This is a genomic window from Streptomyces sp. NPDC092045, from assembly GCF_044756005.1.
Lineage (GTDB): Bacteria > Actinomycetota > Actinomycetes > Streptomycetales > Streptomycetaceae > Streptomyces.
The window spans coordinates 339,162-563,134 of the sequence record NZ_JBIVSC010000003.1; the positions used below are offsets into that span (position 1 = coordinate 339,162).

Below are 223,973 nucleotides of genomic sequence, written 5' to 3' on the forward strand. Positions count from 1 at the left end.
CCCCGGGGCCCCCCCCCCCCCCCCCCCCCCGCCCCGCCCCCCCCCCCCCCCCCCCCGGGGGGGCGCCCCCCCCCCCGGGGGGCCCCCCCCCGCCCCTGTTCCCTGCGTCGATGCGGTCCTCAGCGCTCCGTCCGCTCCGTGCCGCCGGAGGTGTGCTTGATGTCGTCGGCGGCGTCACGGCCGACCTGGCGCAGTTCCTGAGCGGCTTCCCGGCCCGCGCCCTGCGCATGCTCCTTGGTCGTCCCGACGGCCTCCTGGGCCGTGCTCCTCACCGACTCGACGGCGTCCGCGGCCGGGCCGCGGAGTTCCTCCCGAACCTCCTGGGCCGCTTCCACGGCCGTCCGCTTCACCGGTTCCAGCAGCTCGTCGGAGTGCTCCTTGAGCTGCTGCCCCAGCCGCTCCTCCGCCTCGGTGGTGGGCAGGAGGGCCGAGGCGAGCATGCCCGCACCGAAGGCGATCAGGCCGGCGGCCAACGGGCTGCCCTGGGCCTGCCGGCGCACCCGTGCCGGAGCCTGCTGGACCGCTTCGCCCACGCTGTCACCCGCCTCCCGCGCCGTGTCCGCGACGCTGCTCGCCGCCCGGTTCAGACCCTCGGACGCCCCGTGCGCCGAGTCGTGTGCGCTGCCCATGACGCGTTCCTTCACTCCGCTCACCTGGTGCCGTATCGAATCGGCCTTGCGACGTGCGACCCTGCCCGGGGTGATCCGGTCGGCCAAGCGGTCGACGTTGCGGGCCAGATGGGCCCGCCGTTCTTCCACGTCGTTCCTCAGCTCGTCGGGTGTCGTGCCCACTTGGCGTCCTCCTTCAGGGTCTCCACGGTCTGTTCCGGCTTGAGGTTGACGGCGCGCAGGCGCTTGCGCCCGGCGGAGTAGAGCACGCCGCCCACGACCGCCCAGAGGGCGGTGACGATCAGCGCCGCCCAGGCGAGGTTCATCACGTTGGCCAGGGCGAAGACGACGGTCAGGCTGCCGAGCAGCGCCACCAGGTGAGCCGCATAGCCCGCTCCGCCGAGCATGCCGGCCGCCTTGCCCGCCTTGACGGACTCCTGTTTGATCTCGGCCTTCGCCAGCTCGATCTCGTCCCGGACGAGGCGGGACAGGTCCTGCCCGATCTCGCTGACCAGATCGCCGATCGACGGTTCGGGCGCCCCGTCCGCCGGCGGCACGGCCGCCGAGGCGGGACGCTCCTGGAAGGAGAGGGCCATGGTCAGACCCCTCCCGCCGGACGCGAGGGGCCGCCGTACGACTGACCGCCGCCCGCGGGAGGATGGTTCGGCGGGGCCGGCGTGACGTGCGGGGGCTGCGACTGGCCGTAGGTGTCGAGCGGGTCTTCGTAAGCGCCCGGCGTGGCGCGCGGCAGGGGGTCGGGAGCCGTGAGGGGGCGCTCCGTCCCGTACGTCCCGGCCCGCGGTTCCGGAGAGCGGGTCTCCCCGCCCGTGCCGCCCGCGCCGCCGGGGGACGCCGCACCGATGCTCTTGCCCGCGCGGGCCACCACGAAGCCGGCCAGTGCCGCGCCGGCGAGGAAGGCGCCCGGGCGTCGGCGGGCGAAGTCCCGCAGGTCGCTCACCAGGCCGTCGGGGCCGCGCTTCTCCATGTGGGAGGCCACCTGATGGCCTCCGTCGGCGGCGCGGCGGGCCAGGTCGGCCACCGTGGAGTCCGGCTTGCCGTTCTCCCCCAGCTCGCGCAACTCCTGCGACAGGCGCCGTACGTTCTCCGCGAGGCGCTGGGTCTGGGTCTCGGCCTGGTCCTGCAGTTGGGTGCGCAGCTCGCCCGCCAGGTCCTTGGCCTGGGCCGCGGCCTCGCCGACGACGTTGCCGGCCTGCTCCTTCGCGGTGCCGCCCACCTCCGCGGCCTTCCCGCCCACCAACGCGGCGCCGTCTCCCGCCTTGTCCTGGGCGGTTCGCGCTACTTCCGCCGCCCTGCTCTCGTCATGCCGGTTCGAGTCCTGGAAGTCACTCAAGGCTCCTCCTGGGTGCCGGAAGGGGTCTTTCTGCTTGCTGAATCCCGCATCTGCCCCCTTGCGGCCCGCTCATACGCCCGGACACCGAAACAATGTCGGGACTTTTCGTCATCCGGTTCGCCCGCGCTCAGGTCAGGGACGCGGGTTCACCCGCTGCCACCGCGGGCGGGCGTCGGGGCCGCGGCGTCCGGCGACGGACGCACAGCGCGGACACACCCGCCGCACCCGGTCGGCGGCACCACCGGACTCGGGGAACGCGTCGGTCCAGGCGACGTGCGACAGCCGCGCCAGTCGGGAACGGTTCAACGAGAGCCCGCAGACGGTCTGGTTCATGCCCTGTTCCCAGGCGTGGACCTCGTCGGCGGGCAGTCGGCGGCCGTCCTCCTCGTCCGTCCAGGTGCCCGACGCGGCCACCGCGTAACGCTTCTTGTCTGCCATGCCCGGCCCATACCCGGGTCGGTACGGGCCATGTGGGAGGGGGCCGCTCCCGGAGCCGGTCCCGCAAAGACCCGGAGGGCGTCGTGGCGTCCCGTGCGGCGTACGGAGAAGACGCCCTCCGCCCGATGGGGTCGGGACGTCCGTACCGGGTACTCGCGGGGACATGGTGAAGCGCTCCCCGAGGGAAGGACGGGTCACCGGAGCCGTCGGCGGGGGAACCGGTCCTGGACGTGCCGCACAAGGTCGTCCACGGCTTCGTCACCGGCGCCGCCGCCGTCGCCGACGTCCTGGCCGCCCGCGAGGGATCGGGGCGGCACCACGCCGAGGGAAGGAACAGGGTCGTGCAGGAGAGCACTCCGTCACAGGCGGAGGGAGAGCGCCCCGGGGAGGGCCGTCCGGAGGAGACCGAGGGCCGGGACGCCGAGCCGGAACGCACCACGCCCCGCAGGCCGGGGGAGAGCGGGAGCCGGACGACGAGAACGCGCAGCGACGGGATCCGGACGCCGGGACGGCTCCCCGCGGTCCGTCGTACTGAAGAAGAACCGCGATGAGTTTCACCCCTCCATGGGCGGTTATACGGCATTCATGACATATGACCCTGCTTCAGGTGGCCAGGCCCCCGCTGCCCGAGCCGTTCGGCGAGTACTGGAACACGTCCTGCCGTCGGCCTCGGGCCCCGGCAGGGTCCTCCGGTCCATGGACCGCCTGGAACGCTCCGCCGTCCTCGACGGGCCGGCCGAACGGCTCGGCGGCGTGGTCCGGACGCTCCCCCTGGGTCGTGCGAGGGACGCGCTGCACGGGCGTTGGCTGGGCCACCCCGTCCATCCGGTGATGGTGCAGGTGCCGATCGGGGCCTGGTTCTCGGCGGCGGTGCTGGACCTGATGCCGGGGCAGCGGCGGGCGGCCGGCGCGCTGATCGGGGTGGGCCTCGCGGCCGCGGCTCCGGCAGCCGTGGCGGGCTGGGTCGACTGGGCCGAGCTGCGGCGCCGCCAGATGCGGGTCGGGCTGGTGCACGCGGCCGCGAACGTCACGGGGGTGGGCCTCTACACGGCGTCCCTGGCCGCACGGGCACGGGGCCGTACCCTCCGGGGCAAGGCCCTCGCGTTCGCGGGCCTGACCGCCGTCGGCGTCGGCGGCGCGATCGGGGGCCACCTGGCCTACCGGCAGGGCTCCGGCGTCAACCGGGCCGCGTCGGTCCCGGACCTCGTGGAACCCGGCTGGCACGGGATCGGGCGGGTCGCCGACCTCCCCCTCGGGCGAGCGGTCCGGCGGCACGTCGACGACGTGGCCGTCCTGGTCGTACGCGAGGACGCGGAACGCGTACACGTCCTGGCGGACTCGTGCAGCCACGCGGCCGGCCCGCTGTCCCGGGGAACGATCGAGGACGGCTGCGTGCGCTGCCCGTGGCACGGCAGCGTCTTCCGCCTGGAGGACGGCTGGAACGTGAGCGGCCCCGCGACGGCCCCCCAGCCCTCTTTCGACACCCGTGTCGTCGACGGCCGTATCGAGGTGAGACTGCGCGCCCCGGAAACGGAAGGAACGGCCCCCTCCCCCGGCCGGGCGTGACCTCGCGCCGTCCGGAGGAACCCGTCGTCGTGGTCCACGGCACACACAGGAAAGGCGCCCCCGTGCATCTCAGGGAAACGTTCCGGAGCCTGGGCCGGGCCTACTCACCGCAGGAGGACCGCCGACTGGCGGGGCACCTGGGGGCCGTCGTCGCGTTCGGCGCCTACACGGCCGCCTGGGGCGCGGCGGTCCGCAGGCGCGGAACGAAGCTGCCCGACCGCCACGATCCGTGGGACCTCCCGCTGACGGCGGCGGCCGTGTTCCGGCTGAGCCGACTGCTCGCCAAGGGGTCCGTCACCAGCCCCCTCCGGGCGCCCTTCACGCGTTACGAGTCGGCGTCCGGCCCCGCGGAGGTGAGCGAGAGCCCCCGTGGGGGCGCCGTCAGGTCGACCGTGGGCGAGCTGATCACCTGCCCGTTCTGCCTGGGCGTCTGGCTGACGGCCACTTTCACCGGCGCCCGCCTGCTGTGGCCGCGCGCCACGCGGACCGTGACGGGCGGCCTCACCGCCCTGGCGCTCGCCGACACCCTGCAGCTCGGCTACGACTGTCTGCTGCAGAAGAACTCCGAGTGAGGCGGGACGCGCGGGCGGGCCCCCTCAGGAGGGCGGGGGCGCGTGCCGTCCGGCCCGTGACCCCGCGTACGCGGCGAGGCGCAGCGACCGGAGGCGGTCGACGGGCCGGAAGCCGGGCAGGAAGTTGAGGTAGGGGTCGAACGCGCCGCCGTCCGGAGAGGACGGGGGCGCCTCCGCGTGGAGGACGAGCCGGGCCAGGGGCCGCCAGGCCGCGCCCGCTCCGTCCGCCCCGAAGCAGAGCTGGAACACCACGGGCCGGCTGGCCACGGCGGCTCCCACCGTCGCGGGGTCGGCGGGGATCCTCGGGGATCCGGGCGCCGGGAACGCGGCCAGCACGCCACGCCGTCCGCCGACGACGTACGACAGGAGGCTGGAGTACGGGCCGGCGGTGGCGGACGTGCGGGGAAGCGGCACGTGGCGCGTCCACCGGCCGCGGCCGCCGGTCGTGAGGAGCAGGTCCAGAGGTCGGTCCGGTCCGCCGGCGTCCTCCACCCGCAGCGCGAGGCCCAGTCCGTCCGGCAGCGGGTGCGGCAGCCCGGCGCCCCGGGACCACCGGGCCGTCACCGCGTAGGAGCCGGGAACGTCAAGCCACGGCACGTCCCGGCGGTCCCGGTGGCCGGGCACGACGAGGCGGCCCGCGAGGGACGTTCCGCGGGGGTGCAGGGCGGGCCGGTCCCCCCGGCGGCGGGCGGCGGCCCGTGCGGTGCGGAAGGCGATGCGGTCGAGGAGGTTCATGCGACTTTCCGTTCCTGGGCGGACGACGGTGGCGCGGACGATGGCTGGCACCACCGTCGTCTGCCCACGAAACGCGCCGGCCGACCGGATCGCCCCGGACGAAGGACGATGCGGACGAACGGGGCGGGTGCTCGGTCGTCGGCGATCCGCGGGGCCGGGACGAAGCGTTCGCCGTCCGGTCCCGCGAGCAGACTGTCGGACAGCGGGGTGAGACCGTTCACGGCGCCGCGCTCGGCGTCGTGGTCGGTCCACCGGGAGGCCTCCGGTCCGAGCAGGAACACCACCCGGTCCGCCGCACGTCCGGCGGTCCCCTCGGGCAGGCGCCGGTGACCCGGCCGGACCGGGTCGACGGTCGCGAGCCGGGTCGGGAACGGAGCGGCTCCGCGCGCCTCCGGCGGTTCCGGGGCGGCGCGGATCGGGGACTCCGCCGGCGGGACGTACCCGGGCGGGAAGCGGCGCCAGGCCCCGTCCTCCGCGACCTCGGCGAGCGGTGTGCGGATGCGGACCGTCGGCTCCGGCAGGACGGGTCCCGGGCCGGCGAGACGGCCGGTCGGCACGTACACCCGCGTCGGCTTCGACGGCTCCGCCGCGTCGGCTCCCAGACCGGCCAGGCCCACGGGATCTCACGGCGCATTGTGCCGTACTCCGGGGCCCGGGGTCCCGGGTGGGGGCGGTCGCCCGCGGCCCCGCCCGGCCGGGCGGCCCCCGTTCAGGCCTTGCGGGCCAGCAGGTGGATCTCCCGGAACTGCCGCCGGTCGGTCGGCTCCGGCTCGCGGACCGTGCGGACCGTCTCGGCGAGTCCGTGCTCGCGCAGCAGCGCGGAGAGGTGGTCGGGCCACCAGCGGTGGGCCGGGGCGACCGCGTGGTCGAAGAGCTGCGTCGGGTGCGACGGTCCCTCGCTCGCCGAGAAGCCGATCAGGAGGTGGCCGCCGGGGGCCAGTACGCGGTGGAACTCCGCGAGGACCGGAGGGAGCTCGTCCGGCGGGATGTGGATGACGGACCAGCGCGAGAGCACGCCGCCCAGAGTCCCGTCGGCGACGTCGAGGGCGTCCATCGAGCCCACCTCGAACCGCAGGCGCGGGTGGGCCCGGCGGGCCAGGCCGATCATCGCGGGCGAGGCGTCGACGCCGAACGCCTCCAGGCCGAGGCCGTCCAGGTGGGCGGTGACGTGGCCGGGCCCGCAGCCCAGGTCCGCGACCCGGCCGTTCCCGCCCGCGCGGACGACCTCGGCGAAGAGGCCCAGCACCGCGCGGTCCAGGGGGCTGTCCCGCAGGCTGTCGCGGAACATCTCCTCGTAGGTGGCGGCGACGGCGTCGTAGGCCTCGCGGACGGTACCGGGAGCATCGTGTTCGACCATGCCCGCGACAGTAGTCCCGGGCGGGACGGCGGGGAGCGCGAGGGCCTCCCGGCCGGGCGCGGACGTCCGTCCTCCGCGCCGGGCCGGGAGGCCCCTGTCCGCCGTCGCGCCTCAGAGGGCGCCGACGATGTCCTCGACCCGGGCCTTCGCGTCGCCGAAGAGCATCGAGGTGTTCTCCTTGAAGAAGAGCGGGTTCTGCACGCCCGCGTACCCGGAGGCCATCGAGCGCTTGAACACGATGACCTTGCCCGCCTCCCAGACGGTGAGGACCGGCATGCCCGCGATCGGGCTGCCGGGGTCGTCGGCCCCGGCCGGGTTGACCGTGTCGTTGGCGCCGATCACGAGGACGACGTCGGTCTTGGCGAAGTCGTCGTTGATCTCGTCCATCTCCAGGACGATGTCGTACGGCACCTTGGCCTCGGCGAGGAGCACGTTCATGTGACCGGGCAGGCGGCCGGCGACCGGGTGGATGCCGAACCGCACGTCGACGCCCTTGGCGCGCAGCTTCGAGGTGAGCTCCGCGACCGGGTACTGGGCCTGGGCGACGGCCATGCCGTATCCGGGCGTGATGACCACGGACCGGGCCGAGCCGAGCAGTTCGGCGGCGCTCGCGGCGGTGATCTCGGTGTGCTCGCCGTAGTCGACGTCCGAGTCCGACGGCGCCTCGATGCCGAAGCCGCCGGCGATGACCGAGAAGAAGGAGCGGTTCATCGCCTTGCACATGATGTAGCTCAGGTAGGCGCCGGACGAGCCGACGAGCGCGCCGGTGATGATCAGCAGGTCGTTGCCGAGCAGGAAGCCCGAGGCGGCCGCGGCCCAGCCGGAGTAGCTGTTCAGCATCGAGACCACGACCGGCATGTCGCCGCCGCCGATCGAGGCCACCAGGTGCCAGCCGAGGGCGAGCGCCAGGACCGTCACGACGACGAGCAGCCACAGCTCCGGCGTGATCACGAACCACACCGTCAGGGCGACGAACAGGGCGAGCGAGCCGAGGTTCAGGACGTTCTTGCCCGGCAGCACCAGCGGCTTGGAGTCGATCTTCGCGGCGAGCTTCAGGTACGCCACGACGGAGCCGGTGAAGGTCACCGCGCCGATGAACAGGCCGATGAACACCTCGGCGTGGTGGATGCCGAGGGTGCCGAGCGCGTCCAGGGCCTTCGCCTCGTGGCCGTCCGGGTCGTGCTCGACGTTCAGGAAGCCGTTCCAGCTCACCAGGACGGCGGCCAGGCCGACGAAGGAGTGCAGCAGCGCGATGAGTTCGGGCATGCCGGTCATCTCGACGCCGCGGGCCCGCTGGAGGCCGATCAGCGCGCCGGTCAGCATCGCGACGCCCATCAGGCCGAGGCCGGCGGTGCTGACGTCGCCGTCCACCGCGAGCACGACCGTCGCGACGAGCGCGACGCCCATGCCGAGCATGCCGAAGGCGTTGCCGAGGCGTGCCGTCTCGTGCTTGGAGAGTCCTGCCAGCGCGAGGATGAACAGCAGCGCGGCAACGAGGTAGGCCGCCTGGGCGGCAAGGGTCGCAGACATGTCAGCTCCGGTTGAACATGGCGAGCATGCGACGCGTCACCGCGAAGCCGCCGAAGACGTTGATACTGGCCAGGAGGATCGCCACGGACGACAGCACCGTGACCGCCGTACTGGTGTGGCCGATCTGGAGGAGCGCGCCGACGACGATGATCCCGGAGATCGCATTGGTCACCGACATCAGCGGCGTGTGCAGCGCGTGGTGCACGTGGCCGATGACGTAGTAGCCGATCACGATCGCGAGGACGAAGACCGTCACGTGCGGCAGCAGCGCCGCCGGCGCGAACGCGGCGAGGAGGAAGAGGGCCAGGGCGCCGAGGGCCACGCCGCCGAACCTCTGCTTCGCCGTCGTCGGCGCCTTCTTCGGCGCGGGCTCCGCCGCGGGCGACGCGGGCGCGGGGGCCGGGGCCGCCGAGACCTGGACCGGCGGGGGCGGCCAGGCCGACTCGCCCTCGCGCACGACGGTGATCGAGCGCTGGACCGGGTCGTCCCAGTCGAGGACGAGCCGGGCGTCCTTCCCCGGCGTCATCAGCTTCAGCAGGTTGACCAGGTTCGTGCCGTACAACTGCGAGGCCTGGGCGGGCAGTCGGCCCGCGAGGTCGGTGTAGCCGATGATCGTGACGCCGTTCTCCGTGACGGTCTTCTCGCCCTTCACGGTGCCCTCGACGTTGCCGCCGTTGGCGGCCGCCATGTCGACGATCACCGAACCCGGCTTCATGCCCGCCACCATCTCGGCGGTGATCAGCGTCGGCGCGGGGCGGCCGGGGATCAGCGCGGTGGTGACGACGATGTCGACCTCGCGGCACTGGGCGGCGTAGAGCTCGACCTCGCGCGCCTTGTAGTCGTCGCCCATCTCCTTGGCGTAGCCGGTCTTCGAGACCTCCACCTCGGGGGACTCGATCGACAGGTACTCGCCGCCGAGGGAGCGGACCTGGTCGGCGACCTCGGGCCGGGGGTCGGTGGCGCGGACGATCGCGCCGAGCGAGCCCGAGGCGCCGATCGCGGCCAGACCGGCGACGCCGGCGCCCGCGACGAGCACCTTCGCGGGCGGCACCTTGCCGGCCGCCGTCACCTGGCCGGTGAAGAACCGGCCGAACTCGTGCGCCGCTTCGATGACGGCCCGGTAGCCCGCGATGTTCGCCATCGAGGACAGCACGTCCATCGACTGGGCCCGGCTGATGCGCGGCACGGCGTCCATCGAGAGGGCGGTGAAGGGACGCCGGACCAGGTCCTCGACCATCTCCGGGTCGAAGGCCGGGGCGAACAGGGCGATCACGGTCGCCTCGGGCCGGACCCGGTCGAGCTGGGACGGGGCCGGGGCGTTGACCCCGAGCACCACGTCCGCGGCCACCGCGTCGCCGACGGTCGCGCCGGCGGCCTCGTAGGCGCTGTCGGTGAAGCCGGCCGCGACGCCCGCGCCCTGGTCGACGACCACGTCGTACCCCAGTTTGCGGATCTGTTCGACGGTGGCCGGCGTGGCCGAAACGCGACTCTCACCCGCCCGCGCTTCCTTGAGGACTCCGACAATCACGAGTGTTCTCCGTTCGCTGGTCTGGCCGTCAACGGCGTGTTCCCGACTCGATCAGAAGTGCGCCCGCGAAGGTCCGGAGCACGCCGCTCAGCTTGGCCGCCCGGGGCTCTCCTTGAACAGCACCCGCCGGTGAGGCACACGCAACACTTGACGGACCGGCCCCCGTGCCCCACGCGACGGCGTGCGGGCGGGAGTCGCGACCGCCGGAGGGGCCGCGGCGGCGCCGTCGCCACGGCCGGAGGGGTCCGTGACCGCGCCGGCCCCGCGGCCGGCGGCTCAGCCGATGCGGGTCCCCTCGCCGCTCACCCGGACGCGCGGGTCGCCCGCGCGCAGCGTCACCGTGAGCTCGCCGGGGCGGCCGAGGTCCTCGCCCTGGCGCAGGGTGAGGACGGCGTCCTCGGGGACGAGCCCGAGGTCACGGGCGTAGGCGCCGAACGCGGCGGCCGCGGCGCCGGTCGCCGGGTCCTCCACGACGCCGCCGACGGGGAACGGGTCGCGGACGTGGAAGACGGTGGCCGATTCCCGCCACACCAGCTGGACCGTGGTCAGGTCCAGGCGCCGCATCAGGGCTTCGAGGCGCGCGAAGTCGTACGCGAGGTCGGCGAGTCGGGCGCGCGTCGCCGCCGCGAGGACGAGGTGGCGGGCGCCGGCGAAGGCGACGCGGGGCGGGAAGGCCGGGTCGAGGTCGGCGGCCGGCCAGTCGAGCGCGGCGAGCGCCTCCGCGAGGTCGGCCCCGTCGACCGCCTCGACGTGCGGCTCGACGCTGGTGAGCGTGGCCCGCAGCGTCCCGCCCTCCTCGGTCACCTCCACCGGCACGGTGCCGGCGCGCGTCGCGAAGACCAGCTTCCCGGGGCCCTCCCGCTCGGCGAGGGCGACGGCGGTCGCGACGGTGGCGTGCCCGCAGAACGGCACCTCGGCCCGGGGACTGAAGTAACGGATGCGGTACGCCCTCTCCCCCGGGCCGCCGAGTCCCTCCGGGGGCGCGGTCAGGAACGCGGACTCCGAGTATCCGAGGCCGGCCGCGACGGCGAGCATGTCGGCGTCGTCCAGTCCGGTGGCGTCCAGGACGACGCCGGCGGGGTTGCCGCCGTCGGGAGCGCCGGAGAAGGCGGTGTAGCGCAGTACTTCGGGCCGTGGCGGGTTCGTCGTCATGGTCGTGGCAACTCGGTTCGGGCCCGGGGCTATTCCTGGGCCCGGAGGGGGCCTCGGGAGAAGGGCCGGGGGCCGTCGGCCGAGGGAAGGGGTCCGGTGCCTCAAGGGCCGGGGCCGTCGGTCCCGGTAAACGGGTGCGGCGCCCCAAGGGCCGGAGGCGCGTCGGTCGTGGGAAAGGAGTGCGGCGCCCCAAGAGCCGGAGGCGGGTCGGTCGTGGGAAACGGGTCCGGCGCCTCAAAGGCCGGAGGCGCGTCGGTCGTGGGAAGTAGGTCCCCCGGCCCAGGTGCCCTTCGGGTTCGCCCGCCTAGGGTCGGTCCTCATGGAGAGCACGGAGATCGTCCGCCGCACGACGGCGGAGCGCGTACGCGACACCCTGGGGCGGCTCGCCGCCGAGCGGGACGCATGGGTGTCGACGGCGCACCCCGGCCACGGGCCGCACCAGGTGCCGCTGTGGTTCCTGTGGGACGGGCGGGCGGTGTGGATGTGCACCGCCGCCGCTTCCGCCACCGCGCGGAACGTCCTCGCGGAGCCCCGCGTGCGCCTGGCGCTGCCGGACACCCACGACGTGGTCCTGGTCCAGGGCGGGGCGGAGTGCTTCCCGGACCGGGAGGTGCCCGAGGACGCGGCGCGGGCGTTCACGGACAGGTTCGGATGGGACCCGCGCGCGGAGGAGGGTTCCTTCCTGTACATCCGCGTGGTGCCCGAGACCGTGCGCGCGTGGCGCGGCGAGCGCGAGCTGCGCGGGAGGGTCGTCATGCGCGACGGGAGCTGGCTGGGGTGAGGGCCGGAGCCGGTCCCGTTCGGCCGGTACGCCTCCGGCCCCCGCGCGCCGCGCGCCCGGCCGCCCGTTCGCCTTCCCGGGCGGTCCGCGCCCCGTACCCCTTCCCGGGCTCCGCCGAGCGGGGGCTCCCCCGCGGGCCGGTCACCGCTCGGGGACGAGGAGGATCTCGGGCAGGACGCCGGCGACGGCGGGATCATTCCTGCGGTGCGGGCGGCGTCTCGTCGACGAGGTCCCCGTCCAGCAGGTCGTACAGCGTGTCGGCCGACGGCATGGTGGTGGTGGTGCGACCGGCCAGGTCCGCGGGGGCGGTCATGGCCGTGCCCGCGGCGAAGGCGCCGGTGAACAGTGCGGTTGCAATGAGCTTCTTCAAGGTTTCTGCGTCCGTAGTGACGGCGGCGGAACGCCCCGTCGGAGTTCGGGGCCCGTCCCGGTGAGCCGTCCCGGAGCGGAGTTGCAGATACGTTCCTGCGACAGCTTCGGGACGGTTCGGGCGAGCAGTGGCCGGTTGTGGTCGTTTTCGGAATTCCAGACTCACCAACGACTCCGCCCGCGAGAGGGAACGACCCGTTCGGGTGATCTCCTGCCGGAGGTCCGGGGGCCCTCCACGGCTGACGGCCTCGCTCACGACGGACGGGCCGCCTCCGGCGACCTCGGCACAAGGGGCGGGCAGCCGCCGACGACGACCTCGCCACGACGGACGGACCGCCGCCGGCGCCGGGGCGCACGGCAGCGACGAATCGTCAACTCCCCTCCCAGGTGGCGGTGTCGGGGTCGATGCCGTGGGCCCGCGCACTGGCGTCGACGATCCGGCGGAACCACGCGGCGAGGCCGGGGCGGACGCCGTCGTAGTGGGCGGCGAACCCCGGATCTGCCTCGTACGTGCGGCCGAGGCAGACCTGCATCCGCCGGGTGAGGGGGAAGTACGGGGCGAAGACCTCGCGGTGCCGCTCGACGAGCCGGTTCGCCTCCGGGCTGCCGGGCGCGACGCCGGCGTCCATCGCCTCCCCGAGGGCGCGGTCGAGGCCGGCGACGCCGTCGGCGACGGTCCGCCACTCCTCCGGGGTGCGCGAGGCCGCGCCCTCGGCGTACTGCCGCCACTGCGCCGTGTCGCCGTAGCGCCGGCGGGCCCGGGCCGGCCCGTCCGGGTCCCACTCGGGGCCGAAGATCGCGGCCTGCTCCTCGGCGGTCAGCGTCAGGCCGCGCTCGTGGGCGTCGATCATCCGCTCCAGTCCGGCGTCGAGCCGCTGGAGGCGGTCGATCCGTTCGGCGATCCGGGTGCGCTGCGCGCGCAACGCGCCGGGCACGTCCACGGTCGGGTCGTCCAGGACGACCCGGATGCCGTCCAGGCCGAGACCGAGTTCGCGGTAGACGACGACGCGGTCCAGGCGTTGCAGATCGCCGGTGGTGTAGAGCCGGTATCCGGCGGCCGTGCGCAGCGACGGCCGCGCCAGGCCGATCTCGTCCCAGTGGTGCAGCGCACGGACCGTCACGCCCAGGCGCGCCGAGACCTGACCGACGGTCAGGCCGTCGGCGTCAGCGGTGTCGGGCATGCTCCCCCTTCTCCCCGTGCCCGTCGCCGGGCGGGCTGATCCCCATGGCCGCGAGGTTCCGCGCCTCCTGGCTCGACGGGTCGAAGGGCTTCGCCGCGGTGAAGACGACCCGGGCGTTCTCGGGCGTGATCACCTCCACGTCGCGGGTGTTCCAGGGGGTGTCCCGTGGGCCGTCGACCGAGTCCGGACGCAGCGCACGACACGCCTCGGCGAGGGAATCGACCTGTCCGAGCACGCCCGCGAAGCCGAAGGCCATCGCCGACGGCCGCTCCGGAACGCTCGCCGCCGCCACGAGGAGGACGTCCTGGAACGCCCACCGGCGCAGATGCGTCAGCCTGCCGGGGACGCCGAACAGCTCGAAGAACCCGAGTCCGCGCGTCCAGAAGTCCACCGACGCCGCCAGGTCGTCCGTGGGGATCGTCACGAACGCGGGCATTCCGTAGATGCCGCGGAACGGCTCCGGCGGAACCGCGTCGGGGCCGGGGGCGGGTACGGGACTCGTCTCGAACGCGTTGTAGTGGTCGTTCATGTGCTCCACCCTCCGGCCTCACGCTACGTGAGGGTCAAGCCGGGACCGCGAACGCCGTCCCGTCCGTCCTCCGTCCCGTCCGTCCTCCCCGCCCGAAACCGAGACCGAGGCCGGATCGAGGCCGGTTCGGCACGTCGCACCCGGCGGAGAAGCCCGTCAGTGGTGGCGAGGGGGCCGGCGCGGATTCCGACGGGCCTTCATCGGAGTCGTCGGGAGTTCCGGGGCCGGGAGGCGGTCGCCCGGGTGGCCGGTGACCTCGCCGAAGCGGTCGGAGGCGGCCGCCCAGTCCTCGCGCGCCCGCCTGATCTCCCCGTCCGTGCGGCCGATGAAGTTCCACCACCACTTCATCGGTCTAAGTTTCCGCAGGTCAGAGACTCCCTAGTCCGCTGAAGTCAGCAAAAGTCAGCATCGGCACACCTTCGAGAAGACTGATCCGCCTGTTGATCCGAATCCGGATGGACCAGACGACGGCCAGAACGTAGCCGGTCTCGCGGGCCCCCAGGCCGGCACGAAGCTGCGGATCCTGCCCGTACGCCTCGTCGCCGGTCGGTACACCGCCATCGCCACCGAGATGGTCGACGGCGTAGGCACGGACTTCGTCGCGGACGGAATCGGCGTTCCAGCGGGCGCTTCGCAGCAGACGCGGCATGAGTGCGGGACGTGTGTGACCAGCTTGTTCGGCCAGCCGCCAGCAGTTCTCGTGCTCGATGCCGGACAGCAGCCCGAGCAGGTGCCCGCGGGCGGTCGGTCGCCCGCGGTTCCACCCATCGGAACCGGCCCGGGATCCGGGCCATGGTCCGGTCGGACAACACCCGCCCCTACGAAGTCACACGGGAGTGCCGGCCGAGGATCTCGCCGATGCCCTCGCGATACGAGGTGACGTCGAAGTCGGGAAAACGCGCCGTGAACTTCGAGGTGTCGAAGATGTTGTCACCGCGGTAGCGCGGCAGCAGTTCCTGGACCTCTCCGAGCGGTCCGACGAAGCGGCCGCCGATGGTGAAGACGGCAAGGGGGAGCACGGTGTAGCGGATGCGGCGGCCGGTGATCTCTTCGGCCACGTGGACCAGTTCGGCGTAGGTGAGGCGGTGCGGGTCGACGGGCAGGTGCCAGGTCTGGCCGTAGGCGTCGGGGGTGTTGCCGATCAGGGCCATGGCGCGGCTGGCGTCCGGTGTCCAGATGAGGGACCGGACGGTCTTCGCGCTGACGGGGACGAACGGCCGCTTGCCCGCCTTGATCCGGTCGAAGACGAGCGAGTTGGTCAGGCTCTTGGTCTTTCCCGGGCCGTAGAACTCCGGCGCCCGGCAGATGGCGGCGTCGACCTTCCCCGCGCTCATCGCGTCCAGCAGCGTCGTCGCGATCTGCGCGCGCACCCGGCCCTTGCGGCCGTTCGGCTCGAAGCGGGTCGACTCGGTCTGCGGGGTGGTCGTGCCCGGGTACATGTACGTGTTGTCGAAGAACACGAGCTTGGTTTCGTGCTTCGCGCAGGCGTCGATGACGTTGCGCATCATGGCGGGGAACTGTCGCTCCCACAGCCCCGAGTCCATGGGCAGGCCCACGGTGAGGTAGGCGACCTCGCTGCCCCGAACGGCCCGGTCCGTCGCCTCGGGGTCGGTCAGGTCTGCCCTGACGAGTTGGTCGGTGTCGTGGATCTTCTTGGGGTTGCGGCTGACCAGCCGGATGTCGCGCGTGAAGCCGCGGTACAGCTCCCGGGTGAGTTGTTCGCCGATCGGCCCGTTGGCGCCCAGAACCGTGTGCATGGGATGTATCACTCTTTCTTGTCTACTTGACGCCCGGAAGGCGCTTGAGGATCTTCAGGCCCGCGGAAACGAGGCGGGCGTAGCGTGCGGGGTCGATCCCGTCGGGTGCTCCGACCGGGATCAGCCGCTCGACGGCGATGGTCTGGGACTCGGTGTACTTCAGGAGGCCGTGCTCGCCGTGGCGGCGGCCCAGACCGGAGGCCTTCATGCCGCCCATGGGCGCGTCGACCGAGCCCCATGCCGCGGCGTAGGCGTCGTTGACGTTGACGGTGCCGGCCTGAAGGCGGGCCGCGACGCGCCGCCCGCGCCGCTCGTCACGGGTCCACACGCTGAAGTTCAGTCCGTACTCGCTGTCGTTGGCCCTGGCGACGGCCTCGTTCTCGTCCGCCACGCGGTAAACGGAGACGAGAGGTCCGAAGGTCTCGTGGGCGTACACCTCCATCGTGTCGTCGACGTCGGTGAGGATCGTCGGCTCGTAGAAGAAGGGGCCGAGGTCCGGGCGGTGCCTGCCCCCGGTCAGGACGGTGGCTCCCTTGGACCTCGCATCTTCGACGTGGCGGATCACGGTCTCCAACTGCTTCTGGGAGACCAGCGACCCCATGTCGCCCGAGTAGTCGACGGCCGCAGACAGTTTCATCGCCTCGGTCGCTGCGACGAGCTTGCGGGTGAACTCGTCCCAGAGCGTGTCCGGGACGTAGACGCGCTCCATGGAGATGCACAACTGCCCGGTGTTCGAGAAGCAGGCGCGCACCGTTCCGGAGACCGCTTGGTCGACGTCCGCGTCGTCGAGGACGATCAGGGCGTTCTTGCCGCCGAGCTCCATCGAGCAGTCGATCAGGTTCTCGCCGGCCTGCGCGGCGACCTTGCGTCCGACGGCGGTGGAACCGGTGAACATGAGGAAGTCGGAGTTCTCGATGATGGGCAGGCCGAGTTCGGCGCCGGAGCCCGTGACGACCTGGACCAGTCCGGGCTGCATGCCCGCCTCTTCGAGCAGTTCGACGGCCCACAGCGCGGAGAACGGGGTCTGCGCGTCGGGCTTGGCCAGGACCGCGTTGCCCGCGACGATCGCCGGGAGCGCGTCGCTGATGCCCAGGGTCAGGGGGTAGTTCCACGGCGAGATGACTCCGACCAGGCCCTTGGGGTGGTGCAGCTCCCAGGCCTTCGTCAGTCCCGGCTGGACGCCCTGCCGCTTCTTGGGGCGCAGGTACTCGTGCGCGGTGTTCGCGTAGTACCGCGCGTTGAGGGTGACGTCCATGATCTCCTCGAACGCGTGTCGGCGCGCCTTGCCGTTCTCGAGCTGGATCAGGTCCAGGACCTCGTCCTGGCGGGCGAGGACGAGATCGTGGAAGCGACGCAGTACGGCGGCGCGTTCCCGGACCGGACGGGCCGCCCACGCCTTCTGGACCCTTCGGGCGCGCACGGCGGCCGCCGCGACGTCCTCGGGGGTTCCGTGGGGCACGGTTCCGAGCACCTCGCCGGTCATGGCGTTGGTGACGTCCTGGGTGGACGCGGGGTTCGCGACCCGCACGCGGCGGGCCAGGTCCTCCAGGCGAGGGGAGTCGATGCGCGGCGTGATGCGGTGGGGGGTGGGGGTCGTGGTCATGGACTCGCCCTTTCGTGGATCGAGGAGTCACCGAGGGGCCGACCTGTCGAGGTGCTCCTTCAGGCGCGCCATCGTGCGCCTGTTCTCCCGCCGGACCATCGCCGTGACGAGCGGCCCGACCGGGCGCAGCCGCCCGGCGACGGCGATGCGGCCCGTGCGGGTGACCGTGCACCCTCCGGCCGCCGGTTCGACGCGGTAGACGATGTCGATGACGAGCGCGTCGTCGTCGGTTGCCTGGCGGAAGGCGGCGAGACGGCCGGGGGACGCGTCGGTGACCGTCCCGCGGACTTTTCCCAGGGGGGTGTGGTCGACGTACGTGTCGCCGATCGCCGCTGGTGTCGTCCGTCCCGGCGTCGTTCCCCGGTAGCTCGCGGACCGGGGTAGCCAGTCACCGTACCTTCGCGGGTCGCGCAGGCAGGAGTAGGCCTGTTCCGGTGCCGCTTCGGTGGTGATGCTGATCGTGCTTCGGCATGTCATGTGTCCTCCTCGCCCCGCCCGCGGTGCGGCGTGCGGTCCCTGCGCCTCGGGGCGACGGCGCAGACGGTCAGCCGATCGAGATGACCGTGGGCATGTGCAGGGCGAGCTGTCCGTGGGTCATGACGTCCAGGCGCAGGTTGCGCACCGGTCGCAGGGAACGGATGTCGTCCGACAGACGCCCCTCGCCGAGCGTGAGTTCGATGTCGCGGGGGAACATCCGCGTACCTGACGACAGGGCGTTCGTCTGGCTGAACGTCGTGTGCCAACCGCCGCCGAAGTGGGTGTAGGAGTTCAGGGACGACACCGCGGTCCCGCTGCCGTGCTTCGTCTGCCGGGGCGTCGGGGTCCTGAGCTCGAGGTCGGTTCCGCCGGCGTCGTTGGTGATCCGGCCGAAGGTCGTGCAGTCGTCGATCGAGACGTCGATCTCGGTCACCCACTTCGGGAAGCCGTACCCGTCGTGGCCGCGCACCTGAGCGATGTCGGTGTTCACCGGCAGCGAGAGGACGTACGAGTCGAGGTGGTCGTTCTTCAGCGCTGCCAGGAGGTCGACGGCGCCGAGAGGACCGTGCCGGGCCGGCTTGACGGCGATGCCGACGGCGGCTTCGGTGTAGAAGTCGATGTCGCACACGTCGTAGCGGAAGAGCATGACGGACACCAGGCCGAACCCGGGGGCGATCTGCAGCGGCTCGAGCTCGCGCGGGAGTCGGCGCCGGATGGCGCGCGTGGGGGCGATCATCGTCAACCGGGCGTTCGACATCGCGTAGTAGAAGTTCGGGGTGAAGGTCGGCCCGATCCTCGACCGCACCTCCGCCTTGGGTTGGCTCCTGAAGAAGTCGACGCCCGCCACGCGGGGGTCCTTCGCCACCTCGTCGAGGTCGGCCTGCATCCGGTAGCGATCGAACAGACCACCCGACGGAACGCGCACCGTACGCTCGCCCAGGGCGACCTCTACCGTGTCCCGGGGCCTTTCGGCCTGCGTGTCGTCCATGGCTGCTGCTCCCGTCCTCGTCCTCGGTGTCCTTGGTCCCGGCGACTGCACGACAACCGTACACCCAAATGTTTACGCCGCTCACTTCTGTGTGGATCGTCACTTCCGGCCAGGGGCTCCGACCGCCCCCGCAGATCCATCATTGCCGCAGCGGTCGGCGTCCGCATCGCGGTCCGGACTGCGCGGTCGGCCGGCGACGGTCATCCGCGAGGCTCCGTTTCCCCGCTCGACGAGCCAGTCGGGTGAGGCATGCGAACCGGCGAACCGATGCGTCCCGAGCAGCGACCGGGGATCACCCTTCCGCGGGTGATCCCCGGTCGTCGGCCCGCCCGCCCGGCGGTGCACGCATCAGAGTTCTTCGAAGTGACCCCGGCGTCCGCCCGCCCGGCCGGAGATGCGGAGCGTGTCGTCGATGCCGTTGCCCGTGACGTCACCGATGACAAGGGCGGTCTCGTCGTCGGCCGGGGGGACGACGTCGTGCCAGTCCCCACCGACCTCGTCGGCGGACCGAGCCGGCTGATAGAGGGAGGCGATCTCCGGGCCGGGGCGTCGGGGAGCCGCCGGGGGCAGGAGGGGGACCGCCGGGCAGGAGTTGCGCACCGGCCCGGACAAGGGCGTCGGCGGGTTCCGGATCCGGGGGATGCGCCGCAGGGCCTGCGCGTCGCAGCGAGCCACGAGGACGAGCCGTCCGGCGTACGCACCGGATGATCCGCCGCTCGGGTCCGTAGGCGGCGACATCTCCGACCGGGTCGGCCGCGGCGGTGACATCGGCGGGGAAGGCGGACACGACGGCGAGCGCGCCCTCGACGTGTCCGCCGAAGCCCGGGCCCGGTACGTGGAAGAACCCCAGGAACCGCAGCGAGGGCGCGGTCTGGCTCGGCGACGGCCGCAAGAGCTGGTGCGTCGACCCGCGCAGCGGCCGCCTGGCCCTGATCCGGCCGGAGTTCGCGCACGAGTTCCGGCACCAGAATGGCTCTTTCGACCCGTCTCCGTACCTCGCGGCCGACAGCGCCGTGGCGGTGCAGGCGCGTCCGACACGTCAGCGACACCACCGGCGAACGGGCGGTCGGTCTCCGGACCGGCCGCCCCGGTCGTGCCGCGCCGCCGGTGGGCCGCTCCTCGGTGGGAGCGTGCGTCGAGCGCGGCTTCGTCGGCGCCGCCGGATGCCGTGTGCGCAGTACGGGCCGTGCGGACGTCCTCGGCTATGCGTTGTTGATGAGGAGGATCTTGCCGAGGTGGCCGCCCGCCTCCAGCAGGCGGTGCCCCTCCGCGGCGTCCGCCATCGGTACGGTCCGGTCGATGACCAGCTTCACCGTCCCGTCCTCGATCATCGGCCACACATTCTTCTGCACCTCGGCCACGACCCCGGCCTTGTACTCCTTCGAGCGCGTCCGCAGCGTCGTGCCGTGCACCGACGCCCGCTTGAAGACGATCTCCGCCAGGTTGAGCTGCCCCTCCAGGCCCTTCTGCAGGCCGATCACCACCAGCCGACCGTCCGCCGCCAGGGACCGCACGTTGCGTTCCAGGTAGTCACCGCCCACGACGTCGAGGATGACGTCGTACGGGCCGTGCTCGGCGAAGTCCTCGGTCCGGTAGTCGATCGCCACGTCCGCGCCCAGCTCCCGCGCCTGGGCCGCTTTCCCGGCTCCGCCGACCGTCGTCACCACGCGGGCTCCCAGGGCCTTGGCGATCTGGATCGCCATCGTTCCCACTCCGCCGGCGCCACCGTGCACCAAGAGGGTCTCCCCCGCCTTCAGACCCGCGGTCATGACCATGTTCGACCAGACCGTCGCCGTCACCTCCGGCAGGCCCGCCGCCTCCGTCAGTCCGACGCCCTTCGGAAGGGTGAGCAGCTGCCCCGCCGGCACGGCGACCTTCTGCGCGTAGCCGCCGCCCGTCAGCAGGGCGCAGACCTCGTCACCCACCTGCCAGCCGGTCACACCCTCACCGACCGCACTGATCCGGCCGGAGACCTCCAGCCCCGGGTACGGCGACCAGCCCGGCTGCAGGGGATACAGTCCCCACCGCTGCATGACGTCCGCGCGGTTCAGGGCACTGGCCACCACGTCGACGACCACTTCACCCGCGGCGGGTGTCGGGTCTTCGGCCTCGACCCACTGCAGAACCTCAGGACCACCGTGCTCCGTGATCGACACAGCCTTCATGACAACTCCGTTCACAATCAGAATGAAGGGTTCCGACCCCCGGGGAAGGTACGGCGGCCCCAGCCCACCGAGAACCCAATGTGTACGCCACTTACATTACCCAAGAAAAGTAAGCAGGGCAAACATTTGATCCACGGGCGGTGCCCGGTCCGGCCGTTCGTCGCGGACGGTGTCCCGGCTACGCCCCCGGCGGTGGAGACCGCCGTCGACCGAGGTACCCGTTCCGTTCCGGATCACCGACGGCGGGCAATCCGGGAGTGCCGGGTCCTCGGTTGTCGTCGTCCCGGTAGGCCCCGTTCGACGGCCTGGAGGAGCGCGTCCAGCTCCGCCGGTCCTGTCGCCATGAGCAGGGCGGGGAGAGCCGGGTACTCCCGCGCCACGATCAACGCCGCCTCCAGGAGCCGGTCGACGGTGCTTTCGGGTGCGGGCCGGGTGGAGGGGGAACCGGTGTGGGACACCCGCCTCACCGCGCGCTGGAGTCGGACCGCGAAATGCCGGGACACCTCCTCCACGACGGCGCCCTTCCCGGGAAAGCACCGGTACGGGCTTCCCGGGGAGATGCCGGCACGACGCGCGATGGCGTTCATACCGGCCGCCTGGACTCCCGCGGCCGTGACGAGCTCTTCCGCGACATCCACGATCCGGGAGATCCGCTGTGCGCCTCTCGCCCGACGCTTGCGCCGGGAGGGGGCGGACGCGCCGGCTGCTGGACCGTCGAGGAGCATGGCCGTCTCCGTCTTCACCGTCCGCCCCGCACCTTGAGGGCTCGTTACCGGACCTCACGCATGAAAGTGGCGAGGCCGGGCCGCCCGGAGGTTCCCGCCGGACGTCTCCCGCACACCCGTCAGGACGACGGCGGATGCACTGGAGCGACCGCCCTCCCAGGACTGCGGTTTCGGGTGGGGTGCGGTCGTCACTCCGCCGGCAGGACGATCTCCCTCTTGAGGATCTTGCCGCTCGGCCCCAGCGGCAGCGCGTCCACGAGCCGCACCCGGCGCGGGTACTTGTAGGCCGCCACCCGCTCCTTGACGTACTCCCGCAGTTCCTCGGGGGTGGCCCGCGCGCCGGGACGGAGCACGACCGCGGCCGCGACCTCCTCGCCCAGCTCGGCGTGCGGGACGCCCAGCACGGCGGCCAGGGCGACCGCGGGGTGCTCGTGCAGGACCTCCTCGATCTCGCGCGGGTAGACGTTGTAGCCACCGCGGATGATCATGCCCTTCTTGCGGTCGACGATGTACAGGTAGCCGTCCTCGTCCGCCCGGGCCAGGTCGCCGCTGCGCAGCCAGCCGTCGGGAACGGCGGCCGCCGTCTCCTGGGGGCGGTTCCAGTAGCCCTTCATCACGTTCGGCCCCCGCACGGCCAGCTCACCGATCGCGCCGGGCGACACGTCCTGTCCCTTGTCGTCCACCAGCCGCACTTCGACGTCGCGAATGGGAGTGCCGATGGAGCCGGCCTTGCGGGGCCGGTCGGGGTGGTTGAAGGTGACGACCGGGCTGGTCTCGGACATGCCGAAGCCCTCCAGGACCGGACACCCGAAGCGCCGTTCGAAGCCGTGGAGGATCTCCACGGGCAGCGAGGCGCCGCCGGAGATGCACATCCGCAGGGTCGACACGTCCGCCTCGGACGGGTGCTGGAGCAGCGCCGCGTACATGGTCGGGACGCCCTCGAAGACGGTGGCCCGCTCGCGGGCGACGGCGTCCAGGACGGCCCCCGGCTCGAAGCGGGGGATCAGGACGAGCGAGGCGCCGCTGCGGACGGCCGCGCTCATGGTGCAGATCTGTCCGAAGATGTGGAAGAGGGGCAGGCAGCCCACCACCACGTCGTCCGGTGTCATCCGCTGGATCTGAACACCGTTGACCTCGGTGTTGTGCCGCAGTCCCGCGTGGGTGAGGACGGCGCCCTTGGGGCGTCCGGTGGTGCCGGAGGTGTACAGCAGGACGGCCATGTCGTCGTCATCCGTCTCGGCGACGTCGGACAGCGGCTCGTGCCCGGCCAGCGCCGCGGCGAACGCGGCGGGCTCGACGGCGACGTAGCGCACCCCCGCGGCGGCGGCTCCCCGCGCGCCCTCCCCCGGCGCCTGGTGCCATTCGAAGAGCCGCACCGCGCCGGAGTCTGCGAGGTGGAACTCGGTCTCCCTGGTCTTCAGGAGCGGGTTCATCGGGACGACGACCGCTCCGGCGCGGAGGATCCCGTAGTACAGGACGACGAACTCGGGAACGTTGGGCAGCATCAGGGCGACCCGGTCCCCCGGCTCGACGCCCTCGGACCGAAGCAGCGTGGCAGCACGGGCGCTGTACTCGTCCAGCTCCGCGTAGGTGATCACCCGCTCCCCCAGGCGCAGTGCGGGGTGTCCGGGCTGCCGCCGCGCCGTCTCCTCGAGGAACTTCGCCAGATTGGCCATGACTCGCCTCCGTTACACGGAACCACCGAAATGTTTACGTCGCAGACATCTTGCAGTCCGTAACGAGGTCCGCCCTATGGGCAGCAGGACAGGGCCCGGGTCCACTGATTGTTCGTAGGAACAAAGTCGGTTGATTATGCTGTGGTGATGAATCTTTCGGGCGTGGTTGCGGCGCTTTACGCAAGGCTCCCCGAACTGGCCGAGAAGATGGCTCTGCGCATCCGTTCGGAGGTCGACGCCTACCGGGACGAGACGCTGATCTCACTGGATTCGCTGCGGGACTCCTGCTCCGCCAACGCCGATCTCCTGCTGGGGCACCTCGGTCACGAAGGTGATCCCGAGGCGGGGGCGGCACATGAGACCGGGCGGACCCGGGCGGAGCAGGGCGTCCCCCTGGCCGACACGCTGCGGGCGTATCGCATCGGCTCGGAGCTGCTGTGGACCGAGATCCTCACGGAGGCGCGCACCCGCCCCGAGGTCTCGGACGACCTGCTGGTGTCGGAGTCCGCGCGCTTCTGGGCGCTGTTCGGCCTGTACGTGGAAGCGGTGGCGGTGACCTACCGGGAGACGGCCGCCGAGCTGACCTCACGGGGTCAGGCCAGGCGGTCCGCCCTGGTGGAGGCGCTGTTCACCGGCGTCATCGCCGACGGCACACTGTGGGAGGCCGCCCGGGAGCTGGGCCTGCCGGAGCAGGGGCCGTTCGCGGTCGCCGTCGCGCAGGCCGCCGCGCCGGGCGAGGAGCCACTCGCGGGCGCGGAGGCGGCGTTGCGGAGGGTGGACGCCCCTTCCGCCTGGAGGTTGCTGCCGGATCAGCAGCTCGCTTTGATCGCGTTGCCTTCGGGGGAGTCGGAGAACGCCTGCCTGCGCATCCTGCGACGGAGCCGTGCCCGCGTGGGTTTCAGCCCGTGTTTCGACTCGCTGCGGGACGCTCCGCGGGCTCTGCGCTTCGCCCGCCTGGCCCTGTCCGGGCTGCCGGGCACCGGGCCCGGGGTGGCACGGTTCGACGACAACCCTCTGGCGATGGTCGTCGCCGCGGCGCCCGGCGAGGCCGCCCATCTGGTGGAGGTCACTCTTCGGCCGGTGCTCGACCTGCCGGCCGCGGAGCGGTCTCGTCTTCTGCGGACCCTGGAGCACTGGTTCGCGTCCGGAGGGTCGGCCGACTCGACGGCCCGGAGCCTGTTCGTCCACCCCAACACCGTTCGTTACCGGCTTCGCCGCGTCGAGGAGCTGACGGGCCGGCTCCTCTCCGATCCGCGGGCGACGGCGCAGATCGGCGCCGCACTCCTGACCGTCGGTGGCCCCGGGGGCTTCGACGGCCGTCCCCGTGGCTCGTGAGGCACGAGAACACCCTGCGCCTTCTCCTCCCGGAGAAGGCGCAGGGTGGGATCTGAGGCCGTCACGCCCCCACGGACGTGGGGCGGGGCCCCGGAGGCCGGGACGTTTCTCCTCAGACGCGGCCGGCCGTCTCTCGGCGCGGCGTCTTCTTCTCGATGTACGGGGTCGTGGCCGGAGCCGCGGCGGGCAGGCGCGCGCCTTCGATGTCGACGTCCGGGAGCAGCCGGTCGAGCCAACGGGGCATGCTCCAGGCCCGTCGCCCGAGCAGGGCCATGGCGGCGGGCACGAGCGTCATGCGGACGACGAAGGCGTCGATGAACACGCCGAAGGCGAGCGAGAATCCGATGGCCTTGATGATCGGGTCCTCGTTGAAGACGAACCCGCCGAAGACCGCGATCATGATCAATGCGGCGGCCACGATGACCCTCGCACTGCTGGAGACGCCCTGGGCAACGGCCTCGGCCTCGTCCTTGCTGTGCTCGTAGTGCTCACGCATCCGGCTGACGAGGAACACCTCGTAGTCCATGGCGAGGCCGAAGAGCACGCCGGTGAGCAGGATCGGGAGGAAGCTGGTGACCGGTCCGACGGCCGCCACGTCGAGCAGACCGTTCAGGTGCCCCTTCTGGAAGACCCAGACCGAGGCGCCCAGGCTCGCGCCGACCGAGAGGAGGAAGCCGAGCGCCGCCTTGAGCGGCACCAGGACCGAGCGGAAGGCGATGGCCAGCAGGACCAGCGCGAGGAGGACGATGACGCCGATGAACAGGGGCAGCGCGTCACCGAGCTTGGCGGCGACGTCGACAGCCATGGCCGTCTGCCCGGTGACGTAGAGGGCCCCGCCCGCAGCGGCGACCTCGGGCGCCCGGTCGCGCATGCGGTGGACCAAGTCGGTGGTGGCTTCCGCGTCGGGGCTCGACTTCGGCATCACGGCCATGACCACGACGCCGCCGGAGGGGCCGGCCACCGGGGGCGCGACGGCGGCCACGTTCTCGTCCGCGACCAGCGCGCCGCGCAGCTGCGTCACGGCGCCCTGCCGCTGCCCCTGCGGGATGCCTTCGGTGTCCACCACGGCGATGAGGGTGGCGTTGAAGCCGGGCCCGAAGCCTTCGGTGAGCAGGTCGTAGCTCTTGTGCTGGGTGCTGGCCTCGGGCTGGGAGGCGTAGCTGGGCAGGCCCAGGCGCAGGTCCTTGGCGGGCAGGGCGAGGGCGAGGAGGCCCAGGACGCCGGCGACCAGGACGACGGCGGGCGTGCGGGTGACGCCTCGGACCCAGGCCAGGCCCCAGGAGCCGGGGGCCCGGTTCTCGCGCCCGCCCTTCCGTCGCGGCCGGCGCGGACGCATCCGCTCGCCGAAGACGCCGAGGACGGCCGGGAGCAGGCTGACGGCGACCAGGACGGCGATCAGCACGGTCACGGCGCCGGCCAGGCCCATGACCGTGAGGAACGGGATGCCGGTGATGGCCAGGGCGGCGAGTGCGATGACGACCGTGGCGCCGGCGAAGACGACCGCGCTGCCGGCCGTGGCGGTGGCCCGTGCGATCGACTCCTCCCAGTCGGTGTCGGGGTCGGCGAGCTGCTCGCGGTGCCGGGAGATGACGAACAGCGCGTAGTCGATGCCGACCGCCAGGCCGATCATCAGGGCCAGCACGGTCGCAGTGCCCGTCATCTCCACAAAGCGGGAGACGAACATGGTGCCGAGCACGCCGACGGCGACGCCCAGGAGCGCGGTCAGCAGGGGCAGTCCGGCGGCGACGACGGAACCGAGCGCGACGGCGAGGACCACGAAGGCGATGACGACGCCGACCAGTTCGGCCGGACCACCCGCCTCGGTCTGCGGGAGCATGGCGGAGCCGCCCAGCTCGACCTGCATCCCGGCGTCGCGGAGGGGTTCGACAGCGGTGGCGAGTTCTTCCTTGGCCTCCTCGGTCACCTCGGGGGCCTCGTCCGCGAACCGGACGTCGGCGTAGGCGATGGTCCGGTCGGGCGACACCGTGCCGGTCTCGGTCGGCCGGGAGACGTCGATGACGCCCTCCACGGCCGCCGCCTCGCGCAGGACGCCGTCGAGCGCCTTCCGCTGCGCCGGGTCCGTGACGGCCTTCCCCTCGGGGGCGGCGACCACGATGCGCACGACGCCACCGGCGGCGGGAGGGAACCTCTCCTTGAGGAGGTCCTGCGCCTCCTGCGCCTCGACACCGGGAATGGTGAACTGCGTGGACGTCTTTCCGTGCAGGGTCGCCCCCAGGCCGCCGACGACGGCGAGCAGGAGTATCCAGGTCGCGATCACCCAGCGGCGGTGGCGAACCATCCAGCGCGCCCAGGCGTACAGGCGTGAGGCCATCGAAGCATTCCTAACCGGTCGAGACCCTGAGCAAGGGGAAATCAGGAGGCAGAAGCGCGGTGGAGGGGTCAGGGCAGGCATCTCCACCGCTTGATGCACAGTAACGCATTTTTGCATTCGACTGTAAATTAGCTACCGATGGTAAGATGCCCGCATGACGGGTGACAGCCTCAGGGAACGCAGCAAGGCACGGCGTAGGGAGGCGATCCTCACGGCGGCGTACGAGCTGTTCGCCGGGCGGGGCTTCGACGCCACGAGCATCGCCGACATCGCCGAGGCCGCCGAGGTCTCGCCGCGTACGGTCACGCTGTACTTTCCGACCAAGCTCGAACTGGCGATGGAGCACTTCAACGTGTTCGTCGAGCGGCTCGCCGCGGCCCTGCACGCCAGGCCCGCAGGCCAGGGAATCCTCGACACCGTGGAGCATTGGCTGCGCGAACAGGCGGGCTCCCGCGACGAGTTCGACGAGCTCTACGACCAGATGCTCCAGGCGAATCCCCAGCTCAAGGGGCTCTGCAGGGGCCGTCTGACCGATGTCGTGCAGGACGGCGCCCGGCTACTCGCCGAGGAACAGGGCTGGCGCCCCGACGCCTTCGCCCCGCGCGTTCTGGCGGCCACGGTGGCGAGCGTGATCAGTGAGCTGACGCACCAGTCCGAGCCGGGCGACCTGGAGACCGCGATGACCTTCATCCGCGCCGCGGCCGCCACCCTGCAGCCCGGCTGATCCGGCGCCCGACCCGCTCCTTCCCCGGAACGCGCCGGTGTCCGGTCGGCCCCGGGGAGGCCCCGGATCGTACACAGGATCCGCATCCCGCGGTCACGGACCGCCTCGGCGGCGTCCACGAACGATCGGACGAACGCGACGTCGGTGGCGCCCCCGGTCGGACCGGCCGAGGGGTCGGTGAAGCCGGACTCGTGGAGTTCGGCCCGGGCGTCGGGGCGGCGCCGGGTGAACCCGGCCAGGATGTGCGCGGTCGGTTCGAGCGCGGCACCGACGACGAAGCCCACCCCCAGGGGGGTCCGCTCCTCCCGTCCCGTCCCGTCCGGTCCTTCAGGACCGGGCGGCCGTCGGCGCGCCCACCGTCATGCGCGTCATCACGCGGTGGCGCTCGGCGAGTTCCTGCGGGGAGTGCTCGCCCCCGGCCCGGTACCACTGCGAGACGCCCGTGCACATGGTGACGATCGCCCTGGCGGTCTCGCGCGGGTACGGGGTCGTGAACTCCCCCCGTATGACGCCGTCCTCGACGACGTGGTCCATCAGCCGCTGCTGGCGGTCGCGGGCGGCGATGTAGGTGGTGCGGGCCTCCCCGGTGAGGCTGCGGATCTCGCTGTAGGCGATGAAGGCCAGGTCGCGCTGGTGGGCGTGGAAGAGCACCAGGCACTCCACGAGCAGGTCCAGCCTCCGCGGGACGTCGTCGCCGGCCTCCTCCAAGGCCGCAGTGCTGCGCCGCCACAGGTCTTCCATGGCGTGGGAGACGAGCGCGACGAGCAGTGCCTGCTTCGAGGCGTAGTGGTAGTACAGCCCCGGTACGGAGAGCTCCGCCCGGGAGGCCACCGTCCTGATCGTGGTCCCGTGGTAGCCGTGCTCCATGAAGCAGGCGAGCGCGGTCCGGAGGATGGGCGGCAGTCCGCTGCCCGAGTAGGCCCTCCACGCCACCCCGGCATCGGTCTCGGTCACGGCACTCCCCTCGCCCCGGATCTTGTCGCGTCGGCACGTCAGTATGCAGCGTCGCCCGGTCGGCGGCGACGGCAGACCCCTTGACACGGCGCTTCCGTCACCACAATCCTTCACCGAGCGAGCGCTCGGTAACCCCCCTTTCGCGCATCGTAGACCGAGCGAGCGCTCGGTAATCATCGGCTCGCGCACGGCGCGGGCAGGAGGGATGAGAAATGACGGTTCCCGAAGATCCCACGGCGGGTTCCCCGCTCCCGGCCGGTGTCCCGGCGGAGACGGCGGTCGTCCACGACTCCCTCGTGGCCGCCTGGAGGGACCGCGTGGCGAAGAATCCTGACGCCACGGCGCTGCGCTACTTCGACGGAGCCATGTCCGTACGGGAGGTCGACTCCGCGTCGGACGCCCTGGCCGCCGCGTTCGAGGCGCGCGGGACCGGACGCGGTGACCGCGTCGGGGTCTATCTGCAGAACGTCCCGCAGTACGCGCTGATGCTGCTGGCCCTGTGGAAGCTGGGCGCCACGGTGCTGGGGCTCAATCCGATGTACCGGCGGCAGGAGCTGCGCCGGATCGTCGACGACGCCGGGGCGGTGGGGATCGTCTGCGCGGACACCGACGTCGAGGAGACGCTCGGCACCCTGGCGGGGAGCACGGTCCGGTGGCTGGTCAGCACCTCGGCACTCGACTACCAGACCCGCGACGACACGCGGGTCTTCACGACGGCCGAACGCTCCGCCGCCGCGCCGGACGGCGACCTCGTCGCGCTGATCGGGGAATTCGCCGGCCGTCGGCCCTCCCCGGTGCGACCGACCTGTGACGACCTCGCGTTCCTGACGTACACCTCGGGCACGACGGGGCCGCCGAAGGGTGCCATGAACACCCACGGCAACGTCCTGGGCGTGGTGGCGACCTGCGCGGAGTGGACGGGCCTGAGCGACGGGGACGTCGTGTTCGCCATGGCCCCGCTGTTCCACATCACCGGGGCGGTGGTCAACGCGACGCTCTCCCTGCTCACCGACACCACACTCGTCCTGACGGGCAGGTTCCATCCCGAGGTCGCTCTGGAGGCCTTCGCCGAGCACGGGGTGACCTTCACGATCGGCTCCATCACCGCGTACAACGCGATCCACGAGCTGCCGCACGCCGGACCGGAGCACTTCGCGTCGGCGAAGGCCCTGTACTCCGGCGGCGCGCCGATCCCGCCGGCGACCGTCGAGCGGTTCCGGGAGCGGTTCGGCGTCTACCTCCACAACGGCTACGGGATGACCGAGACGACGTCCGCCGTCATCGCCGTGCCCAGGGGGCGCAGGGCGCCGGTCCATCCGCCGAGCGGGACGCTGTCCGTCGGGATGCCGCTGCCGGGCCTCACCGCACGGGTGGTGGACCTCCACGGCCGACCGGTTCCCCCCGGAGAGCAGGGCGAGCTGGAGCTGAGCGGGCCGCAGGTGGTGCCCGGGTACTGGGGGAATCCTGGGGCCACCGAGCGGACGATGCCCGGCGGCCGGCTCCGTACCGGCGACGTCGCCGTGATCGACGAGGAGGGCTGGGTCTACCTCGTGGACCGGCTCAAGGACCAGATCAACGTGTCCGGTTACAAGGTCTGGCCGCGCGAGGTCGAGGACGCGCTGTACGGACACCCCTCGGTCCTGGAGGCCGCCGTCATCGGGGAGCCGGACGAATACCGCGGCGAGGTCGTCGTCGCCTACGTGTCCCTCAAGACGGGCGCGGACGCCACCCGGGACGAGCTGATCGCCTTCTCCCGCGACCGCCTGGCCGCCTACAAGTGCCCCCGGCGGATCCACTTCGTCACCGACCTGCCCAAGACCCAGAGCGGCAAGATCCGGCGCGCCGAACTCCGCGGCACCGGTACCGCCTCCCCTTCGAAGGACTGATCCAGTGAGCAGCAACCACACCGCCCGGGATCGTTTCCGGGGCCGTACCGCCGTCGTGACCGGCGCCAGCCGGGGCATCGGACTGGCCGTCGCCGAACTGCTCGTGTCCGAGGGGGCACGGGTCTGCCTCACCGCGCGCAAGGCCGGTCCGCTCGAAGAGGCCGCGGCCGCGCTCCCCCCGGGCAGTGTCGTCACCGTCGCCGGCCGGGCGGACGACCCCGAGCACCGGCGCGAGGTCTTCGACACCGTCGCGCGCGAGTTCGGCGGCCTCGACGTCCTGGTGAACAACGCGGGCATCAACCCGGCCTACGGGCCCCTCACCGAGCTGGACCTCGACGTCGCCCGCAAGGTGCTCGAGGTCAACGTCCTCGCCACCCTCGCCTGGGTCCAGGACGCGGCGGCCCACCCGGTTCTGGACTTCGCCGAACGCGGCGGGAGCGTCGTGAACCTCTCCTCCGTGACCGGGGAGACCCCGTCACCCGGCATCGGCCTCTACGGGGTGAGCAAGGCGGCGGTGTCCCACCTGACCAGGACGCTGGCCGTCGAGCTCGGTCCGGCGATCCGTGTCAACGCCGTGGCGCCGGCCGTGGTGAAGACGCAGTTCGCCGAGGCCCTCTACGAGGGCAAGGAGGACGAGGTCGCCGGGGGCTACCCCATGAAACGGCTCGGCCTCCCCGCCGACATCGCCTCCGCCGTGGCGTACCTGGCCTCGGACCAGGCCTCCTGGGTCACCGGCCACGTCCTCACCGTCGACGGCGGCCTGACGGCCGCCGGCGGCACCGCGTGAGAACCGCACCCGAGTCCGCACCCGAACCCGAAAGGACCGTCATGCCCTTCAGTGATCTCCCTCCCGAGGTGGAGGAGCTGCGGCAGCGCACGCGCCGGTTCGTACGCGAGATCGTCGTCGACGAGGAGCCCGCGCCGGGCGGACGCCTCGACCGGGTCACGCGCGACCGCCTGCAGGCGGCGGCTAAGGAGGCCGGTGTCTTCGCGCCGCTCGTGCCGAAGGAGTACGGCGGGCAGGGTCTGCCCATCGAGCACTGGTCGCCGGTCCTCCAGGAGGCCGGCTACTCGCCGATCGGTCCCTCCGCGCTCAACTGCATGGCCCCCGACGAGGGGAACATGCACATGCTCCACCTCGTCGCCACCGAAGAGCAGAAGGAGCGGTACCTCGTGCCGCTGGCCGCGGGGGACGTCCGGTCCTGCTTCGGCATGACCGAGCCCCACCCGGGGGCGGGCTCCGACCCGGCGGCGCTGCGGACCCGGGCCGTGCGCGCCGGCGGCGGCTGGGTCATCGACGGTCGCAAGCGGTTCACCAGCGGTGCCGTCGGCGCCGGGTTCTGCATCGTCATGGCGCGGACCCCGGCCGTCGACGGCTCCCCGGAGGGGGCCACCATGTTCCTCGTCGACATGACGAACCCCGGCATCCGGGTCGGCGAGCCGATCCACACCGTCGACCGCGCGATCGACGGCGGCCACCCGCACCTGTACCTGGAGGACTGTTTCGTCCCCGACGACGCGGTGCTCGGCGAGGTCGGACTCGGATTCCGTTACGCGCAGGTACGGCTCGGCCCCGCCCGGCTCACGCACTGCATGCGGTGGCTGGGTCTGGCCCGGCGGGCGCACGACATCGCCCTCGACCGGGCGGCGCGGCGGGAGCTGTTCGGCGGTCCGATCGACTCGCTCGGTCTGGCGCAGCACCTGATCGCCGAGTCCGTGATCGACATCGAGACCTCCGACGCGATCATCACCAAGACCGCCACGCTGCTGCACAGCGACCCCAAGGCGGGCTCGGCGATGTCCTCGGTCGCGAAGGTGCACTGCTCGGAGGCGATCTTCCGGGTGATCGACCGCGCGATCCAGATCTGCGGCGGGGACGGGGTCTCCGACGGCCTCCCGCTGGCGCAGTACCTCAACGAGGCCCGCCCGTTCCGCATCTACGACGGCTCCAACGAGACCCACCGGTGGGCCATCGCCCGCCGAGCCTCGGCCGGCCGCAGCGCCGCGGTCCGGGCCGGCGAGTCGTACCAGGGCGACGCGGTCACGGGTCGGGACGGGGGCGCGTGATGCTCACCGTCCCCGACGGGGTGGAGGTCGTCGCGAGCCGGGAAGCGGCCCGGCACCTCGAAAGCCCTCCCCTGCTGGTGGTCGACGCGGTCACCGGCTTCCTCGACGCGCACGGCGTCGGGCGCGGTCCGCTCGCGTGGCGGCGCATCGGCGACGGCCACTCCAACATCACCTATCTGATCGAGCGCGGCGGCGACCGCGTCGTCCTCCGGCGTGGTCCGCGGCCGCCGCTGCCGAGGTCGACGCACGACATGGTGCGCGAGGCCCGCGTCCAGAAGGTCCTCCACGGACACGGGATACCCGTCCCGGAGATCCTCGCCGTCTGCGAGGACGAAGCCCTCCTCGGCGTGCCGTTCTACCTCATGAGCCACCTCGACGGGACGGTCGTCACCGACGCGGTCCCGGCCCACCTCTCCCCTCCCGAGCAGCGGGGCGCGACCAGCGAGGCGGTCGTCGACACTCTCGTCGCCCTGCACGGCATCGACGTGTCCGGAGGGGAACTCGCCTCCCTGGGCTCGCCCGACGGCTACCTACGCCGCCAGGTCGACCGTTTCAGTGGGCTGTGGGAAGTCAACGCATCGCGCACCCTGCCCGCGGTGGAACGCATCGCGGACTGGCTGGTCCGCAACCTGCCGACGAGCCAGGCGGCCTCGGTGGTGCACGGTGACTACCGCATGGGCAACCTCATGTTCGCCCCCGAGGCACCGGCCAGGGTTCTCGGGATCCTGGACTGGGAGATGGCCACGCTCGGTGACCCGCTCGCGGACCTGGGGTATCTGACCGCCACCTGGTCCGAGGCGGGCACGCCCTCCACTCCCCTGGAGCTGACACCGGTGACCCGGGCGCCCGGCTACCTCACCCGGCGCCGGCTGGCGGACCGCTACCGGTCCGGCACCGGCCTCGACCTCACCGCGCTCCCCTGGTACCAGGCCCTCGCGCTGTGGAAGGCGGCGATCTTCTGCGAGGCGATCTACGCCCGCTGGCAGCGCGGCGAACGCCCGCACGACACGGACTTCGGCCCGTCGCTCGAAACGGGTGTCCCCCGGCTGCTGGCCACGGCGGCCCAGTACGCCGGTCTGATCTCGACTCCTCGCGCCTGACACCCGACGGCGTTCCGGCACCGCCCCACCCCTCGGTACCGGACGTCACTCCGCCCTGCCCGAACACAGTGAAGGAGCAGCCATGAGCAACTCGAAGACGGACCCCGGGGCAGCGACCGGGAAAAGAGACCGCCCCGCACCCACCCTGCGGTCGAGGCGCAAGTCCCTCTTCGCCAGCACGGTCGGCAACGTCCTGGAGTGGTACGAGTGGAGCGCCTACGCGGTGTTCGCACCCTTCATCGCCACCGTCATGTTCAACCCGTCCGACCGGGTGTCGGCGCTGCTGTCGACCCTGGCCGTCTTCGCGGTCGGCTTCCTGATGCGCCCGCTGGGCGGCATCGTCTTCGGGCGGATCGCCGACCGGCGGGGTCGCAAGTTCGTGCTGGTCACCACCATGCTGATGATGGCCGGCGGCAGTCTCGTCATCGGCCTCATGCCCACCTACGCCTCGATCGGGGCCTGGGCCTCGCTGATCCTCCTGCTCTCCCGCATGGCGCAGGGATTCGCCCACGGCGGCGAGTCGGCGACGGCCAACACCTACGTCGCGGAGATCGCGCCGAGCGAGAGCCGCGGGCTGTGGGGGAGCATCGTGTTCGTCGCGATCTTCGGCGGTTCGGCCCTCGCGTACTCGGTGGGCGGGGCGGTGACGTCCGTGCTGTCCGACGGCGCCGTCGCCGAGTGGGGCTGGCGCGTCCCCTTCCTCCTCGGCGCCCTCCTCGCCCTCGCGGCGCTCTGGCTGCGCCGCAGCATGGACGAGAGCGAGGTGTTCGCGGAGGACAGGGCCGAGGACGGGACGGACGACGGGGCCCGGCCGCTGCCCCGAGGGCAGGTGGTTCGCGCCGTCCTGCTCGTGATCACGATGACCTCGGGAATCACCGCCGCCCACTACACCTGGACCTCGTACGTGTCCACGTACGCCATCACCCGGATGGGCATGGACGCCGGCGTGGCCTACTGGTGCTCCGTCGCGGCGCAGTGCATCGCCCTGATCACCCTCCCGATGTGGGGACGCCTCTCCGACAGGGTCGGACGCCGTCCGATGATGATCGCGTTCGCGGTGCTGATGATCGTCCTGCAGATCCCCCTGACCGAGCTGATCGGCCCGGAGGGCTGGACGCTCCTGGTGGCGTCCTCGATCGCGCTCGCGGTCGTGGCCGTCCCCGGGGCGCTCCTGTCGGCCACGATGGCGGAGAACTTCCCGACTCGGGTCCGGACCCAGGGCATCGGGTTCGCGTACTCCGTCTCCGTCGCCGTCTTCGGGGGCACCGCGCCCTATCTGAACCAGCTCTTCGTCGAGTGGGGGGCGGCCCGGCTCTCCAGCCTCTACATCATGCTGCTGTGCTCCTTCACGGGTCTCGCGTGCTACCTCATGCGGGAGACCCGGGGCATCCACCTCAAGGACGCCTGACGCGGTTCACGGCGTGGCGGGAGGCAGGGTGAAGCGGAAGGCGCCCGCCCCGCCGCCCAGTTGGAGCCAGAGGTACTGGGGCTGGGTGACGACGCGCAGGGCGACGGCGGCGCAGCCGGGGCAGCGGGCGGTCAGGCCGGGCTCGGGGCCGTAGACGTGCAGTTGGGCCACGGTGGCGGGCCGACGGCAGGAGGGGCAGAGCCGCCACGCCGTGGTCGGGTCGACGGCGAAGACCTCTCCGAGCGGCCCGGCCAGGGCGTTGCCGTCGAGGTACAGGGGGTGCTCGTTCATGGAGGGCTCCTCACCGTGCGGCGTGGGGTGTCAGCCGAAGCGTTCGGTACGGATGCGGTCGGGCGCGTGTCCGGCGGCCAGGAGGAGGGCGCCGGCGTGCTCGACGAACCCGGTGGGGCCGCAGACGTAGCAGCGTGCCTCCACCGGGGACGACAGGACCGGCAGGTCGCGTTCCGTCATGCGCCCCGGGGGGCGTTCGGAGCCGTCCGGCGCGGTACGGGTGTAGAGGCGCCGCACGCCCACAGTGCCGCCGGCGCTTCCGGCGGCGTCGAGTTCCGCGGCGTACCAGACCTCGTCCGGGTCGCGTACGGAGTAGAGGAGGGCGCAGGAGTCGTCCGACTCCGACGCGAGCCGGGCCCGGAGCATCGCCATCAGCGGCACTATGCCGGAGCCCCCGGCGACCAGGAGAAGCGGGCCGGGGTCCTGCGGCGTCCACACGAACCAGCCGCCGAGGGGCCCTTCGACCTCCACTTCGGCGCCCACGGGGAGGTCGTCGGCGAGGTACGGGGAGACCTCGCCCCCGAACGCCGCCTGGACGCCCAGTTCGATCACGTCGGCGTCGGCGGGGGCGGCGAGCGAGTAACTCCGCACGGCCCGGTAGCCGTTGTCGGCGGTCAGCCGTACGTCGACGTGCTGCCCGGGCAAGTGTCCCTGCCATCGGGGGACCTCGAACCTCAGGGTGCGGCCGGTCGCGGTCTGCTTCGTCCGCTCCGTGAGGCGGGCCCGTCGCCACCCGTGCATCAGTCGCTCCAGTGGCGCTGCTCGCGCCAGGGGTCGCCGTAGTCGTGGTAGCCGGCGGACTCCCAGAACCCGGGTTCGTTCTCCGGGGTGAGGACGAGGCCCTTGACCCACTTGGCCGACTTCCAGAAGTACAGGTGAGGGATCACCAGCCGGGCCGGGCCGCCGTGGTCCGGGGAGAGCGCGTAGCCGTCGAAGGAGTGCGCCAGCCAGGCCTTGCCGCCGGTGACGTCCTCCAGCGGGAGGTTGGTGGTGTAGCCGTCGAAGGACTCGGCGACGACGAAGTCGGCGGCGGTCCCGACCTGGTCGAGGAACGCATCGAGGGGGACGCCGCGCCAGCGGGTGTCGAACTTCGACCAGCGGGTGACGCAGTGGATGTCGACGGTGGGCTCCTCCTGCGGGAGCGCCATCATCTCCTCCCACGTCCAGGTGCGGCTCTCGCCGGTCTCGGCGGTCACGGTGAACGACCACCGGTCGGTGGGGATGTGCGGGGTGGGGCCGGCCGACAGGACGGGGAACGATTCCGTCGGGTACTGCCCGGGCGGCAGCCGCGCCATGAGGTCGTGGGCCTTGCCCCGGAACCCGGGTGACAGCTCGCCCATGGGTTCATTCCTCCCGCTCGAAGTCGGCTTTCGCCCGTTCCTCGTCGCGGTCGGCCTGGCCCGCGGCGTACAGCTCGCGCACGAACGTGCGGGCGTACTCGGGAGGGATGCCGGTGCCGAGCCGGAGCAGGCGGTCCGTCCAGGGGGCGAGAGGGTCGCCGGATTCGTTCATGGGGACCTCCCCGTGGGAGTGGAGGGGTGCGCCTGTCTGCCGGTGGCAGACCCGGCGGGGCGGTCGTCCCTGGGGCCGCTCCTTGTCCTCCCTCCCATGGTCCCCGCCTGCCGTACGGGTGCAACCCGGCGGCCGGAGGCCCTGCGGTGCGTCCGGCGGTCGGACCGGGGCCGGCGGTCAGACCGGGACGAGTCCGAGTTCGGCGCAGCCGTGGCGGAGCGCGTCGAGCCCGAAGGCGGTGACGGGTCCGACGACGCCGGGGGTGGCGTCGGGGCCGGTGGCATCAGAGCCGGTGGCGAGGCGGTCGGCCGCCCAGGCGAGGAGTTCGCCGGTGAGGGTGTAGGGGTTGGGTCCCTCCAGGTGGACCTCGGCGAGCGGGGTCCGGCTCCGGGCGCCCGCGTCGGCGACGGCGACGACGTGGGAGGGGATCCGCGCGCGTAGGGCGGCGTCGGGGCCGCCCGGCGGGCCGGCCAGCAGGGGGCGGGTCAGCACGTCGGTGATCCGGTCGCCCGCCGGGAGGCGCGTGGCGGCGTTGACGAGGGCCGAGTAGAGGGAGAGGGGGCGGCTGAGTGCGGGGAACCAGCCGTTGTAGACGGTGACGGCGTCGAGGGCCGGGAACTCCTCGGGCAGGAACAGCACTTCGGTGCCGGAGACGAGGAACGCGGACTTGCGACGGCCCCGCACGGTGAAGCGGCGGACGCGGGAGGCGGTGCGTTCGTCGACGAGCCGGTGCCGGTACCAGCGTGCCGAGGGCAGGGTCAGGCCGTCGCGCATGGTGGTGCGCGTGCCCCGGCTGATGCCGCGCCAGATGGGGCCGGTGGAGAAGTAGCCGACGCCGACGGCCCGCGCGGCCGGCCCCGCCTCCCGGAGGGCGAGGGCAGCGGCGAGGAGGCCCGGCACGTAGTCGTAGCCGAAGGCGGGCAGCATCACCGCGCCGGTCTCCCGGGCGCGCCGGTGGTGCCGGGCGTGGAGGGTGCGGACGAAGCCGACTTCGCCGCTGGAGTCGAGGTAGTGGGCGCCCGCGTCGGCGGCGGCCTGCGCGACGGGGAGGCCGAAGCGTTCGAAGGGGCCGACGGTGGTGATCAGGACGTCGCCGCGGCGCAGGTGCTTCCTCAGGTCGTCGGGGGTGGCGGCGTCGACGGTCAGGTGGTCGAGGCCGCCGGAGCGTGCGGCGAGGGCGGCCAGTGCGGCGGGGTCGCGTCCGGCCACCGTCGGCTCGACGCCCCTGCGGAGCAGGGCGTCGAGGACGAGGCCACCGGTGTAGCCGGTGGCGCCGAGCAGGATGATGCGGCTGTTCATCGCTTCCTTCCCAGGAGCGGATGGGTCCGGGACACGGTCTTGGCGATGAGCGCGAAGGACCGGGAGGTGTGGGGCGCGTAGACGAGGCGGAGGGTGTCGGGCCACGTGGGCTTGGAGAGGACCGGCTTGTGGTGGCTGAAGGTCTCGAAGGACGTCTTGCCGTGGTAGGCGCCCGTGCCGGATTCGCCGACGCCGCCGAACGGCAGGTTCGGCACGCCGAGGTGGATCATCGGGGCGTTGCGGACGAGCCCTCCGGACGAGGTCTGCTCCAGGAGGGTCCGCCAGGCCGTCTTGTCGCGGGTGAACGCGTACAGGGAGAGGGGCTTGTCCCGGGCGTTGACGAAGTCGACGGCCTCGTGGACGTCCCGTACGGTCAGGACGGGGAGGATCGGGCCGAAAATCTCCTCCGACATGGCGGGGGCGCCGGGCGGCACGTCGGTCAGGACGGTGGGGGCGATGTAGCGTTCCCCGGCGTCGTGGTCGCCTCCGGTGAGGAGATCGCCTTCCGCCATGAGGCCGGTCAGGCGCTGGTAGTGCCGGTCGTTGACGATGCGCCCGTAGTCGGAGCTGGTACGGGGGTCGTGGCCGAACATCTGTTGGACGACGCCCGGCAGCGCGGCCAGCAGCGGGTCGCGGGCGGCGCGGGTGACGAGGACGTAGTCGGGGGCGACGCAGGTCTGGCCGGCATTGGTGAACTTGCCCCAGGCCAGGCGGCGCGCGGTGATGGCCATGTCGGCGGTCTCGTCGATGAAGACGGGTGATTTGCCGCCGAGTTCGAGGGTGACGGGGGTCAGGTTCTTCGCCGCCGCGGTGGCCACGATGCGGCCGACGGTGCCGTTTCCCGTGTAGAAGATGTGGTCGAAGCGCTCCGCGAGCAGCAGGGTCGTCTCCTCGACCGCTCCTTCGACCACGGCGACGGCCTCGAGGTAGCGGGGCAGGAGGTCGGCGAGCAGGGCGCTGGTGGCGGGGGCCAGTTCGCTGGGTTTGACGACGGCCGCGTTGCCGGCGGCCAGGACGCCGACCAGCGGGTTCAGGGTGAGGGTCAGCGGATAGTTCCAGGGCGCGATGATCAGGCAGACGCCGAGGGGTTCGGGGTGGACGCGGGCCGTCGCCGGTTTGATGTTCAGGGGTACGGCGACCCGTCGGGGCCGCATCCAGCGGTCGAGGTGGCGCAGGGCGTGCTCGATCTCGGCCAGGACGCCGCCGATCTCGGTGAGGTGGGACTCGGTGCGGCCCTTGCGCAGGTCGTCGTAGAGGGCTTCCTCGATGGCCGGGGTGTGGTCCCTGAGGAGGCGGCGCAGGGCGTGGAGCTGGCGGCGGCGCCAGGCCGCCGGCCGGGTGATACCGGAGTCGAAGACGGCCCGGAGTCGTACGACGGTCTCCGGTATGTCCTGGTCCTGCTGGGTCACGGACGCGGTGGTGCCGGTCATGGGCGCGAGCCTTCCGGACGGTGGGGCGGGGGCGGTGTGCCTGTCGGGCAGTGGGGGACGGGGGCGGGGGGCGGGGGGCGTACCGGGCGGCGGGGCGAGGGTGGTGCGCGTACCGGGCTTCAGCGCGCCGCAGTGGCCTTCACATCGGCGACGATGCGTTCGGCGAGGCTCTCGGAGGACGGCGGGTTCTGCCCGGTGTACAGGTTGCGGTCGACCACTACGTACGGCCTGAGCGGGAGGCGGGCCTTGGAGTACTCCGCCCCGCTCTCCCGCAGCCGGTCCTCAAGGAGCCAGATCGCCTTGCGGCCGAAGCTGTTGAACTTCTCCTCCAGGTTCGAGAGGCCCGTCATCCGGTAGCCGGTGAAGGGCCACGACCCGTCCTCGTTCTTCGCCGCGAACGCGGCCGCCGGCGCGTGGCACAGCAGCGCCAGTGGCTTGCCCGAAGCGAGGACCCGGGTCAGCAGCGCGCCGGAGACCGGGTCGACCGACAGGTCCTCCATCGGGCCGTGTCCGCCCGGGTAGAACACCACGTCGAAGTCGTCCGGGTCGATGTCGTCCAGTGATCGGGGACTGTTCAGCTCGTCCTGGATCGAGTCCAGGTACGCGGCCACCTCGCGCAGCTTCGAAGGCCAACCGGCCGTCTTCGACATGCTCAGCCGGTCGAGCGTCGGAACCTTCCCGCCCGGGGTGGCGAGGGTGATGTCCCATCCCTCCCGGGAGAAGATCTTGTGCGGCATCGCCAGCTCTTCGCCCCAGAAGCCCGACGGATGCACCTCCCCGTCCCGCAACGTCCAGCGATCGGCCGCGGACACGACGAACAACACCCTGGTCACCACAAACCCTCCTCCTGCCGAGGCGGTCCCGCCGCCGAAGCGGTGGACACGCATCTGCCGATATAAGGCGCAAATGGCCTTGAATCATCATCCGCCCCACGAGGGGCATGGGCGACCGGCACCCGCTCGGGGCCTCGCACTTCATGACTGACACAGTACGTCACTTCTGGCACAGACTGCCAAGTCTGACACTGTTAGCCTTTCTGCATGAGGGAGAACACCGCACCCGGCCTGCGCATGAAGACCCGCCGGGCCGTCACCGAAGCCCTGGCCGACACCGCTCTCGACCTCTTCGACAGCAGGGGTTTCGACCAGGTCACCGTGGCCGACGTCGTCGCGGCGGCGGGCATCTCACAGCGCAGCTTCTTCCGCTACTTCAGCAACAAGGAGGACGTCGTCTTCGGCGACCGCATCCCCTCCGCCGAGGAGGTGCGGGACGAACTCCTCCGACACATCGACGACGCCCCCGCCTGGGAGGCGCTGCGCGCCACCTTCCGTACGGCGGCGCTCCAGATGGACGCCGACGAGGGGCGCTGGAAGCGGGCGACCCGCGTCATCTGCCACACGCCCGGCCTGCGCGCGCGCTACCTGGAGAAGCACCTGGCCTGGACCGACGCCCTCACGCCCGAGATCGCGTCCCGGATCGACCCTGGCGGCCCGAACGGCTCCGGCGATCCGGCCGGCGCCGGCAGTCCCGACGCGGAGCTCAGGGCCCATACGATGATCAACACCGCGCTGGGCTGCTTCGACGTCGCCCTCGCGCGCTGGGCCGACGGCGGCACGGACCTCTCCCTCGCCGCCCTCGTCGACGACGTGTTCGGGTTCGTACGGTTCCCCCACGCCTGACCGGCCCCTCCCCCGGGGCGCCGCACCCCGGGTCCGCGCGGTCCGCGACACCGGTCGCCCGCCTCACGAGGAACGAAAGGGCGGCGCCGTTAAGAGAGTCGGCGGCGGGCCCTGCGGCCGGGTTGCGGAGGGCAGAAGGGGCGCGAACGATGGAGGCGGGCGCGACGCCCGGGGCGGGGGCCGCAGCCACGGTCGGCGAGGCCGTGCGAACAGGGCACTCACGTGCCCGTGACATGGAGCGGACATGACCGATCTTCCTCCTCCGATTACGCCCTATCTCGAACCGGCGGCGAAGGAGCTGTGCGAGGCGACCGATCCCCACCCGCGGATCTACGAGGTTCCGCCGGAGAAGGGCCGCGACATCCTGCTCGGCCTGCAGAGCGACGTGAGCGTGCCCCGTCCGGAGGTGGACGAGGAGTGGGTCGACGTGGACGCGGGCGAGTGGGGCACCGTCCGCACCCGGATCATCCGGCCCAAGGGAGTCTCCGGACCGCTGCCGGTGGTCTTCTACATCCACGGCGCCGGCTGGGTCTTCGGCGACGACAAGACCCACGACCGGCTCTTCCGCGAACTCGCCGTCGGCGCGGGCGCCGCGGGCGTCTTCCCGGTCTACGACCGCGCCCCGGAGGCGAAGTACCCCACCCAGGTCGAGCAGAACTACGCCGTGGGCCGGTGGGTCCTTCAGCACGGCGCCGAGCACGGCCTGGACACCTCCCGGATCGCGGTGACCGGCGAGTCGGTCGGCGGCTGCATGTCGGCCGTCTTCGCGCTGATGAACAAGGAGCGCGGCGGAATCGACCTCAAGGCCCAGTGCCTGCTCTACCCGGTCGCGAACGCCGACTTCGACACCCCCTCCTACCTGCAGTTCGCCGAGGGCTACTACCTCACCCGCGACGGCATGAAGTGGTTCTGGGACGCCTACACCACCGACCCCGCCCAGCGCGCCGAACACCACGCCTCCCCGCTCCGGGCCACCCTGGACCAGCTCAAGGGGCTCCCCAAGGCCCTGGTCATCACCGACGAGGCCGACGTCCTGCGCGACGAGGGCGAGCAGTACGCCAACAGACTCCGCGAGGCCGGCGTCGACGTCACCTCCGTGCGCGTGGCCGGCATGGTCCACGACTTCCTCCTCCTCGACAGCCTCCGCGACACCCGCGCCGCCAACGTCGCTCGCAAACTCGCCGTCGACTTCCTCACCACCGCCCTCCACGACAACTGACCCCCCCCACCCGACACGGGCCCGGACCACCGTCCGGGCCCGTCGTTCGTCTGCGACGCAGCACACATCCCTCGATGTTTACGTTGATTACATTCATGCGCTAATGTGAGTAGTGCACACATCGCAAGCGTTCACGAGGGAAGAGAAAACGGAATGACCAGCGAACTGTTCGCACCGCTGTCCCTGCGCTCCGGGCAGGTGCTGAAGAACCGGATCGGGAAGGCGGCCATGGAGGAGAACATGGCCGGGGCCGGCCAACTCCCCGACGAACGCATCCTCACGCTGTACCGGCGCTGGGCCGCCGGCGGCGCCGGGCTGCTGATCACCGGCAACGTCATGGTCCACGCCGAGGCGCTGACCGGACCCGCCGGTGTCGTGCTCGACGAGCACGCCCCCCTGGAGCCGTTCACCGAGTGGGCGAAGGCCGGCAAGTCCGACGGGGGCGCGATATGGATGCAGATCAACCACCCCGGACGTCAGGTGGCCTCCGACATGCCCGGCGTGGTGTGGGGGCCGACCGACATCGGCGTCAGCCTGGGCAAGCACAGCAGCCGCTTCGGCAAGCCGACCGCCATGACCCCGCAGCAGATCGAGGAGACCGTGGCGCGGTACGCCGTCACGGCCCAGCGCGCGGAGAAGGCCGGCTTCGACGGGGTGGAGGTCCACGCGGCCCACGGCTACCTGCTCTCGCAGTTCCTCTCCCCTCTGGTCAACAAGCGCACCGACCGGTGGGGCGGATCACTGGAGAACCGCGCCCGGATGCTCCTCGACATCGTCCGCGCCGTGCGGGCCGCCGTTTCGCCGTCCTTCACGGTCGCGGTCAAGCTCAACTCCGCCGACTTCCAGCGCGGCGGCTTCGACGCCGACGACGCCCGCCAGGTCATCGAGATGCTCGAACCCCTCGGCGTCGACCTCGTCGAACTCTCCGGCGGCAGCTACGAGAGCCCCGCCATGACCGGCCGCTCCACCGACACCCGCACCCGCGCCCGTGAGGCGTACTTCCTGGACCTGGCCAAGGACCTCGTCACGACCAGTCCGCTCCCCCTGATGCTCACCGGCGGCATCACCAAGCGCGCCACCGCCGAGCAGGTCCTCGCCAGCGGTGTGTCGGTCGTCGGCATGGGCACCGCCCTCGCCGTCACCCCCGACCTGCCCGACCGCTGGAGCAAGAACTGCGAGGCCGACCGCTCCATACGTCCGGTGAACTGGTCCGACAAGGCCCTCGCCTCCGCTGCGAGCATGGCCCAGGTCCGGCACCAGATGCGCCGCCTCGCCCGTGGGAGCAGCCCCCGGCCCGGCACTCACCCGGCGATCGCCCTGGTCTCCGAGCAGCTCAAGCAGCGCAAGGCCCTGCGCGGCTACCGCACCTGGCTGGCCGGGCCCCGGGGCGAGGTCTGACCGACCCCGCCGAGACCGATCGACCCGGGACCGCCCCCTCCCCGGATTCGCCGGGCATCTCACACTCCCCAGTGTTGACACTGCAAACACCGCGCCCTACAGTCATGTATGCACCGCACACATCAGAGAGGAACCCCGCCATGTCTTCGTCTTCGAGCCGGCAGAAGGACACCGTCAAGGTCGACCTCGGAGGCCGTGAGGTCACCGTCCCCAAGGGGGGCCTGTACGACCGCTACCGCATGGCCCCCGACCTCGACGCGATCGCCCGCGACCCGCGCGTCAGCGGTGTGGACTTCTTCCGGAAGATGCCGAAGGTCAAGGTCGACTCGCCGATCGGCCCCACGCTCACCCCGAACTTCTACTACGCCGTCTCGACCGCCCGGCTGACGATGATCGCGCCCTCCCGTGCGATCCGTGCCCGGCTGCCCGAGGAGCTCTCGCCGCTGGAGGTCGCGCCGGGACTCGGCCTGGTCTCGGTGATGTTCTTCCGCTACGACGTGTGCGACATCGACTTCTACACCGAGGCGGCCGTGGGCATCGCCGTGAAGCCCGCGCGGCACGGCAAGCTCGGCTTCTTCGACCTCGTCTCGGGCCTGAAGAACGAGCACCTGCACTCCTACGTCCTGTCCCTGCCGGTGAACTCGGAGATCGCGCAGGTCCGGGGCCACGACGGCTACGGCTTCCCCAAGTGGGTCACCGACCTCGACGTCTCCATCGACCACCACCGCACCACCGCGCGCGTGGCCAACGACGCCGGCGGGGTCGACCTGGCCCTCCTGACGAACACCCCGGCCCAGCGCGCCTACCCGAGCGGCGAGCGCGTCGGCTCGCTCACCTCGTACACGACGATCGACGGCGCCTGGCACTCCACCCTGAACCAGACCAACGTCCTGAACGCCGGAACGACGCGCAGCACCAAGGGCGTCACCCTCCAGCTCGGGCAGGGCCGCATGTCCGACGACCTGCGCTCGCTCCAGCCCAAGCGGACCATCCAGTTCGACGTCATGACCGAGGGCCAGGCCGCCCTGCACATGCCGGTCCCCACCTCGATCCAGAGCCGCAGCAAGTAACAGAGGAGTCCTGCCATGGCCACCGCATCCACCGCCCCGAGGACCACCCGCGGTCCGAGCCTTCCCGTGACCGTCACCCCGTCCTTCCTCCAGCACCTGACCTCCCGGGTCTCGGCCGCGCCGAACGCCGCCCGGGTCACCACCACCGCCCCCTACACCGGCGTTCCCCTGGCCGACCTCCCGGTCTCCACCCCCGGAGACGTCGAGGACGCGTTCGCCCGCGCCCGCACCGCGCAGAAGACCTGGGCCACCACACCGATCGCGGAGCGCAAGAAGGTCCTGCTGCGCTACCACGACCTGGTCCTCGCCCGTCAGGACGAGGCGCTCGACCTGATGCAGGCCGAGAACGGCAAGACCCGGCGCGACGCGTTCCTCGAAGTCGTCGACATCGGCATCGTCTCCCGCTACTACGCCCGCAACGCCGCCAAGTACCTCAATCCCAAGCGGCGCAAGGGCGCGATCCCGCTGCTCACCCACACCACCGAGCTGCGCCACCCCAAGGGCGTGGTCACCGTCATCTCGCCGTGGAACTACCCGCTGAGCATGGCCGCCAGCGACACGATCGCCGCCCTCATGGCCGGCAACGCCGTCGTGCAGAAGCCCGACACCCAGACCGCGCTCACCGCCCTGTGGTCGATGGACCTGATGTACGAGGCGGGCCTGCCCGAGGGCGTGTGGCAGATGGTGATCGGCCGGGGCAGCTCCATCGGCGGCGCCCTGATGGACAACGCCGACTACATGATGTTCACCGGCTCCACCGCCACCGGACGCCAGATCGCCGCCGACGCCGGCAAGCGCCTGATCGGCGCCTCCCTCGAACTCGGCGGCAAGAACCCGATGATCGTCCTGGACGACGCCGACATCGACAAGGCCGCCGACGGCGCGGTGGCCGCCTGCTTCCCCTCCGCCGGACAGCTCTGCGTCTCCGTCGAACGCCTCTACGTGGCCGAGTCCATCCGGGACGCGTTCGTCGCCGCCTTCACCGCCCGCACCGAGAAGCTCAAGCTCGGCGCCGTCTACGACTACAGCGTCGACGTCGGCAGCCTCACCACCCCCGCCCAGCTCAAGACGGTCACCGAGCACGTCGACGACGCCGTGGCCAAGGGCGCCACCGTCCTTGCCGGCGGCAAGGCCCGCCCCGACCTCGGCCCCCTCTTCTACGAACCGACGATCCTCACCGGCGTCACCCCCGACATGACCCTGCACTCCCACGAGACCTTCGGCCCCGTCGTCTCCCTCTACACCTACCGCGACGTCGACGACGCGATCACGCAGGCGAACGCCACGGCCTACGGCCTCAACGCCAGCGTCTGGTCGCGCAACGGCGCCCGGGGCCGGGCCGTCGCCGCCCGCGTCCACGCCGGCACCGTCAACGTCAACGAGGCCTTCGCCGCCGCCTGGGGAAGCGTCGACGCCCCCATGGGCGGCATGGGCGACTCCGGACTCGGCCGCCGCCACGGCGCCGACGGCATCCTCAAGTACACCGAACCCCAGACCGTCGCCCACCAGCGCATCCAGGGCTTCTACCCTCCGTCGGGCATCAGCCCCGAGACCTGGACCTCGCTCCTCACCAACGCGCTCAAGGTCATGAAGGCGGCCGGATTCCGCTGAACGCCCGGCACCGAACGGCACCGAACGGCACCGTCCGGCGCGGCGCCGGGACGCCCCCCCGGGCGCCTGGGCCGCGCCGGACGGTTCACCGCGTCCCGGCCCTCCGCGTCGCGGCCAGCCAGGCGCGGTAGCCGCGCAGGGCGCGGCGCTGCTTGCGGCGTTCGGAGATCAGGGCGAGCGTCGGGCTGGCGCCGGGGCTGGTCCCGCGCCCTCGGGCGAGGCGGCGCATCTGGTGGCGCACCCTGGCCATGCTCGCCGCGGCGGCGAGCGCCTTGTCCGACCAGGTCACCGGCTCCATCATGCGGTCCGCCTCGCGGTGGTCCCGCCAGCGCAGGGGGAGGTCCGGGGTGAGGGTGATGGCGGTGCCCATGCCGACGACCGCCACCCCGTTGCAGAGGACCCGCTCGGCGGTGACGCGGCGGGTGATGCCGCCGGTGAGCATCAGGGGCACCGGACTGGTCCTCACGAGGTCCTTGGCCAGGTCGAGGAAGTATGCCTCGCGCGCCTGGGTGCTGTCGTCGGCGGGACGGCCGGTCATGGCCGGGCTCTCGTAGCTGCCGCCGGAGAGTTCGACCAGGTCGACGCCGAGGGGTTCGAGCATCTCGATGACCTGGCGGGCGTCGTCCGCCTGGAAGCCGCCGCGCTGGAAGTCGGCGGAGTTGAGCTTGACCGCGACCGCGAAGGACGGCGAGACGGCGCTGCGGATGGCGTAGACGGTGTCGAGGAGCATCCGGGCGCGGTTCTCCAGTGATCCGCCCCACTGGTCGGTGCGCTTGTTGACCAGCGGCGAGAGGAACTGGGACAGGAGGTAGCCGTGGGCCGCGTGGATCTCCACGCCGTCGAAGCCGGCCTTCTCGGCCCGGTGGGCCGTGACGGCGAACCTCGTCACCGTGTCGTCGATCTGCTGCGGGGTCATGGCGGTGGGGCGGCCGAAGCGGCTGCTGTGCTTGCCCAGGCTGACGCCGATGTCGGACGGCCCCCACACGACACCGGGCATGCCGGAGGGGACCTGGCGGCCGGGGTGGTTGATCTGCATCCACATCACGCCCCCACCGGACTTGCCGGCCTTCGCCCATTCCGCGAAGGGCTTGAGGGGCGAGTGCTCGTCGAGCACGACGCCGGCGGGGGCGGTCAGCGCCTCGGCGTGGACCATGACGTTGCCGGTGATCAGCAGCCCGGCGCCGCCGGCGGCCCAGCGCCGGTACAGCGTGAGGATGCGTTCGTCGGGGAGTTGGCCGGCCCCGGCCATGTTCTCCTCCATGGCCGCCTTCCCGATCCGGTTCTTCAGCACCTGTCCGGAGCGGAGCAGTAGCGGAGAGAACAGCTCACTGGTCATCCCGGTTCCCTCTTCCTTTTCGATCATTTAGGATGTATGCACCATTTACATTTGACGGACGAGCAAGCAGTGGACACAGGGAGAGTGAGTGTGACCCATGTCACAGAACAGCACGTACCATCACGGTGATCTGCGTGCCGCCTGCCTACGGGCGGCACGGGAACTCCTCGAGGAGGACGGCAGCGCGGGCCTCTCGCTGCGCGCGGTCGCGCGCCGCGCCGGAGTCTCGGCGACCGCCCCCTACCGCCACTACGCGGACCGCGAGGCGCTCGTGTCCGCGGTGGCCGCCGAGGGCTACCGCGAGCTCGCCGAGCACCTGACGGCGGCCCATCCCGCCCCGTCGACGCCGGACGACCTGGCCGCCGTGGCCGTGGCCTACGTCCGGTTCGCCCTGGAGCACCCGGCCCTGTTCCGGGCAATGTTCGCCGAGCCCTGCGACCCCACCAGCGAGGAGCGGGTCGCCGCGACCGCCGCCATCTCCGAGTACGTCCGGGGCATCGTCCGCGACGCCTTCCCCGGCGTCGAGGACACCGACGCCCTGGCGACCACGGTCTGGGCCCTCGTCCACGGCCTGGCGTTCCTGCACCTCGACGGCAAGCTCGACACCTCCACCCCCGAGGCCGTCGCCGACCAGGTCCGCACCTCCGTCTTCGCCCTGTTCGCCGTCTCCCCCGCCCTGCGGGAGGCGATCGCGGCCGGCTGACGCGCGGCGGGAGCGCTCCGTGCGGGCACGGCCCGGCCGCGGCCTCACCGGTAGGTGACCATCCGGCGCCGGTCGTCCGCGAAGTGCGCGTGCTCGTTGAAGGTCAGGAGGGTGGTCCCCGATCCGCCCACCACCAGGGTGGTGACGGAGGCGTTGACCGCCACGCGGTTGAGCGCGACCACTCCCTCGTCCGGCAGCGACAGCAGTGCGCCGCAGACGGCGGCGAGCGGTCCGGCCGAGGTGAACACGACGGCGTCGCGCCCCCGGCCGAGCGCGGCCGGCAGCTCGGCCAGCGCGGCGCGAGCGCCCTCGGCGAACACGGGCCAGACCTCACCCCCGGCGGGGTCGGGATCCTTCATCCATGCCGCCAGGGCGTGGTCGAGCAGATCCTGCACGGACCGCTCCCCGATGGGCGGTGCATAGCGGTCCAGCAGGGCGAGGTGGTCGTACTCGTTCCAGCGCGCGTCCTGGTGGAGGGGTCCTCGGAATCCGGCCGCCTCGGCGGCGATGCGGGCCGTGTCGCGCTGGCGGGTCAGGGTTCCGGCGACGAGATGCGGGTCGCGCAGGCCGCGGCGGGCGAGTTCCCGGCCGACGGCGGCGGCCTGGGCGCGACCGGAGCCGGACAGGACGTCGTAGTCCTTCGCCTCGGAAGAGGCCTGGCCGTGACGGACGAGACAGATGAGGGGCATGACGGTACTCCGGCCTGTCAGCCACCGCGGGCGCGGCGGATGGTGGTGCGGCAGCGGTGGTCGAGGTAGTGGACGGCCGGCCAGAGGTTGCGGAAGGCCGGATTACGGGTCTGCTTGTGGTGGTAGCGGTGGTAGATCTGCTGGGCGATCACCGCGAGCCGGAAGAGGCCGAAGACCTCGTAGAAGGGCCAGTCGTCGGTGGACAGGCCTGTCCGGTCGCGGTACCGCTCGACGATCTCGGTCCGGGTGAGCATGCCCGGCAGATGGCTGGGCTGGCGGCGCATCGCCCGGGCCGCGCGACCGTCGTCGGCCTGCACCCAGTACGCGAGGGCGCTGCCGAGGTCCATCAGCGGGTCGCCCAGGGTGGCCAGTTCCCAGTCGAGCACTCCGGTGACCCGCAGACTCTTCTCGTCGAGGACGAGGTTGTCCAGGCGCCAGTCGTTGTGGACGACGCGGAGAGCGGCATCGTCGGGTCGGTGCTCGGCGAGCCAGGCCGTCACGCGTCGGAAGCTCGGTGTGTTCCAGGTGCGGGCCCGCTCGTAGCGGCGAGTCCAGCCCTCCACCTGCCGGCGAACGTATCCCGCTCCCCTGCCGAGGTCGGCGAGACCGGCCGCCGCGGGGTCGATCCGGTGCAGATCGGCGAGCGTGTCGACGAAGGTCTCCGACAGTGCCCGCGCCCTGCCGGGCGACAGGTTCATGCCGCGTGGCGGCCTGCCGCGCAGGACGACTCCGGGCACCTTGTCCATGACGTAGAAGTCGGTGCCGATGACGGATGGATCCCGACACAGCGCCCGGACCTCGGGGACGAGCGGGAAGACGGGTTTCAGCGCCTCCTGGACGCGGTACTCACGGGCCACGTCGTGCGCGGAGCCGGCCTTCCCGCCCGCCGGCGGACGGCGCAGGATCAGCTCCCTCCCGAGATGCGGGTAGCTCAGCAGGTACGTGCGGTTCGACGCCCCGCCCGTGAACTGAACGACGTCGGGGGCGGGGCCCGAGAGGCCCTCCACGTGCCGTTCCAGCCAGACGTGTACGCCTTCGATGTCGAAGGCGTCCTCCGCGCGGACCGCGCTCCGGTCGGTGTCGTTCATCGGCCCGCTCCGGTGATCGTCGGCTTTTCCCTCGGGCTCATGCCGCCCTCCTCCGCTCCTGTGGGTGCCGGGATTCGAGTTCCGCCGCCGTGCGCCGCCACTTCTTCACGGCTCGCGCGTCCGCCACGCGCGGGAACAGCCGCTTGAGGCACAGGGCGCGCCGGTCCGTGGGGCGGGTGAGGACGAGGAAGTGTCCCTTGTCGACCGCGTGGGCGATTCGCCCGGCCACCTGCTCCGCAGTGTGGAGGCTCTGTCTGACCTCCCGGTCGGCGAGTTCGGCCAGCTCGGGGTCGGGGCTGTGCAGCTCCGCCCTGAGGCCGGTGCGGAAGGGGCCGGGACAGGCGACGGTGGCACGGATGCCGAAAGGAGCCAGCTCCTGCCGGATGGTCTCGGACAGGGAGATGACGGCGGCCTTCGAGGCGTTGTACGAGGTCGCGCCAGGCGTGTTGAGCAGTCCAGCCGAGGAGGCGATGTTGACGATGTGACCGCCGCCCTGCTGTTTGAAGAGCGGCACGAAGGTCCGGCAGCCCTGGGCGACGCCTTTGAGATTGATGTCGAGAATCCAGTCCCAGTCGTCGTTCCGGAGGTCTTCGACGCGTCCGGCGGCCGTCACCCCTGCGTTGTTGACCAAGACGTCCAGGCCGCCCCAATGGCTCTCGCACCAGCGCAGGGCGCGCTGCCAGTCGTCGTGGAGTCGGACGTCGAGCCGGAGGAACGAGACCGCGCCGGGAAGCGGTTCGCCGGGCCGGTCGCGGTCCGCGACCAGGACGCGGTCTCCGGCGGCGGCGTAGTGCTTCACGAGGGCACGGCCCAGGCCGGAGGTTCCGCCGGTGATGAGGACGCGCCTGCTCATCCCGCCTCCCGGATGCGGTACCGGCCGAGTTCGGCCCGGGCCACGACGCCGAGGTGCACCTCGTCGGGGCCGTCGGCCAGACGCAGCGCGCGGGCGGCGGCCATGGCGGAAGCGAGCGGGAAGTCGTCGGACAGGCCCGCACCGCCGTGGAGCTGGATCGCCATGTCGATCACCTCGCAGGCCATCGCGGGAACGGCCGCCTTGACCTGGGACAACTCGCCGACCGCGGCGACCGGACCTGCGGTGTCCAGGAGCCAGGCGGCATGCAGGACGTGGAGCCGTGCCTGGTCGATCGCGATCCTGGCCCCGGCGATGCGCTCGCGATTGCCTCCCAGGTCGCTGAGCGGCTTGCCGAAGGCGGTACGGGACACCGCTCGCCGACAAGCCAGTTCCAGCGCGTTCTCGGCGAGCCCGATCAGCCGCATGCAGTGGTGGATGCGACCGGGACCGAGCCTGCTCTGGGCGATCTCGAAGCCTCGCCCGGGGCCGGCGATGACCGCGTCGAGCGGGAGTCGGACGTCGGAGAAGGACACTTCGCCGTGACCGTAGGGCTCGTCGAGGTAGCCGTACACCGGCAGCATTCGCTCCACTCGTACGCCCGGGGCGTCGAGCGGCACCAGGACCATGGAGTGCCGGGCGTGACGCGGGGCGTCAAGATCGGTCAGCCCCATGAAGACGACGAACCGGCAGTCCGGGTGCCCGATGCCGGTGCTCCACCACTTGCGGCCGTTGAGGACGATCGTGTCCCCGTCGACCACGGCGGTGGCCGCCAGGTTGGCCGCGTCGGAGGAGGCGACGTCCGGCTCGGTCATGCAGAAGGCCGAACGGATCTCGCCGCGCAGCAGCGGCTCCATCCATCGCCGACGCTGCTCGTCGCTTCCGTGGTGGAGCAGGATTTCGGCGTTCCCGGCGTCAGGTGCGTTGCAGTTGAAGACCTCCGGCGCGATCAGCGAGCGGCCCATGAGTTCGGCGAGGGGTGCGTACTCGACATGGGTCAGACCGGCACCGTACGTACTGTCGGGAAGGAACAGGTTCCACAACCCAATAGTCTTGGCCCTGGCCTTCAACTCGTCGACCGCCGAAGGGATGGACGCCCAGCGATCCTCCTGCTCCCGCAGCGCGACAAGATACTCCCGCTCGCGCGGCAGAACGTGCGACGCCATGAATCCGCTGACGCGGTCGATGTACTCGCGCGTCTTGGGCGAGTGTCCGAAGTCCATGCACTTCCATCCTGTCGAGCATTGCTCAGTGAGAGAGCCGACGCGCGGGCCAGGCCCACAGCCCGACCCGGGCCGTTGCGCGATCGACGGCAGAACCGACGGCCACCCTCTGCCCCGGTCGGGTGACAGGCGCGGCGCGCGCGAGTTCTCGCGGCTCGAAGCGCCCGACCGGTCAGGGTATGGCGGCCGTCTTCGAGCATCCGCGACGCCGGTTCATGACATCTCGTGAATGGATTGCGCGGCGATCACTCGTAGGCCGGCGCCGGTCGGCCGCATCCGGGCGCTCTCCGGCCCCAGCTGCATACCGACCGGTACGAATCTCTCGGCCATGGCCGCAGACCCTAGCTTGTTGAGCAATGCTCGACAAGCCGCCGAGCGTCGCTCAACCGGATCCAGGGCCCGCCCCCGTACGGCAGATCCGCACGCCGTGTTCAATGTTGACGCCGCTCACCCCGATGAGTAATGTGCGCGTCGCACACATCAAGTGCCCCCATGATCCGTACCCGCCGGGTCCGACCCCGATCACCGAACCGACCCTCCGGCGCGAAGCACCCATCACACACTCCCGCCTCCACACGGCTCGCGGGCACCGGCTCGAAGCGCGCGATCGACCTGCCTCACACCACCTCGGACGCAGATGCCGAGACCGCAGACGGCGGTAGAGAAAGGCCCCGGTCGCGCTTCCTCACCGCCGCGAGACGTCACCGGCGACGGCGGCGTGCATGTCCCGCCGGAACGGCCAGGCGCATCCGGACCGCACACGACATCCTCCGCCGGGCGCGCGTCACGCGGCAGAGCGAACGCCACCTGCCGAACGGCCCGGCGGCCGAAGGATTCCCACCGAACCCAGACGGGCCCGGTACGCCGGCCTGACCGCACACCAGGAAGACGGGACGCCGGCACCCACACCGACATGGTTCACCGTCGGGGGTGACGAGCCGTACGCATGGACCCGGATCGGCAGGACCGAACGACGCGGCGATCCAAGGCCCCGCGCTTCGGAAGAACAGCCCCGCGCGCCCATCCGACCGGGGTCAAGAACCGGCCAGCGGCGCACCGTTCGACCCCATGGCCTGTTCCAGACCGCTCACGAGCAGGTCGACGAGGTCGTCCTTGGCGATGACCTCGTCGGTGGAGCTGATGGCCATCTCCTCCGCCATGGCCAGCCAGCCGCGCGCGACCAACCGGTGCAACGACGTGGGAGCGGGGACCCCCGCAGCCCGCAGTACCCGGTCGGTCAGGATGCAGCGGTTCTCTTCGAAGACCTTGAGCACCAGCTCGTCCCCGCCGGCCGCCGCCCGCACCACGGCCACGTAGTTGTCCTTGCGCCGCTGCACGAACGACACGAAGCCGTCGACGATACGTCGCACCCGCTCCGCGTGGGTTCCCCCCTCGGGGTCGGCCGCGTGCAGAAGCAGCCGGCGGTTCCCCGCCCGGACGACGGCGACGTAGTAGTCCCGCTTGGTCGGGAAGTAGTGGAAGAGCAGCCCGCGGGAGATTCCCGCCTCGGCGGCCACCTCATCGATGGACATCTCGTGGATGGGCCTGGTGGTGAGCAGGCGAAGACCGATGTCGATCAGTTGAGCCCTGCGCTCCTCCGGCTTCAGCCGTACACGGGCGAGCGCGGACTTGGTGGTCATGCGCACGGAGACTAACTCGCCGAGCACGGCTCGACAAACCGACGCGGCAGCGGCGCGGACACCCTCACGGAGCTTCCATGGCGTGGCTTCCCGTCGACACGCGACGACAAATGTTGACACTGCACACCCACCGACTTAATGTTGGCGCTGCACACATCAATTCTTCCCGGCGACCCGCCCGAAGGCCGACATCGAACCCCTGAATCCCGACACCAGCCTTCTCCGGCAAGAAGCTCGCCTTCCGCGCTCCCCCACACGGGCCGTCGGCGCCCGAAAGGAGGCAGAGACGTGCCTTACTACGAGGTCAACGTTCCCATGCGAAGCGTCACCGGAGACAGCGGAGTCCACGTCTTCACCGGAACGGCCACGAATTCCGGTGCCGCCATCCGCATCGCACAACAGACGTACCACGCCGCGCAGGAAGCACACCGGGTGGGCCGGGGGATACCCGGCAAGCCCCCCGACGGGTGGGGCGCCCGCGGCTACCGCCCAGGCTGGAAACTCAACTGGCGTGCCGCGACAGCCACCCTCTGAAAAGACCTCCACGGGTGGCCCCGCAGCGGCATCACGGGCATCCCTTCGTAGCCATGCCCGCAAACCCGTTCGCCCCCTCGACTCCAGCAGCGCTACACGTTCGACCACCACTTGGACCGCCGCCTGGAAACAGCGCCCACCTCTTCGCGGGCCAGGGCAGCCAGGGCGGCGTCCATCGCCCCCTGACATGGTGACCCGATCACGAAGATCAGCGAGGGCGACGCCGGTGGCGTGAAGCATCACATCAGCACCCGCAGCGGCCACGATCGGCATGCGCAGGGCAGCATCGGGAGCGAGCCCGAGTTCGACACCCGGGGTTCGCGACGCCCAGTCGCGCTTCAGCGACTCCGTCCGGGCCCGGCCCTCGACATCCGGGCGGCAGGCGGTGACCACCACCACCTGACCACCAGTCAGGAAAGTCAGCAAAAGGTCAGCGTCGATCCGATCGAACCCTGACACACAAGCCCGAACATGAGACTCGGCGTGCTTCCCCTCCCTCCCGGCAGACTCCCGAAGCCGAGCACAAGACAGGATGCGGATCAAGGATCCCAGCACGATGGCCGTCAGTGGGATCACAGCCGATCCGAGCATAGGTTTCCCCAGGTCAGCGCACTCGCCCGCGCGGCTTCAGCGGAGTGGTGGGCAGCGCCGGGGCGGACAGCCGGGCGCCGTCGTAGCCGTGCACCTCGCCGAACCGCGAGCCCTGCTCCCAGTCATTGCGCGCCTGTACGATCTCCTCACCGGATCGGCCGACGAAGTTCCACCACATGACGATCTCCTCCTCGAAGGGCGGGCCGCCCAGGAGGACCGCGCGGGCCGGGGCGTCCGACTCGTTCGTCAGGGCGAGGGCGTCGGGGCCGGGGGCGGCGTAGCCCAGTTCGGCCGGACGCAGGAGGGTTCCGGCCAGGCGGACCTCTCCCCGGTCGACGAGCAGGCCGTGTTCGAAGGCGGGGTCGACGGGGAGCGTCACGGTCGCGCCGGGCGCGAGGAGGAGTTCGGCGCCGAGCAGGGGCGTGAAGGTCCGCACCGGGGAGGTCTCGCCGGCCAGGGTGCCGAGGAACACCCTGACGTCCGCCCCGTCGAGGCGGACGGTCCCGGGGGCGTGGTGCTGGAAGTCGCGGGCGGCGTTCCGGTGTTCCTCGGGGAGGGCGACCCAGAGCTGCACGCCGTGCAGGACCGTGGTGCGGGCGGTGGAGACCTCCGAGTGGCAGATGCCGTGGCCGCCCGTCATGAGGTTGAGCTCGCCGGGGCGCACGAACGCGTGGCTGCCCAGGCTGTCGCGGTGCTCGATCTCGCCCTCGAACAGCCAGCTCACGGTCTGCAGGCCGGTGTGCGGGTGCGGGGCCACGTCCATGCCGCCGGACTCCGCGACGTCGTCGGGGCCGTAGTGGTCGGCGAAGCACCAGGCCCCGATGAGGGTCCGGGACCGCTGCGGGAGCGTGCGCCGCACGGTCATCGCCCGCGGGCCGCCCAGGGGGACGTCCCGCGCGGACAGCACCTCGACCCCGGACCCGACGGTCCCCGGGCCGGCCTCCGCCTTGCCGCTCATACCCGCACCCCTTCGAAACGTGTAGTTTCACTTTAAACAATCATGGACGATGATAGCTTCCGCGACCGCGGAAGCCCCCGAGAACGGAGTGCGCAGTGAGCGATGCGGCAGGAGCCCCCGCGACCGGGCGGGTGTACCTCGACAAGCGGAGCCCCCAGGCCTACCACGCCCTGGTCCGGACGGCCGAGGCCGTGCGCGCGACCGCCGCCGACGCGGGGCTCGACCGGCTCCTGGTGGAGCTCGTCAACCTCCGGGTGTCCCAGCTCAACGGCTGCGCCTCCTGCCTCGACGTGCACACCCGCGCCGCCCTGCGCGCCGGCGAGACGACCCGCCGCCTCGGGGTGCTCGCCGCCTGGCGCGACACCGAGCTCTTCACGGCGCGCGAGCGCGCCGCCCTCGCCCTGGCCGAGGCCGCCACCCACCCCGCCGACGCCCTCGCACAGGACCGCGCCTACGAGGACGCCCGCCGGACCCTCACCGACGACGAGATCTCCGCCGTGCTCTGGGTGGCGATCACCATCAACGCGTTCAACCGGGTGTCGATCCTGAGCAAGCACCCCGTACGGGACGCCGCTCCCGGCGCCTGACCCGCCGGAGCGGGCGCGGGCGGGCGCCGGGCCCGCCCGCGCCCGGGCCGTCCCGGCCGCTACGGGCGGGCCAGGACGTCGCTCAGCCGGTGGGCGTACACCACCCGGCCGCACGGGGAGCCCGCGTCGGTGCAGCCCGCCGTGGTGTCCGCGCGGTGCTCGGTCAGCGACCAGAGGTACCGGGTGCCGCCGGGCACGCTCTGGCCGTGCTCGACGTACAGGTCCTCGGGGCCCACCGCGTTGGTGATGTTGCCTCCGAGGTCCACCAGGCGGCCGCCGGTGACGGTGGCCCGGCGCAGGCTTCCGCTGTTGTCGAGGTAGCTGCGGTTGAAGTAGTACGTCCCGTCGTACCGGGCGGCGCCCTGGGTGAGGTCGCGGGGCAGGTGGTACGCCGAGGTCGCCGCGACCCTTCCGCCGGTCTCCCGGAGCAGACCGGTGGCGTCGTCGACGGGAAGCGCGCCGACGCGTCCCTTCTCCGGGTGCGCCGCGTCGGAGTTGCAGTACTCGCCCATGATCAGCGCGGGGGCCGCGGGGGCGCTGCGGTCGATGGAGATGTACGACGCCTTGGGCGCGCCGGTGGCCACGCAGGTGCCCGCGGACGAGTTGCCCTGGGCGGCGGCGAACCTGTACGACGCCACCTGCGGCAGCACGTACCGGTAGGTGTGGCCGTAGTAGACGTTGCTCTGCCGGCCGATCTTGCCCTCGTCCGTGACGTTGCTCTTCAGGCCGTTGAGCGTGGTGTCGTCCACCGAGGCGTTCTGGTCGGGGTTGAGGTCCAGGAGGGAGCGCATGTCGAAGACCCGCAGGCCGTTCATCGTGTCCGCGACGTAGAGGTGGTACTTGTACCAGGCGATGCCCCCGGCGTGGACGTCGACGGCCCGGTAGGAGGCGTTGCCGTAGGAGTTGACGTACGGCTCGACGAGGAGGAGGTGGCGGTAGCGGCGCCCGTCGGGGGTGCCCGGCACGGGCGTCTCCGGGTCCAGGAACGACAGCCGCACGCCCTTGTCGGGGCAGGTGCCGGAGTCCGCCGAGCACAGGGCGGCGCCCGCCTTGTCGTACCAGGCGGTGACCAGCGGCTTGCGGGTTCCCCAGAGTTCGTCGGCCTGGGCGTCCGAGACGCCCGTGATGCCCTGCGGGATCCACTCCTCGGTCGCGGCGTCGCCCGCGTCCCAGCAGAGCTTCCCGGCCGGGGCGAGCACCGCGCCGTCGTCACCGGTGCCGAACGGGTCCGTGGCGCACGACGCGCCGGTCTTCGCGACGCGGTTGCCCTGGTCGAGCAGTTCCTGGACGCCCTGCGTCGGCAGGGCCGCCTTCAGCGAGGTCACCACACCCCTCAGGTCGGGGCCGGGCTTGAGGTCGAAGGAGGAGGCGACGGCGGGGTCCCCGGGGGCCGCGACCGCCGCCGGGGTGCCGAGGACCGGCACGGCCAGGACCGCGGCGGCGAGCGCGGCGATCCAGCCGGCGCGGCGGCGGGGGCGGGACGTCGGGGGGTGGTGCGGAGTCGGCATGCACGGGCCTTCGTACGAGCGGGACGGGTGAGGTCCGAGATCATTCCAATCCGCGTGCGGCCGCGTCCAGGAGCGGGCCCGGATTCCACCGCGCACGGCCCGGGGAATGCCCGTGCCGCGAGGAACGTCCTCCAAGGTCGGCGGTCGGCGAACGACCGCGCCGCCCCGGTGTGACGGGGCTCACGTGCCTTCTTCGGAAACGGTGTCGACCGTCGAGGCCGTGCCAGGCGTATGCCCGGTGAAGCGAGAGACCCGGGAGTTGCCGTTGACCGTCGAAGAGTTCGAAGCGTTCTACGTCCAGTCGGTCGGGCGGCTCACCGGGCAGCTCTACGTCATGCTCGGCGATCTGCAGGAGGCTGAAGACGTTGTCCAGGAGGCGTTCGTCAAGGGCTGGAACCGGCGGCGACGGCTGGACGGCGACAGCGGGCCGGAGGCGTGGATCCGCACGGTCGCCTGGCGCCTCGCCGTGAGCCGGTGGCGCTTCCGGAAACGTACGGCCGACGCCTGGAGCAGGCGCGCGGCCCCGTCCCACACGGCCGGTCCCGGGCCGGAGCACGTGGTGCTCGTCGACGCCCTGCGCACCCTCCCGGCCCAGCAGCGGCGCACCGTCACCCTGCACTACCTGTGCGACCTCACCGTCGAGCAGATCGCGGGCGAGACCGGGCTGTCCGCCAGCACCGTCAAGACACACCTCGGCCGGGGGCGCACCGCCCTCGCCGACCGGCTCAAGGACACCGAGCAGGAGGCCGGATCCCGGTGAACGACCCCAGCGATCCCTCTCTGAGGGCCCTGTTCCGGGCCGCCGCCGACCACGGCAGCCGGGAGGCCACGACGCTCCCCGTCGCCCGGGTCGTCGAACGGGGCAGGCGCGCCCACCGGCGCCGGCTGGCCCTCGCCACGGTCACGGCGGGCGTCGTCGCCGTCCTCGGCGTGGCGACGGCCGCCTCGCTCGCCCCCGGGCCGGGCCCCGCCCTGCCCGCGACGAGCCCCTCCGTGCCCGCGCCCGTGCCCGGCCCCACCCACCGTTCCGGGCCCCTGCCCCGGGAGACGGAGAACAGCACTCCGCCGGGGCCCGGCAGCGCGACGACGGAGGGCCGGCGCACCCGTCCGCCGACGGCCTCCGGCGGGACGACGGCACCGATGGCCCCGCCGGAGACGGCGACGACCACGGCGACGACGACACCGCCGGGCTGACCCGCCCGCCGCCCTCCCGTTTCCCGGACTTTCCGGACGCTCCCGACCGGGCGACCCGCAGATCGGCCGGTCGACCGGCCCGCCCACCGGCCGACCGCCCCACCCACCGGTCGACCACCGCTCGCGTCCGTGCTGCCGGGGCGGCCCCGCACCACCGGGCCGCCCCGCCCTTCCCCGTACCCGCGTACCCGCGCGCACCCGCCCTCCGGCGTGCCCGCGTCCTCACGGAGAGACCTCAGCCATGCCGATCCCGGCACCGCCCTCCCCCGGGCGCGCCCCCGTCCGCGCCCCCGTGCGGACGGGTCCCGCCGTGCGCACCGCCCTCGTGGAAGAACCGCGCGCGGCCGTGCCGCAGCCCCGTCTCCGCCCCGCCGACCGCGAGGTCCTGTGGCTGTACCTGCTGACGCGGGTGGCCGTGTGGACGACCGCGTACTGCACCCGCTGGCTGTTCCCGGCGTCCGGTGACGCCCGGGTGCCCGAGCCGGTCCTCGCGCCCTTCGAGCACTGGGACTGGGGGCACTTCCTGAACATAGCCAGGGACGGCTACTTCCCCGGGGGACCGGGCGAGGGGGACAACAGGGAGGCGTTCTTCCCCGGCCTCCCCCTGGTCCTGCGGGCCGTGCACGTCCTCGTGCCGCACTGGACCGTCGCCGGGCTCCTCGTCTCCCTCGTCGCCGGGGCCGTCGCCGCCGTGGCCCTCGCCCGGATCGCCGAGCTGCACCTGCCCGGTTCCGGCGCGGGCCGCCGCGCCGCCCTCTTCCTCCTGGTGTCGCCCTGCGCGGTCTTCCTGGCCGCCGGGTACAGCGAGGCGCTCTTCCTCGCCCTCGCCCTGCCCGCCTGGCTCGCGGCCCGGCGGCAGCGGTGGCTCCTCGCCTCGGTGCTGGCCGCCGGGGCCACCACCGTCCGCGTCAGCGGGCTCTTCCTCGCCGCCGCGCTCGTCGTCCTCTTCCTGACCACGCGGCGGGACGGAGGGGCGGGCCGGAAGCGCGAGGCCGACTGGCTCGTCCTGCCCGGCCTGCCCGCGCTCCTCTACTTCGGGTACCTGTACGGGCGGACCGGCGACCCCATGGCGTGGAAGCACGCGCAGGAGCGCGGCTGGTACCGCCGCTTCCGCGCCCCCTGGGAGGCCTGGTCGCAGACCTGGCACGAGGCCTTCGACCACACCCAGGCCACCGGCTACGCCGCCCAGTTCCAGGCGGACCTGCTCGCCATGGTGCTCGGCCTGCTGCTGCTCGCCGTCCTCGTCGCGCGGCGCCGCTGGCCGGAGGCCGTGTACCTCGCGCTGACGCTGTGGGCCCTCGGCACCTCGTACTGGTACATGTCCGTCGCCCGCAGCACCCTCCTGTGGTGGCCGCTGTGGGTCGGCCTCGCCGTCTGGAGCGCGCGCAGGCGGTGGGCCGTGCTCGCCTACCTGTGCCTGGTCGCGCCGCTGAGCACCGTCCTGGCGATCACCTTCATGACGGGGCGCTGGGCGGGCTGACCTCCGGGCAGCGGCCGCGCCGCGCGTGGTCGCGCAGGGTGGCGAGGGAGACCGCCTCCAGGCTCTCCGCGAAGACCCGCGCCGGTCCGGGCTCCACCGGGAGCAGGGAGGGGACGACCAGGACGACGCAGCCGGCCGCGTCGGCCGAGGCGGTCCCGTCCGGCGAGTCCTCGACGGCCACGCAGGACGCGACCGGGACCCCCAGGCGGCGGGCGGCCGTCCGGTACGGGTCGGGGTGCGGCTTCGTCCGGTCGGTGTCGTCGGCCGAGAGGGTGAGGGCGAACGGGACGTGCGCGAGCGCGCCGCCGGTCACCGCGTCGACCACCGACCGGGGAGAGGCGCTGACCAGGGCGAACGGCACGCCCTCGTGCTCCAGTTCGGCGAGCAGCCGTCCCGCCCCCGGGCGCAGCGGCGCGCCCGCGTCGACGCGCCGCCGGAACGCGGTGGTGAGCGCGGAGGCGACCCCGGCCGTGCCCGACGCGCCGGTGGTCCGTACGAGGTGGGCGGCGGTGTCCTCGACGGCGCGGCCGACGACCTCGGGGGCGTCGGCGGCCGTCAGGCGGTGGCCGAGCCGGGCGGCGACCTCCTCCGTGGCGTCCCACCAGAGGGTCTCGGTGTCGACGAGGGTGCCGTCCATGTCGAAGAGCACCGCGGCGAGTTCACCCACCGGTCGTCTCCCGGGCCACGACGAGGGCGGGGTGGCGGACGGCGCCGAGGGCGACGCGTGTGCCCGGGACGAGCGCTCCCGCGTCCCGCGACGGCAGGTCGGCCTTGACCGGCGTGCCGGCGCGGTCGAGGTGGACGCGGGTGACCGGGCCGAGGAAGGAGGTGGAGACCACCGTCGCGTCGCCGTCGGGGTCCTCGGTCACGGTGAGGTTCTCGGGACGGACGAGCACGTCGACCCCGGGCCCCTCCGGCGCCTCGCCGTCGACGGGCAGCCGGACGCCCGCGACCTCGACGAGGCCGGGGCCCGCGAGGCGGCCCGGCAGCCGGTTCATGGTGCCGACGAACGCGGCGACGAACGCGGTCGCGGGGCGCCGGTACAACTCGGCCGGGGTCGCGCACTGTTCGAGGCGTCCGGCGTTGAGGACGGCGACGCGGTCCGCCATGGACAGCGCCTCCTCCTGGTCGTGGGTGACGAAGACCGTGGTGATGCCGAGGTCGAGCTGGAGCCGCCGGATCTCCTCCCGCAGGCTGAGGCGGACCTTGGCGTCGAGCGCGGAGAGCGGCTCGTCGAGGAGCAGGACGCGGGGGCGCAGGGCGAGGGCGCGGGCGAGGGCCACGCGCTGCTGCTGGCCGCCCGACATCTGGTGCGGGTAGCGGTCGCCGTGCTGCGGCAGGCCCACCAGGTCGAGGAGTTCGGCGGCGCGGGCGCGGCGCTCGGCCGCCCCCGCTTTCCGCACGCGCAGGCCGAAGGCGACGTTGTCGCGGGCGGTGAGGTGGGGGAAGAGGCTGTACGACTGGAAGACCATGCCGGCGTCGCGGCGGTGGGCCGGCACGTGGGTGATGTCGGTGCCGTCGACGAGGACCTCGCCCGCGTCGGGCCGCTCGAAGCCGGCGAGGACGCGCAGGGCGGTGGTCTTGCCGCAGCCCGAGGGGCCGAGCAGGGCGAGGAGTTCGCCCGGCTCCACCGTCAGGTCGAGGCCGTCGAGGGCGGTGGTGGGGCCGAACGAGCGGCGCAGGCCGCGGAATTCGACGCGGGCGCCGGTGACGGGGGCGGTCCCCGTCCGTTCCGCTGTTGCTGAGGTCATGGCGGGTCAGGACTCCTTGGGGGCGGTACGACGAGCGGGACGGGGGCCGGCCGGCGCCGTGCCCGCCCGGGACAGGACGAGCAGCAGGGCCCAGGTGACGAGCAGGCTGAGCAGGGAGACGGCCACCGACATCCGGGCCTGGGCGCCGGAGATGGAGACGATCCACACCGCGAACGGCCGGAAGCCGAGGAGCGAGGCGACGGTGAACTCGCCGAGGACCAGGGCGAGGGTGAGGAAGGCGGCGCCCGCGAGCGAGGAGCGCAGGTTGGGCAGGATCACGCGGAGCATCACGTACGTGCGGCTCGCCCCGCAGTTGCGGGCGGCCTCGACGAGGGTCGGGACGTCGACGGCGCGCAGTCCGGCGTCGAGGGAGCGGTACACGAACGGCAGGGCCATGACGGTGTACGCGAGGACCAGGACGACGGGGAAGTCCTCGTTCTGGACGGCGAGGAACGTCTGGTAGAGCGGGGTCCGCGAGAGGTGGTCGGGGCCCCAGCGCAGGACCGTGGTGATGCCGGTGACCAGGGCGATCGGCGGCACCACGAGCGGCAGGGTGCACAGCACCTCGATCACCGGGCGCAGCCGGGGCGCGCCGAGCCGCACGGCCACCAGGGCGGGCACGGCGAGGAGCAGGGACAGCGCGACGGTGGCGGCGGCGAGCCCGAGGGAGAGCAGCAGACTGCTCGGGAAGCCCTCGGCGCCCAGGAGTTCGGTGTACGCGGCGAAGGAGACGCCCCGGCCCGGGGTGTGCACCGTGAACACGAACGAGGCGATCAGCGGGACCAGGAAGTACGCGCCGCCGAGACCGAGGACGAGCCCGCGCCACACGCGGGGACGGGGGCGCCGTACGGGAGCGGCGGGCCGGTCGTCCGCCCGCGTCCCGGTCTCCGGCGCGGTGCCCGGGGCGGTGGGGGTCATCGCAGCCATCGGGCGCTCCTGCGCTGGAGGGGGAGGTAGAGGGCCATGACGAGTCCGGCGACGAGGACCATGTCGAGGCCGAGGGCGAGGGCCACGTTCTCCTGGCCGACCAGGACGTTCCCGGAGAGCGCGTCGGCGATCTTCAGGGTGACCAGGGGCACGGAGCCGCCGACGAGCGCGGCGGCCGTCGCGTGGGCGGCGAAGGCGCTGCCGAAGAGCAGCACGAACCCGCCGAGCAGCGAGGGCGCGAGGACCGGGAGGCCGACGTGGCGCCAGTACTGCCATCCGCCGGCGCCCGCGTTCCGGGCGGCCTCGCGCCACTGGGGCCGCAGCCCGTCGAGGGCGGGGGCGGTCACCAGGACCATCAGCGGGATCAGGAAGTACAGGTAGACGACGGTGAGGCCGGTGAACGAGTACAGGTTCCAGCCGAGGGAGGTGAGGTCGGCGAGCCGGGTGACGACGCCGGAGATGCCGAGGGTCGCGATGAAGGCGAACGCGAGCGGGACGCCGCCGAAGTTGGCGAGGACGCCGGAGGCGGTGAGGACCGCGCCGCGCAGGGCCCGGGAGCGGGAGGTGACGACGGCCTGGGCGATGAGGACGCCGAGGACGGAGCCGAGGAGCGCGGTGAGGGCGGAGAGCTGCACGCTGCCGATCAGGGAGCCGAGGTAGGGGCCCTGGAGGGAGCGGCTCAGGTGCTCGCCGGTCGGCGCGGTGGCTCCGGTGGCCGGGTCGGTGCGGGTCACGGCCCCGTGCAGGAGGGCTCCGAGCGGGAGTCCGAAGCACAGGGCGGTGAAGGCGATCAGCGGGAGGGCGGCGAGCCAGGGGCGGGGTCCGCGCCGCCGGCGGCGCGGGCCGCCGGCGGTTCCCGTGGTGGGGGTGGAGGAGGCGGAGGACATCAGGAGACGGCCTTGTCCCACTTCTCGGCGAGGGTGGCCTTGGCCCTGTCGAGTTCGGCGGAGGCCGGGAAGGAGGGGGTGCCCGCGACCTTCGGGAGCTTGGCGACGAAGGCCTTGTCGGCGGTGCCGTCGGCGGTCATGGCGGGGAGCAGGACGGGGCGGGCGTAGCCCTTGAGCCAGAGGTTCTGGCCCTCGGCGCTGTAGAGGAACTCCATCCACAGGCGGGCGGCGGCCGGGTGCGGGGCGTCCTTGTTGATGGCCTGGGAGTAGTACTGGGCGTAGACGCCGTCGGTGGGGACGGCGACCTTCCAGTCGACGCCCTTGGACCGGAACTGGTCGGCGTAGCCGGCGTTGAGGTAGTCCCAGTCGATGCTGATGGGCGTCTCGCCCTTCTCGACCGTGGCCGGGGTGGACTCGACGGGGATGAAGTTGCCGCTCTTCTTCAGCTCGCCGAAGAAGTCGATGCCGGGCTGGATGTCGGCGAAGGAGCCCTTGCGGGCGAGGGCGGCCGCGTAGACGCCGCCGAAGGCCGAGCCGGACTTGGTCGGGTTGCCGTTGAGGGCGACCTTGCCCTTGTACTCGGGCTTGAGGAGGTCGGCGAAGGTCGTCGGGCAGTTCGGGACGCGCTTGGCGTCGCAGCCGATGGAGACGTAGCCGCCGTAGTCGTTGTACCAGCGTCCGGCCTCGTCCTTCTGCGCCGCGGGGATCTTGTCCCAGGCCTCGACCCTGTACGGGGCGAAGAGGCCCTCCTCGGCGCCGCTGCGGGCGAAGGCGATGCCCAGGTCGAGGACGTCGGGGGCGCGCTTCTGCCCCTTGCGGGACTTGACGGCGGCGATCTCGTCGGCGCTGGAGGCGTCCGGGTTCTCGCTCTCGACCTCGATGCCGTACTTCGTCTCGAACGCCTCGATCAGCTCGCCGTAGTTGGCCCAGTCCGGCGGCAGGGCGATGACGTGGAGCGCGCCCTCCTTCCTGGCCGCCGCGGCGAGGGCGTCCAGGCCGCCGAGGTCCTTGGCGGAGGCCGCGGTGGCGGCCTTCGCGCCGTCGCCCTTCGCTCCGGCTTCGCCCTCGGGGGCGGCGCCGCAGGCGGTGACGGTGGTGAGGACGACGGCGCCGAGCAGGACGGCGGCACCGCGGACGGGGGTTCTGTGCACGGGTTCTCCCGGGAGCGAGGGTGGGGCTTGTCCGGAGCGGGGGTGGAACTTGTCTGGACAAGACGCCCCCAGTTCGCCCGTGCCTCCTGTCCGGCGGGTGAACGGCGCGTGACGGGTCCCCCACGCCTCCCGGAAGAGCCGGTGGCGGTGAACCCCGGGTGAACGCGGTGGTGTTGGGGTTCCCCCGCGGGTACGCGCCGCGTCCGCGCCTCGGGTTAGGGTGGGCGGAAGGAGAGCACGCGCCGTGACCGGGTGTGCGCAGCGACGCGTGGGAAGGGGGACGCCGTGACGGCGCTCTACGTGGAGATCGCGGAGGGCCTCCGCCGTTCGATCCTCAGCGGCGAGTACCCCGTCGGCGCCCGGCTGCCGTCCGAGAGCGACCTCGCCGACCGCTGGTCCGCCTCGCGCGGCACCGTGCGCCAGGCCGTCTCCCTCCTCGCCTCCGAGGGGCTGATCGGCTCCCGTCAGGGCGCCCGCCGCATCGTGCTCCGCCGCGAGCGCCGGCACAGCTTCGCCGAGCTGCACAGCTTCGCCCAGTGGGCGCGGGCCATGGGCTACCGGGCCACGAGCCGCTTCCTGCACCGCGAGCGGCGCCCCGCCACCCCCGAGGAGGCGCGCCGGCTCGTCCTGCCGGAGGGGGCCGGGGTCCTCGGCGTGCTGCGGCTGCGGTACCTGGACGGGGAGCCGGTGATGGTGGAGCGCACCGCGTACGCGGCCTGGGTCGCCCCCGCCGTCGAGGCCCTGCCGGTCGACTGCGCCTCGATCATGGACAGCATGGCCGAGGGGGCCGGGATCGTCGCCCACTACGGCGAGCACCTCATCGACGCCGTGCCGGCCGGCAGCGACGACGCCCGGCTGCTCCGCGTCCGCCGGGGCAGCCCCCTCCTGCGCCAGCGCCACCTCACCAGCAACCCGGACGGCCGCCCCATCGAGTGGACCGAGGACCGCTACCGGGCGGGGAGCGTCACCTTCAACGTGAGCAACTCCGTCGGCACGGCCCCGCTGGTCCGGGACCCGGGCGCGCTCCTCGGGTAGCTCCCCTCACGGCCGGCGCGGCGCCCTCGGCAGGTTCCTCGGGTCCGCCGCCCGCTCGATCGCCGACTCGACTGCGGCGATCCGGTCGGCCAGCAGTCCGAGGGCGGCGACCGCGCGGGCGAGGGGGTCGTCCTCGGAGCCGCCGAGCGTCCGCGCGCGGACGTACGCGGCGCTCACCTCGGCCCGGCGCGCGGCCTGCTCCGGGGTGAGGGTGCCGCGCAGTTCGGCGAGACGGAGGAGGTTGGCCTCGGCCTCGGTGGTGAGGGTCTGGGCCTCGGCGGTGTAATGGTCGTCGATCACGGCGGCCAGCTCGGCGTCGTTCATGGCGGGCGAGATCCGGGCCGCGATCCTGTTCATGGTGCGGTACGAGCCCTGGAGCCGGAACGGCGGCGCGGTGCGGGCCGCGTCGTTCCGGGCGGCGGAGGCGATGTACTCCTCGTTGACGGCGAGGACCGTCTCGCGGGCCGTGAGGAGCCGCCCGAGGACGGCGAGGATCCGCTCCAGTTCGGCCGGGGCGTACGGGTGGGCGAGCCGGTCGCGGCGCGCGGTCGGGTCGCCGGCCGCGAGCCGGACGAGCAGCTCCAGGTCGGCCCGGTCGCGTCCGGCGAGCGGGGCGAGGACCGGGTGGGAGGTGAGGGCGTTCTCGACGAAGCTGAGCGCGAAGGCGTCCTCCTTGCCGGTCAGGACGTCGCCGAGGTTCCACACGTCGGCCCGGTTGGCGAGCATGTCGGGCACCCGGAAGGCCTGCCCGGACTCGGTGTACGGGTTGCCGGCCATGCAGACGGCGAAGCGCTTGCCCCGCAGGTCGTGCCCGTTCAGGGTGCGGGTGGCGTCGCAGAGCGGGATGAACTTCTGGAGGAACTCCGGCGAGGTGTGCTGGATGTCGTCCACGTACAGCAGGACGTTGTTGCCCGCCCGCAGCGCGAAGGCGATCTTCTCCAGTTCCCGGCGGGCGGTGGCGTCGGGCGCCTCGGCCGGGTCGAGGGAGGTGGTGTGCTGCCCGAGGGCCGGTCCGTCGACCTTGACGAGGAGCAGGCCGAGGCGGTCGGCGACGTACTCGATCAGGGTGGTCTTGCCGTAGCCGGGCGGGGAGAGGAGCAGGAGCAGGCCGTGGGAGTCGCTGCGCCTGGCGTCCCCGGCGGCGCCGAGCTGCTTGGCGAGGTTGTCGCCGACCAGCGGCAGGTAGACCTCGTCGACGAGCCGGTTGCGGACGAAGGAGGACATGACGCGGGGCCGGTACTCGTCCACGCGGAGCCGGGCGCGCTCGGCCGCGACGAGCTCCGCCCTGCGCTCCTGGTAGGCGCGGAAGGCGGGCACCTCCACGGCGGCGAACTCCGTGGTCCTGGCGAGGAATTCGTCGATCCGCACGTCGAGGGAGCGGTCGCGCACGCGGGGGTGGGCGCCCAGGAGGCCGGTGACCGTCGCGGCGGTCGGGGCGTCGACCTCGTACCGTTCGAGTCCGGGGCAGAGTTCGACGGCGACGGCCTCGGCGAGCACGTCCCCGTCGAGCGGGTCGCCGGAGGCGGAGGCGTAGGAGGTGAGCCAGGCCTCGACGAGCTGGCGCCGCGCGCCGGGGTCCGCGAGTCCGGCGAGGGCGTCGTCGTACGCGGAACCGCCCGCGGCGTGGCGGAACGTGGCGAGCAGGGTGCGGGCCGCGCCCGAGACGGCGAAGCCGCTCGGGCCGGTGGCGAGCTCCTCGACCAGGTACTCGGCGGCGGTCGGGTCCCCGATCTCCCGGGCCAGTTCGTCGCGCAGCCCGTCGACGGCCGACGCGGCGCCGAAGAGGTCGCGGGCGCGGGTCAGCGAGACCGCGCGGCGGGTCCACTGCTCGCGGGCGTCGTCGGCCGCGTGCGCCCAGAAGAGCTGGGCGGCGGCCCGGGCCGCCGCCGGGTACCGCAGCGGTCCGGCCTTCCCGCGGAGGGCGAGGATCACCTCCAGGATCGCCGCCGCGTCGTGGTCGTGGACGCCCCGCTCGTACCCCTCGTCGTAGGCGGCCTCGGCGGCGGTCCGGGCGAGCGCGGGCAGGTCGGCGCCCGCGGAGCCGTCCGCGCCGTGCTCGGCGAGCAGCCGGGCGGCCAGGTGCTCGGCCCGGTAGACCGAGGGCGACTCTGAGGGCAGCGTCCGGTCCCAGAACGGGCGGGTCGCGGCGAACTCCGGGTCGGTGACGGGCGCGCGGTAGTCGGTCCCGGTGAGGGCGAGGGCGAGCGCGTCCCCGTGCGGGACGAGGGTGAGTTCGGGGGCCTGCCGGCTGACGGCGAAGCGGTGCCGGCCGAGGCGGACGGTGTCGCCGCCGTCGGAGAACAGCTCGGTGCGGTCGCGGAGCGCGCGCCCGGCCTCCTGGCGGGCGGCGCCGAGCCGGCCCTCCAGCTCCTCGGCCCGCACCTGGTCGCCGAGTGCGCGCAGTTCGGCGGCGGTGCGCCGGATCTTGGCGACCATCGGGTCGGAGGCGAAGTACGTGTGCACCCCGTCCGGATCGGTCAGGGCGGCGGCCCGGCGGGCGATCGCCTCCAGGACCCGGTCGGCCGATCCGGCGAGGCGCTCGGCGCGGCGGGCGCGGACGTCCTGGAGGGACTGCTTGCGGGCGGTGAAGGCGTCGTGGATCTCGGTGCGGCGCTCGGCGAGGTCGGCGAGGAAGCCGTCGTGCTCGGCGAAGCGGGACTCCAGGTTCTCCAGCTGGAGGAGCAGCAGGCCGAGCTGGTCGTCGCAGTGGTCGGGGGTGTCGGCGGCGGCGAGCGCGCCCGTGACGGCCTGGCCGAGCAGGGCGAACTCGGCGGCGAACTCCGCCCGGCCCTCCCGGTCGAGGAGTTCGGCGCGGCGGGCGGTGAGGACGGCGCGGGCGCGGTTCAGGGCGCCCAGGACGTCCGCGACGCGGCCCAGGATCGCGGTGCGGACGGTGGCGTCGCCGATGTCGAGCCCGGCGACGATCTCGCCGAGGGCGCGCAGGCCGGTGGTCCGGTCGTCGATCAGCTCGCCGACCGGGCCCGTCCCGGCGACGGTGGCGACCTCCCCGGCCTCGGCGGCGAGCCGCTCCGCCTCGGCGTGCTGGCCGGCGAAGGCGTCCTCGCCCCGCAGGAAGGCGACGGCGCGGCGGCCGGCCGCGGCGATGTCGGACTCGACGTCCGCCGCGAGGGCGTCGACGGCGTCCGTGTCGGCGTACCGCATCTCCTTCAGGGTCACCAGGTGGCCCTGGGTGCGCCGGAGTTCGGTGATGCGGGAGATCCACTCCTCCGCCGTGGCGGGCGCCTCGCCGCGGACGCGCCGGACGAGCCGGGCGATCCGCCCGGTGGTCTCCGCGAGGGCGTCGGCGGCCTGCCGGGTGAGGGTGGTGACGGTGGCGAACTCGTCGAGGACCTGTCCGGCGGTGGCGCGGAGTTCGGCGAGCGGGGTGCGCAGGTCCCCGGTCTCCGGGTCCCCCAGCCAGTGGTGGACGTCGCCGGCCCTCTCGCAGGCGGCGACGAGCGCCTCGTACACCTCGCCGGCGGGGGTGAGTTCGGTGGCCTGCCGGGCGATCGACAGGCAGTCGGAGACGCCCCGGACGAGGTCCGCGTTGCCGATGCGGGCCAGCGGGTCGTCGGGCACGGGGGCGACGTGCGTGTCGGAGACGTACGGCGTCGCCCAGACCTGTACGGGGTGGGCCCGGCCGGGTTCGCCGGACTCGCCGCGCAGGACGACCATCGTCCCGTCGTCGAGCAGCGCGTACCCCCGGCAGGCGAGCGGGGCGGCGATCTCCTTGCGGATCAGGTTGTACGACAGGAGGAGGCCGCGGCCCTCCGTGCGGGCGTGGAAGGCGAAGAGGAGGTCCTCGCCGTTGGGCGAGCGGACCGCCCGGTCGAAGGCGAGGCCGGTGGTGTCGGTGTCGAAGGTCTTCACGGCGCCGGAGGAGAGGCAGTAGCCGCCGGGGAAGACGACGCCCTCGTCGTCGGGCAGCCGCAGGCAGGCCTGCCCGATGCCGTCGAGCCGGACGACGGTCCCGGTCAGCGCGTTGAAGACGAGGTGGCGGACGGCCTCTTCCTTGTACGGGCGGACCCGGATCAGGGTCAGGGCGCCGACGACGGCGTGGGCGACCTCGGCGTCGGCGAGGGACTGCAGCGGCTCGTCGACCGGCTCCGCGTGGATGCCGTCGGCGGTCTCGGGGTCGTTCTCCGTCTTGACGGTGAGCGCCCCGCCGGTCGTGGAGACGTACAGGCGCCCGCCGAGCGAGATGTGGGGGTGCCGGCCGGAGACGTGGTCGTCCCGGGTGCTCTCCGTCCAGTCGAGGTCGTGCGCGGGCGGGAAGGTGTGGTCGCGCTCGCCCCGGGCGTCGAGGAACCGCGCCCCGCCGGACGGTTCGAGGGCCCAGCGCAGCACCCGCAGGTCGTCGGCCTTCTCCCCGATGCGGAAGACGGCGAGGAGCCGGTCCTCCACCCGCCGCAGCCGGAGCAGCCGGGCGCCCCGGAAGTAGCGGTGCAGCGCGGCGAACTCGCGGACGAAGCCGGGGTCGTCCAGGAGGCCGGGGACCGCGTCCCCGGGCAGCGGGTCCAGGTCCCGGTCGTGCAGGGTGAGGACGTCGGCGACCGCCGGGCCCCCACCGCCCGCGGCGACCGGGCTCCCGCCGAACAGCAGGACGCCGTCCCCGACGGAGACGACGTCGAGGAGCACCCCGGCCCGTTCGGTGCGGACCCGGTGGGTGCCGGTGAGGGCGAGTCCGCCGGAGCCGAAGGCCGCGGTACGGGCCGCGTTGAGCGCCTCGGCGCGCCGGGCCAGTTCGCCGGCCTGCGCGGTGAGGCGGTCGCGCAGCACCGCGTACGTGTCCTGGTCGATTCCGGCGCTCATCCCTGTGCTCCCTCTGTACCGTAGTGACTGCGGGTCCGGTGCCGGCCACTCCCCCGTTCGCCGGCACCGGACCCGTGCCGACCGCCACCCCCGTGGGCGGTCAGTCCTTGGCCGCGCCGTTCAGCGCGGCGGTCTCGACCGGCGCGGCCGGGGCCGGCAGGTACCCGTCGAGCGCGCCGGACTTCATGAGCTTCGCGAGCAGCGCCGAGACGCTGAGGTCGCGCACGTCGGTGCTGGAGAGCGAACCGAGCACGTTGGCCAGGTCCTCGGTGAAGGGCTGCGAGCCGTTCAGCCAGGGGCCGGCGAGGGCCTGTGCGGTCCGTGAGTGCTCGACGAAGCCGTCGACGGACTTGCCGAGCGAGACGGACTGCACGAGCCGGTCGAGGAAGACGGACTCGCCCCCGACGATGTTGATGTCGGCGTTCTCCAGGCCGGTGGCGAGGACGGTGGCCTGCGCCTCGGCGACCTGGCGCTGCACGTCGAGCCCGGCGAGCCGGACGTCCTTCTCGGCCTCCAGGCGGAGGCGGAACTCCTCGTGGGTGCGGGACGCCTCGTCGAGGGCGGCCATCGCCGCCGCCTTCTCGGTCAGGCCCGCCGCCTCGGCCTTCAGCTTCTCGCCGATCGCGGTGGCCTCGGCGAGGGCCTTCTCCCTGGCGCCCTCGGCGTCCGCGAGCGCCTTCTCGCGGGCGCCGGCGGCCTCGGCGCGCAGCCGGGCCTCGGTCGCCCCGGCCTCGGCGCGGCCGGCCTTCTCGATGACGTCGGCCTCCTTGTCCCGGACCTGGACCGCCGCGAGCCCCTCGGCCGCGGCCTCGGCCTGGACGCCCTCGGCGAGGCGGATCTTGGCGCGGGCGTCCATGTCGGCGGCCTTGTTGCGGGCCTCGGCGAGGGTGAGCTCCTCGGCGGCCCGGTGCACGGCGGCCTGCTCGGCGGCCTCCGCGGCCTTGATGTCCTTGACCAGCCGCTCCTGGGCCTCGGCCTCGGCGGCGATCACGATCGCCTGACGGTTGCGCTCGGCCTCCTCGACCGCCCGCAGCCGCTTGATCGACTCCTCCTGCTCGGCGACCGTGCGGTCCACCGCGACCCGCTCGCGGATCACCTCGGCGATGTCCCGGCGCTCCGCCTCGACCTCCTTCTCGGCGGAGATGCGGGTCAGCTCGGTCTCCCGGTCGCGGGCGATGACCTCCAGGAGGCGGTCCTTCTCGATCCGCTCGTTCTCGACGGCGATGACCCGCTCGCGGTTCTTCTGCGCGACCGCGACCTCGCGGGCCTGGTTCTCGCGCTGGATGCCGAGCTGCTCCTCGGTCTTCAGGAAGGCGCTCTGCGCCCGCAGCCGCTCCTCCTCCACCACCCGGGCGGTCTCGGCCTCCTCGCGGGCCCGTACGGTGTCGATCTCGCGCTTCTGCTTGATCTCGGCGTCGGCCTGGCGCCGCTCCAGCTCCAGGATGGCCTCGCGGGCGTCGACGTTCTGCCGGGTGATCTCCTTCTGCTCGTGCTGGCGGAACTCGTTGGTGCGCACGTTCTCGGCGGCGGTCAGCTCGGTGATCTTGCGGATGCCCTGGGCGTCGAGGATGTTGCCGGGGTCGAGCTGGGCGAGCGGGGTCTGCTCCAGGTAGTCGATGGCCGCGTCCTCCAGGCTGTAGCCGTTGAGGTCGATGCCGATGATCTCGATGATCCGGAAGCGCAGCTCCTCGCGCTTGGTGTAGAGGTCGGTGAAGTCGAGCTGCTTGCCGACGGTCTTGAGCGCCTCGGAGAACTTGGCGTTGAACAGCTCCTGGAGGGTGTCCTTGTCGCTGGCGCGGGCGGTGCCGATGGCCTGGGCGACCCTGATGACGTCCTCGACGGTCTTGTTGACGCGGACGAAGAAGGAGATCCGGATGTCGGCGCGGATGTTGTCCCGGCAGATCAGGCCGTCGCGGCCGGTGCGGGAGATCTCGATCGTCTTGACCGAGATGTCCATGACCTCGGCCTTGTGCAGCACGGGCAGGACGACCTGACCGGTGAAGGTGACGTCGACCTTCCGCATCTTCGAGACGATCAGCGCCTTGCCCTGCTCCACCTTGCGGAACAGTCTGCTGATCACCAGGACCAGGACGAGGACGAGGAGCAGGACGACGGCGACGAGCACGCCGATGCCCACGGTGATGGCATCCATGTGGAACCCCGTGTGTAGGAAGGAGGTTGAGGGGTGTGGCGGCGCCGCGTCCGCGCCGCCGGCCGGTGGGCGGCCGCGCGGGGCCGCCCGTGCGGAGGTCCGCGCCCGGCCCGGGCGCCGTCGTCCGCCGGCCGTGAAGGGGCCGTACCCGGGGACCGGAGTCCTCCCGGGACGGCTACGGTTCGTCGGGGAAGAGCTTCGCCGTGCGCCGCGCGAGGCAGCGGCGCGCCGGCGCGGCCGCGGGGCGGACGCCGACCGGGAGGCGGACGCCGGTTGGGAAGCGGGTGCCGGCCCGGAAGCGGGCACCAGCCGGGAAACGGGCGCCGGCCCGGGAGAGCCCGCGGGTCTGGAAGCGTCCACGGCCCGGGAAGCGGGCGCCGTCCGGGAGGAGGGCGTCGGTCGGGGACTCGTTCATCGTGCTTCCCTCCCCCTCGACGCGTGGTCTTCGCCGCCCGTCCCCGGCGTCCCGCCGGCGGACGTGCCCTCCGTGGAAACATCGTGGCAGGGCCGTCCACTTGTTCGCATTGCCGGTTTCCGGCAATCTTGACGCATCCTTGATGCCGGTGACCGCCCCGGCGGTGTCCGGCCCTCGTCCGGCTCCGTGCGTCGAGGGGGGGCGAGCACGGCACAGGGGCGGGGAGGACGACGGTGGAACGAGTGGTGTCCGGGGAGTACCTGGAGGGGTACGGGGAGATCCTGGCGGGGGCCTCGGCGACGGGCCGGCGGCTGACCCGCGACGAGCTGGAGACGCTGCGGGCCCGGGGCGAGCGGGCGGCCGAGGCCGGGATCGGGCTGCGCGCCCTGATACGGGCGCACCTCTCGGCCGCCGGTGAGCTGCGGGCGGAGCTGCCGCGCGCCGCGGGCGACCACCTCCTCGCCGTCGTCGAGCAGGCCGTCGACGCCTTCGCGGAGGGGCACGAGCGGGCGGGGATCCTCGCGGTGCGCCAGGAGGAGGCGTCGCGCCGCGAGTTCATCGACGACCTGCTGTACGGGCGGAGCGACCTCGGGCGCCTCGCCGAGCGCGCCGAGCGCTTCGGCCTGCTGCTCGCGCACGCGCACGCGGTGGCCGTGGCGCAGGGCAGGGAGCCGTACGAGGACGGCGCCTCCGTCACCCGGGGCGTGGAGGCGTCCCTCGTGGCCCGGTTCGGCCAGCGGCGCATCCTGCTCACCACGAAGGAGGGGCGCCTCGTCTGCGTCGCCCCGGCCGACCAGCCGGAGGTGCTGTCCTTCTTCGCCAAGCAGGCGTACGCGGCGACCGACGGCGGACAGGTCGCGATCGGGCGCCCGCACTCGGGTCCGGGCGGGGTCGTCCAGTCGTACGAGGAGGCCCTGAACGCCCTCGGCCTGGCCGCCCGCCTGGACCTGAACGACCCGGTCCTGCGCGCCGCCGACCTCCTCGTCTATCCGGTCCTCACCCGTGACCGCCAGGCCATGTCCGACCTGGTGGTCAGCGTCCTGGGCCCGCTCCGGGAGGCCCGGGGCGGCGCCGGGCCGCTGATCGACACGCTCGCCGCCTACTTCGACACCGGCTGCGTCGCGGCCGAGACGGCCCGGCAGCTCTCCCTGAGCGTGCGGGCGGTGACGTACCGGCTCGACCGCGTGCACCGCCTCACGGGCGCCGATCCGGGCGATCCGACCCAGCGCTACACCCTCCAGACGGCCGTCATCGGCGCCCGCCTCCTGGGCTGGCCGGACCGGGAGCTGTGACGGCGGCTCCTCACAGCCCCCGGCCGGAGGCGGGCGTGCGGGAGCGTTCGAGGAGCTGGGCGAGGCCGGCGCGGGTCGCGGCGATCACGACGCGGTCCTCGGGGCGCAGGACGTAGCCGGAGTGGAGGTCCCACAGGAGGCCCGGCGGGTCGTCGCGGCCGTGGGCGGCGGTGAGGTCGGGGCGGCGGGCCTGCGGGGCGGTGGTGTCGAGGGCGAGGACGCGCCAGGCGCCGGGCCGGAACGCCTCCTGGACCGTCCGCCCCTCCAGGTGGGGCTGTCCGGCGACGTCGAGCGCGGCGAAGAGCAGCACCCGGCGCTCGACGGGGATGGCGCCGAGGATCTGACGACCCATCATCGCGGTGGCGAAGGCGGGCGCGGCGAGGGTGGACACGCTGCGGCTGCGGGTGAGCGCGTCGGGATGGGCGGCGCGCAGGGTGCGGTAGACGGCGGTGGCGAAGTCGTCGTCGTACAGGCGCAGGGCGACGAGCAGGTCGGGCGCGAGCGTGCGCGCGGAGAGCGCGGCCTCCAGGTTGGTGGTGTCGGCACTGGTGAGGGCGAGGAGCGCGTGCGCGCGGTGGACCTTGGCCGCATCCAGGACGCCCTCCTGGGTGACGTCGCCGAGGACGACGGGGACGCGCAGGCTTCGGGCGAGCGCGACGCCCCGGGCGTCGGGGTCGTCCTCCACGCACACCACGGGGATGTCGAGTTCGCGGAGCTGGGCCAGGACGCGGGTGCCGATCTTGCCGAGGCCGAGCAGGACGACGTGGCCGGCGAGCCCGCGCGGCGGCCGGCGCAGCGCGGCGGCGCTGCGGTAGGCGCCGAGGGCCTCCAGGGCGCCGGCGACGAGCAGGGGCAGCAGGGCGAGGCCGACGAACCCGGTGAGGAGCTGGAGGATCTGGCGGGGTGCGGATTCGTCGACGGCGGGGTCGGCGATCGCGAACAGGTCGAGCAGGGTGATGTAGACGGCGTGCAGCGCGGAGTCGTCGGTGACGAGCGAGGAGACGACGGCCAGGACGGTGACGGCCGCGACGACGCCGGCGAGGGCCCAGCGCAGCCGACGCGAGAGCAGCTCCTTGAAGGAGGCGCCCCGGCTCGTACGCCTGCGGGGCGTGGCCGGTTCGTGGGTGACGGCCTCCAGGACGATGGTGCCGCGCCCTGCGGCGGCCCGTACGGCGTCGTCGTCGGGGAGCAGCCGGGGGGCCTGCGGGCCGCTGCGGTCGGAGCCCTCGGCGCCGGCCGGGTCGGTGGTCGTGGAGGACAGCAGGGCGAGGGTCGCGAGGCCGGGCGCGGCGACGTCCCCGGGGCGGCTGGGCAGCCGTTCGGCGGCGCGCAGCAGCAGTCCGTCGGCCTGGACGATCTTGCGGGTGCCGGCGACGGCGGTGGCGGCGAGCGCCGGGGCGGTGGTGTCGGCGTCCGAGAGGACGATCGTCGAGGTGTCGTGCCGGCCGCGGACGTTCTCCGGGACCGTGAGGTCGGTGGCCTGGTCGAGCAGCTCCGCCATGCGCCGGCCGAGGTTCCGGTTGTACATCCGCAGGACGAGCCGGATCCTCGGGTTGAGGCGGCGGGCGAGGAACGCGGCCCGCATGTTGGCCTCGTCGTCCTCGTAGAGCAGCGCGAGGGCCGCGGCCCGCGCCACGCCGACCTCCGCCAGGACCTGGGCGTCGGGCACGGCGGCGGTCACCTCCCGCACGCCCGGCACCTGCCCGGCGTCCGCGCCGTTCCCCGGCGGCCCGCCGGGCCGCCCGACCGCCGCGCTCATCCGGCCGAGCAGCGCCGAGGCCCGGGAGACGCTCGCCGGCTGACCGGCCACCCCCTCGAAACCGACCGGCGGCGGCACGACCAGGGTGACGGCCTGCCGGTACACGTCGGCGAGCTCGACGGCGATCCGGTGCGCGAGCGCGTCGTCCCCGCAGACGACCATGTGCCCACCGGTCTGCAGCCGCCCGTTCGCCTGGGGCACTACGGTCATGGCCTCCCCCTCGCCTGCCGATCCCCGCTCCGGACCCGCCTCCTGACACCCCGTCACGGACGGTGCCGCCGCGGGCCGGATCATGGTGTCACACGGGGCGAGGGCGATTCATTGCCGGATCCGGGAAGAGTTCGGGCGGGCCCGGCTGCCTGTCGGCCGGCGCGGTGGGCGTCGGCTCGGAACGGTCGCCCAGCACGAGGAGGTGGCCGTCGGGGGCGGCTCCGTCGCCGGCCGCGGGCGGGCACCCCGTCCCCGGGCGCGCGACGGCGCGATGGACGACCGGTGGCGCCGCGGCGCCCGTCGCGCCGGGCCCGGTCACGGACGAGCTCAGCCGCGCGGGATCCCGCGCGGTTCGGTGCGGACCTTCTCCGCGGCCTCCGCGCATGTGCGGACGGCCTGGGCCGGGACCCTGGCTGTGGTGCCGAGGACGCCGAGGACCGGGAGGCTCGTGCCCGCGCCGGTCGGCGGCTTGTGCCCCCACGCGTAGCCGGCCGTGTTCGTGCCCCGGGCCGTCGTGCCCCACACCGACGAGACGAACTGCGTCATCGCCCCGTGCCAGTCCCCGTTGGCGTGGTCCGTGACGATGCCGATGGTGGCGGTGAGCTGCCCCTGGACGATGCCGATGCCCGTCTGGTAGGGCAGCCACGCCTGTGAGAGCTCGTTGGCCCTGAGGTGGTTCGTGAGCGGCAGGATCTCCCGTGCCCGGCCGGTGCGCAGGGCCTCCTCGATCACGGTGCGCCTCGGGGAAGCGGGGATGTCGCCGCCGTCGAGGACGTCGGCGAATTCGTCGACGGCGTTGCCGTCGCGGACGTCGAACGGCGGCGGAACCGTGCAGGCCGGCGGCGCGGGGATGACCTGCGGCGGGGCCTGAGGGACGGAGGACGGGCTGAGGGGATGGGTCGCGGCGTCCGCCTGCCGGAAGTTGCGGGCCGTGGTGGTGAAACCGGCCGCCGCGCCGCCGATGGCGGCCACGGCCTTTCCGTGCGCCTCCATGAGCGGGGCGACGACCACGGCGTGCCGGGCGTCGAGGGGTGCGAACCCGCCGCGACGCGACGGGACCGACCGGCGACGACGGACACGCTCCGGTCGGTCGAGCCGTTCCCCGACCGGTTCCCGAAAACGCCCGAGGGGCCGTTTCGGATTCCTCCGAAACGGCCCCTCGGACCACGACTCCTTCGAGTCGGGACGACAGGATTTGAACCTGCGACCCCTTGACCCCCAGTCAAGTGCGCTACCAAGCTGCGCCACGTCCCGATGCGCGTCCTCGGCGGTTTGCCCCCGCGTCGGCGTGCAGGGGAAACATTACCTCACTGCGGAGGGTGGGACGACGCACGGGCTGTCACCGCGTCGGCGGTGAGGAGGGACGCGCCGCAGGTGGTGGCCAGGGCGGTCGCCTCGGCGAGGGCCTCCGCGGAGCCGGTGACCCGGGCCAGGTCGAGGCGGGCGCGGGCCTCCTCGTAGCGGGAGGGGGACGCGGCCAGGTGGTCGACGGCCTCGGTGAGGAGGTGGCGGGACTCGGGCGGGTCGGCGATGAGGGCCGCGCAGCGGAGGGCTTCGCCGAGGGCCGTGCGGGTGCCGATGCGCTCGGCGTGGGCACGGGCCTCGGCGGCGATCCCGGCCGCGCGGTCCGGGTCCGTGGGAGCGAGTGCCCGCGCGAGGTCCAGGGGCCACGGCGCCCACACGACGTGGTGGCGGCCCCGTTCGACCAGGGCCTCGGACGCGGCCTCCAGGGTGGCCACCGCCTCCTCGACGCGTCCCTCCGCGAGCAGGAGCCGGCCGAGGACGCTGGGGCCGTCGGGCAGGACGATCGCGCCGGGCCACGGCGGTCCGAAGGAGTAGCGGTCGGCCACGCTGCGCGCCTCCGCCGTGCGGCCCCGGGCGACGAGCGTGTCGACCAGGAGACAGGCGGTGTCCCAGTGCACGGGGAGGCCGTTGCCGACCCGGTCGGCCAGGCGCAGGCCCTCCTCCAGGTAGTGCTGCGCCCTCGGCAGGTTGCCGCGGCGCCGGTGGACCAGGCCCAGGAGGGTGTGGGCGAAGGCGACGTGGGCGCCGCTCCAGCCCGAGATCTCGAAGGCGCGGACCGCCTCCGTGAAGAGCGCCCCGGCCCGGTCGGGACGGTCGGAGAACGCGTACGCGATGCCGGTCAGCGCCGGGATCTCGAAGCCCCAGGTGGCGTCGGTCCAGCCGAGGCCCCGGGCCGGTATGCCGTCGACGAGGGCGAGGTCGCAGAGGCGGACGACCTCGTCGGCGGGCTCGCCCCGCATCATGGCGTCGAACCCGCGCACCGTGAGGAGGGCCCGCTCGGAGTTGTCCGCGCCGGTGAAGTGCGCGGTGAGGTCGGCCAGGCGGCGGGAGCGGCCGGGGCCGTCCTCCTCCGCGGCCTGGAACCCCTCGTACATGAAGTTCGCCGCCTGTAGACGGCGCCGGTCGGTGCCGGGCGGGGTGCGGACGGCCTCGGTGGCCAGGACCCGCGCGGCCTCCCTGAGCTGGTTGTTGTGGGCGAGGGCCTGCGCGAGCCGGTAGGTCGCGTCGATGCGCAGGTCGTCGTCCAGGCCCGGCAGGCCGAGCGCGGAGCTCAGGTGCCGGACGGTGGCGGCGGGCGCGGTCAGCAGGGAGGCGCAGCCCAGTTCGTACAGCACCCTGGCGTACGAGTCCGGGGCCGGTGGTTCCTCCAGGGCCCGCTCCAGACAGCGCCGGGCCGCGTCCGGGGCGCCCACGGCGAGGTGTTCGACGGCGGCGGCCCGCAGTTGGCGGACGACGTCCTCGTCCTCGTCGGGGTGCACTTCGAGGAGGTGCCGGGAGACGGCGGCCGGTCCGTGGCCCGCCGCGGTGAGCACCCAGGCGGCCCGCCCGTGCATGGCGGTCCGCGCGGCCGGTGACATCGAGCCGTACACGGCGGACGCGATGAGGGGGTGCGCGAACTCCAGGTGGGCGGAGTCCGGGTGGACGGGGCCGAGGTGGGCGGGTCCGGGGTGGACGGGGCCGAGGTGGGCGGGTCCGGGGTGGACGGGGTCGGGATGGGCGGAGCCCGGGTCGGTGGAGCCCGGGTCGGTGGGGAGCGCGTGGGCGGGTGCTCCCGCGACCGCGTTCGGGTCGTCCCCGGCTTCGGGGCCGGTGCGGGCCGCCCGGTCCGCGCCCGTCGTCACGATCCTCGCCTGGCGGAGCAGTTCGGTGTGCTCGGCGACCTCCGGCCCGCTCATGCCGGCGAGCGACGCCAGGAGGTCCGGCGTGCTGTCCGCGCCGAGGACGGCGATCGTCCAGGCGAGCCGGGTCGGACCGGCGCCGAGCTCTTCGAGACGGGCGACGAGCCCGCCGCCGCGCGCTTCGGCGCCGAGGCCGCGGAGCAGGGAGGCGGAGCCGGCGACGGGTTCGAGCATCCGGTCGCGGGCCTTGGCGAGCAGTTCGACCGTCTCGTACGGGTTGCCGGAGGTCACCGTCCACAGTTCGCGGCAGAACGGTTCGTCGGCGTGGCCGCCCAGCGTGTCCCGGGCGAGCGCGGCGGTGGCGCCGAGCGTCAGGGCGTGCAGGCCCAGGGTCACGACGGCGCGGTCGGCGAGCGCGGCGAGGACGGCCGGCACGCCGGTGCGCTGCGTCCCCTCCGACAGGGGCCGGTGGGCCAGGACGACGAGGGCGGGCAGTCGGCGGTCCCGCCGGATCCGGGTGAAGGCGTCGAGCCACGCCAGGGATTCGGCGTCGGCCCAGTGCGCGTCGTCCACGAGCAGCACCGGCGGCCGGTCCCGCAGCCGGTCGGCGAGCCGCCCCAGGAGCTTGGCCAGGCCGTCCCGCACACCCTGCGGGTCGGCGGGAGCGGCCGACGGCGGAGGCGGCGGGGCGAGCCCGAGCGCGGGGGCCAGCAGGTCGAAGTGGCCGCCGCAGAGGCGGCGCACCTCCTCCTCGTCGAAGCGGTCGAGCGCGGGCTGGAGGAGCTGGCGGGTGACGTGGAACGGGACCGAGGTGAGGGTCTCGCCGCCCCGGGCCGTCAGGACGGTGCACCGGTCGCGTGCGGTGCGGTGGATCTCGTCGAGGAGGGTCGTCTTGCCGATTCATTCCCGCCTCTCCCCGGTAGACGAGGATGCCGCCGCGCACCGGGCCGCCCTCCGTCGCCCCGGCGACGAGTTCGTCGACGGCGTGGGCGGCCGCGGACAGTTCCGGATCGCGTTCGAGCAGCCCGCCGTGGGACCCGTCCGGGACCGCGGGCACGAACGGCGTGACGGGCGACGGCTGTTCGGGATCCGACGGCACCGGCGACTCACTCCCCTACCCGAGCTCCTTGCGCGCCGCGGCCGGTGAGACCCACGCGGACCGGCACGAAGCGCTTGTCGGACGAGCCTAGCGTTCCTGATCGTTCCGGGGGCGACAATGGAGGGGTGAACCGGACCACGCATGACCGAGGCAGGGATCGCGACGAGGAGGGACGGGCCCGCAGCTCCCGCCCCCGGGACGGGCTCGGCCGTCCGCTTCCGTACGGGGCGGAGGGGGTGCCACGGCAGCCGGAGGGAGTCGTACGGGACCCCGGCGCGACCCTGCGCGAGGCGCAGCGGCTGCTCGACGCCGGGATGCCCTTCCACGCGCACGAGGTCTTCGAGGACGCCTGGAAGTCCGGCCCCGGGGCGGAACGGGACCTGTGGCAGGGACTCGCGCAGCTCGCCGTGGGCCTGACCCACGCGGCCCGGGGCAACGCGGCGGGCGGGGCGCGCCTGCTCCGGCGCGGCGCCGACCGGCTGGCGGCGGCCGGGGCGGGGGCGGCGGGGGGCGGGGTGCCGGAGGCAGGGGCTTCAAGGACCGGAGCGCCGGAGGCAGGGGCCTCAACGACCGGAGCCCAGGAGACAGGGGCCTCAAAGACCGGGACGCCGGAGGCCGGAGGGCCGCGGGCCGGGATCTCCGAGCACGGTTCGTCCGGACCCGGACCCGGACGCGGTCCCCGACCCGGCCCGTACGGGATCGACCTCCACGGGCTCGTCTCCTGGGCGCGGGAGTTGGCCGTTCGTACGGAAGGGGGCGGGTCGGAGGGTTCGGTCGACGCCGCCGCCGAGGCGCCGCGGCTGCGCCGGGACGCCTCCTGACGCCGTCCGTCGCCTTCCCGCCCCCTCGGTCTCCCGCCGCCGTACGGGCGCGTGGCCGGTCGACGGGGCCCGTCCCCGTCGCCGGGGCCTCACACGCGGTGCCGGGCGGCGTCCCGGCTCAGCCGGTGGCGCGCAGCGCCGGGAGGAGGACGGCGTCGACGAAGCTCCGCATGGTCGAGGAGTCCGTGAAGCGCTCCTCGCAGATCCGCTCGATGCGGAGCATGCCGAGGAAGGCGGGGGCCACGAAGCCGACGGCGGGGTTGCCGGCCTCGACCTCGCCGCGCTCCACCGCGCGCGCCACGATCGCGTCGATGGCGGCGATCTCGGGGGCGATGACGGTCTCGCGGAACGCGGCGCGCAGGTCGGGGTACTGGATGTACGCCTGGGCCACGGCCTCCATGAGGCCGGCGTCGCGCTCGTGGTGGGAGGCGGCGACGCGGGCGGCCTCGCGCAGGTCGCCGGCGAGGGTGCCGGTGTCGATGCCGCCGAAGACGACGCAGCGCCGCCGGGCGAGGGCCGCGGTGACGAGCTGCGGCTTCGTGCCCCACTGCCGGTAGAGCGTGGCCTTGCCGCACTTGGTGAGGGCGGCGACGCCCTCCATGGTCACCGAGTCGTAGCCGCCCTCGCGGAGGAGGCGGAGCACCGCGTCGTAGAGCTCGGTCTCGCGCTCCGGCGTGATCTTGCTGCGCCGGGCGGCGGCGGTCGCGGCCTGTGTGGACATCGGTCCCTCCCGGGCGGACACCTCCGTGTCCCCGCTGTGTCTCTCCCGTACGGGCCGGATCGTCCCTGCCCCGCGGGTCTGGCTCTGCACATACGAGAGTAGGGGGTGCACAATCGAGACGCAAACGTATCGAGACGCTTGCGTCTCGATGAAAAGAGATCTAGGCTTCCTCCGTTTGTTGCCGATTTGACGGATTAGAGGGCCGCACGATGGCTGCCGGGACACGCGGGATACGAGGACCACGTCCTGCGGGACCGGGGGCGAAGCCCGTCGCCGGCCCCGCCGACCACGGCGCCGGCGGGGAACCGGAGGAGAACGGAGGGGCTCCCGGAGGGGCCGGGCGACCACCCCTCCTGCGCGAGCTGCTGCTCGTCACCGCCCTGTTCCTCGTCTACAAGTTCGGCCGGCTCTTCGCCAACGGCCACGAGGCCCGCGCCTTCCGGAACGCCGACCGCGTCTGGGACGCCGAGCGCGCGCTCCACCTGCCGGGCGAGGGAGCGGTCCAGCAGCTCCTGATGCACGGCGAACCGCTGGTCCGGGCCGCGAACACGTACTACGCGACCGTGCACTTCCCCGCCACGGTCGCCTTCCTCGTCTGGCTGTACCTGCGCCGCCCCGCCCACTACCTGTGGTCGCGCCGCGTCCTCGCGCTCCTCACCGCCGCCGCGCTCGCGCTGCACCTGCTGATGCCGCTCGCGCCGCCCCGGATGCTCGCCTCCGCCGGACTCGTCGACACCGCCCGCGTCTACGGCCCCTCCGTCTACGGGGCGGTGCCGGAGGCGGACTCGATGGCGAACCAGTTCGCCGCGATGCCGTCGCTGCACTTCGGCTGGGCCCTGATGGTCGCGATCGGCCTGATCGCCGCCACCCGTTCCCGCTGGCGGGCGCTCTGGCTGCTGCACCCGCTGCTCACCCTGCTCGTCGTCGTCGGCACCGCCAACCACTACTGGTTCGACGCGCTCGCCGCCGCCGCGCTCCTCGGCCTCGCGCTGCTCGCCGTCCGCGCCCCCGGCCACCGGACGGCGCCCCCACCCGCACGCCGTCCGGTCGAGGCGGCCCCCCTCACGGTCGGAGCCCTGCGATGAACCCCGCCGCCGGCACCGCGGTCGCGGTGCTCCTCTCCCTCGTCTCCGCCGCCGGGTACGCGCTCGCCGCCGTCGCCCAGGCCCGGCTCGCCGCGGCCTCGTCCGCCGCCTCCGGCGGGCGCGGGGCGCTGCGCGCGCTGCTCGCCCGCGGGCAGTGGTGGTGGGCGGTCGGCCTGAACGCCGCCGGGGCCCTCGCCCACGTGGCCGCCCTGCACTACGGGCCGCTGACCCTGGTCCAGCCGCTCGGCGCGCTGACCCTCGTGGCGGCGCTGCCGCTCGGCGCGTACTGCGCGCGCCGGCGGGTGACCCGTACCGAGTGGCGCGGGGCCCTGTGGACCCTGGCCGGCCTCGTCGGCCTGGTCGCCGTCACGGGGCCCGCGGCCCCCGGCGAGGCGCTCAGCCTGCGCGAGTCGCTGGTCGTCGCCGCGGCGACGGCGCTCCTCATCGCCGCGCTCGCCTCGGGCCGCCTCCAGGGGAGCGGCGGGCGGACCGGGCGCGGGCTCGGGCACGCCACGGCCTCCGGCATCGCCTCCGGCGTCGCCTCGGCGCTCACCCAGACCCTGACGGCCGCGCTCGCCCGCGACCTTCCCGGCACCGAGCCGACCTGGTGGCAGACCGCGCTGCTCGCGGTGCTCATATCCGGCTTCGCGACGGGCGGACTGCTGCTCTCGCAGGCCGCCTACCGGGGCGGGCTCGCGGCGCCGCTGGCCGTCGTCAACCTCTCCAACCCGGCGGCGGCCGCGGTGATCGGCGTGGCCCTCCTCGGCGAGACCTTCCGGGCCGGGGCCTGGGGCTGGCTCGCCGCCGCCGGCGCGTCGCTGGTCGCGGCGCGGGGCGTGGTGCTCCTGACGCGGGGCGGGGGCGGAGCGGGAGGGGCCGGGGCCGTCGTGGAGACCGGCGGCGTGGCGGGGGGAGGCGTCGCGGCGGGGAGCATCGGCGGTGTGCCGACGGCCCGGATCGCCGCGCCGGAGGCCGAAGCGGTGGGCGTCCCGCTCGCCGGATGAGGACGGGCGCCTTCCGGCGCCGTCCCTCCGCCCCGCCGCCCTCCGCCCGCCACCTGGTCGCCTCGCCGCCCCCTGCCCGATCGTCCCGCCGCCCCCTCCACCCGGTCGCCCCGTCACCCCGTCGTCCGTTCACCCCGCCACCGCCTCATCCCGCCACGTGTCACCCGCAACGCCGTCACCCCGTCACCCCGTCACCCGCAATTCGTCATGTTGACGACAATCGAATCCAGCCCTATCGTCAACATGACGACAAGGGGGTTTCCATGGCCGACATCACCCGGCGGGCCGGCTGGCGCCATCTGCGCTCCGCGCCCACCGCGCACATCCGCCACCAGCGACGGGGACGGCTCGTCCACGACGGCGAGGGGCTGAGCTTCTGGTTCCGGCCGCGCACCGCCGCCCTCTCCGAGGTCCCGGTGAACGACCGGGAGCTGGCCATGGCCTTCCACGCCCGCACCGCCGACTTCCAGGACGTGAGCGTGCAGTCCACCGTCACGTACCGGATCGGCGACCCGGGCGCGGCGGCCACCCGGCTCGACTTCTCCGTCGACCCCGACACGGGCGCCTGGCGCGGCACCCCGCTGGAGCAGATCGCCACCCTCCTCACCGAGACCGCCCAGCAGCACGCCCTCGACGTCCTGGCCCGCACCACCCTCGCCGCCGCGCTCGTCGACGGCGTGGCGGCGGTCCGGGACCGCGTCGCGACCGGTCTCGCCGCCGAGCCGCGCCTGCCGGACACCGGCATCGAGGTCGTCGCCGTCCGGGTGGTGGCGATCCGCCCCGAGCCCGAGGTCGAGCGGGCCCTGCGCACCCCCGCCCGCGAGCAGATCCAGCAGGAGGCCGACCGGGCCACCTACGAGCGCCGGGCGGTCGCCGTCGAGCGGGAACGCGCCATCGCCGAGAACGAGCTCGCCAGCAAGATCGAGCTGGCCCGGCAGGAGGAGCGGCTCGTCGAGCAGCGCGGCACCAACGCGCGCCGCGAGGCCGAGGAGAACGCCGCCGCCGACGCGGTGCGGGCCGAGGCCGAGGCCGTACGGAAGGTCCGGCTGGCGCGGGCCGAGGCGGAGGCGGCGCGCGAGGTCGGCGAGGCGCGCGCCGGAGCGCAGTCCGCGTGGCTGCGGGCGCACGCGGAGACCGACCCGGCCGTCCTGCACGCCCTCGCCGTGCAGCGGGCGGCCGAGAACCTGCCCCGGATCGAGCACCTGACGCTCTCCCCGGACGTGCTCACCGGACTGCTCGCCCGGCTGGGCGGCGAGGGCGGAACGGGCGGGGCGCGGTCGTGAGCCTCGCGCCGCGCGCGGTGCTCGTGCACCGGACGACGGAGTACGAGGAGCTGCTCGCCCGGCACGGCACGCACGGGCAGGCCGCGTTCTTCCTCTCCGCGCGCGGCCGTTCGATCGACGCCGTGCGCGAGCGGCACGACCGGGCCCACCGGGCGCTCGCCGAGGTGGCGGGCGCGGTGCCGCTGACGTGGCGGCAGAACCGGGTGGAACGGGCCGATCTGGACCGGTTCCTGTTCGGCCCCGAGGACGTCGTGGTGGTGGTCGGGCAGGACGGCCTGGTCGCCAACGCGGCGAAGTACCTGACCGGGCAGCCCGTCGTCGGCATCGACGCGGACCCGGGGCGCAATCCGGGCGTCCTGGTCCGGCACCGGGCGGACCGGGCGCGGCGGCTGCTGCCGTACGCGGCGGGGGAGGGCGCGGCGGTCGACGAGCTGACGATGGTCGAGGCCGTCACCGACGACGCGCAGCGGCTCCTCGCGCTCAACGAGATCTACGTCGGGCCGCCGGGCCACCAGACCGCCCGCTACACGCTCGGGCTCGACGGAACGGACGCCCCGGCCGAGGCCCAGGCCTCGTCGGGCGTCCTCGTCGGCACCGGCACGGGAGCCACGGGCTGGCTGCGCTCCCTGTGGGAGCAGCGCTCCAGCGCGCTCGCGCTGCCCGCGCCCTCGGACCCCCGGCTCGCCTGGTTCGTGCGCGAGGCCTGGCCGTCGCCGACGACCGGCACGGCCCGCGTCGAGGGCCTCCTCGGACCCGGCCGCGGCCTGCGCCTCACCGTCGAGTCGGACCGCCTGGTCGCCTTCGGCGACGGCGTCGAGTCGGACGCGCTCGAACTGACGTGGGGCCAGACAGTCCGCCTGGCGATCGCGGCACCGCGCCTGCGCCTGGTGCACTGAGCCGGGGCGGCAGCGGGGTCCTCCGGTCCCACACGGCACCACGCCCACGCCCGGTGCACCGAGCCGAGGCCGCAGCGAGGTCCTCCGGTCCCGCCGTCCGCGCGGCCGGATCCGATCGGTCCGGGCCGGGCGGCGGCCCGTACGGCGTTATGCTCGGCGCGCTTTGCCCGGGTATCCGCCCGCCCCGCCGTCGGGCCGCCCGGACCTCCCCGCACCCTCCCGTCCCTCCCCGGCCGTCGAAGGACACCCCATGGCCCCCGGCTCGCTGACCGTCTCCCCCGCCACGCCGCAGGACTGGGAGCTCGTGCGCTCCTGGGCCGCCGAGGAGGGGTGGAACCCGGGGCTCTCCGACGCCACGGCCTTCTTCGCGCAGGACCCCGGCGGCTTCTTCCTCGGCCGGATCGACGGGGAGCCCGTCTCCGCCGTCTCGGTCGTCGGCTACGACGAGGCCTACGCCTTCCTCGGCTTCTACCTCGTGCGCCCCGAACTCCGCGGCCTCGGCCACGGCCTGGCCACCTGGCGGGCCGCGCTGGGCCACGCGGGCGACCGGACCGTCGGGCTCGACGGCGTGCCCGCGCAGCAGGACAACTACCGGCGCTCCGGCTTCACGACGGCGTACCGCACGGCGCGGTACGTGGGCGCGGTCCCGCCCCCGGACGGCACGCCGGCCGGTCTGGTGCCCGCCGGGCGGGTCGGTCCGGCCGCCCTCGCGGCGTACGACGGCGCCTGTCACCACGCAGACCGGCCGCGGTTCCTCTCCGCCTGGCTGGCGACGCCCGGCCACCGCGCCCTGGCCCGGATCGTCGACGGGCGCCCGACCGGGTACGGGGTGGTTCGTCCCGCCCAGGACGAGGCCCGCATCGGGCCGCTGTTCGCGGACACCCCGGCGGACGCGGCGGCCCTGCTCGACGGACTCGCCGCCGAGGCGAGGGACTTCGGCTCGGACCGGATCGCGATCGACATGCCGGAGGTCAACCCCGCGGCGGCGCGCCTGGCCCTGGAGCGGGGGCTGGAGCCGACGTTCGAGACGGCCCGGATGTACACCGGCCCCGTCCGCCCGGTGGCCCGCGAGCGCGTCTTCGGGGTCACCACGCTCGAACTGGGCTGATCCGGCGGGAGCGGGGAAGCGGGGGAAACGACAGGTCCGGACCAGTGGAGGCCCCTGTTCGGGTCGGCGGGAGCCACGATTCCGGACGGGCCGAAACCACGGTTCTTGGCGGGCCGAAACCACGGAAACCATGGTCCGGGCCGGCTGAGACCACGGAAGCCCGGGGTCCGAACCGGCGCCCCGGTCCCGGCGAATCCGACCCCGGCGGGCCCCGCGCCCCCTCCCCTCGCCGACCCCCCGCCGCCCCCTGAGGGGCGACAAGGGTTTTCCCCGTATCGGGTTCACCCCCCCGTTCCCTACTGTCCTCCGCACCGGCAGATATCATCCTCCGAATCGCACCGTGACAGGTGCATGCGAAGGGTGGCGTCCGCCGGTGACGGTCTTGACCCGGGCCGTCGCGCCGGTGGCGGCGCACGGGCCCCCCAAGCCCAGGGAACACCGGACCGCGACCCCCACTTCGCCCCCGTGTCCCGCGCCGCCGCCACTGCTTCGCAGTTACGTCGTCATCGAAAGGGCCACACCTTGAACGGTTCCAGGCGGAGAGTCATATCCGTGGTCGCGGGTGCCGCGATCCTCGGTGCCGCTGCCACCACCTCCGGGGCGTTCGCCGCCGCCCCGGCCGCTCCCACCCCGAAGCCCGCGCCGGTTTCGCAGGCGATCCAGGCGCTGCCCAGCGCCCCGGTCGAGAAGCTCATCGTCACCTACAAGAGCCAGGCCGCCGAGGCCGGTTCCAACGCCGCCGCGCAGAGCGACACGGCCGAGAAGGCCGCGAAGACGGGCGAGAAGCTCTCCTTCGAGCGCCGGCTCGCCGCCGGTGCCGCCCTGGTCGACCTGGGTGACGGCACCACCAAGCAGGACGTCACGAAGGTCATGGACGCGTTCCGCGCCGACCCGGCCGTCGCCTCCGTCGAGCCCGACATCCGCGCCTACGCGATGGCCACGCCGAACGACACCGAGTACGCCAAGCAGTGGGACCTCTTCGAGGCCACCGGCGGCATGAACGTCCCGGCGGCCTGGGACAAGACGACCGGCTCCGGCGTCACCGTCGCCGTCATCGACACCGGCTACGCCGCCCACTCGGACCTGGCGGCCAACGTCGTCGCCGGTTACGACTTCATCTCCTCCTCCGCCGACGCCCGCGACAGCAACGGTCGCGACGCGGACCCGAAGGACGAGGGCGACTGGAACGCCACCGACAACGAGTGCGGCAGCGGCTCCAAGGCCTCCAGCTCCTCCTGGCACGGCACCCACGTGGCCGGCACCATCGGCGCCGTCACGAACAACACCAAGGGCATCGCGGGCATCGCGTACGGCGCGAAGATCCAGCCCGTGCGCGTGCTCGGCAAGTGCGGCGGCTCGTCCGCCGACATCGCCGACGCCATCACCTGGGCCTCCGGCGGCACCGTGCCGGGCGTCCCGGCCAACGCGAACCCGGCGAAGGTCATCAACCTGAGCCTGGGCGGCGCGAGCTCGACCTGCCCGAGCGTCTACCAGACCGCCATCAACGGCGCCGTCTCGCGCGGCACCACCGTCGTCGTGGCCGCGGGCAACAGCAACGCCAACACCTCCGGCTTCACCCCCGCCAACTGCTCGAACGTCATCACCGTGGCGTCGACCAGCCGCGAGGGCAACCGGTCGTACTACTCCAACTACGGCACCGTCGTGGACGTGGCCGCGCCCGGCGGCGAGACCCGCCGCGCCACGGACACGCCCGGCACCGTCACCACCCCCGAGAACGGCATCCTCTCGACGCTGAACTCGGGCGCGACGACTCAGTCGACCGAGAACTACAAGCCCTACCAGGGCACCTCGATGGCGGCGCCGCACATCGCCGGCCTCGCCGCCCTCCTGAAGTCGGCCAAGAGCACCCTCACCCCGGCCGAGATCGAGTCCGCGATCAAGGCCAACGCCCGTCCGCTGCCGGGCACCTGCACCGGCGGCTGCGGCGCGGGCATCGCCGACGCGGCGAAGACGGTGAACGCCGTCACCACCACCACGCCGCCCGCCGGCAACGTCTTCACCAACGCGACCCGCGTGTCGATCCCGGACAACACCACCGTGTCGTCCTCGATCTCCGTCACCGGCCGCGCCGGCAACGCGCCCGCCGCCCTCAAGGTCGGCGTGGACATCAAGCACACCTGGCGCGGGGACCTGGTCGTCGACCTGGTCGCCCCCGACGGCACGGTGCGCAACCTGAAGACCTCGTCGTCCTCGGACAGCGCCGACAACGTCGTGGCGACCTACACGGTCGACGCGTCGAGCGAGGTCGCCAACGGCACCTGGAAGCTCCAGGTCCGCGATGTGGCCACGGGTGACACCGGCTACATCGACTCGTGGAGCCTCACCTTCTAAAGCACCATCGCACCACCTTCGACCCACCCCCCACATCAGCATCATTGCTGGTCAGCGACGCGCTCGTGGTCTACACCACGGGCGCGTCCTGGCGTTGTGGGAGCGCGTGCCACCGGAGCGCGCTGTCCGTATGCCGGACAAGGGGCCTGGACTCCGCCGGTGGGCTCCGTATTCTCTGCCCACGGGGCTCATGGGCCGGGGGCCCGAGCGGCCGGAGGTGGTGGACAGTGACGACAGCTCCGCACGTCGCCCTGCGCCCCGCGGGCGTGGGGGCGAATCCCGCGCCGGTGGGCCGCGAGGAACTCCTCGCCCGGCTGGAACGCGCCCTGCACACGCGGGGCCGCGCCCTGCTCACCGGACCGGCCGGCGTCGGCAAGACCGAGGTCGCGCTCGCCGAGGCGGCGCGGGCCGAGGCGCGCGGCGAGACCGTGCTGTGGCTCGCCTCCCTGCCGTCCGACCGCGAGATACCCGGCGCCTCGGCCGCCGCGCTCGTCGCCTCCGTGGCGGCGACGGTGGCCGCGCCCGGATCAGGATCCGCCCGCCCCGAGCCGTCCGACGCGTCCGGACCCGGGACGCCCCTCCCGGTTCTCCCGGCCCTGGGCTCCCCCAGGTCCCCCGCGGGCCGGGCGGCCGTCCCGGCTCCCGCCACCGGAGTCGCGGGAACCACCGGGACGCACGCCGCGCCGGCGCACGGCACCGATCCGTACGCCACGGGCCCGCATGCCACCGGCGTGTTCGCCTCCGGGGTCTTCGACGAGCTGCCCGGTCCCCAGCGCACCGCCGTCGCCATGCTCTGCCGCGAGGCGCCGATCGACGCGGACGGCTGGGACCCGATCGCGCTGCGCCTCGGGATCGCGCAGATCCTGCGCACCCTGACCTGCCGGGGGCCCGTGCTGCTCGTCGTGGACGGCGTGCAGCACGTGGACCCGGACAGCGCGGACCTGCTGCGGTTCGCCCTCCACCTGGCGCCGCCCGCGCTGCGGGTGGTGGCCGTGGAGACCCCCGAGCCGTACGGGGAGGCCCGTGGCCCGCACGGCGAGCCCCACCGCTCCGAGGACCCGCACGCCAGCCACCTCTGGGTGCCGTCGGAGGCGGACGTGCTGCGCGTCCCGCCGCTGCACGCCGACGAGATCGCCGAGCTCCTCATCCACCACCGGCTGCCGTCCCGGATGGCCGGCCGCATCCACCGCGCGAGCGGCGGCAATCCGCGGCTCGCGCTCGCGGTGGGCCGCTCGCTGGCCGACGCGCGGACCCCCGTGCACCACGCCGAGGCCCTGACGCTCTCCGGGCGCGCCCGCGACCTGGCCCGCCAGCTCCTGGGCGCCGCGCCGCCCGCCGTGCGGGAGACGCTGCTGCTCGCGGCCCTGGCGCTGCGCCCGTCGGCGACGCTGGTGCGGCGGGCCGGGCGGCCCAACGCGGAGGCGGACCTCGCGGCGGCCGAACGGGCCGACCTGGTGTCGCTCGCGGAGGACGGCTCGGTCACCTTCACCGCCGGGCTGCTGCCCTCCACCCTGGTGCACGACGCCTGCTGGGCCGAGCGGAGCGCCGGGCACGCGGCCCTCGCGGAGGTCGTGGACGACCCCGTGGAGGCGGTGCGGCACCGGGCGCTCGCCACCGACAGTCCGGACGAGGAGCTGGCCGCCGAGGTCGCGGACGCCGCCGATCTGGCCCGGCGGCGCGGGAACAGCGCGCTCGCCGCCGAACTGGCCCTGCTCGCGGCCGAGTCGACGCCGGGACGGCACGGCACCCGGCGGATCGCGCGGCTCGTGGACGCGGCCGAGGAGGCCGCGCGGGCGGCCCGCGCCGACCTCGCGATGCGGGCCGCGACCGATCTGCTCGCCCGGGACGCCGTGCCCGCCGACCGGGTGCGGGCGCGCCTCGCCGTGCTCGACACGGCGGGCCAGGGCCTGACCGGCCTCGACGAGATGTACGTCCACGCCATGGAGGACTCGGAGGGCGACACCGCCCTGCGGGCCGCCGTGCAGCTCCGGCTCGCCGTCAAGTACGTGCTCGCGGACGGCGACCCGCACCGCTCGCGGACCGCGGCGGTCGAATCGGCCGCGCTGGCCGCCTCGATGGGCGACCCGCGCACGGCCGCGCAGGCGCTGACCGTGCAGGCGCGGATGGAGCGGGCGCTCGGCTCGCCGGACGCGGATGCCGTGCTCGCCCGGGCGCGGGCCCTCGAACTGGCCGAGCGGCCCCTCGGCATCCGCAACGCCGCCCAGATCCTGACGATCCGCCACGCCCTGTTCGACGACCGGCTCGTGGAGGCCCGCGACGAACTGGGCGCGCTCCTGCCGCTGGTGCAGCGGCGCGGCTCCGTCGAGGACGCCATCGAGCTCTTCCGCACGCTGGCCGAGATCGAGTCCCGGATCGGGCCGTGCGCGGCGGCCCTCGCCCACGCCGGGCAGTCCCTCGCCCTCACCCTGGAGGCGGGGCTCTCCCCCGGCCCCGCCTGGTACGCGCTCGCGCTCGCGGAGACGGCGGGCGGCAGCTTCGCGCGGGCCGCGAGCTACGCGCGGCGCAGCGTGCAGGCCTCGGAGGAGGAGGGCGACCGGGTCTTCCTCTCCCGCAGCCGGTACGCGCTCGGCCGGGTCCAGCTCGTCAACGGGGACGTGGCCGCCGCCCTGGAGACGCTGCGCCGGGTGCAGACCGACGAGCGGGCCCAGTCGACCGTGGACCCGTCGATGCTGCGCTGGCACGAGGAGCTGGCCGAGGCGCTGCTCGCGAACGACGCCGCCGACGAGGCCCTGGCGCTCCTCGCCGAGGTGCGGCCGGTGGCGGAGCGCCTCGGGCGGCCCACGGTCCTGCTCGGCTGCGACCGGGCGTACGCCCTGTGCCTGGCGGCCGAGGGGCGCACGGACGAGGCGGCGGAGCTGCTGACCCGCACGGCCGGGGAGTTCGGGCGGGCGGGGCTGCCCCTGGAGCGGGGCCGGGCGCTGATCGCCCTGGCCCGGGTGGAGCGCCGCCGGAGGCGCAGGTCGGCGGCGCAGAGCGCCCTTCAGGAGGCGGCGTCGGTGTTCGAGCGGACCGGAGCGGCGCCGTGGCTGGCCCTGGCGGGCGAGACCCCGGCCGGCGAGGGTCCCGCGGGCGGGCCGGGGGGCGAGGAGGCGGTCCCCGCCCTCTCCTCCCTCACCGAGGCGGAGCTGCGCCTGGCCCGGCTCGTGGGCCAGGGCGCCAGCAACCAGGAGGCGGCGGCGAAGCTCTACCTGAGCGTGAAGACGGTCGAGGCGCGGCTCACCCGCATCTACCAGAAGCTCGACGTCCGTTCCCGGGCGCAGCTCGCGACGGCCCTCAGACCGTGAGGTCCGTGAACGCCGTGGCGTAGGTGCCCCGGGCGGTGGTGCCGTCGGGCCGCCGCCACTCCCCGGTCACCCGGGCCGTCCCGCCACCGGCCGTCCCGCCGTCGGTCGTTTCGCCACCGGTCGTTTCGCCGTCGGCCCGCAGGACGCGCCGGAGCCGCAGGACGAGCGGCGCGGGCGCGCCGGGCTCCCGCAGCACCACGTCGGTGTGGTCGGGGCCCTCCTCGACCCGTACGGGCACCGCGTCCGCGCCGGTGCCGTCCGGGGTGATCGGCACGACGGCGACGGTGGGGTCGGGCGTGTCGGTCGCGGTCTGCTCCTGCGGTGCGGCGCGGCCGTCGAGCAGGGCGTGCAGGCGCTCGACGAAGACGGGGTCGTGGACGCCGTCGTAGATCCAGCGCTTCCCCAGGACGCCGTGCTCGGAGGTGCCGACGAGGGCGCGCTCGGCGCCCGCGAGCGGGTCCGCGCGGTAGGTCAGGGGGACCTGGTGGGCGACCGCGTCCGGGCCGGTGCCGTCGGTCACCACCATGAACTCGATGCCCACCTCGCCCTCGGGGTCGTCGAGGCGGAACCCGCCCGCCCTGACCAGCCGCGGGCCGTCGGACCCGCCGGCGTACCAGGGTCGGGTGGGCAGCCACGCGGCGAGCAGCTCCAGCTTGGTGGGCTGCATCGTGGTGCGGTGGATGACGGCCATGGTGCGCTTCTCCCTCTCGGTCGGGATCTTCCCCGCCCCACCGTACGAGCCCTTCCCCGGTCGCCTTACGAGGCCGTGCGGGCGGTCCTCGCGTCCGGCCCGCGCCCTGCCTGCTAACGTCAGAAATTACCCATATGAGGCATATGCGGCATCATGTCGCCTCCTCGTTCGAACAGGAGCAGGAATGACCGGTGGACCCGAGCCCATCAACGCCGTCGCCCGCGAGGAGCTCGAGAAGGAGCTCGCCGAGCTGCGCGCCGAACGCGATGCGGTCGCCGCCACCCTGCGAGACGGCGGGGACGACCAGACGGGCGACAGGGCGGACCAGGCCGACGAGTTGATGCGCGCCGACGAGGCCGACCGGCTCAACGGGCGCATCAGGGAGATCGAGGGCCGTCTGGAGGAGGCCTCCGCCGTCGCCCCGCCGGCCGCCGGCACGATCGGCGTCGGCAGCAGCGTGACCGTGCGGTTCGACGACGGCACCGAGTCCACCGTGCGGATCGCGGAGCTGGCCGACGCGCTCGACCCCGGCCTGGTGACCGGCGACAGCCCGCTCGGCAAGGCGCTGCTCGGCCACGGCGCCGGCGACACCGTCGCGTACGAGACGCCCGGGGGCCGGGAGACCGCGACCGTGGTCTCGGTCGGCTGACGGCGCCGTGCCGGAGGCGGACGCCGGAGCGGGACGGGAACGCGAGCGCGAGCGGGGACGGGAGCGGGAGCAGGAGCGGTTCAGGGAGGCCGACCGCAAGGGCGGCCCCGGGCACACCGTCCTGGTGGCCCTGGTCCTGGCCGTGCCGGTCACCAAGGTCACCTACACGGTCGGCGGCGGCGACGCGGTCCGCGACGTGCTCGTGGGCATGGAGCCGGCGAACTGGCCGGACGTCCTGCTCGGCATGGTGATCACCGATCCGCTCCTCGGGTCGGTGCTCGCCGTCGTCGTCTCCCGCGTGGTCTTCGCCCTCTTCGCCGCGCGCGGCGCGGTGCCGGTGGGCGGCGGGCGGGCCCGGTCGCTCCAGCGGCTGGGGCTCACGGCCGTCACCCCGATCGCGGTGGGCGTCATCGACGCGTGCTTCTTCGGGCCGTGGTGGGGGCTGGGCACCGCGCTGGCCGCCTTCGCGCTGCGGCAGGGCGTGATCGAGGAGTACCGGACGGGGCGGCGCGGGCCGCACCGGTCGCACGGCCCGGAGGAGCACCACGACACCGGCCACCGGCCGCCCGGCTGGCTGCGCCGGGCCGCCGGGGCCGAGCAGTGGGCGGCCCTGGTCCTGACCGTGGTGGTGCTGCCGTTCCTGTTCTTCGCCTCGGCCCTCGACGGGCAGTCGTGGACGTCGATCGTGACGTGCCGGGTCACGAGCGGCGCCGGGACGGCGGACGACCGCCTGATCGAGCTGGGCCGCAAGGGCAACGGGGTCGTGGGGTGGAACCTGGACTCCGAGCAGGTCTCGAACGGCCTCGACTGCACGGCCGGGGAGAGCCGCTTCGTGCGCGAGCCGTGGTGGCGCGGCTGAGGCCTCCCGGCGGCTCCGGAAGGGCCTCAGCCGGTGACGATGCCGGTGACCAGGTTGATCGTGGTGGCCAGGATGCCGGCCCCGAAGACGTACGACAGCAGGCAGTGGCGCAGGACGATCGCGCGGAGCCCGGCGGTGGAGACGTCGGTGTCCGAGACCTGGTAGGTCATGCCGAGGTTGAAGCTGAAGTAGAGGAAGTCGCTGTAGCGGGGCGGGGCCCCGGTGTTGAAGTCGATCCCGCCGTCCGGTTCCAGGACGTAGTAGTGGTACGCGTAGCGGGTGGCGTACATCAGGTGGAGCGCCGCCCAGGCCATGAAGACGCCGCAGAGGGCCGTCGCGGCCGCCGCGTGGCTCAGGTCGGTGCGGCCGACCAGGAGCAGCACGACGATGCCGACCAGACCGGCCAGGGAGGTCGTGACGACGGCGAGTTCCTCGACGACGGGCCGGAACTCCTCGCGGCGGACGTTGTGGTGGGTGGTGGCGGCGTCCATGGGCCACAGGACGATCCAGCCGGCGACGACGAACGCGGTCTCCGCCATCGCCGTTCTGGCCGGTGACGGTGTCGAGGGCGATGTGCGCGTTCGCGGGCCTGACGTCGTCGGGCATCTCGACGTCGGACTCCTTGCCGCGCCCGACGACCCGCTCCTGCTCCTGCTCCTGCTCCTGCTCCTGCTCCTGCTCCTGCTCCTGCTCCTGCTCGACGGTGAGCGCGTCCCAGGCCGCCATGTCGTGCACGTACTTCTGCACGACGACGTGGCCGCCGCCCTCGAAGCCGGGGTCCTCGGCGCCGAGGTGGACGGTCACCACCAGGAAGAGGACCGCCCGGGAGGGCGGCACGAGGACGGGCTGGGGTACGGCCACGGCGCTCCCGCCGGAGATACGGCCCCGCGGAACGGAACGGGAAGTCGGACACATGGAACGAGAAGTCGGACAGTCGGACATTCGGACAAAAGGTGCTCAGGGGACAGCGTCAGCGTAGGGGGACGTGATCCCTCGCGCAGCCCGGCGCGGCGGTCCCCGCCGGGGGCGAGGCGCGCGGCCCGTACGGCGCCCCACCGGGGCCGGCGGTACGCGGTCCGTATGACGGCCCCCGCCGGTGCGAGCGGCGCGCGGCGCGCACGACGCCCCACCGGACCGGGCGGCGCGCGACCCGTACGGCGTCCCCCTCCGGACCGGGCGGCGCGCGATCCGTACGGCGGCGGCCCGCTCCGGACCGGGCGACGCGCGGCAACCCGTACGCCGCGACCTCCCGGCCGGGCGGTGCGCGGCCCCGCGCGGTCGGCCCTTCCGGGCCGAGTGGCATGGCCACGGAGGCGGACATAGCCTGCCCGAAGGGGCTGTTCCGTCCCGTACCGCCCATGCCCCGCGGGGCGAGAGGGTGAAGATCCTTGAGCACCGACCAGGAGAAGCCGGAGACCCTCCAGGACGCACCCGAGGCCCTGGAACCCCGCGTGGGTCCGGCCCCCGAGGGCGATCCGGAGTTCCACCCGTACCACCACCCCGCCGCCGGCTGGGGCGCCGCCAGGAGCGTCACCGGCTTCATGGTCCGCGAGGGCGCCCTCCCGCTCGACGGGCCCCGGGCGATCATGAAGATGAACCACGAGAACGGCGGGTTCGACTGTCCCGGCTGCGCCTGGCCCGACGACACCAAGGGCCTGCACCTGGACATCTGCGAGAACGGGATCAAGCACGTCACCTGGGAGATGACCCGCAAGCGGGTCGGGCGCGAGTTCTTCGCCGCCCACTCGGTGACCGAGCTCGACGGGTGGAGCGACCACGCCCTGGAGAACGAGGGCCGGCTCACCGAGCCGATGGTCTACGACCCGGAGACCGACCACTACGTGCCGATCGCCTGGAAGGACGCCTTCGCCCTCGTCGGCCGCACCCTGCGGGAGCTCGACCACCCGGACGAGGCGACCTTCTACACCTCCGGCCGGCTCGGCAACGAGGCCACCTTCCTCTACCAGCTCATGGCCCGCGAACTGGGCACCAACAACCTGCCCGACTGCTCCAACATGTGCCACGAGGCCAGCGGCCGGGCGATGCAGGCGGCCCTGGGGACCGGCAAGGGCACCGTCGACCTGGAGGACTGGCAGACCGCCGACGCGCTCTTCGTCATCGGCGTCAACGCCGCCTCCAACGCGCCCCGGATGCTGACCGCCCTCGCGGAGGCGTACCACCGCGGCGCGCAGATCGTGCACGTCAACCCGCTCGTCGAGGCGGCGGCCACCCGCACGATCATCCCGCACGACTTCAAGGACATGGCCACCTTCCGCTCCACCCGCACCGGCACCCTGGACCTCCAGGTGCGCATCGGCGGCGACATGGCGCTGCTGCGGGGCATGGCCAAGGCGCTCCTGGAGCAGTCCGCGACCGACCCCAAGGCCCTGGACCGGGAGTTCGTCGAGCGGCACACCAGCGGTTTCGAGGAGTACCGGGCGCTGTGCGAGGCGACCCCGTGGGAGGAGCTGGAGACCCAGTCGGGGCTGAGCCGGGACGACATCCTGAAGGCGGCCCGCGTCTACCGCGAGGCCGACCGCACCGTCATCAGCTGGTGCCTGGGCGTCACCCAGCACGAGCACGGCGTCGACACCGTCCGCGAGATCGTCAACCTGCTGCTGCTCCGCGGCAACCTGGGCCGCGAGGGCGCCGGCCCCTCCCCCGTGCGCGGGCACAGCAACGTCCAGGGCAACCGCACCTGCGGCATCGACCACCGCCCCGGCGAGGAGTTCCTCGACCGGCTCGCCGAGGTCTGCGGGATCGACCCGCCCCGCGAGCACGGCAAGGACACCGTCGCCGCCATCAGGGCCATGCGCGACGGGAAGGTCAAGGTCTTCGTCGGCATGGGCGGCAACTTCGCGCTCGCGGCCCCCGACACCCCGGCCACCCACGAGGCGCTGCGCACCTGCGAGCTGACCGTCCAGGTGAGCACCAAGCTGAACCGCAGCCACGTCGTGCACGGGCGGCGGGCGCTGATCCTGCCCTGCCTGGGCCGGACCGAGAAGGACCACCAGCGCAAGGGGATCCAGAGCACCTCGGTCGAGGACTCGATGAGCATGGTGCACCTGTCGGTCGGCATGAAGCGCCCCGCCTCTCCGCACCTGCTCTCCGAGCCGGCGATCATCGCGGGCATGGCCCGGGCCGCGCTGCCGGACAGCGCCACGCCGTGGGAGTGGTACGTCGAGGACTACGACCGCATCCGGGACACCATGGCGCGGGTGCTCGACGGCTTCGAGGACTTCAACCGGCGGGTGCGCCTGCCGCTGGGCTTCCGCATCAAGCAGCCCGCCCGCGAACTGGTCTTCCTCACCGCGTCCGGCCTGGCCGAGTTCTCCTCCTCCGCGCTGCCCGACGTGCTGCCCGCCCCCGGCGAGCTGGCCCTGGGGACCATGCGCTCCCACGACCAGTGGAACACCACGATCTACTCCGACAACGACCGCTACCGGGGCGTCAAGAACCTGCGCACGCTCGTCTTCATGAACCGGGCCGACATGCGCGAGCGCGGCATCGGCGAGATGGACGCGGTGGACATCACGAGCACCGCGCGGGACGGCAGCCACCGGCGCCTGAACGGCTACCTCGCCGTCCCGTACGACATCCCCCGGGGGTGCGCGGCCGGCTACATGCCCGAGATGAACGTCCTGTGCGCGCTGGACGACTACAGCACCCAGAGCGACCAGCCGATCATGAAGCACGTCAGGGTCACGATCGTCCCGGCGGGCTCTTCCGCGTGACCGCGTGACGGTACGGGTACGGCTACGGGGCGCACCCCGCGTCGCGCGCGTCTCTCCCGGGGCGGCTACCGTCGGCGGTCGGGCGGCGTGACACCGCGACCCCGGGATCCGGCGTCCGGTCCACCGGCCGGAGCCGAAGGGAGGAAGAACCATGGGACGAGTGACCGCGCGGCGGCGCGTCCTGCGCGTGCGGGAGGGAGGGGCCTCCTACCGCCCGGACACGCTGGCCGCCGAGGAGCCGATGGAGATCCGGGTCGGCGGGCGTCCGCTGACCGTGACGATGCGCACCCCGGGCGACGACTTCGACCTCGCGGCCGGTTTCCTGGTGAGCGAGGGCGTGGCGCACGCGGCAGGGGACGTGGCCGGGATCCGGTACTGCGCGGGCGCCACCTCCGACGGCGGCAACACCTACAACGTGGTCGACGTCGCCCTGGCGCCGGGCGTGGCCGCCCCCGACGCCTCCCTGGAACGGAACTTCTACACGACCTCCTCGTGCGGCCTGTGCGGCAAGGCCAGTCTGGACGCGGTGCGCACGACGGCCGCCTGGTCCGTCGCGGAGGACCCGCTGCGGATCGGCACGGAGGTGCTCACGGCCCTCCCCGACCGGCTGCGGGCGGCCCAGCGGGTCTTCGACAGCACGGGCGGTCTGCACGCGGCCGGGCTCTTCTCGGCCGGGGGCGAGCTGCTCTGCCTGCGGGAGGACGTCGGCCGGCACAACGCCGTGGACAAGGTCGTCGGGCACGCCCTGCGGTCGGGGCTGCTGCCGCTGCGCGGGACGGTCCTCATGGTGAGCGGCCGGGCCTCCTTCGAGCTGGTGCAGAAGGCCGTGATGGCGGGGATCCCGATGCTCGCGGCCGTCTCCGCGCCCTCCTCGCTCGCCGTGGACCTGGCGGCGGAGAGCGGACTGACCCTGGTCGGGTTCCTGCGGGGCGCGTCGATGAACGTGTACTGCGGGGACGAGCGCCTGGAGACCGTGCCGGTGGCCTGAGGCAGGCCACCGGCACGGTGCGGGCGGTGTCCGGCGGCCCTACGCCGCTTCGGCGGGGCTCTCCGCGTCCTCGCGGTGCGCACCGCCCCCGGGGTCGCCCTTGCGGACCGTGCAGTGGATCGAGTCGTCCGCCACGTCGGCGACGATCGTGTCGCCGGGCTCGGCGTCGCCGCCGAGCAGCAGGGAGGCGACCCGGTTGTCGAGCTCCGTCTGGATGGTGCGGCGCAGCGGCCGGGCGCCGAACGCGGGCTGGTGGCCGTGGGCGACGAGGAGCTTCTTCGCCGCCTCGGTGACGTCCAGGGTCATGCCCTGCGCGTGGACGCGGTGCTTGCTGCGGTCCAGGAGGTGGTCGACGATCTCCGACAGGTCCTCCTCGGTGAGGCTGTGGAAGACGATGATGTCGTCGATGCGGTTGAGGAACTCGGGCAGGAAGCGTCCCCGCAGGTCCTCCATCAGCTGATCCTTGAGCTCGGCCGCGTCGCCCTCGTGGTCGAGGATGCGGTGGGCGCCGATGTTGGACGTCATGATGACGACGCAGTGGCGGAAGTCGACCGTGCGGCCCTGCCCGTCGGTGAGGCGCCCGTCGTCGAGGATCTGGAGCAGGGTGTTGAAGACGTCCGGGTGGCCCTTCTCGATCTCGTCGAACAGCACCACGCTGTAGGGCTGGCGGCGGACCTTCTCGGTGAGCTGGCCGGCCTCCTCGTAGCCCACGTACCCGGGAGGCGCTCCGACGAGCCGGGCGACCGTGTGCTTCTCCTGGAACTCGCTCATGTCGAACCGGATCATCCGGTCCTCGTCGCCGAAGAGCAGGTCGGCGAGGGTCTTGGCGAGTTCGGTCTTGCCGACGCCGGTGGGTCCGAGGAAGAGGAAGGAGCCCACGGGGCGGTCGGGGTCGCCCATGCCGGCCCGGTTGCGGCGCACGGCCTCGGAGACCGCCGTGACCGCCTCGTCCTGGCCGACGATCCTGGCGTGCATCTCCTCCTCCAGCCTGAGGAGCTTCTCCTTCTCGCTGGCGGTGAGCTGGGAGACGGGGATGCCGGTGCGGCGGGAGACGATGTCGGCGATGTCGCCGGCGGTGACGGAGACGACGCCCTCGCGCCGCTCCTCGATGCCCGCGAGTTCGCCCTCGACCTCGGCGATCCGCCGCTTCAGGTCGGAGGCCTTCTCGAACTCCTCGCCCGCGACGGCCTGGTCCTTCTCGCGGCGCAGCTTGGCGAGCCTGTCCTCGCGGCTGACGACCTCGGTGGAGCGGGCGCCGCTGCGCAGCCGCACCCGGGCGCCGGCCTGGTCCATCAGGTCGATGGCCTTGTCGGGCAGGAAGCGGTCGCTGACGTAGCGGTCGGAGAGCTCCGCCGCCGCGGCGAGGGCGCCGTCGGCGAAGCGCACCTGGTGGTGGGCCTCGTAGGCGTCCCGCAGCCCTTCGAGGATCTGCACGGTCTCCTCGACGGTGGGTTCGGGGATCAGGACCGGCTGGAAGCGGCGTTCGAGGGCGGCGTCCTTCTCGATGTGCTTGCGGTACTCGTCGATGGTGGTCGCGCCGACCACGTGCAGCTCACCGCGGGCGAGGGCCGGCTTGAGCATGTTGCCGGCGTCCATCGAGCCCTCGCCGGTGGCGCCGGCGCCGACGACCGTGTGCAGCTCGTCGATGAAGAGGACGATGTCGCCCTGTGCCTTCTGGACGTCCTCGATGACCTTCTTCAGGCGCTCCTCGAACTGTCCGCGGTACTGGGCGCCGGCCACCATCCCGGAGAGGTCGAGGGAGACGACGCGCTTGTCCTTGAGGGTGTCGGGCACCTCGCCCGCCACGATGCGCTGGGCGAGGCCCTCGACGATGGCGGTCTTGCCGACGCCGGGCTCGCCGATGAGGACCGGGTTGTTCTTGGAGCGCCGGGAGAGGATCTCGATGGTCTGCTCGATCTCCTCGGCCCGTCCGACCACCGGGTCGAGCTTCCCGGCCTTCGCCTCCTCGGTGAGGTCCCGGCCGAACTCGTCGAGGGTGGTGGCCGGCTGCTTCGGGGCCGCCGGGGCGCCCTCGCCGCCGAAGGCCGCCTGGTCCGCGGCGCCGCGCAGCTTCGAGACGTCCAGGTCCTCGGCGCGCAGGAAGCGGGAGGCGCCGGAGTCGGGGTCGCCGAGGAGGGCGCCGAGGACGTGCTCGGGGCCGATGTACGACACGCCGGAGGCCTGCGAGCGGGCGTGGGCGAGGGCGAGGGTGCGCTTGGCCGCCGGGGTGAGGCCGGGCTCCGAGGAGGGCTCGGCGGACTCCCCGGGCAGCACCTCGGCGATCCGGCTCGCGAGGGCGTCGGGGTCCACGCCGCCCTCGGCGAGCAGCCTGCGGGAGGGGTCGACCCGGGTGGCGGCCCACAGCAGGTGCTCGGTGTCGAGGTCGGACGTGCCGTCCTCGACCGCCTTGCGGGTGGCCAGGTTGAGCAGCTCGTGCGAGGACTCGGTGAGGAGCCTTCCGATGGGGACGCGTTGCACGGCCGGGGGCGAGGAGGCCGGCGACATGCCGAAGAACCGGTTCAGCATCTCGCTGAACGGATCGGAGGAACCGAAGGGGGAACCGAACGCCATCGACATGTCTGCTCCAGAGAAGCGCGGGGGGATCCCTCTCACCGAGCGGGGGGAATCCCTCTCACTGAAACGCCATGTCCACCGCTCCGCAAACGGAGCGGACGCGGGCCCGGACCGGCCGAGAACGGGACTCCGGGCCCGGAGCGGGCAGGACTCCGGGTCCGGCGCGGACGGACGCGGAAGCCGGCACGGGCGGGACTCCGGGCCCGGTACGGACGGGACTCCGGGCCCGGTACGGACGGGACTCCGGGCCCGGTACGGACGGACGCGGAAGCCGACACGGGCAAGGACTCCGGGCCCGCGCGGGCGAGAGCCCGGATCCGGCACGGGCAGGGCTCCGGACCCGGCGCGGGCGGAGCGGAAGCCGGCACCGGCGGGGCTCCGGGTCCGGCGCGGGCGAGAGCCCGGATCCGGTACGGGCAGGGCTCCGGACCCGGCGCGGACGGGGTTGCGCGCACGACATGGGCGGAATGTCCGACACGCCCGCCCCGCCCGTATCGTCCGGGTTCCCGGGTCCCGGGGGCGCGTCCGCCGACGATGGCTCCATGAGCTCCGAGATCCCCCCGCGTCCCCACGGCCCGCAGGTCGGCGCGGCCGCGCTGGTCCGGCGGCCCAGGCTGTGGCTGGTGCCGACCGTCCTGAGCGCCCTGGTCGCCCTGGTCCTCTCGCTCCTCTACATGGGGGGCATCCTCAGCCCGTCCGAGAGCCTGCACCGGCTGCCCGTCGCCCTGGTCGACGAGGACCAGGGGCCGCCGCCGCCCGGTCAGCGGGAGAGCCTGGGGCGGCGGATCACCGACTCGATCGCCGCGGCCGGCGCCTCGGACACCGGCGTCGACTGGCGCCGGATGGACCGCGCGGCGCTCCAGGACGCCCTGGAGTCCGGGAAGGTGTACGGCGCGCTGGTCGTCCCGAAGGACTTCACCGCGTCCGTCGCGGCGCTGACCACGAACCGGGCGACGGCCCGGCCGAGGATCGACGTGCTCACCAACCCCGGTGTCGGCAGCCTGGGTTCGTCCATGGCGTCCCAGATCGCGCAGACCGCCGCCCACCGGGCCTCCCTGGACATCGGCGAGCGGCTCGCGGCCCCGGCCGCCGTCCCCACCGCGCGGCTGCTGCTCGCCGACCCCGTGGAGGTCGTCGTCGGCGTCGGCCATCCGATCGGCCGGCACAGCGGCCTCGGCCTCACCGCCTTCTACTACACCCTGCTGCTCGTCCTCGGCGGCTTCATCGGCGGGAACACGATCAGCAGCGGGGTGGACACCGCGCTCGGCTACGCGGACAGCGAGCTCGGTCCCTGGCACACCCGCCACGCGACCGTGCCCGTCAGCCGCACCCAGACACTGCTCCTGAAGATGCTCATGACGGCCGGGATCTCGGTCCTCACCACCACGCTCGTCATGGTGGCCACGGTCGGGATCCTCGGCATGGACGCCGACCACCTGCCGACGCTGTGGCTGTTCTCCTACTGCGCCACGGTCGCCGTCGGCCTGGGGGTCCAGGCCATCAACGCCGCCTTCGGCGGCATCGGCCAGCTCGTCTCCATGTTCGTCTTCATCGCCCTCGCCCTGCCCTCCTCCGGGGCGACCGTCCCGCTGGAGGCCACCCCGGGCTTCTACCGCTTCCTGGGCGTGTTCGAGCCGATGCACCAGCTCAGCGAGGGCGTCAGGGCCATCCTCTACTTCGACGCCCGCGCCGACGCCGGTCTCGCGCGCGGCTGGATCATGATCGCGGTCGGCGTGGTCGCGGCCCTGCTGTTCGGCTTCGCCATGACCCACTACTACGACCGCAGGGGGCTGCGCCGGCTCACTCCGCAGCCCGAGTGAGCCTCCCCTGCCGCTCCCCTACTCCTCCTCGTCCCACGGCGGTTCGAGCTCGTCGAAGTCGAAGGGCGGTTCGTCGTCGTCCGGGGCGGCGGGCGCGGCCCCGGACGCCCGGTCCCCCCGTGCGGGTGCCGCCGGGGCCGGGTCGGACGACGCGGCGGGGGCGGACGCGGCCGGGGCGCTTCCGGCCGGGGCCGGGTCCTGCCCGGCCGCCGGGGCCGTGGAGCCGGCCTCCGCCAGCGTCTCCAGGACGCCTTCGGCGTACTTGGTCAGCTTGGCCTCGCCGACGCCGCCGACGGTGCCCAGCTCCTCGACCGTGCCGGGGAGCAGGGTCGCGATCTCCCGCAGCGTCGCGTCGTGGAAGACGACGTACGCCGGGACGCCCTGCTCGCGGGCGGTCGCGGCCCGCCAGGCGCGGAGCGCGTCGAAGACCGGGACGGCCTCCGCAGGCAGGTCGACCGGCACGCGGGCGCCCTTGCCGGAGCGGCTCCCGGACTCCTTCCGGGCCGGGGCGACCGCCTTCTCCTTGCGCATCTGGACGGTGCGGCGGCCGCCCAGGACCTCGCCGCTCTGCTCGGTGAGGACGAGCGTCCCGTAGTCCCCCTCGACCGCGATCAGCCCCTGGGCGAGGAGCTGGCGGACGATCCCGCGCCACTCGGCGGTGCCCAGGTCGGAACCGACGCCGAACACCGAGAGGCCGTCGTGGTCGAACTGGATGACCTTGGCCGTCCGCTTGCCCTGGAGGATGTCGATGATCTGGCCGGCACCGAACTTCTGGCGCCGCTCCTTGGCGAGCCGCCACACCGTGGACAGCAGCTTCTGCGCGGCGACCGTGCCGTCCCAGGACTCGGCCGGGGTCAGGCAGGTGTCGCAGTTGCCGCACGGCTCGCCCTTCTGCCCGAAGTACTCCAGGAGGCGGACCCGGCGGCAGTCGACGGTCTCGCAGAGCGCCAGCATGGCGTCCAGGTGCCTGGCGAGGCCCCGGCGGTGCTGCTCGTCGCCCTCGGAGGAGTCGATGAGCTTGCGCTGCTGGACCACGTCCTGGAGGCCGTACGCCAGCCACGCCGTGGCCGGCTCGCCGTCGCGGCCCGCGCGGCCGGTCTCCTGGTAGTAGCCCTCGACGGACTTCGGCAGGTCCAGGTGGGCCACGAACCGCACGTCCGGCTTGTCGATGCCCATGCCGAAGGCGATCGTCGCCACCACGACGACCCCGTCCTCGCGCAGGAAGCGGGCCTGGTTCGCGGCGCGCGTGCGGGCGTCCATGCCCGCGTGGTAGGGCACGGCGTCGACGCCCTGCTCCACCAGGAGCGCGGCGGTCTTCTCCACGGAGGACCGCGAGAGGCAGTAGACGACTCCGGCGTCCCCCGCGTGCTCGGTCTTGATCAGCTCCAGGAGCTGCTTGAACGGGTTGTTCTTGGGGACGATCCGGTACTGGATGTTCGGCCGGTCGAAGCCGGCGACGAAGTGCCGGGCGTCCTCCAGGCCCAGCCGCTTCGCGATCTCGGCGTGGGTGGCCTCGGTGGCCGTCGCCGTCAGCGCGATCCGCGGCACCTTCGGCCACCGCTCGTGCAGCATGGACAGGGCCAGGTAGTCGGGCCGGAAGTCGTGGCCCCACTGGGCGACGCAGTGCGCCTCGTCGATCGCGAAGAGCGACACCCGGCCCCGGTCCAGGAGCCGCTGCGTGCCCTCGGTCCGCAGCCGCTCGGGGGCCAGGTAGAGCAGGTCCAGCTCGTCCGCGAGGAACGCCTGCTCGACGGCCTGCCGCTCGTACGGGTCCTGCGTGGAGTTCAGGAACCCGGCCCGCACCCCGAGGGCCCGCAGCGCGTCCACCTGGTCCTGCATGAGCGCGATGAGGGGCGAGATCACGATGCCCGTGCCGTCCCTGACCAGGGCCGGGATCTGGTAGCAGAGGGACTTGCCGCCGCCGGTCGGCATCAGCACGAGGGCGTCGCCGCCGCCGACGACCTGCTCGATGATCTCCTGCTGCTCCCCCCGGAAGGAGCTGTAGCCGAAGACACGATGGAGCACCCGGGCGGGCTCGGAGATCTCTGGGGAAGCGTCGGAGAGGACCATTCGTGAAGCGTATCCGCCCCCGCCGACACCCCGGCCCCGTCCGCCGCAACCTGTGGACGACCGGCCGGCCCACCCCCCGGCGGCCTGTGGACGACCCGGCCGGCCCGGCCCCGGTGGCCTGTGGGCGGCCTTCCCCGGGCGACCCCGGCGAGCCCGTGGGTCCCCGGCCCCGGCGGCGCCCGCCCCCCCGGCCCCTCACCGGCTCAGGTCGGCCCCCTCCCTGGTGTCGTCGAGGAAGCCGCCCGACTGGTGCTGCCACAGCTTGGCGTAGGCGCCGTCCGCGTCGAGCAGCGCCCGGTGCGTGCCCTGCTCCACGATCCGGCCCCGGTCCAGGACGACGAGCCGGTCCATCCCGGCCACCGTGCTCAGCCGGTGGGCGACGACGAGCGCGGTCCGCCCCTCCATGAGGCGCCACAGCGCCTCCTGGACGAGGAGTTCGCTCTCGGAGTCCAGGGCGCTGGTGGCCTCGTCGAGGAGGAGCACCGGGGCGTCGCGCAGGATCGCCCGGGCGAGGGCGACCCGCTGGCGCTGGCCCCCGGAGAGCTTCACGCCCCGCTCGCCCACCATGGTGTCGAAGCCGTCGGGGAGCGCGTCGGTGAACTCGGTGACGTGCGCGGCGTCGGCCGCGCGGCGGATCTCGGCCTCGGTGGCGTCCGGCCGGGCGAAGGCGATGTTGTCCCGCAGGCTCCGGTGGAACATCGCCGGGTCCTGCGGCACGTAGGCGATCATGCTCCGCAGGTCGGCCTGGCGCAGCCGGCTGATGTCCTGGCCGCCGATGAGGATCCGGCCCCCGTCGACGTCCGCCATCCGCAGCAGCAGCCGGGTGAGGGTGCTCTTGCCCCCGCCGGACCTGCCGACGAACCCGACCTTCGCCCCGCCGGGCACGTCCAGGTCGAGCCCCTGGAAGAGGGGCTTCGCGCCCGCGTGGGCGAAGGCGACCCTCTCGAAGCGGACGCCGGCGCCCCGGGGCTCCAGCGGCTCCGGTTCCGCCGGGTCGAGCACGGTGGGCGGTTCGAGGAGCAGCTCGGTGAACTGCCCGGCCTCCGTCATCGCGCTCTCCAGGCGCCGGTAGATCTGGTTGAACTCGAACATGATCCGGGTCGCGTTGGAGTAGTAGGTGAAGGCCACGACGACGGCCTCCACGCCGTGCTCTCCCCCGCCGAGGGCGACGGCGAGGACGAGTCCGAGGACGTTCGTCAGGACGGACATCGGCGCGACCAGCGTGTCGATGCGCAGGTTGCCGTAGTCCCAGGACCGCAGGGTGAGCCGCCGCGACTCCGCGACGCGGGAGCGGTGCTCGGCGGCCTCCCGGTCCTCGGCGGCGAACGACCGGACCGTGTCCATGTTCATCAGGCTGTCGGCGACGTGCCCCGACACCCGGGCGATGGCCTGTTCGCGCCGGGCGACGAGCGCCTGGCGGCGGCGGATCAGCGGGGTGACGCACAGGCCCGTGAAGACGATCAGCGCCAGGAGGCCGACCACGAGCAGCGGGTCGTACCGCCAGAGCACCACCGAGGCGAAGATCAGCGGCACGAAGTTGCCCATGATCGAGAAGGTCAGCGTGTCGACGAACACCTCGAAGCGGGAGGCGAAGCCGAGGACCCGTTTGGTCAGCGATCCGGCGAAGTTGTCGTGGAAGAACGAGGAGTCCTTGGCGAACAGCTCGTCCATGCCGACGACGTAGAGCTGTTCGATGCCCCGGGCTTCGAGGCGGTGCAGGCAGTGCAGTCCGACGCGCCACAGCGCCTCGCCGGCCAGCAGCACGCCGGCGAACCCGAGGACGTACGGAAGGTGCGCTCCGACGCCGCCCGCGTTGGTGCCGTCCCCGGCCACCCGTCCGACGAGCTTGGCGACGACGAGCGGCGCGACGTAGAAGATGCCGATGTTGCCGAGCGCCGGCAGCAGCATGGCCGGCGCGGTGAGCCACCGCAGACGGAGCAGTTCCCGTCCGTAGTGGCGCAGTGCGAGGAGCACCGAACCCTTGGCCGGTAATCCCTCGCGCGTTTCAGGTGATCCCATGCCCAACCCCTTCCTGTCGTGCCGAAGGTGAGGAACGGGAGTCTCCCGCGCAAACGCCTCCCCGGTCCACGTGTTTTCGGCGGTCTCCGGGGAGGCCGGGGCAACCTCCCGGACCCGCGCCGCGTCCTTCCGCACAGGACCCGACGCCGACCGGCGGCCACCGACCCAGGAGCCAGGACACCCCATGAGCGACAAGGCCCGGACCCTCTTCGACGCGCTCGACCTCGACCGGGACGGCACCCTGACCCGTGCCGAGGTCATCGACGCCCTGCGGTCCAAGGGCCCCACGCTCGCCGCGCGGGGCGTGATCCCCTTCTGGGGCGTGGGGACCGAAGACGACTCCTCGGCCCTGTTCGACGAGGCCGACATGAACGGCGACCGCGTGCTGTCCTTCGAAGAGTTCTCGACGCTGGTGAACCGGCGTTTCGGCTGGTGAGTCCAGGGGCCCGGCCGTGACGCGCGAACGGCACCGCGCGGGTGGCGCGGTGCCGTTGCGGGGGCCGGTGGCGGCCCGGGGACGGGCGGGTCAGACGGAGACCGCGGGGAGCACCCCGGTGACCGGGGCCGCCAGGTCGGTGAGCTGGTGGAGCTGCTGGAGGTCGTGGAGCCGGTTCAGCCCGCCGAGCTGCTCGGAGAGGCCGGGCAGCCGCGCGGCCTGCTCCTCGGGGAGACCGGTCGCGGCCAGGGAGTCGAGCTCCGTGACCGGGTTGATCGGCGGGCCGAGCGGGCCGGCGGCGGGGGCGGCGCTCGCCGCGGACGCGCCCAGGCACGAGAAGGCGGCGGCGACGGCGAGGACGGAGGAGATGCGTCGTGCTGAGGTCATGCCCCGACCAACGCGGCCGCACCGCCGGCGGACACGGCCGCCCCGTTCCCACCGCCCGAACGGGGGCCCGCCGCCGGAAGCAGAGGGGCGAGGAAAGCGAAGAGACTATTTCATGGAAGGGTGAGAAGGAAGCCTCTTCATGGCCTCGCCCGGGACGACCGTAGCAGTCAGGCGGGGATCAGGTCGCGCAGATTTTCCGGGGTGAAGACGCGCGAGCCCGGCGGCAGGCCGGCGGGGCGGTCCAGACCGATGTACGTGACGGGGCCGTCCGGCACCGCCGTGCCGTCCCAGGCGGCCGGCGCCGGGGCGCCGGCCGCCATCAGGTCCACGAGGTGGCGGACCGTCAGCGGGGCGCGGGCCAGGAGTCCCCGGAGCAGGACCGCGACCGACACCCGGTTCTCCTCGACGCGGTTCGCCGACGGGCTGCCCCTGAGGTAGAGGTGCAGCCAGCGCGCGTGCCAGCGGCCGTCGCCGTCCCGTTCGAACGCGAGCGGCAGCGCGACCCGGCCGGGGCCGCGCAGGTCCGACTTCATGCGGACCGTGCGCGGTTCGAAGGGGCGCCCCTTCTGCTCGGCGTCGCGGAGCATGAAGCCGAAGAACGACTCCTCGACCTCCTCGAAGCCCTCGCCGGAGTAGATGTTCACCTGCGGGACGACGTACGTGCCGCGCACGGCGCCGAGCCGCAGGTCGATGAATTCCGAGGCGCCCCGGGGAGCATCGGTGATGTCACCCGAATGGGCGCCCTCGACCGCGGTGAGGGCGGTGTACGAGAGCCAGGTGACGGTCCGGTGGTCGGCGTCCAGGACGAGGGCCGACAGGTCGTAGTCGGTGCTCCGGACCGTCTGCTTCCAGTACGTGAAGAAGCGCAGCAGGTCGCCCTCCACCGGCGAGACGGACCCGCGCGGCAGGACGCCGAGGCCGTCGGCGGTCGCCCTGCCGCTGAGCGGGAGCGCCACGTCCAGGACGGCGGGGTCGACGAACAGGCGGCCGGGGGCGGGGAGCCGGCGCCGGGTCTCGGCGTCGAGGGCGGCGCACAGGCGTTCGCGCGCGGCGTCCGGCAGCGGGGGCCTGGTGTCGGCGGTGACCCAGGCGCCGCCGAGCCGGTTGACGAAGACCCGGTGCCTCCCGCCCTCGCCCGTCCGGTTCCCGAGGTGTTCGCGGAGGGAGAGGACGACGCGGCCGGAGGCCCCGGGGAGGGCCCGCTCGCACGCGGTGACGACGGCGTCCAGCTCCTCCGGGCCGTCGGCGGCGCGGAGGAGGCGGTCGAGGGCGCGCAGGAGCCGGCCGGGGGCCGAGGCCAGCAGTCCGGCCGCGCCGGTGACGTCGTTCCGGCCGAGCAGTTCCTCCACGCGGCTGTCGAAGGACGGGGCCGTCCTCTCGCCCCGGGCGACGGCGAAGACCTCGGCGGCGTGCGGCCACCGCGGGTACTCGTGCGGGTGCAGCCGCTCGCCCAGGCGCTTCCAGGCCTCGCGGTGCGCGGAGACGTCGGCGAGCTTGGCGGGGCTCGCGGCGACGACGGCGTCGAGGGCGCCGAGCAGGGCGCGGCGGACCGGCCGGGACAGGGCGCGGAAGCGGGTCGGCTCCCGCAGGGCGACGTCGCCGCCGGCGAGCGCGCACGCCAGGCGGAGCACGTCGGTGACGGTGTCCAGGAGCGGGTCGGCGCCGGCCGCGAGCCGGGCCCGGTTGACGACGGCGCGGATCTCCCGGACCGGGATCTCCTCGGGCTGGGGTCCGTCGGCGCGGTGGGCGGCGAGGACGGCGAGGTCGCGCAGGTGGTCGTCGCCGAGCGGGGTGGTGCTTCCGGCCAGGGCCAGGTAGAGGGCGGTGGCCTCGTCGTCGAGCGGGCGGCCGGGGTGCAGGACGGTCACGCGGTCGCCGGCCGTGGCGATCAGCTCGTCGTGGGCGGCGAGCATCTCCTCGTAGGTGTGCCGGTAGGTGCCGTAGGACGGGAGGTCGAGCAGGTTCAGGACGCCGGTGCGCAGCCGTTCGGTCACGCTCTTCCGCGAGGAGGGGTCGGCGAGGGCCTCGGTGACGCACCGCGCCCAGAACTCCTGGGTGTCGGGCACGTTGGCCGGGAAGTCCACGAAGCAGACGTTGTGCCGGACGTGGTCGCCGACCAGTTCCCGGACGGTGTCCAGGGTGGCGGCGGCGGTCGCGAGGACCGTCTCCCGGGCGAGGCCGGAGAGGGCGTCGAACAGGTCGGCCGAGAGCTTGAACCCCGCCGTCGCCAGGGCGGCGTCGAGCTGCCGGGCCGCCCCGGCGCCGTCTCCGGCGGGGCCGGCCGGAACGGGGACGCGGCGGGTGTGGCGGACGACCAGACGTTCGAGGGCGTGATCCATTCCGGCATGCTGCCAGCCTTTCGCACGCACGTGCATGCGGTTTTCACCCCGGAGCGGAGGGCCGACGTGCGGTTCTCGCCACCGGGGCGGAGGCTTCCGCGCACGGATCGCGGCCGGTGCCGGAGGGTCCGTCCGGCGGAATCGGAATCGGATGGTTGGCGAGCGGGATCCGGGGAACCCGCCTAACGTGACCGAAGTACCCCAGTCGACCAGAAAAGGGGCGTACCAGTCATGGGTGAGAGCCACATGGACAAGGCCAAGGGCAAGCTCAAGGAGGCGGCCGGCAAGGCGACCGGCAACGAGCGCCTGAAGAGCGAGGGCCAGGCCGACCAGATGAAGGGCCAGGCCCGCGAGGTCGGCGAGAAGGCCCAGGGGAAGGTCGAGGGCGTCCGTGACTCCCTGAAGCGCGACGACTCCTAGGCTCGCACCTCCGAGACGCTCGGGCCGCCGTACCGCGCTCTGGAGGACGGCCCGTACAGCGGAAGGACCGCCCGGCACCGGCCGGGCGGTCCTCCTCGCGTTTCCGGAGGGCACGGGCGCGGGGCCCGGCGGAGCCCGGGGCCCGTCCGCGGGGGCCCGGAGGGTCCGCGGAGCCTCAGGGAGCCGTCCGTACGGGGAAGCTGAAGGTGCGCCCCTGGCCCTTGAGCCACGGCAGCACCTGCCGCAGGGCCGCGACGGTCTGGGCGCGGTCGCCGCCGCCGTCGTGGAAGAGGATGGTCGGCCCGTTGGACAGCTCGGTCTTGACCGTGTTCACGATCGAGGCCGTGCCGGGCAGCTCGAAGTCCTTGGTGTCCACGTTCCAGCCGAGCGGCCGCATGCCCGCCTCCGCGGCGATCCGCCGGCTGTCCGGCGTGAAGGCCCCGCCGGGCGCCCGGTAGTACTCGACCTTCGCGCCCCCGGCCGCGTCCTCGATCATCCTCTTCGCGTCCAGGATCTGCCGCTTCTGGTACGCGACGGACTTCCTGTCCATCGCGGTGTCGTGGGAGACGGTGTGGTCGCAGAGCCGGTGCCCCTCCGCGACGACCCTCCTGACCAGGTCGGGGTGGCGCTTCGCCTCGGGTCCCACCATGCAGAACACGGCCTTGACCCCGTGCTCCTCGAGGATCTCCAGCATCGGGGGCGTCCAGCGCGGGTCGGGCCCGTCGTCGATGGTGATGTTGACCGCCCCGCCGCCCGCCTCGGCGGCGTGCGCGATGCTCTCGGGCATCTTCTTCGGCGGCGCCTGGGCCGGGCCCCCGGCTCCCCCGTCCGGCGACCGCACGGCCGCCGGGCGCCCGTTCCCGGCGTCGGCCTCCGCCTCCGTCTGCGTGACCGCGGCGGCCGCCCAGACCGCCAGGCCGAGTCCGACCGCGGAGGCGACCACCGCCAGGTGCGCCGTGTACTTGTTCCGCTCCATGGAATCGACCACTCCCCCGTTGTCGCAGGTCCTTCTCCCGCGTGAGAGGACGGTGCGAACGGCAAGAAGGTTTCATCCGGGCGCCGGAAGGTTCGCCGCCGCCGGGAGGCGTACGTCACCCCGGCGCGCGTCCCACCCCTTGGGGAGGCGCCGCGCGGCGGGGCGGAACGGCGGCGGGGCCGAAAGTCGGCCCTCTGGCCGGGAGTACGCGGTGTCCGGCCGGTGCGGCGGACACGCCGGGCGCGCGGAACTGCTGTGTACGCGCCAATGGTGTAGCCCACACCGCGGGGAGCCGCCTGGGGCGGGACCGGCCGGCCGCGCGGGGCCGCACCCGTCGCGGCGTGCGCGGATGCGGCCGGCGGACGCCCGTCACGCTTTCCTCCCAGGTCCTTCACGGGAAGCGCACTTTCGGCCGTCGGCCGCCCGGACCGGCCGCGCGGGGGCAGACGCCGGGCCGCGCCCGTCCCTAGCCTCCCGGGCCATGCGATCCCACCTCACGAGACGCCTCGGTCTCACCGCCGTCCTCGCCCTCTTCCTCGCCGTGTTCGGCCTGGCCCCGACCGCGAGCGCGTCCGCGTCGCTCGCCCCGGCCGAGCTGACCTTCAGCACGGACGCCGCCACGACCACCCCCGGCGGCACGGTCAACCTGTCCATGACGCTGAAGAACAACCAGTCCTACGACGTCTGGTTCGTCTACCAGACGATCGACCCGACCTGGCTCACCAACCAGCGCCCGGACCTGAAGTACTCCTTCACCGGCTGCTCGCTGGCCGGCCCCGGCGGCAGCACCCCCTGCGCCGGCACCGGCCCCGCCAACCTCGGCGCCAACTACGGAGCCACCATCCCGCCCGGCCAGAGCAGGACCGTGACCCTGACGCTCCAGGTCGCCGCCGACTCCGGCTGCAACGGCAACATCGGCTTCTACTCCTACTTCTACGCCGAGTTCAGCGACAGCTCCAGCGTCAGCGGCGGTCCGGCCTACACGCCCGAGACCCGCGTCCTCTGCGCCTGACGCCCTCCGGCCGGGCGGGGCGCGTCCGGAAACAGACCCTCGCCCCGTCCGGCCCGCCGGTCTACACCAATGACGGCCGTCTCGGCCGCCCCACGATCCGCCGACGCCCCGGCCACCCCTCCCACCTGGGCATCGAGCTCCGAGCGCGGAGGGCGGCCGGGATCCGGACCGGACTCCGGTCCGATCGTCACACCGGAACCACCGTCCCGAACGCCCGCGTTTTTCCGTCACCTTTCGCGGCGGGACCACGAAAGCTCCACAGATACCTCACCATTTGACGCGACGGATGCGTGGACGACCGGCCTTCGAGGGGGATGCCGGCGCCCACGAGGGGGTGCGTCCGCTCCTCGGAGCCGTACTCACCCCTGCTCCGGGAGGGGACACCACCGCATGAAGCGGCTCATAGGCACCACCCTGTTCACCGCGGGCACGCTCGTCGCCGCCCTCGCCCTGCCGGGCGCTTCGGCCCAGGCCGTCGAGACGGACCCGCGCATCGACCTGAGGGTCCTCGTCGTGACCGACGGCGGGCCGGCCACCGACGCCATCGCCGCCGAACTGGACGCCGCGGGAACGCCGTACACGGAGATCGACCTCACCCGTGCCGACCGCCCCGTCATCGACGCCGCCTACCTCGCGGACACCGCGGGCGACCGGCACCGGGCCAGGTTCCAGGCCGTGGTCCTGCCGAACGACAACCCGTTCCCGGCCGGCTCCGCGGAGATGACCGCGCTCGCGGACTACGAGCGGACCTACGACATCCCGCAGGTCGACGCGTACACCTACGCCCGGCCCGAGGTCGGCCTCCAGTACGCCGTCTACGGCGGGTACGCGGGAAGCCTCGACGGGGTGCGGGCGCAGACGACCGCGGCCGGGCTCTCGGGCCCGTTCGGCTACCTCGAAGGGGCCGTGCCGTTCGAGGACAACTCGCCCTCCGTGGGCGAGAGCTACGCCTACCTGTCGACGCCGACGGCGGGTGCCGACTTCACCCCGTACGTCGAGGCGTCGATACCCGGGACGGCCAAGCGCGGCTCCCTGGTCGGCGAGTACCGGCACGACGGGCGCCGCGAGCTGGTCGTCACCTTCGTCTACAACCAGTACCAGCAGCAGTTCCGCCTGCTCGCCCGGGGCATCGTGGACTGGATGACCGGCGGGACGCGCCTGGGCGCCTCCCGGAACTACTTCGCCGTCCACGTCGACGACGTGTTCGCGGCCGACGACCGCTGGAACTCCACGCTCAACTGCACGCCCGGCGACGTGGACTGCACCGACCCGAACGCGGTGCCGGACCCGATCCGGATGACGGCCGCCGACGTGGACCACGCCGCCTCCTGGCAGACCTCGCGCGGCTTCACCCTGGACATGGCCTACAACGCCGCCGGCACCGTCGACTTCCGCTCGGACAACAACGGCGCGGACCCGCTGGCCGACCGGTTCGTCGCGAAGCGGAACGACTTCCGCTGGATCAACCACACCTACACGCACGCCTTCCTCGGCTGCGAGCAGAACACGAGCGTGGTGCCGTGGCAGTGCGCCACGAACCCCAACGGCTCGATCAAGTGGGTCTCCCGGCAGGACGTCTCCGACGAGATCGCGCTGAACCGCGTGTGGGGCCAGACCGCCGGGCTCCCGCTGCAGAACGACGAGCTGGTCACCGGCGAGCACTCCGGACTGCGCGTCCTGCCCCAGCAGAACGTCGACAACCCGAACCTGGGGCCGGCCCTCGGCGACAACACCATCGGCTGGCTGGGCTCGGACAACTCCCGCGAGCCCGGACAGCGCCAGGTCGGCACGGCCACGACGGTCCCCCGCCACCCGATGAACGTCTTCTACAACGCGGGCCGGGCCGCCGAGCAGGTCGACGAGTACAACTGGATCTACACCAGCCGCGCGCAGGGCGGCAGCGGGATCTGCGAGGACAACCCGGCCACCACCACCTGCCTGCCCGCCCCGCTCGACCCCGCCACCGGCTACGCGGACCACATCGTGCCCCTGGAGCGGCAGATCGCCCTGGGCCACGTCCTCGCCAACGACCCCAAGCCGCACTTCATCCACCAGTCGAACCTGGCCGAGGACCGCATCGCCTACCCGGTCCTGGACGGCGTCCTCGACGCCTACGACGCGCTGTTCGCCCCGAGCACCCCGGTGATGAACCTGCGGATGAAGGACATCGGACGGGAGCTCCAGCGGCGCTCCGCCTGGCGCACGGCCGTGCAGAACGGCCAGGTCACGGCGTACCGCATCGGCACCGCGGTGACCGTCGAGGCCCCCAGCGGCACGACGGTCCCGGTGACCGTGCCCGAGGGCACCCTGCGGTCCGGCTCCGCCTTCGGCGAGGCGTACGCGGGCGGGCGCTCAGGCTGGACGTCCCTCGCGGGCGCGCCGCTGTCCCTGGCGCTGCCCTCCGCCCCGGCCGCCGACGCGGGCGGCTCCGCCCCGGCCGCGGTCCCGGCCCCGGCGCCCGCCGCCCTGGTCCCCGAGGGCGTGGCCGAGCCCGTCTCCCCCGGCACGGGCGGCTGACCGCCGCACCACCCGGCGCCGATCCCGTACGGCAGCGAGGTCCCGGCCGCCCACCGGCGGCCGGGACCGGCACGACCACTCCCACCACGGCCGCGGAGCACACACCTATGCACGTTCACCGCGGCGCGCGGCGCTCCGGCGCCCCGCGCGTCACCCTCCTGACCGAAGGCACCTACCCGCACAGCCACGGGGGTGTCAGCGTCTGGTGCGACCAGCTCGTCACCGGCATGCCGGACGTCGACTTCGACGTCCTCGCCGTCACCGGCTCCGGCCGCGAACCGCTCGCCTGGGACCTGCCGGCCCACGTCTCCCACGTCCTGTCCGTGCCCATGTGGGGCCCGGCGCCGGAGGGCCGGCCGCCCCGGGGCAGGGCGGGCAGGCGGCTCGCCGAAGCGTACGAGAGGTTCGTGACGGCGCTGCTCGACCCGGGCGCCGAGGCCGGTTTCGGCCCCGCCCTGTACGCCCTCGCGCACGCCGCCGGGGACGGGCAGCTGAGTCCGTTCCTGCGGAGCGACGCGGCGATCTCGGTCCTCACCTCCGTGTGGCGGCGGCCGGGGCTCGCCGTGCGGGAGGCCCGGCCGACCCTGCACGACGCGATCACCGCCACGGCCCTGCTCGAACACGCGCTGCGGCCGCTGTCCGCGCCGACGCCCTCCGGGGGCGTCGCGCACGCCGTCAGCGGCGGGGTGGCCGCCCTGCCGGGCCTCGCGGCCCTGGAGCGGAACGGGGTGCCGCTGCTGCTCACCGAGCACGGCGTCTACCTGCGCGAGCGCTACCTCGGCTACCGCACCGCCCCCTACCGCTGGCCGGTGAAGGCCGTGGTCCTGGGCTTCTTCCGGCTGCTCGCGGAGGAGAGCTACCGCAAGGCGGCCCTGATCACCCCGGGCAACCGCTACAACCGGCTGTGGGAGGAGGAGGGCGGCGCCGCCCCCGAGGCCATCCGCACCGTCTACAACGGCGTCGACCCCGCCGCCTTCCCGCCCGCCGGACCCGAGCCGGACGCCCCCACCCTGAGCTGGGCCGGGCGCGTGGACCCGATCAAGGACCTGGAGACGCTGATCCGCTCCCTCGCCCTGGTCCGGGAGCGGATGCCCGAGGTGCGGCTGCGGCTCTTCGGCGGCACGCCCCGGGGCGGCGAGGCCTACCGGGAGCGCTGCGAGGCCCTGGCGGCCGAGCTCGGCCACGCGGACGCCGTGACCTTCGAGGGGCGCGTCGACGACATCAAGGACGCCTACGCGGCCGGCAACGTCGTGATGCTGTCCAGCATCAGCGAGGGCTTCCCGTTCACCCTGATCGAGGCGATGTCGTGCGGGCGCGCGACCGTCTCCACCGACGTCGGGGGCGTGCGGGAGGCCGTCGGCGACACCGGGCTCGTGGTGCCGCCGCGCGACCCGGCCGCGATGGCGGAGGCCGCGCTCGCCCTGCTCGGCGACCCCGTCCGGCGCCGGGCGATGGGCGAGGCGGCGCGGCTGCGGGTGATCGAGCGGTTCACCCTCCGGCAGACCGTCGACACCTTCCGCGCGATCTACCACGAACTGGCCGCCGGTGAGCGGCGGCCGGAGCCGGCCCGGATCGTCCTGCCCGTCCCGGCGGTCAGCCGCACGGGGAGCCTCGCCGGATGAGCGGGCCGATGTCCCTCGAACCCGGCGGGGCCGAGCAGGACACGCTCGCCATCCGCCTGGCCGTGCCGCGTCCCCGCCGGTTCCTGGACGACGCCACGCTCGCGATCCGGCTCCCCTCGAAGGGCCCCGACGAGGAGGCGGTCAGCGCGCTCGCCGCCGAGCTCGCCGACCGCATCGGCCCGGCCGTCCACCCCTACGAGGTGGCCGCGCTCCTGGAGGCGGACGGCCTGTCCGCCGTCGTGATCAAGGAACGGTACGGCCACCCCACCCTGTTCTCGCTCGCGGCGGCGCTGTACGAGCGGGTGCCCCGGGCGTTCCCCGAGCCGGCCGCTCCCCCGGACCCGTGGCGGCCCGACACCGTGCGGTGCCTGCTGCGCGGCCTGCTGTTCGCGCTCCCGGCCCTGGCGTACCTGCTCACCGGACCGCTGTGGCGGATCGACGAGCACGCCCCCGTCCTGATCACGGCGGGCGTCGTGTCCTGGGCGTGGGGGCAGGCGCTCGGGCACCGGGCGCACCTGCGGCTCACCACGGGCCGGCGGGAGGCGTCGCGCACGCTGCTGGCCGGTTCCGTGCTGGGGGCGTGCGTGGCCACCGGCCTCGCCGCGATCCCCGCCGGGGGCGGTCCCGCCACGGTGGCGGCGGCGGCCCAGTCGCTGTACCTGGCGGCGGCGGGCGTCCTGCTCGTGCTCGGCCGGGAGCGGCTGCTGCTCGCCGCGCTCAGCCCGCTGATCGCCGGTGCGGCCGTGCTGCCCTGGTGGGAGCCCGGCACCCTGCTGCGGCTCACCTTCCCGCTGCTCGCGCTGCTCGCCACGCTGGCCGTCGCCCTGCGGGTGCTGGCCTCGGGCCTCGCCGTCCCGGCCGCCGGGGGCCCGCGCCCCCGGCTGCGCGGCTCCGTGCCGTACGGCCTGTTCGGGCTCGCGGCGGCGGTGCTCGTGATGCTGGAGGGACGTCAGGACCCGTACGCGGTCATCGTCCTGACGCTGAGCATGGGCCCGGCGGAGTGGCTGCTCTACCGTTACCGGGGCTGGTCGGTCGCCGCGCTGCGCGCCAGCGCCACGCCCCGGGCGTTCCTGGTCCGCTCGTCCGGCGTCCTCGCCCTCTGCCTCCTCTGCTACCTGCTGCTCCTGCTGCTCCCGGCGCTGTTCCTGGGCTCCGGCCCGACCGCGCTGCTGTCCCTCGCGGCGCTGCTGTGGACCGCCCTCCTGCTCCAGGCGTTCGGCGTGGCCTGGCCGCCGGCGGTGGTCTGCCCGGCGACCGCCGCGGGCGCCGCGGTCGTCACCGTGGCGGGGCCGCCCGGCGGGTCCGCCGTGCTGCCGTCGATCTGCGCCGCGGCCGCGATCTGTCTGGCGGCCTGTGTCGTCGCCCTCCTGGGCCGGCCGTCCCCGCACGTCTGACCGGACCGCCCGCCCGCCGCTCCTCATGCCCACCACCGTGCTGTTCCCGTCGAAAGGACCGAAGAGTTGACCTCCGCACCGCTCGCCGCCGTCACCGGAGCCGAAGGGTTCATCGGCTCGCACCTGACCGAGGCGCTCGTCGCCTCCGGCCACCGGGTCAGGGCCATGGCCCAGTACAACTCGTTCTCCTCGTACGGCTGGCTGGAGACCCTCTCCCCCGACGTCCTCGACCAGGTGGAGATCGTGCTCGGCGACGTCCGCGACCCGGGCTCGGTGCGCGGCCTCCTGGAGGGCGCCGACTGCGCGTACCACCTCGCCGCGCTCATCGCGATCCCGTACTCCTACCAGGCGCCGCACAGTTACGTGGACACCAACGTGACCGGCACCCTCAACGTCCTCGAAGCCGTGCGCGCGCTGGGGACGCCCCGGCTCGTGCACACCTCGACCAGCGAGACGTACGGCACGGCGCAGACGGTCCCGATCACCGAGGACCACCCCATCAACACCCAGTCGCCGTACGCCGCGTCGAAGGCGGGCGGCGACCGGCTCGCGGACAGCTACCACGCCAGCTTCGGCACCCCCGTGGTGACGCTCCGCCCGTTCAACACCTTCGGCCCCCGGCAGTCGATGCGGGCCGTGATCCCCACCGTCATCGGCCAGGTGGCCGCCGGGGAGCGCACCCTGACCCTCGGGGACCTGCGCCCCACCCGGGACTTCACCTACGTGAAGGACACCGCGCGGGCGTTCCTCGCCGTGGGCACGGCCCCGGCGAAGGACGTCGTGGGCCGCACCCTCAACGCGGGGACGGGCGGGGAGATCTCCGTGGGCGACCTGGTCGCGCTGATCGGCAAGGTGATGGACACCCCGCTCGACGTCCGCGAGGACCCGGCGCGGCTGCGCCCCGCCGACTCCGAGGTGATGCGGCTGGTCGCGGACGCCTCCCGGCTGACCGCGGCGACCGGCTGGCAGCCGGACCACTCCCTGGAGGAGGGCCTCGCGCGGACCGCCGAGTGGTTCACCGACCCCGCGAACCTGGCCCGCTACAAGACCGGCATCTACAACATCTGACCCGTCCGGCACGTCCCGCAGGAGGTATGCCATGCACGCTGTGATCCTGGCCGGTGGAAAGGGCGTCCGGCTGCGGCCGTACACCACCGCGCTGCCCAAGCCGCTCGTCCCCATCGGCGACGAGCACGCGATCCTGGAGATCGTGCTGCGCCAGCTCTCCCAGGCCGGCTTCACCCACTGCACCCTCGCCATCGGGCACCTCGGCGAGATCATCCGGGCCTACGTGGGCGACGGCGCGCAGTGGGGCCTGAGCATCGACTACGCCACCGAGGAGAACCCGCTCGGCACGATGGGCCCGCTGCTCAACCTGCGCGACCGGCTGCCGGAGCACTTCCTCGTCATGAACGGCGACGTGCTCACCGACCTCGACTACGCGGACGTGCTGCGCCGGCACGAGGCGGCGGGCGCACCGCTGACCATCGCCACCTACGCCCGCAAGGTGCACATCGACTTCGGGGTGCTGACCACCGACGACAGCCGGGTGGTGGCCTTCACCGAGAAGCCCAGCATCGACTACCGGGTGTCCATGGGGGTCTACGGCGTCTCCCGGAAGACCCTCGACGCCTACACGCCGGGGCTGCCCCTCGGCTTCGACGAGCTGGTGCTCGACCTGCTCGCCGCCGAGACGCCCCCGCACGCCTACGACTTCGACGGCTACTGGCTGGACATCGGCCGTCCCGACGACTACGACCGGGCCAACGCGGAGTTCACCAGCCGCAAGTCCCTCCTGCTCAAGGGAGCCTGAACAGCAATGCGCATCCTCGTCCTCGGCGCCGGCGGATACCTGGGCGGCCACGTCACCGAGCGGCTGCGCGCCCTTCCGGGCGCGCGGGTGCTCGTCGGCGGCCGCTCCCCGGGGGCCGACGTCGCCGTCGACCTCGCCGCCGACCGCCCGTACCTCCTGGCGGGAGCCCTGGCGAAGGCCGCGCCCGACGCCGTGGTCAACTGCGCGGGCGCGACCGGCGGCGACGCCGTCACGCTCGCGGAGGTGAACGCGCGCGGGCCCGCCGCCCTGTGCGCGGCCCTGCGCGAGGCCGCGCCCGGGGCCCGGCTCGTCCACCTGGGCTCGGCCGCCGAGTACGGGCCGGGAACGCCCGGGCTGCGGGTGGCGGAGTCGGAGCCGTGCGCCCCGGCGGGGCCGTACGGCGCGACCAAGCTGGCTGGCACGGTGGCGGTGACGGCGTCGGGGCTCGACGCGGTGGTGCTGCGGGTGGGCAATCCGGTGGGGGCCGGGGCGCCCGTCACGGGCCTGCCGGGCCGGGTGGCCGCGCTCCTCGCCGAGGTGGCGGACCCCGGGGACCCGGAGGGGGAGCTGCGGCTCGGCGACCTCTCGGCGTACCGCGACTTCGTGGACGTGCGGGACGTGGCGCGGGCGGTGGAGCTGGCGGCGACCGCGCCCGGTCCGCTGCCGCCCGTCCTGAACGTCGGCGGCGGCGAGGCGCTTCCCGTGCGGGAGCTGGTGCGGCGCCTCGCGGACGCGGCGGGGTTCCGCGGCCGGATCGTGGAGGCGGGCGCGGACGGGAACGGGAGCGGGGGCGGTTCCGAGCGGTCCGCGCGGGTGTCCTGGCAGTGCTCGGACGTCACCGCGGCCGCCACCGCCCTGGGCTGGGCCCCGGCCCACACGCTCGACGCGTCGCTCGCGGCGCTGTGGGAGGCCCGGCCCCGCTCCTTCGTGCCCGACGGGGTGGCGGCGCCGTGAGCCTGCTCGTCCCCCTGTACGTCCATCCCGCCGAGGACCCGGACGCCTGGCACCGGCTGATCAACGGCGCCGCGCACACCTACGCCGTCGTGCTCAACCCGGCGAGCGGTCCCGGCGACGCGCCGGACCCGGCGTTCGCCGCCGCGGCCCGCGCGCTGCGGGCCGCGGGGGCCCGGCTGCTCGGCTACGTGGACACGGACTACGGCATGCGCGACGCGGAGGTCGTCACCGAGGAGGCGCTCCGGCACCGGGAGTGGTACGGGGTGGACGGCTGCTTCCTGGACCAGACGACGGCGGGGCGCGACGGCCTGCCGGCCTGCCGGCGCACGATCCGTTCGCTGCGCAGGGAGGGCGTCTCCCCCGTGGTCATCAACCCGGGGGTCCACCCGGCCCCCGGGTACGTCCGGCTCGCGGACCTGACGGTCACCTTCGAGGGCCACTGGTCGACGTACGTCTCGACCTTCAGCCGCCCGTCGTGGACGGCGCGGCTGCCGTCCGAACGGCTCTGCCACCTGGTGTACGGGGTGCCCGCCCCGCTCGTCCCGCTGGCCGTGCGCACGGCGCGCGAGCGGGGCGCGGGGGTCTGCGGCCCGGTGACGGGAGAGCCGCCGAACCCCTGGGCGGGGCTGACCCCGGCCCTGGCGGAGGCGGAGCGGTGAGGCGGCGACCGGGCGCGGCCCGCGCCGCCGCGCTCCTGACCCTGGCCCTGGCCCTCCTCGCGGGGTGCTCGGGGGGCGCGGAGGGACCGGCCGAGGGGGCGGGGACGAGCGGGCCGGGCACGCGCCCGGCGACCACCCGGCCCGCGAGCCCCCCGCCCGCTCCCGTCCCCACGACCGGCGGCCCGACGACGTCCCGGCCGCCCGGTCCGACGCCGGGGCCCACGACCGGCCGGCCGGCGACCGGCCGCCCCTCCCCGGAGCGCACGCCCACCCGCCCCGCGACGGGCGCGCGCTGGCAGCCGCGCCCCGGCCTCGCCTGGCAGTGGCAGCTCAACGGCAGGGTGGACCCGTCCGTCGACGTGCCGGTGTACGACATCGACGGCTTCGAGAACAGCGCCGCCGACGTGGCCCGGCTGCACCGGGACGGGCGGAAGGTGATCTGCTACGTCAACGTGGGCGCCTGGGAGGACTACCGGCCCGACCGGGACGCCTTCCCCGCATCCGTCCTGGGCGGGCCCAACGGCTGGCACGGCGAACGCTGGCTGGACATCCGCCGCCTCGACGTCCTGCGCCCGCTGATGGAGCACCGGTTCGACATGTGCCGCGACAAGGGCTTCGACGCGGTGGAACCGGACCTGGTGGAGGGCTACGGCAACGACACGGGGTTTCCCCTGACGGCGGCGGACCAGCTCCGCTACAACCGCATGATCGCGGACATCGCCCACGCGCGCGGCCTGGCGGTGGGCCTGAAGAACGACCTCGCCCAGATCCCCCAGTTGGTGGACCGCTTCGACTTCGCGGTCAACGAGGAGTGCGCCCAGTTCGACGAGTGCGGGCTGCTCGAACCCTTCACCGCGGCGGGCAAGGCGGTCTTCCACGTGGAGTACGAGGAGTCCCCGTCCCGCTTCTGCGCCCGGTCCCGTTCCCTCCGCCTGTCGTCGATGCTGAAGAACCCGGAGCTGGACGTGTGGCGGAAGCCCTGCTGACGCCCTCGCCGGCCGGTGGCCGGGCTCCGCCGTCCCGGGCGCCGTCCGCGGTCGCCCGGGAAGGCCCGTCCCGCCTCCGGCACGACCGCCCGCATGCCTCACGACAGGCGGGGCAGGCGCCCCTCGCATACCGTCGGCGAAGACGAGGACGAGGAGGCAGATCCGTGGAATCCGTGGACCGGGCCGCACCGGCGGGCGAAGCCCCGGTGGCCGCCCCCGAGACCGTTTCCGCCCTCACCCTGCGGGTGAACGGCACGGACCGCGCGCTCACCGTCGACCACCGCACCACCCTTCTGGACGCCCTGCGCGACCACCTCGACCTCACCGGTTCGAAGAAGGGCTGCGACCACGGGCAGTGCGGGGCCTGCACGGTCCTGCTCGACGGCCGGCGCGTGAACGCCTGCCTGCTGCTCGCCGTCGCCTGCGCGGGCGCCTCCGTCACCACGGTCGAGGGCCTCGCCGACGGCGACCGGCTCCACCCGGTCCAGGAGGCCTTCGTCGCCCGGGACGCCCTCCAGTGCGGCTACTGCACCCCCGGCCAGATCTGCTCGGCCGTCGCCCTCCTCGACGAGGCCGCCGAAGGGCGCCCGTCGTACGTGACGCCCGCGGAGCGGCCGCCGGACGGCCCGGTGCCCCTCACCCCGTACGAGATCCGCGAGCGCATGAGCGGGAACATCTGCCGCTGCGGCGCCTATCCGCACATCGTCGACGCGATCGAGGAGGCCGCGCGGTGAAGCCCTTCGCGTACGTCCGGCCGGAGCGCACCGAGGAGGCGATCGAGCGGTTCGCCGCCCAGCCCGGCGCCCGGTTCCTGGCCGGCGGGACCAACCTCGTGGACCTGATGAAGCTGGGGGTCGCGGGGCCGCCGCTGCTCATCGACATCAACGGGCTGCCGCTCGACGCCGTCGAGGAGACCGCCGCGGGCGGACTGCACGTCGGCGCGACCGCGCGCAACAGCGACGTCGCCGCCCATCCGCTCGTGCGCGCCCGCTACCCCGTCCTCTCGCAGGCCCTCCTGGCCGGCGCCTCCCCCCAGCTGCGGAACGCGGCCACCACCGGGGGCAACCTGCTCCAGCGCACCCGCTGCCCGTACTTCCAGGACGCGTCGAAGCCGTGCAACAAGCGCGCGCCCGGCTCGGGCTGTCCCGCCCGCGAGGGCGTCCACCGCGACCTCGCGGTGCTCGGCCACTCGGTCCACTGCGTCGCCACGCACCCGTCGGACATGGCGGTCGCCCTCGTCGCCCTGGACGCGGAGGTCCGGCTGCGCGGTCCGGCCGGCGAGCGGACGGTGCCGGTCGCGGAGTTCCACCGGCTGCCCGGCGACCGCCCGGACCGGGACACCGTCGTCGAGGACGGCGAGCTGATCACCGGGGTGACGCTGCCCGCGCCGCCGCCCGGCGCGCGCGGCGCCTACCGCAAGGCCCGCGACCGCGCCTCGTACGCCTTCGCGCTCGCCTCCGTCGCCGCCGTCCTGACCGTCGAGGACGGGCGGATCGGGCACGCCGCCCTCGCCTTCGGCGGCCTCGCCCACAAGCCCTGGCGGGCCCGCGCGGCGGAGGAGGTGCTGCGCGGCGCCCCGGCGACCGCCGGAACGTACCGGCGGGCCGCCGACGCCGAGCTCGCCGCCGCCGAGCCGCTGCGCGACAACGGCTTCAAGGTGCCCCTCGCCCGCAACCTCGCCGTGAGCGTGCTGCACGACCTCGCGTCCCGCGCCGACGCGGCCTGAACCACCCGACGCCGACCACAGGAGGCACCGCGCCATGACCAGCCAGCTCGTGCGGCCGACGACGGGGGCCGTCCGCCGCGACGCCCGGCAGAAGGTGACCGGCGAGGCCCGCTACGCCGCCGACCGGACGCCGCCCGGCTGTCTCCACGCCTGCCCCGTGCCCGCCACCGTCGCCCGGGGCCGGGTCACCGCCGTGCACGCCGACGCGGTCCTGGAGCTCCCCGGCGTGCGCGCCGTGCTCACCCACGAGAACGCGCCCCGGCTGGGCGAGGCGGACGACCCGACGCTCCTGCTGCTCCAGGACGACCGGGTCCCGCACCGCGGCTGGTACGTCGCCGTCGTCGTCGCCGACACCCCGGAGACCGCGCGCGAGGCCGCCGAGGCCCTCGCCGTCGACTACGCCGCCGAGGACCACGACGTCCTGCTGAGCGCCGACCACCCGGACCTCTACACGCCCGAGGAGGCCAACGGCGGCCATCCGGCCGTGCGCGAGCGCGGCGACTTCGACGCGGCCTTCGCCGCCTCGCCGGTCCGGCTCGACGCGACGTACTCCATGAGCGCCCTGCACAACCATCCGATGGAGCCCCACGCCTCCACGGCCCACTGGGAGGACGACGGCCTGACCGTGTACGACTCCAGCCAGGGGGCGTCGACGGTGCGGGACGTCCTCGCGGGCCTCTTCGAGCTGCCGCCGGAGCGGGTCACGGTGGTCTCCGCCTTCGTCGGCGGCGGCTTCGGTTCGAAGGGCACGCCCCGGCCGCCGTGCGTCCTGGCGGCGATGGCCTCCCGGCACACCGGCCGTCCGGTGCGGCTCGTCCTGCCCCGCCGCGAGCTCGCGGCGGTCGTGGGCCACCGCGCGCCCACGATCCAGCGGGTGCGGATCGGCGCGGCCGAGGACGGGGTGATCGGCGCCCTCTCCCACGAGGTCGTCACCCAGACGTCGACGGTGAAGGAGTTCGTGGAGCAGGCCGCCGTCCCGGCCCGTGCCATGTACACCTCTCCCCACAGCTTCACCGGCCACCGGGTGGTGGCCCTGGACGTGCCGTCGCCGTCCTGGATGCGGGCCCCGGGCGAGGCGTCCGGCATGTACGCCCTGGAGTCGGCCATGGACGAGCTGGCCGGGGCGGCGGGCGTCGACCCGGTGGAGCTCCGGCTGCGCAACGAGCCCGACGTGGAGCCCGACAGCGGCAGGCCCTTCAGCAGCCGGGGCCTCGCCGCGTGCCTGCGGGAGGGCGCGCGGCGCTTCGGCTGGGAGGGCCGCGACCCCCGGCCGGGCGTCCGCCGCGACGGCGACCTGCTGTGGGGCACGGGGGTGGCCTCGGCCACCTATCCCGTGCTCCTGAGCCCGTCGAAGGCCTCGGCGCACGCCGAGCCGGACGGGCGGTACACCGTACGGGTCGACGCCACCGACATCGGCACGGGCGCGCGCACCGTCCTGGCCCAGATCGCCGCCGAGGCCCTCGGCGTCCCGCTCGACTCCGTGGGGGTCGAGCTCGGCAGCAGCGCCCTGCCGGACGCCCCGGTGGCGGGCGGTTCCTCCGGCACGGGCTCGTGGGGCTGGGCCGTGCACAAGGCCTGCACCGCCCTGCGCGAGGAGCTGGCCGGCCGTTCGGGCCCGCTGCCCGCCCGGGGCGTCACGGCCGAGGCGGACACGGAGGAGGAGACGGGGCGGGAGTCCCCGTACGCCCGGCACGCGTTCGGCGCCCACTTCGCGGAGGTCCGCGTCGACACGGTCACGGGCGAGGTCCGGGTGAGCCGGCTGCTCGGCGTCTACGCGGCGGGGCGGATCCTCAACCCCCGTACGGCCCGCTCCCAGTTCATCGGCGGGATGACGATGGGACTCGGCATGGCGCTGACCGAGCACAGCACCATGGACCCCGCCTTCGGCGACTACACCGAGCGCGACCTGGCCTCCTACCACGTGCCGGCCTGCGCCGACGTGCCGGAGATCCAGGCGCACTGGGTGGACGAGCACGATCCCCACCTCAACCCGATGGGCAGCAAGGGCATCGGGGAGATCGGCATCGTGGGCACGGCCGCGGCGATCGCCAACGCCGTCCACCACGCGACCGGGGCGCGCCTGCGCGAGCTGCCCCTGACCCCGGACCGGCTGCTGCCGCACCTGTCGGCCTGAGGACGCACGAAAGGCCGTTCCCCCGTACGGGAGAACGGCCTCCGACCTGCGTTTCCGCATGGTCGGGACGACAGGATTTGAACCTGCGACCCCTTGACCCCCAGTCAAGTGCGCTACCAAGCTGCGCCACGTCCCGATGCCCGTCTGACCTGGGGTTTTCCCCTGGCCGAACGTGCATGAGAACAATACCGCACTTTCCCGGGTGGTCACGAACCCCTTTCCCGGCACCCCCGAGCGGGCCTCCACCGGCGACCCTCCGGTCACCCTCCGTGACGACCCCCTCCCGCCTCGCCGAGTGCGCGCGGCGCGGGCGGGGCGCGAAAGAGCGCGCGGAAGAGGGCGCGAAAGGGAGGCCGGCACGAGGGGCGGAATGCCGCTCTTCTGTAGCGGAAGCGGCTCATATGGGGAAGGTGCGGGGCTCACCGCCATATGTCTGGACCTTTACGGCCCGCGGATTGCCCCTGGCATGTGGCAGAAACATGCCCACCGGCGGGGAGGGCGGATGGGGCCGAGCTGGCCAAGTCCACCCGAAACATAGTCGAACTCAATCGTCAACCGCTCCGGTTTCAGACAAACTTCGCTCCGTTATTGATCCATCACAGAAAGATCAACACCATGAAGAGGTCGGCCTGTTCGGGACGGGACCACTGCCGATGCACCACCTGATCGGACAGATGCCGATCAGGCGTTTCGCGGGAGGACTCGTAATGAACAGCTACTTCAGCAGTCGGCTGCATCATGAGCTCAGGGAGACGGTCCGGAACTTCGCGGAGCGTGAGGTCCGGCCACGCATAGCCGAGATGGAGGCCTCCCGGACGGTTCACCACGAGCTGTCCCGGATGATCGCCGAGCAGGGCTGGCTGGGCGCGACGATCAGTCCCGAGTACGGCGGCATGGGCGCCGGTCACCTGGCCAAGACCATCATCATCGAGGAGCTCTCCCGGGTCAGCGGCGCCATGGGCGCCATGGTCCAGGCCTCCCAGCTGGGCACCGCCAAGATCGTCCACTTCGGCAGCGACGAGCAGCGCAAGACCTGGCTCCCGGCGATCGCCGCCGGCGAGTGCCTGCCGACCATCGCGGTCACCGAGCCCGACGCCGGCGGCCACGTCCTCGGCATGAGCGCCAGCGCGGTCCGGGACGGCGACGACTACGTCCTCAACGGCAGCAAGGTCTACGTGGGCAACAGCCACGTGGGCGATCTGCACGGCGTCGTGGTCAGGACCGGTCCTGGCTCGAAGGGTCTCAGTGCGTTTCTGGTCGAATCCGATCGACCGGGTTTCAGGACCGGTCCGCAGCAGACGGCCATGGGACTCCACGGCTTCAGCTTCGGCGAGCTGATCTTCGAGAACTGCCGGGTACCCGCCTCCAACCGGCTCGGCGACGAGGGCGACGGCCTCTCCGTCGCGTACTCCTCCAGCGTGCTGTACGGGCGGGCCAACCTCACCGCCGTCTCCCTCGGGATCCATCAGGCGATCCTGGAGGAGACCACCCGCTTCGCCTCCGAGCGCATCCGCTACGGAAAGCCGCTCCACGACCTTCCCACGGTCAAGCTGAAGCTGGGCCAGATGCAGTCCCGGCTGATGACCGCCCGGCTGGCCGCGTACCACGCCGTGCACCTGCTCGACCAGGGCCTCTCCTGCGACGCCGAGCTGATGAACGCCAAGCTCGTCAACGTCGAGTCGGCGATCGACTCCGGCCGCAACGCCATGGAGGTGCACGCCGCCGCCGGGCTCTTCACCGACCGGGCCATCGAGCGGTACCTCCGGGACGCGCACCACATCTTCGCCCCCGCCGGCACCTCCGACATCCAGCTCCTGCGCCTGGCCGAGGTCGCCCTCGGCCAGGACAAGGGAAGCTGGTCGGAGCGGCTGTCCGAGCTGGTCCGCACGCCGGAGCCGGAGCCGCTGGCCGTCTGATCCGCGATCGGCCCCGACGGGCCGGGGCCCGGTACGGTCACCGCCGTACCGGGCCCCGGCCCGTCGCCGGACGGGCCTCCGGTGCGTCGTCGGGCGCCGGAGGTCAGAGCGCGCCGTCCTCGCGGCGGTTGATCTGCTCCATCAGCTCCGCGGCCATCGCCTTGATGGTCTCCAGGCCGGCGCGGCCCCACGGGCGCACGTCGGTGTCGACCACGCAGATGGTGCCGAGCGCGACCCCGGTGCGGTCGATCAGCGGCGCCCCCATGTAGGAGCGGATGCCGATCTCGTCCACGACCGGGTTGCCCGCGAAGCGCGGGTAGTCGCAGACGTCCTCCAGGACGAGCGCCTTGCGCCGCACCACGACGTGCGGGCAGTAGCCGTGGTCACGGGCCATGAAGCGGCCGACGCCGCCCGCGCCCGCGGCGGCGGCGCCCAGGTCGCTGCCGGAGTGGGTGCCCTCGGGGGTGTGGAGCCCCGCGAAGAACTGCCGGTTCTCGTCGATGAAGTTGACCATCGAGAACGGGGCGCCGGTCATCTCGGCGAGCCGGTGCGCGAAGTCGTCGAACGCGGGCTCCGGCCGCTCCCCCAGACCCAGTTCGCGCAGCCGTCGCACCCGGGCCGGCGCGTCCTTGTCGTTCGGGGTCAGCAGGAGGTGACCGGTCGGGTCGTAGGTCATGGCGTGGCTCCGTAGCTCGGCACGGTGTCCGGGAGGGTGGTGAGCAGGTACTGGACGAGGGTGAGCAGGGTGCTGATGCCGGAGCTGGAGATCCGGGCGTCGCAGAGGACGACCGGCACCTCCGGGTCGAGGTCGAGCGCGGACCGCACCTCGTCCGGCTCGTAGCGGTGGGAGCCGTCGAACTCGTTGATCGCGACGACGAAGCGGATCCCCCGCCGCTCGAAGAAGTCGACGGCGGCGAAGCACTCCTGGAGCCTGCGGGTGTCGGCGAGAACAACCGCTCCGAGCGCCCCTTCGGAGAGCTCGTCCCACATGAACCAGAAGCGCTCCTGGCCGGGGGTGCCGAAGAGGTACAGGACGTGCTGGTTGTCGAGCGTGATGCGGCCGAAGTCCATGGCGACGGTGGTCGTGGTCTTCGACTCCACGCCCTCCAGGCTGTCGGTGGCCGCGCTGACCGAGGTCAGCAGCTCCTCGGTGCTCAGCGGTTCGATCTCGCTGACGGCGCCCACGAGGGTCGTCTTGCCCACGCCGAACCCGCCCGCCACCAGGATCTTGACCGCTGTGGGGAAGGAGTCGGCGGGGAAGCTCTCGTGGCGCTCAGAGCCGTTGTCGTAGGCCATCGAGCACTGCCTCCAGCAAGGAACGGTCGGTTGGGTTGGCGTGGAACCGGGGCGCCCGGGCGGTGAGCGCCCCGCAGTCCACGAGGTCGGAGAGCAGGACCTTGGTGACGACGGCCGGCAGTCTTAAGTGCGCCGCGACCTCGGCGACCGAGGTGGGCCCGTCGCACAGCCCGAGGGCCAGGCTGTGCTCGGGGCCCATGTGCGCCTGGGGGGACGAGCCGGTCGCCATCACCATCGACAGCAGGTCGAGGGCGGTGGTGGGCTTGGTCCGGCCGCCGCTGACGGTGTACGGGCGGATCAGCCGGCCGGCCGCGTCGTCGAGCCAGGGTCCTTCCTGAGGGGACGTCACGACTACTGTCCGAAGCCGCCGAGGGCGCCGGCTGCCTGCCGGGCGGGAGTGACCAGGTACGGCCGGACGCTCTTGACGAGCATCGCCATCTCGTAGCCGAGGACGGCGGCGTCCGCCTCGCGCCCGGCGAGGACGGCCAGGCAGGTGCCGGAGCCGGCGGTGGAGACGAACAGGAGGGTGGAGTCCAGCTCCACGACCACCTGGCGGACCTCGCCGCCGTCGCCGAAGCGGGCACCCGCGCTCCGGCCGAGCGAGTACAGGCCGGAGGCGAGCGCCGCCATGTGGTCGGCGGCGTCGGGGTCGAGTCCGTGGACGGATTTGACGAGGCCGTCGGAGGAGAGCAGAACGGCGTTGCGGGTGTACGGGACCCGCTGGACCAGTCCGCTCAGCAGCCAGTCGAGGTCCGAGGAATGGCCGGTCGGCGCATTGCTCGCCATGGTGCATCTACTCCTTGTGCGCGTCGCCGGGACGCGGCGACTCATGGGGGGCGGGCTGGGATTCGGCGAGACCGATACCGCGCTGGAACGCGGCCATCAGACCCGGGTCGTGCAGGGCGTGCTCCTCGGGCCTGCGGGCCACGGGCTCCTCCCGCAGCTGCGGGACGAGGTGCTCCTGCGCGCGCCGCTTGGGGAGCAGGGGCCGGCCGTTGTCCTCGGCGGGGGGTGCCGGGGGCAGCGGCGCGACCAGGGAGGCCGGCGGGCCCGGGTGTCCGGTGTCGGCCGGACGGTCGGGGACCAGGGGGGCGTGGCCGGTGACCACGGGGGTGGGGCCGGTGTCCCCGTATCCGCCGATGTCCCCGTATCCGCCGGTCGGCACGGTCGTACGGGGGTACGCGTGCGAGCCGGTGGCGACGGCCTCCTCGGTGTGGGCGGGGGCCCGCTCCGGGGAGGGCGCGGACGCCCCGTCGAACAGCGCGGGCACGGGTGCCTGCGGGTGGGACGGGGCGGTGTGGGACGGGACCTGGGCCGGCACGGGGGCCGGGTGCCGGGGGTCCGGCGCGTGGGCCGGCGCCGGCTGCGGGGCCGTGACGGCGGGCTGCGCCGGGGGCTGGGGCTGCATCTGCACCTGGCCGGGCGGGATGGCCGAGGACCCGGCGGTCGCGGCGGCCTGGCGCTCGTGCTGGGCGAGGCCCTCCGGGTCGGCGCCGAGGAGGCCCTGCGGGAGGACGAGCACGGCCTGGACGCCGCCGTAGATGTTGGACTGGAGGCGCACGGCGATGCCGTGCCGGCGGGCGAGCGCCGAGACGACGAAGAGTCCGATGCGGCCGTCCTGGAGCAGGTGCGAGACGTTGACCTGGTCGGGGTCGGCCAGCAGGGCGTTCATCTTGTTCTGCTCGGCGGTGGGCATGCCGAGTCCGCGGTCCTCGACCTCGATCGCGAGGCCCGCCGTGACGTACTGGGCGCGCAGCAGCACCGTGGTGTGCGGCGCGGAGAACAGCGTCGCGTTCTCGACGAGTTCGGCGAGGAGGTGGATGACGTCGGCCACGGCATGGCCCCGGAGCGTACCGTCGATCGGGGGTACGAGCTTCACGCGCGGGTACTGCTCGACCTCGGCGATGGAGGAGCGGAGCACCTCGGTCATGGTGACCGGGTTCGACCACTGGCGACGGGAGATGGCGCCGCCGAGCACGGCGAGGTTCTCGGCGTGGCGGCGGATGCGGGTGGCCAGGTGGTCGACGTGGAACAGGCCCTTGAGCAGCTCCGGGTCCTCGACCTCGTTCTCCAGTTCGTCGAGGAGCTGGATCTCGCGGTGGACCAGGGACTGGAGGCGCCGGGCGAGGTTGACGAAGACCTCGACCTTCTGTTCGTTCCCGACGCTGCTGGAGAGGCGGGACGCCTGCACGACGGCCGCGACGGCCGCTTCGTGAGAGCGCGTCAGTTCCTGCGAGAGCAGGTCGAATTCGTCACCTGTGGCGGTCGTGGCCGGCGGTACGGGGCGGGGCGGGGCCCCCTCCCCCCTGCGCAGCTGTTCGACGATCGCGCGCAGTTCGCTCTGGCCGCGGGCACTGGTGCGGCGCAGGGCGTTGCAGCGGTCGAGGACCGCCTTGGCGGCGCGGTCGGCGCCGAGCGCGGCGGCCGCGACGGAGGCGACGGTGAGGGCGGCGGCGCCGGTGAGGGCGGCCCAGAGGCCGGGGGTGGGGCTGGCTCCCGTGGAGCGGATGGTGAAGAGGACCGCCGCCGCGCCGCCGAGGGCCACCGCGACGGCGGGGAGCACGGAGGTGCGCAGGAGTTGGGGCCGGATGCGGGCCTCCGCGGGGAGCGGCGCGGGGGACTGCGCCGTGGGGGTGCTGCCGTTGCCGGTGGCGGAGCGGGCGCCGGGCCGGCCGTGCCGCCCGCCCTCGCGTCGGTCGGAACGCGGGGCGGGTGCGCGAAGTTGAGACATGAGTGTCCTTGGTACGTGCCCAGGAGTCGGCGTGCTGCGGGGAGCGTGGTGGGGGCGTGCTGGGTGTTCTACCGGGGTGGACTGAGGCGGGTGTCTACGGGGTCGTCTACGGGGATGCGGTGAGCCTACCGATGATCATCAACCACACACTGTAGTCGTCAACCGTTCATGTGCGGTGCGCAGTTGGCAAACTTACCCGTAGAGCGACCCCGCCTGGTATCGCCCCTCGCACAACAGGCCGAGAACAGTCGGCCGGAACTCGTCCACGCGGTCCGGAACGATTACCGGGAAGCGGGAACGGAAGGGGGCCGGGCGCCTTCGCACCTCCTCACTTCCGGGAAATCGCCTCCGACCGGAATCCCCGGCGGGAATGCGGACCCGTCCGGTCCGCCCGTTCTCCGCCGATTCCCGCGATCTTCGGCGCATCCGTCCCGCGCCCGCGAAGAACCCCTCCACCACCCGGCGGACACGCGCCACGGTGGCCGGATCCGTACGTTCGACCGCCACCGGCGGCGGGAGCGCGTCACCGTGGGTGAAGACCCGCCCCTTCCCTCCCGGCCCGCGGGAACGGGCGCCGCACGCCGCACGCCGTCCGCGCCGCCGAGGGCTTCGGCCCACCTCGGCCAGTGGGGGCGACCACGCGGTGCGGGGGCACGAACGGTACGGACCGGTGGTCGGCCGTGTCGGACCGAGACGGCCGACATCGTCCGGGCGGGACGGGAGACCGGCCTGCGGAACCCGGGCGTGAACGCCGTGGCGGCGCGTCTCGGGGTGTCGTCCACGGCCCTGTACCGCCACGTGGACGGGCGGTGGGGGCTGGAGCGGCTGGTGGGCGAGAGCCTGCGCGAGGGGCTGCTCGCGGCCCGCCGCATCCAGGTGACGCTCGACGGGCCCGAGCCGGCGTTCCCCGCGTCCGGTCCGGAGACGGACGCGGACCGGGAGGCCGCGCCGGAGGCGACGGTCGACGGGGTCGAGTTCGACCGGGTCGGCTTCTCCTGCCCTTCCGGGCGTCACCGCCCCGTCGACGGAGGCCTTCCGGGCGTCACCGCTCCCCCGCCGCGGGGTCGAGGTCGCCGCGCGGGTCGGGCGCGGTCCCGGCGGGGCGGGGGCGGCGCCACGGACGAGCGATCGGCTGGGACACCCCACGCCACCAAGCATCCGCGGGCAGCTTCCCCGCCGGTTCGAACGGTTCGCCGGGGCGGGGGAACGCCACCGCCTGGCCCGCCTCCTCCGCCGCGTCCTTCGTCCACTCCCCCGGCTCGGCCCACGGGTGCGGGGCGAGGTTGAAGGAGCCCCAGTGGATCGGCAGCAGGACGCCGGCCGGGCCGCCGCCCTGGAGGTCCAGGTGGGCGCGCACCCCCTCGGCGGGGGTCATGTGGATGTCGGGCCAGAACTCCGAGTAGGCGCCGAGCTGGATCATGGTGGCGTCGAAGGGGCCGTGCTCCGCGCCGATGTCGCGGAAGCCGGAGAAGTAGCCGGTGTCGCCGCTGTGGAAGACGCGGTGCTCGGGCCCCCGCGCGACCCAGGAGGCCCAGAGGGTGTGCTGCCTGTTGCGCAGGCCCCGGCCGCAGAAGTGGCGGGCCGGGGTGGCCGTGAGGGTCAGGTCGCCGACCTCCGTGGACTCGTTCCAGTCCAGCTCCCTCAGCCGGGAGGCGGGCACGCCCCAGTGCTCCAGGTGCGCGCCGACGCCGAGCGGCACCGCGAAGAGCGTGCCGGTGGTGGCGAGTTCCTTGATCGTCGGCAGGTCGAGGTGGTCGTAGTGGTCGTGCGAGATCACCACCACGTCGACCGGGCCGAGCGCCGCGAGCGACGCGGGCACCGGGTGGAGCCGCCTGGGCCCCGCGAACGGGAACGGGGAGCAGCGGTCGCCCCAGACCGGGTCGAACAGGACCCGGTGGCCGTCGATCTCCGCGAGGACGCCGGAGTGTCCCATCCAGGTGAGGCGCAGACCGGTGGCCGGGGGGCGCGCGAGGTCGGCCACGGTGGTGGGGTGGACGGGTATCGCGCCGGTGGGGGCCCGGCGGGCGCGCCCCTCCTTCTCGAAGTAGGTCCTGGCGAGCTCGACGGTCGAGCCTGAGGGGCCGCGCCTGGCCCGCTCGGGATTCTGGAAGATCCCGTCCCTGAAGTTCGGCGAGCGACGGATCCGGGCGAGGCGCTCGCCGGTGGGTTCCGCGCCGAAGGACTCGGGGCGCAGGGCGCGGAGCCCGGCCCGTGGCGAACGGTCTGAGCCGGTGCCGGTCACATGACCTCCTGATCTCTGGGGTCATTCCATTATGGGCGGCCCGCGAGCGGAGGGAGGGGCGGTGCCGGGGCCCGGACCCGGCGGGCGCCGGCGGCCGGGGCGGGCGGCGACGGAGGGTGCGGGCGCGGGTGCGCACCGGAGTTTTTTGTGATCATGCTCGTGTCATGTGCTGTGTAGGCTGCCGGGCGTGACGAGAGTGCGGTTGAGCGTGGCCGAGCGGCGGGAGGAGCTGCTGCGGGCCGCCGTGGAGCAGATCGAGGCGCGCGGGGTCGCCGCCGTGCGGATCGCCGACGTGGCCTCCGCGCTCGGTGTGAGCAACGCGCTCGTGCTCTACCACTTCGCTTCCAAGGAGCAGCTGGTCGCGGCCGCCTTCGCGCACGCCGCCGAGGCCGACCTGGCCCATCTGCGGCGGCTGCTCGGCCGGCGCACCACGGCGGTGCGGCGGCTGCGGGCGGCGGTCCGCTGGTACGCCCCGACCGGACAGGCCAAGGGCTGGCGGCTGTGGATCGAGGGCTGGGCCGCCTCGCTGCGCGACCCGGAGCTGCGCCGGGTCGCCGCCTCCCTCGACCAGGAGTGGAAGGCGGCGCTGACCCGGGTGATCGCGGAGGGGGCCGCCGCCGGGGAGTTCCCCTGCCCGGACCCGGCCGAGGCGGCCTGGCGGCTCACCGCCCTCCTCGACGGCCTCGCCGTCCAGACCACCGCCTACGCCGGCCCCCTCTCCCGCACCGCGATGCTCCGCTGGGCCGACGCCGCCCTCGCCCGGGAGCTGGGGCTTCCGGGCGGGGAACGCCGGGAGTGACGGGAGCGGGAGGGGCGGGCGGCCCGGAGGGATTCCGATCCGCCGGAGCCGGTTCGGCGGGCCCCGGCACCCGTCAGAGCAGTTCGAAGACCGCCGAGACCGTGATCTGCTCCTCGATCTCGCCGGGGGCCAGGGGGACGCCCGCGTCCTCGGCGGCGAGGGTGGGAGCGGCCCCGCCGGGGCCGGGGCGCACGGACTCGCCCTCGCTCAGCGAGACCAGGCGGCCGAGCCGGTGCCCGCTGAGCCGGGCGTGCTGGGCGGCCTTGTCGTACGCGTCCCGGAAGGCGGCCTCCCGCGCCCTGGCCCGCAGCGCGGACGGGTCGGCCACGTCGAAGACGACGCCGTTGATCCGGCCCGCGTCCCGGGTGGCGTCGTTGACGGCACCGACGACCTGCCCGGTCCTGTCGATGTCGCGGACCTTCACGGAGAAGGCCTGGCCGGCCTGGTAGCCGGTCACCCGGCTCTCCCCCTCGGCGCTCTGGGTGTAGACCGGGGCCAGCGAGAGGCTGTCGGTGCGGATGTCCCGATCGGCGATCCGCTGCTTGCGCAGCACCGCGAGGAGGGCCTCGGCCGCGGTCTTCTGGGCCGCCATCGCCTCCTTCGCCGTCGCCCGGCTGGCCTCGACCCCGATGGACAGGATCGCCAGGTCGGGCGCGGCGGACGCGCGTCCGTGCCCGGCGACGGTGACCGTGGCGGGCGCGGCCTCCCGGGCGGCGGGGAGGAACGTCCCGGCGGGCGCGGCGGCCAGCGCGGGGGCGGCGGTGCCGGCGAGGAGGCCGCAGAGCACGGCGGTGGCGGCGAGCAGACGGGCGGTGCGGGCGGCACGTGGCCGGGGGGTCGTCACAGGCGGTCCCTTCGGGTGTGGGTGCCGGGGCTCCGGCGGGCACATCCCAGCACCCGGCGCCGCCGCGTCCCGCGCGCCACTCCTGACCGGCGTCCCCCTTCCCCTGTCCGTACCAGCCGGGTACCGCCAGCGGGGCACACGGCTCAGGTCTGGACGAGCGGCTCGTACGCCTCGGGGCGGAGGCCGAAGGTCCAGGCGACGCCCTCCCGCGCGGTCCGGGTCGCGGGCGGCACGCGCAGCCAGTACGTGCGGTGGGTGCCGTCCGGCTCGGGCGTGGAGTTGACGACCTCGACCATGGCCACGTCCTCGTCGTCGTCCAGCGCGATCCGCCACAGGGCACCCGTCTCGTCGCGGTGCTCGTGCCGGGCCCCGGAGACGGCGAGGTAGCGGTCGTAGCCGTAGTGCTCGAACATCACGCGCCGCAGCTCGGCGTTCTCCTCCTCGCGTATCCGCTCGGGGGTGAGGTCCTCCAGGCCGGCCAGGAAGGCGGCGGAGACCGTCATGCCGCGCCAGGCGTGGAGGGCGAACCCGTCGGGGTAGGCGAGCGCCGGTCCGTCGCCCCGGTCGAGGCGCCCCGCCTCGTCGCGGTGGAGCTCGACGGGCCGCTCGCAGACCACGGCGACGTTCTCGTACGGCCACCACCAGCCCGCGTGCGCGGCGACGGCGGCGAGTCCCGCCAGGCGCTCGCCGTGTCCGTCGAAGGCGGCGAGCCAGGCGGCGTCGTGCTGGCCGAGGACGGCGTCGAGCAGCACCAGGCGGGCCCCGCCCGGGCCGCCGGCGCCCTCCGCCGCCGCGCGGGCCTCCGTCACCGCGGTCCGTATCCGGTCCGCGAGGGCCCGGTTGAGGTCCCAGAGCGCCGCCCCCGTCGCCTGCCAGTGGGTCGCCCAGCCCGCCGGGCCGAGCGCGTCGTGGAGGCGGCGGCGCTCCTCGGCCCACGGCCGGGTGCGCACCTCCTCCCGCACCGACCGGCCCCGGTCCGCCAGGCCGTCCAGGAGCGCGACGGCGGCGAGCGGCGAGTCCGCCCAGAGGACGCGCTCCGGCTCTGCGAGGCCCGCCGTGCGGTAGGCGAGCCGGACGCCGGCCTCGGCGGCGGCGCGGTCGGCGGGGCCGGTGGCCGCGGCGACGGCCCGCCACTTGTCCTGCGCGGTGGTGCGGTTCATGTCTCGGTGTCCCCCGGGTTCCTCAGGTCGACGGGTCGGTGTGTCGGTGAAGCTCTGCGCCGGTGCGTCGGTGGACCGGCGCGCCAGTGGATCGGCGGACCGGCGGACCGGCGGATCGGTATTTCGGCTGGTCGACCGATCGACCGGTCGACAGCCCGCCGTGTCAGTCCGCGACGATCCGGTACGCGCCGGGCACGTACTCCCGCTGGCGCACCACCCGGTACCAGCCCTTCGGCAGCGGGATCGGGGCGTGCTCCTCGTGCACCACCCGGCCGCCCTCGGGCAGTTCGAGCAGGAAGGGGCCGTGGGGTCCCGGCTCCCGCACGAGCCGGCCGGGGCCGGGGATCGCGTGGGCGTGTCCGGTGACCTCGCCGAAGGCGAGGACGAGACGGCCCCGGGCGTCCCTCGGCTCCCCCGCCGCCGTCCTCGCGCGCTCCGGAACGGCCGTCTCGTCGACGGACGCGATCAGCACGTCTCCCTGCCGGTACATGGCTGTCCCCTCCCCGTTCGGCGCGGTCGGCCGAACACGGGAACGACGCTAGGGGCCGGCACTGACAATCGGCCCCGGACCCACGGGGCCCGGCCCCGTACCGCACCCGGCGCGGGCCCCTGTCGGTGCCGCTTGGTAGAACTCAGGGGTTCAGCGACACACGCCGTCCGTCCTCTGGAGCACCGTCATGACCATCGGCCACCACCTGCAGGAGTTCCACGGCCTTCCCGTCTTCGAGTTCCCGGACGCCGCCGCGCCGGTCGAACTGCCCGACGCGGCCGGGGTCGCCTGGCGGATCTCCGCGCCGACGTACTCCGACCCCGGGGACGAGGACTGGGGCACGCGCTTCGAGCGGTTCCTGAAGGCGGTCGACGCCCCGCGGGTGCGCGCGCTCGTCGTCGGCGGCTGGGACGAGCCGTACGAGACCTCGTCGGCCGGCGTCGTCGCCGCCCTGATGGGCGCCAACAACCGGCTCACCGGCCTGGAGGCGGTCTTCCTCGGCGACATGACCTTCGAGGACTGCGAGATCTCGTGGATCGTGCAGTCCGACGTGACGCCGCTGCTCGCCGCCTATCCGGCGCTGCGCGAGCTGGGCGTGCGCGGCGGCACCGACCTGGTCTTCCCGTCGGTCCGGCACGCCGCCCTGGAGACCCTGGTGGTGGAGACCGGCGGCCTCGGCGCCGAGGTCGTGCGCGGGATCGTCGGCAGCGACCTGCCCGCCCTGGAGAACCTGGAACTCTGGCTCGGCACCGACGAGTACGGCGGCGACAGCACCCCCGAGGACCTGGCGCCGCTGCTCGCCGGCACGTCCTTCCCCGCCCTGCGCCACCTGGGCCTGCGCAACAGCGTGATCGAGGACGCGGTCGCCGCGGCCGTGGCGGGCGCGCCCGTCGTGGCCCGGATCGAGCGGCTGGACCTGTCCATGGGCGTGCTCACCGACGAGGGCGCGACGGCCCTGCTCGACGGACAGCCCCTGACCCACCTGTCGTACCTCGACCTCTCGCACCACTACCTCTCGGAGCCGATGCGGGAGCGGCTGCGGGCCGCGCTCGTCCCGCACGGCGTGACCGTGGTCCTGGACGACGCCCAGGCGGGAGAGGACGACGGCGACGGCGAGGTCCACCGGTACGTCGCGGTCGCCGAATGACCTCCGGCCCGCGCCCCGTGGTCGTCGGCGTTCCGGCGGGCCGCCGCGTCGCGTTCTTCCAGGACGCGCTGCGGTCCGCCGGGCTGCCCGGGGCACGGGTCGTGTCCTGGCCGGACGTGCTGCGGGGCCGGGCCCGGTTCGCGGCGGGCGAGACCGTGCGCCTGGACTCGCCCGGCGAGGAGCCGGAGGCCGACCGGCTGCTGCGCGGGGTCGACGACCCGGCCCGGGTCGAGGGCACCGGCCGCTGGTACCGGCGGTTCACCGCCGCCGTGGCGGACCTCGCCCGGCACGTCGAGGAGGCGGGGGCGGTCCTCGTCGACGACCCCGCCGAGCTCCCGGTCCTGTTCGACAAGCGGCTGACCCACGGCCGGCTGCGGGCGGCCGGCGTGCCGGTGCCCGAGTCGCCGACCTCCGGCGCCGCCGCGCCGGCCGTGCGCGGCTGGGCGGACGTCCGGGCGCTGACGGCCGGGGCGGGGATGCGCCGGGTGTTCGTGAAGCTCGCGCACGGCTCCTCCGCCTCGGGGGTGCTCGCGGTGGAGACGAACGGCGCGGGCCGCTTCCAGGCCACCACCTCGGTGGAGCGCGGGCCGGACGGGCGTCTCTTCAACTCCCTGCGGGTGCGGCGCTACACGAGCGAGCGCGAGGTCGCCGCGATCGTGGACGCCCTGGCCCCCGACGGCCTGCACGTCGAGCGGTGGCTGCCGAAGGCCACCCAGGACGGGCGGGCCGCCGACCTGCGGGTGGTGGTGGTCGACGGGCGGGCCACCCACGCGGTGCTCCGCACCAGCCGCTCCCCCATGACCAATCTGCACCTGGGCGGGGCCCGGGGCGACCTGGACGCGGCCCGGGCCGCGATCGCCGCCGCCGGCGCGCGGTGGACGGACGCGCTGGAGGTGTGCGAGCGGGCCGCCGCCGCGTTCCCCGGCACCCGGTGCGTGGGCGTCGACCTGCTGCCCGCGTCCGGCTGGCGCCGCTTCTCCGTGGGCGAGGTCAACGCCTTCGGCGACCTGCTGCCCCGGCTCACGGGTCTGCCCGGCGGCGGGGCCGAGGGCCTCGACACCTACGGGGCCCAGGTGGCCGCGCTGTTCCCCCGTGCCGCACGCGCCCCACGTACGACGAGAACCACCCGCACCACAGGAACGAGCACCGCGTGAACCAGCCCGACATGAACGCGATCGTCGGCAGCCACGACCTGCTCCTGGTCACCCTCGACACGCTCCGGTACGACGTGGCCGCCGAGCTGGCGGCCGAGGGCCGCATCCCGAACCTGGCCCGGCACCTGCCCGGCGGCGCCTGGGAGCGGCGGCACGCGCCGGGGAGCTTCACCTACGCCTCCCACCAGGCGATCTTCGCCGGTTTCCTGCCGACCCCCGCCGCGCAGGGGCCCCATCCCCGGCTGTTCGCGGCCCGGTTCGCGGGGAGCGAGTCGACCGCCGACGGCACCTGGGTCCACGACACCCCGGACTTCGTCTCCGCCCTCGCGGCCGAGGGGTACCGGACGGTCTGCGTCGGCGGGGTGGGCTTCTTCAACGGACGGCCGCCGCTCGGCTCCGTGCTCCCCGGGCTCTTCCGGGAGAGCCACTGGGAGCCCTCCTTCGGCGTCGCGTCCCCGACCTCGTTCGAGTCCCAGGTCGAGCGCGCCGAGGAGGTCGTGGCCGGACTCCCGCGCGAGGAGCGGCTGTTCCTCTTCGTCAACGTGTCGGCGCTGCACCAGCCCAACTGGTTCCACCTGCCGGGGGCGACCCGCGAGGCGGGCGACTCCCGGGAGACGCACGCGGCGGCCCTGGAGTACGTCGACCGGCACATCGGGCGGCTCTTCGCCGCGATGGGCTCCCGGCGCCCCTGTTTCGCGATCGTCTGCTCCGACCACGGCACCGCGTACGGGGAGGACGGCTTCACCGGTCACCGGCTCGGCCACGAGGTCGTGTGGACGGTGCCGTACGCGCAGTTCGTCCTGCCGGGCCCGGACGGGGAGGCCGCCGCGTGAAGACCACCGACCACGCCCCGGAAGGCCTCCGCGTGAAGACCACCGACCACGCCCCGGGAGGCCGCCGCGTGAGCACCCGCCCCTCCGCGCCCGCGCCCCGCCCGTACCGCAGCTACGTCTACGCCTACCCGCACAAGACCGCGTACCGGGAGCTGCCCGATCCGCCGGAGCTCGCCGCGCTCTGGGCCGGGGAGCCGAAGGACGCGCTCTCGCTCTACGCGCACGTGCCGTTCTGCGAGGTCCGCTGCGGCTTCTGCAACCTCTTCACCCGGATCGGCGCCCCCGGCGAGCTGACCACCCGCTACCTGGACGCCCTCGACCGGCAGGCGACCGCCGTGCGCGAGGCGCTCGGGGACGCGGGGCCGGTCCGGTTCGCCACGGCCGCGTTCGGCGGCGGCACGCCCACCTTCCTGACCGCCGCCGAGCTGGAGCGGCTCTGCGACATCGCGGAGCGGCGCATGGGCGCGGACCTGCGGGCGGTGCCGCTGTCCGTGGAGACCTCGCCCGCGACCGCGACCGCCGACCGGCTCGCGGTGCTCGCGGAGCGGGGCGCGACCCGGCTCAGCATCGGGGTGCAGAGCTTCGTGGAGGCCGAGGCGCGGGCGGCGGTCCGGCCGCAGCGGCGCGCGGACGTCGAGGCGGCGCTCGGCCGGATCCGGGACACCGGCGTCCCCGTGCTCAACGTCGACCTGATCTACGGGATCGACGGGCAGACCGAGGAGTCCTGGTGCCGCTCCCTGGACGCGGCCCTGGCCTGGCGTCCGGAGGAGCTGTACCTCTACCCGCTGTACGTCCGGCCGCTGACCGGTCTGGGCCGGACGCCCCCGGAGGACGACCGGGAGTGGGACGAGCGGCGGCTGCGGCTCTACCGCCGCGGCCGGGACCACCTCCTGGAGCACGGCTACGAGCAGGTGTCGATGCGGATGTTCCGGCGGGGGGACGCGGCGCCGCTCGGTCCGGACGACCACGCGTGCCAGACGGACGGGATGATCGGCCTGGGCTGCGGGGCCCGTTCGTACACCTCGGCCCTGCACTACTCCTTCGACTACGCCGTCGACATGCGGGAGATCCGCTCGATCATCGACGCCTACACGGAGACCGGCGACTTCTCGCGCGCCCGGGTGGGCCGGTGGGTCGACGCCGGGGAGGCACGCCGCCGCCATCTGCTCCAGTCGCTGCTCCAGGCGGAGGGGATGGCGGTCGCCGGGTACGAGGAGCGGTTCGGCTCCTCGCCGTTCGCGGACTTCCCCGGGGAGCTGGGCCGGTTCGAGGCGCTCGGCTGGCTGGACGGGGAGGCCCCGGCGGGGCTGCTGCGGCTCTCGCCGGAGGGCCTGGCGCACTCGGACGGGCTCGGTCCGGAGCTGTTCTCACCCGGGGTGCGGGCCGCGATGGCCGCGTACGAGCCGAAGTAGGGGGCGGCCGTGGACCTGACGCTGCTCTACCGGGGGCCGCTCTCCTCCTGCGACTACGACTGTCCCTACTGCCCCTTCGCCAAGCGCCGGGACAGCCGGGAGCGGTTGCGCGCGGACCGGGCGGCGCTCGAACGGTTCACCGGGTGGGCCGCCGCGCAGACCGGTGACCGGCTGCGGATCCTGTTCACGCCGTGGGGCGAGGGTCTGGTGCGCTCCTGGTACCGGCGGGCGCTCGTCGAGCTGTCGCGGCTGCCGCACGTCGAGCGGGTGGCGATCCAGACCAATCTGAGCTGCCGGACCGACTGGCTGGCGGACGCGGACCCGGAGCGCGTGGCGCTCTGGTGCACGTACCACCCCGGGCAGACGCCGTACGGGCGCTTCCTCGCCAAGTGCCACGACCTGGCGGAGCGGGGCGTGCGGTTCAGCGTGGGCGTGGTGGGGCTCCCGGAGCACCGGGAGCACGCGCGGCGGCTGCGGGACGCGCTGCCGCCGCACGTGTACCTGTGGGTGAACGCGGCCGAGGGGCACGCGTACACCGACGCGGAGGCCGACGGGTGGACGGAGCTCGACCCGCTCTTCCCGTACAGCCGGCATCCGCACCGCTCGGCGGGGCTGCCCTGCCGCACCGGCGAGTCGGTGATCTCGGTGGACGGCGCGGGGACGGTGCGGCGCTGCCACTTCGTCAAGGCCGAACTGGGGAACCTGTACGACGGTTCGTACCGCGCCGCCCTGCGCCCCCGCGCCTGCCCCCTCGCCGTCTGCGACTGCCACATCGGCTACGTCCACCTGGAGACGCTGCCGCTGTACGACGTGTTCGCGGGCGGGGTCCTGGAGCGGATCCCCGCCGCGCCGCCCGCTACAGGGGCATGAGGTCGCCGAGGGGCATCAGGTCGGGGCGCTTGGCCTCGACGTGGTCCCCGGAGCTCTCGCCGCGCAGCCGGCGCCCGATCCAGGGCACGAGGTACTCCCGCGCCCACTGGATGTTGTCGCGGCGCACTTCGAGGGAGCCGCGCGGCGGGACCGGCGGCCACGCCTGGTCGGGGTCGGCGGGCACCGGCAGGCCGATGACCTGGGCGGCGCGCAGGGCGACCCGGGTGTGCCCCTCGGGCGAGAGGTGCAGCCGGTCACCGTCCCAGGCCCGCCGGTCCTGCACGGACTTCAGGGACCACAGGTCGAGGACCGGGCAGCCGTGGCGGTCCGCGATGGCGCGGACGTGCGCGGTGTAGGTGGCGATCTTGCCGCGCAGGTGCCGGAGCACGGGGACGTCGCGGGTGTCGAAGCCGGTGGTCACCATGACGGTCCCGACGGCGGAGGTCAGTTCGGCGACGGCGCGCTCGAAGCGCTCGGCCACGTCGTCCGGGTCGGTGCCGGGGCGGATGATGTCGTTGCCGCCCGCGCAGAAGGTCACCAGGTCGGGGGCGAGTTCCTTCGCCCGGGGGACCTGTTCCGCCACGATCTGGTCGAGGAGGCGCCCGCGTACGGCCAGGTTGGCGTAGCGGAAGGCGTCGTGCTCCGGCAGCTGGTCGGCGAGCAGGACCGCGAAGCGGTCCGCCCAGCCGACGTACGTCCCGTCGGGGCCGGGGTCTCCGACGCCCTCGGTGAAGCTGTCACCGATCGCCGCGTACGACCCGAATGCGTTCTTGTCTCTTGATCTCGAATCGTCTGCCACGGGGGCACATCCTTCCCTTTCGCGTGTGACCTACGCGACCGTAAGGAGGGGTTGACGACGGGTGACATATGCCACCGATAAAGATTCCGCCAAGTCGGAATAGGCCGGCGGCCCGGCACGGATGTGCCGGGCCGCCGAAAGGGGTGTTCCGGAGAGCGTCAGACGGAGACGCCGTGCTGGCGCAGGTAGGCCAGCGGGTCCACGTCCGAGCCGTAGCTCGGCGTGGTGCGGATCTCGAAGTGCAGGTGCGGACCGGTGGAGTTGCCGGTGGAGCCGGAGAGGCCGATCTGCTGCCCGCCGTCGACGCTCTGTCCGGCCGAGACCGAGAGGGAGGAGAGGTGGGCGTACTGCGAGTAGTTGCCGTCCGCGTGCTTGATGACGACCTCGTTGCCGTACGAGCCGCTCCAGCCGGCGGAGACGACCGTGCCGACGCCGACGGCGCGGACGGTGGTGCCGGAGGAGGCGATGAAGTCGACGCCGGTGTGGTAGCCGGAGGACCACATGGAGCCGGAGGCGCGGTACGGGGTGGAGAAGCCGCCGGTGACGGGGGCGACCCAGCCGGAGGAGGAGGCGGTGGAACCGGTGGGGGACGAGGAGCCGGTGGAGCGCTCCGCGGCCTTCGGGGCGGCGGCCGGGGCGGCGGCGCGGCGGTTCTCGCGGGAGGCGCGGGGGGCGTCGTCGCCGTTCTTGCCGGACTCCTGGGCGCCGTGGGTGCTCTTCGGGCCGGCGGGGGCGGAGCCCTTGGCGCCGATGGTGAGCTTCATGCCGGGCAGGATGAGCGAGGGGTCCGCGCCGATGGTCCGGCGGTTGTCCTCGTACACCTTCTGCCAGCCGCCCGCGAGGTGGTGGTCGGAGGCGATCTTCGACAGGTGGTCGCCGGGGACGACGGAGTACGTCCGGGGTCCGGTCTCGGCGGCGGCCTTCGCGGGGGCGGCCTTCGCCACGACGGCGTGCGCGGTGACGGCGGACCGGACGGAGGCGGGGGCCGGGGCGGCCTGCTCGGCGGCGTGGGCCCCCGTGGCGCCGAGGAGCGGGAGGGCGACGACGGCGCCTCCCGTACCGGCGGCGGCGAAACCGCGGGTGAGGGGGTTGTTCTTGGGACGGCGGTGCTTACCCTTCGCGGGCATGGCGAATCCTCTCCGGCGCCTGCGAGGTGAGCTGTCGGGTTCGGACTGGAGATGCCCGGCCGCGCTTGCGCGCGGCTTCACCCCGAGCCGTCCTGTGTCGCGGGACCGGCGTACTTCCTGGGTCCCCCGCTCCTGCCACGCATGGGATGGGTGGAATTCCGGACGGTGGCAGGATTCGGCGGTCCGACCGGATTGAGCGTGACGCTAGACGAGCGGGGTCGGCGCGAACAAGCCGCCGTTTTGCCCCGGCATTCCGCTCTAGATCGTTCCGCCGGAATTCCGGTCACCCTCCGTGGACGACGCTCCTCCGACTCCCTTTTCCCGTACGGAAATCGCGCCGGACTCCCGGCCACGATCCGTCACTTCTATGACCCTGCTCACGCGCCGAATCCCATCTCGCCTGCAAACAGGGCGCGTTATACGCAATGACCCAATAGGGGCGCGGCATGCGCAATACCTCAATTGGGACAGATCGCTCATTCCCGTCCGAGGGGGTGCGCCGCACCCCTCCCGTCTGGATGATTGCCCCAGGAACCGATTCGCGTCGGGCATCCGAACACCGACTTTCCAGGAGCATCCGTGACGCAGCAGCTGCCGCAGGTCCCGCCCGTAGAAGCCGACGAGCCCGAGCTGACGGAGGTCCGCAACTTCCGGGACGTGGGCGGCCTGCCGACGACGGACGGGCGCGCGGTCCGCCCCGGCCGCCTCTTCCGCAGCGGCCACCTCGCCCACGCCACCGAGGACGACGCCGCCTTCCTCGCCGGGCTCGGGCTGCACACGGTCTTCGACTTCCGCAACGAGGCCGACCGGCGGATCGAGGGCCCGGACGTCGAGCTGCCCGGCGTGCGGAACGTGAACATACCCCTCAACGACCCGGCCGACGGCAAGGAGTTCTGGAAGCTGGTGCGCGACGGCGACACCGCGCAGCTCAGGGAGATCCTCGGCGACGGCAGGGCGGCGGCCCGGATGTCCGACTCGTACCGGCGGATGGTGGTCGAGCGGACGGCGGAGCACAGCCGGATCCTGCACTCCATGGCGGAGGAGAGCGTCCCGGCCCTGATGCACTGCGCGGCGGGCAAGGACCGCGCCGGGCTCGCCGTCGCGATCACCCTGCTCGCCGTCGGGGTCGAGCGGACGGCGATCGAGGCCGACTACGTGAAGTCGAACGAGCCGCACCGCCGCTACAAGGTGCGCCGCAGCTCCACCGCCCCGGACGCCATGGGGCCCGAGGTGATGGAGCTGCTGGCCCCGCTCTTCGACGCGCGGGCGGAGTACCTGCGGGCCGCCTTCGAGACGATCGAGACGACCTGGGGCTCGGTGGACGCCTACTTCTCCGAAGGCCTCGCACTGTCCCCGGAGACCCGCGAGCGGCTGCGGGAGCGCCTGCTCACCGGGGCGTAGGAAGCGGGCGGCGCCCGCTCGGCGTCACTTCGCGCCCATCGCGAAGAGCAGGTAGAGGAAGCCGGCGAAGAGGTGACCGGCGATCAGGTAGGCGAAGAGGCGGAGCACCAGCCCCTTGGGGAACTTGCCCTCCCCGCGCTCCTCGCCGGTGACGGATGAAGACTTCTCGGACATGTCGGCCCTTTCCTGAAGAATCGTCACGGAAGAATCGTTCCGGCGGTCAGCGCCGGTGCGGGGTCCCGTCACCGAGGCACAGCTCGGCGACGGGGCTCTGCATCAGGGTGTGGACGAAGAGCAGCTCGGCCCCGCCGGGGGTGGCGGCGCCGATCCGGTGCGGGGTGAGCGAGTCGAAGTGCGCGCCGTCCCCGGGATCGAGGACGTGGACCGCCTCGCCGAGCGCGAGCCGCACCCGGCCCTCCAGGACGTGGATCCACTCCTCGCCGGGGTGGACGCGCACGATGTCGGCCCGGGTGGCGTACGGCACGTGCACCCGCAGGCACTGGAGGGCGCGCCCGGCGCCGCCCGCCTGGCGGTAGATCCAGCCGTCGGCCTCGACGGGCTCGGAGCGGTCGGCCCGGACCACGGGATCGCGCTCGGGGGGCGCCTCTCCCAGGAGCTCGGAGACCGTCGTACCGTAGATGCGGGACAGGGCGAGCAGCATCGGCAGCGAGGGCTGCCGGTTCCCCGTCTCCAGGCGCGAGAGGTGGGCCGGCGAGAGGCCGGCCCGCCGGGCGGCGGCCTCCAGGGTGAGCCCCCGGCGGCGGCGCTGGGCCCGCAGCTGCGGGGCGACGTCGGGCAGGGCGCCGGAGTCGGCGTGGTCCGGGGAGGGCGCCCCGGGGACGTGGTCCATGCGTCCATTCCGCCAGAATCGTGCCTCCGAGGCAAATTTCTTGCCCCGGAGGCAAACCCGGAAGGGCGGTCCGCGCCGGGGACCGCCCCGCGTCAGCGCTGGGCGACCGCCTGCCTGACCAGGGTCTTCCCGAAGTCCCACATCAGCCCGCCGCCCCCGTGGGCCTCGTCCATGACGGCCGTGAAGGCGGTGACGAACCGGTCCACGTCCGCCTCGTCGACGACGAGCGGCGGAATCAGCTTGATCACCTCCAGGTGGTCCCCGGAGACCTGGGTGAGGATCCTGTGCCGCTGGAGCAGCGGAACGACGACCATCTGGGCGAAGAGGCCCTTGCGGGCCGCCTGGAGCATCGTCCAGCGGCCGCGCAGTCCGAGCGAGGACGGCCGGCCGAACTCGATGCCGATCATCAGCCCTCGCCCGCGGATCTCGTGCAGCAGCTCGTACCGGGGCACCAGCTCCTTCAGGCGGCCGGAGAGCAGGTCGCCGATCCGGCGCGCGCGGGCGACCGTGCCCTCGTCCTCCATCACCGAGAGGACGGCGAGCCCGGCGGCCATGGCCTGCGCGTTCGAGCCGAAGCTCGCGGAGTGGACCAGGACCCGGTCCATCGACGAGTAGACCTTCTTGAAGATCCAGTCCTTGCCGAGGGTGGCGCCGACCGGCACGTAGCCGCCGGAGAGCGCCTTCGCGACGCAGACGAGGTCCGGCTCGACGCCCTCCTCGTGCTGGTACGCGTAGAAGTCGCCGGTCCTGCCGAGACCGGTCTGCACCTCGTCCGCGATCAGCAGGGCGCCGTGCCGGCGCAGCAGCTCCTGGGCGGCGCGCAGGAAGCCCGGCGGGGCCGCGTGGACGCCCTTGCCCTGGACCGGCTCCACGACGAAGCCGGCCACGTCCCCCTTCCGCAGCTCCCGCTCCAGGGCGTCGAGGTCGCCGAGGGCGATCGCGGTGTCCGGCAGGAGCGGGGCGAAGCCGTCCCGGAAGCCCCGCTCGCCGTTGACGGAGAGGGATCCGGTGGTGAGCCCGTGGAAGGCGTGGGCGCAGTAGACGATCCTGGGCTGCCCGGTGGCGTACCGGGCGAACTTCAGGGCGGTCTCCACGGCCTCGGTGCCGCTGTTGCCGAAGAAGACCCGGTCGAGGTGGGGGCTGTGGGCCAGCAGCCGCTCGGCGAGGAGGCCGGGCAGCGGCTGGCAGTCGAAGCGGGTGAGGTCGGCGAGGTCGGCGTCCAGGACGTCGTGGAGGGCCTGCCGGACGACGGGGTGGTGCCGTCCGAGGCCCATCACGCCGAAGCCGGCGAGCATGTCCAGGTAGTCGTTCCCGTCGGCGTCCCAGAAGTGGGCGCCCTCGGCCCGCTCGTACACCTTGTCGAAGCCGATGGTGCGGAGCATGCGCGGCAGCTGGGGGTTGAGGTACCGGTCGTGCAGCTCGTACCGCTCGCCGCCGCGCCCGGCGAGCAGCGCCCGCAGGTCGAACCCGCCGCCGGTCACGCGCCGCTCACCTGCTGTTCCCGGAGGCGGTCTCCCGGACCGCGCGCAGGGACTCCTTGAGGGAGCCCATGGTGGCGAGGACGGCGGTGGGCTCGTAGCCGCAGTGCGCCATGCAGTTGGCGCAGCGCGGGTCCTTGCCGCGGCCGTACTTCTCCCAGTCGGTCTCCTCGACGAGCTCGCGGTACGTGGGGACGTAGCCGTCGCTCATCAGGTAGCAGGGGCGCTGCCAGCCGAAGAGGGAGTAGTTCGGGATGGCCCAGGCGGTGCAGGGGAAGTCGGCCTTGCCCTCCAGGAAGTCCAGGAAGAGCGGCGAGTGGTTCAGCCGCCAGCGGCGCCGGTTCCCGCCGGCGAACGCCTTCTTGAAGAGCTCCCGGGTCTGCTCGACGCCGAGGAAGTGCTCCTGGTCGGGGGCCTTCTCGTAGGCGTAGGCGGGTGAGATCATCATCTCGTCGACCTGGAGGTCGTCGTTGAGGTAGTCGAGCACCTCGATGATGGTCTGCGGGGTGTCGGTGTTGAAGAAGGTCGAGTTGGTGGTGACCCGGAAGCCGCGCCGCTTGGCCTCCTTGATCGCCGCCACCGCCTCGTCGAACACGCCCTCCTTGGCCACGGACTCGTCGTGGCGCTCGCGCAGCCCGTCGATGTGCACGGCGAAGGCGAAGTACGGGGAGGGGGTGAAGTTCTCCAGCTTCTTGCGGAGCAGCATCGCGTTGGTGCAGAGGAAGACGTACTTCTTCCTCGCCACCAACTGCCGGACGATCTCGTGGATCTGAGGGTGCATCAGGGGCTCGCCGCCCGCGATGGACACCATGGGGGCGCCGGACTCCAGGACCGCGCCGACCGCCTGGGCGACCGGCATGCGCTGCTTGAGGACACCCGCCGGGTGCTGGATCTTTCCGCAGCCCTCGCACTTGAGGTTGCAGGCGAAGAGCGGTTCGAGCTCGACGATCAGCGGGAACTTGTCGCGCTTGCGGAGCTTCTGTTCGAAGAGGTAGGTCCCGACCCGGACGGACTGGCGGAGCGGCATGGCCATAACTCGCTCACCTCCTGGGGAGCAGCAAAGAACGGTGCCATTCGTAGAAAGCGGGAAGCACGGAACGAAGGACGCGAAAGGCCGATATTCCCCCGCGTACCGTCCCAATGCGGACCAGCTCATGTTCTGGAGCGTCCACGACCACCCGGACGGCCGCAACCGGACGCGCGCCCGGCCCCTCCCCGAAGGCCCCGGCGGCCCGCGCGGTCCGCAGGGTCGCGGCGGACTCCATGTCGACGGCGATCGCCCCGGTGCCGCGCAGCGCGGCCCGCTCGGGGCCCCGCACCACGTGGTCGGAGCCGCTCAGCGGACCGACGTGCACGGACCGCCCCGGCACCGCCTTGACCAGGGCCTTCACCAGCAGGTCCGTGCCGGTGCACGAGGTGGAGCCGTCGGGTCCGCGGGTCTCGTCGGCGACGATCAGGTCCCCGGGGTGCATGCCCGGGGCGAGCCCCGCGCAGAACCCGGAGGCGATCACGGCCGCGTCCCACCGGTGCCGCTCCCCCAGCGCCCGGGAGACGGCGGCCCGGGCCCGCTCGGGGCCCATGCCCGTCCGCAGCACGGTGACCGGGCCGGGGGCGCCGCCCCGGTCGCCGCTGCGCAGGGCGAGCTGCTCGATGCCGAGCGCGCAGGCGATCAGCAGCGGCGGGGTGGCGGCGCCGGGGGCCGGCGCGCGGCCCATCAGCCCTCCCGGCGGGGCGTCGGCTCCCCGTACACGTAACGGCCGAGCGCGGTGAGGGGGAAGACCTGGCGGTAGAGGTGGTAGTTGATCGAGAAGTCCCAGGGGAAGCCGGTGCCGGTGAAGTGCGGCTCGTCCCAGGAGCCGTCCGGGAGCTGGGTCTCGACCAGCCAGGAGATCCCCCGGCGGACCGGCTCGGACTCGCGCTCGCCCGCCGCGAGCAGCGCGATCAGCGCCCACGCGGTCTGGGAGGCGGTGGAGGCTCCGCGCCCGACCCACTGCTCGTCCTGGTACGAGCGGAGGTCCTCGCCCCAGCCGCCGTCCTCGTTCTGCACGGAACCGAGCCAGGCGACGGCCCGGCGGACCGCCGGGTGGGAGGCGGGGATCCCGGCGGCGGCGAGGGCCGGGAGCACCGACCCCGTCCCGTACACGTGGTTGACGCCCCAGCGGCCGAACCAGCCGCCGTGCGGCTCCTGTTCGGCGAGCAGCCACTCGATCCCCCGCAGGGTGCGCGGGTCCCGGGCCAGGCCCTCGTGGGCCAGCATCTCCACCACGTGGGCGGTGACGTCGGCGGAGGGCGGGTCGACGACCTCGCCGAAGTCGCAGAAGGGCAGCTTGTTGGGGAAGGGGCTGGTGTTGTCGGCGTCGAAGGCGCCCCAGGCGCCGTTGCGGGACTGCATGCCGAGGGTCCAGCGCGCGCCCCGGGCGGCGGCGGCCTCGACCCGGGCGGGGTCGGGGTGCCGGACCCGGCGCAGGGCGAGCAGCACCTCGGCGGTGTCGTCGGTGTCGGGGTAGTTGTCGTTGTGGAACTCGAACGCCCAGCCGCCCGGCGGGAGTCCGGGCCGGCGCACCGCCCAGTCCCCGGTGCGGGTGATCTCCTCGTCGAGCATCCAGTCGACGGCCTTCACCAGGGCCGGGTGGTCGGGCGGGAGTCCGGCGTCGGCGAGGGCGATGGTGGCGAGGCAGGTGTCCCAGACCGGGGACTGGCAGGCCTCGACCATCCGGGAGCCGTCCTCGCGCCGGACGGCGAACCGGTCGAGGGACTCCAGACCGGCCCGCATGACGGGGTGGCCGAGGTCGTGGCCGAGGAGGTGGAGGGCGATGATCGAGTAGACGGCGGGGGGCTGGATGCCGCCCCAGCAGCCGTCGTTCTCCTGGCGCTCGACGATCCACCGCGCGGCGAGGTCCATGGCCACCCGGCGCAGCGGGCGCGGCGCCACCCGGTGGTAGAGGTGCAGCGCCTTGTCGAGCCGCTGGAAGATCCCGTCCCAGCCGGTCGCCGGGGCGAGCGGGCGGGGCGGGTTGGGGCGGGCCGGGTCGGTGTGCAGCTCGTCGAGCGGGAAGGGCGCGGGGCGGACCGGGCGCTTGGCGGAGACCACGGTGAGCGGCACGATCGTCTGGCGGGCCCAGCAGCCGAAGTCGTAGATGTTGAGCGGGAACCACTTGGGCAGGAAGAGCAGCTCGGGGGGCAGCTCGGGCAGGTCCTCCCAGCGCCACCAGCCGAAGAGGGCGAGCCAGATCCGGGTGAAGACCCGGGCGGACGCGATGCCGCCGCGGGCGCGGACCCAGGCGGAGGCGCGGGCCATGTGCGGGGCCTCGGGCAGGTCGCCGGCGAGCCGCAGGGCCACGTAGGCCTCGACGGTGGCGGAGAGTTCGCCGGGCCCGCCGTAGAAGGTGGCCCAGGCGCCGTCCTCGCGCTGCTCGCGGCGGATGTGGAGGGCCGCGGCCCGGGTGGTGTCGGGGTCGAGGATGCCCAGGAACTGGCGGAGGAGCAGGTCCTCGGCGTCCATGGTGACGTTCGTCTCCAGGTCGCCCTTCCACCAGCCCGCCGGGTCCTGGCGGGCGAGCAGGTTCTCGGCGGCCCGCGCCGCGGCCCGCGCGGCGGTCTCGTCGAGTCTTCCCGGGACGGGGTCGGCCCCCTCCGGGCGGGCTCTTCCCGGCGCGGGGGCGGTCCCCTCCGGGAGGGCGGTGTCGGTCGTCTCGCCGGCCACGGCCGTCCGGGGGCTCACGGCCCCGGCGTTTCCGTCGGTCGTCGCTGTCATGGCTTCCCCTTCGTGCAGTCTGTTTCCTTCTGCTCCTGCGGGTCTGCCGTCGGCCGGCGCCGGGTGGGGCACCGGCCGGCGACCGCGAACTCATATCAGGGTGATGGTGATCATCTCTTCCGCACGACCACGAAGTCGGCGAGGGCGACGAGCTGGTCCCGCACCCGGGCGGGCATGTCCACCTCGTCCAGGGCCGCGATCGCGACGGCGTGCTGGCGGCGGGCCTCCTGGGAGGTCCACTCCCGGCCCCCGGCCTCCTCGATGAGGGCGGCCCGGAAGGCGAACTCCTCCTCGGAGAAGGAGGCGAAGTCGCTGGACTTGGCGTCGGCGGCGAGCAGCTCGCCGAGCCGCTCGGAGGCCGGTCCGCCGGCGGCGAGGGCGGCGACGACGGGCAGGGACTTCTTGCGCTGGCGCAGGTCGCTCCAGGTCTGCTTGCCGGTGGACTCCGGGTCGCCCCAGATGCCGAGCAGGTCGTCGACGGCCTGGAAGGCGAGGCCGAGGTGGTAGCCGTACTCCTCCAGCTTGTCGGCGGTCCGGTCGTCGGCCCCGCCGAGGACGGCGCCGATGGAGACGGCGCAGGCCAGGAGGGCGCCAGTCTTGTTGCCCTCCATCTCCAGGCACTCCTCGACGGTGACCCGCTCGCGGTGCTCGTAGGAGATGTCCTGGGCCTGCCCGTCGATGAGCTTGCGGGTGGCCGTGGTGAGGCGGCGGGTGGCCCGCCCGGCCTCGACGGTGCCGAGTTCGAGGAGCAGTTCGTTGGCGAGGGCGAAGAGGGCGTCGCCGACGAGGATGGCCTGCGCGGGGCCGTGCACCTTCCACACGGTGTCGCGGTGGCGGCGCTGCTCGTCGCCGTCCATCAGGTCGTCGTGGAGGAGCGAGAAGTTGTGGACGAGCTCCACGGCGACGGCGCCGGGGATCCCGACCTCGGGCGCGGCGCCCGCGGCCTCGGCCGACAGCAGGGCGAGGGCCGGGCGGACGGCCTTGCCGCCGTCGCCGTCGGCGGGGTTGCCCTGCGCGTCGATCCAGCCGAAGTGGTAGGCGGCCACGGTGTCCATGGGCGGCGCGAGGCGGTCGACGGCCGCCCGCAGTACGGGGGTGGACAGGGTCCGTCCCCGCTCCAGCAGTGCGGACACGTCCGCGGTGTCGACGGCCGGGTGTCCCGGCGGCGCTGTCGGCACGGTCTCTCCTCTTGTTCCGGTACTCACACTCATACCGCCTCCTGCAGCGGATGGTCATGGCGGCGGCCGAGGGCGGAGAGCGCCGCGCCCGCGGCGCTGAAACCACTGCGGACGGCCCCCTCCATGGTCGCGGGCCAGCCGGTGGCGGTCCAGGCTCCGGCCAGGTGGAGGCCCGGTGCCCGGGTGCGGGCGCCGGGGCGGAGCCGGCCGACGCCCGGGGCGGGGTCGAACGTCGCCGTCCGCTCCCTGGTGACGAAGAAGTCGCGCACCCCGGCGCCGCGGGCGGCGGGCAGCAGCCGCTCCAGCTCCGGGAGGTAGCGCTCGCGCAGGACGGCGACGGGCTCGTCGATGTCGTCCTGGGCGGCGGACTGGGAGACGGCGAGGTACTGGCCGCCGCCCTTGAGCCCGGAGGCGTCGGTGCGGTCGAAGACCCACTGCACCGGGGAGCCGAGGGCGGTGAAGAAGGGCCGCTTGAGCACCTTGCGGTCGTAGACGACATGCAGGTTGAGGATGGGGGCGGTGCCGATGTCGAGGAGCCGGTCGGGGTCGTCGAGGGCGCCCTCGGGGAGCAGGGCGTGGGCCTCGTGCTGCGGTACGGCGAGGACGACGGCGTCGGCCTCGATGGTCTCGCCGGGCACCTCGACGGTCCAGCGCCCGTCGCCGGTGCGGGAGATCCGCTCGGCCTTGGCGCGCAGTTCGGTGCGCACCCCGGCGGCGGCGAGGGCCTTCCCGGCCAGGGTGTCGTGGAGCTCGCCGAGCGGCACGCGGGCCCAGCCGATGTCGGCGGCGCCGGGCTCGGAGAGGAGTCCGGTCTTGAAGACCATGGCGGCCAGGGCCATGGAGGCGTGCGGGGCGGTGGCGTTGAGGGTGGCGACGCCGACCAGGTCCCACAGGGCCTCGACGGCGCGCGGGGACTGCCCGTGGCGGCCGAGCCAGGTGGCGAAGTCGATGCCGTCGAGGGCCGGGTCGGCGGGGTCGAGCCGGCTCAGGGCGAGGGCGGCCCGGCCGACGCTCACGCGCTCGACGGCGCTGAGGTGCGGGTAGGTCGCCAGGCTGCGGGCGAGGTGGAGCGGGACGGGCAGGTCGTCGCGGCGGATCCGGCCGAGCCGGGGGCCGCGGCGGTGGCCGACGTCGAGGACGGGCACGTCGAGGCGGTCCTGCACGGGGGCGAGCCGGGCGCCGTCGATCCGGTCGAGGAACCAGCGGTAGGCGGTGCAGCAGCGCAGGTAGACATGCTGGCCGTTGTCGACGGTCAGCTCGCCGCGGCGGAAGGAGAAGGCGAGGCCGCCGAGCCGGGGCCGGCCTTCGAGGAGGGTGACGCGGACGCCCGCGTCGGCGAGCTGGAGCGCGGCGGTGGTCCCGGCGAGCCCGCCGCCGACGACGACGGCGTGGGCCTGCCGGGCGCCCTGCCCGATTGCGTCGCGGGTCACGCGGCCTCCGATCGGTGCGTCGTGTCCGGGCCCGTCGCGGACGGGGCCGGTGGGGTGGGGGTCGGTCGCGGACCGTGCGCGACGGCCCTGGTCGGGGACGCCGGAGCGGCGCCGAGGGTTGCCCCGGAGGCGCCGACCGCACGAAGACCGGGACCGGCGGCCGTGCGGAACGCGGTGTCGGTGGCCGTACGGAGACCGGTGTCGACGGCCGTGCGGGAGCCGGTACCGACGGCCGTGCGGAGCGCGGTGCCGGCGGCCGGGCGGGAGCCGGTGCCGGCGGCCGGGCGGAGCGCGGTTCCGGGCGTGGCCGGGAGGGGCGGTGCGTGCGGGCTCATCGGGTGCGCCTCCTGACGTCGCGCCGGGCGATGTGGCGGGTGTCGAGGCCGGAGAGGCCGCGCACCGCGACGTACGCCTTCTCGCGGCCCGGCAGCGAGACGCGGCCGCGCAGGACTGCCTCCGGGTCGCGCTCGATCCGGTCGAGCAGGCGGCGGTAGATGCCGGCCATGGCCGCCACGCAGGCGCCGCTGCGCCGGTCGAGCATGGGGAGGAGCCGGTAGCCCTCGGCGAACAGGGCGCGGGCGCGCCGCACTTCGAAGTGGACGAGCCCGGCGAAGTCGGAGCCCTCGGGCAGGGGTCCGCCGAAGCCGTCCCCGCAGCCGAACTTGGCGAGGTCGTCGGCGGGCAGGTAGGTGCGCCCGTTCTCCGCGTCCTCGCGCACGTCCCTGAGGATGTTGGTGAGTTGGAGCGCGAGCCCCAGGGTGTCGGCGTACTCGGGGGCCCGGTCGGCGCCGTGGGCGCCCGGCTGGGTGCCGAAGACGCCGAGGGAGAGGCGGCCGATGGCGCCGGCGACGCAGCGACAGTAGACCTTGAGGTCGTCCCAGGTCTCGTAGGTGGCGCCGTGGACGTCCATGAGGACGCCGTCGATGAGCTCGTCGAGGCCGTCGAGCGGGATCGGGAAGCGCCGGGCGGAGTCGGCGAGGGCGACGGCGACCGGGTCGGTGTCGTCCTCGTCGATCTTGTCGGAGCGGATCCGGTCGAGCAGGTCCCGGGTGGCCTCCAGGCGCTCCTTCTTCTCGCCGGGCGCGAGCGTGCCGTCGCCGATGTCGTCGACGCGCCGCGAGAAGGCGTAGAGCGCGGACATCGCCTGGCGCTTCTCGGCCGGCAGCAGCCGGATCCCGTAGGCGAAGTTGCGGGCCTGCTGCCCGGTGACCGCCTCGCAGTAGCTGTAGGCGGCCTGTACCGGTGCGGACGGCTGGTGCTGTCCCTCCACGGTCACGGTCACCCCTCTCTCCGCGCCCGGAGCAGGACCTCTCCCGCCCGGCGCATCAGGCTCGGCTTGGTGGGCCCCGGCGGGCCGGTCAGTACGTCGAATCCCGCGTCGGTGATCGCGTCGAGGGCCGCGAGGCCCCCGGCGGTGAATCCGGCCAGGAGCAGCCGGAGGCGGCCGTGGACGCTGCCGACGAGGGGGATGCCCTCGTGGAGCAGTTCCCGGGCCCGCTCGGCCTCGAAGGCGATCAGGGCGCGGACGGAGGCGCCGGCGGTGGGCCGGGCCAGGTCGTCCTCGGTGACGTGGAACCGCTTGAGGTCCTCGGCGGGCAGGTAGATCCGGCCGCGGCCGAGGTCCTCGGCGACGTCCTGGAGGTGCTCGACGATCTGGAGGGCGGTGCAGATCCCGTCGGAGAGCCGGATCCGCTCGGGGGTGGCGGTGCCGGTGATCCCGAGGACGAGGCGGCCGACGGGGTCGGCGGAGAGCTCGCAGTACGCGAGGAGGTCGTCGTACGTCTCGTACCGGCCGACCAGCTGGTCCTGGCGGTTGGCGGCGATCAGGCCGAGGAAGGGCTCGGGGGCGAGCCCGCACCGCTCGACGGTCGGCCGGAGGGCGCGCAGCAGGGGGTGGCGCGGGGTGGAGTCGTACACGCGGTGGAGGTCGGCCTCCAGGGCGTCGAGGAGGACGAGCCGGTCCCCGGCCTCCTCCGGGGGGACGCCGAGGTACCGGGCGTCGGCGCCGCCGGGGGCGAGGTCGCCGTCGCCGATGTCGTCGACGAGCCGGGCGTAGCCGTAGACGGCCATGAGGTCGTCGCGCCAGGCGCGGGGCAGGAAGAAGGGGGCGACGGGGAAGTTCTCGTCCGCCGCCTTGCCGAGTGTGGCCCGCGAGGTGGCGCCGGGGCGCGCCTGTCGGGGGTCCGTCACCGGTCGCTGCCCGGCGGAGGGACGGCGACACCCTCGTGGAGCTGGAGATTCTGCGTCATGGCCGTCACGTCTCCCGTTCTACACTGCTGACCCAATCCATCCTATTTCGGACACGCCGCCGACCCCTGCCCGTAGGGCCGCCACCCGGGGCCCGATGGCCGTGGGGTATCGCCCTACTTGCCGCGAAACAGACCGGTCCAGCTTACGTTGTACGACGACCGTCGCCGTTCCGGGGTGGCGCGCACCAGGAACTTCGTCCGTTCGGGACGTCAACCCGCAGGTGGATCAAGGGAGTTCGGAGCGCACGGGGTTTCAGGGGGCGCGTGTCCCGGTGACGACCATGGCGAGGGTGGACTCGACGACGGCGTTCCTGCGCTGGGCGGGAAGGCGACGAAGAGGCCCTTCGAGCAGCAGGAGTGACAGTCCGTGCACGGCCGACCACGCGGCGGCGCCGGCGGCGGGGCGGACGGTCCGCTGCGGGGCGTTGCTCCGGGCGAGGGCGTCGAGGGCCTCGCCGAGCAGGGTGAAAGCCCGGATCTCCGGCTCGTGCGGCTGCCGCTCCGGCGCCGGGGCGGCCCCGGCCGGGCGGGGCAGGCAGAACGCGGCCCGGTAGAGCCCCGGGTGCTCCACGGCGAAGCCGACGTACCCCCGGCAGAGGGCGGCGAGCCGGCGCTCGGCCGCGAGGACCGGGTCGTCGGCGCCGGGTTCGCCGGCGGCGGCGCTCTCCATGGAGTCGGCGAGCACCCGCTGCGCGTGGGCCCTGACCGTGCGGAGGAGTTCGCCCCGGCCGTCGAAGTGCCGGTAGGCGGCGGTGGGCGAGACGCCGACCCGGCGGGCCGCCTCGCGCAGCACGACCCGCTCCGGTCCGCCCTCGGCGGCGAGGCCGACGGCCGCGCAGATCAGCGCGTTCCGCAGATCGCCGTGGTGGTAGGTCTTTCCCCCCGAGATCGCTGCCATGGGCTCATCCTGCCCGATGTTGACCGCATGAACATTCCGGGCGGGCGCCCGGAGCGCGGAAACGGCGCCGCCCCCGGCGCGGGAGCTGCGACGGGGGCGGGAATCTCGGGCGGGGGGGCGTTCAGCGGGCGGTCTCGCGCTCGTACGCCTTGAGGACCTCGTCCGTGGGGCCGTCCATCAGGAGCTGGCCCTTCTCCAGCCAGAGCACCCGGTCGCAGGTGTCCCGGATGGACTTGTTGCTGTGGCTCACCAGGAAGACCGTGCCGGCCTCCTTGCGCAGTTCGCGGATGCGCTCCTCGGAGCGGATCTGGAACTTGCGGTCACCGGTGGCGAGGGCCTCGTCGATGAGGAGGACGTCGTGGTTCTTGGCGGCCGCGATGGCGAAGCGGAGCCGGGCGCCCATGCCGGAGGAGTAGGTGCGCATGGGCAGGCTGATGAAGTCGCCCTTCTCGTTGATGCCGGAGAAGTCGACGATGCCCTCGTAGCGGGAGCGGACCTCCTCGCGGCTCATGCCCATGGCGAGGCCGCCGAGGATCACGTTGCGCTCGCCGGTGAGGTCGTTCATCAGGGCCGCGTTGACGCCGAGGAGCGAGGGCTGGCCGTCGGTGTAGACCTTGCCGCTCTCGGTGGGGAGCAGGCCGGCGATGGCGCGCAGCAGCGTGGACTTGCCGGAGCCGTTGGAGCCGATGAGGCCGATGGCCTCGCCCCGGTAGGCGGTGAAGGTGACGCCGCGGACCGCGTGGACCTTGCGGACGCCCCGGGTCACCTCGGCGTCGCCGCGGCCGACGATCCGGCTGAGCGCCGCCGTGGCGCTGCCCTTGCCCCCGCCTCCGGCGTTGACCCGGTAGACGATGTGGACCTCGTCGCAGATGACGGTGGGAACGTTGGACCGGTTCGTGTCAGCCACGGCCGTACCTCTCCTCGGCCTTCCAGAAGTAGACGAAACCGCCGATGCCGAAGGCCAGCGCCCAGCCGAGGGCGGTCATCCAGACGTGGGCCGGCAGGTTCTCCGCGCCGTAGCCCTCGATGAGGGAGAAGCGGATCAGGTCCATGTAGACCGCCGCCGGGTTGTACATGAGGATGTCGGCGATCCAGGCGGGCTTGTCGGCGAGCATCGCGGGGATGGAGAACATCACGCCGGAGGCGTACATCCAGGTGCGCATGACGAACGGCATGAGCTGGGCGAGGTCGGGCGTCTTGGAGCCCATCCTGGCCATGATCATCGCCAGGCCGACGTTGAAGACGAACTGGAGGAACAGCGCCGGGACCACCAGCAGCCAGCGGAGCGAGGGGTAGCTGCCGAAGGCGATGGCGACCGCCACGAGGACGATCATCGAGAACAGCAGCTGCTGGAGCTGCTGGAGCGAGAAGGAGATGGGCAGCGAGGCGCGCGGGAAGTGCAGGGCCCGGACGAGGCCGAGGTTGCCCGAGATCGCCCGGACGCCGGCCATCACCGAGCTCTGGGTGAAGGTGAACACGAAGATGCCGGTGACCAGGAAGGGGATGTAGACGTCCTTGGTCATGCCGCGGCCGGCGCCGAGGATGAGGCCGAAGATCAGGTAGTAGACCAGGGCGTTCAGGAGCGGCGTCGCCACCTGCCACACCTGGCCCAGCTTCGCCTGGCTGTACTGGGCGGTCAGCTTGGCGGAGGAGAAGGCCAGGATGAAGTGGCGGCGGCTCCACAGCTCGCGGACGTACTCGAACAGCCCGGGCCGGGCGCCGCTGACCGAGAGGCCGTACTTCGCGGCAAGGTCGGCCGGAGCCAGGCCCTCGTCGACGGACGGGGGCGCGCTCGTCGCGACCGCCCCGCCCTGGTGTGTGTCACTCACAAGTCGAAACTTTCGTGTTCAAGAAACGCGGCACGTCGGGTACCACGATGTCAGACGACCGGGGGGCGACCCAGCCGGGTCAGCCGCCACACCGTACGCCACCTCATGGGCCGGCGCGGTCCGCAGGGGGTGGTCCAGCCCGCCCGGAATCCGCCGCACCACGCCTTCAGGGCGGAGAGCGAGGGCCGTCGGGCCAGAGTGAGCAGCAGCCAGACGCCGAGGTAGGCCGGCACCAGGGGCGCGGGCAGGTTGCGACGGGCCAGCCACACTCGGTTGCGAGCCACGTTGAAGTGGTAGGAGGCGTGCCGGGAGGGGGCTGTCGTGGGGTGCAGCAGCACCATGTCGGAACGGTAGTCGATCATCCAGTCGGCGTCGAGCGCCCGCCAGGCGAGGTCCGTCTCCTCGTGCGCGTAGAAGAACTCGTCCGGCAGCCCGCCCACTTCGGCGAAGACCTTGGTGCGGACGGCGTTGGCGCCGCCGAGGAAGGTGGTCACCCGCGAGGAGCGCATCGGGTCTGCGGCGCGCAGCCGCGGCACGTGCCGGCGCTGGGTGGTGCCGGTCTGCGGATCGGCGATGCGGAAGCTGATGATGCCGAGGCGCGGGTCGGCGGTGAAGGCCTGGCGGACCAGCTCGGCGGTGTCGGCGTGGGCGAGCAGGCCGTCGTCGTCGAGGAAGAGGAGGACGTCGACGTCGGTGCCGCCGGGGCCGAAGGCCTCGATGCCGACGTTCCGGCCGGCGGGGATGCCGACGTTCTCGGGCAGGTCGACGGTGCGGACCCAGTCGGGCACCCCGGTGACCGGGGTGCCCTGGCCGACGACGACGACCTCGACCGGGTCGCCCTCCTGCGCGGCGACCGAGTCGATCAGGGCGCGCAGGTCGTCGGGGCGGTTGCCCATCGTGATGACGACGGCGCCCACCCTGAGCGGCGTGCTCACGGCCGGCCTCACTTCAGCCTGCTGGAGACCAGGATCGACACCAGGTGCAGCAGGGTCTGGAGCAGGGCGATGCCGGCGAGGACGGCGACGCCGAGCCGGGAGAAGAAGAGGTCGCCCCTGATCTGGTCCGCGACGGCGAGGACCAGGATGAGCAGGGAGGCCTCGATCCCCAGGATCAGGCGGTGGAACTTGAGCGCGGCGGCGGCCCGGCGGGCCAGCGCCATGCCGGAGGAGCGCGGCTCGGACGCGGACTCCTTGACCGGCGGGAGGCCGCCCTGGTGGCGGGCGACGCCGACGAGGTCCGTCTCGGCCTTGATCAGGATGGCGCCGAGGGCGGCGAGGGTGCCCAGGAAGGCCCACAGCCAGTCGATCCGCCCGGTGCCCCACAGGTCGGCGGCGCGCAGGCCGAAGCCGACGAGGACCGCCGCGTCGCACAGGTAGGCGCCGACCCGGTCGAGGTAGACGCCGCCGAGCGAGAACTGCTTCTTCCAGCGGGCCAGCTCGCCGTCGACGCAGTCGAGCAGCAGGTAGAGCTGGACCATGAGCACGCCGAGGACGGCGCCCGGGACGCCCGGCACGAGGAGCGCCGGGGCGGCGAGCACGCCGAAGACGGTCATCAGGTAGGTCAGCTGGTTGGGGGTGACCCGGGTGTTCGCCAGCTGCCGGGTGATCCGCAGGGAGATCTCCCGCATGTACAGGCGGCCGCCCCAGTGCTCGCCGCTCCGCCGGTCCTTCACGCCCGGGGGGTGGACGACCGGTCGGAGCTCAGCTACCGATGGCTTGTGCATAGTCGGCGTACGCGTCCCTGATCTCGTCGTCGGACAGGTCGAGGTGTTCGAGGATGGTGAAGCGGCCCGGTCGGGTCTGCGGGGCGAAGGACACCGCCCGGACGAACTCGTCCACGGTGAAGCCCATCTCCTCCGGGGTGACGGGCAGGCCGTGCCGGCGCAGGGTCTCGACGATCAGACCGGACTCCTCGCGGGCGCCGCGCAGGTGCATGGCGAAGGCCGCTCCGAGGCCGCACTGCTCGCCGTGGCTGGCCGCGCGGGCCGGGAAGAGCAGGTCGAAGGCGTGGCTGATCTCGTGGCAGGCGCCCGAGGAGGGGCGGCTGTCACCGCTGATCGACATGGCGATGCCGGACATCACCAGACCCTCGGAGAGGGTGACGAGGAAGTCGTCGTCGCCGATGCCGCCGGGGTGGCGGAGCACCGCCTCGCCCGCGCTGCGGGCCATGGCGGCGGCGAGCCCGTCGACCTTCTCGCCGGTCTCGCGGTGGGAGAGCTCCCAGTCCGCGATGGCGGAGAGGTTGGAGACCGCGTCGCCAATGCCGGAGCGGACGAAGCGGGCCGGGGCGTCCCTGATCACGTCCAGGTCGATGACGAGGGCGATCGGGGTGGGGACGCCGTAGGAGCCGCGCCCGTTGTCGTTGTCCAGGGTCGAGATCGGGGAGCAGATCCCGTCGTGCGACAGGTTGGTGGCGATGGCCACCAGCGGCAGCCCGACCCGGGCCGCCGCGTACTTGGTCACGTCGATGATCTTGCCGCCGCCGAGGGCCACCACCGCGTCGTACCGCTTGCCGCGCATGGCGTCGGCAAGCTTCACGGCCTCGTCGATGGTGCCGCCGGAGACCGGGTACCAGTCGGCTCCGGGCAGCTCGGCGGCGAAGCGGTCGCGCAGCTTGAGGCCGGAGCCCCCGCTGATGGCGACGGCGATCTTGCCGTTGCTGGAGATCCGCTGGTCCGCGAGGAGCGCGGACAGGTCGTCCAGCGCCCCCCCGCGGATGTCGACGACGACCGGCGACGGGATCAGCCGGGTCAGTACTGGCACGCGATCCCACGGCCCTTCGCGAGGTCGTCGTGGTTGTCGATCTCGACCCACTTGACGTCGCCGATGGGGGCCACGTCGACGGTGAAGCCGCGGTCGACCAGTTCCTGGTAGCCGTCCTCGTAGTAGAGGTCGGGGTCGCGCTCGAAGGTGGCCTTGAGGGCGTCGGCGAGCTCCTCGGCGGCCTCGGGCTCGATCAGGGTGACGCCGATGTACTCGCCGGTGGCGGTGGCGGGGTCCATGAGCTTGGTGATCCGGCGGACGCCCTCGCCCTCGGCGGTGATGACCTTCATCTCCTCGTCGGCGAGGTTCTTCACCGTGTCGAGGGCGAGGATGATCCTCCGGCCGTCGCCGCGGGCGGCGAGCAGGGTCTTCTCGACGGAGACGGGGTGGACGGTGTCGCCGTTGGCGAGGATCACGCCGCGCTTGAGGACGTCACGGGCGCACCACAGGGAGTAGGCGTTGTTCCACTCCTCGGCCTTGTCGTTGTCGACGAGGGTGATCTTGAGGCCGTATGCGGCCTCCAGGGCCTCCTTGCGGTCGTAGACGGCCTCCTTGCGGTAGCCGACGACGATCGCGACCTCGGTGAGGCCGATCTCGGCGAAGTTCTTCAGGGTCAGGTCGAGGATCGTGGTGTCCCCGTCGACCGGCACGAGGGCCTTCGGAAGGGTGTCGGTGTAGGGGCGCAGACGCCGTCCGGCACCGGCTGCCAGTACGAGACCGATCATGCTGTTTCTCCTTCGTCGTGAACGGCGGGTGCTCCGGAGGAGACCCAGAAGCGGATGGACTCCACGAGCACCACCAGCGCGACGGCGACCGCGAGGGCCGTCAGTGCCAGGGTGAAGTCGTCGCCGCGGCCCGCGAGGAGGGCGGCGAGGACGGTCACCAGGAGCGTGCGCCCCTCGTGTCCGCCGGTGACGCGCACCAGCCAGGCGGGCGGCGCGCCGGTGCCGCCGCGAATGCGGTACACCGTGTCGTAGTGATGGTAGGCGACCGCCGCGACCAGCCCGAACGCCGCCGGGAGGGCCCCCGGGGAGTCGGAGCGGGCGGCCAGGACGAGGACGGTGGTGTACTCGGCGGCGCGGAAGAGCGGCGGCATGAGCCAGTCGAGGGCGCCCTTGAGGGGCTGGGCGACGGCGAGTCCGGCGAAGATCGTGTAGCCGACGGCGGCGATCACGGTCTGGCGGTCGCCGAACGGCCACGTGAGGACGGCGGACAGCAGGCCGGCCGTCGCGATCGCGGCGAAGACGACCCCGAGGCTCCGGTCGCCGGAGCGGCGGAAGAGCCGGGCGGCGAACCGGGCGAGCGGGCCGGAGTCCGTGAGGTCGGCGAGTGCCCGGGCGGCCCGGTCGCTCCTCCTCCCCTTGCGGGTCAGGGAGCGCAGGACGCGGCCGGCGGTGGTGTAGCAGGCGCCGAAGGCGCAGCCGGCGATCAGGGCCCAGAAGACGATCCGGGGGGTGGTGACGGCGGTGAGGACCGCGATCATCGCCCAGCGCTCGCCGATCGGCAGGATGATCATGCGGCGGGCCCAGACGGTCCATCCGACGCCGTCCAGCCTGCTGGAGAGGGCCAGGCTGGTCTTGGCCGCGGCGCCCGTGCTCTCGGCGTTCGCCTCGTTGAAGGAGAAGTCCACGACGTGCCGGCAGGTCATGAGGACCATGGCGCCGAGCGCGAGGGCCCAGACGTCGTCGCCGTTCCGGGCGGCGCCGAGGGCGAGGCCCGCGTAGAAGGCGTACTCCTTGGCGCGGTCGAAGGTGGCGTCGAGCCAGGCGCCCATCGTCGAGTACTTCAGCGCGTAGCGGGCGAGCTGCCCGTCGGTGCAGTCCAGGACGAAGGAGACGAGGAGGAGGACGCCGGCGGCGACGTAGCCGCCGCGCCCGCCGGTCGCCGCGCAGCCGGCCGCGATCAGGGCGGTGATCAGCGAGGCGGTGGTGACCTGGTTGGGGGTCAGTCCGCGGCGCGCGCACCAGCGGGCGATGTAGCGCGAGTACGGGCTGATGAAGAAGGTGGTGAAGAAGCCGTCGTGCGCCTTCACGGCCGAGCGCAGGCGCACCGCCTCGTCGTCGACGGCCTCGACGGCGGCGCGCGCCGCGTGGCGGGCCTGGGCGTCGGTGGGCACGGTGGCGACGAGGGTGCCGAGCTGGGGCCGGTGCACGGCGACGCCGTCGGCGTCGAGGGCGTCGGCGAGGGTGCCGGGAAGGTCGGCGGCGGGGGTTCCGGGGGGCCCGGGGACCGTGGGGGCGCCGCTCAGGGCGCGGGCCAGGGCGGGGCGGGCCTCGCGCTGCGCGGCGAGCGCGCCGGGCACCGCGGCGGCCGGGAACCGGGGGTCGGTGAGGGCGAGGCGCAGCGCGTGCGGATGGCCGACGAACCGGGGGTCGACGAGCGCGACGCGCTCGCCCGCCGGGACGTCGGCCAGCAGGGCGCCGGCCTCCTCGGCGCCGGAGGCGATCCGGACGTCGAAGCCGAGCGACCGCAGATCACCGTCGAGCGAGGATCCGGGTGCCGGCGGGCCGGTGAGGATGGCGGTCGACAGACGAACTCACTCCTTGGAGCTGGCGGAGGGCCGGCGGGGCCCATGGCGGCCCCGGGCGCGGCGGTGCGGCCCGGCACCGGGCGGCGACACGTCGGCTGAGGCTATCCGATGAACAGAAGGACGAGTTCACCGAGGCTTCGCGGGCAGGACTCCCCGGGGTCCTCCGGTGTCCGCCCCGGTGCGTTCCGCCCGTCGGGGATCACGCGGGGCGACCGTCCGCCCGCCCCGCGGATCCCGGCCCGGCGGCCTCCCCTCAGCCGCCTCCGAGCAGTTCTCGCCATGCTCCGTCCGGAATGCATCACCGCAGGTCAGAGCATATGACAACGGTGTTCAGTACCGTGTTGCACATACCCCCCTCCCGTAGTTGACTTGCGCACCGGGGCATACGGACGACACCGACCGGGAGGCCATGCCATGGGGGCTGGACACGATCACGGGCACGGCCACGGGGGCCCGCCGCCGACGGGCACCGCGGGGGCCGCGTACCGGAACCGGCTGCGGATCGCGCTCGGCATCACGCTCTCCGTGATGGTGGTCGAGATCGTCGGCGGCGTGGTCGCGGACTCGCTCGCACTGATCGCGGACGCGGCCCACATGGCGACCGACGCGGTCGGCCTCGCGATGGCGCTCCTGGCGATCCACTTCGCCAACCGGCCGCCCTCGGGCAACCGCACCTTCGGCTACGCCCGGGCCGAGATCCTGGCGGCGCTCGCGAACTGCCTGCTGCTGCTCGGCGTGGGCGGCTACGTGCTCTTCGAGGCGGTCCAGCGGTTCCTGGAGCCGGCCGGGACCAAGGGCGGCCCCGCCATCGCGTTCGCGACGGTCGGCCTGGTGGCGAACGTGGTCTCGCTGTCGCTGCTGATGCGGGGCCAGAAGGAGAGCCTCAACGTGCGCGGGGCGTACCTGGAGGTGCTCGCGGACGCCCTGGGCTCGGTCACCGTGATCGTCGCGGCCGGGATCATCCTGGTCACGGGCTGGCAGTACGCGGACCCGATCGCCTCGCTGGTGATCGGCCTGATGATCGTCCCCCGCACGGTCAAGCTGCTGCGCGAGACCCTGGACGTGCTCCTGGAGGCGGCCCCCAAGGGCGTCGACATGGCGGAGGTGCGGGCGCACATACTGGCCCTGCCGGGGGTCGAGGACGTGCACGACCTGCACGCCTGGACGATCACCTCCGGGATGCCGGTCCTCTCGGCGCACGTGGTCGTCGACCAGGGGGCGCTGGACTCGGTGGGGCACGAGAAGATGCTGCACGCGCTCCAGGGCTGTCTGGGCTCGCACTTCGACGTGGAGCACTGCACCTTCCAGCTGGAGCCGGTCGGCCACGCGGAGCACGAGGCGAAGCTCTGCCTGTAGGGCCGGGGCTTCCGCCTGCGGGGCACGGGCCGCGTGGGCGGAGGCCCGGACGCCCGAGGGCTCCGCACTCCCGACCTCCTGTTAGTCTTTTCGTACGAACACGTGGTGAGAGGAGCTGAGGTCGATGACCGTCGCGATGGAGGCCGCCCCGCGCGGCAGCACCCGGTCGTCCCTCAGCCTCCGGGTCTCCGGCTGACCTGATCCCGGTCCTCGCACCGGTACGTCACGTCGTCGGCCGGGACCCTCTCACCCAAGGGTTTCCCACGTTGTCCGACAACGCTTCGCACGACTCCTTCTTCGCCCTGCACCACGGCCTGCCGCGACAGGGTCCGGGCTCCGACACCACCACCCGCCGGCTCCTCGCGCTCGCAGGGCCGCTCCCCGCGCGTCCGCGCGTGCTCGACCTGGGCTGCGGCCCGGGCCGCTCCGCGCTGCTCCTGGCCGCCGAGGCGGGCGCCGAGGTGACCGCCGTCGACACCCACGAACCGTTCCTCGCCGAGCTGCGCGAGTCCGCCGCCGCGCGCGGACTCGACGGTGCGGATCCCGGCAGCGGTTCGGTCCGCGCCCTCCGCGCCGACATGCGCGCCCTGCCGTTCCCCGACGGCTCCTTCGACCTGGTCTGGGCCGAGGGCTCCGTCTTCGTGCTCGGCTTCGACCGGGCCCTCGCCGAGTGGCGCCGCCTCCTCGCGCCCGGCGGCACGCTCGTGCTCACCGAGTGCGTGTGGACCACCGGGGAGCCGGGCCCGGCGGCCCGCGCCTTCTGGGAGGAGCACTACCCGCTCCGCACGGTCACCGGGAACGCGGCGGCCGCGGTCGCGGCCGGCTACCACGTCCTGGCGTCCCTCACCCAGCCGGAGGGCGACTGGGACGAGTACTACGGTCCGCTGGCCGCGCGCGCCGGGGCGGCCGACACCTCCGTGCCCGGCATGGCCGAGGCGGTCGCCGGGGCCCGCGCCGAGATCGCGCTGCGCCGCGAGCACGGCTCCGACTACGGCTACGCCGGTTTCGTCCTCCGGCCCGCCGATCCGCGCTGGCGCACCCGGCCGGAGGCCGCCGGCGAGGAGCCGGAGGTCCGCCGGGTCGAGGATGCGGCCTTCGGGTCGGCGGCGGAGGCCGATCTGGTCGACGCGCTCCGGGCGGACGCCGACGCCTGGCTGCCGGGCCTGTCGTACGTGGCCGAGGCCCCGGACGGCACGGTCGCGGCGCACGCCCTGATCACCCGCTGCCGGGTGGGCGGCGCTCCGGCGGCGGCGCTCGCCCCGGTGGCGGTCGCGCCCGAGCACCAGCGGACGGGGGCCGGGCAGGCCGTCGTCCGGGCGGTCCTCGACGCGGCCCGGCTGCGCGGCGAGACCCTGGTCCTCGTCCTGGGGCACCCGGAGTACTACCCCAGGTTCGGGTTCGAACGGGCGTCCGCGCATGGAATCAGGCCAGGTTTCGAGGTCCCGGACGAGGCGATGATGGCGCTCGTCCTGGACGACTCCGCGCCCGTTCCCCCGGGTCCGCTGCGCTATCCCGCGCCTTTCGGGGTGTAGTGCGCCCTCGGACCCCTCCCGCTCCCGCCGCCCCGGTCGTGCTCCGGAGCGGTGGGAGCGGCCGCGTCCGGCCTCCGAAGTACGGACAAGCCGCTTTTGTACGGCAGACTGAGGGGGCCCCACCGGGCCGAGGACCGAAGCGAAGGATGGGTATGCCGACCACACCAGTCACCGCGGCTCAGATCTCCCCGGAGATCACGTCGAACGGTGTCCAGCCGTCCGGAGACCCGGCGCCGATCATGCTCGAACTGGTCGACGAGGACGGCAGGACCATCGGCACGGCGGAGAAGCTCGCCGCCCACCGGGCGCCGGGGCAGCTGCACCGCGCCTTCTCCGTCTTCCTCTTCGACGAGTCGGGCCGGCTGCTCCTCCAGCGGCGGGCGCTCGGCAAGTACCACTCGCCCGGCGTCTGGTCGAACACCTGCTGCGGCCACCCCTACCCGGGCGAGGCCCCCTTCGCGGCGGCGGCCCGGCGCACCTTCGAGGAGCTGGGCGTCTCGCCCTCGCTGCTCGCGGAGGCCGGCACGGTCCGCTACAACCACCCGGACCCGGCCTCGGGCCTGGTGGAGCAGGAGTTCAACCACCTCTTCGTCGGCCTGGTGCAGGCCGAGCCGCGCCCGGACCCGGAGGAGATCGACGACACCGTCTTCGTGACCCCCGCCGAGCTGTCCGAGCGGCACGCCGCCGCGCCGTTCTCCGCCTGGTTCATGACGGTGCTCGACGCGGCGCGTCCGGCCGTCAGGGAGCTGACGGGTCCGTCCGGGGGCTGGTGACCACCGGCCCCTGCGGCGCCGCTCCAGGCCCCGGCGCCTTCGGGGCCAGGGGCAGCGCCGCCCAGATGGTCTTCCCGCCGCTCGCGGTGTGCTCGACGTCGCAGGCGCCGCCGGCCTCCTGGGCGATCTCGCGGACCAGGAGCAGGCCCCGGCCGCCGGTCTGACCCCAGTCGGCCTCCAGGGCCTTGGGCCGGTAGGGGTGGTTGTCCTCGACGGACACCCGGATCCACTCGGGGCCGATCGCCACCTCGACCGCTATCTCCGGGGACAGCAGCGCCGCGTGCCGCACGGCGTTGGTGACCAGCTCGGAGACGATCAGCAGCAGGCCGTCCATGATCTCGTCGTGGAGGGGGACGCCCTGGCGGACCAGCAGGTCGCGCACGGCGTGCCGGGCCTGCGGGACGGAGACGTCGACCGCGGCAGCGGTGAAGCGCCAGACTCCTTCGTAGGACGGGTGCCGGGTGGGGCCGCCTTCGCGGGGCTCCACCGTCCGGTTTCCACCCTCGTGCTCGATTCTCGCCACGGATCGAGTCTTGGCAATGCGCGGGGGCGGACCGGCCTACTGACCAGAAGTCGACACTTATCGGCCGCCTTCTGATCGGGTGAGTATGCCGATGTCAGTTGTTCGACTGATCGCGCACGCTTTCTGAGGACTCCGGAAAGGGCTTCGCAGAAGGCCTCCGGGAAGGCTCCGGACCGGTCTCCGGAGGGGACTTCGCGGCCGGGGCCGAACCCGGCTCCGGCGGGGTCACCATGCTGACGATCCGCCGGCCCCCGACCCCGATCGCGATCGGACCGGGCCCGTCGAAGAGCAGCGCGAGCGAGAAGAAGGCCCCGAGGACGTACCGGCTGCTGTGCGGCCGGTCGAACAGGACGAGCAGACCGAGCAGCAGGCCGAAGGCCCCTGGAAGAGGGTCCAGCCGACCTGCGGGCCGCGCACCGCCACGCTGCCGACGAGCCGGAACAGCCCGCCGGTCAGGAAGAGCGGGGCCGCGAACGTCGTCAGCGCCTCCGCCGAGCCCTCGGGGTTCTCTGATCGTACGTTCGGGTGCGCCGGATAGCATCCGGCCCATGGAGCCGCAGCTGAAGGACAGCGTCACGGACGGGGTCGCCACCGTCGTCATGGCCAACCCCGCCAAGCGCAACGCGATGAGCGCCGGCATGTGGCGCTCCCTGCCGGGCGTCCTGGAGCGGCTCGCCGCCGACCCGGCGGTCCGGGTGCTGGTGCTGACCGGCGAGGGCGACACCTTCTGCGCCGGGGCCGACATCGCGGCGCTGCGGGAGCCCGGGGACGAGCAGCAGAGCCTGGCGGTACGGGCGGAGGAGGCCCTCGCGGCCTTCCCCAAGCCGACCCTGGCGGCCGTCCGGGGCTTCTGCGTCGGGGGCGGCAGTCAGCTCGCCGCCGCCTGCGACCTGCGGTTCGCCGAGGAGGGCGCCCGCTTCGGGGTCACCCCGGCGAAGCTCGGCATCGTCTACCCGTCCTCCTCGACCCGCCGCCTCACCGCCCTCGTGGGCCCCTCGGCCGCCAAGTACCTGCTGTTCTCCGGCGAGCTGATCGACGCGGAACGGGCGCTGCGGACCGGGCTGGTGGACGAGCTCCACCCGGTGGGCGAACTGGACAAGCGGGTGGAGGAGTTCAGCCGGGTGCTCGTCTCCCGCTCGCTGCTCACCCAGGCGGCGGCGAAGGAGTTCGCCGACGGGCGCACGGACCGGGACGCCCACTGGGCGGAGCAGGCGCGCGGCAGCGGCGACACCGCGGAGGGCGTCGCCGCCTTCCTGGAGCGCCGCCCGCCCCGCTTCACGTACGGGATCTGAGCCCCCGCGCGGACCTCCCGGCCCGGGGCCCGGCGCTCAGTCCCGGGCGGGCGACCCGACGACCTTCCCCGACTCCGCGCGCCACTTCGCGACGAGTTCGGCCGGGGCCTTCTCCGGCGAGCCCGCGTCGTAGGGCGGCCGGGGGTCGTACTCGGTGAGGAGCTGGACCGTCTGCGCGGTCTCGTCACCGGCGATCCGGCCGAGCAGGTGGAGCGCCATGTCGATGCCGGAGGAGACCCCGGCGGAGGTGACGTACTTGCCGTCGAAGACGACCCGCTCGCCGGTGGGCTCGACGCCGAGGGCCCGCAGCTCGTCGAAGGCGAGCCAGTGGGTGGTCGCCCGGCGCCCGCCGAGCAGGCCCGCGGCGGCGAGGACCAGCGAGCCGGTGCACACGGAGGTGGTCCAGGTGCTGGTGGCGTCGGCGGCGCGGAGCCAGTCGAGGATCTCCGGGTCGTCCATGGCCACCCGGGCGTCGGGGCCGCCGGGCACGAGGACGATGTCCGGGGCCGGCACCTCGGCGAGGGCCAGGTCCGCGACGAGGGCGAGGCTGTCCTGGTCGTTGCGGACCGGCCCCCTCTCCCTGGCCACGAAGACGGTCTCGGCTCCGGGGAGGCGGGCGAGCAGCTCGTACGGTCCGACGGCGTCGAGGGCGGTGAAGCGGTCGTAGAGCAGGACGGCGATCTGCACGGTGGTTCCTCTCGGTGGGTGGTGGACGTGCGGGTTCAGCGGGCCGGGGAGTGGAAGCGGCGGCGGTACTCCGCCGGGACGGTGGCCAGGGCCTTGAGGAAGGCGCGGCGCATCGCCTCCGGCGTCCCGTAGCCCGAGGCGCGGGCGACCTCCCCGACGCCGCGCGAGGTGTCCTCCAGGAGCCGGCGGGCGTGTTCGAGCCGGACCCGGTCGACGTAGCGGCCGGGGGGCGTGCCGGTCTCCGCGTGGAAGGCGCGGGCGAAGTGGCGGGGCGAGAGCCGGACGCGGGCGGCGAGCGCCTCCACGGAGAGGTCCGCGTCCGGGTGCTCGGTGATCCAGTGCTGGAGGTCGCGCAGCGGCTCCCGGCGGGCGGTCTGGGCGGAGAGCTGGACGCTGAACTGGGCCTGGTTGCCGGGGCGGCGCAGGAAGACGACCAGGTGCCGGGCGACGGTGAGGGCTGCGTCCCGGCCGAGGTCCTCCTCGACCAGGGCGAGCGCCAGGTCGATCCCCGCGGTGACCCCGGCCGAGGTGGCGACGTGCCCGTCCCGTACGAAGATCGGGTCGGGGTCCACGTCGACCCCGGGGTGGCACCGGGCGAGGTGGTCGCAGGCGCTCCAGTGGGTGGTCGCCCGGCGTCCGTCGAGGAGCCCGGCCTCGGCCAGGAGCAGCGCCCCGGTGCAGACCGAGACCAGGCGCCGGGCGCGCGGGCCGTGCGTCCGCAGCCAGTCGATCAGCGCCGGATCGGGCGTCCGGGTGCCCTCGCCGCCGGGGACGACCAGGGTGTGCGGAGGGCCGTCGGCGACGGCGTCCGCGAGCGTGGTGTCGGGCAGCAGGCGCAGCCCGCTCTGCGTACGGACCGGGCCGCCGTCCGGAGAGGCGGTGCGGATCGGGTAGGCGGACGGGTTCCCGGTGGCCCGGCCGGCACCGGCGAACACCTCGACGGGTCCGGAGACGTCGAGGCTCAGGACTCCGTCGAAGAGGACGACGAGGACGGGACGCTGCGGCATGTCCCCATCCTCGGCCGGGGCGGGCCGCGTCCACAACGACGAGGAACCCACCTTTCCTGCCACCGCCCGCCCGTGTGGGGCGTCCTCCCGTACGGGGAGAAGGGGGCGGCCCGCGTCCACGGGGGATTCCCGTGGGAGCCGGGTCCGGTTTCCACGAGGTGCGCCTGTTTCCGTCGTACCGACCAGTCGGTAACGTTCGGGGCATGACGAATGCCCTGCCGCCGCGCGCCGGACGCCGCTGCCACAACGCCCTGAACCCGCTGCACTCCTCGCTGTACTTCTCGCCGGACCTGGACCGCGAGTTCTCCGCCCTCGGCCTCACCGACCAGAGCGCGATGCGGCTCGCCGCCCGGAGCGCCCCGCTCGGCGCCGTGGGCGCGGGCACGGTCGCCGCGACCTTCTACAACTACAACCACGAGCTGCTCTCCCTGCACCTGCCCGCCGTGTGGGAGACCGCCTCCCCCGCAGAGGTCCTGGCCGCGCGGCTGCGTACCGCCGACACGACCCTGCGCCGGCTGCTCGGCGAGGACGTCGTCGCCTCCCCGGAGATGGCCGAGGCGGCGGAGCTCGCGCTGCGCGCCTCCGAGGCCTGCACGCGGCACGCCCGGCCCCTGTACTCGGCCAACGCCGACCTGCCGGTCCCCGAGGAGCCCCACCTCGCCTACTGGCACGCCGCCACCCTGCTGCGCGAGCACCGGGGCGACGGGCACCTCGCGGCCCTGCTCTCCGCCGGGCTCGACCCGGTCGAGGCCCTCGCCTCGCACACCGCCACCGGCAAGGGCATGGCCCCGCGCTGGGCCCTCGGCTCCCGGGGCTGGCGGCGCGTCGACTGGGAGGCGGCGGTGCAGCGGCTGCGCGACCGGGGCCTGATCGGCGCCGACGGCGAGCTGACCGAGGCCGGGACGACCCTGCGCGCCGACCTGGAGGAGCACACCGACCGGCTGGACTCCGCCCCGTACGAGCACCTCGGCGCGGCCGGCGTCGAGCGCCTCACCGAGCTGGGGCGCGGCTTCCTCTTCACGGCCGCCGCCGCGGGCGCCTTCCCCGCGGACCTCGTCGGCAAGGCCTGAGCGCCGCTCCCGGCTCGGCGCGGGACGCGCGGGACGGGTCGGTTGCCGCGTACGGGTGACCGACCCGGCACAATGCAGTCGCAAGCTTGAGGCACGAGAAGGCGAGTCGGGACACCGTGACGACGTCCATCGAAGCAAGGATCGCCGAGGAGCTCGGCGTACGCGAGCGACAGGTGAGGGCAGCCGTCGAGCTCCTCGACGGCGGTTCGACCGTGCCGTTCATCGCGCGCTACCGCAAGGAAGCGACCGAGATGCTCGACGACGCGCAGCTGCGCACCCTGGAGGAGCGGCTGCGCTACCTGCGCGAACTGGAGGACCGCCGGTCGGCGGTCCTCGACTCGGTCCGCGAGCAGGGCAAGCTGACTCCGGAGCTGGAGGCCCGGATCCTGGCCGCCGACACCAAGGCGCGCCTGGAGGACATCTACCTGCCCTTCAAGCCGAAGCGCCGGACCAAGGCGCAGATCGCCCGCGAGGCCGGTCTGGAGCCGCTGGCGGAGGGGCTGCTGTCCGACCCGTCCGTGGAGCCGTCGGCCGCCGCCGCGGCCTTCGTGGACGCGGAGAAGGGCGTCGCGGACGCGGCGGCGGCCCTGGAGGGCGCGCGGGCGATCCTCGCGGAGAAGTTCTCCGAGGACGCCGACCTCATCGGCGAGCTGCGCGAACGCATGTGGGGCCGGGGGCGGCTGGTCGCCAAGGTCCGCGACGGCAAGGAGGATGCGGGGGCGAAGTTCGCCGACTACTTCGACTTCGCGGAGCCGTTCACGGCGCTGCCCTCGCACCGGGTGCTCGCCATGCTGCGCGGCGAGAAGGAGGACGTGCTCGCCCTGGAACTGGAGCCGGAGGAGCCCGTCGAGGGCCCCTCCTCGTACGAGGGGATCGTCGCGCACCGCTTCGGCGTCGCCGACCGGGGGCGCCCCGGGGACAAGTGGCTCCGGGACACGGTCCGCTGGGCCTGGCGGACCCGGATCCTGGTCCACCTCGGGATCGACCTGCGGCTGCGGCTGCGGACGGCGGCCGAGGACGAGGCGGTACGGGTCTTCGCGGCGAACCTGCGCGACCTGCTGCTCGCCGCGCCGGCCGGCACCCGGGCGACCCTCGGCCTCGACCCCGGTTTCCGTACGGGCGTGAAGGTCGCCGTGGTCGACGCGACCGGCAAGGTCGTGGCCACCGACGTGATCCACCCGCACGTCCCCGCCAACAGGTGGGACCAGGCGCTCGAGAAGCTCGCGCGGCTCGCGAAGGAGCACGCGGTCGAGCTGGTCGCGATCGGCAACGGCACGGCCTCCCGCGAGACCGACAAGCTGGCGACCGAACTCATCGAGAAGCACCCGGAGTTGAAGCTGACCAAGGTGATGGTCTCGGAGGCCGGCGCCTCGGTCTACTCGGCCTCCGCGTTCGCCTCGCAGGAACTCCCGGACCTGGACGTGTCGTTGCGCGGCGCCGTCTCCATCGCCCGGCGGCTCCAGGACCCGCTGGCGGAGCTGGTGAAGATCGACCCGAAGTCGATCGGTGTCGGCCAGTACCAGCACGACCTGGCCGAGGTGAAGCTCTCGCGCTCGCTCGACGCGGTGGTCGAGGACTGTGTGAACGGTGTCGGCGTGGACGTCAACACCGCCTCCGCGCCGCTCCTCTCGCGCGTCTCCGGCATCAGTTCCGGCCTCGCGGAGAACATCGTCGCGCACCGGGACGCCAACGGCCCCTTCCGCTCCCGCCGGGCGCTCAAGGACGTGGCGCGGCTGGGCCCGAAGGCGTACGAGCAGTGCGCGGGCTTCCTGCGCATCCGGGGCGGCGACGACCCGCTCGACGCCTCCTCCGTGCACCCGGAGGCGTACCCGGTGGTGCGCCGGATGGCGAAGACGACGGGCGGCGAGGTCGCCGCGCTGATCGGCGACACGGGCACGCTGCGCTCGCTGCGGGCGGACGACTTCGTGGACGAGGTCTTCGGCCTGCCGACGGTGACGGACATCCTGCGCGAGCTGGAGAAGCCGGGCCGCGACCCGCGTCCGGCGTTCCGGACGGCCACCTTCAAGGAGGGCGTCGAGAAGATCGGCGACCTGGCGTCCGGGATGGTCCTGGAGGGCGTGGTCACCAACGTGGCGGCGTTCGGGGCGTTCGTGGACGTCGGCGTGCACCAGGACGGTCTGGTGCACGTGTCCGCGATGTCGAAGACCTTCGTGAAGGACCCGCGCGACGTGGTGAAGCCCGGCGACGTGGTCAAGGTGAAGGTCCTGGACGTGGACGTCCCGCGCAAGCGGATCTCGCTGACGCTGCGCCTCGACGACGAGCCGGGCGCGGACGCGGCGGGCGGCACGGGCGGACGCGGTCGGGGCGAGCGCGGCGAGCGCTCCGGCCGGCCGCCGCAGCAGCGGCAGGGCGGTGGCGGCGGTGGCGGTGGCCGCCGGGCCGAGCGCGGCGACCAGGGCGGCCGGGGCGGCGGCGGCCGGGACCGCGGCGCGGCCCCCGCTCCCGCGAACAGCGCGATGGCCGACGCGCTCCGCAAGGCGGGCCTGCTGGGCGAGGGCGGCGGCAAGCGCCGGTAGTGCCGGTGTCCGTACGGGAAGGGGCCGCGGTCCCTTCCCGTACGTGCGGCGTCATGTCGTCGCGTCGTCACATCGTCACGGTGTCACGTCGTCACGGCTCACGGCTCACGGCTCACGGCTCACGGCTCACGGCTCACGGCTCACGGCTCACGGCAGGAAGCGCAGGGCCCAGTCGGCGCGGTGGGCGACGGCGAGGTCGTCGTCCTCCGTCAGGGGCCGGAGGAGGCCCTCGGCCTTCTCCGGGTCCGCCTGGACCAGGTCGACGATCTCGGCGGCCAGGCCGTCCTGGTCGTCGCCGAGGTCGACGGCGGAGGCCCGCACCAGGACCGGGAGGCTGCCGGTGCCGCCGATGCCGGCGACGACCCCGCCGAGCAGCTCGCGGGCGTAGCCGTTGCGCTCCTCGACCGCCCGGCCGAGTTCCGCCTCCAGGCGCGGCAGCAGCTCCGGGCCGCCCGTTGCCGCGATCTCGTCGGCGAGGTCGATGGTCGCGTCGACGTCCGCGTCGAGGTCGTCCAGCATCGCGAGGAGCCGGGTGGTGCCGTCGTCGGTCATGGGGTGCCTCCTGAAGAGTGCCGTCCGCGGGGGCCGGAACCGGCCGCGCCCCGCGGAGAGCCGTCGTGCGTACAGTTCACGGCCCGGGTCGCGGCCGTGCAAGACGGGCGGCCCGGGCCGGGGGTGCCTCAGAGTTCGGTGACCCTGCCGTCCGCCACCCGGACGCGGCGGGTGGTGCGGACGGCGTCGAGCATGCGCCGGTCGTGGGTGACGAGCAGCAGCGTGCCGGTGTACGCGTCGAGGGCGGACTCCAGCTGCTCGATCGCCGGGAGGTCCAGGTGGTTGGTCGGCTCGTCGAGGACCAGGAGGTTGACGCCCCGGCCCTGGAGCAGCGCGAGCGCGGCCCGGGTCCGCTCGCCCGGCGAGAGGGTGGTGGCGGGCCGCAGCACGTGGACCGCCTTCAGTCCGAACTTGGCGAGCAGGGTCCGGACCTCGGCGGGCTCGGTGTCGGGGACGGCCGCGCAGAACGCCTCCAGGAGGGTCTCCGTGCCGTGGAACAGCTTGCGGGCCTGGTCGACCTCGCCGACGACGACGCCCGAGCCGAGCGACGCGTCGCCGGAGTCCAGCGGGAGGCGGCCGAGGAGGGCGGCGAGCAGGGTCGACTTCCCGGCTCCGTTGGCACCGGTGACGGCGACCCGGTCGGCCCAGTCGATCTGGAGGGTGACGGGACCGAAGGAGAAGTCGCCGCGCGTGACCTCGGCCTCGCGCAGGGTCGCGACGACCGAGCCGGAGCGCGGCGCGGCGGCGATCTCCATGCGCAGCTCCCACTCCTTGCGGGGCTCGTCGACGACGTCGAGGCGTTCGATCATGCGCTGGGTCTGGCGGGCCTTCGCGGCCTGCTTCTCGCTGGCCTCGCTGCGCGCGTTCCGTCCGAGCTTGTCGCCGTCGGTGGCCTTGCGGCGGGCGTTCTTGACGCCCTTGTCCATCCAGGACCGCTGCATGTGGCCGCGCGCTTCGAGGGCCGCCTTCTTCCCGGCGTACTCCTCGAACTCCTCGCGCGCGTGGCGGCGGGCGGTGTCCCGCTCCTCCAGGTAGGCCTGGTAGCCGCCGCCGTACAGCGTGATCTGCTGCTGGGCGAGGTCGAGCTCCAGGACCTTGGTGCAGGTGCGGGTGAGGAACTCGCGGTCGTGGCTGATGACGACCGTCCCGGCGCGCAGCCCCTTCACGAAGGCCTCCAGGCGCTCCAGGCCGTCGAGGTCCAGGTCGTTGGTGGGCTCGTCGAGCAGGAAGACGTCGTAGCGGGAGAGGAGCAGGGAGGCGAGGCCGGCGCGGGCGGCCTGGCCGCCGGAGAGGGAGGTCATCGGCTGGTCGAGGCCGACGGTGAGGCCGAGGGAGGCGGCGACCTCCTCGGCGCGCTCGTCGAGGTCGGCGCCGCCGAGGTCCAGCCAGCGCTCCAGGCCGACGGCGTACGCGTCGTCGGCGCCGGGGGCGCCGTCGACGAGGCCCTGGGTGGCCTCGTCCATCGCGGTCTGGGCGGCGGCGACGCCGGTGCGCCGGGCGAGGAACGCGCGGACGGTCTCGCCCTCGCGCCGCTCGGGCTCCTGCGGGAGGTGGCCGACGGAGGCGGTGGGCGGGGAGAGCCTCAGCTCGCCCTCCTCCGGGGCGTCGAGTCCGGCGAGCAGTCGCAGCAGGGTCGACTTGCCGGCGCCGTTGACGCCGACGAGGCCGATGACGTCGCCGGGGGCGACGACGAGGTCGAGCCGGGCGAAGAGGGTGCGTTCGCCGTGGCCGGCGGCGAGGTCCTTGGCGACGAGGGTTGCAGTCATCAGGGGACGCATCCTAGGCGACGGGAGGACCCGCCGAGGGGGCCGGGGCGGGGTGGCCGGGCCGGGAGTGGCCGGGGTCGTCCCCGGTCAGGCGCGGGAGGCGCCCACCGGGACGGGGGCGCCGGCGGTCTCCTCCCGGGGCCCGGCGAGGAGCCCGCGGAGCACGGCCCGGTAGGCGGGTCCGTGGAAGCGGTACGGGCCGGTGCCGGGGTAGCCGTCGCGCGCCGGGTCGACGGCGGGGCCGGTCCACCAGGCGAAGTCGCGCCAGACGACGTCGTCGCCGTCGCGCTCGACGACGGCCGTGACGGCTCCGCAGCCGGGGTCCTCGCAGTCGGGGCAGGAGTGGATCACGTACCGGCCGCCGGGGAGGCGGTGACCGCCGGCGTCCGCGTCCGGGCCCGCGGCGTCGAGGCCGGCTGCGCCGAGGAGGAGGCGGACGTGCGCGGCCCGGAGGACGGGCGGGAGGTCCGACGCCAGGGGGGAGACGGTGTCCGCGCCGTCGGTCTCGTCGAGCCGGTGGAGCAGCGGCCTGCCGTCGACCAGGAGGTCGGCGGGGGCGGCGGGGGTCGCGGGGGCGAGGTCGAGGCTGGTGTACGCGGACGGCATGCTCCGAGTATTTGCCCGCGGAGCGTCCCGTTCCATGGCTGATCCGTCCTGGAAATGTCCCGATCCGGGTACGGCGCCGGACGCGGTCGACACCCCCGGTCCGGGGCGGGCGACACCCCCGGTCCGGGGCGGGCGGCACCTCTGGTCCGAGTCGGGTCGCACCGCTCGGTCCGGGCCGGGCGACGCCCCCGATGCGGGCCTGGTGGCACCGTCCGGACCGGACCCGGGCGACACCTTCCGGGCCGGACCCGGACCACACCGTCCGGGCCGGACCCGGACCACACCGTCCGGGCCGGACCCGGACCACACCGTCCGGGCCGGACGCCGTTCCTTCCCGGTGGACGGGAGCGCCCGGAACGGCCCTGGGGCGGTTGCCGTCCTTTCGGAGGGCAACCGCCCCGACCGCCCCGCGCGAGGGGTTACCTGCCGAACGGCGGGCGGCTGGTGCTGTCCGCGTCGGCGCACTGGCGGGCGCGCTTCTCCAGGGCCTCGGCCTTGGCGACGGCCTTGCCGGCCTCCTTCGTGGCGCCGAGGTTCCTGAGCTTGGCGGCGCGGTCGCGCTCCTTGCGGGCGTCGGCCTTCAGCTTGCCGACGTTGCAGGTGATGGCGCCGGCGGCCGCGGGCTCGGCGGTCGCCGTCTGGCCGGCGAGGACGCCGCCGGCCAGCAGCGTGGCGGCGAGCAGGGCCGGCAGGACGCGGCGCGCGGTCGTGAGGGGACGCATGGCGGTTCTCCAACTCCCGGGCTGGGACAACCCGTTCGAGGCACGGTCAGTACCAGCAGGTAACTTTACCTCGGCAAACAGGTGAATCACGTCCGGGGCCCCTGGTCCCCCAGGGTCGTCAACACTCCTCCACAGGACTCCCGCTGACGAGGTGGTAGGCGGCCCGCCCGTCGAGCAGCAGCGGGACGAGGGAACGCTGCGACTGGCGCAGCGGCACGAACGCGCCCGCGCCCTCCCGCCGCACGGTGACGCCGTGCAGGGCGAGTTCGTCGCCGGCCTCGGCGTACTGCGCGGCGTCCAGGCGGTAGCCGCACGGCGGGTCGGAGAGGACCTCCTCCGGCTCCGGCGGGTCGTTGTCGGCGCCGCCGAGGAAGACCGGGCCCCGGTCGGCGAAGCCGGTGAGCCGGGCGCGGGCGGTGGCCGCCGCCAACCGGCCGCGCCGCTCGTCGAGGTGGGCGAACAGCCCCTTCAGGGCGGCGTGCTGGGTGGCGACCCGGCGCCGGTGGTTGAGGGCCGGGTCGTCCTTCTCCGCCGGGTCGAACGCGTCCACCCGGGTCTCGACGAGCAGGGCGGCGGCATGCTTGATCCCGGCCGTGTTGCGCAGGATCCGCTCCTGGCCGTCGCCCGCGACCTGCCGGATCGGCTCGCCGGTGAGCGGGTCGGTCCAGATGCCGTAGATCCCGGTGCCGTACCCGGCGCGTCCGGCGGCGGGGCGGACGTACCGCTCCGAGAGCGTCCGGGACTCGTCGTGGACGTGCGGGTCGGTGTCGAGGCTGCGGGGCCAGAGCGCGAGCAGGTCCTTCTCGTAGTACCGGGGGGTGGCGCCGTACTCGTGCAGGTCGTGGACGAGGTGGGGGCGCCGGTCGCGCAGGACGGCGGCGATCGCGCGCGCCTCGGCGGTCCGCAGGGCGATGTGGTCGCGGTTGACGTCGATGCCGTCGGCGTTGCCCCGGGTGCCGGCCTCCCGGCCGTCGGGGTTCGCGGTCGGGACGACCAGGACGGTGGTGCGGTCGAGGAGGCGCCGGGTGTCCGGGTCCCGGGCGAACGCGAGGTCGCGCACCGTGCTCAGGCAGGCCTCCCGGCCGGCGGGCTCGTCGCCGTGCTGGCTGCACACGAGGAGCACGGTCGTGGCGCCGGGCCGGGCCGTGCCCAGGGCGACGAGCCGGAGCGGGCGGCCCTGGGCGGTGGTGCCGATTCCGCGCAGCGACACCCGGTCGCCCGCGCGGTCGACGGCCGCGAGGAAGTCCCGCTCCTCGGCCTCGGTGGTCCACCGGGCGCCCCGGGTCGTCTCGAAGCCGGTGCGCGGCGGCGGTTGCGCGGGGGCGCTGCCGGCCGTCTCGGCGGGGACGGCGACGAGCGGCAGGGCGAGGGCGGCGGCGCCCGCCACGAGGGCGAGGGCCCGTCGTGAACCCCGCCGTGCGGTACGGGTCCTCATCGGGCGGCCCCCGCTCCGGGCAGGCGCGGACCCGCGACGGCGGCCGGCGGCGTGGACGCGCCCGGCGGCCGGAGCCCGGACGGCGGCCGGAGCCCGTTCGGCGCGGAGGCGGCCGGGGCCGGTCCCGTCGTGGACCGGGCGAAGGCGCCCGCGCCGCCGACCAGCGGCAGCTCCGCCCGGGTGCGGGCGAGGTCCAGGGTGAGGGTCGGGGTGGTCGACGGCGGGTCGAGCAGGTCCCGGTCGGTGCCGCCGACGATGAGGGCGAGCCGGTGGCCGGCCGGGACGACGTGGTCGGCGGCGGCGAGGTCCAGGGTGAGGGTGTACGCCCTGCCGGGGGTCAGCGGGCGTCCCTTCCGGGGGTCGGCCCAGGTGCCGAGGTCGGCCCAGCCCCGGCTGACGACCGTGTGCGCGACGTCGGCGGTGCGGGCCTCGGTCTCCTTGAAGCAGGCGCTGTCGCCCGGGGTGCTCGCGCCCCAGCAGGTGCGGTGGGCGAGGGTGGTGATGCCCTCCCCCGCCGCCGCGTAGTCGCGGATGGTGGCGGGACCGAGGTCGACGAGGACGGCGGAGAGGTGGGCGGTGGCGGTGGTCGGGGTGGCGGTGACCGTCACCCGGGAGGAGCCGGCGATCCGCAGGTCGCGGGAGAGCGGGCGGGTGACGAATCCGGCCTTCTCGGGGGTCGCGGTGTCGATCCGGGCCGCCCAGTCCAGCTCCCCGAGGGCCGGGTCGTCGGTGAAGGTCGCGGTGGAGCCGGGGGCGGCGGGGGCGCGGCCGAGGACGCCGGGGCCCGCGGCGGCGCCGGGGGCGGGGCGCAGGGTGGTGGTCGCGGTGCCGCGCGGCGGCCAGTGCCGGTCGGTGGTCCAGCGGTCCGGGGCGCGCTCGATGTCGGCGGCGGGCTCGCGGTCGATGCCGTTGTCGTAGCCGAGGAGGTAGTGGTCGAACCAGCGGTGCAGGGTGCGGACCCAGTCGGCCCGCCGGAAGTCGAACGGGTCGACGTGACCGGTCTGCGAGAGCCAGACCTTCCGCTCGACGCCGTGGGCGGCGAGCGCGTCCCACCACTTTCCGAACTGCCCGGCCCGCACGTTGAGGTCCTGCTGTCCGTGCACGGCGAAGACGCTGGCCCTCACCTTGTGGGCGTCCTTGACGTGGTCGCGCTCGCTCCAGGCGGCGGTCCGGTCGCCGCTGTACGGGGTGGCGGCGGCGATGCGGTCCTGGACGGCGCCGCAGCGGGCCCGCGCCCCGGGGCTGTTGACGTAGTCGGAGAGCCAGCTCGGGTTGGCGTCGTAGAGCGGGGCGCCCTGGGAGTGGAAGTAGTCGTACCAGGAGGAGATGGCGCCGATGGGGACGATCGTTTTCAGCCCTTCGACGCCGGTGGCGGCCACGCCGTTGGCGACGGTGCCGTCCCAGCTCTTGCCGATCATGCCGACGTTCCCGGTGCTCCAGCCGGTGGCGCGGGCCGGGGCCGTGCCGGTGCGGGTGGTGTAGCCGCGGGCCCGGCCGTTGAGCCAGTCGACGACGGCCTTGGCGGACCGCACGTCGGAGCGTCCGCCGACGTCGTCGCAGCCGTCGGAGCGGTTGGTCCCGGCGAGGTCGACGGCGACGAAGGCGTAGCCGCGCGGGACGAAGTAGTTGTCGTAGTACAGCGGGAACTGCACGGGCCTGCCGTCCGCGTCGTACGTCTTCTTCTGGCTCTCGTTGCCGCGCCCGCAGCAGGCGTAGTACGGACTGGCGTCCATGATCACCGGGATCTTCCGGCCCGCCGCGGCGGGCTCCCGGGGGCGGACGACGTCGACGGCGACCCGGTCGGCGCGTCCGTCCCCGTCGCCGTCGAGTCCGGTGTCCACCCAGACGGACTCGCGGACGGCGTCGGCGTACGAGTGGACGGGGCGCGACTCGCGCACGGACCCGGCCGCGGCGGGGTCCGTCCGGGCGCCGGCCGGGGTGACGAGGGTCGCGAGCAGCGCGGCCGTGGCCGCCGCCACGAGGGTTCCGTACGGCGCTCGGGCTCCGCGGGTGATCCGCTTTCGCATCGGCATGGGCGGGAACGTACCCCGGTCAACTCCCGTGCAAAAGAGTGCCGGAGGGAATCAGGGGCCATTCGGGGTGATCCCGGGGGTGGAGGGGTTCGTGTCGGCCGAATGGCGATCGTGTGACAGGGGGTCCTCTGGACGTGACGGTCCGTCGGGGCGCTGAATAGTGTCGTCGCTAAGGACCGACGACCACCCGCGCGTCTTACGTTTCTTATGACTTGGGGAGCACCTGTGCACCGCAGAATCATCGTCCCGAGCGCCCTCGCGGCCTCCCTGATGCTGGCGATCCCGGCATCGGCCGCCGACTTCACCCCCGGGGCGCCGGGCATCGGCGACTCCTACTACCCCGCCAGCGGCAACGGCGGCTACGACGTCTCCCACTACGACCTGCGCCTGAAGTACGAGCCGGCCACGGACCTGCTGGAGGGCACGGCGACGATCCTCGCCACCACCAAGCAGAACCTGTCGCGGTTCAACCTCGACCTCGGACTGAAGGTCAGTGAGGTCCGGGTGAACGGCCGGATCGCGAGGTTCGCCGCGTCGGGCGACCACGAGCTGGAGGTCACCCCGGCCGTCCCGCTGGAGAGGAACAAGGAGATCTCGGTGGTCGTCCGCTACGCGGGCAAGCCCTCCGAGTTCAAGGTCGACGGCTGGTCGGCCTGGGCCCGCACCCCGGACGGCGGTGTCGCCGCGCAGGAGCCGGACTCGGCCGCGTGGTGGTTCCCGTCCAACGACCACCCGCTGGACAAGGCCACCTTCGACGTCTCGGTCTCGGTGCCGGCCGGTCACCAGGCCATCAGCAACGGCGTGCTCCAGTCGCAGTCCACGGCGCTGGGCCGGACCCGTTTCAACTGGCGCTCCGACAAGCCGCAGGCGACGTATCTGGCCACGCTCGCCGTCGGGAAGTTCGACATCACGACGGACCGGACGGCGAACGGGCTGCCCGTCCTCAACGCGTACAGCAAGGACCTGGGCGCCCACGCGGGCGCGGCGCGCGCCTCGATCGAGCGCACCACCGAGGTGGCGGAGTGGCTGGAGACGGTCTTCGGGCCGTACCCCTTCAACTCGCTCGGCGGTTACGTGCCCAACGTGACCAGCGGTTTCGCCCTGGAGACGCAGACCCGGCCGTTCTACAGCCCGCGGCAGTTCGCCAACGGCGCGAACGTGTCGGTGGTCGTCCACGAGCTGGCGCACCAGTGGTACGGCGACAGCGTGTCCGTCCGGGACTGGAAGGACATCTGGATCAACGAGGGCTTCGCCCGCTACGGCCAGTGGCTGTGGTCGGAGAAGGAGGGCGAGGGCACGGCGCAGGAGCTGGCGGACTACGTGTACGCCCTGCGGGGCGCGGACGACCCGTTCTGGACGGTGAAGCCTGGCGACCCGGGGCCGGAGAACCAGTTCCACGGCGCCGTCTACGACCGGGGCGCGCTGGCGCTCCAGGCACTGCGCAACGAGATCGGGGACGAGGACTTCTTCGCGGTCCTGAAGGGCTGGCCGAAGCAGTTCGCGTACGGCAACGCGCGGGTGGCGGACTTCGTGCGGTACGCGGAGCGGGTCTCCGGCGAGCCGCTGGCCGAGCTGTTCGACACCTGGCTGTACGAGCCGTCGAAGCCGGCCGCTCCGGCGGCGGCCGCGGCCGGCCTGTCCGCCCCGGCGGCTCCGGGGGCGACGGCGAAGGCCGGGGCCGGGGCGAAGGCCGCCGCGAAGCCGGTGCGGCCGAAGTCCTGGCAGAAGATCGCGGCCACGAACACGGTCCACGACCACGAGCGCGGCCACGCGGGCCACGGCGGCCACTGAGCCGTACGGCGCGTCCCGGAGGGCCGTCCGTCAGCGCTTCGCGCGGCGGGCGGCCCTCCGCGCCGCCCCGGCCAGGGGCAGGTAGCGCAGCCGCTCGGGCAGGACGGGGACGACGGCCCGCAGGACCCGGCAGAGCCGGCGCAGGGCGCGCTCCTGCGCGTCCGTCCACTCCAGGCCGATGGCCTCGCGGGCGTCGGGGGGCATGAAGCCCGCGATGAGGAAGGCGCGCAGCCGCAGGAAGGGGCGGCGCAGCAGGGGCCAGAGGATGCGGAGGGCGAGCCGGACCGGCAGCGGGCCCCGGTCGGGGGCGGGGACGGGCAGGTCGGTGTCGAGGAGCTCCCGCACGACGACGGTGGCCTCCAGCTCCTCGGCGAGGACCTTCCGGTAGTACGGCCAGAACTCCTCGATCGTCTGCGGCATGTCCCGGTCGTGGATGCCGAGGACGCGGCCGACCCGGAGCCACTCGGCGTAGAGCTGCCGTTCCTGGGCCTCGGTGAGGGGGCGGAAGAGCAGGCGGAGGCCGTGCCGGTAGACGGGGAAGCCGGTGGCGTGCACCCAGGAGTAGTAGGCGGGGGTGAGGGCGTGGTAGCGGCGTCCGTGGGCGTCGGTGCCCCGGATCGCGCGGTGCAGCTCCCGGAGGCGGCGGCCCTCGCGGGCGGCCTCCTCGCCGCCGTAGATCCAGAGCTGGACCGAGCGCAGGGAGCGTTCGCCGCGGCCCCAGGGGTCGGTGCGGAAGACGGAGTGCTCGTCGACGCCGGCGCCGATCGCGGGGTGGGCGACCTGCAGGGTGAGGGCGGCGGGCAGCATGAGGAGCGCCCGCACGTCGCCCGCGACGCTCCACAGCACCCCGCCGACGGGCGGCGGCGCGGGGTCGGCCTGCTTCACGCGTTCCACGGTCCTTCTCCTCTGCGGTCGTCTCCAGGGTGCACCCGTGGCGGAGGACATGACGAAGGGCATGACGGGGGCGGTGCCGGAGGGGCACGACGAAGGGGCCGTCGCCAGGGCGACGGCCCCTTCCGGGTGTACGGAGTCAGGCGCGGTCGGCGCCGACCGGCTCGCCGACGATGCGGGCGGCGAGGGCGTGGGCCCAGGCGTCGACGTCGGCGTTGAGCTCGCGCTCGGCGGTGGCGCGCTCCTCGGCGATCTTCGCGGTGCCGGCGGCGAGGATGGTGTCGCGCTCGGCGGAGCCCTCGGCGCGGGCGGCGGCGATGGCGGCGGAGCCCTCCTCGACGGCCTTGGAGCGGATGCGCGCGGCCTCGTGGCGGGCCTCGGCGAGCTCGGCCTCGTACTGCTCGCGGACGCGGGCGGCCTCGGCGCGCAGGTCGTCGGCGCGGTCGGTGCCGCCGTCGATGGCGTCCTCGCGCTCGTCGAGCGTGCGCTTGATCTTCGGCAGGATGCCCTTCGCCAGGATGAGGAAGGTGATGCCGAACAACACCAGGCCGAGGATGAGCTCGGCCCAGACGGGGTTGAGCGGACCGAGGTCCATCTTGAAGATCTGCGAGTTCGCGAGGGTCATGCGCGCATTCTACCTGGAGCAAATGGGTGTAATCGAGACACCGGAGTGAGAGTTGGCACGCTCGTGCGGGTGCGGCCAGATTCCCGGCACCCAGAGGCTACCGGAAGGTAACCACGGCTGATTGTATGTGCGGCGCCAGGCCAATCCCCCACGCCTCCACGGGAGTTCACGTGTCGTTCGCCGCGCTCCGCCGCGCCCCCGGCGCCGCTCTTTCCCTCGCCCTCGCCGCCGCCACCCTGACGGCGACGGCCCCGGCCGCGTCCGCCGCGGCCACCGAGGCCCCCCGGCTGAAGGTCCTCACCTACAACGCGTTCCTCTTCTCGAAGAGCCTGTACCCGAACTGGGGACAGGACCACCGGGCGAAGGCGATCCCCGCCGCCCCCTTCTTCCAGGGGCAGGACGTCGTCGTCCTCCAGGAGGCCTTCGACAACTCCGCCTCCGACGCGCTCAGGGCGAACGCGGCCGGGCAGTACCCGCACCAGACCCCGGTCGTGGGCCGGAGCAAGAGCGGGTGGGACGCCACCGGCGGGTCCTACTCCGCGACCACGCCCGAGGACGGCGGCGTGACGATCCTCAGCAAGTGGCCGATCGTCCGCAAGGAGCAGTACGTCTACAAGGACGCGTGCGGCGCCGACTGGTGGTCGAACAAGGGCTTCGCCTACGCCGTCCTCGACGTGAACGGCAGCCGGGTGCACGTGCTCGGCACCCACGCCCAGTCCACCGACCCGGGCTGCGCCGCGGGCGAGGCGGCGCAGACGCGCAGCCGCCAGTTCAAGGCGATCGACGCCTTCCTCGACGCCAAGAAGATCCCGGCGGGCGAGCAGGTGATCGTCGCCGGCGACATGAACGTCGACTCGCACACGCCCGAGTACGGCACCATGCTCGCCGACGCGGGCCTGGCGGGGGCCGACGCCCGCACCGGCCACCCGTACTCCTTCGACACCGACCTGAACTCGATCGCCTCCGAGCGCTACCCGGACGACCCGCGCGAGGACCTCGACCACGTCCTCTTCCGCGCCGGGAACGCCCGTCCGGCCGGGTGGACCAACCACGTGGTCCTGGAGAAGAGCGCACCCTGGACGGTCAGCAGCTGGGGCACGAACTACACGTACACCAACCTCTCCGACCACTATCCGGTCACCGGCTTCTGACGGCCGGGCCGGGGCCGCGCGTCAGTAGCCCCGGCCGCCGAAGAGGCTGTAGAGCCAGGCGCCGAGCACCACGGCGACGCAGAGCATGACGAACAGGGAGCCGGCGCTCGTGTGCCGCTCCTTCCGGGGACGGCCGGGGCGGGGGGCGCGAGCCTTCCGCCCCGGCCCCTCGCGCTTTCCGGCCCTTGCGCCGCGGTCCGGCACCGGCGCCGGCTCGGCCACCGCGGCGACGTCGGCGAGCAGGCTGCGGCAGACCGCCGCCAGCTCCGCCGTCCCGGCCGACAGGTCGACGACCACCTCGCTGCGCGCCGGCGCCGTCGTCCCCCCGTCCAGGATCCGCCCGGCCCGCAGCAGCGCCCGGTCCTTGCCGCCGGTCGGAGCCAGGCTGATCCAGCGGCGGACGTGCTCGCCCCGGATCACCACCCCGCCGCCCCGCTCGCGGTAGACGGTGTGCTCACGCCACAGGATCCCGGCCAATTCCCCGGCCGTGTCCCTGAGTTCCGCGTACATCGAATCCCCCCTGCTCCCCTGTCCCCCGCTGCGACAGCGGCCGACTCTAACCCCCGCGCCCGGGTCCCGCGCCGCCGCCCCGGCCCGGCGCCCCTTACGCGCCGAAGTCGTACGCCGTGACCGGTATCCCCCGGTCCACGAGCCGCCGGCCGCGAACGGCCTCCCCTCGACGGCGATCACACCACGGGTCGCCACCGACTGTCGCGCCGGTCTTTTACACAGCTGGTGAGACAGCAATACTGTTCAAGCGGTCCGGACACGCGGGCCGACGGCTGGGGAAACGAGGCGGCTCGGATGGACGTCGAGAGCGACGTGGAGCGCGGACCGAGCTACACCGTCGACGAGCTGGCCGCGCGGGCCGGGGTGACGGTGCGGACCGTGCGGTTCTACGGGACCCGGGGGCTCCTGCCGCCGCCCGTCATCGGGGCCCGGCGGGTGGGGCACTACGGGCCGGAGCACCTCTCCCGGCTCGCGCTCATCGAGGAGCTCCAGCGGCAGGGCATGACGCTCGCCGCGATCGAACGGTACCTGGAGCAGCTGCCGCCCGACCTCAGCGCCCGCGACCTGGCGGTCCACCGGGCCCTGGTGGCCTCCTGGGCGCCCGAGTCCGCCGAGTCGACCACCCGGCGCGAGCTGGAGCGGCGGGCCGGGCGGGCGCTGACCGAGCGGGACGTCGACCGGCTCGCCGCGATGGGGGTCCTGGAGCGGACCGACGACGCCGACACGTACCGGCTCGACGGCTCGCTGCTGCGGCTCGGCGTGGAGATGCTGGACGTGCCCATCGAGCACGAGACGATCCTCGCCTCCCGGACCGTGCTCCTGGAGCACGCGCGGGCCGCCGCCGAGGAGCTCGCCCGGCTCTTCCAGGAGCAGGTGTGGAACCCGTACCGGGAGAGCGGCGAGGACCCGGACCACCTGAAAGCGATGAGGTCGCTCTCGGCCCACATGCAGCCGATGGTGATCCAGGCCCTCGTCACGGCGTTCCAGCGCTCGCTGAGCGAGGAGCTGAGGACGGCGTTCCGGAGCCCGTGAGGCCGCCTGCGGGCTCCGGCACCATCGGTCAGGCGTCGGTGAAGACCTCGCCCCGCTCGGCCTTCTCCACCAGGAGGGCGGGCGGGGTGAAGCGCTCGCCGTACGTCTCCGCCAGCTCGCGGGCGCGGGCCACGAAGCCGGCGACGCCGCCCTCGTAGCCGTTCACGTACTGGAGGATGCCGCCGCTCCAGGCCGGGAAGCCGATGCCCAGGATGGAGCCGATGTTGGCGTCGGCGACCGAGGTCAGGACGCCCTCCTCCAGGAGGCGGACGGTGTCGATGGCCTCGGAGAACAGCATCCGCTCCTGCATGTCGCGGAAGGGGATCTCGTACCCGGGCTCGGTGAAGTGCTCGCGCAGGCCGGTCCAGAGCTTGCCCCGCTTGCCGTTCTCGTCGTACTCGTAGAAGCCGGCGCCGCCGCTGCGGCCGGGGCGCCCGAACTCGTCGACCATGCGGTCGATCACGGCCTCGCCCGGGTGGGTGTCCCAGACGCCGCCGGCCTCCTCGATCGCCCGCTTGGTCTCGTTGCGGATCTTGCGGGGCAGGGTCAGGGTCAGCTCGTCCATCAGGGAGAGGATCTTGGCCGGGTAGCCGGCCTGCGCCGCCGCCTGCTCGATCGAGGCGGGCTCGATGCCCTCGCCGACCATGGCGACGCCCTCGTTGAGGAACTGGCCGATCACCCGCGAGGTGAAGAAGCCGCGCGAGTCGTTGACGACGATCGGGGTCTTGTTGATCTGGCGGACCAGGTCGAAGGCGCGGGCCAGGGCCTCGTCGCCGGTCCGGCCGCCCTTGATGATCTCGACGAGCGGCATCTTGTCGACGGGCGAGAAGAAGTGCAGGCCGATGAAGTCGTCCTGGCGCTCCACGCCCTCGGCGAGGACGGTGATCGGCAGGGTGGAGGTGTTGGAGCAGAGCAGCGCGTCGGGCTCCACGACGGACTGGATCTCCTGGAACACCTTGTGCTTGAGGGCGGTGTCCTCGAAGACGGCCTCGATGACCGCGTCGCAGCCCGCGAGGTCGGCGGCCTCGGCGGTGGGGGTGATGCGGGCGAGGAGGGCGTCGGCCTTCTCCTGGGTGGTGCGGCCGCGCGAGACGGCCTTGGCGCACAGCTTCTCGGAGTACGCCTTGCCCTTGGCGGCGGACTCGGCGGAGACGTCCTTGAGGACGACCTCGATGCCGGCGCGGGCGCAGGAGTAGGCGATGCCGGCGCCCATCATGCCGGCGCCGAGGACGGCGACCTTGCGGACCTGGCGGGGCTCGACGCCCTTGGGGCGGCTGGCGCCGGAGTTGACGGCCTGGAGGTCGAAGAAGAACGCCTGGATCATGTTCTTCGCCGTCTGGCCGGTGACCAGCTCGGTGAAGTAGCGGGACTCGATGACGGAGGCGGTCTCGAAGTCGACCTGGGAGCCCTCGACGGCGGCGGCCATGATGGCGGCGGGCGCCGGGTAGGGGGCGCCGTTGAGCTGCTTGCGCAGGTTGGCCGGGAAGGCCGGCAGGTTGGCGGCGAACTTCGGGTGCGAGGGGGTGCCGCCGGGGATCTTGTGGCCGGGCAGGTCCCAGGGCTGGTGCGACTCGGGGTGGGTGTCGATGAAGGCGACGGCCTTCGCGAGCATCTCCTCGGGGGTGGCGGCCAGCTCGTGCACCAGGCCGTTGTCCAGGGCCCGCTTGGGGTTGTACTGGGTGCCCTGGAGCAGCACCTTGAGGAGGGCGTCGGTGATGCCCATCAGGCGCACGGTGCGGGTGACGCCGCCGCCGCCCGGCAGCAGGCCGAGGGTGACCTCGGGCAGGCCGATCTTGGAGCCGGAGGCGTCGAGGGCGATCCGGTGGTGGGAGGCGAGGGCGATCTCGTAGCCGCCGCCGAGCGCGGCGCCGTTGATCGCGGCCACGACCGGCTTGCCGATCGTCTCGATGCGGCGCAGCGCCTTCTTCATCTCCAGGGCGCCCTCGAAGATGTCCCGGGCGTGCTCGGGGCCCGCCTGGATCATGTCCTTGAGGTCGCCGCCGGCGAAGAAGGTCTTCTTCGCGGAGGTGTAGACGATGCCCCGGATGGAGTCCTTCTCGGCCTCCACGCGGTCGGCGACGGCGGCGATCGAGGCCCGGAAGGCCTGGTTCATGGTGTTGGCGGACTGGTTCGGGTCGTCCAGGACGAGGGTGACGATCCCGGTCTCGTCCTGCTCCCAGCGGATGGTGGTGCTCTCGCTCATGACTGATGCTTCTCCGTAAGAAGGGGTTCGGACGGGACGGTCAGACGCGCTCGACGACGGTGGCGATGCCCATGCCGCCGCCGACGCACAGGGTGGCCATGCCGTAGCGCTCGCCCCGGCGCTCCAGCTCGTCCACGAGGGTGCCCAGGATCATCGCGCCGGTGGCGCCGAGCGGGTGGCCGAGCGCGATGGCGCCGCCGTTGACGTTGACCTTGTCCAGCGAGATGCCCATGTCCTTGACGAAGCGCAGGACGACGGCGGCGAAGGCCTCGTTGATCTCGACCAGGTCGATGTCGTCCATGGTCAGACCGGCCTTGGCCAGGGCCTTGCGGGCGGCCGGGGCCGGGCCGGTGAGCATGATGGTCGGCTCGGAGCCGGAGACGGCCACCGAGACGATCCGGGCGCGGGGCGTCAGGCCGTACCGCTCGCCGACCTCCTTCGAGCCGACGGCGACGAGGGCGGCGCCGTCGACGATGCCGGAGGAGTTGCCCGCGTGGTGGACGTGGTCGATCTCCTCGATCCAGTGGTACTTCTGGAGCGCGACCGCGTCGAAGCCGCCCAGCTCGCCGATGTCCGCGAAGGACGGCTTCAGCTTCGCCAGGGAGTCGGCGGTGGTGCCGGGGCGCAGGAACTCGTCGTGGTCGAGGACCGTGAGGCCCGCGCGGTCCTTGACGGGGACGACGGAGCGGGCGAAGCGGCCGTCCTTCCAGGCCTCGGCGGCGCGCTCCTGGGAGAGGGCCGCGTACTCGTCGACGTCGCGGCGGGAGAAGCCCTCGATGGTGGCGATGAGGTCGGCGCCGATGCCCTGGGGGACGAAGTTGGTCTCCAGGTTGGTCATCGGGTCGGCGAACCAGGCGCCGCCGTCGGAGCCCATCGGCACGCGGGACATGGACTCCACGCCGCCGGCCAGGACGAGGTCCTCCCAGCCGGAGCGGACCTTCATGGCGGCCATGTTGACCGCTTCGAGGCCGGAGGCGCAGAAGCGGTTCTCCTGGACGCCGGCGACGGTGTCGGGGAGGCCGGCGGCGATGGCGGAGACGCGGGCGATGTCGGAGCCCTGGTCGCCGACCGGGCCGACGACGCCGAGGACGATGTCGTCGATCGCGGCCGGGTCGAGACCGGGGTTGCGGCTCTGGATCTCCTTGATCAGGCCGACGACCAGGTCGATCGGCTTGGTGCCGTGCAGGGAGCCGGTGGCCTTGCCGCGACCGCGCGGGGTGCGGATCGCGTCGTACACGTACGCTTCGGTGCTCACGGGAAGCCTTTCGCGAGGAGGGTGGGAGGGGTTGCGCGGGGGTGTCGCGGGGTGGAGGTCAGCCGAGGAGGGAACGGCCGATGATCTCCTTCATGATCTCGGTGGTGCCGCCGTAGATGGTCTGGATGCGGCCGTCGGTGTAGGCCCTGGCGACCGGGAATTCAGTCATGTAGCCGTATCCGCCGTGCAGTTGCAGACAGCGGTCGGCGACCTTCTTCTGGAGCTCGGTCGCCCACCACTTGGCCATCGAGGCGTCCACGGCGTCGAGCGCGCCGTTCGCGTGCTCCTCGATGCAGCGGTCCAGGAAGGCCCGGGTGACGGCGCACTCGGTGGCCATCTCCGCGATCTCGAAGCGGATGTGCTGGAGCCGGGAGAGCGGGCGGCCGAAGGCCTCGCGCTCCTTGACGTAGGTGGTGGTGATCTCCAGGAGGTGCTCGGCGGCGGCGATGCCGGCGACGGCGATGGCCATCCGCTCCTGGGCGAGGTTGGTCATCAGGTGGATGAAGGCGCCGTTGAGCTCGCCGAGCAGGTTCTCCTTGGGGACGCGGACGTCGTGGAAGAACAGCTCGGCGGTGTCCTGGGACTTCTGGCCGATCTTGTCGAGGTTGCGGCCGCGCTCGAAGCCCTCCGCGCCGCGCTCCACGACGAGCAGGGAGAGGCCGTGGGCGCCGCCGTCGGGGGTGGTGCGGGCGACGACGACGACCAGGTCGGCCAGGATGCCGTTGGAGATGAAGGTCTTGGAGCCGTTGAGGATCCAGTGGTCGCCGCGGTCCTCGGCGGTGGTGCGGATGCCCTGGAGGTCGGAGCCCGCGCCCGGCTCGGTCATGGCGATGGCGGTGATGGTCTCGCCGGAGCAGAAGCCGGGCAGCCAGCGCCGCTTCTGCTCGTCGGTGGCGAGGGAGGTGAGGTACGGGCCGATGATGTCGTTGTGCAGGCCGAGGGCGAGGCCGGGGGTGCCGGCCCGGGTGAACTCCTCGGCCAGGACGGCGCCGTAGCGGAAGTCGGGGTTGCCGCCGCCCCCGTACTCCTCGTCGACGGCGATGCCGAGCAGGCCCTGCCGTCCGGCGGCGAGCCAGGCCTCGCGGGAGACGATGCCGTCCTTCTCCCACTGCTCGTAGTGGGGCAGCACCTCCTTCTCCAGGAAGGTGCGCACGACCGCCCGGAAGGCTTCGTGGTCCTCGGTGTAGATGCGGCGCTTCATGCGGAAGTCTCCTGGGGGTGCAGGGAGGGTACGGCCCAGTCGCGGGCGACCTCGGCGGTGTCGGCACCGGGCAGGGCGGGGCCCGTGCGCAGGGTGCCGGGGGTGGCGGAGAAGCGGGGTGCGGGGGCCGGCTGGACCTGCCCGCCGTGCTCGGTGAAGGTGCCGCGGGCGGCCAGGTGCGGGTGGGACGGGGCCTCGTCCAGGGAGAGGACGGGGGCGACGCAGGCGTCGGAGCCGTCGAAGACCTCGGTCCACTCCTGCCGGGTGCGGCTCAGGAACGCCTCGGCGACGGCCTCGCGCAGGTCGGGCCAGCGGGCGAGGTCGTAGCGGCCGGCGGCGGGCTCGTCGCCGATCCCGAGGAGGCGGACGAACTCGGCGTAGAACTGCTCCTCCAGGGCGCCGACCGCCATGTGGCCGCCGTCGGAGGTCGCGTAGACGCCGTAGAAGGGGCAGCCGCCGTCGAGGAGGTTGGTGCCGCGCCGGTCCTGCCAGCTCCCGGCGGCCAGCATGCCCCGGATCATGGTGGTGAGGTGGGCGGTGCCGTCGACGATCGCGGCGTCCACGACCTGGCCCTCGCCGTGGGCGCGGGCGTGCTGGAGGGCGGCGAGGACGCCGATGACCAGGTAGAGCGAGCCGCCGGCGTAGTCGCCGAGCAGGTTGGCCGGGATCGACGGCGGGCCGTCCGGGTCCGGGCCGATCATGCCGAGGGCGCCGGTGATCGCGATGTAGCCGATGTCGTGCCCGGCGGTCGGGGCGAGCGGTCCGTCCTGGCCCCAGCCGGTCATCCGGCCGTAGACCAGGCGCGGGTTGCGGGCGAGGCAGGCGTCCGGGCCGACGCCGAGGCGCTCGGCCACGCCGGGCCGGTAGCCCTCGATCAGCACGTCCGCGCGCCCGGCCAGGTCGAGGACGGTCGCGGGGCCGTCCGCGGCCTTGAGGTCGACGAGGACCGAGCGCTTGTTGCGGTTGGTGAGGTCGCGGGCGGGGTCGATGCCGAGGCCGGGGCCGCCGGGCCGGTCGACCCGGACGACGTCCGCGCCGAGGTCGGCGAGCAGCATGGCGGCGAAGGGACCGGGGCCGATGCCTGCCAGTTCCACCACGCGCACCCCGGCGAGGGGACCGTTGCGGGTGGTGTGCGTCGTGCTCATCGAACCCCCGGGAGTGTGTGACACCAATGATGTAACACCAGAGATGCTAGGAACGTGTTCCACTCGGCACAAGCCCCCCGGCCGAGCAAGCGCTTGGAAAATTCGGAGAGGGCCGGAAGCGGGCGCCGGGAGGCGGCTTCCGGACGGGCGGGCGGAGGGGCCGGTGCGGGGCTTCCGCTATCCTCCGCCGACGACGACCGCGCACGGCGGCGCGGACCGGCCGAAGCGAGGGGCTGCATGGACACAGGGGCGGGCGTGGCGGGCGGGGCCGGGGCGGGCCCGGAGCGCGGGGACAGGCCGTACGACGTGGTCCTCTTCGGGGCCACCGGGTTCGTGGGCGGACTCACCGCGGAGTATCTGGCCGAACACGCCCCCGCCGGGTGCCGGTGGGCGCTCGCGGGCCGCAGCCTCGGCAGGCTGGAGGCGCTGCGGGACCGGCTGGCCTCGGACCGGCCGCACCTGACGGACCTGCCGCTGGTCGTGGCGGACTCCGCCGACCCGGCCTCGCTGCGCGAACTGGCCGGATCCGCGAGGGTCGTGGCGACCACGGTCGGACCCTACGTCTGGTACGGCGAGGAGCTCGTCGCCGCCTGCGCGGAGGCCGGCACGGACTACCTGGACCTGACGGGCGAGGCCGAGTTCGTGGACCTCGTGTACGTGCGGCACGACGCGCGCGCCCGGGAGACCGGCGCCCGGATCGTGCACGCCTGCGGCTTCGACTCGATCCCGCACGACCTGGGCGCGCACTTCACCGTGGGGCAGTTGCCGGACGGCGTGCCGCTGCGGGTGGACGGTTTCGTACGGGCCGGGGCGGCGTTCTCGGGCGGCACCTTCGCCTCCGCGCTCACCGCGCTCGGCCGGGGCCGGGAGGTCCTGCGGGCCGCGCGCGAACGGCGCCTGCACGAGCCCCGGCTCGTGGGCCGCCGGTCGCGCGCGCCGCTCGGCGGCCCCCGCTTCAGCCGGGAGACGGGCACGTGGGCGCTGCCGCTGCCGACGCTCGACCCGCAGATCGTGGCCCGCTCGGCGGCGGCCCTGGACCGGTACGGGCCGGACTTCCGCTACCGGCACTACGCCTCCGTGAAGACGCTCCCGATGGCGCTCGGCGGCGCCGCGGCCGTCGGCGCGGGCGTGGCGGCGGCCCAGCTCCCGCCCGTGCGGAGCTGGCTGATGGGGCGTTACAGCGCCGGGGAGGGCCCGTCCGCCGAGCGGCGCGCCCGGAGCTGGTTCTCCGTGCGGTTCGTGGGCGAGGGCGGCGGCCGGCGGGTGTTCACCGAGGTGTCGGGCGGCGATCCGGGGTACGACGAGACGGCCAAGATGCTCGCCGAGTCGGCCCTCTGCCTCGCCTTCGACCCGCTGCCGAAGACCGCCGGGCAGGTGACGACGGCGGTCGCGATGGGCGACGCCCTCACCGCCCGCCTGCGGGAGGCGGGCATCCGCTTCCGGGTGGCGCACCGGGGGTAGGCGGGGCCCGGTGGATCAGGCCCCGGTCCACCGGATCAGGGGCGCGCGAGCCGGAAGGGGTGCCCGGCCGGGTCCGCGTAGACGCGCCGGGCCGGGTCGCCTCCCCCGTCGTCCAGCGGTACGGCTCCGGGCGTGAGGACGGCCTCGCCGGCGGCGTCCGGGCCGTCGACCCGCACGTCGAAGTGGAACCGCTGCTCGGGCGCGCCCCGCACGGGCGACCGGTGGCCCGGAACGCTCTGGGAGGCGAGGACCGGGCCGCCGTCGCCGCGCAGCACGACGCAGCCCTCGCCGACGGTCCACCGGGGGTCCGGCCCGTCGACCTCGCCGCCGATCAACCGCTGGTAGGAGAGGGCCGGTTCGTTCGCGTCGGGGCAGTCGAGGACGACGCACCGCAGCCGCCCGATCACGCGCGGCCCCCGGTGGCGGCGGGGAGCGGACCCGGGCCGCGCGGGACGGAACGCGGCGGAACGGCGGGGGAGTCGTCATGGTCCCCGCCCTGCCGGGCGGTCCGGGCATCCGGTATCCGTGCGCGGACTCAGCCGGAAGGGGCCGGGTGCTCCCCGAGCGCCTCCGCGAGGGCGCGGCGGCAGAGGGAGTCGGCGCGGCGGGTGGTCTCCGGGACGCGGTAGCGCGGGGTGAGGTGGAGGGCGTGGGCGCAGGCGCGGGCGAGGGAGGTCCGGTGTCCGGCGGAGACGAAGACCGGCTTGACCCCGGCCCGGGTGCGCACGGCCCGGCCCACCTCCTCCCCGTCGGCGAGCAGCGGGGAGGCGTCGCCGCGCGCGGGCCCCGGCGGCTCGTACGCGAAGGCGAAGGGCTTCTTGGCGACGCCGACGGACGGCCGCCCGGTGAGCACGCCGAGGTGGCAGGCGAGCCCGAAGCGGCGGGGGTGGGCGAGGCCGTAGCCGTCGCAGACCAGGAGGCCGGGGTCGGCCGTCAGGGCGTCGAGCGCGGCCAGCACGGTCGGGATCTCCCGGAAGGCGAGGAGCCCGGGGACGTACGGGAACGAGACCCGGCCGACCGCCGTCGCCTCCTCCACGACCTCCAGGGTCCGCGCGTCGAGCACGACGGCCGCGGCGGCGACCAGGTCCCGCTCGTCGTCGTAGGCCACGTCGAGCCCCGTGACGCGGCCCTCGCCGACCGCGGGGCCCTCCTCGTCCCGCACCAGGCGCCCCCTCAGCTCCCGCTGGACGGCGAGGGCGGCGGTCTCGTCGGCGGGCCAGCCCGCCGGAATCTCGGTGATCGTCATGATGCGGGCCACCCTACGACCGGCCGGGCGGGCATCCGTCCCGGTCCTCGGGACGGGCGCCCGGCCGGTTCCGGGGCGCCGGTAGCCTGGCGATCATGTTCGTACTGGAATTGACCTACACCGCCCCCGTCGAGCGGGTGGACGCGCTGCTCGACGCGCACGTCGAGTGGCTCGACGCGCAGTACGCCGCCGGCGTGTTCCTCGCGTCCGGCCGGAAGAACCCGCGGGACGGCGGGGTGATCCTGGCCGCCGGGGTCGACCGCGCGGAGATCGAGAGGATCGCGGCGGCCGACCCGTTCAGCGCCGAGGGCGTGTGCGCGTACCGGATCACGGAGTTCTACGCGACCAAGACGGTCGACGGGATCGCCGCGTACCGGGAGCGGCTGCCCTCCTAGCCTCGGGCCAGGCGCGCGACGCGGCCCTGTTCGCCCGAGGCCCAGCAGGAGCCGTCCGGGGTGCAGTCGACCGTGTCGTACGAGCCGGCGTCGACCGTGCGCCAGGTCCGGCCGCCGTCGGTGGTCAGGTCCGTGCCGGTGGGGCCGACGGCGAGCGCGGACGTCCTGCCGTACGGGAGCCAGGCGACGCCCGAGCGGTAGGCGGGCGGCGGCGCGGCCGGGGCGCGCCAGGTGCGGCCCGCGTCGGAGGTGACGGCGGCGGCCCGCGGGGACGGCTGGTCCTTGCGGTAGTCGCCGCCGACCGCGAGGCCGTGCGCGCGGTCGCGGAAGGCGAGCCCGAAGACGCCCCGGGCCGGGTCCCCGGCCGGGATCGGCGAGGCCGCGACCGTCCAGGTCAGGCCCCGGTCGGCGGAGTGCAGCACGCGCGCCGCGGCCGCGCCGCCCGTCGCGAGCCACACGTCCCGGGGGCCGGCCGACACCAGGCACTGGCCGCTCGCCGCGAAGCCCGCCTCGCCGGGGAGCGCGTCCGGCATCCCCGCGTCCGGCAGGACCCGCCAGGACCGGCCGCCGTCGCGGGTGGAGAGGATGCGGTACTTCCCGTCGACCGGGTCGCTCATGGCGAGGCCGTTGCGGTGGTCGAAGAAGGTCATGCAGTCGTAGAAGGCGCGCGGGTCGGTGTTGCGGAAGGACTCGGTCCAGGTGGCACCGCCGTCGCTGGTGCGCAGCACCCGCGAGGCCTCGCCCTCCCCGATGGCGAGGACGACGGCCCGGCGGGCGTCGAAGGCCTCCACGTCGCGGAACTCCAGCCCCTCCGCGCCGGGCGGCGAGACGTTCCGCCAGCTCCGGCCGCCGTCGGTGGTGCGCAGCACCGTGCCCTTGGAGCCCGCGGCCCAGGCGGTGCGGCGGTCGACCGCCGCGAGCCCCCGGAAGCGGGCGTCGGTGCCGGTCGGCGTGAGGCGCCAGCCGAGCGCGGGCGCGTGGCGCCGGCCGGCCGCCGGCGACCGGTCCGCGGCCGGAGCGGGCCCCGCGTCGACCGCCGGCGCGGGCCCGGTGTCGGCCGCCGGGGCGGGCCGTGTTCCGGCCGTCGGTGCGGACCGTGCGTCGGGCGTCGCGGCCGTGGGGGTCTCCCCGGCCCGCGCCGGAGCGGCCAGGGTCAGCGCGAGCGCCGCCCCGACCAGTCCCGCCGACATCATTCGTCTCGTCTTCCCCATGGACGTCATGGCGCCGGAAGCTAGTGCCCCCGCCCGCCCGCCGTCCAGGGCGCGTCCCCGGCCCGCCCCGGGTTTCCGACGCCTCCCGGCACCCCTGAATCCTGTCCGGCGCCGCCGCGCCCGACCGGGTCGCGGAGGTCGTCCGCCGCCGCCCCTCCGGCGCGCCCCGGTGCCACCGCCACCGGCAAGGGCCTCCGGATCCCCGCCGTACCGCGACCTCTCGGGCCCCTGCGCCGACTCGGCCGGAGATCTTTCCCGAGAGCTTTCCGGACAGAATCGAGAGGGGCCGGAAGGGCTCCGGCCTGCCCGGACGCCCCCCGCGCCGGGCCCGGTGACACAGCTCACGTGGGTCCGGAGTGCACGTTCCGGCCGTCTCTCCCGTCTTCCCGGGTGTCAGGAGCCCCACTGTCGGGGAGACGCACAGGATCCGAAACCCGCGCAGAGAGGAGCCGGTCTTGTCCGCCGTCATCGAGCAGGCCGTCCAGGCCCGTCTGGTCGCATCCGCTCCCCGGATGGAGACCGTCCCCGCCACCCTGCGCTACGACCGCGAGGATCCGTACGCCGTCAGCATGGCCTTCCCCCCTCCCGCGACGCTGGAGGGCGTCGAGGTCTCCTGGGCCTTCGCGCGCGAGCTGCTCGTCCAGGGGGTCGAGCGCCCGGCCGGGGTCGGGGACGTACGGCTGCGCCCGTACGGGTACGACCGGACCGTGGTCGAGTTCCACGCCCCGGAGGGGGTGGCCATGGTCCACGTCAGGACCTCGGAGCTGCGCCGCTTCCTGGAGCGCTCGCAGCACCTGGTGCCGGAGGGGCGCGAGCACCAGTACCTGGACTGGGACCAGGACCTGACGGAGCTGCTCCGCGAGCGCCCGTGACCCCTCGCCGCCGGACCGTCCGTTAAATCGTTTGCCGCCCTCCCGGTCGGGCTCGTATCGTCGGAACCGACCTTGTCGTCACCCGATCGGAGAAGGACGTTGCTCGTCTGAGGTTGCGAGACACCGCGCCGCGCGTGCCCCCTGTGCCGCGTGTGCCGTTCTCGACCTCGGCGTACGAGCCGTCCTCCCACAGCCCGCGCCCCGGTGTCTCCACGCGTTGCATCTCTTCACGCCCGCGCTCGCGCACCCGGAGGCCTTCATGGCGCATCACCCCACTTTCCTCACCTGTTCCTCGCTCTCCTTCTCCTGGCCCGACGGCACCGAGGTCTTCGACGACCTCCGGCTCGCGGTCGGTCCCGGCCGCACCGGTCTCGTCGGGCTCAACGGCTCCGGCAAGTCCACGCTCCTCAAGCTGCTCGCGGGCGAGCTGACCCCCTCCTCCGGCACGGTCCGGGTCAGGGGCGAACTCGGCCACCTGCCGCAGAACCTGGTCCTGGACACCTCGCGCCGGGTCGACGAGATCCTCGGCATCGACGCGAAACGGGCCGCCCTGCACGCCATCGAGGCGGGCGACCCGGCCGAGGAGCACTTCGCCGTCCTCGCCGACGACTGGGACGTCGAGGAGCGGGCCCGCGCCACCCTCGACCAGCTCGGCCTGGGCGGCATCGGCCTGGACCGGACCGTCGGCGAGATCTCGGGCGGCGAGTCCGTGCTGCTGCGCCTCGCCGCGCTGCTGCTCGCCCGGCCCGACGTCCTGCTGCTCGACGAGCCGACCAACAACCTGGACCTGCACGCCCGCGCGCGCCTCTACGAGGCCGTGGAGAGGTGGACCGGCGTCCTGGTCGTGGTCAGCCACGACCGCGAACTCCTGGAGCGGGTCGACCAGATCGCCGACCTGCGGGACGGTGAGGTCGCCTGGTACGGCGGTTCCTGGTCGGACTACGAGGAGGCGCTCGCCGCCGAACAGGAGGCGGCGGAGCGGATGGTGCGGGTCGCCGAGGCGGACGTGCAGCGGCAGAAACGCGAACTGTCCGACACCCAGACGAAGTTGGCGCGCCGCAAGCGGTACGGGCAGAAGAGCTTCGAGAACAGGGTGGCCTCCAAGCTGGTGGCCAACAGCCAGAAGCGCAGCGCCCAGGTCACGGCCGGCAAGCAGCGCACCCTCCACGCCGAGCGCCTCTCGGAGGCGCGGGAGCGGCTCGACGCGGCGGTGGAGGCGGTGCGGGACGACGACGAGATCCGGGTCGAGCTGCCGCGCACCTCGGTGCCGCCGGGCCGCGAGGTGCTGCACCTGCGGGACCTGGAGCTGCGGTACGGGGCCCGCGTCGAGGGCGCGTTCGAGCTGCGCGGTCCGGAGCGGATCGCCCTCGTGGGGCGGAACGGGGCCGGGAAGACGACGCTGCTCCGGACGATCGCCGGGGAGCTCGAACCGCTGGCCGGCGAGGTGGAGGCGCGGGTGCCGCTGCGCTTTCTGCCGCAGCGGCTCGACGTCCTCGACGACGGGCTGAGCGTGGTGGAGAACGTGGCCCGCTTCGCGCCCGGGGCGACGGCGAACGCGATCCGGGCCCGGCTCGCGCGGTTCCTGTTCCGGGGGGCGCGGGCCGACCGGGCCGTGGGCACCCTCTCGGGCGGGGAGCGGTTCCGGGCGACGCTCGCGGCGCTGCTCCTCGCGGATCCGGCCCCGCAGCTCCTGATGCTGGACGAGCCGACCAACAACCTGGACATGGCGTCGGTGCGGAAGCTGACGGCGGCGCTCGACGCCTACGAGGGGGCGCTGGTCGTGGCGAGCCACGACGTGGCGTTCCTGGAGTCGCTCGGGATCACCCGCTGGCTGCTGCTGGACGGCGAGCTTCGGCCGACGTCCGCCGAGGAGGTCCGGGAGGCGGTCGCGGACGGGTCCTGACGGTCCGCGCCCGAGGCCGCGGGGCGCCGGCCGCCGGACGCCCGGAATCGCTCACCCACCGTCGCCGGACACGCGCGCGGGGTGGTCGCCCGGGTGTCCGGCGGGCGCCGCGCCGGACGTGACCTGCGTCTCCGGCGTCCGGTCCGATCAGGAGGAATGACGCAAAGTAATCGGTTGACGCCCGGGGCGGGGTTGGTGGACGCCTTACGGAGCCTTAACCTACGGTTTCGTAACCTACGGATTCGTAGGTACGCCCGCATGTCCTTCTCCGTCCCCAGGAGTTCCCCTTGACGCTCACCTCTCCCCACCTCGGCAGCTCGGCAGAGTGGACCGACGCGCGGTTGCTCTACGCCCTGGAAGAGGTCGTGGAGAAGGAGCTCAACCGGCACCTGAAGGTCACCAAGGACTGGATGCCGCACGAGTACGTGCCGTGGTCCGACGGCCGGAACTTCCCGGGCTTCTTCGAGGACGGCGAGGCCTGGGACCCGCGGCAGTCGAAGGTGACCGAGATCGGCCGGATCGCGCTCGTCGTCAACCTGCTCACCGAGGACAACCTGCCGAGCTACCACCACGAGATCGCCACCCTCTTCGGCCGCGACGGAGCCTGGGGCACCTGGGTGCACCGCTGGACCGCCGAGGAGGGCCGGCACGGCATCGTGATGCGCGACTACCTGCTCGCCTCGCGCGCCGTCGACCCGGACAAGCTGGAGCAGTTCCGGATGGCGCACATGAGCGAGGGCTTCGAGTCCGACAACCGGCACTCGATGCTGCACTCCGTGGCGTACGTCGCCTTCCAGGAGCTGGCCACCCGCATCTCGCACCGCAACACCGGCCACCAGTCCGGCGACCCGGTCTGCGACCGGATGCTCGCCCGCATCGCCACCGACGAGAACCTGCACATGGTCTTCTACCGCAACCTGCTGGGCGCGGCCTTCGAGATCGCCCCGGACCTGACCATGCAGGCCGTGCGGGACGTCGTGGTCGGCTTCCGGATGCCCGGACACGGCATGCCCGGCTTCGAGCGGGCGGCGGCGCAGATGGCGATCGGCGAGATCTACAACATGCGCATCCACCACGACGACGTGCTCCAGCCCGTGCTGCGCTTCCTCAAGGTCCTCCAGATCGACGGCCTGGGGCCGGAGGGCCTGCGCGCCCAGGAGGAACTGGGCCTGTACATGAACGGCCTGGACGCCGAGGCGAGCAGGTTCGACGAGAAGCTCGCGGCCCGCAAGGCCCGGCTGGCGGCCCGCGCGGCGGGCTGACGACGGGTCCGGTCGGCCGGACCGGCCGCACCACCGCGCGGCGGGCGGACGCACCCGCCGCGCGGGCTCAGCCCCGGCCGCGCTTCAGCCGGAACCGCTCCTTCTCCGAGAGCCCGCCCCACACGCCGAACCGCTCGTCGTGCGCGAGGGCGTACTCCAGGCAGGCCACCCGCCCCTCGCAGGCCCCGCAGAGCTGCTTCGCCTCGCGGGTGGAGGAGCCCGGCGCCGGGAAGAAGAACTCCGGGCCGGCCTGGGCGCACAGCGCGTTCTCCTGCCAGGTCATGTCGGGCTCCGGTGCGGTCAGTACGCTCGTGTCGGTCTGCATGCCGTACACGGTGCCGGAGTGCCGTAAACAAGCCATCAACGTTCGATCAATGCGGCGCGCCGAGCCCTTCGCCGAAAGGTCCGTCCCGGACCTCAGCGCGTGACCCCCAGGGCCGGCAGGACCGTTTCGGCCACCCGGTAGGCCTCCTCCAGGAGGGGGTTGCCGGAGAGGATGAAGGTGTCCACGCCCAGGTCCTGGAACTCCTTGAGGCGTTCGACGACCCGGGCCGTGGAGCCGACGACCGCCGTGCCGGGGCCGGGGCGGAAGAGGCTCATGCCGGGCCAGAGGTTGGGGTGGGTCTCCAGTTCGCGGGCGCGGGCCGGGACCCGGCCGCCGTGCTGGCGGAACTGGCGCTGCCAGCCCACGCCGTCCTCCCCCGTCCGCTCGCCGAGCTGCCGGGCGTAGGTCGCCTCGCTGGTGACGTCGAGGAGCCGGTCGGCGGCGGCCCAGGCCTCGTCCTCGGTGTCGCGGACGATGAGGTGGAGGCGCAGGCCGATGCGGAGGGTCCGCCCGTGGGCGGCGGCCCGGGCCCGTACGCGGTCGAGCTTCTCCTTCAGGAGGTGCGGCGGCTCGCCCCAGGTGAGGTAGACGTCGACGTGTTCGGCGGCCATCTCGATGCCGGGGGCCGAGGAGCCGCCGAACCAGAGCGGGACGTGCGGTTCCTGGACCGGGCGCAGGTCACGGAAGGAGGCGCCCGCGTTCTTCAGGTCGTAGAAGCGCCCCTTGTGGTCGAAGACCTCCCCCGCCGTGAGCCGCTTCACGATCGACCAGTACTCGGCGCTCAGCGCGTACCGCTCGTCGTGCCCGACGTGCAGCCCGTACTCGCGCAGGGACTCGGTCGAGCCGTTGACGACGTTGAAGCGGAGCCGGCCGCCGAAGAGGTTGTCGAAGCTGAGCGCCATCTTGGCCAGGAGGGTGGGCTGGATCAGGCCGGGGTGGACGGCGAGGAGGGGTTTGAAGCGGGTGCTGGTGGAGGCCGCGAGCGCGGAGCCGAGCGGCCAGACGTCGTAGAGGTCGGTGGCGAGCAGCGCGCCCGTGTAGCCGAGGCGTTCGACGGTCGCGGCGAGGTGCCGGAGGTAGCCGAGGTCGACGGGCCGGCGGCCCTCCGGCTCCCACGGGTAGGCGCCCTCGCGCGGGATGACGTACCAGAGGACTTCGGGGGCCCGCGTCGGTGAGGTCACGGGTCAGGCCTTCCGGGGCAGCGCGTCCGCGACGGTGACCGCGCGGTCGACGAATCCGGTGCGGTGGAAGATGTCCGCCGCCCGCTGCTGCTCGGCGACGAACTCCTCGGTGACCTCCTCGATCGTCCAGGGCAGGGCCCGCAGCGCGGTCTCCCAGTCGTCGACCGTGCCGCCCTGGTCGGCGGCGGCGATCCCGGCGGCCTCGCGCGGGTGGGCGGCGGCCCACTCGTCGGCCCGGCGCAGCGCCCGGACGAGCGCCTCGACGACCTCGGGCCGCTCCTCGGCCAGGTCGCGCCGGGTGAAGAAGACGGACCGGTCGCTGATGACGTCGCCGGTGCGGACCAGGACGCGCAGACCGCCGGCGCGGCGGGCGGCGGCCAGTTCGGCGCCCTGGGCGACCCAGGCGGTGATCCCGCCGGAGCGCAGCTCCTGCTCGCTGCCGGAGCCCCCGCGCACGGGGGTGATGTCGGTGGCGTACGACAGGCCCGCGTCGTCCAGGGCCTTGGCGACGAGGTGGGTCTGCCAGGAGCCGACGGCGAGGTGGACGGTGCCGCCCTTGAGGTCGGCGACGGTACGGACCGGGCTGTCCTCGGGGACGAGGAGGGCGCCGTGGTCGGGGCGGGGCGCGGAGACGGCGACGTAGACGATGTCGTGGCCGGCAGCCTGCGCGGTGACGGGCGGGGTGGAGCCGGTGCCGCCGAAGTCGATGGTGCCGTCGGCGAGGTGGGCGCCGGTGCGGACGCCGTCGGTGTACGGGTGCCAGGCCACGGTCTCGCCGAGGGCGGCGAGCTCCTGCTCCGCGTAGCCGAGGCGGGAGAGGTGGTAGAGGGAGGGGTTGCTGCGGTGGACGCCGATGACGACGGTCATGCGGGGACTCCTTCGGAGGGTTCTTCGGACGGGACGGTCGCGGGGCGGGCGGGCGGCGCCTCCTCGGGCGCGTGGACGCCGAGGTCCGCGAGGAGGCGGCGGCGGAGGGCGACGAAGGCCGGGTCGCCCGGGTCGCGGGGGTGGTCGACGGCGACGGGCTCGTCGGTGACGAGCCGGCCGTCGCGCAGGACGGCGACCCGGTCCGCGAGGCGTACGGCCTCGTCGACGTCGTGGGTGACGAGCAGGACGGCGGGGCGGTGGATCCGGCGCAGCTCGCCGACCAGGTCCTGCATGCGGAGCCGGGTCAGCGCGTCCAGGGCGGCGAACGGCTCGTCCAGGAGCAGCAGTTCGGGCTCCCTGACCAGGGCGCGGGCGAGCGCGACCCGCTGGGCCTCGCCGCCGGAGAGGGTGGCCGGCCAGGCGTCGGCGTGCCGGTCGAGCCCGACCTCCGCGAGGGCCCGCAGGCCGGTCTCCCGGGTCGCGGCCCCGCGCGGGAGGCCGACGGTCACGTTGGCGAGGACCTTCTTGGAGGGGACGAGCCGGGGCTCCTGGAAGACGATCGTGCGGGCGGCGGGGACGAGGGCCTCTCCCCCGTCGGCGCCGTCGAGGGCGCCGAGGATGCGGAGCAGGGTCGTCTTGCCGCTGCCGCTCGCCCCGAGCAGGGCGAGGAACTCGCCGCGCGCCAGGGTGAGGTCGAGTCCGTCGAGGACCGCGCGGGTGCCGAAGACCCGGCGCAGGCCCCGTACCCGTACCGCCGTCCCTCCGGTCGCGGGGGCGGGGGCGGTCATCGGGCGCCTCCCCCGGGGCCGGCCGTGCGCCAGGGCATGAGGACCCGTTCCAGGCCCCGCACGAGGACGTCGGCGGTGAGGCCGAGCAGGCCGTAGACGAGGATGCAGACGGCGAGGACGTCGGTGCGGGCGTAGCTCTGGGCCTGGGACATCAGGTAGCCGATGCCCTCGGTGGCGTTGATCTCCTCGGCGGCGATGAGCGCGATGACGCTGAGCGTCATGGAGAGCCGCAGTCCGGCGAGGAGCGAGGGCAGGGCCCCGGGCAGGACGACCTGGCGGACGATCGCGAGCCGGCCGAGCCCGAAGCTGCGCATGGCCTCGACGAGCTTGCGGTCGGTGTCGCGGACGCCGCCGGTGGTGGAGACGTACATCGGGAAGGTGGTGGCGACCGCGATGAGCAGGATCTTCGCGGTCTCGTTGATCCCGAACCAGACCATGAAGAGGGGGACGAGGGAGAGGAAGGGGATGGTGCGCAGGGTCTGGAGGGAGGAGTCGAGGAGCTCGTCGCCGAGCCGGGTGAAGCCGGTGGTGATGCCGAGGGTGAGCCCGGCGGCGAGGCCGATGACGAGCCCGAGGCCCGAGCGGGTGAGGGAGGTGGCGAGCGCGTCGGGGAGCTGCCCGTTGCCCCACAGCTCGCCCACCGCGCCGACGACCTGCGCGGGCGAGGCGAGCACGTCGGGGGTGAGGAGCCCGGTGGCGGAGGAGACCCACCACAGGACGAGGAGGAGGACGGGGCCGAGGGCGCGGACGGTGAGGGAGGACGCGCGGGAGCGGGCGCGGCGGACGGGCGGGCGGGGGGCGACGAGGCCGGCGGTGTGCCGGGGGGCGGCGGGGGCGTCTTCCGGGAGCTTTGCGGGCGGGGGGTTCTCGGTCGGGGGCTGCTCGGTCAGGGGCTGCTCGGTCGGGAGCTTCCCGGTCAGGGGCTTCCCGGCCGGAGTCTCTCCGGTCAGGGGCTTCCCGGCCGGAGTCTCCCCGGTCGAGGACTTCTCGGTGATGGGCGGGGCCGTCACGACAGCTTCTCCACGTCGAGGAGGTGGGCGGCGATGTCGACCTTGTTCGGGGTGACCTTCTGGTCGGCGTAGAACCGCGCGACGGTCTCGAAGCGCTTGACGTCCTCCGGCCCGATCGGGTCGACGGTGCCCGCCTCGGCCGTGAAGGAGATCTGGACCTCCTTGGCCTTGCCGTTGACGGCGGTGGGACCGGCGTCGGTGAAGACGTTGAGGTAGGCGGCCGGATCCTTCTTCTCCTTGGCGCTGTTCTCGTGGAGGTAGGCGTAGAGCGCCCTCACGACCTCGGGATGCTCCTCGGCGAACTTCGAACGGACCGCGTTCAGGCTGTAGTTGTCGGAGCCGATGGCGGTTCCGTCGGCGACGAAGCGGGCCTTGCCCGAGCCGATCTCGGCGACGGCGTAGGTGGACCAGACGGCCCAGGCGTCGACCTGTCCGGCGTTGAAGACGGCGGCGGTCTGGTCCGGGCGCAGATAGACGCGCTCCACCTGGTCGGCGGGGACGCCGGCCCCGGCAAGGGCCTTGAGGAGGAGGTACTCGCCTGTGCCGCCCTTGTTGACGGCGACCTTGCGGCCGACGAGGTCCTTCACGGAGGTGATGCCGGAGCCCTCGCGGACGAGGATGCCCTCGCCGACGGGGTCGGGCTCGGTGGCGGTGAAGAAGGCGAAGCCGGGGCTCTGGGAGAGGGAGGTGATGCCGGAGGTGATCGAGCCGGTCGCGATGTCGAGCTGGTCGGCGTTCATCGCCTGGGCGGCGGGGGCGAAGGGGCCGGCGCTGCCGGTCCAGGCCACCTTGGCGCCGACGGCGGCGAGGGCCCTGTCGAGGCTGCCGTCCTTCTTGCCGAGGGCGAGGACGCCGGAGTTGCCGGGGTCGGGGATGCGGACGGTGACCGTTCCCTTCGCCCCCTCCGGGCCGCCGCCCGCGCTCGCGGCCGGGCTGCCGCCGCAGGCGGTGACGGTGGCGAGCGCGGCGAGGGCCGCCAGGGCGGCGAACGGGGTGAGTGGGCGCATGGCGGTCGTCCTTCGGGTCGGGGTGGGGCGGGGCGGGGCAGGACCGGGCGGAATGAGTCGAGGGGGGCTGGGGTGGTTCGAAGGGGCGGGCGTGGTTCGAAGGGGCTGAGGTGGTTCGAAGGGGCTAGGTGGCTCGAAGGGGCTAGGTGGTGCGCGTACGCGGGTTACGGGACGGGCTGCGGGGTCTGGCCCCCGTGCGGCTCCGGTGCCGTGCCGGTCGCGAGCAGTCGGGCGCGGCGCAGCGGCTCGGGGTCGGCCCAGGCCCGTACGTCCACGGGCTCGGGCAGGAAGCCGTGGGCGCGCAGGGCCTCCTCCTGCCGGGCGAGGAGGGCGAGACGGGTGTCGGACAGGTCGGGGTGGAGGGTGCGGTGGGTGCCGGGCCGGTAGGCGCCCGCGACCCCCTCCGCGCCCGCGCCGGTCTCGGCGCCGAGGATGCGGGCCACCTCGTCCGGTTCGCCCTCGGCCCAGTCGGCGGCGCGGAGCAGGACGGCGAGGAACCGGGCCACGAGGTCGGGGTGCTCGTCCAGGAGGTCCTGGTGCACGGTGAGGGGGCGGGGGGTGCCGTTGTTGACGCGGTGCGCGGGGTCGGGCAGTTCGTCGAGTTCGACGGCCACCTCGGCGCCGGCCCGCCGGGCGGCCTCGACGGCGAGGGCGCCCTTCACGTAGACGGCGTCGACCTCGCCCCGGCGCAGGGCGTCCAGTTCGGCGGCCCACTGGCCCTGGTGCCCGTCGGCGGGCACGTCGACGAGGACGGCGTCGGCGAGTCCGTACCCCGCCGAGGCGAGGACGCCCTCGAAGCCGCGGAGGGCCATCGCGCGCCAGAAGTCGATGGGGACGGAGTGGCGGGGCACGGCGAGCCGGAGTCCGCGCAGGGCGGCGGCGCCCCGCACCGGGGAGCCGGGCGCGACGAGGACCGCCTGCCGCTCCTCGATCCAGGTGAGTCCGACGAGCCGGGTGCGCTCGCCCCGGGAACGGGCCCACAGCGCGGGCACGTTGCCGCCCTCGCGGAAGAGGCCGGGGAGGGCGTGGGTGAAGTGGGTGGCGCGGTCGGCGCCGGGTTCGGCGTCCTGGAGCGAGCGGACGGCGATGCCGTCGGCCGCGAACTCCCCGGCCAGCCAGCCCCGGTCGGCGGCGACGCCGGTGGCGGTGGGGACGGGGCAGCGGGTGAACCAGAGCGTGTCGGGAACGCGGGCGTGCGTCATGGAGGGCTTCCCGGGGGTGTGGGTGGGTGGGGGCGCGCCGGGGTGCGGCGTGACAGTTCCGCGACGGTGACGGCGACGGGGTGCCGTTCCGGCCCGGAAGGGGGGTGTGGTCCCGGCGGGCGCCGACTCGAAGCGTTTTCGGCCACGGGCCCGGTGAGCCCCGGGACCCCAAGCCCCCGAAAGCCTTACGGGCTTACGGGCTTACGGGCTTACGGGCTTACGGGCTTACGGGCTTACGACGGTGAGCATCGCCGGACGCGGGCGTCGGAGGTGTCGTCGGTGCGTCGCGCCGGAGGCGGCGGCTCCCTCGGCCGTCAGGGGCGGCGGCCGCCGTTCGCGTCAGCGACAGGTGGCCCCGGCGACGCGGGCCAGGTCGATGTGGCGGCGCCGGGTGAGCCCGAGCGGCGCGGGGGAGGCGGCGGGCGCGCCGCGCGCCGTGCGGCGTCGGTTCGTCATCGGCCCCGCTCCCTCCCGTTCGTCGTTGTCGCTGTGGTGCGTTGGCCGGAACCTTGCCATGGAAGCCCGACCGCCCACAACACGTCTCCCACCATGCGGGACGGGGTATGAACGGCGTGTTTCCGACCTCGCGGGGCCGCTGATTCGGCTCCCGCCATGTGGGAGCGTGGGAGCCCGATCACCCACGGGGAGCGAACCCTATGACGACCGAGGCCGGCATCGTCCGACCCCCGGCGGGCGCCCAGGCGGTCCGCCGCGCACTGGACGTGCTGCACTGTTTCCACGACAACGGACCCGACCTGAGCGCCTCCGACCTCGCGCGGCGGCTCGGGCTCTCCACCTCCACGGCGCACCGGCTCGCCCGGACGCTGCTCGGCGCGGGCTTCCTCGAACAGGACGCCAGGACGGCCCGCTACCGGCTCGGTCCGGCGATGACGGAGCTGGGCCGCCTCTCGTACCACCAGCGGGGGCTGCACCTGGCCGCGCCCGAGCTGTCCGACCTGGCCGAGCGGACGGGCGCGACGGCCGACCTGGCGCTGCGCAGCGGTCCGCACGTCGTGATCGTGGCGGGCGGTTCGGTGACCCCGAAGGTGGGTCTGCGCAGGCCGCTGCACTCGACGGCGCTCGGGAAGGTGCTCCTCGCGTGGCCGAGGGCGGGCGAGGGCGGACCGCGCTCCCTCCCGCCGCTGTACGCGTTCACCGAACGGACCATCGTCGAACCGCCTCTGCTCGCGGCCGAGTTGGAGCGCGTGCGGGAGGCGGGGTACGCGCTCAACGACGGCGAGTCGGCCCACGGGGTCCGGACCGTGGCCGTGCCGGTCCTGGAGCGTGCGGGCCACGCGCGGTTCGCGCTCGCGCTGCGCGGGACCCCGGCCCTGATCACCGACGAACGGCTCGACTGGTACCTGGCCCAGGTGCGGGCGACGGCGCGCGCCCTGGAGGTGCTGCTGCTCGCCCCGGCCGAGCGGCGCGGCTTCGGGGAAGGGGGCTAGGGCGCGTGACGAAAGCCCCGCCTGCCCTCCGGGCAGACGGCGCCGCTTTCGACACACGCCCCAGAAGCCTTCCGCTGACAATCCCGCACGGTCGTGCGTTCAGTACGATGGAGGCATGAGCGGCGGTGCGGGAACGAAGACGGACGGGCGCGTCGAGCGCGGCAACCAGACCCGGCGCCTGGTGCTCGGCCGGACGATGGACATCGCGTCGGTCGAGGGCCTCGAAGGGCTGTCCCTGGGGCGGATCGCGACCGAGCTGAACCTGAGCAAGAGCGGCGTGTTCGCCCTCTTCGGCTCCAAGGAGGAGCTCCAGCTCGCCACCGTCAGGGCCGCCGTCTCGGTCTTCTCCCGCCGCGTGGTCGCCCCGCTGGAGGACGTGCCGCCGGGAGCCGTGCGGGTGCGCGAGCTGTGCGGGAACTGGCTGGCGTACTCCTCGGAGCGGGTCTTCGCGGGCGGTTGCTTCTTCTACGCGGTCTCCGCCGAGTTCGACGCCCGTACGGGCCCGGTCCACGACGCCGTCGCACGGGCCCGGCTCGACTGGGCCGAGTACGTGGAGCGGAACCTGGCGGAGGCGCGCGCCGCCGGGGAGTTCGCGGCGGACCTGGACGCGGAGCAGCTCGCCTTCGAGGTGATCGCCCTGATGGAGGCGGCCAACGCGCACTCGGTGCTGTTCGACGACCCCCGGGCCTACGGCCGCGCCGAGCGGGGCATCGACGCGCGGCTGCGCGCCTCGGCCACGGACCGGGGCCGGGAGGCGCTCGCCGCCGCGTAGCCCCCGCGCCCCGGCCCGGGTTCAGCCGGTGGCGACGCGCTCCCCGGAGGGCTCGGCGGCCGGTGCCGTCACGAACTCCACGGTCCGGGCGACGACGTCCGGGTCCCTCAGGATGCGGCGGTGGCCGAGGCCCCGGGTGACGACGAGCCGGGCGCGGTCGCCGTGGGCGCGCACGAGCAGGCGCGACTGGGCGGGCGGCACCATGTCGTCGTCCTCGTCGTGGAGGAGCAGGAGGGGCGCGCCGAGCCGTTCGGGCGCGTGGTCGGCCTCGAAGCGGTGCCAGATGCCGGGCTCACCCGGCGCGACCCGGCGTTCGACGTGGGCGCGGAGCGCGCGGACCACCCGCTCGTCCACGCCGAGCCGGTCCCGGAACCCCTCCGTGAGGAACGCGAAGGAGCCGACCGCGCCGAGACCGGCGAAGCGGGCCGTGCGCACGCCGTCCCGCAGGGCGAAGAGGGAGGCGAGGACGCCGAAGGAGTGGGCGACGACGGCGTCGAAGTCGCCGTGCCGGGCGTGCAGCTCCCGGATGACCTCCCGGTACTCGACGATGTTCGACGCCCGGCCCGGGGAGTCGCCGTGGCCGGGCGCGTCGAAGGCGACCGGGCTGTAGCCGCGCGCGAGCAGCGCTTCGGCGAGGGCGCCGAAGCGGGAGGCGCGCGAGGACCAGCCGTGGACGAGCAGGACCGGCCGGCGGCCGTCGCCCCAGGCGTAGGTGACGACGTCCTTGCCCCGGACGCGGAGGCGTCCGATGCGGGCGGCGGCCATGATCGCCCGCTCCTCGGGCTTCGGGCGGGCCCGGCCGAGCGGGCGGACGAAGAGGTGGAAGGCCAGCCGGCCGGCCGGGCCGGGGGCGACGCGGGCGGCCGTGTTCAGGAAGGTGCGCAGGAGTGGAGCCATCGGGTGCATGCCGGATCTCCTCGGTGTCCTGGGGATGAGAAAATGTTAGCACGACCGTTCGTGTTGTTTATCGAGGACGGAAGCGTGGTCACGAGGGCGCGAGCACATACCCCACCCGCCCCGAAAGAGTCCGGACCGACGAGTGAGATCCTTCACACTCCCCCGGGTGTGGATCATCCCCGACGCCCCGTTCTGGATCTTTCGTCCGCCGGACGCGCGCCCGATACGCAGTGAGGGTGCGCAAACCGCCGCCTCCTCCGACCCCCCGCACCTGCGGGAACGCCCGGTCCAAGATCGACCCTCGCGCCCGGTCCGCTCCCCCGCCCGCCGCGCGGTCCGCCGGCGGCGCCCCGGGCCGTTGCCGTCCCGCGACGACTCCGTGTCCGAACCCGCGACGCCATCCGGTACGTATGGGGGAGAGACTCTTCCGTACCCTTCCCGGACCCACTAGGACTGACCCGTGATCACCTCGCCCTCGCGCCTCGTCCCCGTTCCGATCCCCGACCGCGTGGCCGCGATGATCGGCGCCTGTCTGCCGCTGCACGTCCTCCAGGCCGAGGTCGACGCGGACTGCGCGGCGCGCGAGGTCTACCGGTTCCGGGGGCCGCTCTGCGCGGAGGACCGGGCGGACCGCGAGCACGCCCTCTCCGCGCTCGCGCGGGCCAACAAGATCCTCGCCAAGCACCACCCCGAGCTGCCCGTCACCCCCTGACGGGGCCCGGACGGACGCCCGGGAAGGCCCCGGCGAGGCCTTCCCCGCGCTCCGTCGGCGCCGTGACGGGGCGACACCTGTCCGGCGGTCCCCCGCATGCGTGGGCCCGGGGCCGGTGTGACGCTGCGAGGGTGACCACCACCAGCGACGCAGCGCCCGCGCCCCCGGCCGCCGTCGAGCCGCCCCCGCTCGACCGGCGCCGCCGCAACATCGTCTTCGGCACGATCATGCTGGGCGTCCTCCTCGCCGCCCTCGACCAGACGATCGTCGGCACCGCCCTGCCGACGATCGTCGCGGACCTGGGCGGCGCCGCCCACATGTCGTGGGTGGTCACCTCGTACCTGCTCGCCGAGACGGTCGCGACCGTCCTCGTCGGCAAGTTCGGCGACCTCTTCGGGCGCAAGGTGGTCTTCCAGATCTCCGCGGTCGTCTTCATCACCGGCTCGTTCCTCTGCGGACTCGCCACCAACATGACGCTGCTCATCGTCTGGCGCGGCCTCCAGGGCATCGGCGCCGGCGGTCTGATGGTCACCTCGATGGCGCTCATCGCGGACGTGATCCCGCTGCGCGAGCGCGGCAAGTACCAGGGCGCGATCGGGGCCGTGTTCGGCGTCTCCACCGTCATCGGCCCGCTCCTCGGCGGGCTGTTCACCGACCACCTGAGCTGGCGCTGGGCCTTCTACGTCAACGTGCCCATCGCGATCCTGGTCGTGATCGCCGCCGCCCGCACGATCCCCTCCGTCCGCTCGGCGAGCAGACCCGTCATCGACTACGCCGGCATCGCGCTCGTCGCCGTCGGCTCCAGCGCCCTGATCCTGGCCACGAGCTGGGGCGGGAACGAGTACGCCTGGGGCTCCGGCGTCATCATCGGGCTCTTCGCGGGCGGGATCGTCGCCCTGGCCCTGTTCTGCCTGGTGGAGACCAGGGCGGCCGAACCGATGCTCCCCATGCGCCTGTTCGGGAACCCCGTCTTCACGGTCTGCTCCGTGCTCAGCTTCGTGGTCGGCTTCGCCATGCTCGGCGCGATGACCTTCCTGCCGACCTACCTCCAGTACGTCGACGGGGACTCGGCGACCGTCTCGGGCATCCGCACCCTGCCCATGGTCGTCGGCCTGCTGATCGCCTCGGTCTTCAGCGGCAACGTGGTCAGCAAGACCGGCCGCTACCGGATCTTCCCCATCGTCGGCTGCCTGGTGATGGGCGTCGGGCTCTATCTGCTCTCGCTCATGGAGCCGGACACGAGCACCTGGCTCGCGTCGCTCTACATGTTCGTCCTCGGCGTCGGCATCGGCCTGTGCATGCAGGTCCTCACCATCGCCGTGCAGAACACCGTCGACTACGCCGACCTGGGCACCGCCACCTCCGGCGTCACCTTCTTCCGCACCCTGGGCAGCTCCTTCGGCACGGCCGTCTTCGGCACGATCTACGCCAACTCCCTGGGGCCCGACCTCACGGCCGGGATCCGGGAGGCCTCCGCCGTCGCCGGGGGCCTCGGGCTCGACCCGGCCGCCGTCGCACGGGCCGCGCAGAACCCGGCCGGGGTGCACGGCCTGCCGGACGCGGTCGCGGAACCGATCGTGAACGCCTACGCCGACACCCTCCACACCGTCTTCCTGTGGACCGTGCCCGTCGCCGCCGTCGGCTTCGTCGTGGCGCTCTTCCTCAAACAGGTGACGCTGCGGGACTCGGCGCGCGCCGCCGCGCCCGACATGGGCGAGGGCTTCGCGTCGCCGACCACGTCCGGGGACTCCGCGAAGCTCCTCGAACTGTCCGTCGGGCGGATCCTGCGCCGCACCGACCTGGACACGGCCCGGCGGATCGTCGACGGGTCCGACACCCGCCTGGACGTGGCGGGCGCGTGGGCGGTGATGCAGGTCGAGCTGTACACCCGGACCGTCGGACACGCGAGCCTCGGCCTGATCGCCGCCGGACGGCGGGTCCCGCCCGAGGTGCTCCTGCCGGTCTTCGACCGGATGATCGAGGAGGGCTTCCTCACCCGCGACGGCAACCTGTTCTCCCACACCCCGGCGGGCAGGCGGGAGGCGGACGTCCTCACGCACGCTTGGGGGGTCTGGCTCGCCGACCTCGTCGAGCGGGAGCGCGGCCGGCCCAGCGGGCCCGAGCTGCGGGTGGCGACGGACGCCATCGCGAAGAAGATCGTCGCGGAGGACCTGGCGAGCGGCATCCCGCGCTCGGGGTCGCGCGCGGTGGCGGGGGCCCGCTGAGGCCGGTGCCTCGCGGACGTCCGCCCGGCGGACGGACCCCCGGTGGCCGGCTACTCCGCGACGTCCCCGTCCACGTACACCCACGCCCCCTCGTGGCGGGCGAAGCGGCTCCGCTCGCGCAGCGCGCCCGGCTCGCCGCCGTGGACGTAGCGGGCCGTGAAGGTGACGGTGCCGTGCCGGTGGAAGGCCGTGCCCTCGGTGGTGTCCTCGATCTCCAGGCCGGCCCAGCGGAGGCCGGGGTCGAAGTCGACCCCGGCCGGACGCGTCCCCGGCGCCCAGGTGCGCAGCAGATAGGCCTCGTCGCGGACGGCGAAGGCGCTGTAGCGGGAGCGCATCAGGAGTTCGGCGGTGGGCGCCGTGCCGCCCGTGCCCGTGTGGAAGCGGCCGCAGCACGCGCCGTACGCGGCGCCGAGGCCGCAGGGGCAGGGCGACTCCGGGGTGACGGCGGGGGCGGCGGGAGCCGGGGCGGTGCGGGGCGCGGTGCGGGGGCGGGCCTTGCGTCGGGACATGGCGCCCATTGTCCCCCGGCCGCCGCCCCACCCGCCCCCGGCCCGTGCGCGGGCCCCCGGCGGGGGTGCCCGAGTAGCGTACGGGCATGAGACTGACGATTCTCGGAGGCGGCGGATTCCGGGTGCCGCTGGTGTACGGCGCGCTGCTCGGCGACCACGCGGCGGGGCGGGTCACCCGGGTCACCCTGCACGACCTCGACGAGGGGCGGCTCTCCGCCGTCGCGCGGGTCCTCGCGGACCAGGCCGCAGGGGTGCCGGACGCGCCGGAGGTGACGGCGACGACGGACCTGGACGAGGCGCTGCGCGGGGCGGACTTCGTGTTCTCGGCCATCCGGGTCGGCGGCCTGGAGGGCAGGGCGGCGGACGAGCGGATCGCGCTCGCCGCAGGGGTGCTCGGGCAGGAGACGGTGGGGGCGGGCGGGATCGCGTACGGCCTGCGGACCGTGCCCGTCGCGACGCACATCGCCCGGCGGGTCGCGGAGCTCGCCCCGGACGCCTGGGTCATCAACTTCACCAACCCGGCCGGCCTGGTCACGGAGGCGATGTCCCGGGTGCTGGGCGACCGGGTCGTCGGCATCTGCGACTCCCCCGTGGGCCTGGGCCGCCGGGTCGCCCGGATCCTGGGCGCGGACCCGGACGAGGCCTGGATCGACTACGTGGGCCTCAACCACCTGGGCTGGCTGCGGGGGCTGCGGGTCGGGGGCCGGGACGAGCTGCCCCGGCTGCTGGCCGACGAGGAGGCGCTCGGGTCCTTCGAGGAGGGCCGGCTCTTCGGCCCGGAGTGGCTGCGCTCGCTCGGCGCGGTCCCCAACGAGTACCTGCACTACTACTACTTCAACCGGGAGGCGGTGCACGCCTACCGGACCGCAGGGCGGACCCGCGGCGCCTACCTGCGCGACCAGCAGGGCGCCTTCTACGAGGAGATGGGCCGGCCGGACACCCCCGCCCTGGCCGCCTGGCGCCGTACGCTCGCGGACCGGGAGGCCACCTACATGGCGGCCAACCGGGAGGCCGCCGGGGTCGGGGAGCGCGACGAGGAGGACCTGGAGTCGGGCGGCTACGAGAAGGTGGCGCTGGCCCTCATGCGGGCGGTCGCGCGCGACGAGCGGACGACGCTGATCCTGAACGTGCGCAACGGCACGACGCTCTCCGTGCTGGACGCGGACGCGGTGATCGAGGTGCCCTGCCTGGTCGACGCGAACGGCGCCCGGCCGGTGGCCGCGGCCCCGCTGCCGTACCACGCCGCCGGTCTGGTGACGGCCGTGAAGGCGGTGGAGCGGGAGGTGCTCGCGGCGGCGGAGAGCGGGTCGCGGGAGACGGCGGTCAAGGCCTTCGCGCTGCACCCGCTGGTGGACTCGGTCGCGGTGGCCCGCCGGCTCGTGGAGGAGTACGCGGCGGCGCACCCGGGGCTGGCGTACCTGCGGTACTGAGCCACCGGTGCCTGCCCGCGGCCGGCCGATACGGCCGACGGACGCCTTCCACCGGTGCGGGGGCGCCGCCTAGGCTCACGCCCCATGACCTTACGGAACGAGGGAGTTCGGCGGGGCGCGGCCCGGCTCGTCGCGGTCTGCCTGCTGGCCGCCGGCCTGGCGGGAACGGCGCCGGCGGGGGCGGAGACGCGGGCGGGCTCCGCCGGGGAGCCGGTCGTCGTCCCCGTGCAGACCACCGGGCCGGCGGACCGGCGGTTCAACCTGGTGTTCCTGGGCGACGGTTACACCGCCGAGGAGATGCCGGAGTTCCGGGCGGACCTCGAACGGCACCTGAACACCCTGTGGAGCGTCGAGCCCTTCGCCTCCTACCGCTCGTACGTCAACGTGTGGGCGGTGGAGGCCCCTTCGGCGGAGTCCGGGGTGGACTGCGACCCGGGGCTCGACGCGCCCGCCCGGGACACCGTGCTCGACATGGGGTTCTGGGGCGGCTGCGATCCGGGGAGCGTGCAGCGGCTGCTGACCGTCGACGGGCGGAAGGCCGCCGCGCTGGCGGACCTCGTGCCCGGGACGAGCGCCGCCGACCGGCAGGTGGTGGCCCTCGCCCACAGCTCCACCTACGGCGGCGCGGGCGGCGGTTACGCGACCGCGTCCGGCGGCAACGCGCTCTCCGCCCTCATCACCCCGCACGAGCTCGGGCACTCGCTCGGCGGCCTCCAGGACGAGTACGACTACTACGGGCGCGGGGTGCCGGGCGGGACGTACTCCGGCCCGGAACCGGACTCCGCCCACCACACGCTCCTCACCGAACGGCAGATGCGGGAGCGGCGGGCCAAGTGGTGGCGCTGGCTGGGCGAGGAGAGCGAGTCCGGCGGGACCGTCGGCCGGTACGAGGGCGGTCTGTACAGCACGGAGGGGGTCTGGCGGCCGAGCCGCCACTCCCTGATGAAGACCCTCGGCTACGCCTTCGACCAGGTGGAGCGCGAGGTGATGGTGCGGGCGATCGCGGCGAAGGTGAACCTGGTCCAGGGCCACACGCCGAACGCGGCGCCGATCGGGGCGGACCGGTCGGTGTGGGTGGACGTCCTGCACCCGGTGGGCGGTGAACTCGCCGTGACCTGGCGGCTCGACGGGCGGACCCTGGACACGCGCGGAGCCCGCGCCGTCGACCTGCGCGGGCTCCGCCTCTCCCCCGGCCCGCACGCGCTGACGGCGACGGTCACCGATCCGACGCCGTTCGTCCGCGACCCGGCGGTCCGCGCCTCCGAGGCGCTCACCCGGACCGTCCGCTGGACGGTGGACCCCGCGTCGACCACCGCGCGGGAGCCGGTCGCGGCCGCGTTCACCGGACACACCCCGACGGGTTCCCCGGTCGGTGCCCGGAGCGTCGTGCACGCGGACACCACCCATCCGGCGGACGGCACCCCGGCGGTGCGCTGGCACCTCGACGGGCGTCCCGTGGCGACGGGCGACCGCAACGACCGCGACCTGGACCTGGGCGCGCTGCGGATCGCCCCGGGCACCCACGCGCTCACGGCCCGGATCGCGGGCACGGGACGGGAGTTGCGCTGGACGGTCGACGCCCGGCCGGCCACGGCCGCGTACGAGCTGTCGGAGCCGCTGCGGACGGTGCGGCGGCCGGGACGGCCGGTGGAGTACGTCTACGACGGCGCGTTCACGATGCGGCTGACCGCGCGGGACGACCGGGAGGGCGCGGTGGTGAGCCAGTTCCGGGTCGACGGCGACGGCTGGTACACGTACTACGGCTGGCCGACGGACGCGGACGCGCCGTTCCGCTTCTCACCGGGCGGCACGGTGATCGACGGCCTCGTGTACGGGAAGCTGGGCCGGACCCGGGCGGTGCCGTGGGACGACGCCACTCCTGACCACGGCACCCACACCGTCGAGTACCGCACGGTCGACGCGGCCGGGAACACCGGACCGGCGCGGAGCTTCCTGGTGACGCTGGTGCCGCCGAAGGGCTGAGACGGGTCGGCCCCGCGGACCGGGAGGGTCCGCGGGGCCGCCGCGCGCGCCGTTCGTGGAGGGCGGGGTCAGAGCTTGCGGGCCACGCCGGCCCAGCCCGGGATGGGCTCGTCGCCCGTGACCGGGACGGGCTCGCCCAGCTCCGGGTGCCATTCGGCGGTGAGCGAGACGCCCGGCTCGACGAACTCCATGCCGTCGAAGAACGCGGCCAGCTCGTCGCGCGAGCGGGGCCGCAGGGTCAGCCCGCGCGCCTTGTACATGGCGGCCGCCTGCGCCGCTCCCTCGGGGTTGAAGTCCCCGGTGACGTGGGAGAGGACGAGGTAGCTGCCCGGCGCGAGCTTGTCGACGAGCTTGGAGACCAGCTCGTACGCGCCGTCCTCGTCCCCGACGAAGTGCAGCAGGGCGAGCATCGACAGCGCGATGGGCCGGTCGAAGTCAAGGACCTTTCCGGCCCTTTCGAGGATCGCCTCGGGCTCGCGGGCGTCCGCCTGGATGTACTCGGTGGCCCCCTCCGGGGTCGAGCGCAGCAGGGCGGCCGCGTGCGCGAGCACGATCGGGTCGTTGTCGCAGTAGACGATGCGGGCCTCCGGCGCGGCCTCCTGCGCGATCTGGTGCAGGTTGGGCTCGGTCGGGATGCCCGTGCCGATGTCCAGGTACTGGCGGACGCCGCGGGCGCTGAGCCAGCGGATGGCGCGGTGCATGAAGGCCCGGTTGACGCGGGCCATGTCCCGGCCCCGGGCGTCGACGGTGAGGAGCTGGCGGGCCATCGCCTCGTCGACCGGGTAGTTGTCCTTGCCGCCCAGGAACCAGTCGTACATGCGTGCCGGGTGCGGCTTGCTGGTGTCGATGCGTACGTCGGTCCGCGGGACTGCGGGGTCCTGGGTCATCGGCTCTCCTGGTCGGGATGAACGGGTGGCGCTACAGCAAGAGTTACGCGACGGTAGGGGCGGGACGGAAGGGCTGGGCGAGCAGAAAGTCGGCCTGACCGGATTTGGCCCCCTGGATGAAGGCCTCGATCTCCCCGTGGGTGTAGATGAGCGCGGGTCCCTCGGGGTCTGCGGACTGTCGCACGGCGACCCTGCCGTCGGCCAGCTTCATGGCCTCCACGCAGTTGCCCCCGTTCCCGCCGCTCCAGGGCTTGTGCCAACCCTCGGCACCGAGCTCCGCGGCGGGCATGCCGTTGTATATGCGATCCATTCACAGCTCCTTGCGGAGATTCCGGAGAATCTCCTTCGTGCGTTGTGCAGTCGCGGCCTGAGCCGCCATGCGGTCCATGACCTCCAGGTGGGACGCCACCTCGGGACGCGCGTCGAGATAGACCGCGCCGGTCAGGTACTCGCTGTAGACCATGTCCGGGAGTTCGGGCACGGCGAAGCGGAAGAGGACGAACGGTCCGTAGGTGCCGGGGTGGTGGCCGGACGCGAACTCCGCGATCTGCAGGGTGACGTTCGGCAGCTCGGACGCTTCGAGCAGCCGGTCGAGCTGGTCGCGCATCACTTCGGGCCCGTCACCGACCGGCCGGCGGAACACCGTCTCGTCCATGATCACCCAGAACTTCGGGGCGTCGTCCCTGAGCAGCAGGGACTGGCGCTCCATCCGCAGGGCTACATGCCGCTCGGTGT

The 223,973-nt window shown here is 73.8% G+C and carries 200 protein-coding genes, 2 tRNA genes, 3 pseudogenes and 1 riboswitch (1 of these 206 only partly in view); of the genes and pseudogenes, 79 read left to right on the forward strand and 126 right to left on the reverse strand.

The window, feature by feature from the left end:
* Positions 1 to 119: 119 nt before the first annotated feature.
* The 4 genes from ACIQKA_RS11645 to ACIQKA_RS11660 form a co-directional block, all read right to left on the reverse strand.
* Positions 120 to 791, reverse strand: coding sequence for a DUF3618 domain-containing protein (locus ACIQKA_RS11645; RefSeq protein ID WP_383160346.1), 672 nt, complete (start codon positions 789 to 791; stop codon positions 120 to 122).
* Positions 767 to 1,204 (reverse strand): phage holin family protein, encoded by a 438-nt coding sequence (locus tag ACIQKA_RS11650; protein ID WP_402540767.1) that lies wholly within the window; start codon positions 1,202 to 1,204, stop codon positions 767 to 769. The genes ACIQKA_RS11645 and ACIQKA_RS11650 overlap by 25 nt, the downstream gene beginning before the upstream one ends.
* A gap of 2 nt (positions 1,205 to 1,206) precedes the next feature.
* Entirely contained in the window at positions 1,207 to 1,959 is a 753-nt protein-coding gene (locus ACIQKA_RS11655; RefSeq protein ID WP_383160351.1) for a hypothetical protein, read from the reverse strand.
* A 132-nt stretch (positions 1,960 to 2,091) separates the two neighbouring features.
* A complete protein-coding gene (locus tag ACIQKA_RS11660) occupies positions 2,092 to 2,397 on the reverse strand; it encodes a hypothetical protein (protein WP_402540768.1) in 306 nt (101 codons plus the stop codon).
* Between the two features lie 696 nt (positions 2,398 to 3,093).
* On the opposite strand from ACIQKA_RS11660, the gene ACIQKA_RS11665 reads away from it, so the two are divergent.
* On the forward strand, positions 3,094 to 3,963 hold the full coding sequence (locus ACIQKA_RS11665; RefSeq protein WP_402540770.1) for a Rieske 2Fe-2S domain-containing protein: 870 nt from the start codon (positions 3,094 to 3,096) through the stop codon (positions 3,961 to 3,963).
* Positions 3,964 to 4,025: 62 nt separating this feature from the next.
* A complete protein-coding gene (locus tag ACIQKA_RS11670) occupies positions 4,026 to 4,535 on the forward strand; it encodes a DUF1360 domain-containing protein (RefSeq protein WP_402540771.1) in 510 nt (169 codons plus the stop codon).
* Positions 4,536 to 4,559: 24 nt separating this feature from the next.
* Here the strand turns inward: ACIQKA_RS11670 and ACIQKA_RS11675 are convergent, their stop codons facing one another.
* From ACIQKA_RS11675 to ACIQKA_RS11700, 6 genes are all read right to left on the reverse strand, one after another.
* Positions 4,560 to 5,270 carry a phosphodiesterase gene (locus tag ACIQKA_RS11675; RefSeq protein WP_402540772.1) on the reverse strand — a complete coding sequence of 237 codons (711 nt, stop codon included), beginning with the start codon at positions 5,268 to 5,270 and terminating at the stop codon, positions 4,560 to 4,562.
* Complete coding sequence (locus ACIQKA_RS11680) at positions 5,267 to 5,887, reverse strand: hypothetical protein (RefSeq protein WP_402540773.1); 621 nt, start codon at positions 5,885 to 5,887, stop codon at positions 5,267 to 5,269. Before ACIQKA_RS11680 ends, ACIQKA_RS11675 begins: the two co-directional genes overlap by 4 nt.
* Before the next feature lie 92 nt (positions 5,888 to 5,979).
* Positions 5,980 to 6,627 carry a class I SAM-dependent methyltransferase gene (locus ACIQKA_RS11685; RefSeq protein ID WP_383160369.1) on the reverse strand — a complete coding sequence of 216 codons (648 nt, stop codon included), beginning with the start codon at positions 6,625 to 6,627 and terminating at the stop codon, positions 5,980 to 5,982.
* Positions 6,628 to 6,738: 111 nt separating this feature from the next.
* Complete coding sequence (gene pntB / locus ACIQKA_RS11690) at positions 6,739 to 8,157, reverse strand: Re/Si-specific NAD(P)(+) transhydrogenase subunit beta (RefSeq protein WP_402540775.1); 1,419 nt, start codon at positions 8,155 to 8,157, stop codon at positions 6,739 to 6,741.
* A 1-nt stretch (position 8,158) separates the two neighbouring features.
* Positions 8,159 to 9,685 carry a Re/Si-specific NAD(P)(+) transhydrogenase subunit alpha gene (locus ACIQKA_RS11695; protein ID WP_402540777.1) on the reverse strand — a complete coding sequence of 509 codons (1,527 nt, stop codon included), beginning with the start codon at positions 9,683 to 9,685 and terminating at the stop codon, positions 8,159 to 8,161.
* Between the two features lie 276 nt (positions 9,686 to 9,961).
* On the reverse strand, positions 9,962 to 10,837 hold the full coding sequence (locus ACIQKA_RS11700) for a PhzF family phenazine biosynthesis protein (RefSeq protein WP_383152020.1): 876 nt from the start codon (positions 10,835 to 10,837) through the stop codon (positions 9,962 to 9,964).
* A 319-nt stretch (positions 10,838 to 11,156) separates the two neighbouring features.
* Between ACIQKA_RS11700 and ACIQKA_RS11705 the strand changes: the two genes are divergently transcribed.
* Complete coding sequence (locus ACIQKA_RS11705) at positions 11,157 to 11,618, forward strand: pyridoxamine 5'-phosphate oxidase family protein (protein ID WP_383152021.1); 462 nt, start codon at positions 11,157 to 11,159, stop codon at positions 11,616 to 11,618.
* Between the two features lie 193 nt (positions 11,619 to 11,811).
* On the opposite strand, the gene ACIQKA_RS11710 is transcribed toward ACIQKA_RS11705, so the two are convergent.
* From ACIQKA_RS11710 to ACIQKA_RS11770, 13 genes are all read right to left on the reverse strand, one after another.
* Positions 11,812 to 11,988 (reverse strand): hypothetical protein, encoded by a 177-nt coding sequence (locus ACIQKA_RS11710; protein ID WP_383436739.1) that lies wholly within the window; start codon positions 11,986 to 11,988, stop codon positions 11,812 to 11,814.
* Positions 11,989 to 12,358: 370 nt separating this feature from the next.
* The gene (locus tag ACIQKA_RS11715; RefSeq protein WP_402540779.1) at positions 12,359 to 13,168 is read right to left on the reverse strand and encodes a MerR family transcriptional regulator; all 810 of its coding nucleotides are present in this window, start codon (positions 13,166 to 13,168) and stop codon (positions 12,359 to 12,361) included.
* Positions 13,152 to 13,697, reverse strand: coding sequence for a VOC family protein (locus ACIQKA_RS11720; protein ID WP_402540781.1), 546 nt, complete (start codon positions 13,695 to 13,697; stop codon positions 13,152 to 13,154). The genes ACIQKA_RS11715 and ACIQKA_RS11720 overlap by 17 nt, the downstream gene beginning before the upstream one ends.
* A gap of 156 nt (positions 13,698 to 13,853) precedes the next feature.
* Entirely contained in the window at positions 13,854 to 14,045 is a 192-nt protein-coding gene (locus ACIQKA_RS11725) for a hypothetical protein (RefSeq protein ID WP_402540783.1), read from the reverse strand.
* A 19-nt stretch (positions 14,046 to 14,064) separates the two neighbouring features.
* Entirely contained in the window at positions 14,065 to 14,346 is a 282-nt protein-coding gene (locus tag ACIQKA_RS11730) for a hypothetical protein (RefSeq protein ID WP_391095481.1), read from the reverse strand.
* A 169-nt stretch (positions 14,347 to 14,515) separates the two neighbouring features.
* Positions 14,516 to 15,454, reverse strand: coding sequence for an NAD-dependent epimerase/dehydratase family protein (locus ACIQKA_RS11735; RefSeq protein WP_391095480.1), 939 nt, complete (start codon positions 15,452 to 15,454; stop codon positions 14,516 to 14,518).
* Positions 15,455 to 15,476: 22 nt separating this feature from the next.
* Positions 15,477 to 17,057, reverse strand: a complete 1,581-nt coding sequence (locus ACIQKA_RS11740; protein WP_402540785.1) for a succinic semialdehyde dehydrogenase — start codon at positions 17,055 to 17,057, stop codon at positions 15,477 to 15,479.
* Positions 17,058 to 17,084: 27 nt separating this feature from the next.
* Positions 17,085 to 17,534 carry an SRPBCC family protein gene (locus ACIQKA_RS11745; protein ID WP_391095477.1) on the reverse strand — a complete coding sequence of 150 codons (450 nt, stop codon included), beginning with the start codon at positions 17,532 to 17,534 and terminating at the stop codon, positions 17,085 to 17,087.
* Positions 17,535 to 17,601: 67 nt separating this feature from the next.
* Positions 17,602 to 18,522 carry an acetoacetate decarboxylase family protein gene (locus ACIQKA_RS11750; RefSeq protein WP_391095476.1) on the reverse strand — a complete coding sequence of 307 codons (921 nt, stop codon included), beginning with the start codon at positions 18,520 to 18,522 and terminating at the stop codon, positions 17,602 to 17,604.
* 348 nt (positions 18,523 to 18,870) lie between these two features.
* Positions 18,871 to 19,260, reverse strand: coding sequence for a hypothetical protein (locus tag ACIQKA_RS11755; RefSeq protein WP_402540787.1), 390 nt, complete (start codon positions 19,258 to 19,260; stop codon positions 18,871 to 18,873).
* 464 nt (positions 19,261 to 19,724) lie between these two features.
* Positions 19,725 to 20,687 (reverse strand): NAD(P)H-quinone oxidoreductase, encoded by a 963-nt coding sequence (locus ACIQKA_RS11760; protein WP_402540789.1) that lies wholly within the window; start codon positions 20,685 to 20,687, stop codon positions 19,725 to 19,727.
* 233 nt (positions 20,688 to 20,920) lie between these two features.
* Complete coding sequence (locus ACIQKA_RS11765; RefSeq protein WP_391095504.1) at positions 20,921 to 21,412, reverse strand: TetR family transcriptional regulator; 492 nt, start codon at positions 21,410 to 21,412, stop codon at positions 20,921 to 20,923.
* 188 nt (positions 21,413 to 21,600) lie between these two features.
* The gene (locus ACIQKA_RS11770; RefSeq protein ID WP_402540791.1) at positions 21,601 to 23,088 is read right to left on the reverse strand and encodes a long-chain fatty acid--CoA ligase; all 1,488 of its coding nucleotides are present in this window, start codon (positions 23,086 to 23,088) and stop codon (positions 21,601 to 21,603) included.
* A gap of 162 nt (positions 23,089 to 23,250) precedes the next feature.
* Between ACIQKA_RS11770 and ACIQKA_RS11775 the strand changes: the two genes are divergently transcribed.
* Positions 23,251 to 24,423: a helix-turn-helix domain-containing protein gene (locus ACIQKA_RS11775; protein ID WP_391095472.1), complete on the forward strand. Its 1,173-nt coding sequence runs from the start codon at positions 23,251 to 23,253 to the stop codon at positions 24,421 to 24,423.
* A gap of 112 nt (positions 24,424 to 24,535) precedes the next feature.
* Here ACIQKA_RS11775 and ACIQKA_RS11780 read toward each other — a convergent pair whose 3' ends face one another.
* Positions 24,536 to 26,755 carry an MMPL family transporter gene (locus ACIQKA_RS11780; RefSeq protein WP_402540792.1) on the reverse strand — a complete coding sequence of 740 codons (2,220 nt, stop codon included), beginning with the start codon at positions 26,753 to 26,755 and terminating at the stop codon, positions 24,536 to 24,538.
* 154 nt (positions 26,756 to 26,909) lie between these two features.
* On the opposite strand from ACIQKA_RS11780, the gene ACIQKA_RS11785 reads away from it, so the two are divergent.
* Positions 26,910 to 27,479 (forward strand): TetR family transcriptional regulator, encoded by a 570-nt coding sequence (locus ACIQKA_RS11785; RefSeq protein WP_391095469.1) that lies wholly within the window; start codon positions 26,910 to 26,912, stop codon positions 27,477 to 27,479.
* Between the two features lie 327 nt (positions 27,480 to 27,806).
* Here ACIQKA_RS11785 and ACIQKA_RS11790 read toward each other — a convergent pair whose 3' ends face one another.
* Positions 27,807 to 28,433 carry a TetR family transcriptional regulator gene (locus ACIQKA_RS11790; protein ID WP_391095467.1) on the reverse strand — a complete coding sequence of 209 codons (627 nt, stop codon included), beginning with the start codon at positions 28,431 to 28,433 and terminating at the stop codon, positions 27,807 to 27,809.
* A gap of 212 nt (positions 28,434 to 28,645) precedes the next feature.
* Between ACIQKA_RS11790 and ACIQKA_RS11795 the strand changes: the two genes are divergently transcribed.
* The 5 genes from ACIQKA_RS11795 (at position 28,646) to ACIQKA_RS11815 (ending at position 34,894) form a co-directional block, all read left to right on the forward strand.
* The gene (locus ACIQKA_RS11795) at positions 28,646 to 30,319 is read left to right on the forward strand and encodes an AMP-binding protein (RefSeq protein WP_391095466.1); all 1,674 of its coding nucleotides are present in this window, start codon (positions 28,646 to 28,648) and stop codon (positions 30,317 to 30,319) included.
* Between the two features lie 4 nt (positions 30,320 to 30,323).
* Positions 30,324 to 31,106: a glucose 1-dehydrogenase gene (locus ACIQKA_RS11800; RefSeq protein WP_391095464.1), complete on the forward strand. Its 783-nt coding sequence runs from the start codon at positions 30,324 to 30,326 to the stop codon at positions 31,104 to 31,106.
* A 41-nt stretch (positions 31,107 to 31,147) separates the two neighbouring features.
* On the forward strand, positions 31,148 to 32,386 hold the full coding sequence (locus tag ACIQKA_RS11805) for an acyl-CoA dehydrogenase family protein (RefSeq protein ID WP_391095463.1): 1,239 nt from the start codon (positions 31,148 to 31,150) through the stop codon (positions 32,384 to 32,386).
* On the forward strand, positions 32,386 to 33,486 hold the full coding sequence (locus tag ACIQKA_RS11810) for a phosphotransferase family protein (RefSeq protein ID WP_402540962.1): 1,101 nt from the start codon (positions 32,386 to 32,388) through the stop codon (positions 33,484 to 33,486). Before ACIQKA_RS11805 ends, ACIQKA_RS11810 begins: the two co-directional genes overlap by 1 nt.
* 82 nt (positions 33,487 to 33,568) lie before the next feature.
* Complete coding sequence (locus ACIQKA_RS11815) at positions 33,569 to 34,894, forward strand: MFS transporter (protein ID WP_402540793.1); 1,326 nt, start codon at positions 33,569 to 33,571, stop codon at positions 34,892 to 34,894.
* Between the two features lie 6 nt (positions 34,895 to 34,900).
* Here the strand turns inward: ACIQKA_RS11815 and ACIQKA_RS11820 are convergent, their stop codons facing one another.
* From ACIQKA_RS11820 to ACIQKA_RS11850, 7 genes are all read right to left on the reverse strand, one after another.
* The gene (locus ACIQKA_RS11820; RefSeq protein WP_391095457.1) at positions 34,901 to 35,185 is read right to left on the reverse strand and encodes a DUF6510 family protein; all 285 of its coding nucleotides are present in this window, start codon (positions 35,183 to 35,185) and stop codon (positions 34,901 to 34,903) included.
* A 30-nt stretch (positions 35,186 to 35,215) separates the two neighbouring features.
* Positions 35,216 to 35,926, reverse strand: a complete 711-nt coding sequence (locus ACIQKA_RS11825; protein WP_391095455.1) for an FAD-binding oxidoreductase — start codon at positions 35,924 to 35,926, stop codon at positions 35,216 to 35,218.
* Complete coding sequence (locus ACIQKA_RS11830) at positions 35,926 to 36,525, reverse strand: molybdopterin-dependent oxidoreductase (protein WP_391095454.1); 600 nt, start codon at positions 36,523 to 36,525, stop codon at positions 35,926 to 35,928. The genes ACIQKA_RS11825 and ACIQKA_RS11830 overlap by 1 nt, the downstream gene beginning before the upstream one ends.
* A gap of 4 nt (positions 36,526 to 36,529) precedes the next feature.
* The gene (locus ACIQKA_RS11835; protein WP_391095452.1) at positions 36,530 to 36,697 is read right to left on the reverse strand and encodes a hypothetical protein; all 168 of its coding nucleotides are present in this window, start codon (positions 36,695 to 36,697) and stop codon (positions 36,530 to 36,532) included.
* Positions 36,698 to 36,874: 177 nt separating this feature from the next.
* Positions 36,875 to 37,996 (reverse strand): saccharopine dehydrogenase NADP-binding domain-containing protein, encoded by a 1,122-nt coding sequence (locus ACIQKA_RS11840; RefSeq protein ID WP_402540797.1) that lies wholly within the window; start codon positions 37,994 to 37,996, stop codon positions 36,875 to 36,877.
* Positions 37,993 to 39,426 carry an aldehyde dehydrogenase family protein gene (locus ACIQKA_RS11845; RefSeq protein ID WP_391095448.1) on the reverse strand — a complete coding sequence of 478 codons (1,434 nt, stop codon included), beginning with the start codon at positions 39,424 to 39,426 and terminating at the stop codon, positions 37,993 to 37,995. The genes ACIQKA_RS11840 and ACIQKA_RS11845 overlap by 4 nt, the downstream gene beginning before the upstream one ends.
* Before the next feature lie 119 nt (positions 39,427 to 39,545).
* Positions 39,546 to 40,259: a DJ-1/PfpI family protein gene (locus ACIQKA_RS11850; RefSeq protein ID WP_391095447.1), complete on the reverse strand. Its 714-nt coding sequence runs from the start codon at positions 40,257 to 40,259 to the stop codon at positions 39,546 to 39,548.
* 207 nt (positions 40,260 to 40,466) lie between these two features.
* Here ACIQKA_RS11850 and ACIQKA_RS11855 point away from each other — a divergent pair, with 207 nt between their 5' ends.
* The 5 genes from ACIQKA_RS11855 (at position 40,467) to ACIQKA_RS11875 (ending at position 46,403) form a co-directional block, all read left to right on the forward strand.
* Positions 40,467 to 41,105 (forward strand): TetR family transcriptional regulator, encoded by a 639-nt coding sequence (locus ACIQKA_RS11855; RefSeq protein WP_391095445.1) that lies wholly within the window; start codon positions 40,467 to 40,469, stop codon positions 41,103 to 41,105.
* Between the two features lie 244 nt (positions 41,106 to 41,349).
* Positions 41,350 to 42,324, forward strand: a complete 975-nt coding sequence (locus tag ACIQKA_RS11860) for an alpha/beta hydrolase (protein WP_402540800.1) — start codon at positions 41,350 to 41,352, stop codon at positions 42,322 to 42,324.
* A gap of 153 nt (positions 42,325 to 42,477) precedes the next feature.
* A complete protein-coding gene (locus ACIQKA_RS11865; RefSeq protein WP_391095442.1) occupies positions 42,478 to 43,722 on the forward strand; it encodes an NADH:flavin oxidoreductase/NADH oxidase family protein in 1,245 nt (414 codons plus the stop codon).
* 140 nt (positions 43,723 to 43,862) lie between these two features.
* Positions 43,863 to 44,792 (forward strand): acetoacetate decarboxylase family protein, encoded by a 930-nt coding sequence (locus ACIQKA_RS11870; RefSeq protein WP_402540802.1) that lies wholly within the window; start codon positions 43,863 to 43,865, stop codon positions 44,790 to 44,792.
* A gap of 15 nt (positions 44,793 to 44,807) precedes the next feature.
* Complete coding sequence (locus ACIQKA_RS11875; RefSeq protein WP_391095439.1) at positions 44,808 to 46,403, forward strand: succinic semialdehyde dehydrogenase; 1,596 nt, start codon at positions 44,808 to 44,810, stop codon at positions 46,401 to 46,403.
* An 85-nt stretch (positions 46,404 to 46,488) separates the two neighbouring features.
* On the opposite strand, the gene ACIQKA_RS11880 is transcribed toward ACIQKA_RS11875, so the two are convergent.
* Positions 46,489 to 47,739 carry an NADH:flavin oxidoreductase/NADH oxidase family protein gene (locus ACIQKA_RS11880; protein WP_402540804.1) on the reverse strand — a complete coding sequence of 417 codons (1,251 nt, stop codon included), beginning with the start codon at positions 47,737 to 47,739 and terminating at the stop codon, positions 46,489 to 46,491.
* A gap of 97 nt (positions 47,740 to 47,836) precedes the next feature.
* Between ACIQKA_RS11880 and ACIQKA_RS11885 the strand changes: the two genes are divergently transcribed.
* On the forward strand, positions 47,837 to 48,442 hold the full coding sequence (locus ACIQKA_RS11885; RefSeq protein WP_391095436.1) for a WHG domain-containing protein: 606 nt from the start codon (positions 47,837 to 47,839) through the stop codon (positions 48,440 to 48,442).
* A gap of 44 nt (positions 48,443 to 48,486) precedes the next feature.
* Here the strand turns inward: ACIQKA_RS11885 and ACIQKA_RS11890 are convergent, their stop codons facing one another.
* The 5 genes from ACIQKA_RS11890 to ACIQKA_RS11910 form a co-directional block, all read right to left on the reverse strand.
* On the reverse strand, positions 48,487 to 49,131 hold the full coding sequence (locus tag ACIQKA_RS11890) for a histidine phosphatase family protein (RefSeq protein WP_391095434.1): 645 nt from the start codon (positions 49,129 to 49,131) through the stop codon (positions 48,487 to 48,489).
* 17 nt (positions 49,132 to 49,148) lie between these two features.
* The gene (locus ACIQKA_RS11895) at positions 49,149 to 50,219 is read right to left on the reverse strand and encodes a phosphotransferase family protein (RefSeq protein ID WP_402540805.1); all 1,071 of its coding nucleotides are present in this window, start codon (positions 50,217 to 50,219) and stop codon (positions 49,149 to 49,151) included.
* A 37-nt stretch (positions 50,220 to 50,256) separates the two neighbouring features.
* Entirely contained in the window at positions 50,257 to 51,072 is an 816-nt protein-coding gene (locus ACIQKA_RS11900; RefSeq protein WP_391095432.1) for an SDR family NAD(P)-dependent oxidoreductase, read from the reverse strand.
* Positions 51,069 to 52,292 (reverse strand): acyl-CoA dehydrogenase family protein, encoded by a 1,224-nt coding sequence (locus tag ACIQKA_RS11905; protein WP_391095430.1) that lies wholly within the window; start codon positions 52,290 to 52,292, stop codon positions 51,069 to 51,071. The genes ACIQKA_RS11900 and ACIQKA_RS11905 overlap by 4 nt, the downstream gene beginning before the upstream one ends.
* A 1,034-nt stretch (positions 52,293 to 53,326) precedes the next feature.
* A complete protein-coding gene (locus ACIQKA_RS11910; protein ID WP_391095429.1) occupies positions 53,327 to 53,932 on the reverse strand; it encodes a TetR family transcriptional regulator in 606 nt (201 codons plus the stop codon).
* Between the two features lie 288 nt (positions 53,933 to 54,220).
* Here ACIQKA_RS11910 and ACIQKA_RS11915 point away from each other — a divergent pair, with 288 nt between their 5' ends.
* Together ACIQKA_RS11915 and ACIQKA_RS11920 are read left to right on the forward strand one after the other, a co-directional pair.
* Positions 54,221 to 54,466 carry a hypothetical protein gene (locus tag ACIQKA_RS11915; RefSeq protein ID WP_402540806.1) on the forward strand — a complete coding sequence of 82 codons (246 nt, stop codon included), beginning with the start codon at positions 54,221 to 54,223 and terminating at the stop codon, positions 54,464 to 54,466.
* Positions 54,467 to 54,697: 231 nt separating this feature from the next.
* The gene (locus ACIQKA_RS11920) at positions 54,698 to 54,922 is read left to right on the forward strand and encodes a hypothetical protein (RefSeq protein WP_391095426.1); all 225 of its coding nucleotides are present in this window, start codon (positions 54,698 to 54,700) and stop codon (positions 54,920 to 54,922) included.
* A 148-nt stretch (positions 54,923 to 55,070) separates the two neighbouring features.
* On the opposite strand, the gene ACIQKA_RS11925 is transcribed toward ACIQKA_RS11920, so the two are convergent.
* Entirely contained in the window at positions 55,071 to 56,015 is a 945-nt protein-coding gene (locus tag ACIQKA_RS11925; protein ID WP_402540807.1) for a pirin family protein, read from the reverse strand.
* A 95-nt stretch (positions 56,016 to 56,110) separates the two neighbouring features.
* On the opposite strand from ACIQKA_RS11925, the gene ACIQKA_RS11930 reads away from it, so the two are divergent.
* A complete protein-coding gene (locus ACIQKA_RS11930) occupies positions 56,111 to 56,602 on the forward strand; it encodes a carboxymuconolactone decarboxylase family protein (protein WP_383444828.1) in 492 nt (163 codons plus the stop codon).
* A 59-nt stretch (positions 56,603 to 56,661) separates the two neighbouring features.
* Here the strand turns inward: ACIQKA_RS11930 and ACIQKA_RS11935 are convergent, their stop codons facing one another.
* Complete coding sequence (locus tag ACIQKA_RS11935; RefSeq protein WP_402540808.1) at positions 56,662 to 58,110, reverse strand: hypothetical protein; 1,449 nt, start codon at positions 58,108 to 58,110, stop codon at positions 56,662 to 56,664.
* Positions 58,111 to 58,375: 265 nt separating this feature from the next.
* On the opposite strand from ACIQKA_RS11935, the gene ACIQKA_RS11940 reads away from it, so the two are divergent.
* The 3 genes from ACIQKA_RS11940 to ACIQKA_RS11950 all read left to right on the forward strand — a co-directional run bounded on the left by ACIQKA_RS11940 (position 58,376) and on the right by ACIQKA_RS11950 (position 60,784).
* Positions 58,376 to 58,870 (forward strand): SigE family RNA polymerase sigma factor, encoded by a 495-nt coding sequence (locus ACIQKA_RS11940; RefSeq protein WP_383152028.1) that lies wholly within the window; start codon positions 58,376 to 58,378, stop codon positions 58,868 to 58,870.
* Positions 58,867 to 59,304, forward strand: coding sequence for a hypothetical protein (locus tag ACIQKA_RS11945; protein ID WP_390108134.1), 438 nt, complete (start codon positions 58,867 to 58,869; stop codon positions 59,302 to 59,304). The genes ACIQKA_RS11940 and ACIQKA_RS11945 overlap by 4 nt, the downstream gene beginning before the upstream one ends.
* A gap of 241 nt (positions 59,305 to 59,545) precedes the next feature.
* Positions 59,546 to 60,784, forward strand: coding sequence for a mannosyltransferase family protein (locus ACIQKA_RS11950; RefSeq protein WP_402540809.1), 1,239 nt, complete (start codon positions 59,546 to 59,548; stop codon positions 60,782 to 60,784).
* Here the strand turns inward: ACIQKA_RS11950 and ACIQKA_RS11955 are convergent.
* From ACIQKA_RS11955 to ACIQKA_RS11975, 5 genes are read right to left on the reverse strand one after another with little or no spacing between them, the layout of a single operon-like run.
* Positions 60,759 to 61,451 (reverse strand): HAD family hydrolase, encoded by a 693-nt coding sequence (locus tag ACIQKA_RS11955; protein WP_402540811.1) that lies wholly within the window; start codon positions 61,449 to 61,451, stop codon positions 60,759 to 60,761. The two genes, ACIQKA_RS11950 and ACIQKA_RS11955, sit on opposite strands and share 26 nt — an antisense overlap.
* Positions 61,444 to 62,535, reverse strand: coding sequence for an ABC transporter ATP-binding protein (locus ACIQKA_RS11960; protein WP_402540813.1), 1,092 nt, complete (start codon positions 62,533 to 62,535; stop codon positions 61,444 to 61,446). Before ACIQKA_RS11960 ends, ACIQKA_RS11955 begins: the two co-directional genes overlap by 8 nt.
* A gap of 6 nt (positions 62,536 to 62,541) precedes the next feature.
* A complete protein-coding gene (locus tag ACIQKA_RS11965) occupies positions 62,542 to 63,462 on the reverse strand; it encodes an ABC transporter permease (protein ID WP_383152033.1) in 921 nt (306 codons plus the stop codon).
* Positions 63,450 to 64,349: an ABC transporter permease gene (locus ACIQKA_RS11970; protein ID WP_383436707.1), complete on the reverse strand. Its 900-nt coding sequence runs from the start codon at positions 64,347 to 64,349 to the stop codon at positions 63,450 to 63,452. The genes ACIQKA_RS11965 and ACIQKA_RS11970 overlap by 13 nt, the downstream gene beginning before the upstream one ends.
* Positions 64,349 to 65,500, reverse strand: a complete 1,152-nt coding sequence (locus ACIQKA_RS11975; protein WP_402540816.1) for an ABC transporter substrate-binding protein — start codon at positions 65,498 to 65,500, stop codon at positions 64,349 to 64,351. The genes ACIQKA_RS11970 and ACIQKA_RS11975 overlap by 1 nt, the downstream gene beginning before the upstream one ends.
* 285 nt (positions 65,501 to 65,785) lie before the next feature.
* On the opposite strand from ACIQKA_RS11975, the gene ACIQKA_RS11980 reads away from it, so the two are divergent.
* Complete coding sequence (locus tag ACIQKA_RS11980) at positions 65,786 to 66,535, forward strand: GntR family transcriptional regulator (protein WP_383152035.1); 750 nt, start codon at positions 65,786 to 65,788, stop codon at positions 66,533 to 66,535.
* A 6-nt stretch (positions 66,536 to 66,541) separates the two neighbouring features.
* On the opposite strand, the gene ACIQKA_RS11985 is transcribed toward ACIQKA_RS11980, so the two are convergent.
* The 3 genes from ACIQKA_RS11985 to ACIQKA_RS11995 all read right to left on the reverse strand — a co-directional run bounded on the left by ACIQKA_RS11985 (position 66,542) and on the right by ACIQKA_RS11995 (position 73,914).
* Positions 66,542 to 71,347: a DNA repair ATPase gene (locus ACIQKA_RS11985; RefSeq protein WP_402540818.1), complete on the reverse strand. Its 4,806-nt coding sequence runs from the start codon at positions 71,345 to 71,347 to the stop codon at positions 66,542 to 66,544.
* 100 nt (positions 71,348 to 71,447) lie between these two features.
* Positions 71,448 to 73,499 (reverse strand): flotillin family protein, encoded by a 2,052-nt coding sequence (locus ACIQKA_RS11990; protein WP_383152037.1) that lies wholly within the window; start codon positions 73,497 to 73,499, stop codon positions 71,448 to 71,450.
* Positions 73,500 to 73,674: 175 nt separating this feature from the next.
* Complete coding sequence (locus tag ACIQKA_RS11995) at positions 73,675 to 73,914, reverse strand: hypothetical protein (protein ID WP_402540820.1); 240 nt, start codon at positions 73,912 to 73,914, stop codon at positions 73,675 to 73,677.
* A gap of 233 nt (positions 73,915 to 74,147) precedes the next feature.
* Here ACIQKA_RS11995 and ACIQKA_RS12000 point away from each other — a divergent pair, with 233 nt between their 5' ends.
* Complete coding sequence (locus tag ACIQKA_RS12000) at positions 74,148 to 75,206, forward strand: PucR family transcriptional regulator (protein WP_383152039.1); 1,059 nt, start codon at positions 74,148 to 74,150, stop codon at positions 75,204 to 75,206.
* Positions 75,207 to 75,216: 10 nt separating this feature from the next.
* Here the strand turns inward: ACIQKA_RS12000 and ACIQKA_RS12005 are convergent, their stop codons facing one another.
* The 4 genes from ACIQKA_RS12005 to ACIQKA_RS12020 form a co-directional block, all read right to left on the reverse strand.
* Positions 75,217 to 77,175: a potassium channel family protein gene (locus tag ACIQKA_RS12005; protein ID WP_402540822.1), complete on the reverse strand. Its 1,959-nt coding sequence runs from the start codon at positions 77,173 to 77,175 to the stop codon at positions 75,217 to 75,219.
* A gap of 327 nt (positions 77,176 to 77,502) precedes the next feature.
* Positions 77,503 to 78,147 carry a hypothetical protein gene (locus ACIQKA_RS12010; RefSeq protein WP_402540823.1) on the reverse strand — a complete coding sequence of 215 codons (645 nt, stop codon included), beginning with the start codon at positions 78,145 to 78,147 and terminating at the stop codon, positions 77,503 to 77,505.
* Positions 78,148 to 78,355: 208 nt separating this feature from the next.
* Positions 78,356 to 78,429: transfer RNA gene (locus ACIQKA_RS12015), tRNA-Pro, on the reverse strand.
* 53 nt (positions 78,430 to 78,482) lie between these two features.
* Positions 78,483 to 81,218 carry an AAA family ATPase gene (locus ACIQKA_RS12020; RefSeq protein WP_402540963.1) on the reverse strand — a complete coding sequence of 912 codons (2,736 nt, stop codon included), beginning with the start codon at positions 81,216 to 81,218 and terminating at the stop codon, positions 78,483 to 78,485.
* A 435-nt stretch (positions 81,219 to 81,653) separates the two neighbouring features.
* Between ACIQKA_RS12020 and ACIQKA_RS12025 the strand changes: the two genes are divergently transcribed.
* Positions 81,654 to 82,238: a DUF309 domain-containing protein gene (locus tag ACIQKA_RS12025; RefSeq protein WP_391094080.1), complete on the forward strand. Its 585-nt coding sequence runs from the start codon at positions 81,654 to 81,656 to the stop codon at positions 82,236 to 82,238.
* Positions 82,239 to 82,356: 118 nt separating this feature from the next.
* Here ACIQKA_RS12025 and ACIQKA_RS12030 read toward each other — a convergent pair whose 3' ends face one another.
* The gene (locus ACIQKA_RS12030; protein ID WP_383434431.1) at positions 82,357 to 82,959 is read right to left on the reverse strand and encodes a TetR/AcrR family transcriptional regulator; all 603 of its coding nucleotides are present in this window, start codon (positions 82,957 to 82,959) and stop codon (positions 82,357 to 82,359) included.
* Positions 82,960 to 83,168: 209 nt separating this feature from the next.
* Between ACIQKA_RS12030 and ACIQKA_RS12035 the strand changes: the two genes are divergently transcribed.
* From ACIQKA_RS12035 to ACIQKA_RS12065, 7 genes are all read left to right on the forward strand, one after another.
* On the forward strand, positions 83,169 to 84,044 hold the full coding sequence (locus ACIQKA_RS12035; protein WP_391094082.1) for a phosphatase PAP2 family protein: 876 nt from the start codon (positions 83,169 to 83,171) through the stop codon (positions 84,042 to 84,044).
* Positions 84,041 to 85,048: a DMT family transporter gene (locus tag ACIQKA_RS12040; RefSeq protein WP_402540826.1), complete on the forward strand. Its 1,008-nt coding sequence runs from the start codon at positions 84,041 to 84,043 to the stop codon at positions 85,046 to 85,048. Before ACIQKA_RS12035 ends, ACIQKA_RS12040 begins: the two co-directional genes overlap by 4 nt.
* A 263-nt stretch (positions 85,049 to 85,311) precedes the next feature.
* Complete coding sequence (locus tag ACIQKA_RS12045; RefSeq protein ID WP_383152045.1) at positions 85,312 to 86,331, forward strand: SPFH domain-containing protein; 1,020 nt, start codon at positions 85,312 to 85,314, stop codon at positions 86,329 to 86,331.
* Positions 86,328 to 87,227 (forward strand): hypothetical protein, encoded by a 900-nt coding sequence (locus ACIQKA_RS12050; RefSeq protein WP_383434440.1) that lies wholly within the window; start codon positions 86,328 to 86,330, stop codon positions 87,225 to 87,227. The genes ACIQKA_RS12045 and ACIQKA_RS12050 overlap by 4 nt, the downstream gene beginning before the upstream one ends.
* A 250-nt stretch (positions 87,228 to 87,477) precedes the next feature.
* Complete coding sequence (locus tag ACIQKA_RS12055) at positions 87,478 to 88,335, forward strand: GNAT family N-acetyltransferase (RefSeq protein WP_383152047.1); 858 nt, start codon at positions 87,478 to 87,480, stop codon at positions 88,333 to 88,335.
* 552 nt (positions 88,336 to 88,887) lie between these two features.
* Positions 88,888 to 90,687 (forward strand): S8 family serine peptidase, encoded by a 1,800-nt coding sequence (locus ACIQKA_RS12060; protein WP_383444864.1) that lies wholly within the window; start codon positions 88,888 to 88,890, stop codon positions 90,685 to 90,687.
* 227 nt (positions 90,688 to 90,914) lie between these two features.
* Positions 90,915 to 93,992: an AAA family ATPase gene (locus ACIQKA_RS12065; RefSeq protein WP_391094086.1), complete on the forward strand. Its 3,078-nt coding sequence runs from the start codon at positions 90,915 to 90,917 to the stop codon at positions 93,990 to 93,992.
* Here ACIQKA_RS12065 and ACIQKA_RS12070 read toward each other — a convergent pair.
* Complete coding sequence (locus ACIQKA_RS12070; RefSeq protein WP_391094087.1) at positions 93,982 to 94,683, reverse strand: maltokinase N-terminal cap-like domain-containing protein; 702 nt, start codon at positions 94,681 to 94,683, stop codon at positions 93,982 to 93,984. The genes ACIQKA_RS12065 and ACIQKA_RS12070 overlap by 11 nt on opposite strands.
* Positions 94,684 to 94,867: 184 nt before the next feature.
* Between ACIQKA_RS12070 and ACIQKA_RS12075 the strand changes: the two genes are divergently transcribed.
* Together ACIQKA_RS12075 and ACIQKA_RS12080 are read left to right on the forward strand one after the other, a co-directional pair.
* On the forward strand, positions 94,868 to 95,332 hold the full coding sequence (locus tag ACIQKA_RS12075) for a GreA/GreB family elongation factor (RefSeq protein WP_402540827.1): 465 nt from the start codon (positions 94,868 to 94,870) through the stop codon (positions 95,330 to 95,332).
* Between the two features lie 7 nt (positions 95,333 to 95,339).
* Entirely contained in the window at positions 95,340 to 96,191 is an 852-nt protein-coding gene (locus ACIQKA_RS12080) for a hypothetical protein (RefSeq protein WP_402540829.1), read from the forward strand.
* 26 nt (positions 96,192 to 96,217) lie between these two features.
* On the opposite strand, the pseudogene ACIQKA_RS12085 reads toward ACIQKA_RS12080, so the two are convergent.
* Positions 96,218 to 96,733: pseudogene (locus ACIQKA_RS12085) on the reverse strand (DUF1345 domain-containing protein); the annotation flags it as partial.
* A 34-nt stretch (positions 96,734 to 96,767) separates the two neighbouring features.
* Positions 96,768 to 97,133 (reverse strand): annotated as a pseudogene (locus tag ACIQKA_RS12090) (hypothetical protein); the annotation flags it as partial.
* A 599-nt stretch (positions 97,134 to 97,732) separates the two neighbouring features.
* Here ACIQKA_RS12090 and ACIQKA_RS12095 point away from each other — a divergent pair.
* Together ACIQKA_RS12095 and fdhD are read left to right on the forward strand one after the other, a co-directional pair.
* Positions 97,733 to 99,925 carry an FdhF/YdeP family oxidoreductase gene (locus tag ACIQKA_RS12095; protein ID WP_402540964.1) on the forward strand — a complete coding sequence of 731 codons (2,193 nt, stop codon included), beginning with the start codon at positions 97,733 to 97,735 and terminating at the stop codon, positions 99,923 to 99,925.
* A gap of 151 nt (positions 99,926 to 100,076) precedes the next feature.
* Positions 100,077 to 100,913, forward strand: coding sequence for a formate dehydrogenase accessory sulfurtransferase FdhD (gene fdhD, locus ACIQKA_RS12100; protein ID WP_383152055.1), 837 nt, complete (start codon positions 100,077 to 100,079; stop codon positions 100,911 to 100,913).
* 39 nt (positions 100,914 to 100,952) lie between these two features.
* Here fdhD and ACIQKA_RS12105 read toward each other — a convergent pair whose 3' ends face one another.
* A complete protein-coding gene (locus ACIQKA_RS12105) occupies positions 100,953 to 103,490 on the reverse strand; it encodes an ATP-dependent Clp protease ATP-binding subunit (RefSeq protein ID WP_402540830.1) in 2,538 nt (845 codons plus the stop codon).
* Between the two features lie 539 nt (positions 103,491 to 104,029).
* On the opposite strand from ACIQKA_RS12105, the gene ACIQKA_RS12110 reads away from it, so the two are divergent.
* Positions 104,030 to 105,307: a YhgE/Pip domain-containing protein gene (locus ACIQKA_RS12110; RefSeq protein WP_402540831.1), complete on the forward strand. Its 1,278-nt coding sequence runs from the start codon at positions 104,030 to 104,032 to the stop codon at positions 105,305 to 105,307.
* An 18-nt stretch (positions 105,308 to 105,325) separates the two neighbouring features.
* Here the strand turns inward: ACIQKA_RS12110 and recQ are convergent, their stop codons facing one another.
* Together recQ and ACIQKA_RS12120 are read right to left on the reverse strand one after the other, a co-directional pair.
* Positions 105,326 to 107,377, reverse strand: a complete 2,052-nt coding sequence (recQ, locus tag ACIQKA_RS12115; RefSeq protein ID WP_383152058.1) for a DNA helicase RecQ — start codon at positions 107,375 to 107,377, stop codon at positions 105,326 to 105,328.
* A gap of 195 nt (positions 107,378 to 107,572) precedes the next feature.
* Positions 107,573 to 109,396 (reverse strand): ABC transporter ATP-binding protein, encoded by a 1,824-nt coding sequence (locus ACIQKA_RS12120; protein ID WP_402540833.1) that lies wholly within the window; start codon positions 109,394 to 109,396, stop codon positions 107,573 to 107,575.
* Between the two features lie 184 nt (positions 109,397 to 109,580).
* On the opposite strand from ACIQKA_RS12120, the gene ACIQKA_RS12125 reads away from it, so the two are divergent.
* Positions 109,581 to 109,832 carry an EF-hand domain-containing protein gene (locus ACIQKA_RS12125; protein ID WP_383152060.1) on the forward strand — a complete coding sequence of 84 codons (252 nt, stop codon included), beginning with the start codon at positions 109,581 to 109,583 and terminating at the stop codon, positions 109,830 to 109,832.
* Positions 109,833 to 109,922: 90 nt separating this feature from the next.
* On the opposite strand, the gene ACIQKA_RS12130 is transcribed toward ACIQKA_RS12125, so the two are convergent.
* A complete protein-coding gene (locus tag ACIQKA_RS12130; protein WP_383152061.1) occupies positions 109,923 to 110,219 on the reverse strand; it encodes a hypothetical protein in 297 nt (98 codons plus the stop codon).
* Positions 110,220 to 110,386: 167 nt separating this feature from the next.
* Positions 110,387 to 112,558, reverse strand: a complete 2,172-nt coding sequence (locus tag ACIQKA_RS12135) for a hypothetical protein (RefSeq protein ID WP_402540835.1) — start codon at positions 112,556 to 112,558, stop codon at positions 110,387 to 110,389.
* A gap of 231 nt (positions 112,559 to 112,789) precedes the next feature.
* Here ACIQKA_RS12135 and ACIQKA_RS12140 point away from each other — a divergent pair, with 231 nt between their 5' ends.
* Positions 112,790 to 112,978, forward strand: coding sequence for a CsbD family protein (locus ACIQKA_RS12140; RefSeq protein ID WP_062751148.1), 189 nt, complete (start codon positions 112,790 to 112,792; stop codon positions 112,976 to 112,978).
* Between the two features lie 175 nt (positions 112,979 to 113,153).
* Here the strand turns inward: ACIQKA_RS12140 and ACIQKA_RS12145 are convergent, their stop codons facing one another.
* Entirely contained in the window at positions 113,154 to 113,954 is an 801-nt protein-coding gene (locus tag ACIQKA_RS12145) for a polysaccharide deacetylase family protein (protein WP_383444886.1), read from the reverse strand.
* Between the two features lie 481 nt (positions 113,955 to 114,435).
* Here ACIQKA_RS12145 and ACIQKA_RS12150 point away from each other — a divergent pair, with 481 nt between their 5' ends.
* The 12 genes from ACIQKA_RS12150 to ACIQKA_RS12205 all read left to right on the forward strand — a co-directional run bounded on the left by ACIQKA_RS12150 (position 114,436) and on the right by ACIQKA_RS12205 (position 128,771).
* Positions 114,436 to 114,966: a hypothetical protein gene (locus ACIQKA_RS12150; protein ID WP_383152064.1), complete on the forward strand. Its 531-nt coding sequence runs from the start codon at positions 114,436 to 114,438 to the stop codon at positions 114,964 to 114,966.
* Between the two features lie 390 nt (positions 114,967 to 115,356).
* The gene (locus tag ACIQKA_RS12155) at positions 115,357 to 117,483 is read left to right on the forward strand and encodes a hypothetical protein (RefSeq protein WP_402540836.1); all 2,127 of its coding nucleotides are present in this window, start codon (positions 115,357 to 115,359) and stop codon (positions 117,481 to 117,483) included.
* Positions 117,484 to 117,590: 107 nt separating this feature from the next.
* Positions 117,591 to 119,105 (forward strand): GT4 family glycosyltransferase PelF, encoded by a 1,515-nt coding sequence (gene pelF, locus ACIQKA_RS12160; RefSeq protein WP_383434470.1) that lies wholly within the window; start codon positions 117,591 to 117,593, stop codon positions 119,103 to 119,105.
* Entirely contained in the window at positions 119,102 to 120,499 is a 1,398-nt protein-coding gene (locus ACIQKA_RS12165) for a hypothetical protein (RefSeq protein WP_383152067.1), read from the forward strand. The genes pelF and ACIQKA_RS12165 overlap by 4 nt, the downstream gene beginning before the upstream one ends.
* 66 nt (positions 120,500 to 120,565) lie before the next feature.
* Positions 120,566 to 121,567, forward strand: coding sequence for a GDP-mannose 4,6-dehydratase (locus ACIQKA_RS12170; protein WP_391094101.1), 1,002 nt, complete (start codon positions 120,566 to 120,568; stop codon positions 121,565 to 121,567).
* A gap of 31 nt (positions 121,568 to 121,598) precedes the next feature.
* On the forward strand, positions 121,599 to 122,312 hold the full coding sequence (locus ACIQKA_RS12175; protein WP_383152068.1) for an NDP-sugar synthase: 714 nt from the start codon (positions 121,599 to 121,601) through the stop codon (positions 122,310 to 122,312).
* Positions 122,313 to 122,318: 6 nt separating this feature from the next.
* The gene (locus ACIQKA_RS12180) at positions 122,319 to 123,266 is read left to right on the forward strand and encodes an NAD-dependent epimerase/dehydratase family protein (protein WP_383152069.1); all 948 of its coding nucleotides are present in this window, start codon (positions 122,319 to 122,321) and stop codon (positions 123,264 to 123,266) included.
* Positions 123,263 to 123,925, forward strand: coding sequence for a spherulation-specific family 4 protein (locus ACIQKA_RS12185; RefSeq protein ID WP_383434473.1), 663 nt, complete (start codon positions 123,263 to 123,265; stop codon positions 123,923 to 123,925). The genes ACIQKA_RS12180 and ACIQKA_RS12185 overlap by 4 nt, the downstream gene beginning before the upstream one ends.
* The gene (locus ACIQKA_RS12190; protein WP_402540839.1) at positions 123,922 to 124,911 is read left to right on the forward strand and encodes an endo alpha-1,4 polygalactosaminidase; all 990 of its coding nucleotides are present in this window, start codon (positions 123,922 to 123,924) and stop codon (positions 124,909 to 124,911) included. Before ACIQKA_RS12185 ends, ACIQKA_RS12190 begins: the two co-directional genes overlap by 4 nt.
* 173 nt (positions 124,912 to 125,084) lie before the next feature.
* Positions 125,085 to 125,645, forward strand: coding sequence for a (2Fe-2S)-binding protein (locus tag ACIQKA_RS12195; protein ID WP_383152090.1), 561 nt, complete (start codon positions 125,085 to 125,087; stop codon positions 125,643 to 125,645).
* On the forward strand, positions 125,642 to 126,637 hold the full coding sequence (locus tag ACIQKA_RS12200) for an FAD binding domain-containing protein (RefSeq protein ID WP_383152072.1): 996 nt from the start codon (positions 125,642 to 125,644) through the stop codon (positions 126,635 to 126,637). The genes ACIQKA_RS12195 and ACIQKA_RS12200 overlap by 4 nt, the downstream gene beginning before the upstream one ends.
* Positions 126,638 to 126,671: 34 nt before the next feature.
* A complete protein-coding gene (locus ACIQKA_RS12205; protein WP_390108063.1) occupies positions 126,672 to 128,771 on the forward strand; it encodes a xanthine dehydrogenase family protein molybdopterin-binding subunit in 2,100 nt (699 codons plus the stop codon).
* A gap of 59 nt (positions 128,772 to 128,830) precedes the next feature.
* Here the strand turns inward: ACIQKA_RS12205 and ACIQKA_RS12210 are convergent.
* Positions 128,831 to 128,907 (reverse strand) — tRNA-Pro (locus ACIQKA_RS12210).
* 571 nt (positions 128,908 to 129,478) lie between these two features.
* On the opposite strand from ACIQKA_RS12210, the gene ACIQKA_RS12215 reads away from it, so the two are divergent.
* Complete coding sequence (locus ACIQKA_RS12215; protein ID WP_383152074.1) at positions 129,479 to 130,687, forward strand: acyl-CoA dehydrogenase family protein; 1,209 nt, start codon at positions 129,479 to 129,481, stop codon at positions 130,685 to 130,687.
* A gap of 103 nt (positions 130,688 to 130,790) precedes the next feature.
* Here the strand turns inward: ACIQKA_RS12215 and ACIQKA_RS12220 are convergent, their stop codons facing one another.
* From ACIQKA_RS12220 to ACIQKA_RS12245, 6 genes are all read right to left on the reverse strand, one after another.
* Entirely contained in the window at positions 130,791 to 131,363 is a 573-nt protein-coding gene (locus ACIQKA_RS12220; protein ID WP_366374137.1) for a GAF domain-containing protein, read from the reverse strand.
* Positions 131,360 to 131,983 (reverse strand): ATP/GTP-binding protein, encoded by a 624-nt coding sequence (locus tag ACIQKA_RS12225; protein ID WP_383152075.1) that lies wholly within the window; start codon positions 131,981 to 131,983, stop codon positions 131,360 to 131,362. The genes ACIQKA_RS12220 and ACIQKA_RS12225 overlap by 4 nt, the downstream gene beginning before the upstream one ends.
* Positions 131,961 to 132,332, reverse strand: coding sequence for a DUF742 domain-containing protein (locus ACIQKA_RS12230; RefSeq protein WP_366374133.1), 372 nt, complete (start codon positions 132,330 to 132,332; stop codon positions 131,961 to 131,963). The genes ACIQKA_RS12225 and ACIQKA_RS12230 overlap by 23 nt, the downstream gene beginning before the upstream one ends.
* Before the next feature lie 2 nt (positions 132,333 to 132,334).
* Entirely contained in the window at positions 132,335 to 132,769 is a 435-nt protein-coding gene (locus ACIQKA_RS12235; RefSeq protein WP_030215496.1) for a roadblock/LC7 domain-containing protein, read from the reverse strand.
* Between the two features lie 7 nt (positions 132,770 to 132,776).
* A complete protein-coding gene (locus ACIQKA_RS12240) occupies positions 132,777 to 134,714 on the reverse strand; it encodes a sensor histidine kinase (protein ID WP_402540841.1) in 1,938 nt (645 codons plus the stop codon).
* Positions 134,715 to 135,756: 1,042 nt separating this feature from the next.
* Positions 135,757 to 136,956 carry an MBL fold metallo-hydrolase gene (locus ACIQKA_RS12245; protein WP_402540842.1) on the reverse strand — a complete coding sequence of 400 codons (1,200 nt, stop codon included), beginning with the start codon at positions 136,954 to 136,956 and terminating at the stop codon, positions 135,757 to 135,759.
* A gap of 187 nt (positions 136,957 to 137,143) precedes the next feature.
* Between ACIQKA_RS12245 and ACIQKA_RS12250 the strand changes: the two genes are divergently transcribed.
* A complete protein-coding gene (locus tag ACIQKA_RS12250; RefSeq protein ID WP_402540843.1) occupies positions 137,144 to 137,755 on the forward strand; it encodes a TetR/AcrR family transcriptional regulator in 612 nt (203 codons plus the stop codon).
* 73 nt (positions 137,756 to 137,828) lie between these two features.
* On the opposite strand, the gene ACIQKA_RS12255 is transcribed toward ACIQKA_RS12250, so the two are convergent.
* From ACIQKA_RS12255 to ACIQKA_RS12265, 3 genes are all read right to left on the reverse strand, one after another.
* The gene (locus ACIQKA_RS12255; RefSeq protein ID WP_391094109.1) at positions 137,829 to 138,599 is read right to left on the reverse strand and encodes an SIMPL domain-containing protein; all 771 of its coding nucleotides are present in this window, start codon (positions 138,597 to 138,599) and stop codon (positions 137,829 to 137,831) included.
* Positions 138,600 to 138,742: 143 nt separating this feature from the next.
* On the reverse strand, positions 138,743 to 139,759 hold the full coding sequence (locus ACIQKA_RS12260; protein ID WP_402540844.1) for a DUF6745 domain-containing protein: 1,017 nt from the start codon (positions 139,757 to 139,759) through the stop codon (positions 138,743 to 138,745).
* A 163-nt stretch (positions 139,760 to 139,922) separates the two neighbouring features.
* The gene (locus tag ACIQKA_RS12265; protein ID WP_381404517.1) at positions 139,923 to 140,249 is read right to left on the reverse strand and encodes a hypothetical protein; all 327 of its coding nucleotides are present in this window, start codon (positions 140,247 to 140,249) and stop codon (positions 139,923 to 139,925) included.
* Between the two features lie 187 nt (positions 140,250 to 140,436).
* Here ACIQKA_RS12265 and ACIQKA_RS12270 point away from each other — a divergent pair, with 187 nt between their 5' ends.
* The 5 genes from ACIQKA_RS12270 to ACIQKA_RS12290 all read left to right on the forward strand — a co-directional run bounded on the left by ACIQKA_RS12270 (position 140,437) and on the right by ACIQKA_RS12290 (position 145,665).
* On the forward strand, positions 140,437 to 141,396 hold the full coding sequence (locus ACIQKA_RS12270) for an STM4015 family protein (protein WP_383152082.1): 960 nt from the start codon (positions 140,437 to 140,439) through the stop codon (positions 141,394 to 141,396).
* Positions 141,393 to 142,550, forward strand: a complete 1,158-nt coding sequence (locus ACIQKA_RS12275) for an STM4014 family protein (protein WP_402540845.1) — start codon at positions 141,393 to 141,395, stop codon at positions 142,548 to 142,550. The genes ACIQKA_RS12270 and ACIQKA_RS12275 overlap by 4 nt, the downstream gene beginning before the upstream one ends.
* 11 nt (positions 142,551 to 142,561) lie before the next feature.
* Positions 142,562 to 143,383: an STM4013/SEN3800 family hydrolase gene (locus ACIQKA_RS12280; RefSeq protein WP_402540966.1), complete on the forward strand. Its 822-nt coding sequence runs from the start codon at positions 142,562 to 142,564 to the stop codon at positions 143,381 to 143,383.
* A 68-nt stretch (positions 143,384 to 143,451) separates the two neighbouring features.
* Entirely contained in the window at positions 143,452 to 144,795 is a 1,344-nt protein-coding gene (locus tag ACIQKA_RS12285; RefSeq protein ID WP_390108561.1) for an STM4012 family radical SAM protein, read from the forward strand.
* 9 nt (positions 144,796 to 144,804) lie between these two features.
* A complete protein-coding gene (locus tag ACIQKA_RS12290; RefSeq protein WP_383152085.1) occupies positions 144,805 to 145,665 on the forward strand; it encodes an STM4011 family radical SAM protein in 861 nt (286 codons plus the stop codon).
* Here the strand turns inward: ACIQKA_RS12290 and ACIQKA_RS12295 are convergent.
* The gene (locus tag ACIQKA_RS12295) at positions 145,652 to 146,464 is read right to left on the reverse strand and encodes an SGNH/GDSL hydrolase family protein (protein WP_383152086.1); all 813 of its coding nucleotides are present in this window, start codon (positions 146,462 to 146,464) and stop codon (positions 145,652 to 145,654) included. The two genes, ACIQKA_RS12290 and ACIQKA_RS12295, sit on opposite strands and share 14 nt — an antisense overlap.
* Before the next feature lie 158 nt (positions 146,465 to 146,622).
* The gene (locus tag ACIQKA_RS12300; RefSeq protein WP_402540846.1) at positions 146,623 to 147,591 is read right to left on the reverse strand and encodes a peptidoglycan DD-metalloendopeptidase family protein; all 969 of its coding nucleotides are present in this window, start codon (positions 147,589 to 147,591) and stop codon (positions 146,623 to 146,625) included.
* A 3-nt stretch (positions 147,592 to 147,594) separates the two neighbouring features.
* Positions 147,595 to 147,754: riboswitch (cyclic di-AMP (ydaO/yuaA leader) on the reverse strand.
* Positions 147,755 to 148,170: 416 nt separating this feature from the next.
* Between ACIQKA_RS12300 and ACIQKA_RS12305 the strand changes: the two genes are divergently transcribed.
* Positions 148,171 to 148,992, forward strand: a complete 822-nt coding sequence (locus ACIQKA_RS12305) for a tyrosine-protein phosphatase (RefSeq protein WP_383151391.1) — start codon at positions 148,171 to 148,173, stop codon at positions 148,990 to 148,992.
* Positions 148,993 to 149,016: 24 nt separating this feature from the next.
* On the opposite strand, the gene ACIQKA_RS12310 is transcribed toward ACIQKA_RS12305, so the two are convergent.
* The 19 genes from ACIQKA_RS12310 to ACIQKA_RS12400 form a co-directional block, all read right to left on the reverse strand.
* On the reverse strand, positions 149,017 to 149,166 hold the full coding sequence (locus tag ACIQKA_RS12310; RefSeq protein WP_383151534.1) for a DUF6126 family protein: 150 nt from the start codon (positions 149,164 to 149,166) through the stop codon (positions 149,017 to 149,019).
* A gap of 46 nt (positions 149,167 to 149,212) precedes the next feature.
* On the reverse strand, positions 149,213 to 149,842 hold the full coding sequence (locus tag ACIQKA_RS12315; RefSeq protein WP_383151392.1) for a helix-turn-helix domain-containing protein: 630 nt from the start codon (positions 149,840 to 149,842) through the stop codon (positions 149,213 to 149,215).
* Positions 149,843 to 149,934: 92 nt separating this feature from the next.
* A complete protein-coding gene (locus ACIQKA_RS12320) occupies positions 149,935 to 151,323 on the reverse strand; it encodes an aspartate aminotransferase family protein (RefSeq protein ID WP_402540848.1) in 1,389 nt (462 codons plus the stop codon).
* A 7-nt stretch (positions 151,324 to 151,330) separates the two neighbouring features.
* The gene (hpnH, locus tag ACIQKA_RS12325) at positions 151,331 to 152,353 is read right to left on the reverse strand and encodes an adenosyl-hopene transferase HpnH (RefSeq protein ID WP_383151394.1); all 1,023 of its coding nucleotides are present in this window, start codon (positions 152,351 to 152,353) and stop codon (positions 151,331 to 151,333) included.
* 7 nt (positions 152,354 to 152,360) lie between these two features.
* Positions 152,361 to 153,035 carry a 1-hydroxy-2-methyl-2-butenyl 4-diphosphate reductase gene (locus ACIQKA_RS12330; RefSeq protein WP_386367782.1) on the reverse strand — a complete coding sequence of 225 codons (675 nt, stop codon included), beginning with the start codon at positions 153,033 to 153,035 and terminating at the stop codon, positions 152,361 to 152,363.
* The gene (gene shc / locus ACIQKA_RS12335; RefSeq protein ID WP_383151396.1) at positions 153,035 to 155,074 is read right to left on the reverse strand and encodes a squalene--hopene cyclase; all 2,040 of its coding nucleotides are present in this window, start codon (positions 155,072 to 155,074) and stop codon (positions 153,035 to 153,037) included. The genes ACIQKA_RS12330 and shc overlap by 1 nt, the downstream gene beginning before the upstream one ends.
* A gap of 110 nt (positions 155,075 to 155,184) precedes the next feature.
* The gene (locus ACIQKA_RS12340; protein WP_383431330.1) at positions 155,185 to 156,285 is read right to left on the reverse strand and encodes a polyprenyl synthetase family protein; all 1,101 of its coding nucleotides are present in this window, start codon (positions 156,283 to 156,285) and stop codon (positions 155,185 to 155,187) included.
* A complete protein-coding gene (gene hpnE / locus ACIQKA_RS12345) occupies positions 156,282 to 157,682 on the reverse strand; it encodes a hydroxysqualene dehydroxylase HpnE (protein WP_402540849.1) in 1,401 nt (466 codons plus the stop codon). Before hpnE ends, ACIQKA_RS12340 begins: the two co-directional genes overlap by 4 nt.
* Entirely contained in the window at positions 157,679 to 158,017 is a 339-nt protein-coding gene (locus ACIQKA_RS12350) for a hypothetical protein (RefSeq protein WP_402540851.1), read from the reverse strand. Before ACIQKA_RS12350 ends, hpnE begins: the two co-directional genes overlap by 4 nt.
* Entirely contained in the window at positions 158,014 to 158,964 is a 951-nt protein-coding gene (gene hpnD / locus ACIQKA_RS12355) for a presqualene diphosphate synthase HpnD (RefSeq protein ID WP_383151401.1), read from the reverse strand. The genes ACIQKA_RS12350 and hpnD overlap by 4 nt, the downstream gene beginning before the upstream one ends.
* Positions 158,961 to 159,872, reverse strand: coding sequence for a squalene synthase HpnC (gene hpnC, locus ACIQKA_RS12360; RefSeq protein ID WP_383151402.1), 912 nt, complete (start codon positions 159,870 to 159,872; stop codon positions 158,961 to 158,963). The genes hpnD and hpnC overlap by 4 nt, the downstream gene beginning before the upstream one ends.
* A 312-nt stretch (positions 159,873 to 160,184) precedes the next feature.
* On the reverse strand, positions 160,185 to 160,829 hold the full coding sequence (locus ACIQKA_RS12365; protein WP_383151403.1) for a TetR/AcrR family transcriptional regulator: 645 nt from the start codon (positions 160,827 to 160,829) through the stop codon (positions 160,185 to 160,187).
* 121 nt (positions 160,830 to 160,950) lie between these two features.
* Entirely contained in the window at positions 160,951 to 161,736 is a 786-nt protein-coding gene (locus tag ACIQKA_RS12370) for an ABC transporter ATP-binding protein (protein ID WP_383151405.1), read from the reverse strand.
* Positions 161,729 to 162,658 (reverse strand): ABC transporter permease, encoded by a 930-nt coding sequence (locus ACIQKA_RS12375; RefSeq protein ID WP_383431325.1) that lies wholly within the window; start codon positions 162,656 to 162,658, stop codon positions 161,729 to 161,731. Before ACIQKA_RS12375 ends, ACIQKA_RS12370 begins: the two co-directional genes overlap by 8 nt.
* 50 nt (positions 162,659 to 162,708) lie before the next feature.
* On the reverse strand, positions 162,709 to 163,554 hold the full coding sequence (locus ACIQKA_RS12380; protein WP_391094239.1) for a glycosyltransferase: 846 nt from the start codon (positions 163,552 to 163,554) through the stop codon (positions 162,709 to 162,711).
* 47 nt (positions 163,555 to 163,601) lie between these two features.
* Positions 163,602 to 164,381, reverse strand: a complete 780-nt coding sequence (locus ACIQKA_RS12385) for a CDP-alcohol phosphatidyltransferase family protein (RefSeq protein ID WP_383151407.1) — start codon at positions 164,379 to 164,381, stop codon at positions 163,602 to 163,604.
* Complete coding sequence (locus ACIQKA_RS12390; protein WP_121829578.1) at positions 164,359 to 165,420, reverse strand: iron-containing alcohol dehydrogenase family protein; 1,062 nt, start codon at positions 165,418 to 165,420, stop codon at positions 164,359 to 164,361. The genes ACIQKA_RS12385 and ACIQKA_RS12390 overlap by 23 nt, the downstream gene beginning before the upstream one ends.
* On the reverse strand, positions 165,408 to 166,145 hold the full coding sequence (locus ACIQKA_RS12395; RefSeq protein ID WP_383151408.1) for a sugar phosphate nucleotidyltransferase: 738 nt from the start codon (positions 166,143 to 166,145) through the stop codon (positions 165,408 to 165,410). Before ACIQKA_RS12395 ends, ACIQKA_RS12390 begins: the two co-directional genes overlap by 13 nt.
* On the reverse strand, positions 166,142 to 167,950 hold the full coding sequence (locus tag ACIQKA_RS12400; protein WP_402540967.1) for a DUF5941 domain-containing protein: 1,809 nt from the start codon (positions 167,948 to 167,950) through the stop codon (positions 166,142 to 166,144). Before ACIQKA_RS12400 ends, ACIQKA_RS12395 begins: the two co-directional genes overlap by 4 nt.
* Before the next feature lie 414 nt (positions 167,951 to 168,364).
* Between ACIQKA_RS12400 and ACIQKA_RS12405 the strand changes: the two genes are divergently transcribed.
* The 3 genes from ACIQKA_RS12405 (at position 168,365) to idi (ending at position 171,611) form a co-directional block, all read left to right on the forward strand.
* A complete protein-coding gene (locus ACIQKA_RS12405) occupies positions 168,365 to 169,306 on the forward strand; it encodes a cation diffusion facilitator family transporter (protein WP_383431323.1) in 942 nt (313 codons plus the stop codon).
* 266 nt (positions 169,307 to 169,572) lie between these two features.
* Complete coding sequence (locus ACIQKA_RS12410) at positions 169,573 to 170,838, forward strand: GNAT family N-acetyltransferase (protein ID WP_402540852.1); 1,266 nt, start codon at positions 169,573 to 169,575, stop codon at positions 170,836 to 170,838.
* 152 nt (positions 170,839 to 170,990) lie between these two features.
* Positions 170,991 to 171,611, forward strand: coding sequence for an isopentenyl-diphosphate Delta-isomerase (idi, locus tag ACIQKA_RS12415; RefSeq protein ID WP_383151411.1), 621 nt, complete (start codon positions 170,991 to 170,993; stop codon positions 171,609 to 171,611).
* Here idi and ACIQKA_RS12420 read toward each other — a convergent pair.
* On the reverse strand, positions 171,577 to 172,098 hold the full coding sequence (locus ACIQKA_RS12420; RefSeq protein ID WP_383151537.1) for an ATP-binding protein: 522 nt from the start codon (positions 172,096 to 172,098) through the stop codon (positions 171,577 to 171,579). The two genes, idi and ACIQKA_RS12420, sit on opposite strands and share 35 nt — an antisense overlap.
* A gap of 130 nt (positions 172,099 to 172,228) precedes the next feature.
* Positions 172,229 to 172,641, reverse strand: a pseudogene (locus tag ACIQKA_RS12425) (hypothetical protein); the annotation flags it as partial.
* Positions 172,642 to 172,682: 41 nt separating this feature from the next.
* Here ACIQKA_RS12425 and ACIQKA_RS12430 point away from each other — a divergent pair.
* Positions 172,683 to 173,426, forward strand: a complete 744-nt coding sequence (locus ACIQKA_RS12430) for an enoyl-CoA hydratase/isomerase family protein (protein WP_383151412.1) — start codon at positions 172,683 to 172,685, stop codon at positions 173,424 to 173,426.
* Between the two features lie 36 nt (positions 173,427 to 173,462).
* Here the strand turns inward: ACIQKA_RS12430 and ACIQKA_RS12435 are convergent, their stop codons facing one another.
* Positions 173,463 to 174,113 (reverse strand): DJ-1/PfpI family protein, encoded by a 651-nt coding sequence (locus ACIQKA_RS12435; RefSeq protein WP_391094115.1) that lies wholly within the window; start codon positions 174,111 to 174,113, stop codon positions 173,463 to 173,465.
* Between the two features lie 35 nt (positions 174,114 to 174,148).
* Positions 174,149 to 175,120, reverse strand: coding sequence for a GlxA family transcriptional regulator (locus ACIQKA_RS12440; protein WP_383151414.1), 972 nt, complete (start codon positions 175,118 to 175,120; stop codon positions 174,149 to 174,151).
* Positions 175,121 to 175,323: 203 nt separating this feature from the next.
* Between ACIQKA_RS12440 and ACIQKA_RS12445 the strand changes: the two genes are divergently transcribed.
* A complete protein-coding gene (locus tag ACIQKA_RS12445) occupies positions 175,324 to 176,190 on the forward strand; it encodes an SCO6745 family protein (RefSeq protein WP_383151415.1) in 867 nt (288 codons plus the stop codon).
* A gap of 116 nt (positions 176,191 to 176,306) precedes the next feature.
* On the forward strand, positions 176,307 to 178,727 hold the full coding sequence (locus tag ACIQKA_RS12450; protein ID WP_402540853.1) for a Tex family protein: 2,421 nt from the start codon (positions 176,307 to 176,309) through the stop codon (positions 178,725 to 178,727).
* A gap of 147 nt (positions 178,728 to 178,874) precedes the next feature.
* Here the strand turns inward: ACIQKA_RS12450 and ACIQKA_RS12455 are convergent, their stop codons facing one another.
* The 6 genes from ACIQKA_RS12455 to ACIQKA_RS12480 form a co-directional block, all read right to left on the reverse strand.
* Complete coding sequence (locus ACIQKA_RS12455) at positions 178,875 to 179,279, reverse strand: hypothetical protein (RefSeq protein ID WP_383431314.1); 405 nt, start codon at positions 179,277 to 179,279, stop codon at positions 178,875 to 178,877.
* A 128-nt stretch (positions 179,280 to 179,407) separates the two neighbouring features.
* On the reverse strand, positions 179,408 to 181,045 hold the full coding sequence (locus tag ACIQKA_RS12460; protein ID WP_383431312.1) for an ABC-F family ATP-binding cassette domain-containing protein: 1,638 nt from the start codon (positions 181,043 to 181,045) through the stop codon (positions 179,408 to 179,410).
* A gap of 87 nt (positions 181,046 to 181,132) precedes the next feature.
* On the reverse strand, positions 181,133 to 181,651 hold the full coding sequence (locus ACIQKA_RS12465; protein ID WP_391094118.1) for a hypothetical protein: 519 nt from the start codon (positions 181,649 to 181,651) through the stop codon (positions 181,133 to 181,135).
* 419 nt (positions 181,652 to 182,070) lie between these two features.
* Positions 182,071 to 182,373, reverse strand: coding sequence for a hypothetical protein (locus ACIQKA_RS12470; protein WP_383151420.1), 303 nt, complete (start codon positions 182,371 to 182,373; stop codon positions 182,071 to 182,073).
* A 118-nt stretch (positions 182,374 to 182,491) separates the two neighbouring features.
* Positions 182,492 to 183,808: a M14 family metallocarboxypeptidase gene (locus tag ACIQKA_RS12475; protein WP_383431306.1), complete on the reverse strand. Its 1,317-nt coding sequence runs from the start codon at positions 183,806 to 183,808 to the stop codon at positions 182,492 to 182,494.
* Positions 183,805 to 185,841, reverse strand: coding sequence for a Xaa-Pro dipeptidyl-peptidase (locus tag ACIQKA_RS12480; RefSeq protein WP_402540854.1), 2,037 nt, complete (start codon positions 185,839 to 185,841; stop codon positions 183,805 to 183,807). The genes ACIQKA_RS12475 and ACIQKA_RS12480 overlap by 4 nt, the downstream gene beginning before the upstream one ends.
* A gap of 225 nt (positions 185,842 to 186,066) precedes the next feature.
* Between ACIQKA_RS12480 and ACIQKA_RS12485 the strand changes: the two genes are divergently transcribed.
* The gene (locus ACIQKA_RS12485) at positions 186,067 to 187,632 is read left to right on the forward strand and encodes a M1 family metallopeptidase (RefSeq protein ID WP_402540855.1); all 1,566 of its coding nucleotides are present in this window, start codon (positions 186,067 to 186,069) and stop codon (positions 187,630 to 187,632) included.
* A 30-nt stretch (positions 187,633 to 187,662) separates the two neighbouring features.
* Here ACIQKA_RS12485 and ACIQKA_RS12490 read toward each other — a convergent pair whose 3' ends face one another.
* Positions 187,663 to 188,526, reverse strand: coding sequence for an oxygenase MpaB family protein (locus tag ACIQKA_RS12490; protein ID WP_402540857.1), 864 nt, complete (start codon positions 188,524 to 188,526; stop codon positions 187,663 to 187,665).
* 136 nt (positions 188,527 to 188,662) lie between these two features.
* A complete protein-coding gene (locus ACIQKA_RS12495) occupies positions 188,663 to 189,148 on the reverse strand; it encodes a hypothetical protein (RefSeq protein ID WP_383151425.1) in 486 nt (161 codons plus the stop codon).
* Positions 189,149 to 189,273: 125 nt separating this feature from the next.
* On the opposite strand from ACIQKA_RS12495, the gene sph reads away from it, so the two are divergent.
* Positions 189,274 to 190,299: a sphingomyelin phosphodiesterase gene (gene sph, locus ACIQKA_RS12500; protein ID WP_402540858.1), complete on the forward strand. Its 1,026-nt coding sequence runs from the start codon at positions 189,274 to 189,276 to the stop codon at positions 190,297 to 190,299.
* Positions 190,300 to 190,320: 21 nt separating this feature from the next.
* On the opposite strand, the gene ACIQKA_RS12505 is transcribed toward sph, so the two are convergent.
* Positions 190,321 to 190,809: a hypothetical protein gene (locus tag ACIQKA_RS12505; protein WP_383151428.1), complete on the reverse strand. Its 489-nt coding sequence runs from the start codon at positions 190,807 to 190,809 to the stop codon at positions 190,321 to 190,323.
* Between the two features lie 294 nt (positions 190,810 to 191,103).
* Here ACIQKA_RS12505 and ACIQKA_RS12510 point away from each other — a divergent pair, with 294 nt between their 5' ends.
* The gene (locus ACIQKA_RS12510; protein WP_053642507.1) at positions 191,104 to 191,841 is read left to right on the forward strand and encodes a MerR family transcriptional regulator; all 738 of its coding nucleotides are present in this window, start codon (positions 191,104 to 191,106) and stop codon (positions 191,839 to 191,841) included.
* A gap of 28 nt (positions 191,842 to 191,869) precedes the next feature.
* On the opposite strand, the gene ACIQKA_RS12515 is transcribed toward ACIQKA_RS12510, so the two are convergent.
* From ACIQKA_RS12515 to ACIQKA_RS12530, 4 genes are read right to left on the reverse strand one after another with little or no spacing between them, the layout of a single operon-like run.
* On the reverse strand, positions 191,870 to 194,044 hold the full coding sequence (locus ACIQKA_RS12515) for a 3-hydroxyacyl-CoA dehydrogenase NAD-binding domain-containing protein (protein WP_402540860.1): 2,175 nt from the start codon (positions 194,042 to 194,044) through the stop codon (positions 191,870 to 191,872).
* Positions 194,045 to 194,084: 40 nt separating this feature from the next.
* Positions 194,085 to 195,299, reverse strand: a complete 1,215-nt coding sequence (locus tag ACIQKA_RS12520) for an acetyl-CoA C-acetyltransferase (RefSeq protein ID WP_383151430.1) — start codon at positions 195,297 to 195,299, stop codon at positions 194,085 to 194,087.
* A 58-nt stretch (positions 195,300 to 195,357) separates the two neighbouring features.
* Positions 195,358 to 196,500: an acyl-CoA dehydrogenase family protein gene (locus ACIQKA_RS12525; RefSeq protein WP_365540332.1), complete on the reverse strand. Its 1,143-nt coding sequence runs from the start codon at positions 196,498 to 196,500 to the stop codon at positions 195,358 to 195,360.
* Positions 196,497 to 197,645 carry a CaiB/BaiF CoA transferase family protein gene (locus ACIQKA_RS12530; RefSeq protein WP_390107994.1) on the reverse strand — a complete coding sequence of 383 codons (1,149 nt, stop codon included), beginning with the start codon at positions 197,643 to 197,645 and terminating at the stop codon, positions 196,497 to 196,499. Before ACIQKA_RS12530 ends, ACIQKA_RS12525 begins: the two co-directional genes overlap by 4 nt.
* A gap of 237 nt (positions 197,646 to 197,882) precedes the next feature.
* On the opposite strand from ACIQKA_RS12530, the gene ACIQKA_RS12535 reads away from it, so the two are divergent.
* Complete coding sequence (locus ACIQKA_RS12535) at positions 197,883 to 199,106, forward strand: saccharopine dehydrogenase family protein (RefSeq protein WP_402540861.1); 1,224 nt, start codon at positions 197,883 to 197,885, stop codon at positions 199,104 to 199,106.
* A 35-nt stretch (positions 199,107 to 199,141) separates the two neighbouring features.
* Here ACIQKA_RS12535 and ACIQKA_RS12540 read toward each other — a convergent pair whose 3' ends face one another.
* Complete coding sequence (locus ACIQKA_RS12540) at positions 199,142 to 199,513, reverse strand: VOC family protein (RefSeq protein ID WP_391094126.1); 372 nt, start codon at positions 199,511 to 199,513, stop codon at positions 199,142 to 199,144.
* A 128-nt stretch (positions 199,514 to 199,641) separates the two neighbouring features.
* Positions 199,642 to 200,352, reverse strand: a complete 711-nt coding sequence (locus ACIQKA_RS12545; protein ID WP_383151436.1) for an endonuclease V — start codon at positions 200,350 to 200,352, stop codon at positions 199,642 to 199,644.
* A gap of 95 nt (positions 200,353 to 200,447) precedes the next feature.
* On the opposite strand from ACIQKA_RS12545, the gene ACIQKA_RS12550 reads away from it, so the two are divergent.
* Positions 200,448 to 200,747, forward strand: a complete 300-nt coding sequence (locus tag ACIQKA_RS12550) for a YciI family protein (RefSeq protein ID WP_030215684.1) — start codon at positions 200,448 to 200,450, stop codon at positions 200,745 to 200,747.
* Here the strand turns inward: ACIQKA_RS12550 and ACIQKA_RS12555 are convergent.
* Positions 200,744 to 201,967, reverse strand: coding sequence for an oxidoreductase (locus ACIQKA_RS12555; protein ID WP_402540863.1), 1,224 nt, complete (start codon positions 201,965 to 201,967; stop codon positions 200,744 to 200,746). The two genes, ACIQKA_RS12550 and ACIQKA_RS12555, sit on opposite strands and share 4 nt — an antisense overlap.
* A 446-nt stretch (positions 201,968 to 202,413) precedes the next feature.
* Here ACIQKA_RS12555 and ACIQKA_RS12560 point away from each other — a divergent pair, with 446 nt between their 5' ends.
* The 3 genes from ACIQKA_RS12560 to ACIQKA_RS12570 all read left to right on the forward strand — a co-directional run bounded on the left by ACIQKA_RS12560 (position 202,414) and on the right by ACIQKA_RS12570 (position 205,995).
* Complete coding sequence (locus ACIQKA_RS12560; RefSeq protein ID WP_030215698.1) at positions 202,414 to 202,830, forward strand: SsgA family sporulation/cell division regulator; 417 nt, start codon at positions 202,414 to 202,416, stop codon at positions 202,828 to 202,830.
* 259 nt (positions 202,831 to 203,089) lie between these two features.
* Positions 203,090 to 204,733 carry an ABC-F family ATP-binding cassette domain-containing protein gene (locus ACIQKA_RS12565; RefSeq protein WP_383151440.1) on the forward strand — a complete coding sequence of 548 codons (1,644 nt, stop codon included), beginning with the start codon at positions 203,090 to 203,092 and terminating at the stop codon, positions 204,731 to 204,733.
* Positions 204,734 to 205,020: 287 nt separating this feature from the next.
* Complete coding sequence (locus ACIQKA_RS12570) at positions 205,021 to 205,995, forward strand: acyl-ACP desaturase (protein WP_383151442.1); 975 nt, start codon at positions 205,021 to 205,023, stop codon at positions 205,993 to 205,995.
* Positions 205,996 to 206,062: 67 nt separating this feature from the next.
* Here the strand turns inward: ACIQKA_RS12570 and ACIQKA_RS12575 are convergent, their stop codons facing one another.
* From ACIQKA_RS12575 to ACIQKA_RS12610, 8 genes are all read right to left on the reverse strand, one after another.
* A complete protein-coding gene (locus ACIQKA_RS12575; protein WP_383151444.1) occupies positions 206,063 to 206,320 on the reverse strand; it encodes a WhiB family transcriptional regulator in 258 nt (85 codons plus the stop codon).
* A 92-nt stretch (positions 206,321 to 206,412) separates the two neighbouring features.
* Positions 206,413 to 207,501: an LLM class flavin-dependent oxidoreductase gene (locus ACIQKA_RS12580; protein ID WP_383151446.1), complete on the reverse strand. Its 1,089-nt coding sequence runs from the start codon at positions 207,499 to 207,501 to the stop codon at positions 206,413 to 206,415.
* A gap of 3 nt (positions 207,502 to 207,504) precedes the next feature.
* Entirely contained in the window at positions 207,505 to 208,368 is an 864-nt protein-coding gene (locus tag ACIQKA_RS12585) for an ABC transporter substrate-binding protein (protein WP_383431280.1), read from the reverse strand.
* Positions 208,365 to 209,156 carry an ABC transporter ATP-binding protein gene (locus ACIQKA_RS12590; RefSeq protein ID WP_402540864.1) on the reverse strand — a complete coding sequence of 264 codons (792 nt, stop codon included), beginning with the start codon at positions 209,154 to 209,156 and terminating at the stop codon, positions 208,365 to 208,367. The genes ACIQKA_RS12585 and ACIQKA_RS12590 overlap by 4 nt, the downstream gene beginning before the upstream one ends.
* A complete protein-coding gene (locus ACIQKA_RS12595; RefSeq protein WP_402540969.1) occupies positions 209,153 to 210,046 on the reverse strand; it encodes an ABC transporter permease in 894 nt (297 codons plus the stop codon). The genes ACIQKA_RS12590 and ACIQKA_RS12595 overlap by 4 nt, the downstream gene beginning before the upstream one ends.
* 116 nt (positions 210,047 to 210,162) lie before the next feature.
* Positions 210,163 to 211,173, reverse strand: a complete 1,011-nt coding sequence (locus ACIQKA_RS12600; RefSeq protein WP_402540866.1) for an ABC transporter substrate-binding protein — start codon at positions 211,171 to 211,173, stop codon at positions 210,163 to 210,165.
* A gap of 164 nt (positions 211,174 to 211,337) precedes the next feature.
* Positions 211,338 to 212,375: an ABC transporter substrate-binding protein gene (locus ACIQKA_RS12605; protein WP_402540867.1), complete on the reverse strand. Its 1,038-nt coding sequence runs from the start codon at positions 212,373 to 212,375 to the stop codon at positions 211,338 to 211,340.
* Positions 212,376 to 212,714: 339 nt separating this feature from the next.
* Complete coding sequence (locus tag ACIQKA_RS12610; RefSeq protein ID WP_383151456.1) at positions 212,715 to 212,831, reverse strand: putative leader peptide; 117 nt, start codon at positions 212,829 to 212,831, stop codon at positions 212,715 to 212,717.
* 200 nt (positions 212,832 to 213,031) lie between these two features.
* On the opposite strand from ACIQKA_RS12610, the gene ACIQKA_RS12615 reads away from it, so the two are divergent.
* Together ACIQKA_RS12615 and ACIQKA_RS12620 are read left to right on the forward strand one after the other, a co-directional pair.
* Positions 213,032 to 213,823, forward strand: coding sequence for an IclR family transcriptional regulator (locus ACIQKA_RS12615; RefSeq protein WP_383151458.1), 792 nt, complete (start codon positions 213,032 to 213,034; stop codon positions 213,821 to 213,823).
* 115 nt (positions 213,824 to 213,938) lie between these two features.
* Positions 213,939 to 214,595 carry a TetR/AcrR family transcriptional regulator gene (locus ACIQKA_RS12620; RefSeq protein ID WP_383431272.1) on the forward strand — a complete coding sequence of 219 codons (657 nt, stop codon included), beginning with the start codon at positions 213,939 to 213,941 and terminating at the stop codon, positions 214,593 to 214,595.
* Between the two features lie 21 nt (positions 214,596 to 214,616).
* Here ACIQKA_RS12620 and ACIQKA_RS12625 read toward each other — a convergent pair whose 3' ends face one another.
* Positions 214,617 to 215,501, reverse strand: coding sequence for an alpha/beta fold hydrolase (locus tag ACIQKA_RS12625; RefSeq protein WP_402540868.1), 885 nt, complete (start codon positions 215,499 to 215,501; stop codon positions 214,617 to 214,619).
* A gap of 508 nt (positions 215,502 to 216,009) precedes the next feature.
* On the opposite strand from ACIQKA_RS12625, the gene ACIQKA_RS12630 reads away from it, so the two are divergent.
* Positions 216,010 to 216,204: a hypothetical protein gene (locus tag ACIQKA_RS12630; protein WP_202526684.1), complete on the forward strand. Its 195-nt coding sequence runs from the start codon at positions 216,010 to 216,012 to the stop codon at positions 216,202 to 216,204.
* A 131-nt stretch (positions 216,205 to 216,335) separates the two neighbouring features.
* A complete protein-coding gene (locus ACIQKA_RS12635) occupies positions 216,336 to 218,429 on the forward strand; it encodes an MDR family MFS transporter (RefSeq protein ID WP_383151465.1) in 2,094 nt (697 codons plus the stop codon).
* A gap of 50 nt (positions 218,430 to 218,479) precedes the next feature.
* Here ACIQKA_RS12635 and ACIQKA_RS12640 read toward each other — a convergent pair whose 3' ends face one another.
* Entirely contained in the window at positions 218,480 to 218,938 is a 459-nt protein-coding gene (locus tag ACIQKA_RS12640; RefSeq protein WP_383431268.1) for a YchJ family protein, read from the reverse strand.
* A gap of 86 nt (positions 218,939 to 219,024) precedes the next feature.
* Here ACIQKA_RS12640 and ACIQKA_RS12645 point away from each other — a divergent pair, with 86 nt between their 5' ends.
* Positions 219,025 to 220,368: a 6-phospho-beta-glucosidase gene (locus tag ACIQKA_RS12645; protein ID WP_402540870.1), complete on the forward strand. Its 1,344-nt coding sequence runs from the start codon at positions 219,025 to 219,027 to the stop codon at positions 220,366 to 220,368.
* Positions 220,369 to 220,452: 84 nt separating this feature from the next.
* Positions 220,453 to 222,351 carry a M64 family metallopeptidase gene (locus tag ACIQKA_RS12650; RefSeq protein WP_383431265.1) on the forward strand — a complete coding sequence of 633 codons (1,899 nt, stop codon included), beginning with the start codon at positions 220,453 to 220,455 and terminating at the stop codon, positions 222,349 to 222,351.
* 68 nt (positions 222,352 to 222,419) lie between these two features.
* On the opposite strand, the gene ACIQKA_RS12655 is transcribed toward ACIQKA_RS12650, so the two are convergent.
* The 3 genes in view from ACIQKA_RS12655 to ACIQKA_RS12665 are tightly spaced (at most 43 nt apart) and all read right to left on the reverse strand, a layout consistent with a single transcriptional unit that may run on beyond the window.
* On the reverse strand, positions 222,420 to 223,238 hold the full coding sequence (locus ACIQKA_RS12655) for an SAM-dependent methyltransferase (protein ID WP_383151472.1): 819 nt from the start codon (positions 223,236 to 223,238) through the stop codon (positions 222,420 to 222,422).
* A 43-nt stretch (positions 223,239 to 223,281) separates the two neighbouring features.
* Positions 223,282 to 223,548 carry a DUF397 domain-containing protein gene (locus ACIQKA_RS12660; RefSeq protein ID WP_383151474.1) on the reverse strand — a complete coding sequence of 89 codons (267 nt, stop codon included), beginning with the start codon at positions 223,546 to 223,548 and terminating at the stop codon, positions 223,282 to 223,284.
* A protein-coding gene (locus ACIQKA_RS12665; RefSeq protein WP_383151476.1) for a helix-turn-helix domain-containing protein crosses the window boundary here: on the reverse strand, positions 223,549 to 223,973 show its 3' portion. It continues 451 nt past the right edge of the window; only the last 425 of its 876 coding nucleotides appear in the window; its start codon lies off the right edge, out of view; the stop codon is at positions 223,549 to 223,551.

What these genes read in the sequence shown, in the direction of transcription:
- ACIQKA_RS11650 (WP_402540767.1), bottom strand. Translation starts at nt 1,204, where the DNA reads ATGGCCCTCTCCTTCCAGGAGCGTCCCGCCTCGGCGGCCGTGCCGCCG.
- ACIQKA_RS11660 (WP_402540768.1), bottom strand. Translation starts at nt 2,397, where the DNA reads ATGGCAGACAAGAAGCGTTACGCGGTGGCCGCGTCGGGCACCTGGACG.
- ACIQKA_RS11665 (WP_402540770.1), top strand. Translation starts at nt 3,094, where the DNA reads ATGGACCGCCTGGAACGCTCCGCCGTCCTCGACGGGCCGGCCGAACGG.
- ACIQKA_RS11675 (WP_402540772.1), bottom strand. Translation starts at nt 5,270, where the DNA reads ATGAACCTCCTCGACCGCATCGCCTTCCGCACCGCACGGGCCGCCGCC.
- ACIQKA_RS11685 (WP_383160369.1), bottom strand. Translation starts at nt 6,627, where the DNA reads ATGGTCGAACACGATGCTCCCGGTACCGTCCGCGAGGCCTACGACGCC.
- pntB (WP_402540775.1), bottom strand. Translation starts at nt 8,157, where the DNA reads ATGTCTGCGACCCTTGCCGCCCAGGCGGCCTACCTCGTTGCCGCGCTG.
- ACIQKA_RS11700 (WP_383152020.1), bottom strand. Translation starts at nt 10,837, where the DNA reads ATGACGACGAACCCGCCACGGCCCGAAGTACTGCGCTACACCGCCTTC.
- ACIQKA_RS11705 (WP_383152021.1), top strand. Translation starts at nt 11,157, where the DNA reads ATGGAGAGCACGGAGATCGTCCGCCGCACGACGGCGGAGCGCGTACGC.
- ACIQKA_RS11715 (WP_402540779.1), bottom strand. Translation starts at nt 13,168, where the DNA reads ATGCCCGACACCGCTGACGCCGACGGCCTGACCGTCGGTCAGGTCTCG.
- ACIQKA_RS11720 (WP_402540781.1), bottom strand. Translation starts at nt 13,697, where the DNA reads ATGAACGACCACTACAACGCGTTCGAGACGAGTCCCGTACCCGCCCCC.
- ACIQKA_RS11725 (WP_402540783.1), bottom strand. Translation starts at nt 14,045, where the DNA reads ATGAAGTGGTGGTGGAACTTCATCGGCCGCACGGACGGGGAGATCAGG.
- ACIQKA_RS11730 (WP_391095481.1), bottom strand. Translation starts at nt 14,346, where the DNA reads ATGCCGCGTCTGCTGCGAAGCGCCCGCTGGAACGCCGATTCCGTCCGC.
- ACIQKA_RS11735 (WP_391095480.1), bottom strand. Translation starts at nt 15,454, where the DNA reads ATGCACACGGTTCTGGGCGCCAACGGGCCGATCGGCGAACAACTCACC.
- ACIQKA_RS11740 (WP_402540785.1), bottom strand. Translation starts at nt 17,057, where the DNA reads ATGACCACGACCCCCACCCCCCACCGCATCACGCCGCGCATCGACTCC.
- ACIQKA_RS11745 (WP_391095477.1), bottom strand. Translation starts at nt 17,534, where the DNA reads ATGACATGCCGAAGCACGATCAGCATCACCACCGAAGCGGCACCGGAA.
- ACIQKA_RS11750 (WP_391095476.1), bottom strand. Translation starts at nt 18,522, where the DNA reads ATGGACGACACGCAGGCCGAAAGGCCCCGGGACACGGTAGAGGTCGCC.
- ACIQKA_RS11755 (WP_402540787.1), bottom strand. Translation starts at nt 19,260, where the DNA reads ATGTCGCCGCCTACGGACCCGAGCGGCGGATCATCCGGTGCGTACGCC.
- ACIQKA_RS11760 (WP_402540789.1), bottom strand. Translation starts at nt 20,687, where the DNA reads ATGAAGGCTGTGTCGATCACGGAGCACGGTGGTCCTGAGGTTCTGCAG.
- ACIQKA_RS11765 (WP_391095504.1), bottom strand. Translation starts at nt 21,412, where the DNA reads ATGCTCCTCGACGGTCCAGCAGCCGGCGCGTCCGCCCCCTCCCGGCGC.
- ACIQKA_RS11770 (WP_402540791.1), bottom strand. Translation starts at nt 23,088, where the DNA reads ATGGCCAATCTGGCGAAGTTCCTCGAGGAGACGGCGCGGCGGCAGCCC.
- ACIQKA_RS11780 (WP_402540792.1), bottom strand. Translation starts at nt 26,755, where the DNA reads ATGGCCTCACGCCTGTACGCCTGGGCGCGCTGGATGGTTCGCCACCGC.
- ACIQKA_RS11785 (WP_391095469.1), top strand. Translation starts at nt 26,910, where the DNA reads ATGACGGGTGACAGCCTCAGGGAACGCAGCAAGGCACGGCGTAGGGAG.
- ACIQKA_RS11795 (WP_391095466.1), top strand. Translation starts at nt 28,646, where the DNA reads ATGACGGTTCCCGAAGATCCCACGGCGGGTTCCCCGCTCCCGGCCGGT.
- ACIQKA_RS11805 (WP_391095463.1), top strand. Translation starts at nt 31,148, where the DNA reads ATGCCCTTCAGTGATCTCCCTCCCGAGGTGGAGGAGCTGCGGCAGCGC.
- ACIQKA_RS11810 (WP_402540962.1), top strand. Translation starts at nt 32,386, where the DNA reads ATGCTCACCGTCCCCGACGGGGTGGAGGTCGTCGCGAGCCGGGAAGCG.
- ACIQKA_RS11815 (WP_402540793.1), top strand. Translation starts at nt 33,569, where the DNA reads ATGAGCAACTCGAAGACGGACCCCGGGGCAGCGACCGGGAAAAGAGAC.
- ACIQKA_RS11820 (WP_391095457.1), bottom strand. Translation starts at nt 35,185, where the DNA reads ATGAACGAGCACCCCCTGTACCTCGACGGCAACGCCCTGGCCGGGCCG.
- ACIQKA_RS11825 (WP_391095455.1), bottom strand. Translation starts at nt 35,926, where the DNA reads ATGCACGGGTGGCGACGGGCCCGCCTCACGGAGCGGACGAAGCAGACC.
- ACIQKA_RS11830 (WP_391095454.1), bottom strand. Translation starts at nt 36,525, where the DNA reads ATGGGCGAGCTGTCACCCGGGTTCCGGGGCAAGGCCCACGACCTCATG.
- ACIQKA_RS11835 (WP_391095452.1), bottom strand. Translation starts at nt 36,697, where the DNA reads ATGAACGAATCCGGCGACCCTCTCGCCCCCTGGACGGACCGCCTGCTC.
- ACIQKA_RS11840 (WP_402540797.1), bottom strand. Translation starts at nt 37,996, where the DNA reads ATGAACAGCCGCATCATCCTGCTCGGCGCCACCGGCTACACCGGTGGC.
- ACIQKA_RS11845 (WP_391095448.1), bottom strand. Translation starts at nt 39,426, where the DNA reads ATGACCGGCACCACCGCGTCCGTGACCCAGCAGGACCAGGACATACCG.
- ACIQKA_RS11855 (WP_391095445.1), top strand. Translation starts at nt 40,467, where the DNA reads ATGAGGGAGAACACCGCACCCGGCCTGCGCATGAAGACCCGCCGGGCC.
- ACIQKA_RS11860 (WP_402540800.1), top strand. Translation starts at nt 41,350, where the DNA reads ATGACCGATCTTCCTCCTCCGATTACGCCCTATCTCGAACCGGCGGCG.
- ACIQKA_RS11865 (WP_391095442.1), top strand. Translation starts at nt 42,478, where the DNA reads ATGACCAGCGAACTGTTCGCACCGCTGTCCCTGCGCTCCGGGCAGGTG.
- ACIQKA_RS11870 (WP_402540802.1), top strand. Translation starts at nt 43,863, where the DNA reads ATGTCTTCGTCTTCGAGCCGGCAGAAGGACACCGTCAAGGTCGACCTC.
- ACIQKA_RS11875 (WP_391095439.1), top strand. Translation starts at nt 44,808, where the DNA reads ATGGCCACCGCATCCACCGCCCCGAGGACCACCCGCGGTCCGAGCCTT.
- ACIQKA_RS11880 (WP_402540804.1), bottom strand. Translation starts at nt 47,739, where the DNA reads ATGACCAGTGAGCTGTTCTCTCCGCTACTGCTCCGCTCCGGACAGGTG.
- ACIQKA_RS11885 (WP_391095436.1), top strand. Translation starts at nt 47,837, where the DNA reads ATGTCACAGAACAGCACGTACCATCACGGTGATCTGCGTGCCGCCTGC.
- ACIQKA_RS11890 (WP_391095434.1), bottom strand. Translation starts at nt 49,131, where the DNA reads ATGCCCCTCATCTGTCTCGTCCGTCACGGCCAGGCCTCTTCCGAGGCG.
- ACIQKA_RS11895 (WP_402540805.1), bottom strand. Translation starts at nt 50,219, where the DNA reads ATGAACGACACCGACCGGAGCGCGGTCCGCGCGGAGGACGCCTTCGAC.
- ACIQKA_RS11900 (WP_391095432.1), bottom strand. Translation starts at nt 51,072, where the DNA reads ATGAGCAGGCGCGTCCTCATCACCGGCGGAACCTCCGGCCTGGGCCGT.
- ACIQKA_RS11905 (WP_391095430.1), bottom strand. Translation starts at nt 52,292, where the DNA reads ATGGACTTCGGACACTCGCCCAAGACGCGCGAGTACATCGACCGCGTC.
- ACIQKA_RS11910 (WP_391095429.1), bottom strand. Translation starts at nt 53,932, where the DNA reads ATGACCACCAAGTCCGCGCTCGCCCGTGTACGGCTGAAGCCGGAGGAG.
- ACIQKA_RS11925 (WP_402540807.1), bottom strand. Translation starts at nt 56,015, where the DNA reads ATGAGCGGCAAGGCGGAGGCCGGCCCGGGGACCGTCGGGTCCGGGGTC.
- ACIQKA_RS11935 (WP_402540808.1), bottom strand. Translation starts at nt 58,110, where the DNA reads ATGCCGACTCCGCACCACCCCCCGACGTCCCGCCCCCGCCGCCGCGCC.
- ACIQKA_RS11950 (WP_402540809.1), top strand. Translation starts at nt 59,546, where the DNA reads ATGCCGATCCCGGCACCGCCCTCCCCCGGGCGCGCCCCCGTCCGCGCC.
- ACIQKA_RS11960 (WP_402540813.1), bottom strand. Translation starts at nt 62,535, where the DNA reads ATGACCTCAGCAACAGCGGAACGGACGGGGACCGCCCCCGTCACCGGC.
- ACIQKA_RS11965 (WP_383152033.1), bottom strand. Translation starts at nt 63,462, where the DNA reads ATGGCTGCGATGACCCCCACCGCCCCGGGCACCGCGCCGGAGACCGGG.
- ACIQKA_RS11970 (WP_383436707.1), bottom strand. Translation starts at nt 64,349, where the DNA reads ATGTCCTCCGCCTCCTCCACCCCCACCACGGGAACCGCCGGCGGCCCG.
- ACIQKA_RS11985 (WP_402540818.1), bottom strand. Translation starts at nt 71,347, where the DNA reads ATGAGCGCCGGAATCGACCAGGACACGTACGCGGTGCTGCGCGACCGC.
- ACIQKA_RS11990 (WP_383152037.1), bottom strand. Translation starts at nt 73,499, where the DNA reads ATGGATGCCATCACCGTGGGCATCGGCGTGCTCGTCGCCGTCGTCCTG.
- ACIQKA_RS11995 (WP_402540820.1), bottom strand. Translation starts at nt 73,914, where the DNA reads ATGAACGAGTCCCCGACCGACGCCCTCCTCCCGGACGGCGCCCGCTTC.
- ACIQKA_RS12005 (WP_402540822.1), bottom strand. Translation starts at nt 77,175, where the DNA reads ATGACCGTAGTGCCCCAGGCGAACGGGCGGCTGCAGACCGGTGGGCAC.
- ACIQKA_RS12030 (WP_383434431.1), bottom strand. Translation starts at nt 82,959, where the DNA reads ATGTCCACACAGGCCGCGACCGCCGCCGCCCGGCGCAGCAAGATCACG.
- ACIQKA_RS12035 (WP_391094082.1), top strand. Translation starts at nt 83,169, where the DNA reads ATGGCTGCCGGGACACGCGGGATACGAGGACCACGTCCTGCGGGACCG.
- ACIQKA_RS12040 (WP_402540826.1), top strand. Translation starts at nt 84,041, where the DNA reads ATGAACCCCGCCGCCGGCACCGCGGTCGCGGTGCTCCTCTCCCTCGTC.
- ACIQKA_RS12045 (WP_383152045.1), top strand. Translation starts at nt 85,312, where the DNA reads ATGGCCGACATCACCCGGCGGGCCGGCTGGCGCCATCTGCGCTCCGCG.
- ACIQKA_RS12055 (WP_383152047.1), top strand. Translation starts at nt 87,478, where the DNA reads ATGGCCCCCGGCTCGCTGACCGTCTCCCCCGCCACGCCGCAGGACTGG.
- ACIQKA_RS12070 (WP_391094087.1), bottom strand. Translation starts at nt 94,683, where the DNA reads ATGGCCGTCATCCACCGCACCACGATGCAGCCCACCAAGCTGGAGCTG.
- ACIQKA_RS12075 (WP_402540827.1), top strand. Translation starts at nt 94,868, where the DNA reads ATGACCGGTGGACCCGAGCCCATCAACGCCGTCGCCCGCGAGGAGCTC.
- ACIQKA_RS12095 (WP_402540964.1), top strand. Translation starts at nt 97,733, where the DNA reads ATGGTCCGCGAGGGCGCCCTCCCGCTCGACGGGCCCCGGGCGATCATG.
- fdhD (WP_383152055.1), top strand. Translation starts at nt 100,077, where the DNA reads ATGGGACGAGTGACCGCGCGGCGGCGCGTCCTGCGCGTGCGGGAGGGA.
- ACIQKA_RS12105 (WP_402540830.1), bottom strand. Translation starts at nt 103,490, where the DNA reads ATGTCGATGGCGTTCGGTTCCCCCTTCGGTTCCTCCGATCCGTTCAGC.
- ACIQKA_RS12110 (WP_402540831.1), top strand. Translation starts at nt 104,030, where the DNA reads ATGAGCTCCGAGATCCCCCCGCGTCCCCACGGCCCGCAGGTCGGCGCG.
- recQ (WP_383152058.1), bottom strand. Translation starts at nt 107,377, where the DNA reads ATGGTCCTCTCCGACGCTTCCCCAGAGATCTCCGAGCCCGCCCGGGTG.
- ACIQKA_RS12120 (WP_402540833.1), bottom strand. Translation starts at nt 109,396, where the DNA reads ATGGGATCACCTGAAACGCGCGAGGGATTACCGGCCAAGGGTTCGGTG.
- ACIQKA_RS12125 (WP_383152060.1), top strand. Translation starts at nt 109,581, where the DNA reads ATGAGCGACAAGGCCCGGACCCTCTTCGACGCGCTCGACCTCGACCGG.
- ACIQKA_RS12130 (WP_383152061.1), bottom strand. Translation starts at nt 110,219, where the DNA reads ATGACCTCAGCACGACGCATCTCCTCCGTCCTCGCCGTCGCCGCCGCC.
- ACIQKA_RS12135 (WP_402540835.1), bottom strand. Translation starts at nt 112,558, where the DNA reads ATGGATCACGCCCTCGAACGTCTGGTCGTCCGCCACACCCGCCGCGTC.
- ACIQKA_RS12140 (WP_062751148.1), top strand. Translation starts at nt 112,790, where the DNA reads ATGGGTGAGAGCCACATGGACAAGGCCAAGGGCAAGCTCAAGGAGGCG.
- ACIQKA_RS12145 (WP_383444886.1), bottom strand. Translation starts at nt 113,954, where the DNA reads ATGGAGCGGAACAAGTACACGGCGCACCTGGCGGTGGTCGCCTCCGCG.
- ACIQKA_RS12150 (WP_383152064.1), top strand. Translation starts at nt 114,436, where the DNA reads ATGCGATCCCACCTCACGAGACGCCTCGGTCTCACCGCCGTCCTCGCC.
- ACIQKA_RS12155 (WP_402540836.1), top strand. Translation starts at nt 115,357, where the DNA reads ATGAAGCGGCTCATAGGCACCACCCTGTTCACCGCGGGCACGCTCGTC.
- pelF (WP_383434470.1), top strand. Translation starts at nt 117,591, where the DNA reads ATGCACGTTCACCGCGGCGCGCGGCGCTCCGGCGCCCCGCGCGTCACC.
- ACIQKA_RS12165 (WP_383152067.1), top strand. Translation starts at nt 119,102, where the DNA reads ATGAGCGGGCCGATGTCCCTCGAACCCGGCGGGGCCGAGCAGGACACG.
- ACIQKA_RS12175 (WP_383152068.1), top strand. Translation starts at nt 121,599, where the DNA reads ATGCACGCTGTGATCCTGGCCGGTGGAAAGGGCGTCCGGCTGCGGCCG.
- ACIQKA_RS12180 (WP_383152069.1), top strand. Translation starts at nt 122,319, where the DNA reads ATGCGCATCCTCGTCCTCGGCGCCGGCGGATACCTGGGCGGCCACGTC.
- ACIQKA_RS12205 (WP_390108063.1), top strand. Translation starts at nt 126,672, where the DNA reads ATGACCAGCCAGCTCGTGCGGCCGACGACGGGGGCCGTCCGCCGCGAC.
- ACIQKA_RS12215 (WP_383152074.1), top strand. Translation starts at nt 129,479, where the DNA reads ATGAACAGCTACTTCAGCAGTCGGCTGCATCATGAGCTCAGGGAGACG.
- ACIQKA_RS12220 (WP_366374137.1), bottom strand. Translation starts at nt 131,363, where the DNA reads ATGACCTACGACCCGACCGGTCACCTCCTGCTGACCCCGAACGACAAG.
- ACIQKA_RS12225 (WP_383152075.1), bottom strand. Translation starts at nt 131,983, where the DNA reads ATGGCCTACGACAACGGCTCTGAGCGCCACGAGAGCTTCCCCGCCGAC.
- ACIQKA_RS12235 (WP_030215496.1), bottom strand. Translation starts at nt 132,769, where the DNA reads ATGGCGAGCAATGCGCCGACCGGCCATTCCTCGGACCTCGACTGGCTG.
- ACIQKA_RS12240 (WP_402540841.1), bottom strand. Translation starts at nt 134,714, where the DNA reads ATGTCTCAACTTCGCGCACCCGCCCCGCGTTCCGACCGACGCGAGGGC.
- ACIQKA_RS12260 (WP_402540844.1), bottom strand. Translation starts at nt 139,759, where the DNA reads ATGAACCGCACCACCGCGCAGGACAAGTGGCGGGCCGTCGCCGCGGCC.
- ACIQKA_RS12265 (WP_381404517.1), bottom strand. Translation starts at nt 140,249, where the DNA reads ATGTACCGGCAGGGAGACGTGCTGATCGCGTCCGTCGACGAGACGGCC.
- ACIQKA_RS12270 (WP_383152082.1), top strand. Translation starts at nt 140,437, where the DNA reads ATGACCATCGGCCACCACCTGCAGGAGTTCCACGGCCTTCCCGTCTTC.
- ACIQKA_RS12275 (WP_402540845.1), top strand. Translation starts at nt 141,393, where the DNA reads ATGACCTCCGGCCCGCGCCCCGTGGTCGTCGGCGTTCCGGCGGGCCGC.
- ACIQKA_RS12280 (WP_402540966.1), top strand. Translation starts at nt 142,562, where the DNA reads ATGAACGCGATCGTCGGCAGCCACGACCTGCTCCTGGTCACCCTCGAC.
- ACIQKA_RS12300 (WP_402540846.1), bottom strand. Translation starts at nt 147,591, where the DNA reads ATGCCCGCGAAGGGTAAGCACCGCCGTCCCAAGAACAACCCCCTCACC.
- ACIQKA_RS12310 (WP_383151534.1), bottom strand. Translation starts at nt 149,166, where the DNA reads ATGTCCGAGAAGTCTTCATCCGTCACCGGCGAGGAGCGCGGGGAGGGC.
- ACIQKA_RS12315 (WP_383151392.1), bottom strand. Translation starts at nt 149,842, where the DNA reads ATGGACCACGTCCCCGGGGCGCCCTCCCCGGACCACGCCGACTCCGGC.
- hpnH (WP_383151394.1), bottom strand. Translation starts at nt 152,353, where the DNA reads ATGGCCATGCCGCTCCGCCAGTCCGTCCGGGTCGGGACCTACCTCTTC.
- ACIQKA_RS12330 (WP_386367782.1), bottom strand. Translation starts at nt 153,035, where the DNA reads ATGGGCCGCGCGCCGGCCCCCGGCGCCGCCACCCCGCCGCTGCTGATC.
- shc (WP_383151396.1), bottom strand. Translation starts at nt 155,074, where the DNA reads ATGACAGCGACGACCGACGGAAACGCCGGGGCCGTGAGCCCCCGGACG.
- ACIQKA_RS12340 (WP_383431330.1), bottom strand. Translation starts at nt 156,285, where the DNA reads ATGAGTGTGAGTACCGGAACAAGAGGAGAGACCGTGCCGACAGCGCCG.
- ACIQKA_RS12350 (WP_402540851.1), bottom strand. Translation starts at nt 158,017, where the DNA reads ATGAGCCCGCACGCACCGCCCCTCCCGGCCACGCCCGGAACCGCGCTC.
- ACIQKA_RS12365 (WP_383151403.1), bottom strand. Translation starts at nt 160,829, where the DNA reads ATGGCAGCGATCTCGGGGGGAAAGACCTACCACCACGGCGATCTGCGG.
- ACIQKA_RS12380 (WP_391094239.1), bottom strand. Translation starts at nt 163,554, where the DNA reads ATGGGCAACCGCCCCGACGACCTGCGCGCCCTGATCGACTCGGTCGCC.
- ACIQKA_RS12385 (WP_383151407.1), bottom strand. Translation starts at nt 164,381, where the DNA reads ATGCACAAGCCATCGGTAGCTGAGCTCCGACCGGTCGTCCACCCCCCG.
- ACIQKA_RS12395 (WP_383151408.1), bottom strand. Translation starts at nt 166,145, where the DNA reads ATGATCGGTCTCGTACTGGCAGCCGGTGCCGGACGGCGTCTGCGCCCC.
- ACIQKA_RS12405 (WP_383431323.1), top strand. Translation starts at nt 168,365, where the DNA reads ATGGGGGCTGGACACGATCACGGGCACGGCCACGGGGGCCCGCCGCCG.
- idi (WP_383151411.1), top strand. Translation starts at nt 170,991, where the DNA reads ATGCCGACCACACCAGTCACCGCGGCTCAGATCTCCCCGGAGATCACG.
- ACIQKA_RS12430 (WP_383151412.1), top strand. Translation starts at nt 172,683, where the DNA reads ATGGAGCCGCAGCTGAAGGACAGCGTCACGGACGGGGTCGCCACCGTC.
- ACIQKA_RS12440 (WP_383151414.1), bottom strand. Translation starts at nt 175,120, where the DNA reads ATGCCGCAGCGTCCCGTCCTCGTCGTCCTCTTCGACGGAGTCCTGAGC.
- ACIQKA_RS12445 (WP_383151415.1), top strand. Translation starts at nt 175,324, where the DNA reads ATGACGAATGCCCTGCCGCCGCGCGCCGGACGCCGCTGCCACAACGCC.
- ACIQKA_RS12455 (WP_383431314.1), bottom strand. Translation starts at nt 179,279, where the DNA reads ATGACCGACGACGGCACCACCCGGCTCCTCGCGATGCTGGACGACCTC.
- ACIQKA_RS12460 (WP_383431312.1), bottom strand. Translation starts at nt 181,045, where the DNA reads ATGACTGCAACCCTCGTCGCCAAGGACCTCGCCGCCGGCCACGGCGAA.
- ACIQKA_RS12465 (WP_391094118.1), bottom strand. Translation starts at nt 181,651, where the DNA reads ATGCCGTCCGCGTACACCAGCCTCGACCTCGCCCCCGCGACCCCCGCC.
- ACIQKA_RS12470 (WP_383151420.1), bottom strand. Translation starts at nt 182,373, where the DNA reads ATGCGTCCCCTCACGACCGCGCGCCGCGTCCTGCCGGCCCTGCTCGCC.
- ACIQKA_RS12475 (WP_383431306.1), bottom strand. Translation starts at nt 183,808, where the DNA reads ATGAGGACCCGTACCGCACGGCGGGGTTCACGACGGGCCCTCGCCCTC.
- ACIQKA_RS12480 (WP_402540854.1), bottom strand. Translation starts at nt 185,841, where the DNA reads ATGCCGATGCGAAAGCGGATCACCCGCGGAGCCCGAGCGCCGTACGGA.
- ACIQKA_RS12495 (WP_383151425.1), bottom strand. Translation starts at nt 189,148, where the DNA reads ATGACCCTCGCGAACTCGCAGATCTTCAAGATGGACCTCGGTCCGCTC.
- sph (WP_402540858.1), top strand. Translation starts at nt 189,274, where the DNA reads ATGTGCGGCGCCAGGCCAATCCCCCACGCCTCCACGGGAGTTCACGTG.
- ACIQKA_RS12505 (WP_383151428.1), bottom strand. Translation starts at nt 190,809, where the DNA reads ATGTACGCGGAACTCAGGGACACGGCCGGGGAATTGGCCGGGATCCTG.
- ACIQKA_RS12510 (WP_053642507.1), top strand. Translation starts at nt 191,104, where the DNA reads ATGGACGTCGAGAGCGACGTGGAGCGCGGACCGAGCTACACCGTCGAC.
- ACIQKA_RS12515 (WP_402540860.1), bottom strand. Translation starts at nt 194,044, where the DNA reads ATGAGCGAGAGCACCACCATCCGCTGGGAGCAGGACGAGACCGGGATC.
- ACIQKA_RS12525 (WP_365540332.1), bottom strand. Translation starts at nt 196,500, where the DNA reads ATGAAGCGCCGCATCTACACCGAGGACCACGAAGCCTTCCGGGCGGTC.
- ACIQKA_RS12530 (WP_390107994.1), bottom strand. Translation starts at nt 197,645, where the DNA reads ATGAGCACGACGCACACCACCCGCAACGGTCCCCTCGCCGGGGTGCGC.
- ACIQKA_RS12535 (WP_402540861.1), top strand. Translation starts at nt 197,883, where the DNA reads ATGGACACAGGGGCGGGCGTGGCGGGCGGGGCCGGGGCGGGCCCGGAG.
- ACIQKA_RS12545 (WP_383151436.1), bottom strand. Translation starts at nt 200,352, where the DNA reads ATGACGATCACCGAGATTCCGGCGGGCTGGCCCGCCGACGAGACCGCC.
- ACIQKA_RS12550 (WP_030215684.1), top strand. Translation starts at nt 200,448, where the DNA reads ATGTTCGTACTGGAATTGACCTACACCGCCCCCGTCGAGCGGGTGGAC.
- ACIQKA_RS12555 (WP_402540863.1), bottom strand. Translation starts at nt 201,967, where the DNA reads ATGACGTCCATGGGGAAGACGAGACGAATGATGTCGGCGGGACTGGTC.
- ACIQKA_RS12565 (WP_383151440.1), top strand. Translation starts at nt 203,090, where the DNA reads ATGGCGCATCACCCCACTTTCCTCACCTGTTCCTCGCTCTCCTTCTCC.
- ACIQKA_RS12575 (WP_383151444.1), bottom strand. Translation starts at nt 206,320, where the DNA reads ATGCAGACCGACACGAGCGTACTGACCGCACCGGAGCCCGACATGACC.
- ACIQKA_RS12585 (WP_383431280.1), bottom strand. Translation starts at nt 208,368, where the DNA reads ATGACCGTCGTCATCGGCGTCCACCGCAGCAACCCCTCCCTCTACCAC.
- ACIQKA_RS12590 (WP_402540864.1), bottom strand. Translation starts at nt 209,156, where the DNA reads ATGACCGCCCCCGCCCCCGCGACCGGAGGGACGGCGGTACGGGTACGG.
- ACIQKA_RS12600 (WP_402540866.1), bottom strand. Translation starts at nt 211,173, where the DNA reads ATGCGCCCACTCACCCCGTTCGCCGCCCTGGCGGCCCTCGCCGCGCTC.
- ACIQKA_RS12605 (WP_402540867.1), bottom strand. Translation starts at nt 212,375, where the DNA reads ATGACGCACGCCCGCGTTCCCGACACGCTCTGGTTCACCCGCTGCCCC.
- ACIQKA_RS12610 (WP_383151456.1), bottom strand. Translation starts at nt 212,831, where the DNA reads ATGACGAACCGACGCCGCACGGCGCGCGGCGCGCCCGCCGCCTCCCCC.
- ACIQKA_RS12615 (WP_383151458.1), top strand. Translation starts at nt 213,032, where the DNA reads ATGACGACCGAGGCCGGCATCGTCCGACCCCCGGCGGGCGCCCAGGCG.
- ACIQKA_RS12620 (WP_383431272.1), top strand. Translation starts at nt 213,939, where the DNA reads ATGAGCGGCGGTGCGGGAACGAAGACGGACGGGCGCGTCGAGCGCGGC.
- ACIQKA_RS12625 (WP_402540868.1), bottom strand. Translation starts at nt 215,501, where the DNA reads ATGCACCCGATGGCTCCACTCCTGCGCACCTTCCTGAACACGGCCGCC.
- ACIQKA_RS12630 (WP_202526684.1), top strand. Translation starts at nt 216,010, where the DNA reads ATGATCGGCGCCTGTCTGCCGCTGCACGTCCTCCAGGCCGAGGTCGAC.
- ACIQKA_RS12640 (WP_383431268.1), bottom strand. Translation starts at nt 218,938, where the DNA reads ATGTCCCGACGCAAGGCCCGCCCCCGCACCGCGCCCCGCACCGCCCCG.
- ACIQKA_RS12645 (WP_402540870.1), top strand. Translation starts at nt 219,025, where the DNA reads ATGAGACTGACGATTCTCGGAGGCGGCGGATTCCGGGTGCCGCTGGTG.
- ACIQKA_RS12650 (WP_383431265.1), top strand. Translation starts at nt 220,453, where the DNA reads ATGACCTTACGGAACGAGGGAGTTCGGCGGGGCGCGGCCCGGCTCGTC.
- ACIQKA_RS12655 (WP_383151472.1), bottom strand. Translation starts at nt 223,238, where the DNA reads ATGACCCAGGACCCCGCAGTCCCGCGGACCGACGTACGCATCGACACC.
- ACIQKA_RS12660 (WP_383151474.1), bottom strand. Translation starts at nt 223,548, where the DNA reads ATGGATCGCATATACAACGGCATGCCCGCCGCGGAGCTCGGTGCCGAG.